Source organism: Psychrobacter nivimaris (assembly GCF_043419765.1).
In the GTDB taxonomy this organism is placed as follows: domain Bacteria; phylum Pseudomonadota; class Gammaproteobacteria; order Pseudomonadales; family Moraxellaceae; genus Psychrobacter.
In genome coordinates, this window is sequence record NZ_JBHOFX010000003.1 from 57672 (window position 1) to 288357 (window position 230686).

Annotated in this window: 185 protein-coding genes, 4 tRNA genes and 1 other RNA gene (2 of these 190 only partly in view); 74 read left to right on the forward strand and 116 right to left on the reverse strand. The window is 43.0% G+C overall.

Going from position 1 to position 230686, the window contains the following annotated elements; genetic code table 11:
• The 4 genes from rlmD to ACHEVO_RS07030 form a co-directional block, all read left to right on the forward strand.
• A protein-coding gene (gene rlmD, locus ACHEVO_RS07015) for a 23S rRNA (uracil(1939)-C(5))-methyltransferase RlmD (RefSeq protein WP_394124427.1) crosses the window boundary here: on the forward strand, positions 1–450 show its 3' portion. Its footprint begins 1122 nt before the window's first position; only the last 450 of its 1572 coding nucleotides appear in the window; the start codon falls outside the window, past its left edge; the stop codon is at positions 448–450.
• A gap of 423 nt (positions 451–873) precedes the next feature.
• Positions 874–3411: a RelA/SpoT family protein gene (locus ACHEVO_RS07020; RefSeq protein ID WP_394124428.1), complete on the forward strand. Its 2538-nt coding sequence runs from the start codon at positions 874–876 to the stop codon at positions 3409–3411.
• Positions 3412–3465: 54 nt separating this feature from the next.
• Positions 3466–4407, forward strand: coding sequence for a bifunctional DNA-formamidopyrimidine glycosylase/DNA-(apurinic or apyrimidinic site) lyase (gene mutM / locus ACHEVO_RS07025; protein ID WP_394124429.1), 942 nt, complete (start codon positions 3466–3468; stop codon positions 4405–4407).
• A 289-nt stretch (positions 4408–4696) separates the two neighbouring features.
• Positions 4697–5137 carry a hypothetical protein gene (locus ACHEVO_RS07030; protein WP_394124430.1) on the forward strand — a complete coding sequence of 147 codons (441 nt, stop codon included), beginning with the start codon at positions 4697–4699 and terminating at the stop codon, positions 5135–5137.
• A 111-nt stretch (positions 5138–5248) separates the two neighbouring features.
• Here ACHEVO_RS07030 and mscL read toward each other — a convergent pair whose 3' ends face one another.
• The 3 genes from mscL to ACHEVO_RS07045 all read right to left on the reverse strand — a co-directional run bounded on the left by mscL (position 5249) and on the right by ACHEVO_RS07045 (position 9480).
• Positions 5249–5704: a large conductance mechanosensitive channel protein MscL gene (gene mscL, locus ACHEVO_RS07035; RefSeq protein WP_057758404.1), complete on the reverse strand. Its 456-nt coding sequence runs from the start codon at positions 5702–5704 to the stop codon at positions 5249–5251.
• 280 nt (positions 5705–5984) lie between these two features.
• Positions 5985–7835 carry a translational GTPase TypA gene (gene typA, locus ACHEVO_RS07040; RefSeq protein ID WP_057758402.1) on the reverse strand — a complete coding sequence of 617 codons (1851 nt, stop codon included), beginning with the start codon at positions 7833–7835 and terminating at the stop codon, positions 5985–5987.
• A 349-nt stretch (positions 7836–8184) separates the two neighbouring features.
• Complete coding sequence (locus tag ACHEVO_RS07045; RefSeq protein WP_296209691.1) at positions 8185–9480, reverse strand: OmpA family protein; 1296 nt, start codon at positions 9478–9480, stop codon at positions 8185–8187.
• A gap of 584 nt (positions 9481–10064) precedes the next feature.
• Here ACHEVO_RS07045 and ACHEVO_RS07050 point away from each other — a divergent pair.
• Entirely contained in the window at positions 10065–10793 is a 729-nt protein-coding gene (locus ACHEVO_RS07050; protein WP_394124431.1) for a GspH/FimT family pseudopilin, read from the forward strand.
• 20 nt (positions 10794–10813) lie between these two features.
• Here ACHEVO_RS07050 and ACHEVO_RS07055 read toward each other — a convergent pair whose 3' ends face one another.
• The 19 genes from ACHEVO_RS07055 to coaD form a co-directional block, all read right to left on the reverse strand.
• Entirely contained in the window at positions 10814–11587 is a 774-nt protein-coding gene (locus tag ACHEVO_RS07055; RefSeq protein ID WP_394124432.1) for a pyridoxine 5'-phosphate synthase, read from the reverse strand.
• A 63-nt stretch (positions 11588–11650) separates the two neighbouring features.
• Positions 11651–12442: a DNA repair protein RecO gene (gene recO, locus ACHEVO_RS07060; RefSeq protein WP_394124433.1), complete on the reverse strand. Its 792-nt coding sequence runs from the start codon at positions 12440–12442 to the stop codon at positions 11651–11653.
• A gap of 63 nt (positions 12443–12505) precedes the next feature.
• Positions 12506–13471 carry a GTPase Era gene (gene era / locus ACHEVO_RS07065; RefSeq protein ID WP_057762330.1) on the reverse strand — a complete coding sequence of 322 codons (966 nt, stop codon included), beginning with the start codon at positions 13469–13471 and terminating at the stop codon, positions 12506–12508.
• A 346-nt stretch (positions 13472–13817) separates the two neighbouring features.
• Complete coding sequence (gene rnc, locus ACHEVO_RS07070; protein WP_341609767.1) at positions 13818–14615, reverse strand: ribonuclease III; 798 nt, start codon at positions 14613–14615, stop codon at positions 13818–13820.
• Positions 14616–14717: 102 nt separating this feature from the next.
• Positions 14718–15110 (reverse strand): DUF4845 domain-containing protein, encoded by a 393-nt coding sequence (locus ACHEVO_RS07075; RefSeq protein ID WP_341609768.1) that lies wholly within the window; start codon positions 15108–15110, stop codon positions 14718–14720.
• 131 nt (positions 15111–15241) lie between these two features.
• On the reverse strand, positions 15242–16144 hold the full coding sequence (gene lepB, locus ACHEVO_RS07080) for a signal peptidase I (RefSeq protein ID WP_394124434.1): 903 nt from the start codon (positions 16142–16144) through the stop codon (positions 15242–15244).
• 102 nt (positions 16145–16246) lie between these two features.
• On the reverse strand, positions 16247–18046 hold the full coding sequence (gene lepA / locus ACHEVO_RS07085) for a translation elongation factor 4 (protein WP_394124435.1): 1800 nt from the start codon (positions 18044–18046) through the stop codon (positions 16247–16249).
• Positions 18047–18417: 371 nt separating this feature from the next.
• Positions 18418–19659: a capsule biosynthesis protein gene (locus tag ACHEVO_RS07090; RefSeq protein ID WP_394124436.1), complete on the reverse strand. Its 1242-nt coding sequence runs from the start codon at positions 19657–19659 to the stop codon at positions 18418–18420.
• 145 nt (positions 19660–19804) lie between these two features.
• Positions 19805–22288: a capsular polysaccharide biosynthesis protein gene (locus tag ACHEVO_RS07095; protein ID WP_394124437.1), complete on the reverse strand. Its 2484-nt coding sequence runs from the start codon at positions 22286–22288 to the stop codon at positions 19805–19807.
• Between the two features lie 75 nt (positions 22289–22363).
• Positions 22364–24136, reverse strand: a complete 1773-nt coding sequence (locus tag ACHEVO_RS07100; RefSeq protein ID WP_394124438.1) for a polysaccharide biosynthesis/export family protein — start codon at positions 24134–24136, stop codon at positions 22364–22366.
• Between the two features lie 55 nt (positions 24137–24191).
• The gene (locus tag ACHEVO_RS07105) at positions 24192–25307 is read right to left on the reverse strand and encodes a capsule biosynthesis protein (protein ID WP_341609773.1); all 1116 of its coding nucleotides are present in this window, start codon (positions 25305–25307) and stop codon (positions 24192–24194) included.
• Entirely contained in the window at positions 25276–25947 is a 672-nt protein-coding gene (locus ACHEVO_RS07110) for an ABC transporter ATP-binding protein (RefSeq protein WP_394124439.1), read from the reverse strand. Before ACHEVO_RS07110 ends, ACHEVO_RS07105 begins: the two co-directional genes overlap by 32 nt.
• A gap of 46 nt (positions 25948–25993) precedes the next feature.
• A complete protein-coding gene (locus ACHEVO_RS07115) occupies positions 25994–26806 on the reverse strand; it encodes an ABC transporter permease (RefSeq protein WP_394124440.1) in 813 nt (270 codons plus the stop codon).
• 226 nt (positions 26807–27032) lie between these two features.
• Positions 27033–27109 (reverse strand) — tRNA-Met (locus ACHEVO_RS07120).
• A gap of 121 nt (positions 27110–27230) precedes the next feature.
• Positions 27231–27597: RNase P RNA component class A (gene rnpB, locus ACHEVO_RS07125), an RNA gene on the reverse strand.
• Positions 27598–27671: 74 nt separating this feature from the next.
• Complete coding sequence (bioD, locus tag ACHEVO_RS07130) at positions 27672–28388, reverse strand: dethiobiotin synthase (protein ID WP_394124441.1); 717 nt, start codon at positions 28386–28388, stop codon at positions 27672–27674.
• A complete protein-coding gene (gene bioA / locus ACHEVO_RS07135; RefSeq protein WP_394124442.1) occupies positions 28385–29725 on the reverse strand; it encodes an adenosylmethionine--8-amino-7-oxononanoate transaminase in 1341 nt (446 codons plus the stop codon). Before bioA ends, bioD begins: the two co-directional genes overlap by 4 nt.
• 55 nt (positions 29726–29780) lie before the next feature.
• Positions 29781–30029 (reverse strand): YfhL family 4Fe-4S dicluster ferredoxin, encoded by a 249-nt coding sequence (locus ACHEVO_RS07140; RefSeq protein WP_021814308.1) that lies wholly within the window; start codon positions 30027–30029, stop codon positions 29781–29783.
• Positions 30030–30124: 95 nt separating this feature from the next.
• A complete protein-coding gene (gene coaD / locus ACHEVO_RS07145) occupies positions 30125–30643 on the reverse strand; it encodes a pantetheine-phosphate adenylyltransferase (protein WP_102094580.1) in 519 nt (172 codons plus the stop codon).
• A 251-nt stretch (positions 30644–30894) separates the two neighbouring features.
• Between coaD and smpB the strand changes: the two genes are divergently transcribed.
• Positions 30895–31371 (forward strand): SsrA-binding protein SmpB, encoded by a 477-nt coding sequence (gene smpB, locus ACHEVO_RS07150; protein WP_057758370.1) that lies wholly within the window; start codon positions 30895–30897, stop codon positions 31369–31371.
• A 140-nt stretch (positions 31372–31511) separates the two neighbouring features.
• Here the strand turns inward: smpB and rarD are convergent, their stop codons facing one another.
• Positions 31512–32534: an EamA family transporter RarD gene (gene rarD, locus ACHEVO_RS07155; protein WP_394124443.1), complete on the reverse strand. Its 1023-nt coding sequence runs from the start codon at positions 32532–32534 to the stop codon at positions 31512–31514.
• A 242-nt stretch (positions 32535–32776) separates the two neighbouring features.
• On the opposite strand from rarD, the gene ACHEVO_RS07160 reads away from it, so the two are divergent.
• Together ACHEVO_RS07160 and ACHEVO_RS07165 are read left to right on the forward strand one after the other, a co-directional pair.
• Positions 32777–33244 carry an Lrp/AsnC family transcriptional regulator gene (locus ACHEVO_RS07160; protein ID WP_394124444.1) on the forward strand — a complete coding sequence of 156 codons (468 nt, stop codon included), beginning with the start codon at positions 32777–32779 and terminating at the stop codon, positions 33242–33244.
• A gap of 161 nt (positions 33245–33405) precedes the next feature.
• Positions 33406–34164: a hypothetical protein gene (locus ACHEVO_RS07165; RefSeq protein ID WP_394124445.1), complete on the forward strand. Its 759-nt coding sequence runs from the start codon at positions 33406–33408 to the stop codon at positions 34162–34164.
• A 184-nt stretch (positions 34165–34348) separates the two neighbouring features.
• Here the strand turns inward: ACHEVO_RS07165 and ACHEVO_RS07170 are convergent, their stop codons facing one another.
• Positions 34349–34999, reverse strand: coding sequence for a hypothetical protein (locus tag ACHEVO_RS07170; RefSeq protein ID WP_394124446.1), 651 nt, complete (start codon positions 34997–34999; stop codon positions 34349–34351).
• A gap of 10 nt (positions 35000–35009) precedes the next feature.
• The gene (locus tag ACHEVO_RS07175; RefSeq protein ID WP_394124447.1) at positions 35010–36296 is read right to left on the reverse strand and encodes an ammonium transporter; all 1287 of its coding nucleotides are present in this window, start codon (positions 36294–36296) and stop codon (positions 35010–35012) included.
• Positions 36297–36908: 612 nt separating this feature from the next.
• Between ACHEVO_RS07175 and ACHEVO_RS07180 the strand changes: the two genes are divergently transcribed.
• The 3 genes from ACHEVO_RS07180 (at position 36909) to ACHEVO_RS07190 (ending at position 41091) form a co-directional block, all read left to right on the forward strand.
• Positions 36909–39368: a YgiQ family radical SAM protein gene (locus ACHEVO_RS07180; protein WP_394124448.1), complete on the forward strand. Its 2460-nt coding sequence runs from the start codon at positions 36909–36911 to the stop codon at positions 39366–39368.
• A 329-nt stretch (positions 39369–39697) separates the two neighbouring features.
• Positions 39698–40108 (forward strand): hypothetical protein, encoded by a 411-nt coding sequence (locus tag ACHEVO_RS07185; protein ID WP_134292608.1) that lies wholly within the window; start codon positions 39698–39700, stop codon positions 40106–40108.
• Positions 40109–40527: 419 nt separating this feature from the next.
• On the forward strand, positions 40528–41091 hold the full coding sequence (locus ACHEVO_RS07190) for a hypothetical protein (protein ID WP_394124449.1): 564 nt from the start codon (positions 40528–40530) through the stop codon (positions 41089–41091).
• A gap of 148 nt (positions 41092–41239) precedes the next feature.
• Here ACHEVO_RS07190 and ACHEVO_RS07195 read toward each other — a convergent pair whose 3' ends face one another.
• The 6 genes from ACHEVO_RS07195 to ACHEVO_RS07220 form a co-directional block, all read right to left on the reverse strand.
• Positions 41240–42166, reverse strand: a complete 927-nt coding sequence (locus tag ACHEVO_RS07195) for a hypothetical protein (protein WP_394124450.1) — start codon at positions 42164–42166, stop codon at positions 41240–41242.
• 65 nt (positions 42167–42231) lie between these two features.
• Positions 42232–44223 (reverse strand): NAD-dependent DNA ligase LigA, encoded by a 1992-nt coding sequence (gene ligA / locus ACHEVO_RS07200; RefSeq protein WP_394124728.1) that lies wholly within the window; start codon positions 44221–44223, stop codon positions 42232–42234.
• Positions 44224–44597: 374 nt separating this feature from the next.
• The gene (locus ACHEVO_RS07205) at positions 44598–45614 is read right to left on the reverse strand and encodes a cell division protein ZipA (RefSeq protein WP_394124451.1); all 1017 of its coding nucleotides are present in this window, start codon (positions 45612–45614) and stop codon (positions 44598–44600) included.
• A gap of 215 nt (positions 45615–45829) precedes the next feature.
• Positions 45830–49774 (reverse strand): AAA family ATPase, encoded by a 3945-nt coding sequence (locus ACHEVO_RS07210; protein WP_394124452.1) that lies wholly within the window; start codon positions 49772–49774, stop codon positions 45830–45832.
• A 66-nt stretch (positions 49775–49840) separates the two neighbouring features.
• Positions 49841–50782 (reverse strand): hypothetical protein, encoded by a 942-nt coding sequence (locus ACHEVO_RS07215; RefSeq protein ID WP_394124453.1) that lies wholly within the window; start codon positions 50780–50782, stop codon positions 49841–49843.
• Between the two features lie 51 nt (positions 50783–50833).
• Positions 50834–51637, reverse strand: a complete 804-nt coding sequence (locus tag ACHEVO_RS07220; RefSeq protein WP_379544928.1) for a sulfite exporter TauE/SafE family protein — start codon at positions 51635–51637, stop codon at positions 50834–50836.
• Positions 51638–51812: 175 nt separating this feature from the next.
• On the opposite strand from ACHEVO_RS07220, the gene ACHEVO_RS07225 reads away from it, so the two are divergent.
• Together ACHEVO_RS07225 and ACHEVO_RS07230 are read left to right on the forward strand one after the other, a co-directional pair.
• On the forward strand, positions 51813–52802 hold the full coding sequence (locus ACHEVO_RS07225) for a biotin--[acetyl-CoA-carboxylase] ligase (protein WP_394124454.1): 990 nt from the start codon (positions 51813–51815) through the stop codon (positions 52800–52802).
• Positions 52803–52861: 59 nt separating this feature from the next.
• Positions 52862–53590: a pantothenate kinase gene (locus tag ACHEVO_RS07230; RefSeq protein WP_201570291.1), complete on the forward strand. Its 729-nt coding sequence runs from the start codon at positions 52862–52864 to the stop codon at positions 53588–53590.
• A gap of 134 nt (positions 53591–53724) precedes the next feature.
• On the opposite strand, the gene ACHEVO_RS07235 is transcribed toward ACHEVO_RS07230, so the two are convergent.
• The 11 genes from ACHEVO_RS07235 to ACHEVO_RS07285 all read right to left on the reverse strand — a co-directional run bounded on the left by ACHEVO_RS07235 (position 53725) and on the right by ACHEVO_RS07285 (position 68013).
• Positions 53725–54912: an isovaleryl-CoA dehydrogenase gene (locus ACHEVO_RS07235; RefSeq protein WP_191114701.1), complete on the reverse strand. Its 1188-nt coding sequence runs from the start codon at positions 54910–54912 to the stop codon at positions 53725–53727.
• A gap of 196 nt (positions 54913–55108) precedes the next feature.
• Positions 55109–56029, reverse strand: a complete 921-nt coding sequence (locus tag ACHEVO_RS07240; protein ID WP_394124455.1) for a hydroxymethylglutaryl-CoA lyase — start codon at positions 56027–56029, stop codon at positions 55109–55111.
• Between the two features lie 45 nt (positions 56030–56074).
• Positions 56075–58171, reverse strand: a complete 2097-nt coding sequence (locus ACHEVO_RS07245) for an acetyl/propionyl/methylcrotonyl-CoA carboxylase subunit alpha (RefSeq protein ID WP_394124456.1) — start codon at positions 58169–58171, stop codon at positions 56075–56077.
• A gap of 77 nt (positions 58172–58248) precedes the next feature.
• On the reverse strand, positions 58249–59055 hold the full coding sequence (locus tag ACHEVO_RS07250) for an enoyl-CoA hydratase/isomerase family protein (protein WP_394124457.1): 807 nt from the start codon (positions 59053–59055) through the stop codon (positions 58249–58251).
• 78 nt (positions 59056–59133) lie between these two features.
• A complete protein-coding gene (locus tag ACHEVO_RS07255; RefSeq protein WP_394124458.1) occupies positions 59134–60744 on the reverse strand; it encodes a carboxyl transferase domain-containing protein in 1611 nt (536 codons plus the stop codon).
• Positions 60745–60983: 239 nt separating this feature from the next.
• On the reverse strand, positions 60984–62759 hold the full coding sequence (locus ACHEVO_RS07260; protein ID WP_394124459.1) for an AMP-binding protein: 1776 nt from the start codon (positions 62757–62759) through the stop codon (positions 60984–60986).
• A gap of 370 nt (positions 62760–63129) precedes the next feature.
• Positions 63130–64368, reverse strand: coding sequence for an FAD-dependent oxidoreductase (locus ACHEVO_RS07265; protein ID WP_394124460.1), 1239 nt, complete (start codon positions 64366–64368; stop codon positions 63130–63132).
• A 244-nt stretch (positions 64369–64612) separates the two neighbouring features.
• Positions 64613–65344: an amino acid ABC transporter ATP-binding protein gene (locus ACHEVO_RS07270; protein WP_057762314.1), complete on the reverse strand. Its 732-nt coding sequence runs from the start codon at positions 65342–65344 to the stop codon at positions 64613–64615.
• A gap of 185 nt (positions 65345–65529) precedes the next feature.
• Complete coding sequence (locus tag ACHEVO_RS07275) at positions 65530–66198, reverse strand: ABC transporter permease subunit (RefSeq protein WP_101205580.1); 669 nt, start codon at positions 66196–66198, stop codon at positions 65530–65532.
• Entirely contained in the window at positions 66195–66941 is a 747-nt protein-coding gene (locus tag ACHEVO_RS07280) for an amino acid ABC transporter permease (protein WP_057758328.1), read from the reverse strand. Before ACHEVO_RS07280 ends, ACHEVO_RS07275 begins: the two co-directional genes overlap by 4 nt.
• Before the next feature lie 97 nt (positions 66942–67038).
• The gene (locus tag ACHEVO_RS07285) at positions 67039–68013 is read right to left on the reverse strand and encodes a glutamate/aspartate ABC transporter substrate-binding protein (RefSeq protein ID WP_180958124.1); all 975 of its coding nucleotides are present in this window, start codon (positions 68011–68013) and stop codon (positions 67039–67041) included.
• Positions 68014–68389: 376 nt separating this feature from the next.
• Here ACHEVO_RS07285 and hslO point away from each other — a divergent pair, with 376 nt between their 5' ends.
• On the forward strand, positions 68390–69370 hold the full coding sequence (hslO, locus tag ACHEVO_RS07290) for an Hsp33 family molecular chaperone HslO (RefSeq protein ID WP_394124461.1): 981 nt from the start codon (positions 68390–68392) through the stop codon (positions 69368–69370).
• A 112-nt stretch (positions 69371–69482) separates the two neighbouring features.
• On the opposite strand, the gene ACHEVO_RS07295 is transcribed toward hslO, so the two are convergent.
• From ACHEVO_RS07295 to ACHEVO_RS07345, 11 genes are all read right to left on the reverse strand, one after another.
• Positions 69483–70145: a hypothetical protein gene (locus ACHEVO_RS07295; RefSeq protein WP_394124462.1), complete on the reverse strand. Its 663-nt coding sequence runs from the start codon at positions 70143–70145 to the stop codon at positions 69483–69485.
• A 48-nt stretch (positions 70146–70193) separates the two neighbouring features.
• Complete coding sequence (locus ACHEVO_RS07300) at positions 70194–71687, reverse strand: alpha/beta fold hydrolase (RefSeq protein ID WP_394124463.1); 1494 nt, start codon at positions 71685–71687, stop codon at positions 70194–70196.
• Between the two features lie 236 nt (positions 71688–71923).
• On the reverse strand, positions 71924–74140 hold the full coding sequence (locus ACHEVO_RS07305; protein WP_394124464.1) for a PhoX family protein: 2217 nt from the start codon (positions 74138–74140) through the stop codon (positions 71924–71926).
• A 296-nt stretch (positions 74141–74436) separates the two neighbouring features.
• Entirely contained in the window at positions 74437–75066 is a 630-nt protein-coding gene (locus ACHEVO_RS07310; RefSeq protein ID WP_394124729.1) for a fumarylacetoacetate hydrolase family protein, read from the reverse strand.
• Between the two features lie 223 nt (positions 75067–75289).
• Positions 75290–76015: an ABC transporter permease gene (locus ACHEVO_RS07315; protein WP_101205569.1), complete on the reverse strand. Its 726-nt coding sequence runs from the start codon at positions 76013–76015 to the stop codon at positions 75290–75292.
• Positions 76016–76027: 12 nt separating this feature from the next.
• On the reverse strand, positions 76028–76762 hold the full coding sequence (locus ACHEVO_RS07320; protein ID WP_057758316.1) for an ABC transporter permease: 735 nt from the start codon (positions 76760–76762) through the stop codon (positions 76028–76030).
• A 436-nt stretch (positions 76763–77198) separates the two neighbouring features.
• Complete coding sequence (locus tag ACHEVO_RS07325) at positions 77199–78146, reverse strand: ABC transporter substrate-binding protein (RefSeq protein WP_394124465.1); 948 nt, start codon at positions 78144–78146, stop codon at positions 77199–77201.
• 72 nt (positions 78147–78218) lie between these two features.
• Positions 78219–79115: a transporter substrate-binding domain-containing protein gene (locus ACHEVO_RS07330; protein WP_101205565.1), complete on the reverse strand. Its 897-nt coding sequence runs from the start codon at positions 79113–79115 to the stop codon at positions 78219–78221.
• Positions 79116–79267: 152 nt separating this feature from the next.
• A complete protein-coding gene (locus ACHEVO_RS07335) occupies positions 79268–80068 on the reverse strand; it encodes a transporter substrate-binding domain-containing protein (RefSeq protein WP_180958123.1) in 801 nt (266 codons plus the stop codon).
• Between the two features lie 330 nt (positions 80069–80398).
• Positions 80399–81196: an ABC transporter ATP-binding protein gene (locus tag ACHEVO_RS07340; protein ID WP_057758311.1), complete on the reverse strand. Its 798-nt coding sequence runs from the start codon at positions 81194–81196 to the stop codon at positions 80399–80401.
• 348 nt (positions 81197–81544) lie between these two features.
• A complete protein-coding gene (locus tag ACHEVO_RS07345; protein WP_298808579.1) occupies positions 81545–81850 on the reverse strand; it encodes a hypothetical protein in 306 nt (101 codons plus the stop codon).
• A gap of 431 nt (positions 81851–82281) precedes the next feature.
• Here ACHEVO_RS07345 and ACHEVO_RS07350 point away from each other — a divergent pair, with 431 nt between their 5' ends.
• The 4 genes from ACHEVO_RS07350 to gltS all read left to right on the forward strand — a co-directional run bounded on the left by ACHEVO_RS07350 (position 82282) and on the right by gltS (position 86276).
• On the forward strand, positions 82282–83583 hold the full coding sequence (locus tag ACHEVO_RS07350; protein ID WP_394124466.1) for a glutamate-5-semialdehyde dehydrogenase: 1302 nt from the start codon (positions 82282–82284) through the stop codon (positions 83581–83583).
• Between the two features lie 121 nt (positions 83584–83704).
• Entirely contained in the window at positions 83705–84457 is a 753-nt protein-coding gene (locus tag ACHEVO_RS07355; protein ID WP_394124467.1) for a ribonuclease domain-containing protein, read from the forward strand.
• 1 nt (position 84458) lies between these two features.
• Complete coding sequence (locus tag ACHEVO_RS07360) at positions 84459–84863, forward strand: barstar family protein (RefSeq protein ID WP_394124468.1); 405 nt, start codon at positions 84459–84461, stop codon at positions 84861–84863.
• A gap of 138 nt (positions 84864–85001) precedes the next feature.
• Positions 85002–86276, forward strand: coding sequence for a sodium/glutamate symporter (gene gltS / locus ACHEVO_RS07365; RefSeq protein WP_057758303.1), 1275 nt, complete (start codon positions 85002–85004; stop codon positions 86274–86276).
• Positions 86277–86404: 128 nt separating this feature from the next.
• Here gltS and ACHEVO_RS07370 read toward each other — a convergent pair whose 3' ends face one another.
• From ACHEVO_RS07370 to ACHEVO_RS07385, 4 genes are all read right to left on the reverse strand, one after another.
• Entirely contained in the window at positions 86405–87940 is a 1536-nt protein-coding gene (locus ACHEVO_RS07370; protein ID WP_341609807.1) for an alanine/glycine:cation symporter family protein, read from the reverse strand.
• Positions 87941–88349: 409 nt separating this feature from the next.
• A complete protein-coding gene (glyA, locus tag ACHEVO_RS07375) occupies positions 88350–89606 on the reverse strand; it encodes a serine hydroxymethyltransferase (protein WP_057758295.1) in 1257 nt (418 codons plus the stop codon).
• A 582-nt stretch (positions 89607–90188) separates the two neighbouring features.
• The gene (locus tag ACHEVO_RS07380) at positions 90189–90677 is read right to left on the reverse strand and encodes a chorismate--pyruvate lyase family protein (protein WP_394124469.1); all 489 of its coding nucleotides are present in this window, start codon (positions 90675–90677) and stop codon (positions 90189–90191) included.
• 99 nt (positions 90678–90776) lie between these two features.
• A complete protein-coding gene (locus ACHEVO_RS07385) occupies positions 90777–92150 on the reverse strand; it encodes a GNAT family N-acetyltransferase (protein WP_394124470.1) in 1374 nt (457 codons plus the stop codon).
• 607 nt (positions 92151–92757) lie between these two features.
• Between ACHEVO_RS07385 and ACHEVO_RS07390 the strand changes: the two genes are divergently transcribed.
• Positions 92758–94977 (forward strand): NADP-dependent isocitrate dehydrogenase, encoded by a 2220-nt coding sequence (locus tag ACHEVO_RS07390; protein WP_191114679.1) that lies wholly within the window; start codon positions 92758–92760, stop codon positions 94975–94977.
• Positions 94978–95211: 234 nt separating this feature from the next.
• On the opposite strand, the gene icd is transcribed toward ACHEVO_RS07390, so the two are convergent.
• A complete protein-coding gene (gene icd, locus ACHEVO_RS07395; protein ID WP_179798194.1) occupies positions 95212–96471 on the reverse strand; it encodes an NADP-dependent isocitrate dehydrogenase in 1260 nt (419 codons plus the stop codon).
• Between the two features lie 438 nt (positions 96472–96909).
• Between icd and ACHEVO_RS07400 the strand changes: the two genes are divergently transcribed.
• Together ACHEVO_RS07400 and copM are read left to right on the forward strand one after the other, a co-directional pair.
• The gene (locus tag ACHEVO_RS07400; RefSeq protein ID WP_394124471.1) at positions 96910–97524 is read left to right on the forward strand and encodes a pseudouridine synthase; all 615 of its coding nucleotides are present in this window, start codon (positions 96910–96912) and stop codon (positions 97522–97524) included.
• A gap of 213 nt (positions 97525–97737) precedes the next feature.
• Positions 97738–98592 (forward strand): CopM family metallochaperone, encoded by an 855-nt coding sequence (copM, locus tag ACHEVO_RS07405; protein ID WP_394124472.1) that lies wholly within the window; start codon positions 97738–97740, stop codon positions 98590–98592.
• A gap of 169 nt (positions 98593–98761) precedes the next feature.
• Here copM and ACHEVO_RS07410 read toward each other — a convergent pair whose 3' ends face one another.
• Positions 98762–100792 (reverse strand): M61 family metallopeptidase, encoded by a 2031-nt coding sequence (locus ACHEVO_RS07410; RefSeq protein WP_394124473.1) that lies wholly within the window; start codon positions 100790–100792, stop codon positions 98762–98764.
• Between the two features lie 324 nt (positions 100793–101116).
• Here ACHEVO_RS07410 and ACHEVO_RS07415 point away from each other — a divergent pair, with 324 nt between their 5' ends.
• The gene (locus ACHEVO_RS07415) at positions 101117–101602 is read left to right on the forward strand and encodes an FKBP-type peptidyl-prolyl cis-trans isomerase (RefSeq protein ID WP_057758283.1); all 486 of its coding nucleotides are present in this window, start codon (positions 101117–101119) and stop codon (positions 101600–101602) included.
• 506 nt (positions 101603–102108) lie between these two features.
• On the opposite strand, the gene ACHEVO_RS07420 is transcribed toward ACHEVO_RS07415, so the two are convergent.
• Complete coding sequence (locus tag ACHEVO_RS07420; RefSeq protein ID WP_394124730.1) at positions 102109–104319, reverse strand: carboxy terminal-processing peptidase; 2211 nt, start codon at positions 104317–104319, stop codon at positions 102109–102111.
• Positions 104320–104775: 456 nt separating this feature from the next.
• On the opposite strand from ACHEVO_RS07420, the gene nagZ reads away from it, so the two are divergent.
• Complete coding sequence (gene nagZ, locus ACHEVO_RS07425) at positions 104776–105852, forward strand: beta-N-acetylhexosaminidase (RefSeq protein WP_394124474.1); 1077 nt, start codon at positions 104776–104778, stop codon at positions 105850–105852.
• Positions 105853–105953: 101 nt separating this feature from the next.
• Here nagZ and ACHEVO_RS07430 read toward each other — a convergent pair whose 3' ends face one another.
• Together ACHEVO_RS07430 and ACHEVO_RS07435 are read right to left on the reverse strand one after the other, a co-directional pair.
• On the reverse strand, positions 105954–107552 hold the full coding sequence (locus tag ACHEVO_RS07430; RefSeq protein ID WP_394124475.1) for an OmpA family protein: 1599 nt from the start codon (positions 107550–107552) through the stop codon (positions 105954–105956).
• 303 nt (positions 107553–107855) lie between these two features.
• Positions 107856–109499 carry a hypothetical protein gene (locus ACHEVO_RS07435; RefSeq protein ID WP_394124476.1) on the reverse strand — a complete coding sequence of 548 codons (1644 nt, stop codon included), beginning with the start codon at positions 109497–109499 and terminating at the stop codon, positions 107856–107858.
• Positions 109500–109913: 414 nt separating this feature from the next.
• Between ACHEVO_RS07435 and ACHEVO_RS07440 the strand changes: the two genes are divergently transcribed.
• The 6 genes from ACHEVO_RS07440 to ACHEVO_RS07465 all read left to right on the forward strand — a co-directional run bounded on the left by ACHEVO_RS07440 (position 109914) and on the right by ACHEVO_RS07465 (position 115129).
• Entirely contained in the window at positions 109914–110522 is a 609-nt protein-coding gene (locus tag ACHEVO_RS07440; RefSeq protein WP_165598370.1) for a rhomboid family intramembrane serine protease, read from the forward strand.
• A 103-nt stretch (positions 110523–110625) separates the two neighbouring features.
• A complete protein-coding gene (locus tag ACHEVO_RS07445; RefSeq protein WP_394124477.1) occupies positions 110626–111582 on the forward strand; it encodes a metallophosphoesterase in 957 nt (318 codons plus the stop codon).
• A 107-nt stretch (positions 111583–111689) separates the two neighbouring features.
• Positions 111690–112241: a 5-(carboxyamino)imidazole ribonucleotide mutase gene (gene purE, locus ACHEVO_RS07450; protein ID WP_394124478.1), complete on the forward strand. Its 552-nt coding sequence runs from the start codon at positions 111690–111692 to the stop codon at positions 112239–112241.
• 197 nt (positions 112242–112438) lie between these two features.
• On the forward strand, positions 112439–113803 hold the full coding sequence (locus ACHEVO_RS07455; protein WP_394124479.1) for a 5-(carboxyamino)imidazole ribonucleotide synthase: 1365 nt from the start codon (positions 112439–112441) through the stop codon (positions 113801–113803).
• Entirely contained in the window at positions 113803–114252 is a 450-nt protein-coding gene (locus tag ACHEVO_RS07460) for a YaiI/YqxD family protein (RefSeq protein ID WP_102093310.1), read from the forward strand. The genes ACHEVO_RS07455 and ACHEVO_RS07460 overlap by 1 nt, the downstream gene beginning before the upstream one ends.
• A gap of 235 nt (positions 114253–114487) precedes the next feature.
• On the forward strand, positions 114488–115129 hold the full coding sequence (locus ACHEVO_RS07465) for an NAD(P)H-binding protein (RefSeq protein ID WP_394124480.1): 642 nt from the start codon (positions 114488–114490) through the stop codon (positions 115127–115129).
• A gap of 157 nt (positions 115130–115286) precedes the next feature.
• Here ACHEVO_RS07465 and epmA read toward each other — a convergent pair whose 3' ends face one another.
• The 3 genes from epmA to ACHEVO_RS07480 all read right to left on the reverse strand — a co-directional run bounded on the left by epmA (position 115287) and on the right by ACHEVO_RS07480 (position 118883).
• On the reverse strand, positions 115287–116315 hold the full coding sequence (gene epmA, locus ACHEVO_RS07470; protein WP_394124481.1) for an EF-P lysine aminoacylase EpmA: 1029 nt from the start codon (positions 116313–116315) through the stop codon (positions 115287–115289).
• Positions 116316–116365: 50 nt separating this feature from the next.
• The gene (locus tag ACHEVO_RS07475; protein WP_394124731.1) at positions 116366–117475 is read right to left on the reverse strand and encodes a 4-phosphoerythronate dehydrogenase; all 1110 of its coding nucleotides are present in this window, start codon (positions 117473–117475) and stop codon (positions 116366–116368) included.
• Between the two features lie 280 nt (positions 117476–117755).
• Positions 117756–118883: an AI-2E family transporter gene (locus ACHEVO_RS07480; RefSeq protein ID WP_201548554.1), complete on the reverse strand. Its 1128-nt coding sequence runs from the start codon at positions 118881–118883 to the stop codon at positions 117756–117758.
• An 859-nt stretch (positions 118884–119742) separates the two neighbouring features.
• On the opposite strand from ACHEVO_RS07480, the gene ACHEVO_RS07485 reads away from it, so the two are divergent.
• Both ACHEVO_RS07485 and ACHEVO_RS07490 read left to right on the forward strand, forming a co-directional pair.
• Entirely contained in the window at positions 119743–121434 is a 1692-nt protein-coding gene (locus ACHEVO_RS07485) for an NAD+ synthase (RefSeq protein WP_394124482.1), read from the forward strand.
• 214 nt (positions 121435–121648) lie between these two features.
• On the forward strand, positions 121649–122923 hold the full coding sequence (locus ACHEVO_RS07490) for a hemolysin family protein (protein WP_394124483.1): 1275 nt from the start codon (positions 121649–121651) through the stop codon (positions 122921–122923).
• Between the two features lie 46 nt (positions 122924–122969).
• On the opposite strand, the gene ACHEVO_RS07495 is transcribed toward ACHEVO_RS07490, so the two are convergent.
• Positions 122970–123686 carry a YggS family pyridoxal phosphate-dependent enzyme gene (locus ACHEVO_RS07495; protein ID WP_394124484.1) on the reverse strand — a complete coding sequence of 239 codons (717 nt, stop codon included), beginning with the start codon at positions 123684–123686 and terminating at the stop codon, positions 122970–122972.
• A gap of 357 nt (positions 123687–124043) precedes the next feature.
• On the opposite strand from ACHEVO_RS07495, the gene ACHEVO_RS07500 reads away from it, so the two are divergent.
• Together ACHEVO_RS07500 and ACHEVO_RS07505 are read left to right on the forward strand one after the other, a co-directional pair.
• Positions 124044–125099, forward strand: coding sequence for a type IV pilus twitching motility protein PilT (locus ACHEVO_RS07500; protein ID WP_296209488.1), 1056 nt, complete (start codon positions 124044–124046; stop codon positions 125097–125099).
• 131 nt (positions 125100–125230) lie between these two features.
• Positions 125231–126352, forward strand: a complete 1122-nt coding sequence (locus ACHEVO_RS07505) for a PilT/PilU family type 4a pilus ATPase (RefSeq protein WP_394124485.1) — start codon at positions 125231–125233, stop codon at positions 126350–126352.
• A gap of 128 nt (positions 126353–126480) precedes the next feature.
• Here the strand turns inward: ACHEVO_RS07505 and fur are convergent, their stop codons facing one another.
• Complete coding sequence (gene fur, locus ACHEVO_RS07510; RefSeq protein WP_057758249.1) at positions 126481–126915, reverse strand: ferric iron uptake transcriptional regulator; 435 nt, start codon at positions 126913–126915, stop codon at positions 126481–126483.
• Between the two features lie 317 nt (positions 126916–127232).
• Here fur and ACHEVO_RS07515 point away from each other — a divergent pair, with 317 nt between their 5' ends.
• Positions 127233–127652, forward strand: coding sequence for an outer membrane protein assembly factor BamE (locus tag ACHEVO_RS07515; protein ID WP_057758247.1), 420 nt, complete (start codon positions 127233–127235; stop codon positions 127650–127652).
• Positions 127653–127685: 33 nt separating this feature from the next.
• On the opposite strand, the gene ACHEVO_RS07520 is transcribed toward ACHEVO_RS07515, so the two are convergent.
• From ACHEVO_RS07520 to ACHEVO_RS07535, 4 genes are all read right to left on the reverse strand, one after another.
• Positions 127686–128069 carry an RnfH family protein gene (locus tag ACHEVO_RS07520; protein WP_394124486.1) on the reverse strand — a complete coding sequence of 128 codons (384 nt, stop codon included), beginning with the start codon at positions 128067–128069 and terminating at the stop codon, positions 127686–127688.
• Entirely contained in the window at positions 128045–129178 is a 1134-nt protein-coding gene (locus ACHEVO_RS07525; protein ID WP_394124487.1) for a hypothetical protein, read from the reverse strand. The genes ACHEVO_RS07520 and ACHEVO_RS07525 overlap by 25 nt, the downstream gene beginning before the upstream one ends.
• A 335-nt stretch (positions 129179–129513) precedes the next feature.
• Positions 129514–130182, reverse strand: a complete 669-nt coding sequence (locus ACHEVO_RS07530) for a c-type cytochrome (protein ID WP_101205531.1) — start codon at positions 130180–130182, stop codon at positions 129514–129516.
• Between the two features lie 318 nt (positions 130183–130500).
• Complete coding sequence (locus tag ACHEVO_RS07535) at positions 130501–130836, reverse strand: c-type cytochrome (protein ID WP_394124488.1); 336 nt, start codon at positions 130834–130836, stop codon at positions 130501–130503.
• 404 nt (positions 130837–131240) lie between these two features.
• Here ACHEVO_RS07535 and yihA point away from each other — a divergent pair, with 404 nt between their 5' ends.
• On the forward strand, positions 131241–132011 hold the full coding sequence (gene yihA, locus ACHEVO_RS07540) for a ribosome biogenesis GTP-binding protein YihA/YsxC (RefSeq protein ID WP_394124489.1): 771 nt from the start codon (positions 131241–131243) through the stop codon (positions 132009–132011).
• A 124-nt stretch (positions 132012–132135) separates the two neighbouring features.
• Here yihA and ACHEVO_RS07545 read toward each other — a convergent pair whose 3' ends face one another.
• Together ACHEVO_RS07545 and ACHEVO_RS07550 are read right to left on the reverse strand one after the other, a co-directional pair.
• Positions 132136–132843, reverse strand: coding sequence for an HAD family hydrolase (locus ACHEVO_RS07545; protein ID WP_394124490.1), 708 nt, complete (start codon positions 132841–132843; stop codon positions 132136–132138).
• Between the two features lie 133 nt (positions 132844–132976).
• Positions 132977–133987: an RluA family pseudouridine synthase gene (locus tag ACHEVO_RS07550; RefSeq protein WP_101205527.1), complete on the reverse strand. Its 1011-nt coding sequence runs from the start codon at positions 133985–133987 to the stop codon at positions 132977–132979.
• Between the two features lie 1188 nt (positions 133988–135175).
• Between ACHEVO_RS07550 and ACHEVO_RS07555 the strand changes: the two genes are divergently transcribed.
• Positions 135176–139333 (forward strand): Rne/Rng family ribonuclease, encoded by a 4158-nt coding sequence (locus tag ACHEVO_RS07555; RefSeq protein ID WP_394124491.1) that lies wholly within the window; start codon positions 135176–135178, stop codon positions 139331–139333.
• A 116-nt stretch (positions 139334–139449) separates the two neighbouring features.
• Here ACHEVO_RS07555 and ACHEVO_RS07560 read toward each other — a convergent pair whose 3' ends face one another.
• Complete coding sequence (locus ACHEVO_RS07560) at positions 139450–140391, reverse strand: DUF808 domain-containing protein (protein WP_379543687.1); 942 nt, start codon at positions 140389–140391, stop codon at positions 139450–139452.
• 405 nt (positions 140392–140796) lie between these two features.
• Here ACHEVO_RS07560 and ACHEVO_RS07565 point away from each other — a divergent pair, with 405 nt between their 5' ends.
• The 5 genes from ACHEVO_RS07565 to ACHEVO_RS07585 all read left to right on the forward strand — a co-directional run bounded on the left by ACHEVO_RS07565 (position 140797) and on the right by ACHEVO_RS07585 (position 146759).
• Positions 140797–141651 (forward strand): DsbC family protein, encoded by an 855-nt coding sequence (locus ACHEVO_RS07565; RefSeq protein WP_394124492.1) that lies wholly within the window; start codon positions 140797–140799, stop codon positions 141649–141651.
• Between the two features lie 418 nt (positions 141652–142069).
• Positions 142070–143410 carry a homoserine dehydrogenase gene (locus ACHEVO_RS07570; RefSeq protein ID WP_101205523.1) on the forward strand — a complete coding sequence of 447 codons (1341 nt, stop codon included), beginning with the start codon at positions 142070–142072 and terminating at the stop codon, positions 143408–143410.
• Between the two features lie 108 nt (positions 143411–143518).
• Positions 143519–144700, forward strand: a complete 1182-nt coding sequence (locus tag ACHEVO_RS07575) for a thiolase family protein (protein ID WP_394124493.1) — start codon at positions 143519–143521, stop codon at positions 144698–144700.
• Between the two features lie 397 nt (positions 144701–145097).
• A complete protein-coding gene (locus tag ACHEVO_RS07580) occupies positions 145098–145946 on the forward strand; it encodes a DUF2382 domain-containing protein (RefSeq protein WP_394124494.1) in 849 nt (282 codons plus the stop codon).
• 246 nt (positions 145947–146192) lie between these two features.
• Positions 146193–146759, forward strand: coding sequence for a YsnF/AvaK domain-containing protein (locus ACHEVO_RS07585; RefSeq protein WP_394124495.1), 567 nt, complete (start codon positions 146193–146195; stop codon positions 146757–146759).
• Between the two features lie 125 nt (positions 146760–146884).
• Here ACHEVO_RS07585 and ACHEVO_RS07590 read toward each other — a convergent pair whose 3' ends face one another.
• Together ACHEVO_RS07590 and secA are read right to left on the reverse strand one after the other, a co-directional pair.
• Positions 146885–147418: a hypothetical protein gene (locus tag ACHEVO_RS07590; RefSeq protein ID WP_165598351.1), complete on the reverse strand. Its 534-nt coding sequence runs from the start codon at positions 147416–147418 to the stop codon at positions 146885–146887.
• A gap of 241 nt (positions 147419–147659) precedes the next feature.
• Positions 147660–150464, reverse strand: a complete 2805-nt coding sequence (gene secA / locus ACHEVO_RS07595) for a preprotein translocase subunit SecA (protein ID WP_394124496.1) — start codon at positions 150462–150464, stop codon at positions 147660–147662.
• 455 nt (positions 150465–150919) lie between these two features.
• Here secA and mutS point away from each other — a divergent pair, with 455 nt between their 5' ends.
• Both mutS and fdxA read left to right on the forward strand, forming a co-directional pair.
• Entirely contained in the window at positions 150920–154045 is a 3126-nt protein-coding gene (gene mutS, locus ACHEVO_RS07600) for a DNA mismatch repair protein MutS (RefSeq protein ID WP_394124497.1), read from the forward strand.
• A 206-nt stretch (positions 154046–154251) separates the two neighbouring features.
• Positions 154252–154575, forward strand: coding sequence for a ferredoxin FdxA (gene fdxA, locus ACHEVO_RS07605; protein ID WP_394124498.1), 324 nt, complete (start codon positions 154252–154254; stop codon positions 154573–154575).
• A 113-nt stretch (positions 154576–154688) separates the two neighbouring features.
• On the opposite strand, the gene ACHEVO_RS07610 is transcribed toward fdxA, so the two are convergent.
• The 23 genes from ACHEVO_RS07610 to ACHEVO_RS07720 form a co-directional block, all read right to left on the reverse strand.
• The gene (locus ACHEVO_RS07610; protein ID WP_394124499.1) at positions 154689–155174 is read right to left on the reverse strand and encodes a pilin; all 486 of its coding nucleotides are present in this window, start codon (positions 155172–155174) and stop codon (positions 154689–154691) included.
• Between the two features lie 85 nt (positions 155175–155259).
• Positions 155260–156456, reverse strand: a complete 1197-nt coding sequence (locus ACHEVO_RS07615; RefSeq protein WP_394124500.1) for a serine hydrolase domain-containing protein — start codon at positions 156454–156456, stop codon at positions 155260–155262.
• A 142-nt stretch (positions 156457–156598) separates the two neighbouring features.
• Complete coding sequence (locus tag ACHEVO_RS07620; protein ID WP_394124501.1) at positions 156599–157081, reverse strand: pilin; 483 nt, start codon at positions 157079–157081, stop codon at positions 156599–156601.
• Between the two features lie 319 nt (positions 157082–157400).
• Positions 157401–157850, reverse strand: coding sequence for a type IV pilin protein (locus tag ACHEVO_RS07625; protein ID WP_394124502.1), 450 nt, complete (start codon positions 157848–157850; stop codon positions 157401–157403).
• A 61-nt stretch (positions 157851–157911) separates the two neighbouring features.
• Positions 157912–158460: a type IV pilin protein gene (locus ACHEVO_RS07630; RefSeq protein ID WP_394124503.1), complete on the reverse strand. Its 549-nt coding sequence runs from the start codon at positions 158458–158460 to the stop codon at positions 157912–157914.
• A gap of 12 nt (positions 158461–158472) precedes the next feature.
• Positions 158473–162366, reverse strand: a complete 3894-nt coding sequence (locus tag ACHEVO_RS07635) for a pilus assembly protein PilY (protein WP_394124504.1) — start codon at positions 162364–162366, stop codon at positions 158473–158475.
• A gap of 41 nt (positions 162367–162407) precedes the next feature.
• Positions 162408–163268: a pilus assembly protein PilX gene (locus ACHEVO_RS07640; protein WP_394124505.1), complete on the reverse strand. Its 861-nt coding sequence runs from the start codon at positions 163266–163268 to the stop codon at positions 162408–162410.
• A gap of 21 nt (positions 163269–163289) precedes the next feature.
• Entirely contained in the window at positions 163290–164267 is a 978-nt protein-coding gene (locus tag ACHEVO_RS07645; protein WP_379543670.1) for a PilW family protein, read from the reverse strand.
• Positions 164267–164833 (reverse strand): type IV pilus modification protein PilV, encoded by a 567-nt coding sequence (gene pilV, locus ACHEVO_RS07650; protein WP_379543669.1) that lies wholly within the window; start codon positions 164831–164833, stop codon positions 164267–164269. Before pilV ends, ACHEVO_RS07645 begins: the two co-directional genes overlap by 1 nt.
• Positions 164833–165339, reverse strand: coding sequence for a pilus assembly FimT family protein (locus ACHEVO_RS07655; protein ID WP_379543668.1), 507 nt, complete (start codon positions 165337–165339; stop codon positions 164833–164835). The genes pilV and ACHEVO_RS07655 overlap by 1 nt, the downstream gene beginning before the upstream one ends.
• A gap of 328 nt (positions 165340–165667) precedes the next feature.
• The gene (locus ACHEVO_RS07660; RefSeq protein WP_394124506.1) at positions 165668–166504 is read right to left on the reverse strand and encodes a ComF family protein; all 837 of its coding nucleotides are present in this window, start codon (positions 166502–166504) and stop codon (positions 165668–165670) included.
• Positions 166505–166579: 75 nt separating this feature from the next.
• A complete protein-coding gene (locus ACHEVO_RS07665) occupies positions 166580–168028 on the reverse strand; it encodes a phospholipase A (protein WP_394124507.1) in 1449 nt (482 codons plus the stop codon).
• Positions 168029–168412: 384 nt separating this feature from the next.
• Entirely contained in the window at positions 168413–170542 is a 2130-nt protein-coding gene (gene dsbD, locus ACHEVO_RS07670) for a protein-disulfide reductase DsbD (protein ID WP_394124508.1), read from the reverse strand.
• Between the two features lie 47 nt (positions 170543–170589).
• Positions 170590–171138: a protein-disulfide reductase DsbD domain-containing protein gene (locus ACHEVO_RS07675; protein ID WP_394124509.1), complete on the reverse strand. Its 549-nt coding sequence runs from the start codon at positions 171136–171138 to the stop codon at positions 170590–170592.
• Between the two features lie 245 nt (positions 171139–171383).
• Positions 171384–171923 (reverse strand): type II secretion system major pseudopilin GspG, encoded by a 540-nt coding sequence (gene gspG / locus ACHEVO_RS07680; protein WP_394124510.1) that lies wholly within the window; start codon positions 171921–171923, stop codon positions 171384–171386.
• Between the two features lie 426 nt (positions 171924–172349).
• Positions 172350–173552 (reverse strand): type II secretion system inner membrane protein GspF, encoded by a 1203-nt coding sequence (gene gspF / locus ACHEVO_RS07685; protein WP_394124511.1) that lies wholly within the window; start codon positions 173550–173552, stop codon positions 172350–172352.
• 83 nt (positions 173553–173635) lie between these two features.
• Positions 173636–174697 carry a hypothetical protein gene (locus ACHEVO_RS07690; RefSeq protein WP_394124512.1) on the reverse strand — a complete coding sequence of 354 codons (1062 nt, stop codon included), beginning with the start codon at positions 174695–174697 and terminating at the stop codon, positions 173636–173638.
• Between the two features lie 319 nt (positions 174698–175016).
• The gene (locus ACHEVO_RS07695) at positions 175017–175952 is read right to left on the reverse strand and encodes an AraC family transcriptional regulator (protein ID WP_394124513.1); all 936 of its coding nucleotides are present in this window, start codon (positions 175950–175952) and stop codon (positions 175017–175019) included.
• A 442-nt stretch (positions 175953–176394) separates the two neighbouring features.
• Positions 176395–176470: transfer RNA gene (locus ACHEVO_RS07700), tRNA-His, on the reverse strand.
• A 41-nt stretch (positions 176471–176511) separates the two neighbouring features.
• Positions 176512–176588, reverse strand: a tRNA-Arg gene (locus tag ACHEVO_RS07705).
• A gap of 105 nt (positions 176589–176693) precedes the next feature.
• Positions 176694–176770, reverse strand: a tRNA-Pro gene (locus ACHEVO_RS07710).
• A 239-nt stretch (positions 176771–177009) separates the two neighbouring features.
• Positions 177010–178533, reverse strand: coding sequence for an McrC family protein (locus tag ACHEVO_RS07715; RefSeq protein ID WP_394124514.1), 1524 nt, complete (start codon positions 178531–178533; stop codon positions 177010–177012).
• A gap of 15 nt (positions 178534–178548) precedes the next feature.
• Entirely contained in the window at positions 178549–180066 is a 1518-nt protein-coding gene (locus ACHEVO_RS07720) for an McrB family protein (protein ID WP_394124515.1), read from the reverse strand.
• A gap of 426 nt (positions 180067–180492) precedes the next feature.
• Here ACHEVO_RS07720 and ACHEVO_RS07725 point away from each other — a divergent pair, with 426 nt between their 5' ends.
• Entirely contained in the window at positions 180493–181212 is a 720-nt protein-coding gene (locus tag ACHEVO_RS07725; RefSeq protein WP_394124516.1) for a DUF4442 domain-containing protein, read from the forward strand.
• Between the two features lie 38 nt (positions 181213–181250).
• Complete coding sequence (locus ACHEVO_RS07730) at positions 181251–181724, forward strand: RidA family protein (protein ID WP_394124517.1); 474 nt, start codon at positions 181251–181253, stop codon at positions 181722–181724.
• A gap of 105 nt (positions 181725–181829) precedes the next feature.
• On the opposite strand, the gene gspE is transcribed toward ACHEVO_RS07730, so the two are convergent.
• Positions 181830–183383 (reverse strand): type II secretion system ATPase GspE, encoded by a 1554-nt coding sequence (gene gspE, locus ACHEVO_RS07735; protein ID WP_394124518.1) that lies wholly within the window; start codon positions 183381–183383, stop codon positions 181830–181832.
• A 326-nt stretch (positions 183384–183709) separates the two neighbouring features.
• Here gspE and ACHEVO_RS07740 point away from each other — a divergent pair, with 326 nt between their 5' ends.
• Both ACHEVO_RS07740 and ACHEVO_RS07745 read left to right on the forward strand, forming a co-directional pair.
• Positions 183710–184531: a thiazole synthase gene (locus tag ACHEVO_RS07740; RefSeq protein WP_101205496.1), complete on the forward strand. Its 822-nt coding sequence runs from the start codon at positions 183710–183712 to the stop codon at positions 184529–184531.
• A 174-nt stretch (positions 184532–184705) separates the two neighbouring features.
• Positions 184706–186145, forward strand: coding sequence for a WS/DGAT/MGAT family O-acyltransferase (locus ACHEVO_RS07745; protein ID WP_394124519.1), 1440 nt, complete (start codon positions 184706–184708; stop codon positions 186143–186145).
• A gap of 92 nt (positions 186146–186237) precedes the next feature.
• On the opposite strand, the gene ACHEVO_RS07750 is transcribed toward ACHEVO_RS07745, so the two are convergent.
• Positions 186238–187065, reverse strand: coding sequence for an inositol monophosphatase family protein (locus ACHEVO_RS07750; protein WP_057758174.1), 828 nt, complete (start codon positions 187063–187065; stop codon positions 186238–186240).
• Positions 187066–187408: 343 nt separating this feature from the next.
• The gene (gene dxs / locus ACHEVO_RS07755; RefSeq protein WP_394124520.1) at positions 187409–189472 is read right to left on the reverse strand and encodes a 1-deoxy-D-xylulose-5-phosphate synthase; all 2064 of its coding nucleotides are present in this window, start codon (positions 189470–189472) and stop codon (positions 187409–187411) included.
• Positions 189473–190105: 633 nt separating this feature from the next.
• On the opposite strand from dxs, the gene ribA reads away from it, so the two are divergent.
• The 3 genes from ribA (at position 190106) to ACHEVO_RS07770 (ending at position 192716) form a co-directional block, all read left to right on the forward strand.
• Positions 190106–190834 (forward strand): GTP cyclohydrolase II, encoded by a 729-nt coding sequence (gene ribA / locus ACHEVO_RS07760; protein ID WP_394124521.1) that lies wholly within the window; start codon positions 190106–190108, stop codon positions 190832–190834.
• A 7-nt stretch (positions 190835–190841) separates the two neighbouring features.
• Positions 190842–191852 carry an oxygen-dependent coproporphyrinogen oxidase gene (gene hemF, locus ACHEVO_RS07765; protein WP_394124522.1) on the forward strand — a complete coding sequence of 337 codons (1011 nt, stop codon included), beginning with the start codon at positions 190842–190844 and terminating at the stop codon, positions 191850–191852.
• Between the two features lie 387 nt (positions 191853–192239).
• Positions 192240–192716 carry a c-type cytochrome gene (locus ACHEVO_RS07770; RefSeq protein ID WP_394124523.1) on the forward strand — a complete coding sequence of 159 codons (477 nt, stop codon included), beginning with the start codon at positions 192240–192242 and terminating at the stop codon, positions 192714–192716.
• A 128-nt stretch (positions 192717–192844) separates the two neighbouring features.
• Here the strand turns inward: ACHEVO_RS07770 and ACHEVO_RS07775 are convergent, their stop codons facing one another.
• From ACHEVO_RS07775 to ACHEVO_RS07785, 3 genes are all read right to left on the reverse strand, one after another.
• Positions 192845–193822 (reverse strand): mechanosensitive ion channel family protein, encoded by a 978-nt coding sequence (locus ACHEVO_RS07775; RefSeq protein ID WP_394124524.1) that lies wholly within the window; start codon positions 193820–193822, stop codon positions 192845–192847.
• Positions 193823–193894: 72 nt separating this feature from the next.
• Positions 193895–194458 carry a lactoylglutathione lyase gene (gloA, locus tag ACHEVO_RS07780; RefSeq protein WP_394124525.1) on the reverse strand — a complete coding sequence of 188 codons (564 nt, stop codon included), beginning with the start codon at positions 194456–194458 and terminating at the stop codon, positions 193895–193897.
• Positions 194459–194643: 185 nt separating this feature from the next.
• Positions 194644–195282, reverse strand: a complete 639-nt coding sequence (locus tag ACHEVO_RS07785; protein WP_057758161.1) for a carbonic anhydrase — start codon at positions 195280–195282, stop codon at positions 194644–194646.
• A gap of 390 nt (positions 195283–195672) precedes the next feature.
• Between ACHEVO_RS07785 and potA the strand changes: the two genes are divergently transcribed.
• The 6 genes from potA to ACHEVO_RS07815 all read left to right on the forward strand — a co-directional run bounded on the left by potA (position 195673) and on the right by ACHEVO_RS07815 (position 200827).
• Complete coding sequence (gene potA / locus ACHEVO_RS07790) at positions 195673–196914, forward strand: spermidine/putrescine ABC transporter ATP-binding protein PotA (RefSeq protein WP_394124526.1); 1242 nt, start codon at positions 195673–195675, stop codon at positions 196912–196914.
• Positions 196914–197792 carry a spermidine/putrescine ABC transporter permease PotB gene (gene potB, locus ACHEVO_RS07795; RefSeq protein WP_394124527.1) on the forward strand — a complete coding sequence of 293 codons (879 nt, stop codon included), beginning with the start codon at positions 196914–196916 and terminating at the stop codon, positions 197790–197792. The genes potA and potB overlap by 1 nt, the downstream gene beginning before the upstream one ends.
• The gene (potC, locus tag ACHEVO_RS07800; RefSeq protein ID WP_394124528.1) at positions 197792–198598 is read left to right on the forward strand and encodes a spermidine/putrescine ABC transporter permease PotC; all 807 of its coding nucleotides are present in this window, start codon (positions 197792–197794) and stop codon (positions 198596–198598) included. The genes potB and potC overlap by 1 nt, the downstream gene beginning before the upstream one ends.
• Before the next feature lie 157 nt (positions 198599–198755).
• On the forward strand, positions 198756–199646 hold the full coding sequence (locus tag ACHEVO_RS07805; RefSeq protein ID WP_191114621.1) for a LysR family transcriptional regulator: 891 nt from the start codon (positions 198756–198758) through the stop codon (positions 199644–199646).
• A gap of 253 nt (positions 199647–199899) precedes the next feature.
• Complete coding sequence (locus ACHEVO_RS07810; RefSeq protein WP_394124529.1) at positions 199900–200292, forward strand: CDI toxin immunity protein; 393 nt, start codon at positions 199900–199902, stop codon at positions 200290–200292.
• 91 nt (positions 200293–200383) lie between these two features.
• Positions 200384–200827, forward strand: coding sequence for a hypothetical protein (locus tag ACHEVO_RS07815; RefSeq protein WP_191114619.1), 444 nt, complete (start codon positions 200384–200386; stop codon positions 200825–200827).
• Between the two features lie 120 nt (positions 200828–200947).
• Here the strand turns inward: ACHEVO_RS07815 and crcB are convergent, their stop codons facing one another.
• From crcB to ACHEVO_RS07835, 4 genes are all read right to left on the reverse strand, one after another.
• Entirely contained in the window at positions 200948–201319 is a 372-nt protein-coding gene (crcB, locus tag ACHEVO_RS07820) for a fluoride efflux transporter CrcB (RefSeq protein WP_102078044.1), read from the reverse strand.
• 44 nt (positions 201320–201363) lie between these two features.
• Complete coding sequence (tsaD, locus tag ACHEVO_RS07825; RefSeq protein WP_191114618.1) at positions 201364–202422, reverse strand: tRNA (adenosine(37)-N6)-threonylcarbamoyltransferase complex transferase subunit TsaD; 1059 nt, start codon at positions 202420–202422, stop codon at positions 201364–201366.
• Positions 202423–202764: 342 nt separating this feature from the next.
• Positions 202765–203289, reverse strand: coding sequence for a c-type cytochrome (locus tag ACHEVO_RS07830; RefSeq protein WP_394124530.1), 525 nt, complete (start codon positions 203287–203289; stop codon positions 202765–202767).
• 125 nt (positions 203290–203414) lie between these two features.
• Positions 203415–203786, reverse strand: a complete 372-nt coding sequence (locus ACHEVO_RS07835) for a hypothetical protein (RefSeq protein WP_394124531.1) — start codon at positions 203784–203786, stop codon at positions 203415–203417.
• A gap of 371 nt (positions 203787–204157) precedes the next feature.
• Between ACHEVO_RS07835 and rpsU the strand changes: the two genes are divergently transcribed.
• Both rpsU and ACHEVO_RS07845 read left to right on the forward strand, forming a co-directional pair.
• On the forward strand, positions 204158–204373 hold the full coding sequence (rpsU, locus tag ACHEVO_RS07840; protein ID WP_010195908.1) for a 30S ribosomal protein S21: 216 nt from the start codon (positions 204158–204160) through the stop codon (positions 204371–204373).
• Between the two features lie 203 nt (positions 204374–204576).
• Positions 204577–205026 (forward strand): GatB/YqeY domain-containing protein, encoded by a 450-nt coding sequence (locus ACHEVO_RS07845; RefSeq protein ID WP_102094673.1) that lies wholly within the window; start codon positions 204577–204579, stop codon positions 205024–205026.
• Positions 205027–205068: 42 nt separating this feature from the next.
• Here ACHEVO_RS07845 and ACHEVO_RS07850 read toward each other — a convergent pair whose 3' ends face one another.
• Positions 205069–206640, reverse strand: coding sequence for a M48 family metalloprotease (locus tag ACHEVO_RS07850; RefSeq protein ID WP_394124532.1), 1572 nt, complete (start codon positions 206638–206640; stop codon positions 205069–205071).
• A gap of 538 nt (positions 206641–207178) precedes the next feature.
• Between ACHEVO_RS07850 and ACHEVO_RS07855 the strand changes: the two genes are divergently transcribed.
• From ACHEVO_RS07855 to thiS, 4 genes are all read left to right on the forward strand, one after another.
• On the forward strand, positions 207179–207634 hold the full coding sequence (locus ACHEVO_RS07855) for a sulfurtransferase TusA family protein (protein ID WP_394124533.1): 456 nt from the start codon (positions 207179–207181) through the stop codon (positions 207632–207634).
• A 240-nt stretch (positions 207635–207874) separates the two neighbouring features.
• Complete coding sequence (gene rpoH / locus ACHEVO_RS07860; protein ID WP_394124732.1) at positions 207875–208738, forward strand: RNA polymerase sigma factor RpoH; 864 nt, start codon at positions 207875–207877, stop codon at positions 208736–208738.
• Between the two features lie 24 nt (positions 208739–208762).
• A complete protein-coding gene (locus ACHEVO_RS07865) occupies positions 208763–209137 on the forward strand; it encodes a DUF423 domain-containing protein (protein WP_394124534.1) in 375 nt (124 codons plus the stop codon).
• A 127-nt stretch (positions 209138–209264) separates the two neighbouring features.
• Positions 209265–209465: a sulfur carrier protein ThiS gene (gene thiS / locus ACHEVO_RS07870; protein WP_057758131.1), complete on the forward strand. Its 201-nt coding sequence runs from the start codon at positions 209265–209267 to the stop codon at positions 209463–209465.
• Between the two features lie 208 nt (positions 209466–209673).
• Here the strand turns inward: thiS and hpf are convergent, their stop codons facing one another.
• Together hpf and rpoN are read right to left on the reverse strand one after the other, a co-directional pair.
• Positions 209674–210054, reverse strand: a complete 381-nt coding sequence (gene hpf / locus ACHEVO_RS07875; protein ID WP_057758130.1) for a ribosome hibernation-promoting factor, HPF/YfiA family — start codon at positions 210052–210054, stop codon at positions 209674–209676.
• A gap of 376 nt (positions 210055–210430) precedes the next feature.
• Positions 210431–212089 (reverse strand): RNA polymerase factor sigma-54, encoded by a 1659-nt coding sequence (gene rpoN, locus ACHEVO_RS07880; RefSeq protein ID WP_394124535.1) that lies wholly within the window; start codon positions 212087–212089, stop codon positions 210431–210433.
• A 287-nt stretch (positions 212090–212376) separates the two neighbouring features.
• On the opposite strand from rpoN, the gene ACHEVO_RS07885 reads away from it, so the two are divergent.
• Positions 212377–213246, forward strand: a complete 870-nt coding sequence (locus ACHEVO_RS07885) for a nitrilase-related carbon-nitrogen hydrolase (protein WP_394124536.1) — start codon at positions 212377–212379, stop codon at positions 213244–213246.
• Between the two features lie 33 nt (positions 213247–213279).
• On the opposite strand, the gene ACHEVO_RS07890 is transcribed toward ACHEVO_RS07885, so the two are convergent.
• The 4 genes from ACHEVO_RS07890 to lptM form a co-directional block, all read right to left on the reverse strand.
• Positions 213280–214302, reverse strand: coding sequence for a tyrosine recombinase XerC (locus tag ACHEVO_RS07890; protein WP_394124537.1), 1023 nt, complete (start codon positions 214300–214302; stop codon positions 213280–213282).
• A 46-nt stretch (positions 214303–214348) separates the two neighbouring features.
• Complete coding sequence (gene dapF, locus ACHEVO_RS07895) at positions 214349–215236, reverse strand: diaminopimelate epimerase (protein WP_165597574.1); 888 nt, start codon at positions 215234–215236, stop codon at positions 214349–214351.
• Positions 215237–215565: 329 nt separating this feature from the next.
• Positions 215566–216795 carry a diaminopimelate decarboxylase gene (gene lysA / locus ACHEVO_RS07900; RefSeq protein ID WP_394124733.1) on the reverse strand — a complete coding sequence of 410 codons (1230 nt, stop codon included), beginning with the start codon at positions 216793–216795 and terminating at the stop codon, positions 215566–215568.
• A 344-nt stretch (positions 216796–217139) separates the two neighbouring features.
• On the reverse strand, positions 217140–217454 hold the full coding sequence (gene lptM, locus ACHEVO_RS07905; RefSeq protein ID WP_057758119.1) for an LPS translocon maturation chaperone LptM: 315 nt from the start codon (positions 217452–217454) through the stop codon (positions 217140–217142).
• Positions 217455–218259: 805 nt separating this feature from the next.
• Between lptM and ACHEVO_RS07910 the strand changes: the two genes are divergently transcribed.
• The 11 genes from ACHEVO_RS07910 to tdh all read left to right on the forward strand — a co-directional run.
• Positions 218260–219492, forward strand: a complete 1233-nt coding sequence (locus ACHEVO_RS07910; protein WP_394124538.1) for an acetate/propionate family kinase — start codon at positions 218260–218262, stop codon at positions 219490–219492.
• 153 nt (positions 219493–219645) lie between these two features.
• On the forward strand, positions 219646–221793 hold the full coding sequence (gene pta / locus ACHEVO_RS07915) for a phosphate acetyltransferase (protein ID WP_394124539.1): 2148 nt from the start codon (positions 219646–219648) through the stop codon (positions 221791–221793).
• 220 nt (positions 221794–222013) lie between these two features.
• Positions 222014–222976 (forward strand): nicotinate-nicotinamide nucleotide adenylyltransferase, encoded by a 963-nt coding sequence (locus tag ACHEVO_RS07920; RefSeq protein WP_394124540.1) that lies wholly within the window; start codon positions 222014–222016, stop codon positions 222974–222976.
• Between the two features lie 131 nt (positions 222977–223107).
• Complete coding sequence (gene rsfS / locus ACHEVO_RS07925; RefSeq protein ID WP_057758112.1) at positions 223108–223521, forward strand: ribosome silencing factor; 414 nt, start codon at positions 223108–223110, stop codon at positions 223519–223521.
• 230 nt (positions 223522–223751) lie between these two features.
• Positions 223752–224531 (forward strand): MOSC domain-containing protein, encoded by a 780-nt coding sequence (locus tag ACHEVO_RS07930; RefSeq protein WP_298808745.1) that lies wholly within the window; start codon positions 223752–223754, stop codon positions 224529–224531.
• 60 nt (positions 224532–224591) lie between these two features.
• Positions 224592–225839, forward strand: a complete 1248-nt coding sequence (locus ACHEVO_RS07935; RefSeq protein ID WP_394124541.1) for a hypothetical protein — start codon at positions 224592–224594, stop codon at positions 225837–225839.
• Between the two features lie 405 nt (positions 225840–226244).
• On the forward strand, positions 226245–227597 hold the full coding sequence (locus ACHEVO_RS07940; RefSeq protein ID WP_394124542.1) for an APC family permease: 1353 nt from the start codon (positions 226245–226247) through the stop codon (positions 227595–227597).
• A gap of 28 nt (positions 227598–227625) precedes the next feature.
• Positions 227626–228507, forward strand: a complete 882-nt coding sequence (locus ACHEVO_RS07945) for an N-acetylmuramoyl-L-alanine amidase (protein WP_394124543.1) — start codon at positions 227626–227628, stop codon at positions 228505–228507.
• Positions 228508–228535: 28 nt separating this feature from the next.
• Entirely contained in the window at positions 228536–228733 is a 198-nt protein-coding gene (locus ACHEVO_RS07950; protein WP_394124544.1) for a hypothetical protein, read from the forward strand.
• A 421-nt stretch (positions 228734–229154) separates the two neighbouring features.
• On the forward strand, positions 229155–230345 hold the full coding sequence (kbl, locus tag ACHEVO_RS07955) for a glycine C-acetyltransferase (protein WP_394124545.1): 1191 nt from the start codon (positions 229155–229157) through the stop codon (positions 230343–230345).
• A gap of 65 nt (positions 230346–230410) precedes the next feature.
• Positions 230411–230686, forward strand: the start of a protein-coding gene (gene tdh / locus ACHEVO_RS07960; RefSeq protein WP_394124546.1) for an L-threonine 3-dehydrogenase. 750 nt of this gene lie beyond the right edge of the window; 276 of the gene's 1026 nt are visible here — the first part of the coding sequence; its start codon is at positions 230411–230413; the stop codon falls past the right edge of the window.

Sequence of the window (230686 nt, forward strand, 5' to 3'; positions counted from 1 at the left end):
CGCGTACTAGATTTATTCAGTGGTTTGGGTAACTTTAGCTTACCGCTAGCGCGTCTCGTTGGCGAGACAGGCTCAGTAGTCGGTGTCGAAGGCAGTGAAGCCATGACCGAACGTGCTGCTGACAACGCTCGTCGCAACGGTATCAACAATACTGAGTTTTACAGTCAAGATTTGACTCAAGACTGTACTGATAAGCCATGGGCCAACCAAGGTTTTGATGCACTATTGATTGATCCGCCGCGCTCTGGTGCTTGGGAAATTATGCAATATTTGCCAAAATTCAATGCTGAACGCATTGTTTATGTCTCTTGTAATCCAGCGACCCTTGCTCGTGATACAAAAGCATTGTTAGAACAAGGCTATCGTCTGACTCATGCTGGCGTGATGGATATGTTCTGCCATACGGGCCATGTTGAATCTATCGCTCGCTTTGAAAAAGTAGCGGTTTAACATTGTTAATCTTCAAAAATGATTAATAGTTAATAACAACTGATAGTTGAACCTAATTAAAGAGACAATTAAGCGTTATTATAATTATCTAAGATAACTCAAAGCTTTGATAAATTTATGCTAATAAGTAGCTATTATTTAGCGTAATTGACCACAGCCGTACAGAGGCTCGCTTGATTTGTCACTTTAAAATGAGATAATAGTAAACAATCTTCCTATGTTTTTGATGATGTTTCCAATCGCTACATAGCAAGCATTTGCACTCATAGCTTTATATATTTTACGCGCATTTTATAGCTGCTAAAAATAACATTTTTAGCAGTTGTATTGGTTTATAGCTGACACTTTATGGATCGTTAATTCAGAGTGTGTGCATAGTAGATGAGGTTATAATCAATTCAAAATAGCTAAGAGGAGTCGGCTATGGTAAAAATTCGTGAAGGATTACCGCTGGTGGATGGACAGACCACGCAGGCCGATAGTGCAACACTTGCGGCGCAACTGGTGGCGAGCCAACGCTCTCACCAGTCAGCCAATAGCTATGCCCAAATTCCCCTCGACATCAAATACCAGTTAGCGACTCACAAGTTACATACTACTTTTGATCGCTCAGCTGCACACACTTATCATTTGCATGATCCTCACACTGAAGACGAGTATTTGGATGATACCAATGCGCTATCAAACGAAGAGCTTGAGGCGGTCGACTTAGACCAAGCCAACATCGACGTACCTACTTGGCTAGATAATGTGGCCAAGCGTATTGGACAAGAGTCAGTACCCAACCTAAGTGCAGCTTGCGAGTTTATTCGTAGTCATATGAATACCAGTGAATCTGAGCGTTCAGGCGCTTATGTGACCGGTATTGGTATGACCGATATTCTGACCTATCTTTATCAAGATGAAGACGCATTGGTCGCGGCCATGCTGTATCGCAGTGCGCGCAAATCAATCATTAGTCTCGCTGAAGTTGAAAAAAACTTTGGTCCAGATATTTTAACGCTTGTGAAAGACACCCTTGCAATGGGTAAGCTGTCGGAGATTATTGAGAGCAACAAGCGTTTAGAAGATCATTTCGTCAATAATCAGCGTGATCAGCTATCAAATATTTATAGTATGCTCATCTCTGTTACTAACGATGTGCGCGTGGTACTGATAAAACTGGCTGAACGTACTTTCGCCATGCGTGAATTGACTTTTTCTAATCAAGAACGTCAAACGCGTGTCGCACGTGAAGTCATGACTATTTATGCGCCATTAGCGCATCGCCTAGGCATTGCACAGCTAAAATGGGAGCTCGAAGATCTGGCTTTCCGTTATTTAGCGCCTGACCGCTATAAAGAAATTGCTAAGCTGCTGTCAGAAAAACGTAGCGAACGCGAGTCCTATATTCAGCGCGTACAAGACAAATTAAATGAATCACTAGCAGATGCCAGTATTGAAGGCGAAGTATCTGGTCGCGTCAAACATATCTACTCTATCTATCGAAAAATGAAGCTCAAAGGCTTATCTTTCGATCAGCTTTATGACATTCGCGCTTTACGTGTCTTGGTTAATAGCCCTTCTGACTGTTATCACGTTTTAGGCCTAGTACATGGCTTATGGCGTTATATTCCTGAGCAGTTTGATGACTATATTACCAACCCTAAGTCTAATGGTTATCGCTCACTACATACTGCTGTAATCGCGGAAAATAAATCACTCGAAGTCCAGATTCGTACTCATGAGATGCACTTTGAGGCCGAGCTTGGCATGTGCGCGCACGTTAATTACAAAGAAGGGCTAAAGAACAAAAAAGACAATTATCTGAATCAAAGAATCAGCTCATTACGCCAATTATTATCTATCAATAATGAGACACGTAATCAGCCACGCTCAGCTGTGGTAGCAGGCGAAGAGATAGATGATATTGAGTTTGACGAAGAAGAGCAACTCGTTGATTTTGATGAGCTAGAACGTATTTATATCTTTAGCCGTGACGGTGATATTACTGAGCTACCAAAAGGCGCGACCGTTCTCGATTTTGCCTACTATGTGCATACTCAAGTTGGCAACCGTGCGCAGGCAGCCCGCGTCAATCAGCGCTATGTGCCACTGACCTATCAGTTGAAAACAGGTGAGCAAGTTGAGATTATCACTAAGGCATCACGTGAGCCCAATCGTGATTGGTTGGTAGCATCGCTAGGTTATATTCATACCAATCGGGCCCGTTCAAAACTGCGCCAATGGTTTAATAAGCAAGACCGTGATAAGAACATTGAAATAGGTCGCCAAATGCTCAGTAAAGAGCTTGAGCGCCTATCTGTTCATCCTAATAGTATTGATCTAAACGACTATATTCAGCATTTTCATGTCAATACGACCGATGATATTATCGTGGGTCTGGTGACAGGTGATATTGGCCTGAATCAGTTGACCAGTCATATCTCTCGTCAGCTACACCTTGAACCTGAGATACCACCAGAGAGCTTTGTACCGCATGTAGATAACAGAGATACAGGTAAGCTCGATGCTTATAAAATCCATATCGATGGTTTGGATAATATCGAAATCAATTTGGCAGGTTGTTGTCATCCTGTGCATGGCGAACCGATTGCTGGTTACATCACTTTATCGCGTGGCGTTAGCGTGCATAATCGAGGCTGCCCAGAGTACTTACGTCTGGTCGAGCGTGACCCTGAGCGCAAGATAGAAGCCGCTTGGCAAGTACAGACGGGGCGTTATCAGCCCGTTGATATTCATGTCGAAGCATATGACCGACGCGGATTGCTACGTGATTTGACACAGATAATTGATAAAGAAAACGTCAATATTCGCCAAGTGCAAACGTTAAGCAATGACGACAATATTGCTTTTTTAAAGTTCCATATTGAAGTCTCAGGCTTGGCACATCTGTCTAAGTTGCTCGCAAAATTAGAACAGCAACATGGTATTTTGCACGCGCGCCGTGCAGTCGTGTAAATAAAACGTTAAGTCAGTCGTTGTTTATTCCACAATAGAGTTTTCAAAAATACTATGCCTGAATTACCTGAAGTAGAAACCACTAAAGCCAGTCTTGCTCCATTATTGGGGCAACAGGTAGTTGATGTTAAAGTATTTCAACCAAAGCTACGATGGATGATGCCAGATAACTTGGATGAGCTGGTTAATTACACCTTAGATAGTGTCGAGCGCCGAGCAAAGTATCTGATTCTTAATTTTCTGCCAGTAGCTGCACAGAATAACGCTCCAATGTCAGCCAGCAAAGTTGAACCACGTCAGCTTCTTATTCACTTAGGAATGTCAGGTAGCTTACAACAGCACAGCTATGGTACTGATAAGCGTAAACATGACCATCTGGTCGTCGTTTTTAATGATGCTGATAATAAAAAGTCTCAGCTACATTACTATGATCCAAGACGCTTTGGTTCAGTACTATGGCATGAGGATTACGGCAATAAACTACTAGATCATCTAGGTCCTGAACCGCTTTCAAAAGATTTTACCGCAGACTATTTATACAGCTTAATTCAGCGTATAGATTTATCTAGCCAAGATGGCAGTGGGTCATCGTCAGATAATACTAAAACGAATAAGCGACTAAAACCCATTACTCGGGCTATTAAATCTGTCATCATGGAACAAGAAGTCGTGGTCGGTGTTGGCAATATTTATGCGACTGAAAGCCTGTATTTATCCGGCATCCATCCTGCTACGCCAGCCAGTCAAATTTCATACGATCAGATTGTCATTTTAGTGAATCATATTAAAGAAATTTTAAAGAAAGCGATAAAACTGGGCGGTTCGACACTACGGGATTTCACAGTAGCAAGTGGTCAAACTGGTTACTTTCAGCAAACCTTAAATGTGTATGGTAGACAAGGAGAGAGCTGTCTGCATTGTAGTACGACGCTAGAGAACATCAAGCTTACTGGTAGAGCCAGTGTTTATTGTCCAAATTGTCAGCCGTTAAAATAGCTAATAACTGATACCCGCTTACTTGTGCTACGTTTATATTAAATGAAGACAATATTTGAACAGAGTATTTATTCTAAAAGTATCAAATATTGTCAAAGCTATAACTAGATTATTCTCATTTTTGTTGCTTATTAGCGCACATCTTGCTTTAATAGTGCTAGCGCTTACATAAATAGTGCGTATCATTTATTTTTCTGTAATATTTAGACTAACTATTGTTGCCGCAAGATTCCTGTGTGAAGATAGCAGCAGCCATTAATCATACTACTATGAGTTTCAGGATATCGTTATGACTGTTAAAGCAAAAACCCAACGCACAGTTAAGCAGAGATTTTTTACTGTATTAGCAACTTTAGGATTGGTAGTTGCGACCATTCAGCCTACTTCTGCAGCTATAGAAATTGATGAAACTGATTTCGGTCCTTCATACGAGACGATGGTAGTCGATACGATTGTTGGTAAGCCACTGCAACTCGTGAATGCTGTTGCTGGTACGGCAGCTTATATCGTTAGCTTACCTTTTTCACTTATTGGTGGTAATGCAGATCAAGCACAGCAGAAGCTATTTGTTGAACCTTGGGATGCTATGGGACGTTGTTTAGGCTGCACAGTTGCAGAAGACAACTATTACAAATCTCAAGTTGTTGATAATAACGTGGTACGTATCGTTGTCGATCAACCATCAGAAATTCTAATTAATACCAATGACTATGTAGTGGTCACTCCGTAACAATTTGCTTTTAGTAGGCACATCAAATAGTTCACAAGAATGACTGTGACTATTTCATAGCAAAAAGGCTAACGAGAAGTTAGCCTTTTTTGTTGTCAACGAATTGATAATTTATTTCGTAATACTGGTATTACTTAATTTGGCACTGATTTCACGCAGCAACTTCACTTCCTCTGATGGCTCTTCTACTGCTTCTTCTATAACTTCCTCTACCTCTTCAGCACGGCGCATTTTATTGACACCTCTAACCATCATAAAGATGATGAAAGCTAAGATTAGGAAGTTAATAAGTACGGTAATAAAACTACCGTAAGCCAATACAGGTACACCTGCCTCTTTGAGCGCATCATAAGTCATAGCAATACCATCTGGTGCATCGCCTAAAACTAAGAACATGTTCTCAAAATTAATCTCGCCGCCAAAGATAAAAGCGACAATCGGCATAATAATATCATCTACCAGAGATTTTGTAATGGTAGCAAAAGCCCCGCCGATGATAACACCGACTGCCAAATCCATTACATTACCCTTGACAGCGAACTCTTTGAACTCTGAAACCATACTCATTATTTTTTCCTCAAAATTTATCTATAAACAAATAGATATTTATATAATTAATGTCATATCTAGCTTTCATGTTAATAATTGAATACATTAACACCACTATTCATTCTGTCTGTATTTTTCCAAGATTACAACACAAAAAAAAGCAGTATAAAGTGAACCACTAATAGCTCACCTTATACTGCTCATCTTTTGAATCACTTAGTGCTAATAAAACTACTGACACTAAGTGTTCGCTTCAAACATCAATACTATGAATTACTCAGTAACTCACTTGTTGATATTAAGCACCTTTTTTACCACGGCCGTGACGCTTACGCTCACTTTCAGTCAAGTAGCGCTTACGAATACGTACCGCTTTTGGCGTTACTTCGACTAGCTCATCGTCTTGAATAAATTCAAGCGCTTGCTCAAGAGTGAACTTCACTGCTGGCGTCAACGTCAATGCTTCGTCAGTACCACTAGCACGTACGTTGGTTAACTGTTTAGCAGTCGTTGGGTTAACAGTCATATCATCGTTACGAGAGTTAAGACCAACAATCATACCTTCATAAACTTCAAGCTGTGGCTCAGCAAACAACTTACCACGTTTCTGTAGGTTAAATAGAGCAAAACCTAGGCAAGTACCATTTGCCATAGAAACCAATACGCCGTTAGAACGACCACCAACATCACCGATCTTCTGTGGACCGTAATGTGAGAAGCTCGAGGTCATGATACCACTACCTGAAGTCAGGGTTAGGAACTCAGAACGGAAGCCGATCAAGCCACGCGCTGGTATGGTCGCCTCGATACGCATACGGCCTTTACCGTCCAGCTCCATGTTAGTCATCTCGCCTTTGCGTAGACCAACTTGCTCCATGATAGAACCTTGATGCTCTTCTTCGATATCGAAGACAACGTTTTCATACGGCTCTTGTAGCTTACCATCAACTTCTTTAACGATAACTTCTGGACCAGAAACACCTAGCTCAAAACCTTCACGGCGCATGTTTTCGATAAGTACTGATAAATGAAGCTCGCCACGGCCTGATACTTTGAATTTATCAGGAGACTCAGTGTCTTCTACACGCAATGCTACGTTATGAATCAATTCACGCTCAAGACGCTCACGAATGTTACGTGAAGTCACAAACTTACCTTCACGACCAGCAAATGGTGAATTATTTACTTGGAAGTTCATAGATACTGTAGGTTGATCTACCGTTAGTGCTGGTAATGCTTCAACGTTGTTAGGATCACAAATAGTATCAGAAATGTTTAGTGCATCGATACCTGTGATACAAACGATATCACCTGCTTGTGCATCTTCAACGTCAATACGATCAAGACCATGGTAACCCATGATTTTTAGAATACGGCCGTTACGCGTCTTACCATGCTTATCAATAACAGTCACTGGCGTGTTAAGTTTAACTTTACCACGTTGAATACGACCAATACCGATTACACCAACAAAGCTGTTGTAGTCAAGGCTTGAGATTTGCATACGGAACGGAGCGTCAGCATCAACCTGTGGTGGCTGAACAACGTCAACGATAGTTTTGAACAATGGCGTCATATCATCAGCTAAATCATCTGCTTCTAGACCTGCAATACCATTCAATGCTGAAGCATAAACAACTGGAAAATCAAGCTGCTCATCGTTTGCACCTAGGTTGTCAAACAAATCAAAGATTTGATCCATTACCCAATCAGGACGTGAGCCAGGACGATCGATTTTGTTAATAACAACGATCGGCTTTAGACCTTGTTCGAATGCTTTTTGCGTCACAAAACGAGTCTGAGGCATTGGGCCATCAACAGCGTCAACAACCAAAAGTACGCAGTCAACCATAGACATTACACGCTCAACTTCACCACCGAAATCGGCGTGACCTGGGGTATCAACAATGTTGATACGGTATTCAGTTTCTGAAGTTTTATCTGTCCAGCGGATAGCTGTGTTTTTAGCCAAAATGGTAATACCACGTTCTTGCTCAATATCACCTGAGTCCATTGCACGCTCAGCAATGTTTGCACGGTCGCCAAAAGTACCAGACTGATGTAATAACTTATCAACCAAAGTTGTCTTACCGTGGTCAACGTGGGCAATAATTGCAATGTTACGCAGGTGTTTGATATCGTTCGCCATATAAAATGCTCGTTTCGTCTTAAAAAAATGCAGTAGCAGTAAGCGCTGCTGAATAAACTTTCATCATCAATCAGATAGATATTGAATCTAAGATGATGCAAAAAAGAATGCTATCAAATAAAAAAGTTCAATACAATCAAATATCTATACTGACGAATTCATCATACAGATTGCTATGCTAATGTACATGCTGTTAATTTACAGAATGTTTGGGTGGCTAGTATAACATTATTGATTCATAAATTTATGTAATAACTCACTTTTCTCAATACATAAATAAAAAAAAGCCACCCATTGGGTGGCTTTTTTTGTAACTGTATATTTTACTATACGATTATTTTGCTAATACTTACTGAACAACCATATCTTTAGTTTGTTCAACAGTCATTGTTTTGTCACCAGTGATGATGGCATAAACACGACGGTTCATAGCACGACCTTCTTCAGTGTCGTTTGAAGCGATTGGGTTGTTGTAACCATAGCCTACAGTTGATAGACGGTTTGGAGCGATACCGAATTCATTAGTTAGCATAGATTTAACAGCAACGGCACGAGCTTCAGATAGACGTTGGTTGTAACGTGCTGAAGGACCAGTCTTAGAAGCATGACCTTCTACACGAGCTGTAGAGTTAGGATACTCACGCATCTTCTCTGCTACTTTAGCGATTTCTGGCTTGTACTGGTTTTTGATAGCTGACTTGTCGTTATCAAAGAATACACGTAGTTCCATTTTCAGTTCGTCAGTAATGTCTACTGGTACTGGGCAACCGCGCTCATCAACTACAACGTTCATTGGAGTGCCTGGGCATGCATCGATGCTATCAGGTACGCCATCACCGTCAGAATCAAGATCAGCTTCAACAACAACTACTGGAGTGTTGTCAACTACTGGCTCTTGCATAGGTGGTACTGCTACTGTAGGTGCTAAATGGCCACCTAGTACTACTTCTAGACCGGCCAAAGCCATGCCTTCCCACCAGTTGTTATCAAAGTTATGAATCGCACGAGCTTCACCACGTAGGCTTAGCGCGTCATTGATGCGATACATAGCACCTAGACCTAGGTTACCGATAGTGTCTTTAGAGTTTGATACTTCAGTACCAGCAGCAACTACTTCACCGTTAGAGTTAGTATACTGTTCTTGGTTCTCTACTTTGATTTTAGACTGGCCAGCACCTACTAGTACGTATGGTTTAAGTGCGCTATCAGTGTAACCAGTAAATTCTTCGGTACCGATCAAGAAGTTACCAGAAATCATTTCTTGTTCAATATCAAAGCGGTTAACGCCGGCATCAGCTGAATCTTCAGAAGCTTCGCCGTTTGCGTCAGATACACCATATTCTACTTGGAACTGAGTAGAAGGAGTAAGTTCAATACCTAAAGCTGCACCAGTGTATAGGCTGCTTTCTTTGGCTACGCCACCATTGCTGTTACCACGGCTACCATCACCGATAACATCGCCGTTAGCATTTTCATACAAGTTTTTACCAGTAGTAAGAACTTCACGCTGTTTGTCAGAGGTATCACTGAATTCTTCAGTCATGTGATAACCAAGTAACAATGGGCTAATAGTAACACCAGCGTTAGCTGCCATCGGTGCAGCCGCTACAGCAACAAGGGCTAGAGCTATTTTGTTCAATTTCATGGACTTCCTCCAAAGGATAATTTTAGTGATGCATTAAGCAAAACCGATTCTCAAGACGTACTAAGATAGACATCTCTTACGCATTTTAAGTTACAAAGCAAAACCAATTAAGGAGTAGCTTAGCGATTATTAATTCAGTTTACAACTTTTTTCGTTAACGAGCTACACATTATTACACGATAATGTTGTAACTAAAACACAATAAACAGTCTAAGTTACCCAGAACTAACACACCTTACGCTTCTTATCTTTTACACATCAGTTTGCGATAGATGAATGGTCTATTGATAGCTATTTTCTTGAAGCATTTTATTACAATTAGAATTTTTTCTCTATTGCTAATGTCGTTCTTTCACTAATTGAAACATTTTTTGACAGTCGCTATATATTACATATATATTGTAAAAAACCAATATTCTTCTGAAAATCAAGTAATTAGGTGTTGTATGTGTTTTATATACAGTGGAATAAGAGAAAGTTTAAAGAATTTGGACAATTGGTTTGCTTAAAAGATAGTCAACACAAGGATGTGTGAGACGTTGTTTTTTGCTTGAATGACAAACAGCTATGGGATGTAGCGCTTTATGAACTTATTTAATAAGGTACTAGCCAGTTATAGAAGAATAGTAACTTTTGTTCTTTATATATCTATTCACAGAAAAGACAGATATAGAGTTGGTAAGTTTTTAACCATTGCACATAGGTTACTTGATGAACTACTGAAGTTAGTCAGTTATAGGATATCAACCCTTCAAAACAATAATATTTTAAATGCTAAGCAATCAAACGGCTTTACTCTCGTTGAGCTAACTGTGACGACAATGGTATTAGGAATTATCGCAGCTATTGCAGCGCCAAGCATCTTAACGCACTTAGCACGAATGGAGGCGCAACGTGTCAAGCATCAACTAGAGAACACTTTATCCTTAGCAAAGGCCGAAAGTTATATAAGTCGGCAGGATGTCTTAGTTTGTTTATCGAATGATGCACATCAATGTCATAGGAACAGTGATAAAACGCTTCTGTTATTTGTAGATAAAAATAATAATAAGCATTTTGATTCTCAAGTAGACACGTTATTAACTCAGCAATCCTTAAACCTAAGATATAGTACAGTGAAGTTAAGAGTTGGCGGTAGGCGCCACTATACTAAATTTTGGGGCGATAGCGGCAGACCGCGAGGACACTTTGGCCATATAAAATACTGCCCTACCTCTTCTTATAATGAGTCAATGTACCAAATTTCTTTTAACCAATCCGGTATCGTCAAACATAAACTTAATGCAGACCACCCTACGAAATGTAATGGGTAATAGATGCCGTATATGCAAACCTATTTATGCATGGCCTCTTTCATCATTGTCACAGCGCTTTCTATTCCTACAAGAACCGCATCTGCAATAAGTGCATGACCAATATTTAACTCATATATACCATCAATCTTTGCAATGGCATTAACATTGTCACACGTTAAACCATGACCTGCGTTAATAAGCAATTTATCGTCTAGGCTCTGTGCTGTAGCTACTGCTTGTTCAATTCTTTGAAGCTCAGCCAACTGTGCGGCAGTATCATTTGCTAATCCTGCTTCGGCATAAGCACCCGTATGCAACTCTATCGCGTCCGCACCACACTCTATCGCGGCTGCAATCTGCTTATCATCTGGATCAATAAACAAAGAAACCTTAATATTAGAGGCTTGTAGTTTATGAACATACTCTTTTAGAGACGTGACTTGCCCTGCAACATCAAGACCACCTTCTGTCGTTAACTCTGCACGCTTTTCAGGTACTAGACATACCCAAAAAGGTTTAACTTCGCAGGCAATTGCAAGCATCTCATCAGTTGCGGCCATCTCCAGATTCATTCTCGTCGACAACTGCCCCGCCATTTCATAAACATCCGCATCTTGTATATGACGACGATCTTCACGTAAATGTATAGTGATACCATCTGCCCCTGCCTTTTCGCACAATAATGCAGCAGCCAACGGACTTGGATAACTCACACCGCGCGCTTGACGAAGTGTTGCCACATGATCAATATTCACGCCTAACAAAGGTTTTTTTGTATTGTTTTCAGATGAGGTAGATACAGAGATACTCATAAAAAATCCTTTGGACAATTAAGCCTAACTTATATAGTTGATACTACGATGATATTTGAGACTTTATTGATAACGCTGCTGTTGCTGCCATAACAGACGACTTCGTAGTGGCTGATAGTCAAGCAAATGATCAATAAGATGTCGATGTAGCTTTGACCAATGGCTCAGCGTCTGCTCAGTAATACCTAAGCGTGCCATTTCTATAATATCCGCACCCTTAAAAACAGTCTGTCCAGACTCACTGGCTAAATGCTCAGACTCTTCATTATGTACCAATACAGGGAGCAAACCTACATCCGGTAAAAAGCGGTAAGTACAATTAGGCTCAATGGGGTCTTCAACGTTGTTATGCGTTAACGTTAAAGTGAATCCTAACTCGGTAAATAGATACTGCTCAAACTGACGTAGACAGAGACGAAGCTCGCTATTACTTAAGGGCTGCTTGAGTTGTTGTAGACTGATTTGATAATGCTGCCACAATACTGGCATCGGGTCTTCAGTAGGTAACAACCGCCACAGTATCTCGTTTATATATAGTGCGGCATACTGATGTTGGCCGCTGATATTAGCGTAAGGTACGGCTTCTAAGACAGCAGGTGCACTATCTTTTTGAACACTGTCTTTTTGAACGGTATCAGTTTGAGTCGTATCTTGCGAAGCAATATTAATTTGACTAAAGGTTTTTAAGTCGCGTTTACCAGTAGCAAAAAGCTGTAATGGCATAAATAGTGGCGCGCCTTTTTTCCCAACGCCATGTATCACGCCATGTTGTTGAGAAAAAAGATAATACAAAGCGCGTTTTTCCTGATAAGGGCGCTGATGCAATAAATACCCGACGAGCGCTTCATTACGCATTTTTTATTACCTAAATAGCTAAAAGGCAGGCAGTATTTTTGAAGCGTGCGTTTTTAACCGCTATCAATAGCCCAAACTGGTCAACGCACGTTCGTCATCAGACCAACCACGTTTCACTTTGACCCACAGCGTTAACATGATTTTTTTACCGAATAACTGCTCCATATCTTTACGAGCATCCATACCAACTTGTTTGATACGCTGACCTTTGTCACCGATAACGATGGCTTTTTGACCACCACGTTCAACATAGATAGTCGCATCGATGAAAGTACAAGCTTTGCGTGGACGCCCTGTTTTTGGATCAGTATGTGCAGGTTCGTCTTTAAACTCATCAATCTGTACGGTTAAATCATATGGCACTTCATCGCCCGCACTACGCATGATTTTTTCGCGAATGATTTCACTGGCCAAAAATCGCTCAGAGCGATCAGTGATTTGCTCTGTATCATAAATAGGAGCAGCAACTGGTAAATGTGAGGCAATCACTTCTTGTAAACGATCTAAGTTTTGATTTTTTAGTGCAGATACAGGAACGATATCAGCAAAATCGAAACTATCGTTGAAAGTTTCGATAAGTGGTAGCACACTGCCTTTATCTTTTAGAGTATCTGACTTGTTAATAACCAAGACGACTGTTAGATTGGTCTCGCCAAGCTTTTGCAAGGTCAATAAATCATCGTCACGCCATTGATCTGAATCGACAACAAACAATACTAAGTCTACATCTACTAACGCCGATACCGCCGCTTTATTCATACGTTCGTTAATAGCACGTACTTCGTTGCGGTGAATACCTGGTGTATCAACAAACACCGCTTGCATTTCATGGTTTGACAAAATTCCATGAATACGATGACGGGTGGTTTGTGGTTTGCGTGAAGTAATAGACAGCTTTTGACCCAATAAGTGATTCATCAAAGTTGACTTGCCCACATTTGGACGTCCAACAATGGCCACATAACCTGCTCTAAAATCATCAGCCATACGAGCATTGCCACTCGGTGCAAAAAACTCTTCAATAGCCATATCATTGTCTAATGCAATATCTTCTGCATCAGTAGCATGAATCTCTTTGGTAACTTCGATATTGTTTTGGCTTGAATCAATATCTGTATTCTTACCCAAATTTTGGGTGCTGTCTTCATTGTTTGATGGCAAATCAGTATGATTGCTCATAAGTTAATCCTATAGGGTTTGTGTCTAGCCGAACAGTCGTTGATGCTAAATTTATTCAGTCACCATTAAAAACGGGCTAGAGACATTTAAAGTTTTAAAATAAATAATATGTGAGGTAGTTTTAATGTATGTTTGCCAAGTTATAAACCAATCTAAACCGATACTATGCATCTAAAAATGCGTTTATGGATATCGGCTATACACGTTTTTTGGCAGATCCTGGCAATTTATGTAATTGGTTAATCATAAGCTCTGCTGCTTTCTGTTCAGCGATACGGCGGCTCTCACCAGATTCAGTAATATCAGGACAGTTATTGATATTTACATGGCAACGTACAACGAAAATTTGATGCGGTGCATTACCACGCGTTTCCATGAGTTCGTAGTTGGGCAAGTCAAACTGCTTAGATTGTAGCCACTCTTGTAACCGACTCTTAGCATCCTTCAGCGCTTTTTGGTCATTGACATTATCAATCAGATCACCATACCAAGAGAGAACACATTTGCGAGTAATATCCATATCTTGGCTGTCTAAATAGATAGCACCAATTAGAGACTCTACGGCATCGGCCAGTATAGAAGCACGATTGCGACCGCCACCTTTTCGCTCACCTACTCCTAATATAAGATGGTTAGACAGCTCTAGGTTTTGGGCGATAATTACCAATGACTCTTGGCGCACCAGTGTTGCACGCATACGCGTTAGGCGCCCTTCATTTTGACTAGGATAACGATGATATAAAGCTTCACCCACAATCATCCCTAAAAGTGCATCACCTAAAAACTCTAGGCGCTCATAGTTTTTTTTGCTATCAAATGAGCGATGCGTTAACGCAAGTTTAGGTAGACTCAAGTCATTGAACTCGTAGCCTAACTTACGCGTTAATACTGCTAACCGCTGAATAAATTCCGAGCTAACAACAAGCGTGTCAACAGATGTACTATTTTTTTGGGAAGTAGAAGCCGCTTGGGAATGGTGCAAAGTTGGTTTCATGCGAGGTTTGTGGTTATCCCTTCTGCTTGACAGATTTAGTTTAATAATATTATTTGATATATCTTATGAAATAATGAAGGTGCTATGTCGTACTATTGCGACTTACTCTGCTGTTGCCATTTCGACGTCACCCTCGAAACGGTTAATAATATCAACATTGCTAAAAAAGTTATTAGTTATTGCATATTCTTTATGAATAGCCAATTGACCTGTTTTTTTATCAGTAAAGGTAAATACGTCTTCGGCTTTAGTATCGTAATCTGCGTTAATTGATAACTGCTTATCAACACGCTCAACGAATTGCTTAGCTGTTTCGTTATTACTATTGGCTTCTTTTAGCTGTGCACTCAAAAGCTTTGTCAATTGGTAGTCACCAATTTGAGCTGGTACGATAGCTACTGTCAATTTGGTCGCAATACCCAAAAGCATAATAATGAGAACAATGTTTGTCACACTGGCACCGCGCTGCGTAGCCAAACCAGATAATTGCTGCATTATAAGATCCTTCTAAAGATAAACGACTATTTTGAATAAGTGTATAAATAATAAATAGCTATTTATTAGATAGCAATGATATTAGCATAAAACTATTATAGATAAATCAATCGCTAAGCAATCACATTGCCTTAATTGATAGTACCATTACGTTCAAAGGTTGGTAGATTAAGACCAGGTGGTTTATGCATCCAAATATAAACTGCCTTACCTGCTAGGTTTTCATCCGGAACGAAGCCCCAAAATCTACCGTCTGCACTGCGATCGCGGTTATCACCCATCACAAAATACTGACCCTCTGGCACGTCAATGCGCCACTCAGTACCCTCTGACTCAACCACCTCTGGTGATTGTTGCTGCAAAAATGGCGCGTACTGTGAACTGTTCATACCGTCTAAATAGCGCACGAGGTGCTTGTTGTCACCTTGTACTTCTCCAAAATATTGTGCCGCATCTTCTTCTTGCTGACCCATTGCAGAAGCACTCTCCTCAGTCAGCACTTGACCTGGACCAACCTGACCTGGTAAGTATAGCTGTGAAGTCAATTCAGCATTTGCCGCGAAATCTACAGACTTAGTCTCAACAGGTACATCATTGATAGATAACGTGCCTTGACTATAGCTTACGGTGTCACCAGGCAAACCGATAACGCGTTTAATATAATAAATGCTCGGGTTTTCAGGATAGCGAAACACTGCCACATCACCATGCTCAGGTTCACCAGTATCTAGCACCTTATTGTAGGTTAACGGCAGGCGCACGCCATATGCATACTTATTGACAGCAATAAAGTCACCCGTATATAGCGTCGGCACCATAGACGATGATGGGATATTAAATGGCTCAATTAAAAATGAGCGTACTATCAATACCACTGCTAACACAGGGAAAAAGTCATAAGCCCAGCGAACTAGTAAGCCTTCTTGACCTCGACCACGAGTTTTGCGCTGTTTGAGCGCTAACTTGTCTAACAGCCAAACAATTCCTAGGACTATAGTTAACGGCACTAAAATTAAATTAAAATCAAAATCCATACCAAATTGCCTATTAACGAGCGGCTTATCTAACACCTTTACGATAAGACTCACTACATTTGACTGTTATCTACAATGTCTATCTTAGGTTACGTTTAGCGATTAGCTATCAACTTGCAACACAGCTAAGAAGGCTTCTTGTGGAATTTCCACGTTACCTACTTGCTTCATACGTTTTTTACCAGCTTTTTGCTTAGACAATAGCTTTTTCTTACGTGACACATCGCCGCCATAGCATTTTGCTAGTACATCTTTACGCATGGCTTTTACCGTACTACGACCAATGATTTGGCTACCAATAGCGGCTTGAATGGCAACATCAAACATTTGGCGCGGAATCAACTCTTTCATCTTCGTAACCAGTGCATTACCACGATAACGTGATTGGGTTTCGTGCACGATCATCGCTAAGGCATCGACTTTATCGCCATTGATTAGTACATCAACTCTTACTAGCTTGTCAGCTTGATAGCGCTCGAAGTTATAATCTAGCGATGCAAAACCACGTGAAACCGACTTTAAACGATCAAAGAAATCCATGACAACTTCGCCCATTGGAATATCAAATATCAGCTGTACTTGTCGACCCATAAAACGCATATCAACCTGAACGCCGCGACGCTCAATACATAGTGTCATTACGTTGCCTAAGAATTCTTGCGGTACTAAAATCTGACAGCGGGCAATTGGCTCACGGAACTCTTCAATGTTGTTTGGCTCAGGTAGATGTGATGGATTATCTACATAGATTACATCACCGTTCTTTTTCTCAATTTCGTAAATAACTGAAGGCGCCGTAGTAATCAAATCCAGATCATATTCACGCTCTAGACGCTCTTGGATAATCTCCATATGCAGCATACCCAAGAAGCCACAGCGGAAACCAAAGCCAAGCGCATCCGACGTATCTGGCTCAAAAAACAGCGAAGCATCATTAATTTGCAGTTTTTGTAAGGCTTCACGGAATTTTTCAAAATCACTCGAATCCACTGGGAACATACCAGAATAGACTTGTGGCGTGACTTGTTTAAAGCCTGGGATACGATCCACATCAGGGGTCTTACCATGAGTGATAGTATCGCCTACTGGTGCTCCGGCAATATCCTTAATACCCGCAATAACAAAGCCGACTTCCCCTGCTTCTAAAACACCCGTATCTACAGGTTTAGGGGTAAAGACACCAATCGAGCCAACTAGATGTGCCTCTTGAGTCGATTTGATGTATAACTTGTCACCTTTACGTATAGTACCTTCACGCACCCGTACCAATGAAACCACGCCCAAATAATTATCGAACCAAGAGTCAATAATTAGTGCTTGCAGTGGTGCTTCACGGTCACCAGTTGGTGCTGGAATAAACTCCACCAATGCTTCTAGCAGCTTATCAACACCAAGACCAGATTTGGCTGATACACGCGGTGCGTCAACGGCATCGATACCGATAATATCTTCAATTTCTTGAATGACGCGCTCAGGCTCAACTTGCGGCAGATCAATCTTATTTAACACCGCCATGACCTCTAAGCCTTGATCAACGGCTGTATAGCAATTGGCTACTGACTGCGCTTCTACGCCTTGAGCGGCATCAACAACCAATAGCGCACCTTCACAAGCTGCTAATGAACGCGAAACTTCATATGAAAAATCGACGTGACCAGGGGTATCAATAAAGTTAAGCTGATAGCGCTCTCCATTTGGATGATCATAAAACAGCGTTACCGATTGTGCTTTGATAGTGATACCGCGCTCACGCTCGATATCCATTGAGTCGAGTACCTGCGCCTGCATCTCGCGATCTTGCAAGGCACCGCACATTTGAATAAAACGATCGGCAAGCGTCGACTTACCATGATCAATGTGGGCAATGATTGAAAAGTTACGAATATTGGCTAATGCAGTCACAAAGCGCCTACTAAATTAAGGGTGATAGAATAATAAAACTAAAAAATAAATATTGTCAGATGCAATTGATAACGTGCTTGTACTTCTTTGAAGGTCAACCGTTATAACAAGTCGATTCGGCTAATACTACCGTCTAAAATTCATAGCCAAGCACATTAACTCTTATGCGCAGACATAAAAGAGTATTCTAGCAGTTTTCCACTGCAAAGTAAGGCGATTTTGTTAGAAGAGATGTGACTTACAGATGAAATGACAAGCTAAAAAAGGATAACGCAACAATCGTTACACTTGTTGAACTTCTTTTCTTTATATAGATACCATTATAGTTACTATAACTTCTTAGAAAGAAAAACAAATAAATAAATAAATGACTAGGGTAAATTGGTTTTAGACATATCTACGTCTGTCGTTTCGCTGCCAGTTTGGCACAAATACTTATACATCCATGGCGATCTGCCATAAAAAGCACCATTTATTTGAGTTTGCTCTATCAGATACTCACGAAATCTCAAATAAAATTCATTATCTGGGCCTTTAGGCTGCTGCCAAAAATCATCAAGCGGCTTTTGATCTGTTAGCTTAGGAATATCATAAATTGCGCGACCCATAACCTTAGTGGGTTTCTTATGATAAACCGACTGCAAGCCTGTCGTACTGTTAATAGTCACCATACCAATACTATATTTCATCAAAGTTGGCAGGTGCATATCACAGCCATAGAAAACACGATGAGATACTTGATAACGCTCAGCTAGGCTAGCTACCAGCTCCCGATAGTCTCTGTGACCACGATCTAATGGATGATGCTTAAATACGAGTAACTGTTTTTGCTTAGCAAAATTTGCAAAGCTTGCGATAGACTCGTCAATGAACTGTACTACATCACGATAATCACTATGATGGGTAATCTGTGAGTCATTATGTACTTGTAAACTGATCAAAAAGTAATTGTTACTTTCTTGCTTGGTCAGTCTATTTTGCAAGTGTTTGTCTGGTAAATACCCTCGAAGCTTCCGCCACGGTGCTTTTAACCAAGCGATGGCCTCTTGCCAGGCGGTCATACCACGATAATGCGAATAATGTGGATAACGGCTTTTATAAAGCCAAGCAATAATGTAATAGACGATGGCTGCGATACTGAGGCGATAAAATCGATTATGTGTATATAAAGGCTGATCATTGGCTTTCTTAAGTGCTTTAATCTCAGCAGTGTTTAGACGTGAATAGCCATTAATCCCATGCTCTTGTAAGGTAATGTAATCAGGACGCAAGTACCCTTCTTCAAAGACAAAAAATGAAATACCCAGCTTCTCACTGATACACGCCGCTTGAGTATGATGCGGTCGACAATCGCCAAAGCATACAATCGCATCAATATCATGCTCTTGGATAAACACCTGTAACCAAGAGGAAAATTGCGCTAATGTATTGGTATATTCGTAGGTATTGTCGTGATGGTAAAAAAAGGCATCGCCTGCATTAAAATTGATTTTGCTTACTTTAATGTCTTGAGTTTGCAAGAATGACGAAAAGCGATTAAAAAACCCACCCATTTTCCCTTGTAGTAGCAAGACGTGTCGATGAGTAAGCAAGTGAGACATCGAAGCTGCCATAATACAGGGCTACCATTAAATGAGAAAATAAGAAATAAAAATGAGAAAGGTCGTACAACCGTGTAAAAACAAATAGCGTAAAATTGATTATACCGAAAAAGCACCTATTTGTCGCAATGCAATTATATGGTGCTACTCTAATAAATCAACGAGACATTTTACGCAATTTCTGTTGCCATCGATGACGTTGCTGCATAAAACGTATAGTCGCGTGACGTTTCAATTTTGTAGATAAAGACGAGGCCACAGTCTTAGATGAACTATTTAAAGTACTAGCCATTTTAGATTGCGATTCTTCACTGCTCTCAAGCAGATGTAAATCTTTAAGAGGATACAAATAATCAATCACCTGCTCTACTTGTGCCAGCCCATAGCCGTCAGGCAGACGATACAACGGGTAACATATAAGCGCGCCATATATTAGCTGCTCAAGAGTCAAAGGTATATCTCGTTGACGCCTTTTTAGATAGGTAGCTTTCGGTAACGACTGCTCGTCAATATCTGTGGTCAATCCCCAACCTGCATAAAACGGCAATCCATAACAGGTAACGTCTAACCCTCGCAGCAACGCTTCAAAACCAGTCAATGAGCTGATCGCATGAACCTCATCCACCCATTCTAAGCAATCAGGCATTGCAGTATCGTAGGCAACCGCTTGAACTTGTCGTAGATGAGCTTCTGATACTTTACCTGCTCGCAGTCCTGCTTCTACATCAGGATGCGGCTTATAAATCAAATAAGCGTCTGGGTTATCTTGTCGTACACGTTCGATCAAACCACTGTTTGTCTTTATTGTAGAGCCGCAGTACTGTACTGACAAATCGTCCTCTACCTGACCGATAATAAGAACGCGTCGTCTCCCAGATATTTTGGCCTCCTGCATCCACGAGTTATTTTGAATACTAGAAACATCTATACCAACCCCAACATTGTATTTACTTACCCGCTGATTCAGCAGTTTGTCTTGCAGTTTGTTTACGCGAAGACGCTGTTCAGAACTTAATGGCTGACAATTTTGCAGCAATGTTTCTAAGTCTGAAGGCTGGGTCGCATCGTAATAAATACCTTGTTTATCTATGACAACAGACAGTGGCGCCAGTAAAGTAGCACCTAAACCATTTGATCGGATAAAACCATCTTCCATACAATAAATAGCTGGCATATCCGAGCTTTGTTCAGCAAGTTTACTCTGTAGCTTCTTCTGTACTTGCTGACGTTTGGCCAAACCCCATACCAGTAAAGGCTGGCTGAAATTGACACGGAAATGGTCTGGATGTAGAAGGTTTTTTAGACGTGGTTTTGGTTTGATAAATAATGTCGTACGCGGTAGGTCTGTGAAAGCTTTTACAAAAGGCAGTTTCCAACGGCTAAACTCATATATCGTCAAATCGCCTTCAAGGCGCGCTTGCCATCGCCGATTGGTCACCAACCACTCAATGGCTGTATCGATATCACAAGCTTGTTTCGTTGCTGGATCTACATAACGACTGTAATCAATATAAGCACTATAAAATAATGTTTCTAATGACGTTTCAAGCGTCTTATGTGACGTGGTAGGAAACATTGCTGAGTTTGACAAATCTTTATTGTTGAGGAGTATCTTAGCTGACTCTAAACGACGTTTTTGAACTGATTTAAGTAAGTTTTTAGGTGCGTTAGCATCATCGGTCAGCCCCCACCCACTGTACCAGCTGACCCCGAAGCAATGCACTTTTTTACCTAGCATTAATGCTTCAAAGCCCATATGTGAGCTGACGGTATAGACATCACTTACTTGCTTAAGCAGTTCGATAGGATTGAGAGATTCAGTCAATAACCTAACGTTTTTAGGCAGTTTTAAGTTGGATAAGTAGCCTGATTTTGATGCAGGATGAGCCTTTATCCAAAGATGGGCGTTAGGATGGTTGCGACATGCAGATTTTAGCATCTTCTTAAATTGACGTTTATTCGCACCAGCGCCTTTAACAGAGGCATCACCCGCTACTTGGTCAATCAACAGGATATGTGATTGTGAAGCATTTTCCTTTTCGTTAATATTTTCTTCATTAATCAATTTATCCAACGACGGACAATCGATTATGGAATTATATTTACTCAGTTTTTCTTCGCATATACGTGCCATCAGATGACGAGCACGTGCCTCGCCTGCTGCGCGATTACTGATAGTACTCTTGGTGCGCTCAATAACTAACTGCTCAAGACGTGAGTGGTGCGTCATATCAAAGTAGATGCCAATATCATCGACAACCACGCTTAAGCCATGGCGACTACTAATACCTGAATCCAATGAACGCAAAAATCCATCTTCAATACTTAAGGTATTCACGTCCTGACGGGTGGCAGCTTTATCAGCTCGTTGGAAGCTTTTCTTATGCCCCCATCCAATAAATGCTTCAGGTTGTGGTTTTTTCTTGCGATTTACTACACTTTGTTGCAAGCCTGACCACGGATACCAGCGCTGGATATCAGCTTGCAGCACTTGCGAGAGTAGCAAGTTATTGTGACACATACCCTTACCAATCACTGCCAGTTGCTTTGGCGATTGATACTGTGACGATGGCGAAAGTAGCGCATGATCAGAGGTAGACACATCAGATACCTTGACTTCATTCGCTACTTCTTTTGCCATATCTTTGATACCTTTACTCGTTAATTTTGGTTAAATTCGTTCAGCCGACATCGTTACATCATGAATAGTTAACCGTTATAGATCTAAAACAACCTTGGCAGCAATTGCTAACTGATAAACAATCTGTGATAGGCCACGCGCAATCTCCACACGCTTAGTTTTGACTTTTGGTAATACCATAATCTCGTCACCCTGTTGAATACGATACGCAGTATTGACCACTTGGCTCGCTCCATTTTGATGAATAATTAAGATATCTTTTGTATCAGCATTGTCAGAGAAACCACCAGAGTTCGCTACATAGTCTCCAACGGTATAGTCTGGATTAAAGGTAAGTGCCCCTTGTGCTCGTACTTGACCATTGACTGTAATGACTGATGTTTGTGCTGGTATCTCAATGATGTCGCCTTGTTGCAGAATAATATCCTGCCACGAATTTGGCACAACGACGATTTGACCATCCGTCTGAACATTACGAGCTTTAGCGACGAACTGCTTAACCAATGCTGCATCATCTTGACGCAATGCGGCTTCTTCACGAGTCGTTGACTGAGTGGCAAGTGTCAATTCTTCTAGACGATCGAGCGACTCGTTAATCATGCGTTTTTGTTGCTTAGCAACAGATTCACGATAGATGGTTAGATGCGTTAATTTTGCCAGCGGACTTGGCTGTAACTGTGGCACGATATCTTTTAGACGCGCGCCATATGGTACAACCATCGCGCCATTACCAGTATGTGCACCTTTTACCTGCACCGCGATGGTACCTGCGTAACGATCTGACGTTACTACCATTTGATCGCCGTTATAAACAGGAACGTTTTGGGCTTCACTTAATGAGTAGTACTCTGCCGTTTGTGCACGTCCTGCACTGCGAGTGATACTGACATTAGTAGCATTAGCTGCTGGATTAGAAACTTGCAACACATCACCAATAGTCAGATCATTCACATCAAACTCAAAGGTATATTCGTTTTGAACTTGACCGCTTACCACAAATGTCTTTTTCTGTGGTGCCACAGTGATGACATCACCATCACGGAATGAAAATGCCTGTAATTTACCCGCTAGCAAAAAATCATATAAATTGACTTGCTGTAGCATTTGACCATTACGTTTGATTTGAATATCGATATAACTACCGCGTGTCGGGTCAACGCCGCCTGCTCTATCTAAATAAGACAATACCGAGTCTGCTGCTAGACCACCGTAATAGCCTGGCTGCTTAACAAAACCTGTGACGAATACTTTAACTGGCTGCGCCTGCTCTAATGAAGCATAAACCCCTACATTCGAGCGATAGATACGACTGACAGCATTTTTAACCACGTTTTGTAAGCTGCCATTTTGTACACCAGAGACGCGGACTGGTCCAACGTTCGGCAAGAAAATATTACCTTGTGGATCGACGGTCATGGTTGCAGCATACTGGTAAGCGCCCCACATTCTTACTTGGACGTTATCGCCAGGGTTAATCACATAACTGTCATTAAAGGTAGAGCCTGAAGTCGTCGAAAATGCTCCACGGAATAATTGCTCACCGAACATCATATCTTGAGTTTTAATATCTTGATAAGGACGCGTAGTATTGATGACCGACTGGCTTGGTAAGCTCGCTGCATTGACCGCTTCTTGAGTCGTTGCTTGCCCTGGCACTGCCCCAGCAAATGCTTGAGTAGACACGTTAATATTGCTCTGGTTCTGAGATTGACTCATGTTATTACTGCTTGTGCCAAAGTCCGAACCTGATATTTGATCTGCATAACTGCTTGCAGCTGTTGCAGACATACTAGTCGCCGCCATTGCCAAGCTTGTCGCTATCACGATAGAACGTGGTTTCATATTCATGAGTTATATTCCTTTCCTGATCTATCGATCATTACTGATATCTGGTTTTTCAAGATTAGCTACGGTGATCACGGACAACTGCCATTACCAAACGCACAAATCCGTATAGCATTAAGAGCAATGCAAGCGATGTCCAAATGAGATACGCTTGGCGCGGATATGTTGCATCTTCAGCTTCATAGGGCGTTGAAATCACAATCAGGTTTTTCATTTTCTTGAATGCTTCTAGTCTTGATTTCTCAAGCGATGACAACGACAATTTATACAACTCGGTAGCAAAATCCACATCTGCCTTAATGGTCTCAAACTGTACTGCTTGACGGTTTAATTTGGTTGTATTTGGCGAGGTCAATTTGGTTTGTTCTTGAGTGATTTGCTCTTCAACAGCCTTTATCTGGCTTCTTAGTGAAACCACTTGCGGCGCATCTGGATTTAGATAACTGAGTAACTGACGCTCTTCGGTACGCAACGAGCTTAATTGCGCTTGCAAGCTGCCAATTAACTGATTGACGATTTGCGCATTGGCTTGTGGGTCATAGATTTCGTTTTCATTCTGATAGTTTAGTAGCTGCTCTTTGGCATCGTTTAAACGCTCTTCTGACTCGTCTAACTGAGTTTCTGCAAACGCCAATTGATCACGAGCCACTTCCTGTGAAATGCGGTTCACAAAACGCTCAGACTCACCTAAGATAGCTTTGTTCAGTTCAAAAGCATACTTTGAGTCAAAGCCTTCTGTTGATACCGAAAGCACATAGCTCTGCTCATCGAGATCAATGTGAACCCGTTTTTTGAAGTATTCAAGCAAATCTTCCTGGGTCGCATCAGGATCGATTTCATAAATAGGGTCTGAACCATCAACATAGTAAGCTTCACGGAACTTAAACTTATTATCGAGTCGCTTCACCATATCATTCGACAAAATATACTCTGTCAAATAGGTCGCATCTTCTTTACTGGTACTATTTACTCCCAATAGCGCTGATAGTCCGCCACCAGATGGTACGCTCGAATCACTAACTTGCTTCACTACCACGTCAGCAGTCGAAACAAAGCGCGGATGCGCCAGTGTCATTACATAGTATATAACGAGCAACCAAGGAAGGATGACCAAGCCAATAAACAGCGAGAAGTTAATTATCTTACTTTTTTGCTTTGTGGATATGCTTTTCATAAACCTCAATCGCTTCTGTTGTATCGTCAAACACATGTGCTGTTTGATCCATTAGTACAATACCAATATCGCAGTTTCGTTTGATATCGCCAATATTGTGCGACACTATTAAAAATCCTGCTTGTGCGCGGCGGGCCGCTAAAATCTCTTCACTACGTTTACGGAATGCTGCATCACCAACGGCACCTGCTTCATCGAGCATATAGTAATCAAAATCAAAGGCTAAGCTTAAACCGAACGTTAAGCGGGCTTTCATTCCTGATGAATAGCTTTTTACTGGCATATCAAAGTAATTACCAATGTCAGCAAACTCTTCAACGAAACGAATTTTTTCATCAATGTAAGGGCCGCTTGAATATAAACGGCAAACAAAGCGGACATTTTGACGGCCTGTTAAGCTACCCTGAAAACCACCTGCAACTCCAACAGGCCAAGAAATAGTCGAGTCGGTAATAATTTCACCGCTATCCGGTTCGTCCAGCCCACAGATAATACGTAGTAATGTTGATTTACCAGCACCATTACGACCGAGCAAGCCCACACTTTGTTTATCACCAATAGTCAGATTTAAATCTTTGAACAAGTAATGACGGCCTTTCTTTGTCATAAATGACTTAGAAATATTTTTTATCTCAATCATTTACTTACCTTTCTTAATATTAGCGCTCATAGTTATTGATATTACCTTAACGAGAACGGATCATGTCACGTTCAGCATACTTATAGAGTAAAAGTCCCAAAAAGTTCACAACGAACATCCATTCTAAAAAGTACCAAATATCAATATGATCGGCTGGATAATTCGGCGCGAAGGCGTGTCTAATCAGCTCAATGTTGTGAATAAAAGGGTTATATAGCAGGTAGCTAAAATAAGGTTCAGGGACTATATGTATAGGATACAGAATACCTGAAGTAAAATAAATTATCGTAAATATAACCGAAATAAATTTACTTATTTCTCCACCATAGAAGCCGATGACCATAGATATGAGTGCCACTCCAAAACTAAAAAGAAACATCGTAAACCAGCAAAACAAAACTATTTGTAGACTATCTAAACTAGGATATATACCAAAAAAGGTCAGACTTGCTAACAATATTAAGAAGGTAACGAAATATATAATCAATTCAAGAAAGGAACGTGCGATGATGACATCAATGTGCTTTATCGAACGATACATCAATAAGCCTTGGTTGGCGCTCACCGCCCCAAGTGATCTTATGGCTATTCGTTGAAACATACGAAAAGGCACCATACCTGCTACTAGGAATAAGGAGAAATCCATACCTGGTACTAAGCGTTCGCGTATGGCACTAAACAACACTAAAAGTATTACTATTTGTATCATCACTTCAAGCGGTGCCCACAAGTAGCCCAAACGATAACCGCCAAAGCGAGTCTGTAGCTCGCGCATGAGTAATGCATGAAAGGCTGCACCCATGACTTTAAGGCCACTGCGATGCTTAATAGGACGATAAGGAGGTAGTTGGACAGACATGGCGTTACAGGACTTTACCGAAAACAGCCCCTATGATAAGTAAGCGCGACATAAGTTACAAGAATTAATCTGTATATAGACAGATAAACCTATGATTTAGTAAGAAATCTGTAAGTAAATCACACCTAAAATGCTATGTATCAACAGCTTCTAGTTTATAAAATCATTTATTTCGGGCAAAAAAAAACCAATCTCGATAGATTGGTTTTTTTAGTACTGCTGTATATGGTGGCGATGAAGAGACTTGAACTCTTGACCTCACGATTATGAGTCATGCGCTCTAACCAGCTGAGCTACATCGCCGTTTTAGGCTGCACATTATGCCCAAGCTGTTGACTGCCGTCAACCCCTAATAAGCATTTTTTGCAAAAAAACGAATTTAATTCAGATTAATCGCAACTATTACTACATCAAACAATAAAAAAGGTTTGGTAAACCGATAAGCCGGGTTCTGTCGTGGACGATCATTCCTCTAGGCGTATCATCGCTAATACGCTCAAGCAACCTACCCGCATCGAACGCGGGCCGCGCCATGCCGATGCCTATTTGGTCTTGCTACGCGTGGAGTTTACCATGCCGTGAACTGTTGCCAGCCACGCGGTGCGCTCTTACCGCACCCTTTCACCCTTACCGATAATATCCTAAGATACTAAAGGCGGTCTACTCTCTGCTGCACTGGTCGTCAAGTTACCCTGCCCAGCCGTTAGCTGGCACGCTGCCCTATGTAGCCCGGACTTTCCTCCCCTGCTCATCTGTTGCCAGTGTGCAGCGGCGATCGCCTAGTCTACCAAGCGCGCTAGTATAGCAAACTTATGACTGCCTGCGAATGTCTTTTGGATTTATTTTTGTGGACAACATAAATAGGCTAAACAAAATTTTCTGGCAGTGTTTCAAGACTACCGACCAGATTATCTTTTAAATACGGAATCTGTAGCCAATGCGCTGCGGGATAATGATTGTCCAAATATTTTCGTAGAAATTTAATAGTGCTATTTGCGATCTCCGTATCCGTTTGTTCAGCATCATCATGAATATGATTATAAATTAAACTATGTACTATTAATCCGCGCGACTTTATAGCTTCTAAACTCAGCAACGTATGATTGATGCTGCCCAATCGACCAGAGGTGACCAAGACGATAGGATAGCCTTGCTCGGCAATATAATCTAATATCAGTAAATTTTCTGTAATGGGAACAAGTAAGCCACCTGCACCTTCTAGTAGTACCGCATCGTAATGTAACTGTAAGCGCTTGGTGGCGTTAGTAATCATATCAGGATCAAGTGTTTCCCCTGATAATTTAGTAGCCAAATGAGGAGACGCAGGCTTTTTATAACGATGAGTACAAGTCGTAAAATCGAGATCACATGGCTGCAGAGGTATGTCCATTAATTGACGATGCGTAATAATGTCATCAGCGATATTCATCTCACCATCGTCTGGATTGATCGATACACCTGTCTGTACTAGCTTTTGAGTGATGACATTTAAGCCTTGCTGCATAAGGGCTTTAGCAAGCAGCCCAGTAGCATAAGTTTTACCAATATCGGTATCGATACCAGAAACAAATAGAACACTCATGGTTGACCTCGGTCTTCTAAATACGTACGCACTACTTTTAGCAACGCTTGGCATAAGGTAGCCAGCTCATCATCAGTAATCACGTAAGGTGGCATAATATACACCAGCTTACCAAATGGTCTGACCCAGATACCGTTATCAATCAATAAAGACTGAAAAATGGGCATATCGACCGCTTCATGCAACTCAATGACGGCGACCGCGCCCAAGCAGCGCACTTCAACAACACCTTCTAATAACGCGGCTGGTGCTAGCTGCTGCTCCATAATGCGTTGCATATTTGCGGTACGCGCTTCGATATCATAAGACATAATCAAATCAATCGATGCACACGCAACTGCACAAGCCAGTGGATTGCCCATGAAGGTTGGGCCATGCATAAGGGCTGGATAGTCACTATTATGAATGGTATCGGCAATTCTGCGGGTACATAACGTTGCGGCAAAAGTCATATAGCCACCCGTTAGCGCCTTGCCAATAGTCATGATATCAGGGCTAATAGCTGCATGTTCACACGCAAATAATTTACCACTACGCCCAAACCCAGTAGCGATTTCATCTGCAATCAATAGTACATCATGCTCATCGCACAGTTGACGCAGCAATTGTAGATATTCAGGACTATAAAGACGCATCCCGCCTGCACCCTGAATAATTGGCTCAATGATAAACCCCGCCAGCTGCTCGCCATACTTTACAAAAAACTGAGCTAATGATTCACGCTCATCTACTGTCAGTGCGCGATCAAAGCCAATGGGCGGTGCAGGAACAAAATGCTGCATCGGTAGCTGCTTGCCATATAGGCTGTGCATTCCATTGATAGGATCACAGACACTCATCGCATGCCATGTATCTCCGTAATACCCTGAATGAGTTGATGCAAACTGCTGCTTGTTCGGACGCTTGGCAGCCACTTGATATTGCAGCGCCATTTTTAGTGCCACTTCTACCGCGATACTGCCACTGTCCGCATAAAAAATCGCATCAAGTCCAGTAGGTACAATGTCGAGCAGTTTTTTGCCCAAATCTATCGCTGGCTGATGAGTCAATCCACCAAACATGACATGCGCCATTTTACCCAATTGCTTAGTCAGTGCTTCATTCAGTTTTGGATGGTTGTAACCATGAACGCTCGCCCACCATGATGACATACCATCGATCAAGCGCGTGCCATCCTCGGTAATGATATAAACACCTTCAGCTCGATCGATTACGATATTAGAATAAGTGGGTGGCAGGCTAGCATAAGGGTGCCAGAGGTGTTGCTGATCAAAGTCGTTTGTGACTTGGATAGATTGCGTGGTTGCTGTTTGCGTGGTTACTTTTTCCATGGTCATCGTGTTGTCCCTAAAACGTTGTAAACCCAAACGTCATCAATCGCTTATAAGTACTCTATTGACCCGTAATACGCTTGTATTTAGACAGCAGGTCGCTTTCAGTCTCAACATGATTGGGATCGTGAGGAATACAGTCGACTGGGCAAATCACAACGCATTGTGGCTCGTCAAAATGTCCGACACATTCTGTACATAGATCAGGGTCGATGACATAAATATCATCCCCTTCTGAGATGGCTTCATTGGGGCAAGCAGGCTCGCACACATCACAGTTGATGCACTCATCAGTGATTAATAGTGCCATGAACTGTTCCTTATATTTTTGCTTATATCAGTCATATATGGCTGCTCCTTGCTATTTTAGCAAGTGCTAGCAGCATATCTTTGATGCAGTACCTTTTATTTACTATTTAACTTTTTGTCGAATGCTTGCAAAACACAGGGTGGAACGAATTTATTGACGTCACCACCGAGCTTGGCAATTTCGCGAATCATAGTAGATGAGATAAATGAGTAATTTTGAGATGGGGTTAAAAACACTGCCTCAAAGTTTTCATCAAGTTCACGATTCATATTAGCTAGCTGAAACTCGTACTCAAAATCTGACATTGCACGCAAGCCACGTAAAACTGCCGTGGCGTTTTTTTCACGCATAAAGTCAACAAGCAGCCCTTCAAAACCAATGACAGATACTTGCGGTAAGTCTGCAAATACGGTTTCGACCAAAGCAACGCGCTCTTCAAAATTGAATAAGGGTTTTTTATGATGGCCTGAGGCAACCGCAATAACAACCTCATCAAATAGCTTAACGGCGCGTGTAACCAAATCTACATGACCGTTGGTAATAGGATCAAAGGTACCAGGGTATAGGATTTTGGTATGTAGCTTTGAGGAATTGGGAGAAATAGAGTGGCTCATAGCATGACTGATATAATCGGTGATATTAGGCCATATGCTAGCAAATTTTGCTCAAACTTAATACTTATCTGCTACATTTGTCCTAACAGCCGATTTACCTTTTCACCAGAGGCTTTGATACAATAGGCAGTTCGACTCATCCATCTCATAATCGAAATAAAAAACAAGACTAGTTATTGGATTAGGATGAGGAATTAGTGGGACTGATTAAATAAGGAGCCTGTGTTTTAGGTCATCCTTATGGAGAAATTATGTCAAAAAAATCAAAAAAGCCAGATAATCAGATTTGTGCCAATAAAAAGGCGCGTCATGAGTACTTTATCGAAGAAACCTTTGAGGCAGGACTGGCATTACAAGGTTGGGAAGTCAAAGCCATTCGCGCAGGAAAAATGACCATTACCGAAGCGTACGTCATATTCCGCAATAACGAAGCCTTTTTGTTTGGGGCGCATATTCAGCCATTACTATCGAGCTCAACGCACGTTAGTCCAGACAGTATTCGTACTCGTAAACTGCTGCTAAACCGTCGTGAAATCGAGAAACTATCTGGGGCAATCAACCAGAAAGGCTACGCTTGCGTACCGCTGTCTTGCTACTGGAAAAACTCATTGGTGAAATGCCAAATTGGTCTAGCATTGGGTAAAAAGCAGCATGACAAACGCAAAACGCTAAAAGATCGTGACTGGGAACGTGATAAGCAGCGTGGTTTCAAACAGCATTTAGATTAAGCGTTATTTAATCTATATAAAAAAGGACGACTCAATATTTACTGAGCCGTCCTTTTTTGTTTTCTACGATATCTACAAATATTACCGTCCAGCTTTAGCTACCAATAACAACTCATACAAGCATTTAGCAATCCATTCTACTATGCCATTTGCTCTTCTAGAGACAATGCTGTCTTTCTACTAGCCTGACGCAATTGCCTAACTCCATGAGCAATCAGACATGCAATACCTAGCCAAATCAGACCGTAGCTATAAATCATCGCTGACTCAAATGGGTTGCCTAGTACGGTCACTGCCAAAATAAATAGCAACGCAGGTTCCAAATAGCTCATCATGCCATAGACATTGACTGGTAGCATTTGACTGGCATCAATATTGGTCTTCATTGCCAAGACACTGAGCACACCCAAACCCACTAGCATCATGATAAAGAAACCAGAGCCGCTAACCAATGCCAAACTGCTTGGGTCAAAGAAGAACAAGTAAGCCAGCGCAAAGGGCGCAAATATCGTTAAATCAACCAATAACCCAGTCACGGCACCGATTCCCTGCAGTCGGCGTAAAATGTAGTAAATAGGATACGTACCGCATACCCATAGCGTTGCCCAAGAGACACTTTGGGTACGGATAACTTCACTACCCACGCCTAACGCGGCAAAGGCTACTGCCAACCATTGCAAACGGCTTAGTTTTTCGCCAAAGAGGACACAACCAAACACTACCATCATTAACGGGAATAAGAAGTATCCCATCGCGGTTTGCACACCTTGCCCATTCACTGGCGCCCACATAAATAACCAAAACTGGCTGAGAAATATCGGTGTAGGTAGTAGCAGCCAAGCCCATTGCTTAGCGCCTCTTATCACTTTCAATTTATCAATGTGTAATCCTAGACGTCCACTTACCGTCAGGTATCCAACCAACGCTGCCCACATTGCGAGCATACGCCAGATAAAAACCTGTGTCCCTGATAATGGCGCTAAGAAACTGCTATATGCATAGAGGACGCCAAATAGCACGTTGGACAATATGGCAAAAGACACCCCTAATATCAGAGTGCGTTGTTGTACGCTACCTGTCGTCCAAATCGCAGGTAGTGGCAAACGTGCAGCAGTCGTTGCTAGCGTATTAGCGAATACATTGGAGAGCATTGAGATAGACATGATAAGCACCGTAGCTATTAATAGATTATAAAAAACCAATTGCTAGCTCTTATTTTGAAGTGGCTCTAATTGGTATGGTCTATTTTACTAAGGCGCTTTGATATATTATCTCTATATAATTTCATTTATGAATAAAAATATCAAATAGGTGTCGTATAAATCATTATTTTCTTATATTAGGATTTTTAGTGATAATATTTATAAAAATTGATAAAAAACTCTGCTATTAAGGATGACCTGATATGAGCCATACTTTAGATAACATTGATAAAGCTATTTTGAACTTGCTGCAAGATGATGCGACATTACCGCTTAAAACTGTCGCAGAGCGAGTGCATGTATCCATTGCGACGGCGCAGCGGCGTATACAAGCGCTAATAGATAGTGACGTGATTACCAAACAAGTAGCCATCGTCAATCCTGACAAAGTGGGCTATGGTCTGACAGCAGTAGTAATGATAGAAATGGAGCGCTCTAATACCTCAATGCAGCATCGGTTTGAGCGCCTAATGGATGCGCAATCACGAATCATGAGCTGCTATGAAATATCGGGTGATTTTGACTTTATGCTCATGGTCAACGCCAAAAATATGAGCGACTATCATCAGTTTACTCGCAGCTTACTGACTTACGAAAATAATGTGCGCAATTTCAAAAGCCAGTTTGTGATGAACTTTACCAAGAGTGGAACCAAAATCACGCTAGATTAATTATAATTAATCAGTCTCAGCTAAACTTATAGATCATATGACAATGGATGATAAGTAGCTAAGTTGCCTCTGAACCCTGTACGATATCGTTAAACGTTCGATAGAAATTAAATTCTAATAGCTGATTCATGAGCCTATTTTTTAGATAAGGAAGCCTAATCATGACTGACCACACAAATGCTACTCAGAAGAATATGCAAGCGTCATTAAAACCGTTAAACCCATTAAATTCAAAAAAGATAATAGCAGGCGCTCTGTTTGCTACGGTACTAGCCAGCTCAGGCTGTGCGACCAGCTCGCTATTAGACGATAGCGGACACGTCACCACAAACACAACAAAGCAGATACTGTCTGAAGATCAAATTGTTGCCTTTGGTCGTCCTGCTCAGGCGTTACCAAAAATGCCAAACGCGTCAATGGTTATCGTAGGAGAGAAGAACAGCTACGTTCTCACCCAAGGTGGGACAGAAATGGTGAACTTACTGAGCAACCTCACGCAAAAAAATATTCAAGTGGATAATGACATGAGCTTTCATATACCCAATAATGATGGGTACTTTCAAGGTGAGATGAAATTGTCTTATGCTAAATTAAAAGATGAGTTTGGGCGCTCAGACTATCAGTTCTTTTTGCAAAATAACGGTAAAGAGTGCACCTCAGCGAGTGATCAACGTATCAATGCTCAGCGCTTCTGCTTTAGCGTTCCTGTCAAAGGCGCTATCTATCCGCAAGTTAGTAACTTAGGGTTAATTCAGTCAAACTATCGCGCACTGACCAAACCATATACGGTGAGTTTTTATACACAAACTCAGCAAGATGTCGTCACTCGTAGCGGTCCAAATGGCGCACAAAAGCTAGTACTGCTACCCTTTGCCCTCGCCTTTGACGTGGTTACTTTCCCACTTCAGCTATTGGACTAGATAGCTAAATACTATTAGACCGCTCATCGCCTAGTATCAAGTTTCAAGGTACGTTATGAAGGCTACATAATGAAACTACGCCATGAAGGCTACATCATGACGGCTACGTTATAAAAGCCCCTTTATATAAGGCACGTTATCGAAAGGTATTCCATACCCAACCGTAACGTGCCCACTCAACATTTTAGAATAACTTTTCAACCAGTGTTTTCGGGTAGTTTTGTTTTGCCTTCTCTGCCGCTCGAAACATCATCTCATCTGCTTCGACAGGGCCTGCAACATCACATAAGCATACATAAGCCAGCTGCATCAAATTATTTAACAGGTGCTCATTATCAGGTACAGACGGGCGATTGCCTTCCAAAAACTGACTGATGTTAAGACTATGCCCTTTGAAGGTGCGCTCTTGCGAAACAGTTTGGTGCATGGTCAGAAATAGGTTGCGACTTTCTGTTTCTGATAGCTGACTGCGCAGCGCTTCTATGACAGTATAAAATGCCAAAACCAACTCAGAGACAGGGACTGACGCTTTGACTGTTTCATTATGGCTATTGTGACTATTATAACCATTATGATTATCAGCCTCGACTGTCTGCTGACTCCCCGCTTGCAACGTAGCCCAAAAACCTTTCCTAATATCAGACTTATAAGCTTGCAGCTCAGGATAGCGCCGTGTCGCGTCCAAGACGCACTGTTGCATCATTTTTACAGAGACCGTCGAGTAACGCTGCCACTGTGATTTAAGCAGCCGCACCTCTTCAGGATGTAGATAATCGGCAAGCACTTCTGCCATCGCAGTCACAGCCTGGTCTACGGATTGAGTATCAATATTCATCAGCTCTCTCCTATAAATGCCGCTCAGTTAAACTCTTGGAATCAAACATTTGCTTTTGAAATTCAGGGTAACCAAGCTCTGCATGCTCAGTATAATCAAGGCCGCGCTGCTCATGTAAGCGGCTTGCTTTTAACCCGAAGCTTAGATCAATCAGCTTATACATCACTAGCCCCAATCCCAGCCCCCAGCCTAACGCCACGCCGACACCCAGCGCTTGTACACCAAGCCGCGATAAGTTAAACAAATCTCCTGTATAAAACAATCCTGCAGCGAGCGTACCCCATGCCCCGCCAAAGCCATGTACTGCCACTGCCGAGACCACATCGTCTACTTTGAATTTTAATAATGCTTGCGATGATAAGATATATACTACGGAAGCAACACCGCCGATAATAATGGCAAAGACAGGCGTCGTAGTCGCACAACCTGCGGTAATCGATACCAAACCAATCAAACTGGCATTGACACTATCGCTTAGCAAGATAGCTTTGTTAAGCGATCGGGAGATCAACATATAACTCACCACCGCACTCACTGCAGCGACAAAAGTATTGACTGCGATTAGACCAATATTGCCAGTGATAGACAATGTCGATCCAGCATTGAAGCCGAACCAACCAAACCATAAGATAAATCCACCAAGCGCCAGTAACGTCATGTTATGCCCTGCGATGAGTCTTGGCGTGCCATCAGGTGCAAAGCGGCCTAACCTTGGGCCAATGACTAAGATGCCTGCCAATGCCAACCAACCACCGATAGAATGCACGACAGTAGATCCAGCAAAATCAATAAAACCAAGCTCAGCTAGCCAACCCGTCCCACCGAAATAACCGCCCCATACCCAGCTAGCAAACACAGGATAGATAAACAAGCAAATCAAACAGGCGGCCACCGCATAACCAATAAAGGAGACTCGCTCCGCCATCGCACCACTAGTAATCGTCACCGCTGTCGCTGCAAACATCATCTGAAAGAACATCAGTGCCCAGTCCATATTAGACAGCGCGACTGGCATAAAGTGATCCGTGCCGACAAAGCCTGAATTATTAGTACCCATCATCAGCCCAAAACCAACCAAGTAGAATGCTAGACCGCCGATACACATGTCGGTATAGTTTTTCATCATCACGTTTACCGCATTCTTTGCTCGTACTGATCCGCTCTCAAGTAGAGCAAAACCTGCCTGCATAAAGAACACCAATACCCCGCCCCAGATAATCCAAGCGATATTTTGATATTCGAGCAGCTGTGTCACGGTCAATGTGTCAGTCTCAGCAGCTTGAGCACTACTTATCATTGCAAACGATAATATACTTAGCACCAGCCTATTACTTAGCGATAGTTTTGATGGTTGTAATAGTTTTAATAATGTCTTTATCGTGTCCAGTCCAACAGATGATGTTCTCATTTTATCTCCAAACACTTATCTATCCGTTCAAATTTTATCGGTGCACTATTTTTACTCATTAATGCACACAAATAAGCCCTAATAAGGGTGGAGCAAAACCTGTGCCAAAACCTATTATTAGAAATTGAAGGAAGTCATAAATACAAGAAAACAAATGACCAGTATCAGCCAAGTCGATATTTTGACTATTACGTTTGCGAGAATGTAGCTATAAATTGAACTAGGGTAGAGAATGAATGTTGGAAGTAAGTTTGATTGAACTAATAATGTGACTGTTCTGTCTAGACTGTTTTTGCCATTATTTTGCTGTGCGGATAGCTTACTTTGCATGAGCAGTTTATCTCACGCTATCAATAACTTATCGGCAATCGTCCCTAATAGAATAGGTCGCATAGTGAAGGCGATTCATGTTAAAATGAGCGCTTTTAAATTCGCCTTTATTATCATTGGGTAATAAAGGCTGTATTTTTAGTGCCATTTTTCTAATTAACAGGTCCGCCCATGTCTGCCGATACCATCGCCCGCACTGCCTTTAAACAAGGCACCAAGCCACTTTATGATTATGACAAACACTGGGCGAGCTGCTACGAGCCGGCGCCTTATCTACCGATGAGCCGCAAAGAAATGGACGATTTGGGCTGGGATGCTTGTGACGTTATCATCATCTCAGGTGATGCCTATGTTGATCATCCAAGCTTTGGTATGGCCATCATCGGTCGCCTATTAGAGTCACAAGGCTTCCGTGTTGGTATCATCGCTCAGCCAGATTGGAAGAGCAAAGATGCCTTTATGGAATTGGGCAAACCTGTCTATGCGTACGGCGTGACCGCGGGCAACATGGACAGCATGATCAACCGCTATACCGCCGATCGCAAAATCCGTAGCGATGATGCTTACTCTCCAGGCAACGTGGCAAACAAACGCCCTGACCGCGCGGCTATCGTCTATAGCCAACGCTGCCGTGAAGCCTATCCCGATGTGCCTATTATCTTGGGCGGTATCGAAGGCAGTCTACGCCGTATCGCTCATTATGATTATTGGTCAGACAAAGTCCGCCGTAGTATCTTGCTGGATGCGCGTGCTGATGTCTTACTATATGGTAATGCTGAACGTGCGATCGTCGATGTGGTACATGGTCTGTCTAAAGGCTATAGCTTTGAGCAAATGAGTAAACTACGCGGTACGGCTTATTTATTGACCCCGACTCGTCGCCATTGGCAAGAAGATATGACCGAGGTCGCGAGTAACGATGTCGATACCGTCGGCCGTGTCGATCCAATCATCAATCCTTATGTGATGACCGAGGACGTTGATAGCTGTTCAATTGAGCAGAGCAAACCATCGGACTCACCTGTTGGCCAAGCTATGTCATCGATGTCATCACAGTATAAAGGCTTTGTCGCAGAACCAGTTGCCAATAAAGTTATTAACGCTGAACAAGTCGACGAAGAGACGCAAGTGGTACAAATGCGCGGCTTTGATAAGCCAATGACCGCACGTAAGCACAAGCTAAAAATGCCACCACGTGAAAAGACAGTGATTCGTCTGCCTGACTATGAGCATGTCAAATCTGACCCTGTACTTTATGCTCATGCAAGTCGTATCCTGCATCTAGAGACCAATCCAGGTAACGCCCGTGCGCTTGTACAGCGTCATAGCAGCGGTGCTGGTAACTCGCATACCTCTATCGACGTTTGGCTCAATCCACCACCAGTGCCACTCTCGACTGAAGAGATGGATTATGTGTTTGACTTGCCGTATGCACGCCTGCCGCATCCAAGCTATGGAGATGCGCGTATCCCTGCTTATGACATGATTAAGTTTTCGGTCAATATTATGCGCGGCTGTTTTGGTGGTTGTACTTTCTGCTCGATCACTGAGCACGAAGGCCGCATTATCCAGAGCCGTTCAGAAGACTCAATCTTGCGCGAAGTTGAAGCGATTCGCGATACCGCACCGAACTTTACTGGCGTGATATCTGACCTTGGTGGCCCGACTGCCAACATGTATCGCCTCAGCTGTAAAGACGAGACCATTGAGAAGAACTGCCGTAAGCCATCTTGTGTCTATCCTGATGTCTGTGAAAATTTGATTACCGATCATAGTAATTTGACCAAGCTATATCGCAAAGCCCGTGATATCAAAGGCGTGAAAAAAATCCTGATTGCTTCAGGCTTACGTTATGACTTGGCAGTAAAAGATCCTGAATATGTGAAAGAATTGGTCAGTCATCACGTCGGTGGTTACCTCAAGATTGCGCCTGAGCACTCTGAAGAAGGCGTGCTATCGAAGATGATGAAGCCGGGCATGGGCAGTTATGATCAATTCAAAGCCATGTTTGAGCAGTTCAGCCAAGAAGCAGGCAAAGAGCAATATCTGATTCCTTACTTCATCGCCGCCCATCCGGGTACCAAAGATGAAGATATGATGAACCTTGCGCTTTGGCTCAAAAGTAATGGCTACCGCGCTGACCAAGTACAGGCGTTTTATCCAAGCCCAATGGCTACCGCGACTACCATGTATCATACGCACAAAGATCCGCTACATAAGGTCAGCCGTGATGAAGGTGACATGGATATCGTCAAGTCTGGTAAGCAGCGCAAATTGCATAAAGCGTTCTTACGCTATCATGATCCAAAAAACTGGGTACTACTACGTAAAGCCTTACAAGACATGGGTCGTAGTGACTTAATTGGTAAAAACCGTGGTTGCTTGATTCCACCATTTAACGCCAGTTTAGAAGGGCGTGATGCGGCGCAAGATACTTATCAGTCAGCGCGCAAAAAGAATAGCCGTGTTGGCAATGACTCGGTGAAGCGCAGTAATGGCTCGTCAAACAGCAATGCGTCAGCTAAAGGTGCAGCAGGTAAAAATGCTGTCGGTAAAAACAGTAAGAAGAAAGTTAGCAAAGGCAGTTTCCAAACGCAGCATACTGGTCTGCCACCGCGTAAAACGAAGTAGTGTTCATAGCAAGTAGTGTTCATAGTATAAAAATACATGCTCAATCTAGAGCGTGTTAAGTAAAACAAAAAAGCGTCTATCAGCCACTCGGTGATAGGCGCTTTTTTATACGCTAATTTTATAATCGTACATTCAATAATTAACACTGTTTACTTTTCGCCCTGTCGCAAATTGCAAGTTACATTAGACAGCACTTGGGTAACGAAGCTAACAGGTAACGAACAATTTCTAACATTGAAATGGTTCGTTTTCGCTACTATAACCCTCATATGCTAAACGCATCATTAAGAACAAGTAAATGACAACAGTGAAAAGCTTTGGAGAGCACTATGAAAATGATAACTAAAATTGCGACTACCCTACCAGTCCTTGCCCTATTGAGCGCTTGTGCGACTACCGCACCAACTACTCCAGATGCAACTGATACGCCAGTTCCAGAAAAAGTAACCGCTGCCTATGATCGTATGGCACCAGCACCATACACCTGTACCGATGACAGCAAAATCATGGCAAAGCAATCTATCAATAAAGAACAAGTGATGCTCAACGCTACCTTACCAAAAGTAAAATGGGCTGAGCAGCCAATCATCCTAAATGGTAAAGTGAAAGGCGAAGTCGCAAGCTATGTAAATGATTCAAACCCAGAAGTCGTCTATGCATGGCACATGAAAGGTGACAAAGGTATCTTTGCGATGAAGTGGGCTGACGGTAAAGAATACCAAGTAAACTGCCAAATCTAATCAGTTAAAGATACGCTCATATCGTAATAGACAAAAAGCAGTCATTAAATAGTGGCTGCTTTTTCATGCGTGTTCGTTTGATGTTTTTATAAAAATGGCTATAAAAATCAGTATCAGATAGATAGTTGTACAGTCAGTTCAATATAATTTCGATACAAGGAAACCGAGTGCAAGTTATACATTAGTATGCTTAGCGAGGATAACGATGTAGCGGATTTATAGAGACCTGACTATACAGTTGATTCAATTCAAAAGTAGTACAAGGCAGCCGAGTGCAGATATAACTGTGATACTGCAAGCGAGGTTAACGCTGTCATTCTTTTATAGAGGATTGAACTATATCAAAAATTACCATCTGATGTGTTTCGCTAGAGAAGCACAAAGAAAGCTGTCAAAATAGCAGGTAGAGCAAATCAATCATGACCAACAATCAAAAGGGTAACTCGATGGCAAAGCGTCTGATAAGTATGATGGTAATTGCAACGGCAAGCATGTGGGCGCTGACGGGCTGCGATAACGCTACCGACTCTGTCGATGCCACTGAGCAAACTGCGGAGACAGCAGCAGATCCATCTGCACCAGCAGCCGACACCATCGACTGGTCACTGGTAGATAGCGGTGCAAAGCCTGCTGACCCTACCAACTATAAATATCCGTTTGCCATCGACAGTCAAAACGTCCGAGACTATGCAGATTACTTCAAAGTGGACGCTGCGACCGCTCAGCATAACCTGACAGTGAGCATGGCAAGTAACGAAGCGCTATCGAAAGCATTAGATCAGCTGAGCGAAACCTATGTCTCACATGAGCTAACCGATGGCAATGAGATGACGCTTATCATTCATACCACGCCTGACGTCGCTGCCAGTCGCTATGATTATGTGCTGTCTGATGACTTTGCCAAAGGGCTGGTACTACCTATCGTGATTCAGCCAGATGGTAAGAAAGGTGATGTGAAAGCGCATGGTGAGATGGCGGAGTAGAAGGCTAAGATATATCTCATCGTTATATATACGGCAAGGTTTTTATGCAGAAGTCTCGGGTAATGATTCAATTGGTTTTTTATAGCGTTTTTCAGATAAATTAAAGTAGTTTATTTCTCTAGGTGTGCTGAGCGCACCCTACGCTCCATCACTTGCGTCCGTCCATATTTAAGTCAGCATAACCATCGCCAAGCATACGTTTGGGCGCAATATATTCAAGTAGAAAATTTTCGGGGTTGTCAGTACCGCAGTTGGTATTGTGAACCATGATCTGATAAGTACCACCAATACAGTAGGTATGGTAATCCTCAACTTCAAGGTTATATACCGTCGTGGTATAAGGAATATAAGACTCTGTACCATCATCATGAGTGGTGACATTGTAGTTATCGCAGGAAATGTCCGCATATCGAAATGCACCGAAATATTCATTGATATCGTCCATATTAAACAATGTCCCTTTGCTTAAACCTTCCTCCATATCTTCAGTATCTTCTACAGCGTGAGCATAGTAAGGTGTGGCATGCATCCATGCCATATTACCGACCTGATCACTCTCGTACTGGTATAATGGTTTAGCAGCTATCACTGCATAATGATTGCCATTTTCGGGATTCACTAGTATATCCCCAAACGTTAGCTGATCTGCACGTCTCCATTCAGGTATATCAAACAACGCTAAATCCTCTGGCGGGCCAACGAGCGAACGATCTCGGTCAGTATGATATCCCTTACCCACGATCATAAAAGGGTGATTAGGCGTGACACCAACGTGTCTTGGTGTCATTGCATAATGGATATCCTCTATATCTCTTACATCTGTTAGAGCTTGGCGCGTGATGTCAATAAATCCAACGTACCATATCTCTTTGTCTTCAAATTTAAAGGCTTTGGTCACTCTTTTAAAGACAGGCTCTCCGATACCATTTTCAGGTGCTGATAGTACTTTGTCACCCACTTCGATATCTTGTATCGGTTTGTAGCTAAATCTATTTGGACCCTCTACTCTGACTGATGTTCCTTTAACAAAACAACCAATTTCGCGCTGGCTGGCCTCTTGTATTATTGTTTTCATAGCATCATCCAATGTTTGCAAGTGGTAGCTCCCAGCGCATCTATAAATCTCAGTTGAAGCTAAATCTACTCTCTAACCATAATCAAAAACTCGTCCTCACCCACCACTTTAACGCCGAGTTTTTCCGCTTTGGTCAATTTAGAGCCAGCCTTATCCCCTGCTAGTAGCGCAGTAGTTTTTGCAGAGATGCTGCCAGAGACTTTTGCACCCAACGCTTGTAGTTTGGCTTTGGCTTCATCACGTGCCATGCTATCGAGCGCGCCTGTGATGACCCACGTTTGCCCATCGAGTGGTAGCCCTTCTGATGCGATTTGCTCGACCTTATCCCAATGCACGCCAGCTTCAAGCAATGAATTAATCACTTCGATATTGTGCGGCGCATGGAAGAATTTATAAGTCAGCTCGGCAGTGATTTCTCCAACATCTGGGGTTTTTATCAAGGTCTCAATACTGGCTGCCATCAGACTATCTAAATCAGCAAACTGCTGAGCAAAGTTCTGCGCCGTACCTTCACCGACACCGCGGATGCCGAGTGCATAGATAAAGCGAGCCAATGTCGTGTGCTTGCTGGCTTCGATAGCATTGATGATATTCTGAACTGATTTTTCACCCAGTTTCTCAAAGGTGACCATCTCATCCGCATGATTGTGCAACTGATAGATATCAGCCACAGTCTTGACCAGACCGTGCTCAAAGAAGCTAATGAGCCAACTTGCGCCAAGTCCATCGATATCCATCGCACGGCGCGAGACAAAGTGAATAAGCGCTTCTTGCTGCTGTGCTGGACAAAACAATCCGCCCGTACAGCGTGCCAATGCTTCATCTTCTGGCAAGACGACAGGAGAGTCGCAGACAGGACAAGTCGAAGGTAGCGTGACTGGTGTAGAGTCTGCTGGGCGCTGTTCGTGCCAGACACGAGTGACTTTAGGGATAACATCGCCTGCCCGATGGACGCTGACCATATCGCCTGCGCGCACATCTAAACGCTGAATCTCACCAAAGTTATGCAATGTGACATTGCTGACAGTGACGCCGCCAACTTTGACAGGCTCAAGCTTACCGACTGGCGTAATTTGACCCGTACGTCCGACTTGCCACTCGATATCATTTAGACGTGTCATTACCGTTTCGGCAGGGAATTTATAGGCAGTTGCCCAGCGTGGCTCGCGTGATAAGTAGCCAAGTTGCTGCTGTAACGCAAGGCTGTTTACCTTAATTACCATGCCATCGATTTCAAACGGCAAACTGGCACGGCTCTCAATCACTGACTCATAATAGGTCTGCGCGGCGCGTGGATTTGCTACCACTTCTACGGCGCTGACCGTAAATCCAAGCTCGGTAAGCCATGCTAGCGCTCTTGACTGAGTGTCAATAGTATCTGGCAAACCTTGATTGACCGAATAGCCGTAGAATGCCAATGGACGACTAGCAGCAATGGTTGGATCTAGTTGACGTAAGCTACCAGCAGCGGCATTGCGCGGATTGGCAAAGGTTTTGCCCTCATTCTCTTCTGCCAGTCGATTAAGCCGCTCAAAGCCTGCCTTTGGCATCAATACTTCACCACGCACTTCTAACAGCTCAATATCAGCCGCATCGGCGATCCATAGTGGCAAATTGCGAATGGTTTTAGCATTTTGAGTAATATCTTCACCGGTCTGCCCATCACCGCGCGTAACCGCTTGGACAAATTTTCCATGCTCATACTTCAGTGAGACAGCCAGTCCATCTAGCTTTAGCTCCATCTCGTATTCAGGGTTTTGCTGCGAGTCGCTGAGACGGTCATTGACGCGGCGCATAAAATCGCGCAAATCATCATATTCAAAGACATTGCCCAGTGATAGCATCGGAATGTCATGAGTGACTTGGGTAAAGGCAGATAACGGCATATCACCGACTTGATTGATTGGGCTATCTGGCTGCACCAAATCTGGATATTCTTCTTCAATCTCAAGCAACGAGCGGCGTAATTGATCGTACTCGCTGTCTTCTAATATCGGATTATCGAGCACGTAATAGGCATAGTTATGCGTCTTAATCGCTTCAATAAGCGCACGCATTTTTGAGACAATCTCTACACTATTATCCGTACTACTATCGGTAGGACTGGGTATATTAGAGGTCGCAGGTGTTTGGTTTTCTACTTGAGCAGATAGGTTTTTAGAATTATTTGATGAGGTAGAGTCAGTCATAGTCGGCGTCTTTTTCGCAATTCAAGATGTCGATATGATAACAAGTTTGTAGGAAGCTCGGTATAGTCAATCCTATATAAATCAAATACTGTGTCAGGCTCGCTCAGTCTACTATCTATGGTTAGAATTTTGCAGAAACTATAGCCCAATAAAAAAGGCAAATAACGTTAATCGCTATTTACCCTTTTTATGATTTCTGCTATTAATCAGCTTTTGGCTTTCTTAGCTTAGCCTTCGCGCTGCTAGCCCTCATAATCACGAACTTGGTTACGCAGCTGCTGCTTGTATTCAGGCGTGATTGGTTCGTTCTCTTCATCAAGCATAATTGCATCAAGATCGCTTGCCATCATATAAGCAATGCTCATCATACTATCAAAGCTGCGTACGGCTTGTGGATGCGGCAATGACAAGAACACCACAACGCCGTTATAAGTGTTGGTCGCGACACTATGCGGATCAAATGGTGCGATACCGCTATCGGTGATACCCATCATGCTAAACCACAGCATACCCGTGCCATCTTTTTGCTCATAGCGATGGAACATATTCATCGCACCATAGCGTAGACCATATTTATCAATCAACGCTAGCAGGTCACGACCACGGATAATCGCCGCTGGACGGTCACGATATTGGTGCGGCAAGATGGTGATATTGATATTGTCTTTGGCATTAATCAATGGACCGTTTTGGGCATCATCGCCTGACTCTGATAGATGCTGATCCAGTATCGGGCTGTTGTCATCGAAGCTTGGCTCTTCTGCCGTATCAATGGTTGGCATCAGGCTATCGGTCGCTGACATGAGGCTAGAGAACGCATCAGGCTCTTGCTCGATATGCATCTGATCTGCGACTTCTACAAACTCAGCACTATCGGCACGGCGTTGCTCTTCTTGCCAGCGCGCGTAGTCCGCTTCATCGATGACGTCATGGTCGTCAGCTGCTACATGGTCACGCTCAGCCGTTAGTTGAGCGTCAACGTTGGTATGTGCTTGCGTCAATGGCTCTTCTTCAACCACAGCATCTAAGTAACTACGGTCAGGACCGATGCTCGTCTCGCCTGCGACCGTATCATCAAGGTCTGGCTGATCGACGATGTTGCGCTCGTGACGCGGTATGATGGGAATACCATTTTTATCATAACTGACCGCAGCAGCTTCGGTAGCACCGCGGCGCTTAAAGCTACGAATGACCATAAACAGCCCTGCGAGCACGATAAACGCGGCAATGGCAATCAATATAAACTGAATAACGGTCATGATAAATACATCCTAGTATATATAACAAAAGGGAATACACAAACGAGCATAAATGGCAATATTCTAGCATGGCTGACCTATATCGTCACCACATTGTGTACTTTATAACCAGTATGCTGGACTGAGGTCAAGCTTATTTGCATTTATGCCAATTGATTGATTATATTTGCATCGCGCTGATTCTCATAGCACTTTTAATGCCGGCTATTTCACGCTTAGCTCTCTACGTAGCGTGCGGCTTCATCGAGCGACACACTGACGAGTGTAGAAATGCCTGCACTTGGCATGGTAATACCCTTTAGCTCATCAGCAATTTGCATCGTCAGTTTATTATGGCTGATAAAAATAAACTGCAAATCATCTGCTAGCTCATGGATGAGACTGGTAAAGCGCGCAACGTTGGCATCATCAAGCGGTGCATCGACCTCGTCAAGTACACAGAACGGTGCAGGATGCTGCTTAAATATCGCAAAAATCAAACTCAATGCAGTAAGAGTTTTTTCACCGCCTGATAGTACCGCTAAGCGACTGTTGCGTTTGCCCTTCGGCTGCGCCATCAAGGTAAGCCCTGCCCGCCATTGCTCGGACTTTGGCGTATTGGCTGGCATCTCGTCAGTGTTCAACGTCAGGCTAGCTTGTCCACCGCCAAAGACTTTGGCAAATAAATTGGCAAGCTCATTGTTTACCGCATCAAGCGTCTGCATAAACAGTGTCTTGGTCGTCTCATCAATAGAGGCAATCGCTTCAGTCAATGTCTGCATACTGGCCGCGATATCTGCCGTCTGCTGTGCGAGCGGATCTAAGCGTTCGTTTACCTCGGCCAACTCTGCGACCGCTGCCAAATTCACTGGCCCAATCTTACTCAACTGCTGGGTCAACTTGGTGCGCTCGGACTCTAGCTCAGCGATTTTGTCTGGACGGACGCGGCGATCATGAGCGATAAAATCTGCTAGCAGGTTTGAGACGCTCATGCTTTGTTGAGGTTGCTCTGCTTGCGCTTTATATTTATGACTTACACGATAGTAGGCATCTAGAGCGCTCTGCGTGTGTGCGCTAGCATCCTCTAACCGTGCAGCGCTTAATGCCAGCTCAGTAGCATGACGGGCAAGCTCGCTTTGCTGCGTGTGTAATGTGTTTTGCAGTGTATCAAATGCTGTCTGCTGCTCAGCGTACGTTTGTTTTAGTGCTGTTAGCGCAGTATCACGCTCGTTCAATAGCACTTGCTGCTCATCGCGCGTTACCTGTGCAGACTGCAAAGCTGCTTGTAGATCTGGCAATTTGGCCTGCTGCTGATCGTGACGCGTCTGTAGACTTTGCTCATTCTCTAACGACTTATCATGTTGCTCAGTTGCACGAGCCAGACTGCTAACACTATGCTCCAAGCGCATCTCATACTGCTGAATACGCAGCTGCAGTGCTTGCCAAGCGTCATCATCAGCTTGACGCGCACGGTTTAGCTCGCTGCGCTCAGCTTGCAGTTGCTGAGTTGTCGCTCGTGCCTCTGCTATTTGCGGCGTTAGCGTGGCGATCTCGCTTTCAATGTGCTGTTGTTCTTGCTCAAGGGTTTGTTGCTCAAGCGCCAGTTCTTGCTTTTCTTGCTCAAGCGCTACTCTATCAGCGTTCAGGCGTTGGCTATCCGCTTGTAAACGCTCGGCGTTGGCTCGCTCGGTCGTCAGCTGCTGCTGGTATTTGTGCTTATCACGGGTTAACTGCTCAGCTTGCGCACGCGTTTCTTCCAAGCTAACCATCAACGCATCATAATCGCGCTGGTCTTTTGCAATAGATTTTTGCTGCTCTTGTATTTTGCTTTCAAACTCATCAAGTAGGGTTCCTAACGCTTGTAGACGCGTACGCTGTTGCAGACGCTGCGTGAGGAATTGGCTATTGCTATCGTTTTGCTCATCCTGTGCACCAGCGAATTTGCTTAAGTTAATCGTCCCATGACGACTGATCAGCCAACCATCTGCGGTAAGCACAATAGCGGACGGTGGTAATGACTTTAGTACATCAGTAAGTGTATCAATCTCATGCTGATGACTGGTCTCAAGCTGCGCCGTATATATATAGCACTGCTGCCATAGCGAGAGTAGCGGCTGAATAATCAACTGCGATAATGGCAATACTTTATCAATCAAACTATCTGGCAATTCGCTGACAAACTCTTGGTCGCTAATAGCACTTTGCACCGCGGGCAACCATAAGCTATGACCCGTCTCTACTAGAGTTTTATCTTTTGCACTGGCAGGCGTATTATGTACCGTTTGATAAGTCAGTAAATCTGCAATGTCATGCTCAAGCGCTTGCCATAAGTTATTAGCTTGTTGAGAAATGCCGTTAGCATTATTAATGTCTGATTGCTTGATTTGATTAGCTTGTTTGTTAGCAACCAGCACATGGCTGTCTAGCCATAATGTTAGGATATTATCGAGTAGCGGTGCATACTCCTGCCCTTTGGCACTTAGCTCAATCTGCTCACGTAGCGTTGCAATAGCTAACGGCTGATGATGTATGCCATCGTTATCTGCATTATCCGTCGCAGTAGTTTGGGTCTTTGCTGATTGCTGTTGTGTAGGTTTCGGATGCAATATCTGATGCAGGGTATCGTATTCGCCTGCCAGTAGCGCATGACGCTTTTCATCATTGCTCAACTCACTCTGTTGTGCGTTTAGTCTCTGTTGCAAGCTATTCGCTTGCGGTTGTATCTCGGACAAGCGTTCATCGACGGCATCGCGTTGACGCTCAACCTGCTGCAACTGTGTGCTTAGCTCAGTGACTTGCTGTTCTAGCACCTGACTGAGATCTTGCACCTTGTCCGTCTTACTCACATCAGTACTGTCAGATGCAGATGGCGCTATAGACTGCTGTAATTGCTGCCACAGGTTTTGCCAGTTTTGCTCGCGGCGTTGCCATTTATCATAGCTTTGCTGATGACGCTTTTGTGCTTGAGCGTTAATAGCTTGCTGCTGTTCAAGCGAACGGGCTTTATCTTGTAAGCGTGACAGATTGTTTTGCGCTTCATGCCACGCGCGCTGTAGTGGCTGCTCATTGCGCTTATAGTTATCGCGTTTATCTGTCAGCTCAGTCAGCTGCGGGCGTAACACTTCTAACGCTTGATTCTGTTCAGCTTGTTCAGCTTTTAGGCGTTCAATATCAGCGAGTGATTGCGCACGCTGCTGAGCCAAGCCAGACAGTTGCTGCTCGATAGTAGTCAGCTGTGACTTAGCATCGCTCAATTGATGTTCCGCCTGTTGATAGCCGAGCTGCTGCTGATAGTGAGCGCTTTGAGCATCGTCCTTGAGCCATTGCTCTTGATTGATACGAGCAGTGAGCTTGTCTTGCTGAGCTTTGAGCGTGTCGTAGTCAGCCTGTAGTGTGGACACCTCAGCAGCACTACGATCATGCGCTACTTTCTGCTGTTGATGCGTTTGCTTAGCCTGATATAGCTGCTGAATGGCGAGCTGCTGCTCGATATCAGCTAGTGTTAATGCCAACTCTTCGTAACGCTGCGCGCTCGCTGCCTGTTTAGACAGTGTTTTCTGCTGGCGTAATAATTCGCTTTGCATATCGTGCAGGCGCGCTAAATTGTCTTTTGTTTTCTCTAACTTCTTTTGTGTTTCTTCACGGCGAGCCTGATAGCGTGAGACGCCTGCTGCCTCTTCGATAAACTCACGCAGCTGTACGGGGCTAGACTCAACAATGCGCCCAATCATGCCTTGCTCAATCACCGCATAGCTACGTGCACCTAGCCCTGTACCTAAAAACACATCGACTACATCGCGACGACGACAACGCGTACCATTGATAAAATAATCTGAGCGGCCATCTTTATTTACCTGACGGCGAACCGATAGCTCTTGATACAAGTTAAACTCGTGGCGGATACCAGTCTGCTCATCTTGGGTATGCTCAAAGGTCAGCTCAACACTGGCGACGCTTTTGGCTGTCTTATCCTGCGTACCGGCAAAGATAACATCGCTCATCGCCCCGCCGCGTAACTGCTTGGCTGAGGTTTCGCCAAGCACCCAGCGAATGGCATCAATCACATTAGATTTGCCACAGCCGTTCGGCCCGACGATGGCGGTGATACCATGACGAAAAGTAAAAGTGGTTGGATTGGCAAAGGATTTGAAGCCTGCCAGCTTTAGAGATTTTAAACGCATGAAGAGTCAATAAACTTAGCAAAAACAGGCGGCTATTCTACCTGAAATTGTAGTGGGTTTTTAGGGTTAAACTGCTAAGTGCATAAACGATTTTGATTCAAGGCTTTGATGGAACCCTCGTAACAGTTTTTGCTCCACTTGGCAGACGCTATTTTCTGCTAAGTAGCGATTATTAAACTCGATAAAGGCTGACCAAGAGATACTTGCCACTTCTAAATGATCGACTATGTCTAACAGCTCTGGTCTTAGCAAATGCTGATACTTCCTTGGCCGTTTATGACACAGAGCCAGCTCCCTATTTACGAGCGTTTGCTTGTTTTGCTTTAGCGCATCACCACCGATAAATAACAGCAAAAACTTTGCCCCTTTATCGATAAAGCCTTTTTCTAATAAATGCTCGTACATCAAACAATACTTTAGGATTGGGTCTGGGTTTTTCCGACCAACGAGTTTTAACTCATTGGCTATCAGCACATTCGCCTGATGGTTATAGGCTAGGTTGTCCATATACATTGCTTTTAGCTCTGTACTGTTTTCAAACATGCCGCTGTTGCCATGTGTCGACCATGAGCCGCTTGTCTCAAAGGCTATAAATTGCTGATAAAATAAGTTCAGATAAACATCACTGCACAAACTCAAAAAGATATCGAACTCTTTATTGAGATAGTCTTCAGAAAAAAACGTTACGCGGCGCACGGCTTCTCTCGCATTACAGATACCCATCGTCTGCGTTGAATACGTCTCTAGCTGCTCAGTTTCATTCATTTTTGTATTGAGCTTTTTGATGACTGATTGCTCAATCTCTTCTATATTTCTGTCCTTTAACTCTGGGTGAGCCGCCCATTCAATGATTTGGCGTACGTATTGCTTTTTAGTGATGCCTAAAATACGCTGCGGCTCCCATGCCAAAAACTCTACCATATTAGAGAGACCAGTCGTCCATGATAGCTGGTCTTTTAGATGATTCATTGAGCCGAAAACACGGCGGTATTTTTCTGCAGCTTTCATACTAATAATGTCTCACGGTTTGCTTACTAATTTTATAAAAACTCATTATTGCTATAAAACACCCAATCCACTCAATAACAACTGTCCTCCAGCAAATATCAATAATACGCCAAATGCGCGCTTAAGCATCAGCGCAGGTAAGATATGAGCGAGCTTGGCGCCCACTTTTGCCATTGCAAAACTGGCGACTGAAATAAACAAGAATCCTGTGACATGGACAAATCCTATTGTGCCCTCAGGTAGGTTGACCACGTCTTGACCGAACCAAGCAAAGCCTGCTGCTCCAGCCAAGGCAATTGGTAGACCGCATGCTGCTGACGTGCCGACCGATTGTTTCATCGGAAGCCCTGCCCAGTTCAAAAACGGTACGGTCAAGCTGCCGCCGCCAATGCCAAAAATAGAGGACGCCATACCAATGCCAGTACCTGCACCAAACTGGACACCGGCCGATGGTAACGGTTTGCCCACCTGCTCTTTATTCGAAAAGAACAGCATTTTTAGAGCGACCAATAGCGCACCGAAACCAATGATAGCCTGTAGTGCTTGTCCATCAATCATATCCGCGATACCCGCACCGACCAAACTACCGATGACCAATCCAAGCGCCATCTTGCGCCATACTTCCCAGCGCACGCCGCCGCGCTTGTTATGTGCAGTCAGTGAGCTGATTGAAGTTACAACGATGGTCGCCAATGACGTACCAATGGCCAGATGGGTGATTACTTCTGGCGAAAAATCATATGCGGTAAAAATCCAGACCAATGCGGGCACGATAATCATGCCACCGCCGACGCCAAACAAGCCCGCGCTGACACCCGCAAACGCGCCTGCAATCACAAACCACACATATAACATCATAGAACGAACCTTTTATAATACTGACTGGCGCTATAGTACTCACTAGCGCTTAGGCGTGCTTAATTGTATTTGCCAAATCTCAGCGCGACCTTTATGCTGTTTACTCGGTACTGTCTGACCGCAACAATCGCTCAGTATATCAAAGTTTCCTTTAACCACATCGACTAAACTTATGCCGCCACTCACTAGTTTTTCTACCTATTTATCCGAGCTCAATCATCGTCATGTGGCTAGTAGCGCCTCGACCAATAGTGAGCTGATAGAAGCCTTGCAAAACGGGGCGTTAGATGTCGCCACCGTACACGTTTTGACCGCGGAAACCCAAAGCGCAGGTCGTGGTCAGCACGGACGCTCGTGGCAATCACCGTGCGGCAATGTCTATCTGTCGCTATACCATCCCGTGCATATGCCAATCAGTGGCTTGCTATCGCTAATCATTGGTCTTGAGCTGGCGAAGATGCCCGTCATTCAAATGTTGAACGAGCAACTGCAAGCACAAGGACTGACGCCAATTGGGGTGAAATGGGCAAATGACTTGGGTTTTTATCCGCAAGCTCAGAGCCAATCTAAAGAACAATCCAAAGAACAATCTATAACGGGCAGCTCGGTATTGGATTCCGTATTGAATAGTGATGTAGCAAATCAGCGTACCCTACCCTTTAATAAACTGGCTGGAATTTTGATAGAGCCAGTGACGAAATCTGGTAGGTTGGTCGGTGTGGTGCTAGGCATTGGCCTAAATGTACAAGCAGCACCCAAGCTCACCACGCAAACGTCTGAGGGTATGAGCTACCAAGCGATTAGCTTACAAGACATTAATGAGATGCTATCTTTAGAGACACAACCTGCGAGCCTACCAGACCTACCAATGCTCTATCAGCAGATGTGCAAAGCATTGATGGCGGCGATGACGCGCTTTGAGCATTTGGGCATAGAACAGCCAACGGGTCATACTTATTATTTGGATAGTTTTTTGGAGCAATTTGCGATGATGGATGCGCTATCAGGTCTACATTTGCGCGTCACGCAAGACTATAATAACGAAGAAAAAGTCGTGACGGGAATCGCTTGCGGTGTCGACACACATGGCTGTTTGCAATTGCGCCAAGATAGCGGTAAGATTTCTACGCTTTTTACTGGACGCATCGACGTTATTTATTAGGCTTAGACAACTATATTGATGAACCCCATCATAAACGAGCACTATATAAAGGGATTTTTATGCTCTGGCTTGATCTTGGAAATACCCGCCTAAAATACTGGCTAACCGATGATATCGGACAAATAGTCGCGCATGATGCCAAGCAGCATTTGCAAGCACCTGCCGAACTACTTATGGGTCTGACGGATCGCTTTGAGCGTTACGCGCCTGACTTTATTGGTATCTCATCAGTATTAGGCGACAATCTCAATGCCAAAGTATCAGAGACACTCAGTCGTTTGAATATTCCGTTTGAGTTTGTCCATGTCGATGCCGCACATACTCTGATGAAAAGTGCTTACAATGATCAGCAGCTCGGCTGTGATCGTTGGCTACAGATGCTGGGCGCGGTCGATAAGAAAAAACGCCAGTGTGTGATTGGTTGTGGTACAGCGGTGACCATTGATTTGATTGATCATGCTGAGCATCTGGGCGGTTATATTTTCCCCAGCATCTACCTGCAACGTGAGTCACTGTTCTCTGGTACTAAGCAAATCACTATCTCGAACGGTACTTTTGATAGCGTCAGCCAAGGCTTAACCACTCAAGACGCGGTCCATCGCGGTATTTTGCTTTCTATCGTCGGCGCGATCAATGAGATTAGCCATCGTCACCCTAATTTTGAATTGATTATGACAGGTGGTGATGCAGCTATTATCTCCCAGCATGTCAATCGCCCAGTGCGCTTACGTGATGATTTGCTCTTGAACGGTTTGGCAAGATATTTTGATTATCGTAATAAGTCATAATCCATCATAGATAACTCAACATCACACTGTCACACTGACAAAAAAAGCAGCACGTTTAAAGCGTGCTGCTTTTTTGATAGGTGCTTTTCTCTTTTATAAGATCAGAGCTGTACTAGCTATTTCCCTAATATTTTTTATTTGGTCTCATTAAACAGCTCACGACCGACCAGCATACGACGAATCTCGCTAGTACCTGCGCCAATCTCATATAGCTTGGCATCACGCCAGTAGCGACCAAGTGGATACTCATTGGTGTAGCCGTTGCCGCCAAATATTTGAATGCCCTCGCCTGCCATCCATGTGGCTTTTTCGGCACACCATAAAATCACACTGGCGCAATCTTTACGCACTTCTCGACTATGACCAGCACCGCGCGCGTCCAACATATCGAGGTTTTTCCCGACAGTGTATAAGAAGCTACGACCGGCTTGTAGTATCGTATACATGTCCGCAACTTTACCTTGAATAAGCTGGAATTCACCGATCGCTTGACCAAACTGTTTACGATCGTGGATATAAGGCACAACATTGTCCATCACTGCTTGCATGATACCAATAGGACCTGCAGCCAATACAGCGCGCTCATAATCTAGGCCACTCATCAATACCTTAACGCCTTCATTAAGACCACCCAAGATATTTTCACTTGGTACTTTTACATTATTAAAAGTCATCTCGCCAGTATGGCTACCGCGCATGCCGAGCTTGTCTAGCTTTTGCGCTGTACCAAAACCTTCCATACCTTTTTCAACGATAAAGGCCGTCATGCCTTTTGCACCCATCTCAGGATTGGTCTTGGCATAGACCACCATTACGTCAGCATCAGGGCCATTGGTAATCCACATCTTGCTACCATTTAAAATATAGCTACCGTCTTTTTCTTCTGCTTTTAGCTTCATACTTACGACGTCTGAGCCAGCGCCTGTCTCACTCATTGCCAATGCACCGATGAATTCACCGTTGATGAGCTTTGGCAGATATTTCTGCTTTTGTGCCTCAGAGCCGTTACGTTTGATTTGGTTAATACATAGATTAGAATGTGCGCCATAGCTCAGTGCTACCGATGCCGAAGCACGGCTAATCTCTTCCATCGCAACCATATGTGCGACGTAGCCCATGTTAGAGCCGCCGTACTCTTCAGGAACGGTAATGCCATGTAGACCGAGGTCACCCATTTTTTGCCATAGATCCATTGGGAATTCATCACTGCTATCAATCTCAGCAGCACGTGGAGCGATCTCGTTTGCTGCAAATTGCTGTACGACATCACGTAGGGCGTCAATATCTTCGCCAAGTTGAAAATTCAATCCAGGTAAACTCATAACCATTCCTTGTATTTTAATATTTAGTTTTCGAATTTTGATCTGTTTTTTAAAGCCATATTATTTTCGATGTCATCTTTGATGTCATAGTCCATTCAATGTGAAAGTATGACAAGGTAACCGAGTGTAGATGTATATCAAATACTTCAAACGAGGTTAACGCTGTCATACCTTCATAGTGAATTGACTATACTATTTAAGACTGACGTTTATTGATTAGAGCACGTGCCACATTTGAGCCATTCGGACGCTTTAAGAACTCGCTGATACGTTCGCCCGCCACGACTAATTTATCCAAATCGATACCCGTGCTGATACCCATACCATGCAGCATATATACTACATCTTCGGTCGCGACATTGCCCGTTGCGCCTTTGGCATAAGGACAACCGCCAAGACCAGCGACGGAAGTATCAAATTCACTGACACCCATTTGTAGTGCGGCTAGCGTATTGCTCAGTGCTTGACCATAAGTATCATGAAAGTGCCCTGATAACATAGAAATATCAGCATACTCCAATGCAGCTTGCAACGCTCGTTGTACTTTGAGCGGCGTACCTACACCGATCGTATCGGCAATGCCAATCTGCTCTGAACCGATCTCAATCAATCGCTTGGTGACATACGCTACTTGACTGGGGTCAATCTCACCTTCATAAGGACAGCCAACCGTACAAGAAATCACACCACGTACCTTTATGCCTTGTGCTTTTGCTGCCGCAGCCACTGGTGCAAAACGTTCAATACTTTCATCGATACTACAGTTGATGTTCTTTTGACTAAAGGTTTCACTCGCTGAGCCAAAGATAACGATCTCATCAGGACGATATGCGATGGCATTCTCAAAGCCGCGCATATTAGGTACTAATACTGAGTAGCAAATGTCTGTCTGACGCGTAGGTGCTAATGCATCGAGCAACGCGCTGTTATCGCCCATCTGTGGCACCCACTTTGGCGAGACAAAACTGGTCGCTTCCAGCTTTTTGACACCCGCCGCGATTAAATCATTAATGAGCGTTTGCTTAACCTCAGTCGGCACAGTCATGGACTCATTTTGTAGTCCATCACGCGGGCTGACATCGACGATGGTGACATGGCTTGGATACGAATGGCTCATACTTGTCATCCTTTTTGTTATTTGGCTGTTAATTATCAGCCTTTATTAACCTTCAGCATCAATGCGCAATAGCTCATCACCATCAGCGACCAAATCACCTGCTGCAAATAATAGCTCTGCTACCACACCATCCGTCGGTGCAGTAATGGTATGCTCAATTTTCATGGCTTCAATGACTGCTAACGGCTCGCCTTTTTTCACAGTATCGCCAACAGCTACTTTGAATGCAACCACTTGCCCTGGCATTGGCGACTTCAAGCTACCAACCGCTGCTGTGTCTTCACCCACATGTGCCATCATATCAATAAGCGTAATTTCATCACGTCCACTATCTGTGAATACGTAGACTGTCTCGTTATTTACCCAGCTTTGGGCACTGATACGTGCACCTTCTAACCATAAGGTATGATTGTGCGCGTCACTGCTATCATAGCTGACCTGACCTTCATAAACCGTTTCGGTCTGAGCCGCTACATTGATATTGCTATCGTCCTGCGTATTCGCGATTTCTTGACCAATGACAAGCGTAAAACTACTGAGATTATCGCTGCCTTTTTTGCTATCAGCACAACTCGCATTATGCCAATTACTGATGCGAGCGCTATAAGCCTGCTCATTATAAACCAAGCTAAATGAACGAGTATAATCGCTATAAGCACGGAAACCCGTTGGCTTGCTAAATGGATCTGAGCCCTGCGTGGTCGCTTCGCTCGCAAGCTGCTGGGCAATAGCAGTCACCACAAGCGTCGATAATCCAAGCGGATGCTGATCAAAAAGCTTATCCTGCTCACGCTCTATCAATGCCGTATCAAGATTGGCTTTGCTAAATGAATCGGTATTTAAAATATAACGCAAAAATGCCACGTTGTTTGGCAGACCAACGATACGAGTCTGTGCCAATGCACGGTCTAGTCTCGCCAACGCTTGCTCGCGCGTAGGAGCATGGACGATAAGTTTGGCAATCATAGAGTCGTAAAAAGGACTGATCACATCACCCTCACGTACGCCATCATCGATACGCACATTGGTAATGTTAAAGGTACTATGCTCAGGCTTTTGATAAGTGAATAAAGTTCCTGTCGCTGGCAAAAAATTATTGTCAGGGTTTTCAGCACAGATACGCGCTTCAATTGCATGACCGTTGATAGCCAGATCGTCTTGCGTTTTTGGCAATGGCTGACCTGCCGCCACCAACAGTTGCCACTCGACCAAATCGACACCAGTAATCGCTTCACTGACTGGATGCTCGACTTGCAAGCGCGTGTTCATTTCCATGAAATAAAAATTCATAGAGTTTTCACGCTGCTCAACGATGAATTCAACCGTACCTGCACCCACGTAATCGACCGCACGTGCTGCTTCAATTGCCGCTGTGCCCATCGCTTCACGCATGGCAGTATCGACACCGGGCGCTGGCGCTTCTTCTAGTACTTTTTGATGGCGACGCTGTACAGAGCAATCACGCTCAAACAGATGCACATAATTGCCATGCGTATCACCGAATACTTGGATTTCGATATGACGTGGTTTTAGCGCATACTTTTCGACCAATACTTGATCATTGCCAAAACTGGTAATCGCTTCACGGCGACATGAGTCTAACAGGTCAATAAAATCGCTGCTTTTTTCAACGATACGCATGCCTTTACCGCCGCCACCTGCACTCGCTTTAATCAAGACAGGATAGCCAATACTATCGGCCTGCTGCTGCAAAAACTGTGCGTCTTGATTGTCACCATGATAGCCCGGTATCAGCGGCACACCAGCTGACTCCATCAAGCGCTTGGACTCAGACTTGCCGCCCATAGCACGGATAGCATCTGCCGATGGGCCAATAAATACCAAGCCAGCATTTTGGCAAGCTTGCGCAAAGTCTGCATTTTCGCTTAAAAACCCATACCCTGGATGGATTGCTTGGGCGCCAGTATCAAGCGCTATCGCAATAATAGCATCGCCTTTTAGATAACTGTCTTTTGGTGCCGAGCCGCCTAAATAGATAGCTTCATCACAGACAGCCACATGTTTGGCCTCACGATCCGCATCAGAATAAACAGCAACGGTACTGACGCCAAGACGCTTAGCAGTCGCGGCCACTCGGCAAGCAATTTCACCACGGTTGGCGATTAGAATTTTAGAAAACATAACTATCCCTGTGTCTTGTCGTTATTATTTGACGTCTTGTCTATTTGCTCATTTGCCTATCATTGTTCTACTACTAGTTAGTCTGCCATTAGCCAATCAGGTTTACGCTTTTGCAAAAACGCTTGTACACCCTCTTTACCTTGTGTTGATGAGCGGATATCAGCGATACCTTTGACCGTGTCAGCAATAAGCTCATCTGTAATAGGTGCACCAGCGACATCGTGTAATAGCTGTTTGCAGGTTTTTACCGCGTCAGGGCTATTTTTGACGACCTTATTACAGAACGCAGCCACTTCATCGCTTAGCCCTTCTTCGCTAACACGCTCATGGATAAAACCAAGCTGACGTGCCTTTTTGGCATCAAACACTTCAGCACTTAAGAAATAACGCTGCGACGCTCTAGCGCCTAGCGCTCGGATAACATAAGGACTGATAGTGGCAGGGGCTAAGCCCAAACGCACTTCGCTGAGGCAGAAATTAGCAATTTTGACCGCGATAGCCACATCGCAAGCAGCGACCAGACCCATACCACCTGCATATACATCGCCTTGAATAGCCGCAATTGTTGGCTTAGGACATTCATAAATAGTCTTAAGCATTTGCGCCAATTTATCAGCATCCGCTAGATTCTCTTCATAGCTATAATCCGCCATGGCACGCATCCAATTAAGGTCAGCGCCTGCACAGAATGCCTTGCCAGCAGCCGCTAGCACAATAACACGTACCTCATCATCAGCACCAAGCGTACTGAATGCATCGGTTAGCTCAGCAATCATTTCATCGTTAAAGGCATTACGTATTTCAGGACGATTTAACGTCACTGTTGCCACGTGCTGCTCAACGTTAACCAGTAGGCTTTTATAATTATTTATATTTTGTTGCATTGTCTTCTCTTTTTTTAGTCACTATCTACTATCTTTACTAATGATATTTATTGAGTATCGTTAAATATTAAAAACTGGTTACATTCTAAAGACACCAAATGTCGTCTCTTCAATCGGCGCGTTATATGCAGCGCTTAGTCCTAACGCCAATACATTGCGCGTATCAGCAGGATCAATTACGCCGTCATCCCACATACGTGCAGTGGCATAATACGGATGTCCTTGCTCTTCATACATTTCACGAATCGGTGCTTTAAATGCGGCTTCGTCTTCGTCGCTCCACGCTTCACCTTTGCGATCAAAGTTATCACGCTTGACCGTTGCCAGTACCGAGGCGGCTTGCTCGCCGCCCATGACAGAGATACGCGCATTTGGCCACATCCATAAGAAACGCGGGCTATAAGCGCGGCCACACATACCGTAATTACCAGCGCCGAACGAGCCACCGACGATAACGGTGAACTTTGGCACTTTTGCATTGGCCACTGCCATTACCATTTTGGCGCCATGACGAGCGATACCTTCGTTCTCGTATTTGCGGCCAACCATAAAGCCAGTAATGTTCTGTAGGAATACTAATGGGATTTTGCGCTTACAGCATAGCTCGATGAAGTGCGTACCTTTTTGCGCTGACTCACTGAACAAGATACCGTTATTGGCAATAATACCAACAGGCATCCCTTCGATATGAGCAAATCCACAGACCAGCGTCGTACCAAAGCGTGCTTTAAACTCATCAAAGGCACTGTCATCAACGATACGCGCGATGATTTCTCTGATATCAAACGGCTTGCGCTTGTCCGTTGGAATCACACCATAGAGTTCTTTGGCATCGTAACGTGGCGGACGCGGTGTGATTTGATTAGGAATATTTTTTACAGGGCGATTTAGATGGCTAACGATATTACGGGCAATCGATAGTGCGTGCGTATCATTCTGCGCTAGATGATCGACCACGCCCGAAAGTCGGGTATGTACATCACCGCCGCCCAAGTCTTCTGCGGTAACCTCTTCACCCGTTGCTGCTTTGACTAGTGGTGGACCACCCAAAAAGATAGTGCCTTGCTCTTTGACGATAATAGATTCATCGCTCATGGCAGGCACATAGGCACCGCCAGCCGTACAGCTGCCCATAACCACAGCAATCTGTGGAATGCCTGCCGCACTCAGATTTGCTTGATTAAAAAAGATACGACCGAAATGCTCTTTATCAGGGAATACATCATCTTGGTTCGGTAAGTTTGCGCCACCTGAATCAACCAGATAAACGCACGGCAAATGGTTTTCTTGCGCGATTTCTTGGGCACGTAGATGCTTTTTGACCGTCATTGGGTAGTACGTGCCGCCTTTTACCGTGGCATCATTACAGACAATCATACACTCGATGCCATTGATACGGCCAATACCAGCAATCACGCCAGCCGCCGGAATCTCTTCGCCATACATATCATGTGCAGCCATCGGTGCCACTTCTAGGAACGGCGTGCCTACATCCAATAAACGCTCGACGCGCTCACGTGGTAACAGCTTACCACGCGCTAGATGCTTGGCTCGTGCGCGCGCTGAGCCACCTTGGGCAACTTTACGCAAGTGTACATACAGGTCATCGACTATCTCTTGCATCGCGGCACTGTTTTGCTGAAAATCGCTTGAGTTTGGACTCAGTTTACTGGTTATGATAGCGCTCATGATATCCCTTTTTTCTTATACATAGATAGATACGTAGATGTGAGTAGCTTTTTATATAAATCATACTAACTGCTATTTTTAAGCGTTGCTCACATATAGTCGATTCAATTTAAAAGTAGTACAAGGCAACCGAGTGCAGAGGTATGTGTGATACTTCAAGCGAGGTTAACGCTGTAATACTTTTATAGTGAAATGAATATGGTTAGTCTCTTATTTTTTAGAGCAGATAAGTAAGCTTACTACAAACCCAACTCTTCTTTCATTTGCTCAATGATTTTATATTTTTGAATTTTTCCAGTGATGGTCATTGGATATTCAGTCACGAAGCGATAGTAAGTCGGCACTTTATAATGAGCGATATGCTCGCTACAGAACTCGCGTACTTCCTGTTCAGTTAAGCAGCCAGGCTCTTTCGGAATAATCCACGCTGCGAGCACTTCACCATAACGCTCATCTGGTATACCCACGATTTGTACATCACGAATCTTTGGATGACGATAGAGGTAATTTTCAATTTCTACTGGATAGATATTTTCGCCGCCGCGAATCACCATATCTTTACTACGGCCGACGATTTTTACGTAGCCGTCTTCATCCATTGTGGCCAAGTCACCCGTATGCATCCAACCATCTTGGATCGCCTCACGCGTTTTAAAGCGGCTACCCCAATAGCCTTTCATCACTGAATAGCCTCGTGTAAGCAACTCACCTGTCTCACCCAGCGGGACAATTCCACCTGTTTCTGTATCGACGACTTTGACCTCAAGTGCAGGCTGTACCAGTCCTACCGTCGAGACCTGTTTATCAAGTGGCGTGTGCTCATTGGTCTGGCAAGATACTGGACTGGTCTCTGTCATACCATAAGCAATAGTGACTTCGCTCATATGCATCTTATCGATGACACGGCGCATGACCTCAATCGGACAGCTAGAGCCAGCCATGATGCCAGTACGTAAGGTAGACAAATCAAAGTTTTCAAATTCAGGATGGTCAAGCTCTGCGATAAACATCGTTGGCACGCCGTGCAGACCTGTACACTTTTCTTCTTCGACTGCTTGTAATACGGTTAACGGCTCAAAGCCGTCGTTTGGATATATGATACAACCGCCATGCGTGAGAATCGCTAGATTACCAAGCACCATACCAAAGCAATGGTACAGAGGTACTGGAATACACAGTCTGTCCTCTTCAGTGAGGTTCATGGCTTCACCGATAAAGTAGCCATTATTTAAGATATTACGATGGCTTAAGGTTGCACCTTTTGGTGTACCTGTCGTACCACTGGTGAACTGTACATTGATAGCATCAGTGTTTTTAAGCTGGGCTTGACGTTCGGCAACACGCGGATCGTTGGCATCGCCCTCGCTCATCCACGCAGAGAACTTTTGCATAAAGCCGAATGTCTCGTCCGACTCTGGCTCATCAATCCAGATGATACGTTCAATCGTCGGAATCTCGACCAAATCAAGCTGAGTGTAGTCTTTGTGGTAAATCTCAGGACATAGCTCACGGATTAAACTTGCGTAATCACTGGTTTTGAAATGACGCATAAGCACGAGCGCTGAGCAGCCCAGTTTATTTAAGGCATATTGCAACTCAAAAGTACGGTAGGCAGGATTGATATTAACGAGGATAACGCCGACTTTTGCCGTGGCCAATTGCATGAGCAACCATTCAGCATTGTTGTGTGACCAGATACCGATACGATCGCCAATCTCTAGTCCCATTTCGATCATACTACTGGCTAGCTGGTTGACTTGCTGCTGTAGCTCACGATATGTCCAGCGGATATTTTGATGGCGAACGACCAGTGCTTCGCGCTCAGGATATTTAGAAACAATAGCATCAAAAAAGTCACCGATTGTCGCTTCAATCAGCGGTACATCAGGACCTTTATCATAGCTTTGAGTAAGTGGTGCATTGGCTGAGCGTGCGCCCATATTGATACTAGGAATATTGTTTAAAATAGTGTCGAAGTCAACGCGAGTCGAATCGAAATCAGGAGTTTGAGTCATAACGAGTCCTTTCGTTTTACTTTTTATATTATTTATAAATAGCACTTATTAATAGCCTGCGTGCAAACCTTCTTCCTTGGGCAGGTCTTACATAGCATTCAGCTACTATAACGCCATCAATGAAAGCCTGTCAACAATATCAATACAGTATGTATCATTTAATTAGACAACCTGCTTTTCTATTTATTAAAAGGTAGCATAGAATCATGGCAAATATTTGACACAAAAAAGCCAGCCACATTATAAATAATGGGCTGGCTCAATCATCGGTACTGTCTTTTCACAGAATTGTCTGGAAAACATCTAATAAAGGAAATCACTTATAAATGATGTACTTTTATTAGTTTTTCAAAAAACGGTATTGCAATCGTTATGCTTTAGGAACTGCAGGCGCTTTAATCGTTACCGTTGCGCTAACAACTTCATTATCATTGAGCAAATCCATGATTAGCTCATCATCGCTTTCAGTCTTTACTTGCCAGTTGCCCGCTGCTTGCGGTACGCCCGTCACCATCACAGAGATGGCTTTGTTCTTCAGGCGAATCATTGGCGGCTTATGATCATAGCCACTATGCTCGTGTCCTAAGATATCATCAGCGATGGTCGCAGCCTGCGCGCGTAATGGCGCAACGTAACGACAAGCAACCCCATTGATAGACATACAGTCGCCGATGGCATAGATATTCGCTGCATTGGTACGCAACGTCGCTGCATCCACCACGATACCTGTACGGCGATCGAATTCCACACCAGCCGCCGCAGGTAAGTGCTCATCGACCGTCAGACCTGTACTGGCAATCACATGATCTACAATCAGTGGTTCGAGCGACTGAGTATCAGTATTGTCTGTATCCGATGATAACGGTGCATAGTCTACTCGCAGCTTATCGTTATCACTTTTATCGCCAACACGAGTAACATTAGATACTTGATAACCACCTAAGAATTGAATGCCCTGCGACTCGATCGCTTTGGCGATACGTGCGGTCGCTTTGGCTGGTAGCATCTGTGAAAGCGGTGCATCGTTTAAATCAATAAGCGTTACTTTATGACCAGCTTTAAGTAGGTCTTCTGCGATTTCTGTACCCACCATACCAGCACCGACGATCGCAACATGCTGGCTACCTGTTGCTAGCTTTTCTTGTAGCTGACTAAAACGCTCAATGTGATTGACATGCCAGACCAAATCTTGCGGCAGACTTTTAGGGAAGATAGGATGCGCGCCCATCGCTAGCACCATTTTCTCATAGCCAATAGTAGTCAGCGCATCATCTGACTGTGCAGTAGAGGACACCTGTACAGTTTGGCTCACTGGATCAATATCTGTCACTTGTGTATTGGCTAACAACGTCACTTCTGCTGTGTTCGCCGCTTCGCTACCAGATGCCCGTACCAAATCTGATGCTCGTTTGTTTTGGCTGATTGCCATCGTCAACATCGGCTTATGATAACGGTCGCCACTATCAGCCGTGATTAATGTGATTGGAATCTCTGTGTCTTTGGCACGAATGGCATCAATGACATGCCAGCCTGCCAGTCCTGCACCAATAATAACGACACCTTTTTTTGCTACTGTATTCGATACTACAGATAGGTTTTCTACGCTCATACAAACTCCAATATGGTTTATGAATTATTTTAATTATCAAAAATATTGACCGCTATTGTATCAGTAAACAGCCATTCACTCACCTGTCTAACAATGTAATCATGCACGTCAGTATCCAATCTTACATAAGCGCTTAAACTCAATCTATAAATCGACTCCCATAAAAAAAGCGCCTACTAATGAGACACTTCATTATGAAAAGAAATCGTTATTCTAAAGATTTCTTTAAACGAGGGCGATAATTTTAATGATTTAAAATCTTCGATAAAAACATCTGCGCACGGTCACTTTTCGCGCCTTCAAAAAACTCATCTTTACTACAGTTTTCTACGATATGTCCTTCATCCATAAAGATAATACGATTGGCTACCTGACTGGCAAAGCCCATCTCATGCGTCACGCACATCATGGTCATACCATCGCGAGTCAGCTCGACCATTACGTCTAGCACTTCTTGAATCATCTCAGGATCAAGCGCAGAGGTTGGCTCATCAAACAGCATTGCGACGGGATCCATGGCCAACGCTCGTGCAATTGCAACGCGCTGCTGCTGACCACCAGAGAGTTCTGCTGGATATTTCGCCGCTTGTACCGTCAGACCAACACGGTCCAGATAGGCCATCGCTTTTTGTTTGGCCTCAGACTCTTTACGACCCAACACTTTGATTTGTGCCACGGTCAAATTATCAATAATAGTCAAATGTGGAAACAATTCAAAATGCTGAAACACCATGCCGACACGGCTGCGTAACTTAGGTAGATTAGTCTTTGGATCACCGACAGAGATGCCATTGACCATGATGTCACCTTTTTGAAAAGGCTCAAGTCCATTAACTGTCTTAATCAAAGTTGATTTACCACTGCCCGATGGACCACAAACAACAACGACATCACCTTTATGTACATGCGCCGTACAGTCAGTCAGTACTTGAAAGTCTCCATACCACTTACTGACATTAGATATTTCAATGACCATCTCATCACTAGCATGACCACTATTGGTAACCAGCCCGCCAAAGGCATTTAAGTACGTATCAGCATTGCTCATCACTGGCTCCTAACCACATTATTTTCGATAATCATTATTTAAAAAAGGTAAATCAAACACTTAAGCTCTCAACACTCAACAGCGCAAGCGATAGATGTATTAAAATAGCTATACTAAAACCGCAAACGCTTTTGTAATTGTTGCACACCAATAGAAGCACTTAAGCTAATCACAAAATAGACAGCACCAGCACCTAAGATATAAGGCGTGAGTAAGCCCATTAGCTCACCGCGAACGTAGGCTGCGCGGAAAAAGTCGGTCAAACCAATGGCAAATACCAGTGTTGTATCTTGGAATAAAATAATACATTGCTGCAAAATCAGTGGCAGCATCTTACGAAAGGCTTGTGGCAAGATGACCAGACGCATGGTCTGCCCATAAGTCATACCGAGCGCTTTTGCCGCATTGACCTGCCCGCTACCAATCGATTGAATACCAGCACGTACTACTTCTGAGAAGTAAGCCGCCTCAAACATCATAAATGCGACCACACAAGAGGCAAACGCAGCATCGAGCTGCAGGTACTTACCCGCTACCCAAAGATAAATCATCGGTACGGCAAAATAAAACCATAGCAGTACCAATAGCAACGGCACGGAGCGAAAGTAATTGACGTATAGTTTGGCTGGAATCTCAAGCGCTTTGATACCTGACAAGCGCATCAACGCCAGTACAGTTCCTAAACTGATACCGCCCAAAATAGCCAAAAATAGCACTTTTAAAGTGGTAAGCATGCCACCCATCAAACCAGGATAGGCTGTTGCCAATTCGGTCATATTCATTTCTGACCTCCCGCAATAAGCCCAGGCACACGCAATTTACGTTCAATCAATCCCATGATAGCAATTAAGGATAGATTGAAAACCAAGTAAATAATCGTCGCGTAAGTATATATCTCGATACTATTTTGAGTATATTCGCTGATGGTTTTGGTTTGGCTAATCAGCTCCATTACCCCCACTAGCGAGGCCACAGAGGCGTTTTTAAAGCAGTTCGTTAGCTCAGAGCTGAGCGGTGGCAAGATAATACGAAATGCCTGCGGTAGCAGTACTTCTTTATAGACTTGTGGAATACTAAACCCTAACGCGTAGGCTGCGTTAATCTGTCCATCTGGTAATGACTCAATACCCGTCCGTACCTGTTCAACGATACGAGCAGCGGTAAATAGGCCAAGACCGATACTGGCTGATAACATGGCTGAGGTATTCGGAGACAAGTCCTTATACCACCATTCTTGTATCGTCGGCGTGAGCCAGCCAGGGGCGATATAAAACCAAAAGAACAGTTGAACAAGCAGTGGAATATTACGAAAAAATGTCACATAAGCCGTACCGATTGCACGAGCGGTCTTGTTGGGCAAGGTGCGCATGATACCGAAGATGGTACCAACGACCATCGCGATGGCCCAAGCGATACTGCCAATTAATAGCAGCCAGCCAAGACCAGTGATCATCCAATGGATATAGAGCTCGTTGCCAATACCAGTCTGCTCAAAGAGCACACCCCAGTTCCAGCTATAATTCATGGTTGTCTCTCCGAGCAACGATTGATAAGCCTATACGTCAAATAAAATTACTGGTTATCTGAACGTATAGGCAAGCTATGTTGAGGGACAATGAGCGTTACTGCGCTGCTGCTTCTTTAGGCTGAGCGCTGTCATGCGGATTGGCAATCAATGCCTTTAAGTTATCTGACATCTCAAAGTTTAGATTGACGTTCTTTGGTGGGATTGGGTTCAGGAACCACTTGTCATAAATGCTATTGATTTCGCCTGAACTAAACACATTAGCAAGTGCTTCATCGACCACAGCTTTGAATTCAGGATCATCTTTGCGCATCATACAACCATAGATTTCAAACGATTGCGGCGTACCGACGATTACCCATTCATCAGGATTTTTTGCCTTGGCTTTTTCGCCAGCAAGCAGCACATCATCCATCATAAAGGCATCAGCACGACCGTTTTCTAGCATTAGGAAGCCTTCGCCATGATCTTTTGCTGAGATGATATTGGTATCCATTTTATTATCATCGTTGTACTGACGGATATAACGCTCCGAAGTCGTGCCTGCTGTCGTTACCAGAGTTTTGCCTTTTAGGTCTTCAAAATCTTGAATACCAGAGTCTTTTTTGGTCAACAGACGCGTACCAATTTCAAAGAAGCCATTAGAGAAAGCAACTTGCTTTTGACGTTCTTCGTTATTGGTGGTTGAGCCACACTCAAAATCTACCGTGCCGTTTTGTACCAATGGGATACGAGTTTGCGAAGTGATTAGGTTATAGCGAACGTTAAGGTCTGGCATGTTTAGCTTTTGCTTAACGGCTTCAACCACTTTCATTTCCAAATCGTGCGCATAGCCAATTGGTTGGTTAGGATCATCAGCGATATAAGAGAAAGGAATAGAGGAATCACGGTGACCGACGACAATAGTGCCAGAGTCTTTGATTTTCTGTAGCGTACCGTTGGTGGTGGTTTCTGTCGTCGCTGCATCATCTGCTGGCGCATCAGTACTGGTCTGGCTGCTGTTATTACATCCCGCTAAGCCTAATGCCATAACAGCAGCTAAAGTCAACGGTTTGGAAAATGAGTATGTCATGAAATACATCCTTTTATCGCAAGATTGAGTGAGTGCTTGGACGACATAGGTCTGATTGACCAGACTGCCCCGCATCCGTACGGTTGTTGCTGTTGTTTATCACAATGCAACTTAATGTTACTGTACAACAAATTTGCAGTAGAGGGTGAATTTTTTTTGAGAGAGTACATATTTATGAATATATTTATATTCTGGCTATAAAATGTTGGCTTATAGCGGCTATCTACTCAGAGCTTTGTAAAAATAGCTGCTCTGTTTTTTAAGCTCGTTATTAACCTTTGCTTCTCATAATCGTCAAAACAGTCTACTAAGTGAGATTGATAAATCGGTAGTAATCCCCATAAAGCAAACAACTTCTCTATACTACAAATGACTTATGACTCAAGATATCCAAGTCCCAAATACGGACAGCCAAACTACTGGCAACCATGGCAGCAACGACATTCGCCAACGTTTCTTCGTTGAAGACTCACCCGTGCGCGGTGATGTGGTACGCCTATCACGCAGCTATGCGAGCACAATTGCACAAAAGCCCTACCCTGAAGCCATTAAACGCTTATTGGGTGAGATGCTGACCGCAGCGAGTTTGCTAATCAGTACGGTCAAAATTAACGGTCGCCTGTCTATTCAGTTGCAATCATCAGACAGTGACAGCTTACTAAACTGGGCGATGGCAGAATGCGATCAAGACGGTATCATTCGTGCGCTTGCTAGCTGGAAAGGCGAGACGGATCAGCAAGTACAAGCGTGGGACAATATGACCCATGCCAAAGAAGCGTTTGCTGAACTTGGCGCGATGGGACAAGGCGTATTGTTTATCAATATTCAGCCTGATGGCGGTGAGCCGTACCAAGGTATCGTTGAGCGTAGCCATGACAATCTAGCGGACTGCTTAGCACATTACCAAAAGCAATCGGCCCAGATTCCGACATTGATTAATTTGGCATCTGATGGCCTACAAGCGGGTGGTATATTAGTCCAGATGCTACCGCGTACGGCTGAAGAAACGTCTGAAGTTGAGCAAAACCAAGATGCGGGTATCGACGATGATTTATGGACACGCTTGTCTGTATTGACGCGCACGGTAAAAGCAGAAGAGCTAACAACACTGGATGCTAACGAAATACTCTATCGCTTGTATCACGAAGAAAACATCGTTGCCCCTGAGCCTGCGCCTCTATCATTTGGTTGCACTTGCTCACGCGAGAAGTGTGAAATGGCAATCGAGCAAATCGGCGAAGCAGAAGCGTTAGATATCGTCGAAGAGCAAGGTGGTACATTTGAGATGGATTGTGGATTCTGCGGTGAAGTCTATAAGTTCAATAAAGATGATGTAGCAGCGATATTTGCTGAGTAAGTTTTCTTACTTGCTATAAATCAGTGTTTATAAAAAAACCCTCAAGTATGATGCTTGAGGGTTTTTATTTGCAATTTTAAAAATATATAAATGCTTTTACGTTGATATGCCTTTAATTTTGATGCCATTTTTCCATGTAATCGATCGCCATGGTGTTGATTGCCTGCCAGTCAGCTAAATGTTTTTTTGAAAACTGAAGTCTTACATAGTTGTTGTACTCAGGATACATGTAATCCATTTGGCACATTCTATCTTGGTCTTCATCAACTGTAGGCATACAGCGAATCATAAAAGGTGAGTTTAGATCAATATTTCCTATATAGTATATAAAGGGATTATCGCCTGACCCAATATATGCTTCTAGTTCATAATTGTCTTTATCCAAATCTCTATTCTCTTCCTGCTTGATACTATCTATTCTAGTCGGTATATCAGCACCTTCAATTTTCGAGTTTTTAGCTGCCCAGTAAAACTCTATAATATTATTGTCATAATCAAAGACATTTGGATTTTTATCACTATTATTAAGGCCACGACCGCTAGGCCAAAAGAAATAACCATGACCCATATCCGTCTCAAAACTGGTATAACTACCCGTATCTGGTCTGACAATATGGTTTAAGGGAATGAGATAATTGTCACCATCTACATCTACTTCAATTTGCGCATTAGGGTCGTGTATATTTGGCTTTGCACAACTAATGACTATGAGTGCGCCACCTAATAGCAAGGACACATTTCTCAGTAGCACTTTCTGAAACGATAAAAACGTCATTGCGCAGTACACATAGCGTAGGTAACTCAAAATGATACCCACCACTCTCTACACCGCCACATCTAAGCTTCTAGGATAAGAGTGTATGCGCGGACGTCCAGCATAGTCACTTCGACCATTATCAAGTAGCCATTCAACAACCTGTTCGCGCACTCGCCTACTATGAATCAAGTTCATATGATTAACACCATAAAACACGGCTTTATGACCATCTGGCACAAACAAAGCATGCTCAGCATCATCCTCGCCTAACGCTGAAGCCACCGATACCAAGCTGTCTCCTAGCAGATCCGTCACCTTAGAATCATAATGCGTCTCAAGCAACGCACTGGCAACAAAATAGGTTTTGATACCACTTGGCAACCGTGCAGGATGACGGAAATCTTGTGGTAGTACGCTACGTCCTTCTAATGCTTTCCAATCCGCATCACGAATACTGCCATGACGCAGATCGATAATACCGGCACTGCGCATATCACCGAGCTTGGCTAGTGAGCCTGCAAACGGCAGCTTGGCAATGATGTCTTGTACATAATTACCGATACGCTCAAGCACTGCCCCATGATGCGGCGAACCTAGCGTGATGAGATTGCCCACGCGCTTGATCCAATCTAGGCGGTCTTGCTCACCATAGAACAGTGCACTGCGAGAAACCAAGCCGCCCATACTATGTCCGACCAGATCTATCTGACTGATATCTGGGTTGTCATCGACCAGCGCTTGTAGCAATTGAGAGAACTTACGGCCGCTACGAGAGATACGGCGACCTGTGTTGTAATCCAAATACAGCACCGTGGTATCAGGCTGGCTGACATGAATGGCCTCGCCTAAATCATCATCCGCTTGGGCTTGCCAGCTCAAATGACTCATGCATAGACCATGGCACAAAATAGCGATACGGCCTGACAGCACTTCATTCTGTGGTTTGCCGTCTTGAGTGTATAGCATCATCGGAATAGCGAGCGCATTTTGATTGTTGACAAGATGGTCACCCATGACACCATTGAGTACATTGACCAGTTTTTTTAGTGAGTCTGGTAGTGGCTGCACTGACTTTTGGAGAATCAGGTTTTTATATATGCGTAGTACAGACGCCAGATTATTACCGACCATTTGCATGACATGACGTATCGTGCCATAGATACGTCCAGTAAATCCGCGCGACCATTTATTTAAATGTTTGTCATTAAAGCGGCCTAGCGGACGCAAGATAACTTCACGGTGAATGGCTTCTACGATTTCTGTAATCTCAACCACACCCATGGTGGCAAGCTGAGCCAATCCTTCAAAAAAATCAGCCAAAGATACAGGTGTTTTGTTGATTTCATCACTGTCATCTGAATCTGCTAGTAGCTTAACCAGTTCATCCATATCGATGGCTTCGAGTTGGTCGATTTGCTCATATAGATGACTGTGTAGCGGTACACTCGCATCTGGGACAAAATGCGCATCGAGCTCATGATGAGTACGAGTATAGCTACTATCGTTTTGAGCGTCGCTGTCACTAACACTGTCGTTATAAAACACCTTTGAACTGCTCATAATATTTGCACATTCAGCGAGAAAAGTAATGGTCTATATTATCCTGTAACTGCAGCAAAGAGAAGTGAATGGTTTGACTTTAGAACAGGATGACGATTAGCAGAGCCAGATAGGTGATAGACGGTCTCGTTAGCCATTAAATCATTATTAAAATAAAAAATCCCAAGCCTTAACTTGGGATTTTTATGGTTGTGAGCATTTTAGTTGTTTCTATTATCCGCTTACAGCTTATCTATCTATGTCGTGCTATCAGCCGTATCAAATGACTCTGCCAATATGACATCACCATCCTCGCGAGTAATCATCACAGTCGCTGAGCGAGGAATACTACCACCAGCGACAGCGCCCCATGTATTACCGGGATGCTGAATGTTGATAAACAGCGTCTTAAAATCTGGTGCCATGGTGATACCTGTTACTTCGCATCCTTCAGGACCGACAAAGAATCGTTTGATATTGTCATTGCTAGCAGATGTACCGACTCGGGTTGACTGCCCTGCCGATGTGGTCGTCATCGATCCATCACTGACCTTGCCCGGTAGAGCCGCGAGCAACATGCAGCTACTGGTATCGGTATAAGCGCCGTCGTCTGTCTGAATCCATAAGACACCGCGCGGGTCAAAATATAGCCCATCAGGTGAAGAAAAGTCATTATTGTCATTTAATTGAGAGAGGTTTTCTGCTGATAAATCACTTGGCGCACCAAACAGATAGATATCCCATTCAAAGCTCGTTGCGGCATGGTCGCCGCCCGCTTCTGCCCAGCGAATAATGTGACCATTGTCATTACCAAGCGCTTTTCCGCTTGATTGATAGCTACGCGGATTGGAAGCTGAGACAGGCTGGTCATCACGTACGCCGCGATATTTGTTATTAGTCAATGTCACATAGACATCACCCGTCATAGGACTGACCGATACCCATTCAGGTCGATCCATTTTGGTAGCACCAGCAGCATCAGCAGCTGCACGAGCAAAGACCAATACTTCATCTTGTCCATTGAATGGCAGTACACTATTAAAAGCATCCAGTCCGTTTTGACCATGGACGAGTGCTTTCCACTCGCCGCTACCATCTTCGTTAAATACCGCCACGTATAGCGTGCCGTCATTCAGATATTTGTCACCTGCTTTTAGTCCGCCGCCGATGTCCGAGTTTGACCACATCGCTTTAGAGACAAACTTATAAATGTACTCACCTCGGGCGTCATCACCCATATAGAACACCACTGGTTTGCCTTGCTCGACAGGAGCATACGCGCAGTTTTCATGAGCGAATCGGCCCAGTGCGGTACGTTTCTGCGGTATAGAGTTTTGATCAAATGGGTCAATCTCAGTAATATAGCCGAAAGTGTTAAAACCGTATCGATAATCTTCAGCAGCACTGGCACCGACTGCGGTCATATCCCAGCGTGAGAACTCGTCTGCTATTTTGGCATCCTTTGCCTCTGGGGTATGCCATAGATACTCCCAACCTGGGAAGTCCTCCACCGCACCGTAGCGCTCGCGCGCATAGTTATCACCAGCGCTCAATTGACTGGCATCTTGTCCACGGGCAAACACACCTAAGAAGTTCTCTTCGGTAGTCAGATAAGTACCCCACGGTGACAGACCTGCGCCGCAGTTGTTATTGATACCGCGAGTCTGATAGCCTGTTGGATCAAACTTAGTCTTGACCAGAGCAGAGCCTGCCACAGGGCCAGCCAATTGTGCTGTTGTACTACTGGTAATACGGCGATTGTATTTAGAATCAGGTACCATCTCATAACCCATACCACCTGCACGGCGAGTTAACTCAACCACCGAGACGCCATGACAGTTGACTTCACGGCGGACGTCGCTCGCGAGACGACGGTTTTGAAAGATAGGCGCAGCATCGTTATCCTGAGTGACATAATAACCAAATGGGCTAAGCTCACTGCTATTAACGTATTCATGGTTCATGACTAGCAAGCTGTTTTCTGACGCTTTGGCATCGTAAGCATTACCGTTTTTGCCAAAGAACCACATCCCATCATGGTTGTCACCCATACGCCATTCAAACGACTCTGCTGATTGCTCGCGATTGTCCTTCCAATCCTCGATACCAGAGTTCAGCGGTGTACCAAGCGGTAATATCATCTCTGCCTTGTAGCCTGCTGCTACGGTCATCGTATCCGCTGTTGAATGCGCGACTGCCTCAAACTTTAAGGTATCAGGACGCTTCAAATCACCTTGTGCAGGGATAGCGGCATTATCGTCATTACCAACAATACTGTTATCGTCGTCTTCACTACAACCGACCAAAGGTAATGCGCCAAAAAACGCAGCCGCCGTCAACCCTGTGCCACCTTTTAGGATACTACGGCGGTTCAATCGACGATTGATAATCGTCTGAAAGTCAGTATTATTAGTAGGATTTGAGTCTTCAACCACTTCGTGGGCAAGCGTTCGCTCATTGTTCAATAATGTCATTATCAGTCACCTTGCTATTAGGCTAGATTGGCAGAGAGTTGGTCGCGGCTTTGTAATTACGACCACAAAAATACGAATTCCGCTTAAGTCTACTCAACCTTTATGACAGCACGCTGAACAATAGGTGACAAACTGATGACAATCGACTGTGCTGATGGTTATTGAAAAATAGAATGATTAGATAGTTAGAATTGTTTTGCAGTTAGCAAATTAAAAAATAAATATAAAGTCTTAAAAGCAAAAACCCCAAGCAATTGCTCGGGGCTTTTAATATGCGTCTGTTATTGCAATCAAGCTCACTGTACTTGTGATACCCACTCATGAGCACCCAGTTTTAGCTTAAGCTGATCGCCTGCTTGCAACACACCAACGCCGCTTGGCGTACCAGTCATAATCACATCACCTGCTTGCAAGCTAAAGGCGTGACTGATATTGACCAGCAATTCATAGACAGGAAATAGCATCAAGGCACTATCGCCATCTTGCATTAATTTATCATTGATAGACAGCTGATACTGTACATTCTGTAGATTGCCAAACGCTTGCGGGTCGACCCAATCAGCAAGGACGCAAGCTCCGTCAAAACACTTAGCACGCTCCCACGGATGACCTTTTTCTTTTAGCTTGCTTTGCAAATCACGCAAGGTCAGATCCAGTCCTAGTGTCACGCCACCAATCGCTTGCTGAGCTTGCTCAATCGTCGCCATAGCTAAATCAGCTGATAGCTGAATACATAGCTCAGCCTCGTAGTGAGTCTCGCCAAACAGCTCTGAACTTGGGCGAACCACATCACCACGGATAGAGACCACTGAAGACGCAGGTTTCATAAACAGTATTGGCGTGGTTGGTACTTCATTGCCCAACTCTGCAGCATGGGCCGCATAGTTGCGACCAACACAGACGACTTTACCAATAGAGGTACGCAATCTTTCATTATGATTGATAGCGCCCTGCTCGGCATTGACACCAGCTGCAATGGCGTTCGCTAATGACTCGTGTGGCGATTGGCTCATACTAAACTCTCCCTGTAAATGATGGCTATTTTATCAGCAGTCCATACTCTATTGTCTACAGTGACTTTGACGACTTTTAGTTGCTAATTGCTAACTGCTAATTGCTAACTGCTAACTGCTAACTGCTAACTGCTAACTATGGAATCGTATTGGTCACCACATCTGGTGGTACATAACTGGCGTGGCGGTTCATACGTTTTTCAAACATTCTAAAGCTAAACAAGATGACCCACGACAGCAATAGATAGACGATACCAGCGGCAAAGAATAGCTCCATCAAGGTATAGGTACGCGCACTAATCGTACGAGCAACACCTGTGATATCCATCAATGCAATAGTCGAAGCGAGCGCACTACCTTTTAGCATAAAGATAACTTCGTTACTGTACGCTGGAATCACAATACCAAATGCGCGCGGCAACGTAACCCGTGTTAGCTTTTGCCATTTTGACATGCCAAGCGCATCAGCAGCTTCAAGCTCTCCAATCGGAATCGTCTGAATCGCACCGCGTATAATCTCTGCTAGATAAGCACTAGTATTAAGGGTAAAGGCGATGATGGCACACCAATATGCTTGGCTAAGTACTGGTTCCCATAAGAACGACTCGCGTACGGCCTCGAACTGACCCAAACCGTAATAAATCAGGAATATCTGTACCAGCAGCGGCGTACCACGGAAAAAGAAGATGTACAGGAATGGTAGTATCTGTACCACCCAATTCTTAGACAGTCGTAACAACGCCAAAACCAAACCAAACAGCAATCCAATCACACCTGAAAACAAGACCAGCTGTACGGTCAATACCGCGCCGCCTAGTAAATCAGGGATATGGTCAAAAATGACCTGCCAATTCCAATCCATAGTATCTCTCCTCTACCCTATGGTCGATTGACTGTGAGTGGATTGACGGCTTATCTTTTTGGCATAGCGTGCCGCAGGATTGGCGCGCCACTCAAGCCACATCATAAAGCCAGTAATCAACATGGTCAGACCCAAATAAATAATCGCTGCTGCCATATAAAAGGTAAACGGCTGCTGTGTAGACTGTGCCGCACGCGATGACTGATACATGATGTCCTTGAGACCCACAACCGATACCAATGCGGTATCTTTGAGCAGTACCAGAAACAAATTACCCAGACCTGGTAAAGCAATCTGCCACACTTGCGGCAAAGTGATGCGATAAAAAGTCTGAAAAGGACGCATACCAATCGCTTGCGCAGCCTCTCGCTGCCCTACTGGAATCTCTTGAATGGACATGCGAAAAATCTCAGTCGCATACGCACCAAAGGCAATAGACAGTGCCATGACACCACCCCAAAAAGCGCTAATCTCGACATAGTCGTTATAGCCGAACTTTTTGAGGATGCTCATCAATAAGATAGAGCCGCCATAATAAATAAAGAGCACCAATAGCAGCTCAGGAATACCGCGCATTGTCGCAGTATAGACAGTCGCAAGTTTACGCAGCAACCAGATATTGGACATCTTTGCGGTTGCGCCGAGCAAGCCTAGAGCCAGACCAATGATTAAACTGGTCACAGCTAGCTGTATGGTGACGGTAGCGCCGCTCAATAAAAGCGCGCCAAATCCTTGTAAGTCAAACACGATTATCCACTCAGTCTCTTTATATTAGCAATTTGCAAAATATGAGTTAAAAGAATCAGCATCAATAGCTGAACGCGGCGAAACACCGTATTTTATACCAAATCAATAGGGATGGTCGGCGTCAAAAAATGACGTCAGAAGAATACGATTAACGCTGCGATAATTGACACAGTAGAAATGAGCGCTGATTTTATCATATTCACTCGCCGTGATGTTAATACTGACGCGTAAAAGCTGTGCCTAAACCGTACTTAAACAGACACTTGCCTCTAGAGACATAAAATCAGCCGACTAAATTTGAGTAAAATTGATAGGCGGCTATTATGTATATTCGTTGCTATAACGACAAACAAAAAAGGACATCACCATGATGGCGATATCCTTTTATTGATCAAAACAATATTTTTTGACTGCTATCTTTGACTACTGTTAGCTATTAACTAGTGCTTTCTGTCGTTGGTTGCTCGCTAATGTCTGCACCTATGCCTGTATTTGCGTCTTCATCAACTGTGCTCGTTACAGATGCTGGCACCGCAAAATACTTTTGATTGATTTTATCGTAAGTACCATTAGCTTTTATATTAGCAAGAGACTGATTGATCTTTGCTTGTAGCGGATCGCCTGGGCGTACTGCTATTGCAAAGTTATCATTAATATCGATCTCATCACCTTTTAGCGCATATTTGCTACCAGCATTTGAGCTCAGCCATTCTATAGCAGGCAGCTTATCAGAAATCATCGCATCGACACGGTTTGAACCGAGATCCAAAAACGCATTGCTCAACGTATCATAAAGCTTCATATCGGCTTTTGGATACGTGTCTTCTAGCCACTGAGATGAAATGGTTGAACGCTGTGCAGCAATAGAATGCGAGTCAATATCGCTTTTGTTACTAGGGTCAAAGCTGCTGTCTTTTTTGGCCAAAAAAACCAAGGCATTGCTAAAGTACGGATCGGTAAAGCTCACTTGCTGCGAACGCTCTGGAGTAACGGACATCGCGGCTACGATTGCATCGTATTTACCCGCTTTTAGACCAGGGATAATACCGTCCCAGTCCTGCGCCACAATTTCACAAGTAACCTGCATATCCACACAGAGTGCATTTGCTATCTCAACATCAAAACCACCCAGTGTCCCATCGGCATTGGTATAGTTAAAAGGTGCATAGGCCCCTTCTGTACCGATGCGTAATACATCACCTGTAGAGGCTGCCGTTGCTTCGGTAGCCTCTGGATTGGTATCAGCTGTACTCTCCTGGCTATTGCTACAGCCAGCAACGGTAAAGGCCGTCGCTAGCGCAAGCAGTGACATAGACAAACGACTGGCTATATTAATATTAGATTTGCCAGTCGTGGTACAGATTGGGGCACAATGGTTGCTCATGATCATCCTTGGTTTTTTCTTGAGTAAACAACACGTCTTCAAACAACAGCAGTCAAACTGCTAGATATCGTATTAGTTAGCTGGCGCTTCTTCTTCAGCGACCATTACTTCTTCGACACTATCAGTTGTTGCCACCGCTTTTTGTGCTGCAGCCGTTGAGCTAGTACCAAAATAGCTACCCGTGATTTGATCATAGGTACCGTTGTCTTTTAGCTCAGCCAATGCTGCATTGAACTTAGCAACTAACGGATCGCCTTTACGGAAAGCAATACCCATTGCATCATCATTGGTGCTGATTTCTTCACCTTTGACTTCGTAGCCTTTGCCTGCGTCTGTTTTTAACCAGTCAATACCCGTTACTTTATCAGACATCATACCGCGCACACGGCCTGAGGTCAGATCTAGATAAGCATTGTCTTGCGTATCGTATAGTTTGATATCAGCATCTGCATGCTCGTCTTGTAGGTATTGCGAGGCAACAGTTGAGCGCTGTGAGGCAATTGGTAGACCTGTTAGCGACTCAACGCTTAAGTCATCACCTTTTTTGCCGATCAAGATGATACCGCTATGGAAGTAAGGGTCACTGAAATCAACCACTTCTTTACGCTCAGGCGTGATAGACATACCTGCGATAGCTGCATCAAATTTCTGTGCGTTAAGCCCTGGAATCAAACCATCCCAATCTTGAGAGATAACTTCACACTCAGCTTTCATTTGCGCACATAGTGCGTCAACCAGCTCAATCTCGTAACCAATCAGTTTGCCATCTGCATCGGTATAACTAAAAGGCTTATAGCTTGATTCTGTCGCAATTTTGATATTTAAAGGCGCTTCAGTAGCGGTATCAGCTTCAGCATTTTCTGCTGGTGCTGAGCTATTGTTACAACCGGCCAACATTAGCATTGCTGCGCTAAGTGGTGCTAGCCACAATGCTTTTTTGCTCATTGATGATGTCATTGAAATTGTCATAAGTTTTATTCCTTAATATATTTACCAGCTGTATCGTCAATCACTGCTTGCTGATTTATGCTTATAAACACCGTTTATTTAAAATATGCCCAGTTTTAAGCATTACTCGCATCAAACGTTATGTGTTCTAAGCATAAATCTTCAGTGAGTCATTATTGACCAAAGTTCATCTGCTCAAGACGTGCAAGCTCACCGTTACTACGGATTTCGCTCAATGCTTTGTCAAAGTCAGCTTTGAGTGAGTCACCTTTACGTACAGCAATGGCAATATTGTCATCGTTATCAATTTCATCACCAACGATACCGAAGCCCGCTGCATTTTCTGCTAACCATGATTTGGCAGAAACTTTTTCGGCCAATACGGCATCGCTACGACCAGATTTTAGATCTAGATAGGCATTGTCATAGTTGTCATACAACTGAACTGTGTTGCCTTCTTTGCCTTCGTAGTTATCCTGTAGATAAGCACCTGGCGTAGTAGAACGTTGACCACCAAGCGTTGCATCTTTAATCGTCATAGGATCAAAACCCCCATCCGTATTGGTCAACCATACCATCGTATTGGCAAAGTACGGCTCGCTGAAATCAACTTTTTCTTGACGCTCAGCGGTGATAGACATACCTGCAATCACCGCATCATATTTCTGTGCCAATAAACCAGGAATAATACCGTCCCAATCCTGTGCAACGATTTCGCACTTGGCTTGCATTTGATCACATAATGCATTGGCAACATCGATATCAAAACCTGCCAAGCTGCCGTCGGCGTTGGTGTAGTTGAATGGAGGGTAAGCACCTTCGGTGGCGATACGAATGGTTTTACCAGTGGTTTCTGCTGCAGGGGCGTCAGCGTTGGTATCGGTAGTTTCATCGGCAGGTTGGCTACAAGCGCTCAACATCAATGCAGCAGTAACGGTCATTGATGACCACAATAGGCGAGAATTCGACATCATACGTTCCTTAAATTCTGATGGGTTTTACATAAGTTTTTGACAGGATTTTCTGACTTAGGGTTCTGATATTTTGTTCTCTGACGTCCCTGCCAGACAAGCAATATAGATAGCAGAATAACAGACAGCCACGAGACGTGACGGCCTATAAACCTTTTGATAATACCTGAGTAAAATATCAAAAACAAACGTTTTGCATACTCAGAGTTATCATTGGGCAATAAACAGTCAACAATGGTTACGTTACAGTGATTTTAAGTATGGCAGGGCAAATGACGGCAAGAGTGTTGCCACCATTTGTATTAGACATGATATTAAGCAAAAAACTAATAATTAAGTAGGACGGTGTGATGCCATAAAGTCTTTAACACGCTCAGAGGTAGGGTTATCAAAGACTTGCTCAGGTGTGCCAATTTCTTCAACCACACCTTGATGTAAAAAGACGACTTTGCTTGATACTTCACGGGCAAAGCGCATTTCGTGAGTAACGATAAGCATCGTACGCCCCTCTTCTGCTAGCTCGCGCATTACTGCAAGCACTTCGTTGACCAGTTCAGGATCTAGCGCAGAGGTTGGTTCGTCAAATAATAGAACTTGTGGCTGCATAGCAAGCGCACGGGCAATTGCGACACGCTGACGCTGACCACCAGATAAGTTCGCTGGATAAGCATCTTTTTTGTCGAGCAGGCCTACTTTATCGAGCAGCTTTTCTGCATCGCTAATCGCTTGGTCTTTTTTAATCTTTAAGACCTGCGTTGGCCCTTCGATGATGTTTTGTAGAATTGTCTTATGCGGCCATAGGTTAAAGTTCTGAAAGACAAATCCTACACGAGCGCGCAAGCTTTCTAGCTGCTTTACGTCTGCTGCTTGTAGCTCACCTGATTTGGCAGGTTTTAGCATCAGCTCTTCATTACCGATCAAGATACGACCATGATTTGGGTTTTCTAGAAGATTAATACAACGCAGCAACGTCGACTTACCTGAGCCAGATGAGCCCAAAATAGAGATAACATCGCCATCATAGGCAGTCAGGGATACCCCTTTTAGTACCTCTAATGAGCCGTAGCTTTTATGGATGTCTTGTAAGTCTAGGGCGATAGGCCGAGTCGGGTTTTTTGCAGTATCAAGCATGGTTCAGCAGACTTCCAATAAATATGAGTGAAAACACGAATAAAATAAGAGCTATATCTATATATAGTACAAGCATCTAGATGCATTATCGTAATATGCCTGATGAGGCAAAGAGAAAAATGCCATATTGTCTCTTATTACGCAGTAAAAAGGCAAATATTGTATTTAACCAACGGGTTAATCAGCTTCTAACAAACCGCGAATACAAAAAAGCCCAGACTGCATTTATCGCTCTGGGCTTTATTTTATCACTTTAGAATACGAGACGTTGTGTTATCTGATAACTGCCTATTTATAGTATGTGCTTAGTACATCTAATATGGCGCTAGTGCATTCTATAGTATGCGATTAGTACGTCGATACATGTTCTGAATCTTCAGTCCCGTCCATCATATCCGCATCTTCTGCTGTCGCCACTGCCACATCATCGTTATTGGTAACGTCCATACCTTCATCATCGGCACTAGCAACGGCCACATCATCATTGTCGCTCGCTGTTGCACTTTCTTCTACAGAGGTTTGAGCGTCTACAGTGGTATCAGCTTCAGTTTCCATCGGTGTGTCATCTTTTTTGCTACAAGCGCCTAATGCTAAAGCACTTGCTACCAAGCCAACCGTTAACCAATTTTTATAAGTTGTATTTTTCGTAGCCATGTTCGTTCTCCATCACTCATCATAATAAGATTAAGTACTATCTACTGATAGCCTTGCTGTTTTAATGCTTACTATACTGAGGATATCTCGCGGCTACCTTAGTATTTACAGCGCAATTCTGTTAAAAACACGTAAAGATATAGTGTAGTACTGATAACGCGATTATCTTAAATAAATACCGCTTAGCATGAGCAATATTACTTTGAATAAGCCCTTACAAGAGCGCTGCAAAGCGGATTCTGTTCACAAAATCATCTTTACTATCGTCTCAATCTGCTCTATGTTAAATAGCATAATGACCTACCGCCACCTAAGTAGGCATTCAAAACTTCTTTTTTTGCGACATTTTTCGCCTTTTTAGGTATTTTTACCTATATAAAATTGGGCGCTTTTAGTTATAAAAAACCTGTATCACATAAGGAAAATAATTTATGAGTCAATCGAATACTACGGATATTACGACCTATATGCAGTCTGTCGGCAAGCAAGCAAGAGCCGCTTCTCGCGCGCTGGCTGCTGCCAACACTGGCGATAAAAACTCAGCACTCTTGGCCATTCATGATGAACTGGTCAATGCCAAACAAGACATCTTGGCTGCCAATAAAATCGATATGGACAACGGTCAAAAAAACAATCTTGATAGTGCACTCCTCGACCGCTTGGAGCTAAACGAAGCACGTTTTAACGGTATGCTACAAGGTCTTAAAGACGTCGCTGGCCTTCCTGATCCAATTGGTGAAGTCACTGACATGACTTATCAGCCATCGGGTATTCATTTGGGCAAAATGCGGGTGCCACTTGGTGTGGTCGGTATGATTTATGAGTCACGTCCTAACGTAACATTAGAAGCTGCCTCACTGGCACTCAAGTCAGGCAACGCCATTATCTTGCGCGGTGGTTCTGAAGCATTTGAATCTAACCAAGCCATTGCTAAATGCATCATTAAAGGTCTTAGCCATACTGATCTATCGGAACATAGCGTGCAAGTGCTACAGACGACCGATCGTGCAGCCGTTGGTGAGCTGATTACCATGACTGAATATGTCGATGTCATCGTGCCACGTGGTGGTAAAGGTCTGATTGCGCGTATTAGCAACGATGCCAAAGTACCTGTAATTAAGCATTTAGACGGTAACTGCCATACCTTTATCGATAGTGATGCGGATCCTGAGATTGCGATTAAGGTCAGTGTCAATGCCAAAACGCATCGTTACGGTACTTGTAATACGATGGAGACGCTACTGGTCGATGAAACAGTCGCAGATGAGCTATTGCCTAAAATAGCAGAGGCCATCGTCGCTGCTGATGACGCAATGCAACTACGTCTTGATGACAAATCACAAGCTATCCTAAATGAGAGTGCTAAGCTTGAAGGTCATCTATCAGCGGCCACTTCTGAGGATTGGGATACTGAATATTTAGCTCCTATCCTAGCGGTAAAAGTGGTCTCAGGTATTGATGAGGCAATTGAGCATATCAATACGCACGGCAGCCATCATACTGATGTCATTATCACTGATAACTATACCAAGTCGCAGCGCTTCATCCGTGAAGTGGACTCAGCGAGCGTGATGATTAACGCCTCTAGCCGTTTTGCTGATGGTTTCGAATACGGTCTCGGTGCTGAAATTGGCATCTCAACGGACAAAATCCATGCGCGTGGCCCTGTCGGTCTTGAAGGTCTGACTTCACAAAAATGGATCGTTTATGGGCATGGCGAAACCCGTGCTTAATCATACTAGCATCGACTATCGAAACGAATAATCAGAAACGTCAGCAATTATGCTGGCGTTTCTTCGTTTAAATCATAAGTATTTTAATTAAGGCATTTAAATTATAGGGAGCGGTACGACCATGCAAAGTGGCAAGATTAAGCACTGGAACGAAGATAAAGGCTACGGCTTTATCGATGTAGATAATCAAAGTGAAGATGTGTTCTTTCATATTAGCAAAGCACGATTAGCGGAGCCTATAACGGTTGGACAAAGTGTTTACTTTAACAGTGCCCGTAACGATAAAAATCAATTGAGAGCCACTGAAGTGACCTCTTCTTCGTTGAGCCTTGACCAAGATACTGCATCAGATGTTCCAAGCTATACATCTACTAATGCTAATAGAAATAGCAATCAACGCACTCATAACTCAAATCGTAGCAGTCAAAACAGCAGACCCAATAAAAGAAGCTTAGGCTCTACGCTATTTAGCCTTATCGCCATAATCGCCGTCGCTTTCTATTTCTTTGGCGATTTAAATTCGACATTGTTTGCTGATAGCGTCGAGCCGACAACGGTATCGCAAGACGTCACTAATAATACGAACCAAGTCGCCACTGCTGGCATAACGGGTGATGCACAGGTCGATAATACGATTGCGCTTATTCAGCAAGGTGGTCCGTTTCCTTATCCAAATAAAGATGGCACGACGTTTTATAACCGTGAAGGCAGACTACCCGCCCAGTCACAAGGCTACTACCGTGAATATACCGTGCCCACCCCTGGTGTCTCTCATCGCGGTGCACGGCGTATCGTCACAGGTGGTAACCCGCCTACTGTCTATTACTTAACTGTCGATCACTATGATAGCTTCCAAAGACTACAGGTGCCTTAATATGAAAAAAGAAAGTATGAACCAAGCCATCCACTACGTTAATCAAAGCCACGTGAATCAAGACCACATTAACCAAAACGGTACAGCACTGGGTACTAGCATTCCTGCGCAGGCTGTTACTATAGCCGTCGGTGACACGCTCGAAAAAACTGAGCTATTGACGAGTTTGGCCAAGGCCTGTGACTTTCCTAGTTATTTTTCGCACAACTGGGACAGTGCATGGGATTGTCTAACAGACAGTGATGAAATTCATTTAAGGCTTGATTTGACAGACGTTAAGAAGATAAACACTGAGGACTTCAATGTCTTTAAAAGCATCATTGAGGATGCCTTTAGAGAATTTGGCAAACCACAATTGTGGATCATCGTGCCATCTGAGGATGAAGCTTATGCGTTAGAAACTTAGTCGTTGAAAGCCTATATGTTGCAAGCTTGACCGCCGATAGTCACCGATAATTATTCGTCATCATAGAAACCTGAATTCGAGATAAAGCCATATTTATCCCGAATTCAGGTTAATTTATTTTATAGAAAGGATTAACCTATGGAGATTACCTTAAACGGTTATTACACCCTGATATTGGCCACCTTAGTGCTGCTGCTTGGGCGGTTTTTGGTGCGAAGGGTCAAGTTTTTAGAAGACTTTAATATTCCAGAACCTGTTGCTGGTGGTTTGGTCGCGGCAATTGTTGTCTATGCTCTCAATATGGTTTGGGGATATAGTTTTAACTTTCATCAAGGATTACAGACCGCCACCATGTTGATGTTCTTTGCGTCCATCGGTCTGAGTGCTGATTTCAGTCGATTAAAAGCAGGCGGCACACCATTATTGATTTTTACTATCGTTGTTTCAGTATTCATTGTATTGCAGGATGTCGTTGGTGTGGCCATGGCAAGTGCGTTAGGACTTGATCCTCTGCTCGGTCTGGTGACAGGGTCTATCGCTCTAACTGGTGGTCATGGTACAGCAGGCGCTTGGGGCATTACGTTAGAACAAGACTACGGCGTGGTCGGTGCGACGACGCTTGGTATTGCGGTTGCTACTTATGGTTTGGTCGCGGGTGGTATTGTTGGCGGTCCTGTTGCCCGTCGCTTGATTAATCGACTTGGCCTAAAACCAACGCCAGCTAACCCTGATCCTAGCGATATCGAAAAAGTTGCTGGTGCACAGTCGTTATATAGCACCAAACACGATGAAGAGTCTGCAGGCAGTAATAAAGATATTTTTGAAAGGCCTGATAGCATGCGCTTTATCACCGCTTCTTCTACTATCGAAACCTTGGCACTATTCGCAGGTGCTTTGGCTTTTGCCGATGTGATGGCCATCGTTGCTGAAGGTACATGGTTTGAGCTGCCTACTTTCGTATGGGCATTGGCAGGTGGTGTTATCATTCGCAATGTGCTGACGATGGTCTTCAATTTTGATATGTTTGACCGCTCAATTGATGTACTTGGTAATGCGTCTTTAAGTCTATTTTTGGCGATGGCATTGTTGTCTTTAAAACTATGGCAATTGACCGATTTGGCGGGTCCTGTACTCGTCATATTGGTCGTACAGACCATCATTATGATTATCTACGTTTACCTCATTACCTTTAAAATTATGGGTAAAGACTACGACGCAGCTGTATTATCAGCGGGTCATTGTGGTTTTGGTATGGGTGCGACACCGACAGCGATTGCGAACATGCAGGCAGTCACTGATCGCTACCTACCTTCACCTAAAGCATTCCTAATCGTACCAATGGTAGGTGCCTTCTTTGTTGATATCGTCAATGCCACGATATTGCAGATTTTTACGAAGTTGCCGTTTATGTAGGCTGATGCTGGTACAGATCAAATCTTAATAGCTATCTAACAAATACTAGCCATCGAAAAGCCCGCCAAGACTCATCTTGGCGGGCTTTTTTAATCATCAAGTTATAATAGAATGTTCAATCAAACCCATTATTTATACTTCTTAATTTCACCACTTTTCACACGAGCTATGAAAGAATTAACTTCTCTTTTCACAATTGGCATCAAGAAGTACAGACCGATGATGTTGAAGATCGCCATCGCGAATAGAGCCGCATCTGAGAAGTCGATAACGAAGCTGAACTGTACGATGGTACCGATAACAACGAAGATTAAGAAGATAAGTTTGTATATCATCTCGCCGCCTTTACCTTCACCGAAGAGGTAAGTCCAAGCTTTTAGACCATAATATGACCATGAAATCATCGTTGAGAAAGCAAACAACAATACCGCGACAGCTAGGAAATACTGGAAGATAGGCGCCGTTTCCATGAAGGCTGCTCGGGTTAGATCCACACCAGTAAGCGCTTGGGTTTGTAAGTTTGCGGCAGTATTCACCCCAGAGATAGTAATAACAAGTGCCGTCATCGTACAGATAACAACCGTATCAATGAAAGGCTCTAATAGCGCTACTAAACCTTCAGTAGCAGGCTCTTTGGTTTTTACTGCTGAATGAGCAATAGCGGCTGAACCAACACCCGCTTCGTTAGAGAAAGTTGCACGTTTTAAACCTTGAATCAACGCGCCGATAAAACCACCAGCTACGCCAGCACCAGTGAAGGCACCCGAGAAAATCTCGCCAAATGCAGCACCGATATGATTAAAGTTAGCAATCAGTACGATTACCGCCATAGTAATGTATAACAAGGCCATAAAAGGTACGACTTTTTCGGTAACGGTTGCGATGCGCGGCATACCACCAATGATAACCATACCGACTAAGAATGCTAAGCCAATACCAAAGAATACACTGTAATCCGTTGGAATGCTGAAAGTAGAGCTCATCACTGCAAAGGCTTGGTTACCCTGAAACATGTTACCAGCACCAAAGGTTGCCAATATACACATGAGTGCGAAACCAACAGCCAGAAACTTACCTAATCCGCCCATACCACGTTCAGCCATACCGCGGCTTAGGTAGTACATAGGGCCACCTGATACGACGCCAGATGGTAGTACCGTACGGTATTTGACACCTAGCGTACATTCTACAAACTTAGTCGCCATACCGAATAGGCCGACCATAATCATCCAAAAGGTAGCGCCAGGTCCACCAATAGCAAGTGCTGCACCAACGCCTGCGATATTACCAAGACCAACAGTACCTGATAACGCAGTAGCTAAGGCTTGAAAATGGCTTACCTCGCCTTCTTCTTTATTAGCGGGATTGGGATCGGTATATTTGCCTCTGACAATATCTAGAGACAAGCCTATTTGTCGAAACTGAATAAATCCAAAGTAAAAAGTGAATACGAGTGCGGCAACTAATAACCAACCCACAATAAGCGGGAAGCTGACGTCTCCAAGAGGTACTGAAAAGAAAATAAGGTCGACGAACCAGCCAAATATATTGGCCATAAAGCCATCGAGACCTGCTCCAAATGCTGCTAAACCTGATTGTTCTGCTGCTTGCGCAAGAGTCGTGCTGAGTAATAGCATCGTTGCGACTAAAGATTGTTTTTTCATGTAAATCCCTCTATTGAAAATAATATTTATATAATTATTCAATCAATTACAGCGATACTAATACAAATTGTAACTATTTATTATAATTTGTATTAGTATTATTACTAAATGTTCAATACTGACTATATACTAATATTTTTGTATAAACAAAGAGATTTACACATTTTTCTTAATTAAACATCAACTTAGCTCCTTAAAACTAACACCAAAACTTAGTCAAGCTCACTACATCTATCGAAAAATGTCGGTAATAATCTTCAGTTTAAATAACAGACTTAAATATAATTAAAAGAGCTAAATAGCAATACCAATATAGGTTTGCGTTAAATGCTCTAATATTTATAAAGAGCAATAACAAAAAAACCGCTAAGCAAAAGCTTAGCGGTTTTTTTTATTACCATTCTAAAGTTTACTGATTTTTAGCATAGACTGGTAATTCTGCACAAATCGCTTCTACTTTAGCGCGTACTTCAGTAGCAACCGCTTCATCACCGCGGCTGTCTAGTACGTCACAGATCCAACCTGCCAACTCACCTGCTTGTGCTTCATTGAAGCCACGAGTAGTAATAGCTGGCGTACCGATACGGATACCAGAAGTCACGAATGGTGATTTTGGATCGTTTGGTACAGCATTTTTGTTGACAGTAATGTGCGCTTCACCAAGCCATTTGTCTGCTTCTTTACCCGTCATTTCTTGCTTAACGAGGCTGATCAGCATTAGATGGTTTTCAGTACCACCAGAGATAACTTCATAGCCGCGCTCTTGAACCACTTTTGCCATGGCTTGCGCATTTTTCACTACTTGCTGCTGATACGTTTTGAAGTTATCTTCTAACGCTTCTTTAAAGCAAACCGCTTTTGCAGCGATAACATGCATCAACGGGCCACCTTGGTTGCCTGGGAATACAGCTGAGTTTAGCTTTTTAGCCAGTACTTCATCACGTGCCAAAATCATACCTGAGCGTGGGCCACGTAGAGTTTTGTGCGTCGTCGTTGTAACCACATCAGCGAAAGGTACTGGGTTTGGATAAACACCGCCAGCAACTAAGCCTGCAACGTGAGCCATATCGACCAATAGATACGCGCCTACTTCGTCCGCGATGTCACGGAAACGCTGCCAATCAACTACTTGAGAGTATGCTGAAAAACCAGCAATGATCATTTTTGGCTTGTGCTCACGCGCCAAGCTCTCTACTTGATCATAATCAATAAGGCCAGTGCCATCTACCAATCCGTATTGTACGGCATTGTAGTTCAAACCTGAGAAGTTGATGTGTGCACCATGGGTCAAGTGACCACCAGCATCTAAGCTCATGCCTAATACAGTGTCATTTGCTTCTAGCAATGCTAAAAACACGGCTGAGTTTGCTTGGCTACCAGAATGCGGCTGAACGTTCACATACTCTGCACCGAACAACTCTTTAGCACGGTCAATAGCCAATTGCTCAACTACGTCCACATGCTCACAACCACCATAGTAACGCTTGCCAGGATAGCCTTCTGCGTATTTGTTGGTAAGGTCAGTACCTTGTGCTTCCATCACTGCTTGTGAGCAGTAGTTTTCAGAGGCGATAAGCTCGATGTGGTTTTCTTGACGAACGCTTTCTGCGGCCATCGCTTCAGCAAGTACTGGATCAAAATCTTTGATAGAAATATCTTTAAACATAGTGATGTCCTAAGTAGTGACTGTCATTAAAAAACGTCATTGAAAAGAAGCTTATAGCCTGCCCACAATAAAACAACTACTGCGTCAACGTTGCTGAAGTACTATTAATACCTCTGCACGCTGTTTTTCTGCAGTCTATTTTATGGTATGACCATTATTGTGAATGGAGTCTATTAGCAAAGATTGAAATAAGAATAAATACAGGCGACTGACCTGTTGTTAACTTGACTGATTCGTCAATAAAATCGATGTACATTTGCATCAATATCATCGCGAAAGATTAAGTGTAACATGAAAATTTGTGCTGTGAGCGCAAAAAAACCTCACCTTAAGATGAGCGAATTAAATGACTATATAACACAGATAAATAGCCAATAAAATAAAGGGTTTACCCGCTGAATATTTTCGCCAATATGCCTTCTTATGTTAATTCAAGCATAAAATATTTTTGAGCGTGGCCAGATATAGTCGATTCAATTTAAAGGTAATACAAGGCAGCCGAGTGTAGATGTATATCAAATACCTCAAGCGAGGTTAACCTAGTAATACTTTTATAGTGGAGTGACTATTATAGTGAAGTGATCATAAGAACGCTGGCAGGAACGTTTCACTAATCATAAGCGTGCGACCATACCAATCATAACGCGTTTGTCGTTGCCAACCGTCACTCGTATGACTGATAAAACGCTCATTTGGCAAGGCACGGCGACGCTTAAATAACACGTAGCCGATAGGTGTGTTTTTCAGATGCTGAAGACGACGAGACTGACCTTTTAAACTGTTTAAAGGAAAGATGCTCTGTGCTTGCACCCATGGCATGTCATCATTGCCATATAGCTGCACTTCCCGTACCCATGCGAGTACTGGACGATTTAGCATCATGCCTCGTATACCCAGCTGCTTTTTTTGACCTAAAGTCAGCGAACGATAGCCTTCAAAGCTGCGTTTTACGCGCAGCGGCTGCCCTGCCTTCTCTTCTAATATAGCAGTGAGAGAACCTTCAGCATTTAGCCAAGGTAAGAGTTCAGTAGGAGGTAGGTCATTGGTAGAACTAAAAGAATTGCTGGTCATAGTTTATGGCTAGTATTTTTTATAGGATGTTTAACAGTTAGAAAGTGTTTGCAAATAGAAGCAGAGTGAGTCACAGCTGATTGCCGTTATAAATTACTGCTATGAGGCACTACCATCAAATTCAGGCATATTGTCAGCATTAAAAGGCAAAGCTTCAAAGGCCTGCTGACGATACTGCGCCATATGCATCCGATCTCTGACACAAAAATCGCCAATCGCTGGTACAAAACGCGGATCATAGATACGGTGGATAGAATATGTCGTCGTTGGAATAAAGCCACGTACCAGCTTATGCTCTCCTTGAGTACCTGGATCGAAAGACATCAACCCTTGCTCAATAGCAAACTCGATACCTTGGTAATAGCATAGCTCAAAATGCAAGCTGTCATATTCACCTAGCGCGCCCCAGTAACGACCATATAAGGTGGCATTATTATCGCCATCAGCCTTGTCACTATCAACATTGTCGCTATCAGGTTGATAATATAAGAACAAACTACTCGCGATAATCTCACCACTGGCGTCGAGTGCTTGCGCAAGCATTATATGCTCAGGCATGCTCGCTGCCAACGCCATAAAAAAATCTATCGTCAAATAAGGCTGCTGTCCGCGTACTGCATAGGTCATCACATAACAGTGATAAAAAGCCTTCCAATCAGCATCGCTAATAGCATCACCGCACTTGCGCTGGCAACTAATGCCTTGCTCGGCAACTTTACGGCGCTCAGCCCGAATGGTTTTACGCTTTTTGGCCTTCAAGGTCGTCAAAAAAGCATCAAAATCTGCAAATGGCTTACTGTCATTAAGTAAGTCTTTATTTTGCCATAAGAACTGGCAACCTTGACGCTCAAATATCGGTAGCTCAATAGTAGCTGACTCTACGCCGCTTTCTTGAGCCGCTATGGCAAGCTCTACATCAATTTCAGTTGGTATAGATGCGGTGGCGATAGAGGCAAGCTCTGGTGTCACAAATAGTCCATGCCAGCTGGAAGCACCCACTTGTTGAGCGATATCATCGATACCTGCGATGGCTATTTTGAGGATATCCTCATTCAAAGTTTCACCTTTTGCCAACCAAATCCTTTGGCCAGTAATCGGTGTATATGGTGCGCTAGTGACCAATCGCGGATAATAATCAACGCCATAGCGCGCATAAGCTTCAGCCCATGCATGATCAAATACAAACTCACCACGATGATGACCTTTTATAAATACTGGCATGACAGCCACAGGTTGCAATGTATTTTCTGCCGCGCTATCTACTAAGGTATCGGTGCTATCTTCACTATCGGCATAGTCTGTGACACGATTTACTAAAATAAATATCGGTAGCCACCCTGCCTGCTCACCAATTGCTCCGGTGTCAGTCAACGCTTGCCAAAAAGCAAATGACATAAAAGGGGTATCTGGCGTCTGCCACTCTGTTTGGCTCTGCCAGCTGGTATCATTAATCAGCGCATACTCTAAACTCATATTCACCGTCACTATTATAATCGCGATATATTTATCGATAACCAATCTATTGATGATCTAGACTAGCAAATTTTTACGTCATTGCTGTCACAATTTGCAAAAACTTATCTGCATCCAATAAAAAACCACCAACGATAACGCGGGTGGTTTGTACGACTGTGCTCATGGGCAGTAAGATCAATATAAAACATCATGAAAAAACAGTAGTTGTATGGAAAAGATGATATCGAAGCCGATGACTGGTAGAATAAGGTTGTTATTAGCTTAGTATAATTCGAAACCATAGGATACGAGCTAAAACAGTATACTTAGTTCATGGTATACGATTGACATCCTATCGGATTTATAGTGGATTGATTATAATGTAGCGTCAGTGACACACTTTTAGGCAATTTTGCGCCGACTGTTAACGTGTTGCCTTTAAATGCTTTTTTCATGAATATTATTAAAAGAAAATGTCTGACCTGTCTTAAAAATTTCTAAGAAGCTACATATGAAGTACTTGTTCTAACCATATCATGGATTATTGCATAGTATCATTGACGCATATTCAACACTATATTTGAGCTTTATTATTAACTACAGCCTAAAGGAAGATCTAACTAAAATGTCAAAAATTATTTATACAAAAACTGACGAAGCCCCAGCGCTGGCGACTCTGTCGTTCTTACCTATTGTCGAAGCATTCACAAAAACAGCAGGCGTTGAAGTTGAAACCAGCGATATCTCTGTTGCAGCGCGTATATTGGCTGAATTCCCTGAATACTTGACCGAAGAGCAACGTGTTCCGGACAACTTAGCTGAGCTAGGTCGTCTGACTCAAGATCCAAACACCAATATCATCAAACTGCCAAACATCAGTGCTTCTGTACAGCAGTTAAAAGCCGCTATCAAAGAGCTACAGAGCAAAGGCTATGCTATCCCTAACTTCCCAGAAGATCCACAAACTGACGAAGAAAAAGAGCTACGCAAGCGTTATGGCAAAAGCTTAGGCAGTTCAGTGAACCCAGTACTGCGTGAAGGTAACTCAGATCGCCGCGCGCCTAAAGCAGTTAAAAACTACGCACGCAAGCATCCACACTCTATGGGTGAATGGAAGCAATGGTCAAGCACGCATGTATCACACATGCATGGCGGCGACTTCTACGATGGCGAGCAATCTATGACATTAGATAAAGCTCGTACGGTACGTATGGAGTTGTTACTTGATGACGGTACTCAAAAAGTATTAAAGCCTAAAATTGCTTTGCTTGATAAAGAAGTCATCGACCTAATGGTCATGAGCAAAAAAGCATTGTTAGAGTTTTATGAGCGTGAAATGGAAGATTGCCGCGAAGCTGGTATCTTGTTCTCATTACATGTAAAAGCAACCATGATGAAAGTCTCACATCCTATCGTCTTTGGTCATGCAGTTAGAATCTACTACAAAGAAGCCTTTGAGAAACATGGTGCTTTCTTTGATGAGCTAGGTATCAACGTCAACAACGGTATGGCAGATTTGTACGACAAGATCTCAACGCTACCAGCTTCAAAGCGTGAAGAGATTGAGCGTGATCTACATGCATGTCAAGAGCATCGCCCACGTCTGGCCATGGTTGACTCTTCAAAAGGTATCACCAACTTCCATTCTCCAAGTGATGTAATCGTCGATGCTTCTATGCCAGCGATGATTCGTTCAGGCGGTAAAATGTGGGGCGCTGATGGCAAAATGTATGACTGTAAAGCCGTCATGCCAGAGTCTACCTTTGCGCGTATTTACCAAGAAATGATCAACTTCTGCAAATGGCATGGTAACTTTGATCCAAAAACAATGGGCACCGTTCCTAACGTTGGCCTAATGGCTCAAAAAGCTGAAGAATATGGCTCGCACGACAAGACTTTTGAGTCTAGCGATGCTGGTATTGCACGTATCGTCGATATTGATACTGATGAAGTATTACTCGAAAAACGTGTTGAGAAAGGTGATATCTGGCGCATGTGTCAGGTTAAAGATGAGCCTATCCAAGACTGGGTAAAACTTGCTGTACGCCGTGCTCGTGAATCAGATACGCCTGTTATCTTTTGGTTAGACCCATACCGCCCACATGAGAACGAGCTAATCAAAAAAGTCAGAACGTATCTAAAAGATCATGATACCACTGGCTTACATATCGAGATTATGTCTCAGGTTCGTGCGATGCGTTATACCCTAGAGCGCGTTGCTCGTGGTCTAGATACTATCTCTGCGACCGGTAACATCCTACGCGATTATCTAACTGACTTGTTCCCTATCCTAGAGCTAGGAACCAGTGCCAAGATGCTATCAGTTGTACCACTAATGAAAGGCGGCGGTTTGTTTGAAACTGGTGCTGGTGGTTCTGCACCGAAGCACGTTGAGCAGCTGACTGAAGAAAACCATCTACGTTGGGATTCGCTTGGTGAGTTCTTGGCATTGACGGTATCTTTGGAGCATCTAGCAAACAACGACAACAATGCTAAAGCTCAAATCTTGGCAGACACGCTAGATACAGCAACAGAAAAACTGCTACTAAACGACAAGTCACCATCACGCAAAACGGGCGAGTTGGACAACCGTGGTAGCCATTTCTATCTAGCGATGTACTGGGCAGAAGAGCTTGCAGCGCAAGATAAAGATAGCGAGCTAAAAGCGCAATTTACACCATTCGCGCAAAAGCTAAAAGAGAACGAAGAAGCCATCGTTAAAGAACTTAACCAAGCTCAAGGCAAGCCAGTAGATATCAAAGGCTACTACTATGCTGACGAAGAATTGGCTAAGAAAGCAATGCGTCCAAGCGCTTTGTTTAACGAGACGTTGGCATCGCTATAATTTTAAGCGATTGCTCTTAAACCATTAAGCCTAATCGCTTTTGGTTTTTATACCCAGAAGCGATTAAGCGAGTTTAAGTCTTAGTAAAAAACACCTCAACCGTCTTAGAACGTTGGGGTGTTTTTTTGTGTTTTCTAAAAGTTTTATAAAGAGTGAAATAAAAAAAGCCACCTATATAATCAGGCAGCTTTTAATACATAATAATAAAATAGAATGCTTAGCGTTTAAGTAGTCTTATGCTTCCATATGCTTAATAATCGCCTTACCAAACTCAGAAGTACTCAGTAAGGTAGCATCTGGCATCAGACGCTCAAAATCATACGTGACTGTTTTATTGGCAATCGCCCCTTGGATACCACTGATAACAAGATCAGCTGCTTCCGTCCAACCCATATCACGAAGCATCATCTCAGCAGACAATATCAATGAGCCTGGGTTTACTTTATTCTGACCAGCGTACTTGGGCGCAGTACCGTGCGTCGCTTCATAAACAGCAATCGCGCCGCCTTTATTTGCACCAGGTGCGATACCAATACCGCCGACTTCAGCCGCTAATGCATCAGAGATATAGTCACCGTTTAGGTTAAGCGTTGCTACTACAGAATAATCTGCAGGACGCATCAAAATCTGCTGCAAAAACGCATCAGCGATGACGTCTTTGATAATAATATCGTTACCCGTTTTTGGATTTTTCATGGTCATCCATGGACCGCCATCTAATAACTCTGCACCAAAACGTTCTGCTGCCAGCTCATAGCCCCAGTCCTTAAACGCACCCTCTGTAAACTTCATAATATTACCTTTATGCACTAGGGTCACATTTGGCAGATCATTATCGATGGCATGCTGAATCGCTTTGCGTACTAAACGCTGAGAGCCTTCTTTTGAGACAGGCTTGATACCGATGCCACAGTCTTCAGGGAAGCGAATACTGGTCACACCCATCTCATCTCTTAAGAAATTGATAACTTTTTTGGCATCATCACTACCCGCTTTCCACTCGATACCCGTGTAGATGTCTTCTGTGTTTTCACGGAAGATAACCATATTGGTCAGCTCTGGATGCTGCACTGGACTTGGCACGCCCTCAAACCAACGTACGGGGCGTTGGCAGACATACAGGTCAAGGTTTTGGCGCACTGCGACGTTTAATGAACTAAAGCCGCCACCCACTGGTGTGGTCAATGGACCCTTGATACTAATGACGTAGTCTTTTAGAATCTCTAGCGTCTCGCTTGGTAAATAATCGCCGTCATATACTTTCGCTGCTTTTTCACCAAGATACGTCTCCATCCAAATGATAGACTTCTTGCCGTGATACGCTTTATCAACCGCAGCATTGACTACTTTTATCATGACAGGCGTGATATCTACACCGATTCCATCACCTTCCACAAACGGGATAATCGGATGGTTAGGGACGTTTAATGTTAGATCTGCGTTTACGGTCACTTTTTCGCCGTCTCTTGGCACGATAACCTTATCATATGACATAGATGATACTCCTTGGTTGTATGTTGGACGTCGCAAGCGAACTTAACACTTTGTTATGCTAACCGTTTTATTATAGTTGTAACGCTTTGGGCTCTTATCGGCTAAGCAAAGCTTTAATGAGCACGACACTTGCGTCATTGATTTGAACAATGTTAAAAATAACTCGAAGCTAAAAAAATTAAAATAAATACCCAAACAATAATTATCGCTTGCAGATAGTAGATTTTTCTCTATTAAAAATATAAATACCACTATCAGAATGCGGATTTAGGATAACAGCAAATTTATACGAGCGCTGTCCTACTTTTGTAGCAGGTCATGTGGCATACAGCACATTAAATATATCGCCTTTAGTCTTGTCGCTTAATACTAGCTCTACATCACAAAACATACGCTACAATGATTCATTGTCCATCAAAAACTAGGAAACACCGTTTTATGTCTACTTCTAGTCTCATCTTATTCAATAAGCCTTACGGCGTGCAAAGTCAGTTTAGAGATGACAGTAATAACGATCACACCACCCTATCGCAATACTTTACCGATAAGGCTTTGCGAGTTGCTGGTAGGCTAGATGCCACTTCGGAGGGCTTGCTGATTTTGACCGATGATGGTCGCGTTAATAAAGCAATTACTCATCCGCCAAAAGCCAATGCAGGGCGCAAACAAGGTAAAACTTATTTAGTGCAAGTAGAAGGAATCCCTACTGCTGAGCAAATCAATAAGCTTAAACGTGGCGTGGTTTTAAAAGATGGTAAAACGCTACCTGCTGAGGTCAAACACGTCAGTGAAGATGAGCTACCAATGGTACTCTGGCAACGTAATCCACCAATACGTGAGCGTAAAAGCGTACCGGACTCATGGCTAATGCTGACAATATATGAAGGGAAAAATCGCCAAGTTAGACGCATGACCGCTCATGTCGGTCTGCCTTGTCTGCGTTTGATACGTTGGTCAGTGGCAGGGTTTGAGCTAGGTGAGTTAGCTGTTGGAGAATTTGTACGCGTTCATCTAACTAGCGAACACTGTCGTCAGCTAGGTATTTCTAGTTAGCTTAGATGGTTTTAAGTTCAGATACTGTTGATTAATTCACACTGTTTGGCTATTTAGCCCCTAATAGAAAGCTTCAATATTAATATATTACGACCTGTTAAACATAGTGTCTCGAATGAGTAAGGTTTATCTGCTAACATTCAGCACGTAATTGATTATGTATAATAGGTATTATCCATTTATCGTTTGGTTTTTTCACAATAGGGATATGTCATGATTGCTTCTCGTCGTTTTCTTTCGTTGGTCACTAGCATTTCTGCAGCGCTTGTATTGAGCGCCTGTCAGCCAACGACTGAGGACAACCAATCAAATCCTGCAGAAGAAACCTCACCGCCAGTGACTGATATGCCACATGCTGAGCATGACGGTATGGCAGACGACACTCTAACAAATGACAGCGATAACAGTGTCAATGATGAGTCTCAAATGAGCGATATGCTCAGAGACTATACGAGATCAATGACTAGAATGCATGACGAGATGATGATTGGGATGGGGTATAACGATCCTGACACCGCTTTCGCTAAAGGCATGTTGGGACATCATCGCGGCGCGGTAGATATGGCAAAAATAGAGCTCAAGTATGGTACTGACGAAGCGATGCGCCAACTTGCTCAAGATGTCATTACGGCACAGCAAGCTGAAATCGACGTCTTAAACAAGTGGCTGGCTAGCCACCCTGATGCTGCCAAACCTAAGCCAAATACTGTGGCGATGCAGCAAGCATATGCTAAGAGCATGGAAAATATGCATGGCGAAATGACTTTGGGTGTGGCTGATCCTGTACCTGATATGGCATTTGCACGCGGCATGCTACCGCATCATATTGCCGCTGTTGATATGGCAAAAGTTCAGCTCGAATATGGGACAGATGAAGAGATGCGTCAGTTGGCGCAAGACGTCATTGATACCCAGCAAACTGAAATTGATGTGATGAAAAACTGGATTGCTGCGCTTGAGGCTGCAAGTAGCGACGAAGACGATAGCTCTGTAGATGAAAATATTGAGCCTGAAACTACCGATAATCAGAACCTAGATAACCTAGATAACAGAGCCAAAGAGCAGTAAACGTATATCTTCTCGCCAACCTCTGACCTATCGAGCATTTAAGTTGCTTGGATATATCTACAATATTAAAATTGATTAAAAAACCCTCTTCTAAGCATGATTGCTCGGAAGAGGGTTTTTTATATGGAAGGGTTTTTCGTATGGAAAGGTATTTGATATAGCATTGAGGCTATCGTTTCATAACATTAAGCCATGTCTCCCAACCTGCCTCACCTTTTAATTGCTCATTATCATTCTCTAGAGTCTTATCTCCTTTTGCTAAGCGTAGGCTTACTTTATGAGTAGGTACTGCTCCAGTCATGCCAGTTGTCACACCTCGCGGCTTCACTTTAGTTGTCGTTTCGGGTTGAACCTGAACACACATCAGCTCATCACGGCGGAATAAATAGCATTCAACAGGATGCGCCGTATTAACCAAGCCGGTAAGTTGTTTCGTATCCGCTTTGATGCCGTCAATCGCGATAATAACGTCATGTGCTGAAATACCAGCTTTAGCGGCAATACTATCTCGCATCACACGATTTACCTTGAGCCCAGCTGGCGTTTCGTTACATCGCATACCCCAAGGCACATGCTTGTCAGCCGTTTCTTTAGTATTCGCCTGTATTTTGACACCGTTTGCCACTAGTAAAGCTTCAATTGGCAGCTCTTCTACCCCATTGACGTAACGGCGTTCAAAATCTTCCCATTCTGCTAGCGGCATAAACTGCTCAATGACGGAGCCCATATCAGCACTACTGATACCAATTCGCTTACTGTCGTTCTGCTTGGCTTGAGTATAAAAAGCTTTGACTACATCAAACAAACGATAACGACCGTCGCTATTTTTGAGTAAGATTAGATCCAGACATAGAGCTACCAACGCGCCCTTATTATAGTAACTGATACCCGCATTGCCTGTATTTTCATCGGTACGATACAGTTTAATCCAAGCATCAAAGCTCGACTCTGCCACGCTTTGATTACCGCGCCCTGGGGTCTGATAATAGCGATTGACTTGCTCGGCTAGCAGTCGCAGATAATTGGCTTTATCAATCACACCTGACGCTTGCAACATAAAGTCATCGATATAAGACGTAAACCCTTCAAACACCCAAAGTAATGGTGTAAATGCCTCACGCCGTAAATCGACATCGATCATGACATCAGGACGCACCGTCTTCACCCACCATGAGTGAAAATACTCATGGCTACACAAGCCTAAAAACCGCTGATAATCTGTACTCGGTAACTTTGGCTCATTAGTGTTGGGTAAGTCATTTCGCGGGGTGATAAGGCTAGTAGAGTTAATATGCTCAAGCCCACCATAGTCTTGACCACTGGCAAAGGTCATAAACGTATAATCGTCAAACGGCGCATCGCCTAACCAATCTACGTAGGTCTGACAAATCTGAGTAATATCTTGCTGCAATCGACCTAGGTTAGCATTCTGCTTACCTGACAGGTAAAAGCTATGATGTAGCGTCTGATGCTCATTATCATGAATAATAAAATCAAACTTTTCTTGCTCCGCGATTTCGAATGGATAATCAATCAGCTCGTGATAATTAGCTGCCTGTAACTTATAAATGTGCTGACTATTCGCTTGCTGACTGCCTTTTTGCTGCTGATCAAAATGCAGGTGAGTAGCGTCCAAACCACAGGCTAACAGTACTCTGCTACTTTCTTTGTCTACAAAAAATGTCTCAGGAACGATTAAGCTAACTTGGGCAGGTGATTGCTCTTGCCCTTCGATGGCGAGCGCAAGTGAAGTGAAATTGCCATAAAGTCGTTGCTGATCGACATAGGCTGTACGTACAGACAAGTCATAGCAATAGACTTCGTACTCGACGATGACCGTCTGCCCTGCTTGCACAGTTGGCAGCTGCCATGTATTTTTGTCAATTTTTTGCGCGCGATAAGTTTCTGGTTGCTTGTTACTATCCGCTGTTTGAGCCTCTACTATTTGATAATGTACCGCAGTGATGTTTCGAGCAAACTCGCGCATTAGATAACTGCCTGGTATCCACGCTGGTAACCAAAGCTGCGGCGCATCGGTTACTGCTGTAAAGCTTAGGGATACATCGACCAAATGCTCGTAGAAACGGGCAAAATCAAATTGATAGCTTATATCAACTATCGTTTTAGCCTTAGTATCATCATGATTGGTTGAAACATTGCTCGCTGGTTGTTTAGTAGTGGTATTGGCAAATGCAGTCATCGTATCTCTCATCCTTATTTTTATAATTATGCTAGAAGTCCTGCTCTAAAAAAGCAACTCCTAAACCATGAATAGCCAATAGCTATGCATTAACTATAGAAAATAGCAGTTATTATTGTAAATTGTGGCATTAATTGGCATTTTTTATGTTTTTTGCCTTGAAAGTTATGTGGGCCATCTCAATTAAAGATGCTAACTGCTAAAGTTACTTTAATAAACTGATGATAATTGACTAATGACGTGGCCTTTTGGCTTGCAGATTGGCTTTTTTAGGTTTATTGCAACCGTATTTAATTTTTTACATAGATATATTTAGGATATTTTATGACTACTATCGCAAAAGACACTGCCGTCAAATTCAATTACACACTAAAAGACGACGAAGGCAATATCCTTGACCAGTCACCAGAAGGTCAGCCACTTGCTTATCTACATGGTCACAGCAACATTATCCCAGGCCTAGAAGCACAATTAGAAGGTAAGTCTGCTGGCGAAAAAGTTAATGCAGTCGTTGAACCTGCTGATGGCTACGGCGAATACCAAGAGCAAGCAGTACAGCATGTACCACGTGACAACTTCCAAGGCGTTGATGACATTCAGCCTGGTATGCAGTTCCAGTCAGAAGCTGGCGGCCAAGTAATGTTGGTTACCGTAACTGCTGTAAACGATCAAGAAGTGACTGTTGATGCAAACCATCCATTGGCTGGCAAGCGTTTGACATTTGATGTTGAAATCCAAGAAGTACGTGCAGCAACTGAAGACGAACTAAACCATGGCCATGTACATGGTGCAGGTGGCGTTGAGCACTAATCTCTTCTAGAGTATAGTGACAATAGTTAGATGATAAATTATTAAATTTATTCTCTAATCTAAAAGGCCAGTAGCCGATAAGGTTACTGGCCTTTTTTTATGCTTATCTCATGGCAAGTTTCGAATTAATATAAATATGATTAACTTGAATACTATCTATTTAAAGAATCCGCCATAAAAATTATTAATATCCAGACGTAACAAAGCCGCATAACGACAAGCGTCATGCGGCTTTTATTACCAACCATCCATGTTAGCGTTACGTGATACCTAATCCCGGGGCATCTCATAACTGACAGGCATCCAGCCTTATCATCCTTAATCAGCAAACTACTTATCCCTAGTGCGACCTTTAAGATACCAATCCCTAGTATCAATGAACCGTTTCGTTCAATCGTGCCGTACAGTTATAGTCGCAGATTGACCCTTCGTTGGTAAGAGGTCTAAACGTCAATCTATGTAAGCATATGCTTACATAGATTACGTAACGCTATAATAACTTCACATTATAGCTTTTCTTCAGGGCTAAGCATTGTCTTAGGTTCAGCGCTGAGCATCAGGTAAGCTGCCTCATTGATAAACGCTTCATCCTCTGGTAATTCTGGACGTTCAGCTGCTTTCATACGGCTACGTTCTTCAAATTTTGCGTCCATCGCTGCTTGATAAGTATTCCAGTTAGAGTACGGACGCTCACCAGTTGCGATAAGGCGCTTGTTTTCTGCTTCTAATGAACGTTTTTCAATTAGTTGCATTTTAGCTCGGCGACTATTGATATCTAATCGAACAGGTTTCTTTTCATCATCCATGTTACGAATATCATTTAGCGTCGACAGATAAGTAAACTGCGGGTCTTTTTGTTGGCGAATCTTAGACTGTTGATTGAGCGTCGCCAATGTATCACTGGTAAACTTCCCTTCAGGCTTATATGGTGCTGTTCTGATAGTGTCCCAAGGCAATGCTTTTTTCTGAGCGCGCTCGCCAAAGGTCGCATCGTCATAGATATTGACTAGCTCAACGTCTGGTACGACACCTTTATTCTGTGTACTACCGCCAGTCACACGATAAAACTTACGCTGAGTTAAGGTGGCAGAGCCTAAAGCTAAGCTATCGAGCTGAATTTGCGCCGAGCCTTTACCAGTCGTCGTACTACCAACTACTAATCCGCGACCATAGTCTTGAATAGCTGCGGCAAAGATTTCACTGGCTGAGGCTGATGCTAAATTGGTAATAACCGACATTTTGCCATCATACAACTGCTCGCCGCCATCGTTGTCGCGATACACTTGAATGTTACCGCGATTATCACGAATCTGTACTAGTGGTCCACTCTTAATAAAGAAACCTAACATCTTGGCAACTTCATCTAATGAGCCACCAGGGTTATTGCGCAAATCAACCACTAGACCATCGATATTTTGTTTATTCAACTCTTTTAGTGCTTTTTCAGTATCGATACTGACGCTACGGTAGTCTTCACCATTACGACGTGCACGATAGTTTAGATAAAAGCTCGGTATCTCAAGTACGCCAATACGCTTTGGTGTCTTATCAATATTAGGACGCTGCACTTCTACCACTCGCTGAGTGACGCCAGATTCTTCTTGCTGAATAATGTCTCGTACTACCGTGACCGTACGGGCGCTAGCATCTGGCGTGTTGGGTTGACGTAGTTTCAGTGTGACCGATGTACCGCGTTTACCACGAATCAAGCTGACAATTTCACGCGTTGACCAGCCAACCACGTCCATCATGGTTTCGCCATCTTTTGCGATACCAACGATCAAATCATTGGGCTTAATCTGACCTGACTTAGCGGCTGGACCACCATCGACCAAAGTCACAATACGGGTATAATCCGGATTTTTGCGATCTGGACGAATAGAGACACCAATACCTTCCAACTGAAGACTAGACTGGATTTGCAATTCCGTCGCTTGAATCGGTGCATAGTAATTACTGTGCGGATCATAGGTCAGCATCGCCGTATTTAAGATGGTTTCCATGATTTCATCATCTTTGAGACGCTTAAACTGCTCTTGTTGACGCGACAAACGATTTTGCAAAATCTCATTTGGCGTACGCTCATCGTTACGTACCAAGTCTTGCCCACGAGTGATATCTGGATTGCTTAAAAATACTTTCTCTTTGGCTTTTTCGTCTTCCTGACCGAGCGTAATGCTCATCAACTGAAACTTTAACTGACGTTCCCAGTAATCGCGCTGCTCTTTTTTGGTTTTAAAATGGCCGAGTTTTTCACGATCAAGAATGATTGTGTCATTACCTGTCAAATCAATATCTTTTTTGAGCATCTTGGTGGCCATCGCAAAGTACTCGTTTGAGCGTTTACGATAACGATCAAACACCTCTACCCCTGCAGATAGATCACCTTGCTTTAAACGAGCACCAAAGTCTTCAGCGTGTTTTTTCTTCAGCTCATCGACATCAGATTGCAGAAATAATGTATGGTTTGGGTCAAGGCTATCAATATACATTGATAGGATTTCGCTACCGGTCTTGCTATCTAAAGGCTGATTAAGATAATGACTGCGATCCAGCAAGGCGGCTACTTGACGGGTGGTGACCTTTTGCTCAGGGGTCTGAACGAAACTTCCCGTGTTGGTCTCGGCGACTGCAGTACCGTAGCTTTGGGTCAAGATAATACCGGCGATGCCCACTGACGCTGCACTGAGTAACCACTGTGCTGGTTGTTTTTTCATCATATGTACCTAGTTATTTGAAGTTAATAGTATTGGGTAATTCATCAGGATTAGTAATGCTCGAATCTGTTATGACCTATAAATGCTGTGTGTTTTATTCTTATACTTTATGCATCATTAAATACTGATATATAGTCAAAAATCAATCAATATTATCACGCGCATAAATACTGAACTGTCTCAAACTGTATAAGCAATCTTACACGCTACGTTTGTACATACCAAACTTTCTATCACTTTTATCATGCATAGCAATTGGAAGCTATGAACATCGATTTAATGACTAAACTTAATAGCTATTAGCAAATTGATTTGACCCCGATAATCTGCCACATTATGCTCAGTTAATAATAACTGTCATAATAAGATATCTGAACAATGACTGCTAAGCGATAAGACAGGTATAGTCAGTCACCCTCATAATATAACCATATATAAAATAATAAGGAACAAGCGATGTACGGCGTTTTAATGATAGATATCGATAGTACCGCTTTGACCGCTGAAGATGTCAGCTTGATTAAACAAGCACAGGTCGGCGGAGTAATATTGTTTGGTCGTAACGTCACAGATGCGGCCCAAGTCAGAGCACTATGCGATGATATACGTTATCACAATCAAGACATACTTATCGGTGTGGACCAAGAAGGTGGACGAGTCGCGAGGCTACGTGAAGGTTTCACGCCCTTACCTGCTATGGGTCGACTGGGTGAGCTATTCAATCAAGACCCAAATCAAGCACTTAGCTGTGCCTACGATTGCGGTTATCTAATGGCAGCTGAAGTGTTGGCTGTAGGAATCGATTTGAGCTTTGCACCCGTACTGGACAGAGATGGTATTAGCCAAGTCATCGGTGATCGCAGCTTTCATCATGAGCCGCAAGCCATCACTGCGCTTGCAACACAGTTTATGCGCGGAATGAAAGCGGCTGGTATGGCAACCACTGGTAAACACTTCCCCGGTCATGGAGCCATCGCTCCTGACTCGCACGTATCAGAAGCCATTGACACACGTAGCTTAGATGAAATCGTCAATAGCGATATGCAACCTTTTGCTCAAACACTACATAGTCTGGACGCTCTTATGCCAGCACACGTGATATTTTCGCAAGTAGACGACAAGCCAGCAGGATTCTCCAAAATTTGGCTACAAGATATCATTCGAGATGAGCTTAAATTTGACGGGGTACTTTTCTCTGATGATTTATCGATGGCAGGTGCAAAGGCGGCTGGTGATGTCAGTGCTCGCGTAAAAGTGGCCATTGATGCTGGTTGTGATATTGCCCTCGTATGCAATGACCGTGTGGCTGCTCATGAGGCGGCTAAAGCTGCGCAAGATCTGCCTTACCCTAACCAGCAACGTATCAAAACTATGCGCGGCAACATCCCAACATGGCAAGGCGACCTTGAATCTACTTGCCAGCAATTTGAATACTGGCAGCAAGCCAAGCAAAATGTTACTCAGACTTTTTTTGATGCGCAAGCTGATGCTCAGACTGCTAAAGAATCAACAGATCCTACTCTATATAAATAATAGCTTACTTAACTATCATCGAGTAGCATACAGAAAACCGCACCTTTATAAGATGCGGTTTTTGTCATTTGGCTACTATAATCAAAATAAGAACAAATAGATTAGTTGGTTGGATCTACCGCAGTACCTTGGGTAGCGTCATCGCCATCTGGTAACAAATCGTCATTGTTACTATCTAATGGGTTCATATCTGGATCTAGCGAATCACTGTTTATCATCATGCCATCGTTTGCACTAACAACCTCGTCATTGACCATAAATTCAATACGGCGATTGCGGAAGCGACCTTGTTCAGTTGAATTGTCCGCGATTGGTTCTGATTCGCCCATGCCTTTGGTCGTTAATTTACTAGCATCAACCCCTTTAGACACTAGATACGATTTCACTGACTCAGCACGCTCCTGAGACAGCTCCATATTATAGGTATCAGAGGCTTGACTGTCCGTATGACCGACAATCATCAGCTTCATATCAGGTACATTATTGATGATTTCTGCAGCACGGTCTAGCAGCGCCTTATTGACTTCAGGTATAACCGCTTCATCTACTTGAAAGTTAATCACCTGAATACTCAAAGCACGAGCAACATCACGTGGATCTGGGTTTTCACCTAGATTGGTCATCGCCACATCTGCAGCAGCCAGACTGTCATCAATCTCGCCTTGTAAATCTAATGGGCCTTCAGCTTGAACCGTCATGGCAGGAGCAGCTGCTTGTAAGTCAGCAACCAACTTGTCCAATGCGGCTTCATCAGGAGCATTAACAGTAATGTTATCGCCTTTGATAATCATACTCGCGTTCGGTACATTTTTGATAATTGGTAATATCGTTGCCAACTGAGCAGATGCTGGCATATCTACTGCAAAATTATCATCAACGTCAGCACGGCATTTATTAGCTTCGTCACCAAATGCACCAGTCAAAGCATTCATAACATTGGTTTGTAATGTCTCATCACCTACACTCATACGACAAGCATACAGCTCGCTATTTTCACCAGTTGCGATACTCAGTGACGCAGGCTCAATCGCACCTGCAACCGCTACTACCTCATTACCTTGCGCCCCTTGCTGTACTGTAGCCGCTGGCGTTGCTACAGGCTCAGGGTTTTCTTGACAGCCTCTGAGTAGTGCCCAAGCCAATGCACCCAAGATAATCAAACCAATAATAGGTAGCAGCGCTTTCATGAAGCTCTCTTTTGGCTCTTCTTCTTTTTGCAATGGCGCTGTGCTGGTGGTATCAGAAATTGGTGTGCCAGCTGCAGTAGAAGTGGCAGCGACTGCACTAGCAGGCAAAACAGTACCCGCCCATGCAGGGATATGATGCTGGTAACTGTTCAGGTTGTCATTCAAAAATTGTGGAACGGGCGTGGTACCAGCTAAGCTTTTGATCTCATGAAAAGCCAGTGGCGCTGCCATCGCAATTAAACCACGCGAGGCAGTTGCATCGACATTGTGTTTGCCTGCCAGTTCAAGAGAAATTTGGTCGCGGTGTGCTCCTTCTGTCCATACACGATCATAAAAAGCGTTGTCATCACGGGCAATGTTTTCGTTGGCAAAGCGGCTAAAAGTATCATTGTCTGCAAGGCGAGCAGCAAAAATGGCATAAAACTGCTCTAATAGATTTTTCTTAGCTAGGCTACGGTCATCTTCCAATACGGCTGGGCTGACGGTGCGTGTCAAATGGCTAATAATATCCATAATATGGCTCTCCCCTTAATTTTTTATTTATATCATTCATTTGCTCAAACAGCAGCTATATAATTCTTTTGTATTCAATCGTTATAGTATTAGGTAATCATAATAGCGATAAATCCATCAAACTACTTTATTTGGTTTTGATTATTATAAAATTCTTAAGCTGCTATTCACAGTCTGTACGTTGTTGTGCAAATGATACAGTAAGTAATGTTTCGGTTGGCACACGTAACTATAGCTAAGCTAAATGAAAAGATAATTCATATAAAAAGACACGCCCTATGAAACAGCGTGCCTTATAAAAAACTACCTAACTTGAGCTGGTTCAGCAACGATGACCGTGTTTGCCATCTCATCCACTTCTGAAGGTGAAAAAGGTCCCGGCGGTCTGGTCGTTTGATTATTCGAAGAAAAGTTGTTGGGAATATTACTCGCGCCATTAGTAGGCAGATTGTTAGGCGCATTATTAAAGCTACTATTGTTAGGCAAAGGAGTTGGTATCACACGATCTCCAGTATCATCATCTGATGCTTGGTATTCGCCAGAGTTACTACTTACCCCATTATTATTGTATTGACTATTAGTCCCTGCCCCATCATCTACAAACTGATTATTGTCGTTTGCCATATTGTTCGTAACATCACCAATATTACTAGTATCAGGCAACGGTAGTGGTACTGTATTTTCGACCACCATCGCTGGTACTAAGCTTCGTATTTCTGTGACCAGTTTTTGCAGCAGCATATTGTCTGGCGCCTCCAGTGTGAGACGGTCATTTTGCACATGCAAACGTGCAAATGGTGTTGATCTAAGCATCGTCAAGACATTGGGCAGTGTCTCCGCAGGCATATTAGTGATTGTGGTTGCTACCCCATCCTGTATGTTTAATTCACAAATACTTGCCTGCTCACCAAAGCTTGTGTTGAGTGCCTGTTGCAACGTGCTTTGCAATGCAGCATCGCCAACGGTCGCACTACAAGTGTACAAATTACCGCTGTTATCTACACCGACAATAAGCTCAACAGGAGTCGTTGTTGGTACAGGAGGCACGGGTGCTGGCGGTGGTTCAACAGGTACTGTAGCCACAGGTTCTACTGGTATTTCATTATTGGGTTTCACTAATAATGCCCATGCTGCTAGGGCAAGCGCAGCTAGAGCTACTATTAATAAAAATACGCGTATTAGTAGATCGTTTCGTTGATTACGAGTGCGCACCTGTGCACGCTTCAAATTACTGTTTTCTGCCAGATGATAAGCTGCTGGATTGGCATGAATAGCATCACTATTGGCAATCGTGTTGTCATCTAACGCTTCAGTGCTCGCGCGCTCAGCAGTTGATATTTGCTCTATATCTTCTACATCATTATTCGTTATTGGTGTGTCTATGCCAGCTATGCCAGTATCTAAAGTAGCGTCGTCAAGTCTATTCGATATGTCGTCACTTACTGGCACATGTACTGGCACATGGTCATCATCTGAATTAAAGCTTGTTTGTATTTGCTGACTAACACCTTGAGTAGCCGTAATCACAGCTGCTGCCCAGATAGGTAAATATGGACGTAAAGCAGCCTGTTTTTCTTGTAAAAATGCTGGCAAAAACTGTCCATTAGCCAATACTTTTAGCTCACGATATGCCAATGGGGTAGCACTAATTAGTAGTTGCTCAGTTGTCTGTTCATCAATGTGATGGGTGGCTGACAATTCTTGGATGATCGTTTTTTGCAGGCTTTTATCTTGCCATATTTGTTCAAATAAAGGGCTTTCATTATTGCTACTAGTAATTATTTGATCAGTACGCAGCAGCTGTGAGTAAACCTTTGGCACAGCTAAACGCGCAGCCAAAACAGCATAAAATTGCTCAAGTAGACTGACATAGGCGACATTATTGCTGTCATCATTACCCATTACAGCTGGGGTTACCGTTTGTTCTAGCTGGTCAATAATGTTCATATTCCACTGCCTCTATCAGCCTTATTTGAATGTGCAAAATTAAGCACTTATTTTATTTTTGTCCATGTCACTTGTGTATTTTGCTTCTTTGTCTAAAAGATTCATTGCAGCGCGGATGAATGAGCACTACTCTCGTCTTTAACCTTGCTTTAAAAATTTCACTTATGTTGCATGGTACACTGCTACATTATTCACTATAACCGCATAAAAAAGCATCGTTTTGTCACACAATAGGTATTCGCGTTATTGCAACTGCTGTTAGTATTAGTCTATTGCTAATGGTTAGTACTCAATACGGATCAGACGTCAAACTTATTTTTTACTCAGCCGTAACGCTTAGGCTTTGAATATTGTCATTTGTAGCTTGTCATTTGTAACATTGTCACATATCAGGCACGGCCTAAGGATTTTTCTTTGTTAAACCATACGACGCTTATTATCATAATTACCGTTATTGTCAGCTTATTGGCTTGGCAAAACAAGACGCTATTTAATCGACTGATCTTTTACCCGCCAGCAGTCAACAATGGGCAATGGGATCGCTTTGTGACCCACGGCTTTATTCATGCTGATAGTATGCATTTGCTCTTTAATATGTTTACTTTGTATTTCTTTGGGCGTGCTATTGAAGGACTATATCAGCCGTTTTTATTCGGCTACGGTTTTGTGGTTTTTTATGTGTTGGCAATTATCGTTGCCATGATTCCAAGTTACGTGAAAAATAAGAACAACGCCAGTTATTTGAGTCTAGGCGCATCAGGCGGCGTATCAGCTGTGCTGTTTGCTTTTATTCTGTTAGCACCATGGGAGAGAATCTATCTCTTTGCCGTGATTCCTATTCCTGCGATACTATTTGCCGTGGCCTATATATTTTATAGTATCTATGCGGATCGACGCGGTGGTTCAAACATCAATCACATGGCTCATATGTGGGGCGGCGCATTTGGCGTTATCGCTACGATTGTTTTGGAACCAAAAGTACTACCTCATTTTATCAATGCGTTACTATCACCAGGATTTTAGACATTTTTACGTATAGTAAAGCTAGCACTTTAAAGACAGCTATACTTTATAAATACTATTTTGCACAGGGTATACTTCTACATTTGAGATTTAGTAATACATTATGATTATAGATATTATCGGTGATATACATGGTTATGCAGACAAACTGATCGGTCTGCTGCATCAGTTAGGCTATAAGCATAATGGCCAGTACTTCGTGCCACCAAAAGGTCACAGGGCCTTGTTTATCGGCGATTTGATCGATCGTGGTTCGCAGCAACTAGCTACACTGGAGATTGTCTTTGCAATGCTAGATGCCGATGTAGCCGATGCAGTGATGGGCAACCATGAATATAATGCATTGGCATATGCCACGCGCGATCCCGATAATACCAGCCAGTATTTACGCTCGCACAATGATATCCATAGACGCCAACACGAGGCATTTTTAGCAGAGATACCATTTGGCTCAGAGCAACATGAGTACTGGTTGCAGCGTTTATATGAAATCCCATTGTGGATTGAGACCGACTACGCCTGCTTTGTACATGCTTGTTGGGATACAGACAGCATGGCAATACTAAAACCCTTTCTGACTGACGATAACTGTCTGACTCCAGCAGGTTTAATCGCGACGGCTAAAGAAGATACCATCGCCTTTGACGCTTTAGAGCGAGTGTTAAAAGGGGTTGAAACAGGCTTACCTGATGGTATTGTGATGGTAGATAAAGAAGGTACCGAGCGTACACGAGTGCGAGTACGTTGGTGGCTAGATGAGCTAAATACACGCACACTTCGTGAAGTGTCTCGTGCTCCATCGTCCGCATTGGCGCAGATACCACCTGAGGTGTTGGCTGAAAATATTGAGTTTGCGCTAAAAACTCATAAACCTGTGTTCGTCGGGCACTATTGGCTCACTGGCACACCTGAGCCACTCAGTCCACAAGTTGCCTGTACTGACTACTCTGCTGCAGTGGATAGCGGCTATCTAACATGCTATCAACTGGATACCGAACATCCATTACCATTGACGGTCAATCACTTCGTTCAGCATTGTCATGATGAAAAACATATATAAAATCGTGATATCACTGCAATTAGCGCCATACCAGTATTAAAAGTCAAACTTGACTTTACGAGTGTAGCAAAATTTTTGTATGATGGTCTTTTTGAGGATATCCAATCATGAGCACCACGAATACTGCTGCTAACCAGAACGGTCCAATCACCTCCCCTGCTGGTCAGCCAAAAGTCGGCATTATCATGGGTTCACAGTCTGACTGGGCGACTATGAGTGCTGCTGCGCAATTGCTTGCAGACTTTGACATTGCTTTTGATTGTGAAGTGGTCTCCGCACACCGTACACCTGACAGACTATTTGATTATGCCAAAAGCGCAAAAGATAATGGTCTACAAGTGATCATTGCTGGTGCAGGTGGTGCCGCTCATCTGCCGGGTATGTGTGCCAGCCAAACGCCGCTACCTGTCTTTGGTGTCCCTGTAAAGTCATCTATGCTGAGTGGTTGGGATAGTCTACTGTCTATTGTACAAATGCCAAAAGGCGTCGCTGTTGGTACTTTGGCGATTGGTGCTGCTGGTGCTTATAACGCCGCCCTACTTGCAATTCAAGTATTGGCATTGCATGATGATACGATTGCTACTAAGCTCGATCAGATGCGCCAGTCTCAGACTGAGACCATTCTCGCTAGCCCAACACCAGGTACTATTAATCCTTAAGTAAATATAAATCGATCAGCTTTTATAGCAGAGTCTTCTAGATTGACCGCTTAACAATTGAAGCTATCACTGTATACTTTTAAGCAATTCTGATTAGAGATAAGGTGCATACAGTGCACCTTTTCCTATTTTCACCCATTGAGTTTTAGTTTTTCATATACCAAACATCTTATTCACTTTTATTCAAAGAGCCTGCCATGACTACAGCAAACGCTTATCCTGTTACCCAAACCATTCGTACCATCGGTATTTTAGGCGGTGGTCAGCTTGGTATGATGCTTGCCGAAGCCGCTATGCCATTGGGTTACCAATGTGTATTCTTAGAAGACAATCCAGAATGCCCTGCCAGCTTATACGGTCGTGTCTTTCATAGCGATCAATTAGAAGACTTTATCGCAGCAGCGGATGTCTTTACGTTAGAGTTTGAAAACACGCCAACGTCTACGGTCGAACAGCTGGTTAGCTTGTCAAAATCTGGCAGCAAGCAAGGCATGTTCCCGCCATTGATTGCGCTTGATATCGCTCAAGATCGTCTCAAAGAAAAGCAGATGTTCAACACGCTTGATATTGCAACCGTGCCATTTATGGAAGTCAATTCTGAAGCTGAGCTCAAGCACGCTTGTAAAGAATTGGGCCTGCCTATCGTTCTGAAGACCAGCCGCGGTGGTTACGACGGTAAGGGGCAGTTCGTTATAAAGCAGGACAGTGATATTAAAACTGCTTGGCTAAATCTAAAAGACGCGGTCAGTGGTAAAGGCTCACTTACGCCAACACCTGCGCCGTTAATTGCTGAAGGCTTTATTAACTTTAGCCGTGAAGTGTCTATCATTGCAGCAAGAGCGCAAAATGGTCAGGTACGCTGTTACGATCTGGTCGAAAATCACCATCACAACGGTATTTTGGCCAAAACTCAAGCACCTGCTGTTGGCACGAGTCACCTGTTTCAACAAGCAACAGACGCCATCACCAGAGTCATGAATCATTTAGATTATGTTGGCGTTATGGCGCTTGAATTATTCGTCACCAAAGATGCTCGCGGTCATAATGCGATATTGGCGAATGAGATCGCACCACGGGTACACAATTCCGGACATTGGAGTATCGAAGGCGCTATTACCAGTCAGTTTGAGAATCATATCCGTGCCGTGGTTAACTTGCCATTAGGGGATACAGATAACGTGCATCCTGCGATTATGGTAAATGTGCTGGGTCAATATCCCGATATCAGTGCAGTGCTAAACATCGATGGCGCTCATTACCATAGCTATCATAAGGCTGAGCGTGACGATCGCAAGATTGCTCATATCACCTTGATGCCTAATGACGTGACTGATTTAGAGCCCGCTATGGCAAAACTGGTTGCTATCTTGCCAAACAAGGTTGGTCTAGATAAAGAGTATGCAAGTGTAGATACTCAGCCTAGTAAAGCAGATGTCGATGCTAAGAGTAATGCTAAAAACAGTGCTCAGAATAGTGTTCAAAATGACGCCACAGCTGATGACCTAGACAATAAAGACAGCCTGACTACTACTCCATCAAAACCTGAGAAGGCTAAAAAATAATGCAAATTTGGGTGGACGCAGATTCGGTACCATTGATTGCCAAAGACTTGATTATTAAGACGGCTGAACGTACCAAGACCATGGCTATATTTGTGGCCAATCAGCCGATCAAGTTACGCAAGTCGCCCCTACTTGTTATGACAGTCGTACCATCAGGGTTCGACAAAGCTGATGATTATATCGTCGAGCAGATACAGGCTGGTGACTTGGCTATCACTAGCGACATTCCTTTGGCCAATGATATTTTGGATAAAGGTGGTATGGTATTGACGACGCGCGGTGTGGTCTACGATAAGAACAACATCAAGCAAAAGCTCAATATGCGCGACTTTATGGATACTATGCGCGGTACTGGTGTCCTAGAATTGCAAGAAATGAGCGGGCAAAAACCCTACGGTGATCGAGATAAAAAAGCCTTTGCCGATGGTCTCAATCGCTTGGTTCGTTAGTGCCTTCTATGGTTCTATCTGACGCCTACCTGTTCTGTCATCTATTATATGATGTCATCTGATCAACGTTTGCTTCCTTGCAAACTGTATACACTCTATAACCAAACACTATTCAATCAGCACGCTTTATAACGAAGCGTGCTACCTATCTTTGTTACTCTATATTCGGTTTTTAAGATAAATAAACTTACTGAATAATTCAAACAATAGCATTTAAATAAGAATAGGAATGATTATGAAAATTTTAGTCGTTGGTGCAAGTGGTCGAGTGGGCGGTGATTTGGTTAAGCAGTTATTGGCTGATGATCACCAAGTTATTGGCACGACTCGTCAGAAAGAAAAACTATTTGATAATGACAACTATACCCAGCTAGATTTAGACATTACAGCCAGTAGAGAGTCTATTGAAAAACAACTGGCTCAGGATATCGAGGCTGTTTACTTTGTAGCAGGATCTGGTGGTAAAAACATCTTAGAAGTTGATTTGCATGGTGCTGTAAAAACGATGCAGGCTGCACAAGATAAAGGCATTAAACGTTATATTATGCTGAGTTCGGTCTTTTCATTAGAAACTAACAAATGGGATGAAAACCCTAGTATTGCAGACTTAAAAGAATACTATATCTCTAAACACTACGCCGATCACTGGTTAGTGAATAACAGCTCGCTTGACTACACTATCGTACAGCCAGGCGCACTAAAAGAGCGCGCAGGTACTGGTAAAATTACTATTAATGATACAAGTTCTGGTGAGAATGCGATCGAAGATGTAGCGACAACGCTAGCCGCGGTGCTCACCGCAGATAACACGATAGGCAAAGTCTTCAATCTACACAATGGCGACATTGATATCAATGAAGCAGTTGCTACGGTATAAATAAATTTAGTATTAGTAGAAGTGGTTGTATCTGCTAAATTTTAGAAGCAGCCAATATAAAAGGTCGTTGTCGGTTCGCCAATATCTAATTGGTAAATCGGCAACGACCTTTTTATTATATATTTAGATTACAACTAATCGAAAAAAGCTCTTTCAATCATGCTTGCCCACTGGGGAAAGAAATAACTTCTTCCAAGCTGCTTGCACCTGTTAAAACCATTAGCAACCTATCCATACCGACTGCAATACCGCTACATGGCATCAAATCATTAGATGCGGTTAATAGATGCTCATCGATTGGCATTTGAGGTAGATTATGACACGCGCGTAATTGATTGTCTTGTTCAAAACGGTCACGCAATGCTTGACCATCTGCTAGCTCATCGTAAGCATTGGCAATCTCAATGCCGTTAATGTATAGCTCAAAACGTTTCGCAATTTTATTACCGTCTTTGTCCACAGCGGTCTTCGCTAGTGCAGCGGTCGCAGGTGGATACTCTATAATTAATGTCGGCAAATCATGGCCTAGGTTTGGCTCTACGGCATGACTGAATAACAAATCCAACCAGCTCTGGCGACGATTTTCTTCGCTATCATCAGCATTATTAAAATCAAATCCTGTCAAACCCATATCTTCTGCTACAGCTTGCAATGCAGTTAAACTCGCTGTCAACGGATGTATACCCACGAAGTCCATAAAGGCATCGACATAGCGATAATGACTCATCACAACAGAATGACCATAGAGAGTCTCTAACAACTCATTAAGTTCAGTTGCCATCTCGTCCAGACTATAATTCGGTTGATACCATTCGAGCATCGTAAATTCAATATTATGACGCGTGCCTATTTCGTTATCGCGAAAGACAGGACAAATCTGATAAATAGGTACTTGCCAGCTGGCTAATAAACGCTTCATCGCAAACTCAGGCGAGGTATGCAAATAATAAGTGCGCGGACGGTCCTGATAGGTCACATGAGCTGCTACAGACTGCAAAAAAGTGTCTGTATTGCCTGCTTGGGATAATAGCGGTGTCTGCACTTCCAGCACTTGTCGACTGGTAAAAAACTGCCGAATACTACTGATAAATTGCGCGCGTTGTTGTGCCATCGCAAGTGTCATGGTTGGTGCATAGCTAGGCTTAGAATTAATAAGCTGCGAAGAAATGTTGTTTGCTTGAGTCATTGGGCTCTACTGCGACTGATGAATAATTGGTTGCTAAGTATCTTGTTTAATTAAAACTGCCACTCACGGCGCAAGTGGTAATCACGTCTCAGACCGTCAAAGTCAGCACCATTTACTTGCCCATCCACTGCTTTATTTCGCAACGAGGTATCATCCTGCATAATGTCATAAAACTTTGGCAGTCTGTCTGAATGTGATTTTAGTTCAGACCATAAGAACATATTTAGCGGTAGCAGATTAGACATAGATTGAGCTGGAGGTATCGCTAATTTTTCACACAAGGCGTCATAAATGATTTGTGTGCCACGTAGCTTACCTTCTAGTGTATAGCCAGCGATGTGTGGTGTGGCAATAGCAAGTTTGGATAGTAAGCTTACTGCTATCTCTGGCTCATGCTCAAACACATCTAGCACCACTTGACGTCCAGTACGCTCAATGTCTGTTTCAAGCGCACTTTCCTCAATTACAGGTCCTCGCGCACTATTAATCAGCATTGTATCAGCAGGCATTATTGCTAATGCAGCTACGTTGATAAGATGACGTGTTGGGTAATCACTACCTTTAGGATTCGTCGCATTCTTTTCATTGGTTAAAGGCACATGCAGACTAACCACGTCACTTTGGCTAAGTACCTGCTCCAAGCTAGCATTATTAGTTTTAGAGGCTGGCAACAAGGGATCATAACCTAGCACCTGCCAACCCAAATCATAGGCATATTGAGCAAGCGTACTACCGATATTACCAAGACCAATGATACCTAATGTTAACGACGCCGATTGCTGCCAATACTGCGGACGCAAAGTGAAAACAGCCGTCAATACATATTGAGCCACAGAATGCTTGCTACAACCAGCCGCATTGGCGAAAGTGATATTGCGAGACGCTAGATAATCTTGATCTACATGGTCGGTCCCAATAGTCGCAGACCCAACAAACTGCACACTGTTATTATCAACCAGTAAAGTATTACCTACTTTTGTCACCGAGCGTATCAGCAGCACATCTGGCTGCACTTCGGCAAGTAGCGCTGCATCGATATCTCGACCAGCGACAGTAATAATCTCAACCTTATGCTCAGTCAGCTGACCTAGCATAGAATCATTAAAAAAATCATTCAGACTGGCGATGTTGCTGTCCGCTAAAATAGTGATATTTTTAATTGTACTTAATTTATCAGTCTTATTATTCGTCGATTCTGTCATATTCTTATTTATCATTTGCCATCATCTCTATCGATAATTTTTTACATCGTATTTTCTAGGGCGTGTCTTCATTTCAAAAATGGAGATAAAAATGAGATAAATTGCCGTCAAACAAGAAAAATAGCGTAGATAATATCAGGATATTAAATAGCTATTTGACGATGTTTGGCAAAATTTAGCCATTTTTAGCCCATTTAGATGGCCATCGGGTGAATTGAAGACACGCCCTAATGACTCGTTATTCTGGTTCGTGCACAGGATCTATCGCACGAGAGTCAGAAAGCATCACCTCTTGCTGAGCAAATATCTCATTCTTATGCTGCGATATCCACTCGCGCCATACCGCAAGCCCGATAGCCAATACGACAGGCCCGATAAACAAACCAACAAAACCAAACGCTGTTAGACCACCCAGTACACCGATAAAAATAATGATAAAAGGAATTTTGGTCGCGCCGCTAATGACGATAGGACGAATCAAATTATCCACCCAGCTAATTACCAGTACACCCCATAGTGCCAATCCAATACCCTCTGCAGTATGTCCTTGGCTCAACAGCCAAATCGATACACCGCCCCAAACGAATGGCGTGCCAAACGGAATCAAGGCAATAATAAAAGTAACAATGGTCAATAAAATAGGACTTGGTGCACCAGCGAAGTAATAGCCGATACCAGCCAATAATGCCTGAGCCAATGCCGTCAGCCCGATGCCGTATACCACAGCGCGCGTAGTTGTACCTACAGAATCGATGTAACCGTCGATGCGATTGCCGATGATGTTACGCAGCGCTTGACGAATCTGGCGAACCAGACTGGTCCCATCTCGGTAAAAGAAGAAAAGCGTCATTAACGCCATACCGAGTTTGGCCAAACTACTGAACACCACATCAAATGCTATTTTGCCGTAATATAAATGCGACTGAACCCAAATGCGAAAAGCTTCTAGCGTCCCTTCTGGGTTTTTATTGATACGCCATAGTACGTCTTTGACTTGCTGACCGATGATAGGTAAATCTTTGAGGGAGTCAGGCACATCTAAGTAACCTACCTTGATACGGTAAATCAAGTTACTGATCAAACTTAAAGCTTCTTGCTGCAAGATAAACACACCGATGACCAGTGGCACGCCTATTATTAGTGAGATGCTCACCGTCATAATAGCGGCACTAAAATCTGGGCTTAGCTTTACCTTTTCATGGAAGAAATTATAAATAGGAAAAGTCACATAGGCCAAAATCGCTGCCCACAGCGCTGGTACAATAAAAAATTGCACCACTTGAAAACACAATACGAATAGCACCACTAGCAACGTAATTGCTAATAAGCGCTGAATAATAAATTCTTTTGTCCAGTTTTCAATCATAGCGTATAAACCAAAAGCGGACAGCAAACGATAATTTTGCTGGCGAGTTTATAAATGTGTGATGAATATCAGCTCTTAAACACTGTCTATAAGCCATATCCATTAGCGAGAGTTGCGAGTCGTACAAAAAAGCATTGCGTCGGACTTATAAATTCACATGACGATTAAGTAACATGACAATTAAATAGTATGACTGTGTTCAGTTCTATACTACAAATTTATAGCCATTTATTATCATAGATAAAATAATAAAAATGCAGCTAGCACACTTTATTATGCAATAAAGCGTGTGAATTATATAACGCGTTGTTGTAATCTTTACTTACAACTTTGTCTATGCAAGCTTACTAGATGACGACGATAATGACTAGCGCATAATGCATGAATTTAGTGTGTAAAAATGATGTGTTGAAAACTGCTTTTATGTTCAGCTTTTAAACTGTTATCTTATAAGGGAATCCACTGGTGCGTTCTATTTGTCGCGACAATTGATGTTATACTAAAGCAATTATTTTAAGCTTTTCAGTGTAGTTAAGTTTATTTGCACATATTTATTTACATCGTTGTACAGACATCGAATCCTCTGAGCAAGATTTCAACACCCGCTTATACCGTCTTCTTTTAGACTATTATAAGTTCTAATTTTAGGGTGTCGCTATCACTTAGAGTGAGTTACTTGAACAAAATCATAAGTCTTTTATAAAGGCTTATACGAGCTTTAGACTCAGCATATCAGCTCAATATTTGAGCTTGATATGCCAGAGCGCAGTTTTGAGTTAATTTCGGATTTACTTTGATTTTATTTGAAATCAATACAGACACACCAAATTTTAATAATATATCGATAGGAACAATAACAATGTCAAAAGACACTGATAACCCCAACTCTAACACCTCAAACGAAGCCAGTAAGCCCAATAAACCACAAGATACTGTCACTTTTGCTTTAGCTCAATCACATTTTTTGGTCGGCGATATCTCAACCAACGTCGAAAAAATGCGTACTCTAGCATTACAAGCACGCGAACAAGGTGCTGACGTAATCGTATTCCCAGAGTTAGCGCTGTTAGGCTACCCTCCACAAGATTTATTGCTACGTCCAAGCTTGTCAGGTCGCGTCAAAAGCGCTTTATCTACTTTGAGTGATATTGATGATATCGTCATGATTGTCGGCTATCCGCATGTCGATCATCACGGAACTTTTAACTCTGCTGCCATCCTACATAATGGTCATCAAAAAGGCTTTTACCATAAGCAAATTTTGCCAAATTATGGCGTGTTTGATGAGCGTCGCTATTTTGATAAAGGTCGCAATCAAGTTTTATTTGACTATAAAGGCATTACCATTGGTCTGCTTATCTGTGAAGACTTGTGGGAAAAAGGTCCTATCTCTGAGCTTAAAAAACAAGGTGCTGATTTAATCGTAAGCTTAAATGCCTCACCTTTTGAGATTGAAAAACAAGACAATCGCAAAACCATGCTGGCCAAGCGTAGCCGTGAAAACAAGCTACCTATCGTCTATGTCAACGCAGTGGGTGGGCAAGACGATCTAGTGTTTGATGGTGGCTCTATGGCTGTACAAGCTGACGGTAGCATTGCTCATGAAGCACCACGCTTTATGAACCAGTTGCTACTGGCTACGTTAGATGTAAAAACTGCTAAGTTTAACGAGCAGACCAAAGCGCCTCTAACCTTGAGCCGTGAATCTGAAATGTATCAAGCATTAGTCGTCGGTCTACGCGACTATGTCAACCATTCAGGATTCTCTGGCATTATTGTCGGGTTATCAGGTGGTATTGACTCAGCATTGACGCTCTGTATCGCTGTTGACGCGTTAGGCGCTGATAAGGTATATGCGGTCATGATGCCATACGAGTATACCTCTCAAATCAGTCTAGAAGATGCTCAAGCACAGGCGCGCCGCTTAAATGTTTCTTACACCGTCTGTCCTATCTTTGATGCTGTCGAAGGCATTCGTCATACGCTAGCACCGTTATTCAATAAGTCGCCAGCGGACACTACTGAAGAAAACATCCAAGCGCGCGCGCGCGGTGTTATTTTGATGGCCTTGTCCAATAAATTCGGTCATTTAGTTATTACGACTGGTAACAAGTCAGAATTGGCAGTTGGTTATTCAACGCTATATGGCGACATGGCTGGCGGCTTTGACGTACTAAAAGACGTATACAAGTCTCAAGTTTATAAATTGGCGAGCTATCGTAACCGTTTAGAAGATACGCCGGTTATTCCTGAGCGCGTTATTACTCGTCCACCATCGGCTGAATTACGTCCAGATCAAAAAGATCAAGACAGCCTACCTGACTACGATGTGTTAGATGGTATCTTGACGTCATACATCGATGAAGACATGGGCTATCAAGAGATTATCGATAAAGGCTTCGATGCTGAGATGGTCGCCAAAGTCATCAAAATGGTAGACAACAGCGAATACAAACGCTTGCAATCTCCCATCGGTACTAAGATTAGCCATAAAGCTTTCGGACGTGAGCGCCGTTATCCATTGGTTAATAAGTGGTCAATCAAAGGTTAATTACTACACACCTCTCAATTTTTACTATCTATAAGTTAAGAGGTACTAGTTAGCCAGTTTTACAAGATATCGAATTTTTTACTATTAGCTGGGTGCTTGCCCAGCTTTTTTGGTTTTTATCTACCAAAAATTTTTACACCTAGCTATATTCTTTTCTACACAGTTTCACTAACTATTTTGCCTTAATTATCTTTATTTCTTTTTCGAGTACGTCATGAGTTTGCTAACCGCTAGTGTTTTTCTTCTTTTACTGCTTGCCTTAAGTACCTTTGTCTCTGCTGCTGAGATTGCCATTGCCGCAGGCCGCAAAATCAAGCTCCAAATTATGGCAAAAGAAGGCGATGTTCGCGCACTTGATGTACTTAATATGCAAGAACATCCTGGTAGCTTTATCACCGTCGTACAAATAGTGCTAAATGCGGTCGCTATTTCAGCTGGTGCCGTGGGTGAATCGGCCATCAGTCCATATCTCGAGCAATTATTGAATAGTGAAACGATAGCATCAGTTATATCATTTGTACTTATCACGAGTTTGTTTTCATTACTTGCTGATCTAATGCCTAGGCGTTTGGCCATGTCAAATGCTGAGACGATAGCGGTACGGCTCGTACGCCCGATGATGTTGTTGATATTTATACTAAAGCCCATTATATGGGTGTTCGATGGGGCCGCAAATATTCTGTTTAAGCTTTTTGGCATCTCAACCATACGTCAAGATGATATGACACCAGAAGATATTTATGCAGTGATGGATGCAGGTGCCGAAGCGGGTGTACTCAAGAAGCAAGAGCATCACTTGATCGAAAATATCTTTGATATGCAAGAGCGTACCGTCACCTCAGTGATGAATCCTCGAGAAAATATCGTTTACTTTGATACCAAGACAAGTACCGAAGAAGTCGTGAATATCATGATTGAGCAGCCACACAATAAGTTTTTGGTCTGCCATGATGACGATTTAGAACATATCGTTGGTTATGTGGAATCTCGTAGCTTTTTGGCTTTAGTTTTGAACCAACAAGAAGTTAGCTTAACGAACAAAGCTCTATTGAAGCCAGCACTTTTCGTGCCTGATACTTTATCTCTATTTGAAGTATTAGAAATGTTTAAATCTACTGGCGCTGATTTTGCGGTCATCGTGAATGAATATGCATTAGTCGTTGGTGTTATCACCTTAAAGGACGTGATGAGCATTGTGATGGGTGAGTTGGTAACGCTAGAAGAACAGCCTATTGTCCAGCGCACTGACAACTCGTGGCTAATCGATGGCATGACCCCTATCGAAGATGTGATTCGTGCATTAGATATCGTCGACCTACCACGCAGTCAAAATTACGAGACTATCAGTGGATTCATGATGTATATGCTTCGAAAAATCCCTAAGAAGACCGATACGATTGAGTATGCCAATTATCGATTTGAGATTATTGCGACTGATAATCTTAAAATCACGCAGATGCTAGTCACTAAATTAGAAGATGTCATTTAATTTACTGGCTAGTTAAAGGATGCCTAACTAGCCTATTTATATCGTTTTAAGCACGTTGACCAAAGATAGCAGTACCGACACGTACCATCGTTGTGCCGTTTGTTATCGCTTCTGCCATATCACCACTCATACCCATGCTAAGCGTATCCCAGCTACTTAACTCTGGATAGTCGGCTTTGACCTTTTCAAACAACTGCTTAGTTCGAGCAAAGGCATCCGTATTTGCTTTAGCAGGAATAATCATCAAACCTCGCAGTTGTAAGCGCTCGTACCCTTTTATCGCTGTTATCAGCTCTGGCAATTGGGCTGGCAGGCATCCTGACTTGCTATCTTCGTTATCGATATTTAACTGAATCAAAACATTCAATGGTGGCAGGTCAACTGGTCGTTGGTCATTCAATCGTTTGGCGATGATATCGCGCTCAACCGTTTGCACCCAATCAAAGTGCTCTGCAATGTCACGTGTCTTATTACGTTGAATACTACCGATATAATGCCAAACGATACTCTTGCCTACAGGTTGAGCTTTAAGTTCAGTAATTTTCTCGATGGCTTCTTGTAGATAGTTTTCACCAAAATCACGCTGTCCTTGTTCTGCTAAAGTTGCAATCATATCGGTAGGTTTCGTTTTCGAAACAGCCAACAACATAACATTATTAGCCTTTCTGTCAGCATGATCACACGCTTGCTTCATCTGCTTATGAACTTGCTGCCAGTTATCGATAAGTGTCACTTCATCAATATTTTGATCTTTTTCTTTCATATTCGGCCTTTAATACTTATTAGGTTTCCAAAACTTCTTCAAAAAATAATTACTCGATATTTATGACTATTTTATGCAGAATCGTTTAATAAAGATTGATAAAAGATTATTCATGTAAAAATATCTTTATTAAAACTAATTTTGAGTTTTATTAACTTAGTAGATGGTTAAATACTCACAGTCTTGTTATGATATTGTTACATGCTTTAACATATGCTACTGAATGTGCTAGCGATAGTAAAAAAATTGGTTATCTCTTCAACGTTTCTTGTTCAGTTGAAATTGCTGATAGATAGTTTACCACGTGTTTTTGTAGTGTTCTGTTTTACCCGAACTAAGTGATAGGAATATCAAATTATGGCTGAAAAAAATAATCTAAGTATCGAAGATTTGCTGCGTTTTACTGTTAAACATAAGGCATCAGATTTACATATTTCAGCAGGCATGCCGGCAATGATTCGTGTTGACGGTGAAATGACACGTATCAATATGCCAGAGATGACCCATCAGGTTGTGCATCAGCTTATTTATGACATCATGAATGATAAACAACGTGCTGACTTTGAAGAATTTTTTGAGACGGATTTTTCTTTTGAGATCCCTAATCTAGCACGTTTTCGTGTCAATGCTTTCAATCAAAATCGCGGGGCAGGCGCTGTATTTCGTACCATTCCTTCCAAAGTATTAACGATGGAAGACTTAGGTATGGGCGATGTCTTTAGACGCGTTTCTGACTTTAAGCGTGGTGTGGTACTGGTAACGGGCCCAACAGGTTCAGGTAAATCGACAACGCTTGCGGCGATGATTGATTATATTAACGAAAGCCGTAAGGAGCATATTCTAACTATCGAAGATCCGATTGAATTTGTTCATGAATCAAAGAAAAGCTTGATTAACCAACGTGAAGTTCATCGTGATACTTTGGGTTTCGAACCAGCATTACGCTCTGCTCTACGTGAGGATCCTGATGTTATCTTGGTCGGTGAGCTACGTGACCTTGAGACCATTCGTTTAGCATTGACCGCAGCAGAAACTGGTCACTTAGTATTCGGTACCTTGCATACTAGCTCAGCCGCTAAGACAATTGACCGTGTCATCGACGTGTTCCCTGCTGCTGAAAAAGACATGATTCGCGCGATGCTGTCAGAATCATTGCAAGCCGTTATTTCACAGACCCTGTTACGTCGTCAAGCAGGTGGACGTGTGGCAGCCCATGAAATCATGTTAGGTACCCCCGCTATCCGTAACTTGATACGTGAGAATAAAATTGCTCAGATGTATTCTGCTATTCAAACTGGTGCAGGCGAAGGCATGATTACGCTCGATCAAACATTAAAGAACTTGGTAGGCAAAGGTACTATTAGCAAAGATGTGGCGCGTCCTTATGCAAAACAGCCTGAAGCGTTTCTATAGTATATATAGAGAGACCATTAGAAGTGAATAATTGGTGATATCCACTATTATTTAATAGCCTTCTACTTACGAACTTTACAGCATGATTTTAAATATTTTCTTAATCGATTTACATCTAGTGCAGGTACGATATGGACATTGATAAACTATTGCAGTTAATGATTAATAAAAATGGCTCTGACCTTTTTATTACTGCTGATGTAGCGCCTTCCATGAAAGTCAATGGAAAGATATTGCCTGTTGGTAAAACGCCCTTGAGTGCTGAGCAAACCATGAGGTTGGTCAAGGGTGTGATGACGCCAAGCCAACGAAAAGAGTTTGAAGATACCAATGAGTGTCAGTTTGCTATTGCTGATGAGGCGCAGCAAGCACGTTTTCGAGTCAGTGCATTTATACAGCGTGATATGGCAGGAATGATTTTACGGAAAATTGAAAACAACATTCCAACGGTCGAAGAGTTACGTTTACCGCCAGCGTTAAAAGAATTGGCCATGAAAAAACGCGGTATTATTCTATTAGTTGGCGCAACGGGTACGGGTAAATCCACTACCCTTGCTGCAATGATAGGACATCGCAATCAAAACTCTCATGGTCATATTATTACGATAGAAGACCCTATCGAATTTGTCCATAAACATCGCGGCTGTATTATCACCCAACGTGAGGTTGGTATCGATACCCATTCATTTGAAGCGGGCCTAAAAAACACGCTACGCCAAGCACCCGATGTCATCTTAATCGGTGAGATTCGTAACCGTGAAGTCATGAGCTATGCTATTCAGTACGCAGAAACTGGCCATCTAGTGTTTGCAACGTTGCACGCAAACAACGCTAACCAAGCAATCGATCGTATCATTCACTTCTTTGAAACCAGTCGCCATAATCAGTTGTTTATGGATTTGTCGTTGAACCTGCAAGCTATTATCGCGCAGCAACTTATTCCCACACCTGATGGTAAAGGACGACGCGCTGCTATTGAGATTTTGCTAAATTCGCAGCTGATCAGTGACTATATCCGTAAAGGGGAAGTCCATGAAATCAAAGATGTGATGACACGCTCACGAGACAGTGGTATGCAAACCTTTGATCAGGCGCTTTTTGATTTGTACGAACAAGGAGAGATAACGTATAAAGAAGCGATTCTACATGCCGACTCTCCTAACGATCTACGCCTCAAAATTAAGCTCAGTAGCAAAAACGGTAAAGCTAATTTAGATGAAGGTGCTGATAGTTTATCGTTAGATGTAAGCTAAATTATTGCGCTTTCTACGCATAATAGACATATAAAAAGAAGCCCTCGTTATTTATAACGAGGGCTTCTTTTATTGTTCGATATCGTAGTGCTGATAGAAATAAGCGTTTCTACTTATACGCTAGACAATTACTTCGCGCTGTCTCTACAGGCTTGATCCGCGCAGATACCATATAGCACGAGAGAATGCCCAGACAGTTTAAAGCCATGTTTTTCTGCTACTTTCAATTGCTCTTCTTCGATGACTTCATTATGAAACTCTATAATCTTGCCACACACATCACAAACTAGGTGATCGTGATGCTCTTCTTGGGTAATCTCAAATACAGATAGATTGTTTTCAAAGTTATGACGCTCAACAATACCTGCTTGTTCAAACTGTGTTAGGACACGATAGACAGTGGCAAGACCTACGTCTTCACCTTGCTCGATAAGCGCCTTGTACACTTCTTCTGCACTCATGTGATGCAGCTCTGCGCTTTCTAATAGCTCTAAAATTTTGATACGAGGTAACGTGACCTTGAGTCCTGCTCTACGTAAATCTTGATTGGTAAAAGAAGCCATAATATCCCTTTTGACTGTGACAGCCTTAACAAATAGAAAATATGAGATAAATAATCAACAAAGATTATTTTTATTTAATATAAAGTGAATGATTAATAATAAACTGATGAAACTTACGCAGACATCTCTCTTATTATTTTCTAAATATCGAGATGCAAGCCTATGAATTTAAAATATAATTAATCTAACTATTCAGATTGTGTTTGGTAAATAATGTCGTAAGTGGTAGGCAATTGCAAGTAAATGACGTATCATTTGTCCAAGATTGTCGGTCAGACTGGTACGACCTAACGCTGGCCACACCTAATTCATTTCTTATGAGTCATCTTACCATGATAAAGACATTAAATTTCCGTCCGTTAAGCCACACAAGCGCATTACGTAAGATCGTTATCACCAGTATGCTTAGCGCTACTGTTGCTATGTCTGGCTGCTCATTATTGAGTGTTTATAAGATTGATTTGCCACAAGGCACAGCGATTACGCAAACCCAAGCTCAAAAGCTAAAAGTGGGTATGAATCAAAACCAAGTTCTTTATACTCTTGGTAGCCCTGCGATTAGAGATACGCTTGAACCTAAACGCTGGGATTATATCTATGACTACAAAGCAGGCACTGAAGGTAGCCGTAAAGGCATCGCAGATGTCAAAAACGCCAGCCAGCATTTAGTTGTTTACTTTGATGATAATGGTTTGGTCACGCGTATCGAAGGTATTGAGAGTCTGCCAGCATCATAGTCAGCGAAACCTATTAGCTTAGATAATTAACGGTTAGCTACGAGATTTATTTTTGCGCTGAGACATAGGATCAGCGCTTAAACTGCGATATACCTCGATACGGTCAAAAGGCTGTAGCAAATAGCTTAATGGCTGTTTCTGTGCATAAATCCCTACATGCCAACGTTTTGCAGTTGGCGTGGTGATATCTATTACTTGCTCACACCACTCTGCCAGTTCTGCAAATTTCTCAAGCCACCCTGCTTGCGCCAATGCTGCATACAAACTAGTACCTTGTCCAACCTGCAAAGCTAGATAATGCTGGCGCTGCTCATCTTCAGCATACGCCAGATATACGGTCATTAAGTTAGCTTGTGTAGACTGTGGCACACTGCTGTCACGACCTCTGACCGTTAGCTCAACCACTGCATCACCCAACCTACCAACGCTAGCAGTAATGCTAATGGTACGACTAAACGTATCGCTACTCGCCACAAGTTATAAACTGCTTCATTACTGAAATTTAACGACTTACGCAAATGACTGATTTTCATCTGCCAACCCGCAAATACTGATAATAATAATACAGCAATGCTACTAATAATGACCAAGATGCCAACTAACCATGCTGTTGGTATCGCAACCACTAATAATAACGCTACAGCAAAAGTGATTATCAAACTAACCAATAATCCAAACTTATGCGTTAACTGTTGAGTGCTGTAATGTAGCAAGTAACTCGCCACAAATAACACCCCGCCCCAATATAAAAGTTGTCCAATTGGCGGTAGCGACATACCACTAGTAAATAAAGCCACTACTCCTATCAGCAGTTGCAATATCCAAATCGGTAACACTAGCTTGGTTGCACGGTACTCACGAGTAGCCGCTCTGTTTTTCACTTGCTGATTGTTTGCTTCTACAGCCGTGATGGTCTGCTTACTCACCAAGTTCTGACCGAACCAGTATAAGCCTGTACCCGCACCGACACTGACCAATGCTAGTGCGACTGCGCGTGCCCATTCTGTCAAACTGACATCAGTCATGGCAAAACCAACATTTGGTACACCGTTTGCGAACCCTAGCAGCAACCCTATTACCATCAATCCTAAACCAATAGGTAAAGGCGTAACACCCAGCAAGCTTAAGAGTAACGCAATGAACATCAGGCCTGCAGCCACTGCGAAGCTAGGTACATCGGGTACGCTATTTAGCTCAGTTAATGCAGACAATATACCTGTACTTGCACCAGATATGACCAACGCTGCAATCACTATAGAAACTAGCGCCGCTAACCAACCAAAGCTGCGCCATATCGGACTGACATCTGCTTCACGAGTGAGCTTTTGCATACCCGCTAGAGGTCCTTCGACACTGCGATAGGCCAAAGCTATCTCAGCATAAACAACTGGCAGCGCAACCAATACCATGGCTAATAGCCATAGTAACCAAAAGTCAATCTCACCAATTGACGCAGGTGCAAACCAACGAAATAGCAATAACGGTAGTAGCGCCGCGATAAAATAAGAAGCATAACGGATCATCATAATTTCAATCCAAACGATCTAATACCATTCACAAAAACTGGAGTAGCAAACAAGACAAGTACCACGCATAGCAGACCGAACATGTTTGAAAAAGCCAATCGTATTTTGAAAATTGGTATAAAGTGAATAACGATAATTTATAATTATACAGAGCAACGACTGGCTTCTGTAAATGAATTCAGCTAAATACTGTCTTAATATAAGGGACAAACAGTTATAAAAAAACCCCGAAATCGGGGTTTAGTCATTCAGATATAATCAATATACGATTCAGTGCTCAGTGGCCTTTTATGTAAAGCAAAACATGTATCAGATATTGAATCAGTGCGACTCAATTAGTGAATAGCACTTACATAGTCTGACAGGATACGAATATCACGATCTGATAGTTTCGATGCAACTGTTTGCATCATACCCATCTCGCCTTCTTTGGCTGCATCATTGACTCGTTTTTGATCATCGCTATCGATATCATCAACACGTCCAGCGGCACGGAATAGTTTTAGCTGAGTAGCAATATACTGAGCGTGCTGTCCGCCTAGCTTTGGAAATGCAGCCCAAGTGTTACCTGCAGCATCTGGACCATGACAGCCTGCACAGCCAATAACACCGCGCGACTTATCACCGCCCAAGAATAGCTTAGTCGCTTCTTGGTTGGTTGCAGGATTGCCGTAGCCGACGCCCCAAGGCGCTTGACTGGCATAATAACCTGCTACGTTTGCTAGGTCTTGTTGAGACAGGTTAGCAACTTGTGACTGCATGATACCGTTTTTGCGATAACCTGCTTTAAAGTTGACTAGCTGTTTATATAGGTACTTTACGTTTTGGCCGCCAAGGTTTGGCTGTGCAGGAACAATGCTGACGCCATTAAGACCATGACAAGCGGCACAAACGGTTTCTGCAACTTTTTGACCTGCATTGACGTCATATTCAGGAACAATAATAGCAGCTTGTACGCTGAAACTTGCAACGCATAAGCTGGCAGCAGCGATTAACTTTTTCATTGATACAAATCCTACTAGCTCGGCGTAAGCATTATTTAGAGTGATTGCACTGGTAAGATACCTGATATAGCCGTCTCTTTAATTATGAGAATAGCGTATATTCTAAGGTCTTGGACACAAGCAGTCTGAAAGTACTTACTAACATCAGGGTTTATTTTCGATTATTATAGCAAGACTTTGTATCATTTGCCTACTTAATCATAGTATCCATCAGTTTTCTGGCAACACAATATACAATATGACGCAAAAACAAAAAGCGCAAATAGGTTGTTAGCCTAGGGCTTTATTTTATATGTTCAAATTATATTTATAAGTCGATTATTTGCTCATATATTCGATAAGTTTACGATAATCGTCATCACTACATTTGTCGCAAAGACCACCTGCTGGCATTTGCGGCATACCACCTTTGACAGACTTGATAAGCATCGGCATACTTTTTTGTTTAATCAGCTGTTGCCATTTGGCACTATCACCTTTTTTGATGGCATTTAACGCGCCACTATCGTGACAGGCTGCACATGAGTTATTATAGGTAGTGGCGATATCTGCCGCACCTGCGCTGCTAATCATAATGCCACTTAATAATAGTGCAGCACTGCTAGCCGTTATAGCGCGATAACTCGTGCTAAGAAGTTTACTGATTGAAAACATAGAGCACCTCCTCGTGATATTTCACGTGTCTCATCAATCTTTCTGTTAAACGTCTCTGGTTAAACATTGTAACAATATATGTCATATAAACATAGAGAATTTGGATATGGCTTTGTTAAAGCTGAGAACTTGTCTTAATGACTAACCAACTTTAATGTTATCCTACTATTTATATGATGCTAATCGCAGTTATTTCAATAAGTAAGACACGGAATAGTATAGAATAGCCAGTAATATTAAATAGCTACTTTTATGACTTGCATATAATTGTATTGATAGAAAATAGCCTTTTAACTTGATTTACTTATTGCTTGACCAATTACCTGACTGTATCGATGACTTGAATCATCAGCTGACTAAAATTTTATAATCGCATCCAATTTTTTAAGATTAATGAGCCATTTATGAGTACCCCGTTTAACGATGTCGCCGCTGAACATGCCTTGTTCAATACCAAATCTCGTCAGAAAATTCAGCAAACTGAATTTATGATGTCAGCACCTACCTTTCGTCTCTGTCCGCCTGACATGGGATTGGAAGTCGCTTTTGCAGGTCGCTCAAACGCTGGCAAATCATCAGCCATCAACGCCTTAACCAATCAGCGTCAATTGGCTCGCTCGTCTAAGACACCTGGACGCACGCAGATGATTAACTTTTTTAGTATCGGTGATACTGACAGACGTTTGGTCGATTTGCCTGGTTACGGCTATGCAGCTGTTCCGCTAGAGATGAAAAAAGAATGGCAGGTTGAGCTAGAAGAATATTTGGTATCACGCTCAAGCCTTGCAGGTCTGGTACTGATGACAGACATTCGTCATCCGCTTAAGTTTTTTGATGAGCAAATGCTGCACTGGGCAAACGATGGTGAGCTACCAGTACATATTCTGCTAACCAAAGCAGATAAATTAAAGTACGGTGCTTCTAAAAACGCCCTCCTTGAGACTCGTAAACGCCTGAAAAAATTGGGCCTAAACTGTACCATTCAGTTATTTTCAGCCCTCAGAAAAGAAGGTCTCGATGAGCTGGCTGGAATAATGGGCAACTGGTATGAGTATCAGCTTGATGCAGACAAAATCATTGAGTCTTCTTTTGCATTGCTAGAAGGCGCTGAATTAGAAGACGCTATTGAAAAAGAAAGCAGTGAAAAAGAGAGCGTTGATCAAGAAAACAAATAGATATCATCATCTTTAACAAAAAAGGGTTTATCGCTATTACGATAAACCCTTTTTTATTGCCTGTTTATTCACTCATTATTATCATCGGTATGCTATAAAAATAACGAGAATGATAAAATTAGCTCTACCCGCATAGTAAATCCACTAGCGCTTGTGGAGTATCAACTTGGTAGGTTGGATTTTGCTCCGCAAGCTCTGCACTCATTGCCGTACCATAGTTCACCGCTATACTGGTCATGCCCAATGCTGTTGCCATTTGAATGTCATAGATACTGTCACCGATAAACACAGCATCAGAAACCTGCTGCTGCGTATAATCCAAGATATCGGTCAACATCTGCGGATCAGGTTTTGAGCCTGACTCATCAGCACAACGCGTAATCGCAAAGTAATCATGGCTATCGGAGGCATCTAATACACGATCTAGCCCTTTTCTTTTTTTGCCCGTTGCTACGGCGAGCGTTTTGCTTTGCTGTTGCAAAGTTTGCAACATATGCTCTATCGGTTCAAAGAGCGGCGTACTATGACTGTTAGCAATATAGTACTCTGCATAGGTTTGCTGAATCTCAAGCAACTGCGCATCGTTTGCCTGCGGATATAAAATCTTAATCCCATTCATCAAGCTCAGACCAATGATATCTTTTACGGCTTTATCAGTCGTCTTAAACCCGTGGGCTTCGCCAGCCACATGCATAGAATCAACAATCAGGCCGATTGAATCCATTAGGGTGCCGTCCCAATCAAAAATAATCAACGTTTTGTCAGACAGATTGTGTTCTACCGATAGTTGAGCATTTATGATGCGTTCTGAAATTGTAGCTGGTTTGGTCATGGATTTACCTTAATGAATAACAATAATAAATAGCAGATACTAAAACGTCACGGTGGCTTATTCGTAAAAATAAGATATCGTGACGTTTTATAAAATACAAAAATAGTTTGGCTTAATAATTTGTTTTAAAAAACTATTCAGGCAATTTCGTTGTTTCTGGTAGCCAATCTGCCATATCGTCTGGCAATGGCGCAGTAATGGTCTTGTAGCCTGGAATGTCTAAGCGCCATGCATGTAGACATAGACGATGGACACCTGATTTGTCATGAACGTTGTATTTGTCATCACCCAAGATGGCATGACCAATATGTGCCAAATGCACACGGATCTGATGAGTGCGTCCCGTCAATGGCTTAGCTTCAATTAAGCTTACTGGCTGACTATTAATCGTAAAGCGATCATGGATAATAATATCCGTCTGGCTTTCTTTCGCTTGTGGGTCTTGGCTATCTACTTTTACTCGGCGCTCACCACTGGCAAGCGTATATCTTAACAATGGCGCATTGATACGCTGCTCATTAAGCGCAGGCTGTCCTTTGGCAAGACACAGATAGTGCTTCTGAATGGTCTTGTCTACCAAATGCTGCTGCAACACTTTGAGCGTTGAGCGTTTTTTGGAAATCATCAGTAGCCCTGATGTGTCTTTGTCGATGCGATGGATCAGCTCTAAGTATTTTTTACCCGTCACTTCACGCATCGCTTCGATAACCCCAAAGTCCAAGCCGCTACCGCCATGCACAGCGATACCAGAAGGCTTATTCAGCACTAGCAAACCGTCATCTTCATAGACCACACGAGCCAGTAAGCTTTTGGCGAACTCGGTACTAATAATTGGTTTTTCGCGCGTTGCTAGCTCTACAGGGGCAATACGTACCACATCTTCACGCTGCACTCTATCGTGTGCTTTACAGCGTTTATTATTGACACGTATCTCATCTGAGCGAATCATTTTATAGATATGTGATTTTGGCAAACCTTTTAAACGGTTTAACAAAAAGTTATCCAAACGCTGATCGTGTTGATGGCGCGTTACTTCGAGGTAGTTCACCTTACCGAAGTTGCTAATCTCATCGTCAGCGCTTTGTGGGCGTGTTTTGCTATTAAAAATAGCAGGGGCTTCATGGGTAGTAGCGTCGTCAGTCATTTTTGAGTTTGTCATTTTTAGTTAGGTATTTACACAAAGATTTGCTATAGTTTAGCATGTTGAGCGACAATTAAGCAGAGGCGACAGCAATAATCATTGTTGTTACAAATAGTTGACCACCATTTTATTGCCTGTTAGTTTTCTACTACTTGCCAGTAAAGCGGTTGACACTACTTATCCTGCTGACCTGACACGTTTCATCTGATTTTAGGGCGCGTTATTTATTTAGAGGTATTACTTACCAAATATAGCCCTACAAATTAAAAATACTGTACTGAATGTTATTCGGTACCATAAAATAAATAGTGACACTAAATACCATCGCGTTAATAACCCTGATAATAAATCAGCTTATTAACCGGTTACAACACAACACTGACTCACTAATTGCATGACAACGACCGTACTCGATAACCAATCATTATTTAATGACTATTTATCTGATGGTTCTTTATGCCAGCATAGTTGAGCAAGTATGGGTAGTTTAGCGTTAGGATCGAAAAGTATATCGATAGCTGCCTAAGTATTGGTGGTCAAACAGATGACGATAACAATGTAAATAAGATACCACGCTGACAAGCTGGTCCATTACTCTGTTTGCCAAGTACGCCCCGCTGATAACAAAAGCTGCGACACCTAACCTTGAAACACCCAAGATATTATTGACGTTATACAAAGAACGATAAACAAAGAGTAACCAATTGCTTCGCCTGAATAAACAACCGCTGAATGACGCCACTATATAGTAGCAATCATGACCGCGATATTATTGTTAGACTTTGATGGATGAATGGCAACAGCACCATGCCTTTTTAATATCAGTATTTTTTAGAACTGTAACTGACCCTCGCCCACGCTTACAACGTGCGCTGAAATCACTACCAATAGAACGTACTGAGAACAAAAGCGCTTCGACTCGCTGACCCAATCATATATGTACCAAGTTTACTAATGATAAAATATAAGTACCGTAGCCTTACACCCTATATTACTGATATTAACGTGAGCGCCGCTCATTACTTCAGGTAAAAAGAAGCCGTTGAAAAAGCCCATGTGCTTTATGAAACCCACGATTTACGTTCTATCGTTAATGAACATCTACACACGCTAATCACAATATTAGCCACACTTGCCACTATGTCCTAAAGACTGTCTTATCGTTGTTATGCGTACTCATAGGATACAAATATGAAACGCATTTTGATCAACGCTACTCAAAACGAAGAGATTCGTGTCGCCTTATGTAAAGGCAATCATCTGTACGATTTCGACCTAGAAAACCGTACTCGCGAGCAAAAAAAATCTAACATCTATAAAGGTCATGTGACCCGTGTTGAGCCATCGCTCGAAGCAGTATTTGTCGAATATGGTTCTCAGCGCCAAGGTTTTTTGCCAATTCGTGAAATCTCTGCTGAATACCTAAGCGGCAACCCACGTGACGAAAACATCAAAAAACTGATTAAAGAAGGCGACGAGCTAATCGTTCAAGTCGAAAAAGAAGAGCGCGGCAATAAAGGCGCTGCCCTATCGACGTATGTGTCATTAGCCGGTCGATACCTAGTATTAATGCCAAACAACCCTCGCGGTGGTGGTATCTCACGTCAAATCTCGGGCAAACTGCGCGAAGACATGAAACGCATGCTAAGCAACCTTGATTTACCAAAAGGCATGAGTGTCATTATTCGTACTGCTGGTATTGGTAAAACTCAAGAAGACTTGCAGCACGATCTAAACCACTTGCTCAATATTTGGCAAGCCATTCAAGAACAAAACCAAAAATACCCTTCACCGCGCTTGGTTCACCAAGAAGCGGGCGTTGTCACACGTGCTGTTCGTGATTATTTGCGTGATGATATTGCTGAGATTTGGATTGATAACGAAAACGCTTATATTGAAGCGGCTGGGTTTATCGATGCGGTAATGCCAAAACAAGCCGAAAAGTTACGCAAATATACCGATTATGAGCCGATGTTTTCGCGCTTCAATATCGAAAAGCAAATCGAAACCGCTTATCAGCGTGAAGTTCGTCTGCCCTCAGGTGGTTCAATCGTTATTGACCAAACAGAAGCACTAGTCTCTATCGACATTAACTCAGCTAAGTCAACCAAAGGTTCAGACGTTGCTGAGACCGCTTACCATACCAATTTAGAAGCAGCCGATGAGATTGCTCGTCAGCTTCGTTTGCGTGATATGGGTGGTTTGATCGTTATTGATTTCATTGACATGAATGACAATAAGCACCAAAAAGAAGTAGAAAAACGTCTAATTGACGCGACCAAATATGACCGTGCACGCGTTCAGTTTGGTGATATCTCTAAGTTTGGCCTAATGGAAATGAGCCGTCAGCGTCTACGTCCTTCATTAGAAGAGTCAACAGGCTATATCTGCCCACGTTGTCATGGCAACGGTATGATTCGTGACTTGCGCTCATTGTCGCTATCTATCATGCGTCAAATTGAGCAAATTGCCCTTAAAGAACGTCAAGGTGAAGTACAAGCAGAAGTCCCGACAGACATCGCTGCATTCTTATTAAATGAAAAGCGCGATAGCTTGGTTTACCTTGAGCAAGACAGTGGCACGCGTATCACTATTTTGCCACACGCGCATTTAGAATCACCAAACTTCAAGCTCCATTTCAACCGTGATGGCTTTGCACCATCGAGCTATGAGCGTATCACTGATACTCAGCAACAAGAGCACAGTGACCTTGGCTACAACGTTGACTGGCAGACTGCTGAAAAAGAACGTCCTGAACAGCAGCCTACTCGCCAGCCTCGTAAAACTGCAGATGATAAGCAGAGCCGCTCAAACACACAGCAGAATGCAGCCACGCAAACGCAGAACGATACGGTAAATCATAGCAATGATCGTCGTAATCATAAAAACACCAACGACATGTCGCTTGCACATGCACCGCAAGCTAATAAAACTGCTAGTGTTGCCGCTCCAGTAGTACCGCAGACACAGAGTGTCGAAGCTACTGCTCAACCAAAAGCCGTTGCGTGGTTATCAAACCTATTTGCTCAAGCACCGCAAGCTACTACGACGCCTAGTGTAAGTAGCCGAGATGCCGCTGAAGCAATCGAAGCGCTAGTAAACACTGGCGCGCAAAGCTTAGGCTCGTTTGGACAAGTGGATAGCAATGCATTGAATAATGCCGCTTCAACTGGCGAGCAGCCAACTCAACAAAGCAACAGTCAGAAAAACGACAGTCAACATTCAGATAACAACGTTAATCGTCAACAGGCGCGTCGTAATGACAGCGATACTGACGACAGCAGCAATGAAGACAGAAGAAGACGTAAGCCGCGTAAGTCTAGATCTTCTAAACCGCGTCAAAGAAAAGAGACAACTGACGAGAATACTGGCAACGTAAACAGTAGCTCAGAAAATACTGGCTCAAACAATGCTGATGACAAATCGTCTGATACTCAAGACCAAAGACAGCAAGACAAGCGTCAGAACGATAACAGACGCACGAACGATCGCAATCGTAATAACCGCCAAGATAGCAATCAACAGAGCAGCAATCGTAACGCAAGCGAGCGCAGTGATGCTGATAACGAAAACAGCTCTAAAGCAGATGAGCAAACTCGTACTAAGCGTAAATCGCATAGCCAACGCGGTTCACGCGGTAAGCTAGAGCGCGGTGAGACATTAACGGCTAACAGCGTTAAACAGAGCAAACAGCAGAACGCTAGAAACAACGATGCTGCCAATAGCAAAAATCAGCATAGTGCGCGCCGTAATCAGGACCCTAACGAAGTCGTGCTACAGGTTAATGAAGCGCCAACTGAGCTAAAAGCCCCTGAAGTGGTTCATCTATCTTTAGATGATAGTAAATCCACACAGGCCAAAACTCAGCCTAGTGAGAAGCAAAGCGCGACGAATAACGTAGCAAAAGATGAGCGTTCAAACGAAACCGCTGCTCAAAAACCTACTGATAAGCATAGTAGCAATGAGCAAAACACTGGTAAGCAAAACACCAGTGCTCCGAACACTGATAAGAAAAGTGATAATGCAAAAAGTACGGTGGAAGCAAATGCTAATCAGGTAAATGATGATAAGCGTGCATCTACCGAACAAGCTAAGGTGCAAAACGATACTCCTAAGCATGAGCAGGCTGCTGAAGAGAAAAAAGTACCTGTAGTTGTAGAAGCTCAATCGACCTCTACGAGTAACACCGAAAGTAAAGCGGAAGCTCCAACGTCGGTAACTACTGACGTAGAAGAAGCTAAAGAAACTCAGACTCCAAAACAGCAGGAAACCAGGACTGCTGAAAATGTGAGTAAGAGTGATGAAGCTCAAAATACTCAAGCTGATAGTAATAGTGCAAGCACAAGTAATGTGAGTAACTCAGCACTTGAGCTAACCCATGAAGCACTATTTGGCGCACGTTATGTGACTGCTGAGAAATTTGGGCAAGCAAGTAACGATCCACGTGTAGTACTCGCTCAGCAAGCCACTCAAGCGGACAAGCCAGCTGCTACTAATGTGTCAGCAATACGTGGTACGGTTGGTGAGTTTATTCGTGCCACGCTACCAAACGCGCAAACGCGCTTAGCGGAAGAAGGCATTATCAACTGCTTTATCGCGACTATTGCTTTGTATAATGAGCAATCTCAGAGTACTGCTAATAGCTCTGATGCTGCTAGCCAGAGCTTTGACTTTAGCAACTATGGCTATCAACCATTGGCTGCCGACTACCTTGCACGCTTTGAATCGATGACCCAAGCGGTCAGTCAATTCGCAGCCGCGCAAGGTAAGACAGACGTTGAGCCACGTGCTATCACTAAGCGTGCTAGCAATGATCCACGTGGTCAGCATCCTGATTATCAGGAACCAGCTGTATTGAGCGTACCTGCTGAACAAGCTATCGTCGAGCAAACCGAAACCGATAGCGAAGTCGATGCGCATGACGTTGAAGCAACTGCCCTCGCCAATCAGACACAGACAGAAAACGTCAGTGCTGATAGTGAGCACTTGCTAGAAGTCGAGCGCGCTCAGTCAGAAGCTAAGGATGTAGAAATCGAAACCCCTGCAGAGCAAACTGTCAATGAGGTAGAAGATGCTGCAGAGACTGAGCAGACGACTGAATCGGCAGTAGAAGAACCTACTAAAGAGGCTAGCAAAGACGACAGTCAGGCAGCTAAATCTAAGACGACTATAGCTAGCTATAAAAACATGATCGAAAATGTGGCTGAGCAATTGCTACCACAGACCGGTATGTTTAATCTGACTACGCCAAAAGTACCAAAGGCGCGCAGTCGTAAGCCTAAGACGGAGCATAAGAAGCCGACGCAGGCTGAAAAGCTCGCATCTGATGATACAGATAGCGATAGCTAGTTACATAAGCTCAAACGTAAAAGCCCCAAAGCTATTCGTAGCTTTGGGGCTTTTTATTTTAATACAGTCAAACTTACTTTCTAATTCAAACGAGAGACAATAAAAAGCAGATAAGCTTAGTGTGCAGAAGACGCTGTGTCATCTTTACCACGCATTTTGCCAATAGTAGTAACAATAGCAACCACAATAACGCCAACAATCAGTCCGACCAATCCATTTAACAATGACGCGGTTAACCCTTCAAATACCCCAGTAAGATGGGCAATGTCTTCTACACTATGATGCAAAAAGCCGATACCGTGAACGATAATACCGCCGCCCACCAAGAACATCGCAATCGTGCCCGCTATGGATAAAAACTTCATAAGCTTTGGCGCAGCTGCAAGCATAAACTCGCCAAACTTGCGCTTACTATCACCTGCTTGTGAGTTTTCAATCAAATGCAGACCCGCATCATCAATCTTTACGATGCCTGCAACTAAGCCGTAAATACCGACGGTCACGACAGCAGCCACTATCGAAAGTACGATGCCTTTTTGGACAATATCGCCACCAGCTGCTGTAATTGCGCCTAAAGAGATAACAATAATCTCAGCTGATAAGATAAAGTCTGTACGTATGGCACCTTTGATTTTGTCTTTTTCAAACGCGACCAAATCTACCGACTCATCTGCGTTAGCCTTTAAGCGGGCATTCTGCTCTTCATCATGAGGCAATAACTTCGGCCAAAATTTGTGAATGACCTTTTCAGCCCCTTCATAACTCAGGTATAGCCCTCCGATCATCAATAGCGGAGTAATCAACCACGGTATAAAATAACTGATCAATAGCGCCGCTGGTACTAAAATCACTTTGTTCACGGCAGAGCCTTTGGCTACTGCCCAAATGACGGGGAGCTCACGATTTGGCTTAACCCCTGTGACCTGCTCGGCATTGAGTGCTAAATCATCACCAACTAAGCCCGCGGTTTTTTTAGCGGCAACTTTGGTCATGACGCTCACATCATCCATTAAGACGCTGATGTCATCGAGTAAGGTTAATAAACTGGCACCTGCCATGTGTGCTCCTTAAAGCAAATTTGTTAAAGTAAGTTGTTCTCAAATGGTTTATACAACGCATTTTATATAGATTTTTATAAAAACAATGCGATTAGCCTTAGACTACAAGTTCAAGCAACTATGTTAAATAGCACAAATGTATCTTGTTTTTTGAATTTATGTTGATAGCTATTCTTTAAAGTTGGCTTTATTGATACTTCTTGGCAGTCTTCCGTTCGCTATTATTTGGCGTAAATATGGTAATATGAAGGCTGTTATTACCTATCTTTTATTATCAATAAGTTATAAAAACTTCTTCAATGTTAGACCTTTAAAACACTGCCAAGACACATTACTATATAGAAAAGTTTATAGCGCTTTTTATAACGAACTCATGATTAGGCGCGACGCCTATAGGAAACCCGTATGCCGTTCCCCACTATCAAAAATACCACCTTGCGTAATCCTCTTTCTCGTACCGTTCTATCTCGTTTTATGATGAGTGCGCTGTTAGTTGGTATTGCTGCTGGCTGCTCAAACAATGCCGCTGATGCAACCAGCAATACCAGTGTTGTAAACGCTGCACAGACAAAAGCCACTGCTACTAAGCCGTCAGCTGGTAATGATGCAACCGTGGTGCAAGCATTACAGGCGAACCTAAAAAGCTCTGGTATCGAGGAAACTATTGTCTCAGCCGTACCAACAGATATGGATGGTATTTATTGGGTGACCGCTGAAGGTTTACCTTCTTTCTTTACTGATAAAGCTGGCAAGCATATTATTCAAGGACAGATCATCGCTGTGGGTGATGCCGCTCCGGTCGATATCAGTGCTGCCCTAGTTGCTACGACAGCACAAGAAGCGCTAAAAGCCGTCGATAAAAAAGACATGGTGATTTATCCAGCAAAAGGCGAAACCAAAGCCGTCATCTATGCCTTTACCGATGCGGATTGTGGCTACTGTCGCAAACTACATTCAGAAATGGATGATATCAATGCGCGCGGTATCGAGGTTCGTTATCTGGCATGGCCACGCAGTCAAGAGTCTGTACCAAAGATGGAAGCGATCTGGTGTAGTCAGGATCGCAAAGCTGCGATGGATCAAGCAAAAATCGGTGCCAACGTACAAGCCCCTAGCTGCGCCAACCCTGTACAAGAACATATGGCTCTAGGCTCAAGACTTGGGGTGCGCGGTACGCCTGCGGTGTTTACCGAGACAGGACAACAAGTAGGTGGCTACTTGCCTGCAGCAGAATTGGCACAAGCAGTAGGCGCTAACTAATCATATGAATTACCAGTATTAATCACTCATATTAGAGTGACTAATACTGGTAACCAAGCATAAATGACATATACATATGCCAAACAAGATTGAAGCTACTGCTTTTTTATAATCGTCAGCTGATATAACCTTGATGACGTTGTCTTTATAACATTGGCTTTTATGGTATTAGCCTTTAGAACATTGCTCTTTATGAGATTGTATAGACGTCACAATGCCTTGTCGGTATGATACGATAAAGCGCGATGCAAAATGAGCAACACCCTTTTTATTTGAGCTTTTTTTATTCAACTATGATGAAGTAGATAGGCAGGCAGCACTAGACAATGCGCACAGACATTCTGTTTGATGTCGCAGACTTATTTGACACTGTCACCGCTTATACTGACTTCATTGTATTTAACCTCTTGAGGATACTGTGAGTAATTCCATCAAACTAGCGATACTTGGTCTGGGCACCGTCGGAACGGGCGTGATCAATCTGATCAATGACAATTTAAATGAGCTAAAACGCCGTAGCGGACGCGACATTATTATTACCGAAGTTGGTACGCGTCGTCAGCGTGATGATATTGATACCAATATCATGCAAAACAGCGATCTGATGGCAATTGCCGCAAGCGACAATGTCGATATTGTTATCGAAGTGATTGGTGGGACTACCTTAGCCAAAGACGTCATTATGCAAGCCATTAAAAACGGCAAGCATGTGGTTACGGCAAACAAGGCTCTACTCGCTGAACACGGTAATGAGATTTTTGCTTTCGCTGAAGAAAACAATGTGCATGTTGCTTATGAAGCAGCGGTAGCAGGCGGTATTCCAATTATCAAGGTAATGCGTGAAGCACTTGCCGCCAACAAAATCGACTGGCTCGCTGGTATCATCAACGGTACTGGTAACTTTATCATGACCGAAATGCGTGATAAGGGTCGTCCTTTTGCTGACGTATTGAGCGAAGCACAAGAGTTAGGTTACGCAGAAGCAGATCCTACTTTTGATGTTGAAGGTATTGATGCTGCTCATAAATTGGCGCTACTTGCCTCAATCGCATTTGGTATCCCGCTACAGTTCGATAAAGTTTACTGTGAAGGTATTACTGGTATTACCCTGCAAGACGTGAACTATGCCGAAGAGCTTGGCTACCGTATCAAGCATTTAGGGTTTGCCGTTCGCCGCGATAGCGAAAACGATGGTGATGCAGGGGTTGAACTACGAGTACACCCGACACTTATTCCACAAGACGCGCTATTGGCGAACGTCAATGGTGTAAAAAACGCAGTATTAGTCAACTCACATCCACTTGGCCAGACGCTCTATTGCGGCGATGGCGCTGGGGCTGGTGCAACTGCTTCTGCAGTGATGGCCGATGTCATGGATTTGGTTCGTGTATTAGGTAGCAAAGACCGCGACGATCAGAGCAACACTGGACATCATGTCCCGCATTTAGCATTTATCCCTGACCAGCTATCAGACACACCTATATTGCGTGCTGATCAGATGGTAACTGGCTATTATTTGCGGGTGCATGCTTATGATAGCCCAGGCGTACTGGCAGATATCACGCGCATCCTAAGTGATGCCGGTATCAATATCGATGCAATCTTGCAAAAGCCTGCGCATAAAGTAGGTCAAGTGCCAGTGATTATTCTGACGCTACCTGTGGTCGAGAGTCAGATGAATCTTGCTATCGAAAAAATTGAAAAGTTAGAGACAATTACTGATAAAGTGGTACGCATACGATTAGATGAGCTAGCATAAACCAAATACTGAAGAAGACAGATGCTTATAATATAAGCAAAGCTAGCCAATCGGCATCTGATTTCTTGGTAGATACTTAATCAAAACGCACAACAAGGAATAATAACGATGTCAAATGATGCAATTGTAATCCTAAACGGCGCACGTACACCAATGGGTGGCTTTCAAGGCGCACTAAAAGACATGAGTGCTACCGAGCTGGGCGCCGCCGCTATCAAAGCTGCTGTCGAACGTTCAGGTGTTAGCGCTGACAGTGTTGATGAAGTCATTATGGGTTGTATCTTGACTGCAGGTCTGGGTCAAGGCCCTGCTCGTCAAGCCATGCGTAAAGCAGGTCTACCAGATGCAACTGGTGCTGTCACAATCAATAAACTTTGTGGTTCAGGCCTAAAAGCAGTCATGCAAGCGCATGATGGTATTAAAGCAGGCAGCTTCAACGTCGCTGTTGCAGGTGGCATGGAGTCAATGACCAATGCACCGTATATCATGCCAGGTTCACGTGGCGGCTATCGTATGGGCCATAAAGAAGTCAAAGACCATATGTTCTTAGATGGCCTAGAAGATGCTGATACTGGTAAGCTAATGGGTATGTTTGCTCAAGAAATGGCTGATGAAAAAGGCTATACACGTGAGCAAATGGATGAGTTTGCTATTGAGTCATTGAACCGTGCGCTGACTGCTATTAAAAACAATCACTTTAAAGATGAGATCGAGCCTGTTACGTTTGCAACGCGCAAAGGCGAGCAAACTGTTGATACCGATGAGCAACCTGCCCTTGCTAACGCTGATCGTATTCCTACTTTGCGTCCAGCATTTGCTAAAGACGGTACAATCACTGCCGCAAACGCCAGCTCAATCTCAGACGGTGCTGCTGCAGTCGTAGTAATGAAAGAGTCACAAGCGAAAGCTGAAGGCCTAGACTATCAAGCTCGCATTGTTGCTACTGCCTCAAACTCACGTCACCCAAGCGAATTTACTATTGCGCCAATCGGTGCCATTGAAAAAGTACTATCAAGTGCTGGTTGGTCAGTAGATGATGTGGATCTATGGGAAATCAATGAAGCCTTTGCAATGGTTACTATGGCTGCGATGGACGAGCTGAAACTTGACCATGCCAAAGTAAATATCGAAGGCGGTGCATGTGCCCTTGGTCATCCAGTAGGCTGTTCAGGTGCTCGTATTCTAATTACGCTTATCAACTCTCTAAAACGTACTGGCGGTAAAAAAGGCATCGCAACACTATGTATTGGTGGTGGTGAAGCGGTAGCCGTAGCTATTGAACTTGCTTAAATAAAGCATGTCTAACTGACTTAAAGTAAGTTAGCTAAATAATACTTAGATAATTATTGTTTATTAAGAAACCGCATTGCTAATGGTAATGCGGTTTTTTTGTGTTTGCTTTCTTTCGATGAATGTCGAATATTACTCTGTGTAAAGACTCGTTAACTTCTACCCCCTCCTATGTTATGCCACTTACAGCCTATTACACGCAATTACTGCAAGCGCACACTTTGCTACCTTGCTCATATATCTCATCAAAAATCACGGTGTTAGGATAGCTACAAGTTGATAGGGAAGCTATTCATCTGGCCTACCGTTAACTGTAATAAATATGGTTTTACTAAAAATTAATAACAACATCAACCATTACATTATAAAAACAAACTCGCAAAAAAGGAATATAACAATGAGTCAACTAATTCGTTTAAAAGATATTCAAGCTACTCATCAAGACTTAATTGGTGATGACTATTATGATCCAACGCACAAAACTGCTTACGGTATCAATGAAGAGAAAATCGGTAAAATCGAAGGTGCTCTAGTAGAAGATACCACTGGGCGTATTCGTTACTTAATCGTAGATGCAGGCGGCTGGTTTAGCTCAAAAGAAGTACTGGTACCAGCAGGTTTAGCACGTATCGTTGGTGACGATGTCTTCTTTGATAGCTTGACCAAAACGCAAGTAGAAGCCATGGAAGTATACGATCACGACTATCAATACAGCTATAAAGAGCAGTACGAAAGAGATCGTCAAGCATTTACTGCTGACACACTCCCTGTAGAAGATCGCGTTGATATTGCAGATCATTCTTATGATGCACCAAATACGTTAGAGCTATTGGAAGAGCGTCTGACAGTCAACAAAGACCGTATTGTCGCTGGTTTAGTAAAAGTAGGTAAGCACGTCGTCACTGAAGAACGTAATGTCGATATAGATTTAGAAGAAGAACATGCCAATATCCAACGTACTAGCGTAGATCGTCCAACAGATCGTCGTATTGGCGACCTTGATGCTACTGAAACAGTTGAAGTTGAACTACAAGCTGAACGTGCTCGCGTCAGCAAAGAAACCTATGTTTCTGAAGAAGTAAATGTCGGTAAAACGACCGATCACCATACCGAAACCCTAATTGAGACCATTCAACGTGAAGAGCTAGATGTTGATGGCGATGGCAATGTGGTTGACCGTGAAGGTAACTTGGTAGACCGTGATGGTATCACAGCAGAAGACGTGCGCCGTGCTCGTGGCATGTAATATGCTAATAAGTCATAGTTTAACGACGTAAGCTTCCTATACCGTCAGTTAAATATGATGATAGTAAGTAGCTAAGCTCATATGTTTAGCCATTAAGATCAGAGCATGTCTCTGGTCTTTTTTGTATTCATAACATGAGCGAATGGTTTATAGTATTCAATGTAGCTAGTTATATATATGGTCGTTTAACATATAACGTTTGAAATTATTAGAAATTCATCATTTTATAATTATAAAGGAATAACAATGACTACTGAAAATGGAAACAGCCTTTACCAAGATAACTTGGATAAAGAACAAAATATCTCAACGAAGCAGACGAACAATACTGTCAATATTGGACACTTAGAGCTATTAGAAGAACGTCCTGTGATTAACAAAGAACGCTTGGATGTGGGTAAAGTGACCGTCACCAAGCATTCACGTACTAAAACTGTTGAAGTGCCAATTGAGTTGGTAGAAGAATATATCACCATTCGTACTGAGTACCATGACGCAGAGAGCCAAGATTTACTCTCTGGTAACTATGATAACAAAGACATATTGCGCCACGTCGAGCCTTCTTTGGATAGCAAAGCTGTAGTGACCATTAATGGTAAACAAATAGAGATTGGCGATGAACCGATTGATATTGTGCTATCTCGCCAAGTGGCTACTATTACCAAAGACACCTATGCTATTCAAGACATCGAAATCAACAAAAGCACCCATGTACATACTGACAGCATTAAAGTAGAGCTCAAGCATGAAGAGTTAGATGTGACTGAAGAAGGTCTATTGGCTCATGGTTCTGATACAACTCCGTTAAAATAAGCGCTTATAGTTTAGCCACTACGAACTTGTATGATTGATAAAGATTATTTCACAGCATGAAAAAGCAACGCTATCCTAGCGTTGCTTTTTCTAATGCCTATCACTTACTAGGTATTGCAGACCAACTATGAGGCTTCATTACACTCGAATGTATTAACATTTGACTCATCTGCACCAGCAGTACGCATGACGCCAGTTTTACGAGCTTCATGCCCTACGCGCCACTGTGTGAAGCCTTGACCACCATCAATTGCGGTCGCCACTTCAAACACTTCAGGATTACTACCTTCATTGGTTTGGTTCAACGTTACTGTACCCATGTCAGTTGCGACAACAACTTGATTGGCATCTTCTTTATAAGTCGCCTCAACTTTTAGTTCAGGTGTACATAGATACGACATCTGCATCACGCCGCTGTTTACTGAAGCGGTGGTATCACCTTCTACTTCGTTAAGTGAAGCATCTTCAGTATCGACAACGACATCGCTGGGTTCAGCAGGCTCCGCTGACATTGGAACGGACTCTTCTGTATTAGCACCCTCTTCCATGCCCGACTCTGGCTCTGCCTGTTGCTGACAAGCACTGACCGTCAAGGCGCCAGCCAACAAACTTGTTAAAACTACTGAGCTGCGTACTTTTTTTAAGAATTCTACACTCATGACACTCTCCCAAATAAATATGTTAAACACTATAGCGTGTCCATAAATTCACGCCTATGCTGAATTTGTAAGTAATCAATACAAAGTGTTTGTTGGTCTTAGTCTAGCAAGTTTTAAGTTTGCATAAGTTATCTAACAGATATGAAAAAGCCCCTATCTACTTAAGATAAGGGCTTTTTCAGGTAAAGGCTGTCTCTAATAGCAGTTCAGTAAATAGCTAATAACTTGCTATGATTAACGACTAGATTTTACCATGACACTGCTTGTACTTAAGACCTGAGCCACAAGGACACGCTGCATTACGGCTGATATTCATACCTGCATATGGGTTTGGTTCATTAGCATTACTACCGTTACCTGCTATAGCAGTAGCACCAACGCCAGCTGCGGCAGCTCCACTGTTTAGAGTGCGGCTTTGTGGTTGCGGCTGAGCAGCTGAACCACTCGCATTGCTATCCAAGTTATCTACATCGTCATGCTCAAACTGCATTTGCATATGGGCAGCGTTCTCACGTTGCTGAATTTCTAATGCTTCTAGTTCTTCTTTGGTTGGGATATGTACACGTGACAAGTCTTGTACGGTCTCAGACTTAATCGCACCAAGCATCATTTGGAACAATTCAAACGACTCACGCTTGTATTCTTGCTCAGGGTTTTTCTGTGCATAACCACGTAAATGAATCCCTTTGCGTAGCTGATCCATTTGCGTTAAGTGCTCTTTCCAATGCTTATCTAGACTCTGTAGCATGAAATGACGCTCAAGCTGAGCGGCGTCTTTTTCACCCATCTGCTCACGGCGACTGTGATAACGATCTATCGCCGTTTGAACGATTTTCTCACGCAGCCCTTCTTCATCCAGACGACGATCTTCATCCAACCAATCGTTAATCGGCATTGAAATTTTGAACTCGTCTTCTAACTCATCTTCTAAGCCGTCAATATTCCACTGATCATCAATAGAGCCAGGTGGAATAAACTGATTGATCATCGCGTTATATACTTCATGATGCATCACTTCGATGGCTTCTAATAAGTCCATCTCTGCTAATAAATCATCACGCTGACCATAGATAACTTTACGCTGCTCATTGGCAACATCATCGTATTTCAGTAGGTTTTTACGAGCATCAAAATCGCGACTCTCAACTTTGCCTTGGGCGTTTTCGATCGATTTAGAGACCATTTTATGTTCGATGGCTTCATCTTCTTTGAGGCCCATCGCACGCATCATATTGACCACGCGATCGCCTGCAAAGATACGCATCAGATCATCTTCAAGCGATAAGAAAAAGCGTGACATACCAGGGTCACCCTGACGACCAGCTCGACCACGTAGCTGGTTATCGATACGACGTGACTCATGGCGCTCAGAGCCGATGATATGTAAACCACCAGCTGCTACGACTTGGTCATGTTTGACTTGCCATTGAGATTTTAGACGCTGCATCTCTTCTGGACTCACCGCATCGATATCTTCGATAAACGACTGCCAGTTACCACCAAGGATAATATCCGTACCACGGCCTGCCATGTTGGTGGCGATCGTGACTGACTTTGGACTACCTGCCTGTGCGATAATTTCTGCTTCACGCTCATGCTGCTTGGCGTTTAAGACGTTATGTTTGACACCTTCTTGGTCTAGCAAGTAAGACAATTCTTCACTGGCCTCAATCGTCGCGGTACCAACCAGTACTGGCGCGCCCTTGGCTTGAATTTCTTTAATTTCGCGAATGATGCCTTTGTATTTGCCTAACTTGGTTAAGAAAATTTGGTCATCCATATCGATACGAGCAATTGGCTCATGCGTTGGAATCACGATGACATCTAAATCGTAAGTCGATTTGAACTCGGCAGCTTCGGTATCAGCGGTGCCTGTCATACCAGACAATTTGTCATATAAACGGAAATAGTTCTGGAATGTCGTGGTTGCAAGCGTTTGGTTTTCTGCTTGGATCTCAACGTTTTCTTTCGCTTCTACTGCTTGATGCAAGCCTTCTGACCAGCGACGACCAGGCATTGTACGGCCAGTGTTTTCATCAACGATGACCACTTCGCCTTCATCCACGATATAGTGAACGTTTTTGACAAATACGTGATGCGCACGAATGGCCGCTTGAACGTGAGCCAAAAGTGGCAAACGACTTGGGCTATACAAGCTTTCGTTCTCACCCAGCTCACCGACTTCGATTAAGAAGCGCTCGATTTTTTCATAGCCTTTTTCACTGATCTCAATCTGGCGATTTTTTTCATCAATCCAGAAGTCTTCTTCTTCGTTGTTCTTGTTCGCTTCTTCGTCTTTTGAACGGATTAGCACAGGAATAATCGTATTAATCAACGCGTACATGCGTGATGAATCTTCAGCTTGACCCGAAATAATCAGCGGCGTACGAGCTTCATCAATCAAGATTGAGTCAATTTCATCGATAATACAAAAGTTTAGCGGGCGCTGTTTTTTCTCAGCAAGACTAAAGACCATGTTATCGCGTAGATAATCGAAACCGTATTCGTTATTGGTACCATAGGTAATGTCGGCTTGATAAGCTTCGATTTTTTCTTGTGGCGGCTGCTGTGAGTAAATCACACCAACAGTCATACCCAAAAACCCAAACAACGGACGGTTCAGCTCAGCATCACGTGCAGCCAAATAATCATTGACCGTGACTAGATGAACCCCTTTACCGCTGATCGCATTTAGGTACATGGCCAAGGTTCCCATTAGGGTTTTACCTTCACCAGTTTTCATCTCAGCGATTTTACCTTCGTGCAAGGTGATACCACCGATCAGCTGCACGTCATAGTGACGCATGCCGTTGACACGTAATGATGCTTCGCGGCAGACGGCAAATGCTTCTGGCAATAATGCATCTAAGCTTTCGCCTTTTTGATGTCTGGCTTTAAATTCTTCAGTTTTTTGTTGTAGTTGCTCATCAGACAGGGCTTGTATTTCAGCCTCTCGTGCGTTGATCTTGCTGACCACTTTACGCATGCGTTTTAATTCGCGGTCATTTTTGGTGCCAACCACACTGCCTATAATCTTTGATAACATAATTTTTTGACCTATGGAATATTCGATAATTAGTGCGCATTAGCCAAAGCTTAGCTCTCTGCCTTGTCATCACCCGACTAAGTACTACCTAATTTAGTATCGCCCAATTAAGTGTGCCGTCATTATATATGGTTATGACGCTGATGGATACAAGGGCAGCGAGTAGATATTTGCCACAGTAAAAACCTAGTAGGACGTGTTAAAATAACGAATACCTTGTTAAATTTCTTAGCTTTTTCAGCGACTTTTTTTGTTTGTCATAGTTCGATTTTTATACGCTTGCTACCACTGCGTCTTGGCTTAAAATTTGCTGTTAAGCCATTTCTCTATAAGTAATTGGCATATCGATAAAGCCAAAGCTATCTATCAAACTCATATATAAGACAAATGACCCTTTAGTATTTCTATCACAAAATACTCATTACCACTCATTAAAGCACTATAAGAGACTCTGCATGACCGTAAAGCCATCTGAACAAAATCAGTCGTCAAATCCTAATCCATCAGAAAAACTCTTATCAAAACAAGAAAGTTCTGACTGCTTAAGTATAGGCGATGCCGTCTATAACCTAGCAGACCATACGCCGATGATGGTGCAATATCTAACCATGAAAGCCAACTATCCACAAGCATTGCTCTTGTACCGGATGGGTGACTTCTATGAGCTGTTCTTTGACGATGCCAAGCGAGCAGCGCAAATATTAGATATCACATTGACGCGCCGCGGTACGGATAAAGCAGGCAACACGATAGCCATGGCGGGTGTACCGTTTCATGCAGCCGATAGCTATATGGCACGCTTGATCGCTGCTGGTCAGACAGTAGTTGTATGCGAACAAATTGACGAATCGACAACTGGCAACGCTGATAATAAGTCCAATGTCCCTGCGATGGGCGACAAGCAAAAGAAAGACAAAAGTAAATCTGCTGCTGGTAGCATCATGCGCCGTGAAGTGGTTAAAACACTTACCGCAGGTACTATTACTGATGACGCATTGATTGCACCTAATCATACGCCGACTGTGGTCGCCATCGATATTGCGACTATGAAAACGCAAGACAACAGCCAGACGTTACAAGCAGCCGTTAGCCAGATGGATTTGGCTGCAGGTACACTGACTACCCAGATATTGATAGCAGATAAAAGCGATATAGATGGCTTGCAAACTCAAATGCTTACTGTATTGGTGCGTTTTGCGCCCAGTGAATGCATCATTAGTGAAGCACTTATTGATAGCGTTGGCGGCAGTATTGGTGGCACTGATACAGAGTGGCTACTGTGGTTACGACAAAATCTGGACTGCCCTATTATAGAAGTCGCTGCCAATGACTTTCATCGTGAGCATGCCAGTGACACGCTTTGTCAACAGTTCGAAGTCCAGCGTCTCGATGGGTTGGGCATTCATGAGGCTCCACTTGCGCAAACCAGCTGCGCTGCGCTTATCCACTATGCGCGCCAAACCCAGCAGCGCCACGTGCCTCAAGTCAACCAACTCATCGTCGAGTATAGTGATGACTACCTAATTATCGATGCCAATAGCCAGCAAAACCTTGAGCTATTTACCCCTGTTAGTAGCAATGGTACTTCTTTGATATCTGTGCTAAATCACTGTCAGACTCCGATGGGCAAGCGTTTACTCGTGCAGCAAATGAAGCGCCCACTTCGTCAACATTCACGTATCAATATGCGTTTGGACGCGATAGCATCTCTATTGAATACAGAACATGCACCAAACAATCTTGAGCAAACATTAGCAAATAGCGTAACCAAGAATACACTGGTCACGAGCATACGCGAGACGCTACATGCCATCGGTGATGTTGAGCGCATTAGTAGTCGCATCGGTCTGATGAGCGCTAAGCCCCGCGACTTGCGTAAACTTGCCGAGGGTATCGCTAGTAGCGCACAGCTGACTACTCTATTGACAACATCGGGTATCAGTCATGAAGACGCTGGCCTGCTACCAATGCTAATGCAGCAATTGCCAGATCAACTACCTGCTGTTCAATCCGTCGCCGAATTAATCGAGCGCGCTATTGTCATTGAACCACCTGCGCATATCCGCGATGGAGGAATGCTAGCGGCGGGCTACGATGAAGAGTTTGATCGTCTTACCCACTTGCATGACAATATTCAATCGACGCTAGACGAGATGTTAGAGCGTACCCGTCAAGACAATCAATTACCGAGTCTAAAAGTCGGCTTCAATAAAGTCAGCGGCTTCTATTTTGAGTTGCCCAAAATGCAGGCAAAGAACGCCCCTGCCCACTTTATCCGTCGGCAAACACTTAAAAGCAGTGAACGCTTTATCACTGATGAGCTAAAGGAAGTCGAGACAGAATATCTAAGTGCCCAGTCCTTAGCGTTGGCGCGTGAAAAGCAGCTGTATCAAGAACTCTTAAATCAATTAAACCAACACTTGGCTGAATTACAACAGCTTAGCGCGGCTATTGCCCAATTAGATGTGCTAAGCAATTGGGCCCAGCTTGCCATGACGTATAACTGGCAGCGCCCAATCATGGGTCTACATACAAAAGACCAAAGCGAAACAGTGGCCAAAAGTCAAACCAACATTGATATTCGTCGAGGACGTCATGTTGTGGTTGAAGCGGCATTGAATCAAACGAATGCGAATAGTAGGAACGGTAATTCGTTAAGTACAAACCACTTTGTCGCCAATGACTGCGCACTAGGTAGCGCCAATGCTGATGAAGGACACCCAGAAAGATTACTTCTGATTACCGGCCCTAATATGGGTGGTAAATCTACCTATATGCGCCAGACCGCCCTGATTGTACTGCTCGCGCATTGCGGTAGCTTTGTGCCAGCTGAGCATGCGAATATTGGTGACATTGATCGTATTTTTACTCGTATTGGTTCAGCTGATGACTTGGCTGGTGGCAAATCGACCTTTATGGTGGAAATGATTGAGACGGCCAATATCTTAAATCAAGCTACCAATAAATCACTGGTATTAATGGACGAAGTCGGTCGTGGTACTGCCACCACTGACGGTTTGGCCATTGCCCATGCCTGTGTCAATCGCCTAGTCGAGATTGGCTGCCTGACATTATTTGCCACTCACTATTTTGAACTTACCCAATTAACGAGTGACATTGGCAAGCATCATGCTGACATCCGTAATGTCCATGTAGCAGTCAGTGAGGTTGATGGTCAATTATTGCTATTGCACCAAATTAAAGATGGTGCAGCGAGTTCTAGCTTTGGATTACATGTCGCAAAAATGGCGGGCATCCCTACTCAAGTGCTAAATGATGCTAAGCGCTATTTAGCAGACAACTTACAGTCAGACCATTTAACCGTAGATAAAGCACAAACTATTGATGATAAAAATGAATTAGCTAAGTCAGTAAAGGATAAACGGCAAGAGAGTTATAATGATGCTACTCTAGATAAAGAAATAACTCATACTTCTCAAGCGACAGACATAACGGACAATTCAAAACAAAATCAGTTATTTAGCCTAAAAGATGAGCTGAGTATGATTGATCCTGACAGTCTGACACCTAAACAAGCGCATGATTTACTTTATCACTTAAAGAAAATCATTAGTCATTAAAGGGAATTGTCAAAGTGTAGTAAAGGCGCTAAAATACGCTTTATTTTCCAACTATTCTATGTAGCCCTTATAGTTGATTTAATTTAGAAGAATTACAATGCAGCTAAGCGCAGAGGTATAAATAATACCTCAAGCAAGGTTGACACAGTAATTCTTTTGAAAGAGATTGACTATATCAGCCAATCCAATAACAGGTAGACCTCACTATGACCTTTGTCGTTACAGATAACTGCATTCTTTGCAAATACACCGACTGTGTAGAAGTCTGTCCTGTGGACTGCTTTTATGAAGGCCCAAACTTCCTAGTCATCGATCCTGATGAGTGCATCGACTGCGCGCTATGCGAGCCTGAATGTCCCGCCAATGCGATCTTCTCAGAAGATGAAGTACCGAAAGACCAAGAAATATTTACCCAGCTAAATGAAGAGCTGGCACAAAAATGGCCGAACATTACTGAGATGAAAGGGCAAATGCCAGAAGCTGAAAAGTGGGATGGTGTTGAAGGTAAGATTCAGTATTTAGAAAGATAACTGTTACTCTAAGATAACTCAATATATTGAGCTAATAAAAAACCACCTAATAGCGATATGCTGTTAGGTGGTTTTCTTTGCTTAGAAGATAAATATTATACTAGCCAAACACGCTATAGATTAGCATTGTGACTACAGGAATTAGGTAGATATATTGTTTCTATGTTACTACTACAACTCCAAGAACCTGTGCTGGTACGCAGCCATTTTATTTTTCTACCTGCCAATTTTGGATTGACTTTTGTTGAAACAATCGCCGTGATACTGGTCGTCAATAATAGTGGATTACTTATCTGAGCCATACCCATATTGTCGGATAATGTTACTCCCACTTGTGAACTACCTACTATCAGATTAGAAGCCGATGCTCGTGGGTCACACTCATGAGTGGCTAAACCAATAACAGCTTTACCTGTCTGTAAACACTCTTCTACGGTTAATCGCAGTTGTGCTAACTCACTCACTAATCTTGTTGCTTGGGTTTTACCCATATGAACTTGATACTGAGGAACAGCAATTGCTGCTAAAACTCCAATAATAGCGATCACTATCATTATTTCAATAAGAGTAAAGCCAGTTTGAGAACGATATACAGTCATATTTAGCTCACTCTAAAACATTGTATCTTTACTAAGCATAATTTGTGCCATAATGGCACAGTTAAACTAAGCTATCATAAGCTCGTTAATCTTTTGTTAGCTGATCATATATCATCATTTTAACTTTATTATTACCTACTACACCATTATCTGGTGTCCCGTTACTTAATAGCGCCACTACTCCACCTTCTTCATCTATAGCAGCCAATGATGACAACCCTGGTAAACTACCATCTCTATAATATACAACTGGAGATTTTGGTTTTTGCTGATAAGCAGTCATCGCATAGCCATAACATTCGGCTATTTGACTTATATCACATGTAACTTTTTCATCCATTGACAATATATTAGGTGTAGGCTTAGCTACCATCGCTCTAACTTGCTGTGCAAGGTCAATAGCGTTGCCTGACAAACCAGCAGCAGAAGCAAGTCCATCATAGTTAAAAGCAGTATAGATATCACCAACACCGGTTAAACCTGTCTCTACATAATTATATGACACTTCATCTTTCATCGCTGAGCTAGATACAAAACGCAAACTAGTATCTATAAAACTATATTGTTGAACAATGATATCTTTGTAGGATTGCTCCTCATTCAATCGACTAATTACTTCTCCTAATAAACAGTACCCTAAATTAGAGTAACTGGTCTTACTATCAGGATCAAATCCTAGCATAATGTCATTAAGACCCGTCAAATTATCAGGACAAATATTTTTGCCAATACCAAACATATCATTACCAAATACACTATAGCGGTCAAATCCAGCACGATGTAATAACAACTGGCGAATAGTTATATGATTAATACGAGCATCCCTTGGATTATTAATGTCAGTAATAATATTAGATAACTTAGTATCTAAAGACAGTTTTTTATCTTTTATGAGATCTAATATAGCATCCGCCGTCCATAGTTTAGTAACACTAGCATAGCGAAATCGAGTTTTTTCGCTAATAGGGTTAGAAAGTATTGGATACTGTCCTACATAACCATTTTCGCAATGATATACCTTACCCATCTTATCAACATATGCTATTTGATTCGCTAGAGAGTTATGGTGTTGGGAACGATATTTTATTATATTAGAGAGCCATGTTGGACTATCATCACTACAACTTATCTGGCGAACAGATAACTCAGCACGTATTGGATAAGTTTTCAACCAAATTACGTTACGTGCTGAAGGATTGGCATAATAATATCCAAAAACTGAAACAACAGCTATCAAGATAACTACTGTTAAGATATCGCGCTTTTCAATATTTTGAAACATAGCTTATGTTCTTACTATTGGTATAATATAAATTATAATAATTACTTAATTAAGAAAATTTTACTCATAAAAAAAGAGACTATCGAAGTCTCTTTTTTCTATAGATTTGTAGTTTAGAATACCGCTATTAATCTATATCTTATTAAGGAGTACCAGCAGAAACAGTACATCCAGCTGGAGCATATTTTTGATCGACATTAGTACCACATGTCCAAGTACCCGTATTAGCGCGACTCCAAGTTAAAGTTTTTGTTGCAAGCGTACTAGCAGCATTATTACCGAAGGTCGCTACGATACTTGCAGTTCCGTTAGCATCGATAGTCGTAATAGGGAATCCTGCAGTTTTTGTAGTCGCTGCACCCAATAGGTTAGAGGCAGTTGCACCCAATTCACAAGTAGTAGCATTAGCAGGTGTGCCATTGTTGATAACAGCAGAAGTACGACCATTATTCATACAATCTTCAACAGCAGTTTTTAAATTGCCAGTCTCACCCATCACACGGCTTACTTGCGACTTAGCGATGTAGTTCTGGTACTGAGGAATAGCGATCGCAGCTAGAATACCGATAATAGCAATAACGATCATTAGTTCGATTAAGGTAAAACCTTTTTGAGCAGTGTTCATAAACATTCCTTATTGGAGTAGTACGAAGACAGATTCCTGATAGTCATCAAAATTTATCTGTCGATGATATAGCAAAATTGTTTCTTACTAATATTGTTGCATGTTGTGTGCCAAACTAACGGATAAGGCTATTAGTATAGATTTTTGATTGAGAAACAATAAAATTTGCTATAAGAAAATGACAATCGCTGTTTTATGTACTTAAAATGTCCAAAAATGTTACGCTTAAGCTGCTAAAAATTGTCAGTTTGACACTATGAGTAATAAAAAGTAAGAATGGCTGACGATTTTTGTCAGCCTTTATTTCCTCAGTGACCATTTATTTATTCCAGTCATCTCCAGTACTACAGACGCTACCCTTGCACTTAATACCCTGATAATTAAAAGTTAGGGTACCATCGCTACTCATCTGAGTATTAGCTTTAGGCACTGCAGTAATTACCCATTTAGAAGTTAGTGGATTCGGCGTGATGGCAACAGCATAAAGGGCTGTGCCTTGCTTAGGATAATCACCACCTAACCCTGTAAGAAGGGCATTACTATAAGCACCCTGCGCCAATTTGCGACTTTGAATTTCAGAAGCAATATTGTACATCTCACTCATCATATCAGTACGTTTGGTTTTAATAACATATCTTTGATAATTAGGATACGCAATAGTTGCAAGCACACCGATGATAGCTACTACTATCATTATTTCAACGAGAGTAAAGCCTTTAATATTATTGCGTTTATTGCTCAATTTAACGTTGCTTATATTTGTGATCATAGTATTCGCTTTCTTATTGCAGTCATGATGCATGAAACTATTAGTTAGTTTTTTGATAGGACTACCAACTTTCTTGACCAGTACCACAATTAGTAGATGCTGCCGTAATAGTTCTATCTTTGCTCTTGCATTGTGTGCCAGTGCTACTAGTCATAATAACGCTAGCATGTTCAGTAATACCCGTACTCTTGGGTGTAGCTACCATACGCCATGAACTACCTGCAGTAGAATATCCAGTCGCTGCGGGTGCTAGCGTATTACCTGTGTTGCCATCCACTAGAGTAATCAAGTAGCTGTAGTTTGTATTATTACTACCTCTCGGGACATAGATAGTCTTGTTATCAGTTGCGTCATAGCCATAACTTATATCACCATTACTTGCGAGATTTCTAGGTACAAAGCCTTTATAAGTTAAAGCGCTAGCTCGCCAACGATTAAGCTCTATTGCCAATTGCTGCATAGTTGCTTGGGCTTGTGACTCAGCGTTTCTCACAGCGTACTGTCTATAAGAAGGTATCGCAATCGCTGCCAAAATAGCAACGATAAAAACGACAACCATAAGCTCAATAAGTGTAAATCCTGTCTGATTTTTGAGCATTTGTCTATTCATAAGTTCGCCCTATTAGTCTACTTCATACCACGTTTTTGGTTGTAGAATGAAACGCTCATGAAATATCAATTCGGGCGCTGTACCGTTACCCAATATCTGATCAGCATTTGTCAGACCTTGTGCCTCATCTATTAAGCTATTACCACTCTTATTGCTATCAGAACCAAAACTTACTCTGTCAGTCTGGCGCTCTGCTAATGTCTGTGTACCGATAAGTAGACGTTGGTTTGTAAGCGTTGAACTACGTGGGCCTAGAGTTAGCTCCTGAATTCCCTGTCCTGCTCTAACGAATCCACCAGTACCGTTCTTAGAAGTATCATCTAAACAGATACCATAAGGTAGACAATACAACTGTCGCTCTGATCCACCTACAATTTTAGCAGTGCATGAATCTGTAGGACCGTAACTCATATCTGGGTTATAGACTGTGGTGTACAAGAAGTTGTCGATAACTTCAGACTTACCAATACCTTTTGTATATCTGACATTGTCGTAGCCATCGAAGCGTGTTAATGGATAGTACCAGCCTCGCTGAACACCTGACTGCATTGTACTAATGACATTATTCTTTTGGGCTAAACTATAGCCAGCTGTTGACCCGGTTCCTATCGCTGTCGGTAATTGAACCAAATTGCTGTCCGCTAGATCAACGACTTTTTGACCATTAATGTTACTAGCTGTCGTAAAGTTGCTAGCATAAAATACTTCATTGGCTTTGGTAACATCGCTATCTATAATTCCATAAAGTCGATCCGCATATGCAGTGGTATTACGTATTTTAGATAATGGTGAGCTGCGATCGCCTGAAATCACGTTGACCAGTGCAAATAATGTATTTGTGGTTGAATTACGGTAGAAGCTAACTACTGGACGTTCATAAAAACGATAAGCATACTTTTGACTTACCGTTGTCGCATGAGTACTTTTAAGCACGCGTGTTACTCGAGTATTACTAAATTTTGATTCAGGAGATGCTGTGCCTGATGTTACTGGCTTGACAAAACCAGCATTGGTAAAGTCCGCACGAAACACCTGACCACCCAAATCTGCAAAGTAGATATGGTCCATAAAACCGTCATTATCACGATCCAAAGTCGTAACACCACCAACAATACTGTTCTTCATGTCCGTAACTGTTTTAGTAGCCCCACTATCACTAGATGCTGACCATATTAATGCACCATCTTTTGCGTTGATAATGTAGACCGCATTACCTTTAGCTGAGGTTTTTGCAGAACAGCCACCTAACAACGAATCTACGATACCAACCTGAAAGCTTTCATTCTCATAACATGTATCATAACCACCACCAAATACCAGAACATCAGTCCCTGTATCTGAGCTACTGGTTTTAATTTTTGCTTTGGTCGGTTTTGCCCATATTTGCCCCATGCGGCTAAAACCTGCAGTCGAAGGCGTAATAGAGAACAACATCTTTGGACTGTCTATATTGCCAAGATCGATGCCGTAAAAAGCCTCACCCCCCATTCTTAATCCGCCATAAGCAAATACACCTTTGTTACCACTAGTATCGATAGATACTCGTTTATTTGGAAAATCATACTGATAATCTGTATTGACTAACCATGGTGCATCAATACCAAAATTTGGCGTTCCAATCTCAGTTTTGGTACTATCCTTTATGAGCGCATCTGACTGGCTAGTACTTCTCAGCATCTCTCTCGGAATAATGACGAATCTTTCCTTTCCGCCATCACCAGCATTACTATAGTTGTCGGCATTGACAAGGTGCAATCCGCCTTCAGTAGATCCAAATAATATATAATCGTCACGTTGGTCGGTAACTTTACCATCAGCATCTAGTGTTGCAGAATAAGACACAGATGCTGGTGTAGAGTGCAATGTCGCACCAACAACTTTGATTGCTTTCGAAGCATTTGCAGTACTCAGTGTCATGTCCTTAACTGCTGTAGCTGTACTTGGAAGAACATCAAAGCCTAAAAAGTTCAATAGCTTTCTCAAAGAAGTCTCAGAGTAAGTGCCTGTATCATTGAACTTATTAGTACTAGAAAGTGGAGCATTATCTAGTGTTACTTTTCCAGCACTGTTTACACCGAATTTCCTCAACATAGTGGTTTGGTTTGTAGCACTCTTCCAGTCCTCTACATACAACGTCCTGACTGAAGATACACCTGTATCTGGTGTTTTTAGTTGCGCATAGAATCCACCAGATTCCACTTTATCGTTTGCATTGGTATAGTCTTTGTCAGACCATAAATCTTGTGTCGTTTTGTTCAACTCCCCTGCTGTATTTTTGAACAGCTTTGCACTATTTTTACCGTATAGTGTTCCTTCATTCAAATTGTATTTTTTCATATTACCTTCCCAAATCACTGAGTTCTCAGCAACTTTAGGCTGTAGGGTTGGGTAATAAGCAATAGCAAGTTGGCTATCAGCACGATAAGGATCGTTAGGAACGATGATAGTACCTGAAGGTGTAGAAGGTAATGTTTGATTAAGGTCGCTAACAAAGGTTGTAATACTATTAACAATATCCTCTGTGGATTGTGCTGAATAGAAACCACCTTCACCAAACCCACCTACATTGGGTAACGATGGGTGTGACTTTGCTCCCCAGTTGCAAGCATTTTTTGCATCAACGCCTGTAATTTTTTCACAGTTGTAAAAATCACTTGTTTTCTGCGTGCCTTTGGAATCTACGTACGAAAGCCTACGAATTACCCTTTCTGTTTCAGGCAAGGCTGCATCAGCTACTCGGTCAACGTCGAAACTTGAACCAAACCCAACCACAGCTGTTAAAATTTCACCATTTGCCCCTAATGGATTGAGAGCTGGATTACGCAACGCTTTAGCAAATGCTCCTACTTCAGGCATACCATTGTTATTTTCACTACCGCTTGGTAACGCTCCTGAAGATGGCACACTAAAAGTATTTCCTGTAACGTTCAGTGCTGACCTCATGAGGGTAGTAGGAGAAGGTGCACTATTTGGATTACCATCTGTTAAGAAGTATATTCCTCTTCCATCACAGCTAGCACTAGTAGTAGACGATAATGGGCTAATATAATTATTACCACTCTTAGAAGATGACACAGAGTCACTAAAACCACTATAGGAAGAGTTAGAGGTATTGGTACCCAACATATAAGCGCCAGCCTCAGCATAAGCATTGGCTGTTGGCGTACCATTTTCACCATTCAAGCCTGCTACTGCTACTTTAATGGCAGTACGCTGTGCTGGGGTAATTAATGCTGCTGGCACAAGGATTTTTCCACTCCTACCATCGCCACCTTTATACTGGTTGTTACTATTACTCTGTGTAGAAAACTGACCAATACCGATAGCAACCTTTGTAGAATCTAACTGAGTACTGTCCATCAAGGTAAATATGGCATCTTTAAGACGTGTTAAGCGATCATAAACTTTATCAAATTTGTAAAAATAAATATTACCACTACCAGAGGTTATAGAACTAAACCCACTTCCTGTTGGGGGAGAAATCGCTGTACCGCAATCTGCAAAACCGTAACCAACAGATCCAGACCCATCGCTAGCACCACATCGGTACCATTGACCCACTGGAGAATAACGATAAAAGTACTTTCTAGTCTCACAATAGTTTTTAGGATATGTAGGTACAGTCGTAGATACCTCAGAACCCTTAGTATAAGAAACTCCTGAAGGTAAATCACAAGCATAACTCACTTGGTTGATACTCATACTACCTGAGGTATCCAACATCATGGTAATAGTAGTTTTACCACCTTCAGCCGCTTTATAAATCTCTAAGTCGCCAATTTGTTTATTTGCGACATCCGCTTGTGATATTGGCATCGCAACCATTGATGCCATTACAACGACTAAATATTTCAGTGGTAACGTACGTTTTTCCGTGTTTTTTGATACGTTGTCAAGTCGTTTCATGACATCTATCCTTTATGAAATTAGCGTAATTAATAAGCAGATTAGGGGGTAACTGAGAGTATGCATTTTGATGACAGTGTGCCTTTACCATATGGTATACATAAGGTAGACGAAGAAGCATTTTCTACATCTACTTGCTCATATAGCATTTTGCTTGGCGTAGATGCAGACAACATACAATCGCTTAGAGATTTTTTGCCAGTAGCTACATTGGCATTTATACTGGTTTGCTCAAAACACTTATCACTGCCTACTTTTGGTTCGTTGTAAGCTGGTAGAGCGGAAGAGGCTCGAACGTCAAACTGGTAACGTTTACTTGTCCTGTCTAGTACCTCTTTACCGATAACCATATGATCAAACACAGGTGTATTGGGGTTGGTAGGCGTAACTGTAACACTCATTTGTGTCATGACTGTCTGTCTAGCACTGGTATAGTCATTGGCGTTGGTATAATCACAGAATCCACCGCTTAAACTACTCCAATAGCCACCAGTCGATTTTTTGACAGAGGCATTTGCGGCCAAGTATTTTTTAGTGCGAGGATTGAAACAGTAAATAAATTCGTTGGTTGCATTGTCTGGATTCAATAAAAAATGACCAAACACCCCTGCTGCACTTGTTACGTCGCGGTACTCTTCAGAACTCGGACTACCATTAACCATCATTTCTAGCTTTTGATTGGCGCTATCAGATGATTGTAATAAAACCGTATTTATTTGATCACTCGTTGCAATTTTTAAATCGGTATTACTTTGTCTAACGGCTATCGCGCCTGCTAACATAATGAGAACTAAGAACAATAGCACCACGATCAGTGTTGCCCCACGCTCTCCATTAGAATATATCTGACCACTTTTCTTTCCTTGGTCTAAAGAATGTGATAAACGATAGTGGTTGCTCATTTCAAATTATCCTAATAGGTCTTAAGGAGTTAAGCTAGTATCAACATCAATCACTCGTGCATTACGCAATAGCGTTGTAGATTCATAACTTGTACGCACTTGCTGTTGGCGAGTAGTGTCTGTCTTCAAACTATTACTTTGGCCCAGTAAGGTAAATGAAGATTGGTCATTACTACCTATAATAGGTGTCGTACCATGAACAATAAGACCTATCTTCACAGCTGTTATTGACGGCTTCGTCGCCATCAATAAATATGAGCTGCTTGGTAGATACATCATTTGGCCTGCACTGGCTGCTGCTGACGATTTTGTACCTAGTAAAATTTTAAATTGGTCAACATTGATAATAAACTCTTGACCAGCTGTGCCAAAATTACGAGAGTCTGTTGACGCACCAACAGTGAGTATGCCACCAGTTGGACTAACCCTTCCTGCATCACAGGCTAGTACTAAATTTCTTATATTACCGGTACTCGTATCACCTGTTGCTCTGCGTAAAAAGTAGCGCTCCACTACAATATCATTAACAGCAGCATCCGCACCTTCACAATCACTCATGACATTGCCCGTTGTATTGGTGTATTGAATGGTCAACTGATCGCTATTAACATTAGTATTAGAGATACCTGTCCATCCATTGGTGCCAATAGCACTATCACCATCACGTCTTGTTAGATAGGCGGTATTAGTATAAGGTGTTGTTATACCTAGATTAGCAGCAGTTAATACAATTCCCCCATTTACCGTTGTACTGGTAATTTGAGTAGTTGGATTACCTAAATTTGCGATTCGTACTTTTTTCTCTAACTGTTGTAGTCCAAATATACTTGCATCTTGTAGTTCGCTACCACTAGATTGAATACTACTGGTTTTAACATTGATTAAATATACTTGCATCACGGCAGCTGATACTAGTAAACCTAAAATCAGAGAAATCATAAGCTCTATTAACGTAAAGCCTTGTTGATGTTCATATCTGCGACTATAGCTTGATATCATCAGTAAGCCTCCATAATAAAGCACTCTGCACCATTCTTATAAGTACCATCTGCATTAGCACAAGCAGTCGATAAACTATTATCTAACGTAATCGTTGTATCTCCCCAACTAGCAACAAAACACTGACGCTCTTGGTTACCCGATGTACCAGGACAGCCATTTGGTACTAAACCAATCGTAATATCATTCGCACTTGCATACGATCTGACTAATAGGCCATCACGAGTCGCAAGCTGCGCAAGCGTACAACTATCAGCAGCTACTGGTACGGTATTGGTGTTTTTTATACAACTGTCTTTTGTAATACTAGTACCATCGATAGTAACTGAGTCAGCTGTACCGTTTATAGCTGTTTTAAAAGCACTGATACCATCAGGATTGGTGCGCATTATCTCAGCACCACCTCTCATTATAGTTAGTGCCCGAGTGCGCATAAGACTTTCATCTGTGGCTTTTACTGCTGACATTTGCATAGCCGTAAAGCCCAATACAGCGACTGCTAACAGTAATAGCGCTACTAACACTTCTACCAATCCTACACCTTGTTGCTGGCTGACGTTTTTCATTAACAACTCCCAGCGTTTGTAATATCAACATTAGCAATACTCGTAAGACTAACCTGCTTAGGAGATTCACTAGTAGAGCCGCTATCGCATACTGTATAAACTACTGTTGCACCCCCATCTATTGACTTACTAGGTCGAAAAACAATATTAGTAACAGTAGCAGGACTAATTTGTTGTGTTACCGCGCTCTGTCTATTGAGATTATAGCTAGAGATACTAGTTCCATTAGCTTGCAATACAATTTTACTAGGAGTAGTAGACGTATCATATAAAACAGTAATATTCTGCCGACGAAGAATGCTTTCTACTTTAGCCTCTTTTAACGCATTAGCAATCGTCGCCGCCGTCGACTTAACCCGTTGGTCTGCAAGCTGAGTACTAATATTAGGCGCCGCAATACCTGCAATAATGGCGAGTACAGTAATGGTTACCATTAGTTCAATCAAGGTAAAACCTGAACTAGTATTTTTTAGCTTAGGTAATAATTCGTTCAAAGATGCGTTCACATCATATTCCTATTTAAAACGGCAATTAACTATCTTTCGTCTATATCTCACTAAAATTTATTGTAAGTATCTTATATTTTTAGCTTACTACTATTTTTATACTGACTACCCTAATAACATGCAATTTTCGTTCCACGACATATAACTAATAATGTTTAAAAAAGTCGATATTTGTCACTTGATATATGTAACTTATCCATAAATATGTAAAATCATTATCGACGTATACAGCCGTAAAACAACAAATTAGTATACATAGTTATAATAATATAGCGTTAAGGAAATATATTAGCAATAATTAGATATTACCGACAAAGATATATTGAGTTTAGGATTTGCTGCCATGTGCTAATACGTAGGCAGAAATTTGATAACTATTATGGCTGCTATCCTTTGCTGATTTTATTGCTGCAGGTGGAATGAACGCTCGCGCTAATGCTTGTAAGCTTGCACCTGTGGTAGATACATCATCGAATAGTAGTAAGCGTTTTGTAGGGGGCTTTTCGATTAGCGCAAAGGCATTATCTAAGTTACTAAGACGTTCGGCACGAGTCAGTCCTTGCTGACTAATTGTATCGTCAATGCGCTTAACGCCTTGCCATAAAGGAATTTGCCAATGTTTAGACAATTGGGCAGATAGAATACTGACAGGATCGAACCCACGTTTGACCAATCGTTGACTTGTCGTTGGCATAGCGACAATCACGCTGTTATTGCGATGACAACCGTGTGGTCGCGGTAACTGACGTATGGCATGTAATAGTAACGGCAATTTCGTCATATCCTCTTGATGCTTAAATGCTCGGATAGCTTGACGTATTGGATACTCGTAGTAAGTAGAGGCTTGGATAGATAGAGATACGCTAGGAGCGATATCCACTTCAAAAGGTCTTGGCAACCAAGTGATATCGTTGTGACAGTGAGCACAAAGTAAACCACTGCTCAAATGGCTGTTTGCTTGATGACGGATATTAGTAAGAAAAGAGTGTTTCTTTAAGGTTGTTCGTGTAGGCGGCGCATCCACTATATTATGTAGACTAGATGGCGCTTGATGGTGCAGTAGTTGAGATTGTGGTGTACTACGATAAATACGGCATAGTTGGCAGCGCATATCCATATACTCTGCCAACCACAGTCCAGTTTGATAAGGCGCTAAACGGCGCATAAACTATAACTTGTCATAACTTATCATAAATTACACCTATGTTAGAGCCTTTCTCAAATTGATGTCCTTTCTAAATTAAAGCCCTTTCCAATCATTCAGTACGATACCGAAGCCGATAGAGGTATTTTCATGATTATAATCAATGATCGACTCACCATAACCTTGGAATAGCTGAACCATACCATTAACGTTCTCTGAGATAGGATAGATATAGTCGATTTGCGCAGCGCCTTTATTGGTACCTGGATTGTAGCGCAAGGTACCGCTAATGCTCTGATCAGCCGGCAAATCGTACAAGAATTTGATATCACCATAGCCCATGTAGTCTTCGATATCTGGATTATCGTCATCACTACTACTTTCATTATTTACTCGAGCCCATAGGCGCGGTATGACTGAGAGTCTGCCCCACTCTGCACCCGCCATGAGGTAAGCACGATTCCATGAACGTGATAATGGATCATCTTGTCCATTCGAGTGATGGACAGCACCTGCGCCCAACATACGCAGACGTCCACCAAAAGGTAGATCTGCTGTCACAGGTTGGGTTAAGAATATTTCAGGTTGATAATCGGTAGCACGAAATGGACGTGAGTTGTCTTCGTTATAAACTTGCCAATGTGATTCTTGGGTATAGCCAAACCATAGGTCAGCACTGGTATCAAACAAATCTTCTGCGACTTTTGTTTTTAGGGATAATTGGAACTTTAGCTCAGTCTCACGTATGTCATTAGAATCAAAAGGATCTGTTTCTTGTGATGGTGTGCTTGGATTCAAATTAGGATCGAAAGTATAAAATAATGGCAACAGATATGTCGGTCGATATGGTCTGACCGTCCAAGTACCACGCTCACTATTTTTGTCTAGATCATAAGATAGACTGAGTGGCGAGAATTTTTCGATATCTGTTTGAGTGACACCGACATTTTCTAAAATTTGCGCCTCACTATTCGTTTCAGCATCTATTTCTACGTTGCCATTTGCCTTCAATTTGCTAGCAGCTGTTTGCTGATTGGTCATTAAAATGGTATCTGCATCTTCAACTGTCGTCCCACTCATCGCCGTTTGAGACTCAGCCAATATCACTTTTGGATTACCTGAGACCGTACTTTGAAAGGTTTTTGCCAAATCAATTGGTTGTTTGGTTGAGGTATAGCTTGGTGTCTTACCTTGTTCAGCTACCTTATCAAAACAAGCGAGGCGAGCAGCACTAGACTGGACTTGCGTACATTCAGAAAACAGCTTGGCTTGCTGAGCAATAAATTCTTTGCTAATTATTTTGCCATTTTGTGTACCCACATCAGAAGATATCGCACTGTTATCGAGACTCTGTGATAGGTCAAGACCCTCGTATTCAAACGCAGCTTCGGGTGCTAGCAGTTCATTATAGGTTTGAGAGTCATCAGCAGCTTGTACTTGTATCGTGGTACAACTCAACGCAAGCGCAACTGCAATACGAAGAGGCATATGTGCATTCTGGTAAGACGGCTGTTGGTGACGCTGAGTAATGGTATGGGCAAACATAAGTGTCCTTTATCTAACTAGCATTAGCGCTAGCAGAGTATATGAGGTAATTAATATGGCCATTAGCGTTATCGCTAAAATAGAATTGACTGAGACTATCAGCTAATCGCAGATAATAGGAGCGGAAAAAATGACAATTAGTGCCCCTGCTGCATTGTTTCTTTATTGTAATGAAAATATAAGCACGATACTAGCTTTATCGATAGTTAAAATAAGTACCTATCAATATAATTACTTATATAACAAATACTTAATAAACATTCTATAGTATGAATTTAATGGCATCAAAAAAACCAGCATACTTTCTTAGTATACTGGCCTTCTTAATATTCTTAAGAATTTTCGAAATATTACACTGGTTTCTTAAGTGTTCATTGTTAAATGTTAGTTGTTCAACGCCGATAATGTTTGCTCAAATTCTGAGCGACCGATCTCACCCACTTGCTGATTTACTAGTTGACCATCAATATAATACAGTAACGCTGGTGGACCAAAGAGTTGGTAACGAGACAACACGGCTTTTGAGTCTGCTGTCGTCTCAGTGATATCGAGCTTTACTAGTTGCCAATCTTGCATCTGTGCTGGACGATTATGAAACAGGTTCTTGTCCATAATGCGGCACTCAATACACCACTCTGCTGTCAGATCGACAATAACATTCGGATTGGCTGCGACAATAGCATCTAGCTCTGCAAGCGTCGTGATCGTCTTATCAGTGGTACTATCACTATTCACTGGTTGACCAGGCATTGACTGTACCATCATCGGTGCTGCACCCAATGACGCTAGTGGATGTAAGCTATCATCATTACCCAATGCAGCGCCAACTATTAAACATGTTGCCCAAATACCAGCGATAAGGCTTAATGCTTGGGTCAGCATACGACCTTTACCTAGCCAACTCCATGCCCATGTGGCCACAACCATAAACCATAACGCCCATACCATCAGCATGATTGGCGATATAAACACGCGCTCAATCAATAGCAGTGCCACGGCAAATAGCAATAAAGCAAAGCCTTGCTTAACCCAATTCATCCACTCGCCTGCCTTTGGCATAATCTTGCCTTGGGTAGCACCGATTAGAATAAGCGGCGCGGACAAACCAAAACCTAGCATAAATAAAGCGGCAAAGCCGAGCAACGGACTACCAATGGTAGAAACCGCCAATAATGCCCCAAATAATGGTGCAGAAACACAAGGTGACACGACTAGCGCTGATAAAAACCCAGCGATTAAACTGCCGCCTGTACTACCAAGCTTACTGTCACCTGCTTGGCTTAAGCCTTGCATCTTACGACTGATCGCTTTTGGCAAACGTATACTGAAAAGGCCCAGCATATATAGTGCCAGCAGTATAAAAACAATAGCAAAACTAATGAGAATAATTGGATTCTGCAGCCAACCAATAATACCTAAAGACTCACCGAATACTGCAATGACAGCGCCCAAAATACCATAAGCAGTCGCTACCCCAATCGCGTAACTGGTGGTCAAGATGACACCGCGTTTGACCGTTGGGTTTTGTTCGCGGGCTACAATATTGGCCACGATAGGTAACATCGGTAACACACATGGCGTCAAAGCCAAGCCTAAGCCTGCTAAAAATAATAGTACTAATGCCAGCCAAGGGTGAGAAGCCAAACCAAAGGGATCGCTATCAACAAAACTATTGTTTGATGCGTTTTCGCTATTGGCCGTCTCGCCTGTTACGCTGCTATTTGCTGCAGGAATCGTATTCGTCGCTGCATTACTATCTAAAGAATCATACTCTACAGCGCTGTCATCAATGAGATCATAATCAATAGCCCCATCGTCTGTCAGTGTTTGCGCCTCATCAGGCAAAGCATTATCAAGAGCTGTTGAGCTTGCTTCCTCTGGTGTCGCCTTAGCACTATTCTCTGAGTCGGTCGAGCTCGCAGTAATCTCGCTATCTACAGTTACCTGCGTCGATGCAGCTGCAATATCGACAGTCGTATTAATCTTTTCAGGTGGATAGCACAGTCCTGCTTTTGCACAGCCTTGCCAGCCGACGACGATAGCGGCACTATCTATATTCTTGCCACTATTGTTCGTCAATGTGGTAGTAGCGACCATATTTGCTTGGTCAAATACCAGTACTTTGCCAAATGTCGGATCATCTATCGAATATGGTGTCTGGCTAAAGGTAAAAGGTGCAGCCGTCACGCCAGCGGGTAGCGTAAGCTTAATTTGCTTTTTATAGACGTAATGTTCAGGAGTGATATCAAAATTAACAGATAACCGCGTACCTGCTTTGACAGGGGTGCTATTTGTACTTACCTGAAAAGCTTGATCTACTGGCAAAAACTTTGACTTCGATGAGCTTTCACTACTACCGAAAAGATCACCTAGCCCTGCCGCTTGTACCGTCGATGTCACTGATAAACCTGTCAACAATGAGCCACTAGCGATGGCAAGCGCTAAGATATGGGATTTTTTCGAATGGGTAGATACGCTAGATGATGAGGACTTTGGTGATGTCTTGATGGACATGAATGGCTACCTATTATTACCGATATTTTAATCAATCTGCTCAATATTTATCTGCGGGTCGCAGCAATGTCTATCTTGGTTTTGACTTTTTCTGGTGGATAGCATAGACCTGCTGTTGCACACCCTTGCCAACCAATAATGATAGGCGCGTTTTTGGCGCCCTTACCATTACTGGTCGTCAGCGTCGTGGTTGCAATGACGCTTCTTTGCGTAAATACAGGAACCTGACCAAAGGTCGGATCATTGATTGATACTGGTGCTTGATTAAAATTGAACGGCGTGGCGCTTATTCCTTTAGGGAAGCTCAACGTAAGCTTATCCTTGTAGACATAATGCCCTGGCGTAATTTCAAAACTGATCGACAACCGCGTGCCTTTGGAAGTCGCTTTGGTATTACTGACCACCTGAAAGGCTTCATCCACTGGTAAGAACTTTGATTTTAACGAGGAGCTATTTTTAAATAAGTCGTTTAGTCCTGCTGCTTGTGCACTGATCGATGTCATTGACAGAACCGTTACTAATGAAGTGCTTGCGACGGTTAGAACCAATTTATAAAGGTTTTTAGAAAAGTATTTATTAGACTGTTGGATCAACATAGATGATTACCTTTAATTGCAGTTTGCGATGACTGTTTTGCTGAGCGCCTAGATATATTTATAGCACTGAATATCAAACTTTTATTGAACAGTAGGCAGTTTATCTACTGATAAAAAATATCAACCAATAAGGGAATATTGGTTGATATTTATAAATTGTTGAAAGTGCATGGATGAACGAATGTTCCATTCTACAAAGCTATATCAGTATCAGAACTTATTCACTATACGTCTGTTATTAAGCTTTATAGCTGAGCATAAAGATCCGCATCTTGACCTTCACCACCTTGTTGACCATCAGCACCTAATGAAAATAAATCGTAAGGTCGCCCTTCACTACCTGGTGCAACATACTGCATCTCATTTTCCCAACCATCGGTTGGATAGCCACCTTTAATATACCCACCTTCAGGATAGTTTTTTGCATCAGCAGGCGGTGTCGTAAGCGCCTCTAGCCCTTGAGCGGTCGTTGGATAGCGTGAATTATCAACCTTATACATATCTAGCGCATTTGAGACAGTGGCAAGCGCCGTTTCAGTAGTTTTCACACGGGCCTTATCACTTTGACCGACTACTTTTGGTACCACTAATCCAGCAAGAATGGCTAGGATCACAATGACGACCATAATCTCGATAAGAGTGAATCCTGCTTGACCAGACTTTTTTGCCACACTACGCTGTATAGCTGAAGAAGCAGTCTTATGGTCACTTAAAATATTTGAATGGGATTGCGTATTCTGAATAGCACTTTTTGGCGTCATATTTACTTGGAATTTGTCAGTCATAGTCATCGCTTTGGTCATCACAGTTATGTAAATAGTAAAAGTGGCGTTCTATCATAGCTCTCATCAATGATATATCAATGAGCTCTGAAACTATTGTCACTATAAACCATGGTTTTATTTTTATCCAGCACTGCGCCTAGTTTGAATTTGGGTTTACTATTTTAGCCAAAGCTAAATATTGAATGACACCAACTGTATGACTATTAAACCATGCTTAATATAGCGCGGCGCTGGTGTTTGCCATAGCAAAAATAGCGTTCGTTCAACAATATACAACAGTAAGCAAACCTTAAGAAAGCTAGTCCAAGGTTTAGCAAGCAAGTGAGGTGATATGAGTAGAGTAAAAGAGAGTTAAAATAGAAATTTTGAAATAGGAAAGCTGCCTGTATATGAATAGCATAATGAATCATCGGCTAGCGACTGAACCTAGCCTGCTAAATCGTTCATATTGACAATAGGTAGCATAACCGCCATCACAATAATCATGACTACTATGCCCATTAGCACCAGCATTAGAGGTTCGAGTAGTGATAATAAAGTGCTAATAAAATTGGTTGCTTCTGCCTCCTGCATATTGGCGGCACGGCTGAGCATATTTTCAAGCTCGCCTGAGTTCTCCCCACTTTTTATCATCTGTACCATCATCGGTGGAAAGTAAGTAGATTTCTCTAGCTGGCTAGACAAACTAGAGCCTTCTGTGACCCTATCAGCCGCAGTAATAATCGTTTTTTGGATATGCAAATTGGTCGTGACCGCAGCACCGATATGTAACGCCTCAATTAAAGGCACTCCTGATCGTACTAGTATCGCAAGGGTACTGGCAAATCGCGCGGCATTTAATCCTTTCGACAATCTAGCGAGTATCGGTAGTTTAAGCACCACGCTATCAATCGTTAATTTACCTGCTTGCGTTTGGGCGAAACGGTAGAATAAAAATGCGGTACTTACCAATACCAGTAGTATTAGCCACCACCACTGAGTAATGATATTTGATAGCGTTAGAACGATTTGAGTAATTAGAGGCAGCGCTTGCTCAGACTGCTCAAACACTTTGACAATTTTGGGTACAACAAAACTCATCAGCCCCATAATTACTGCAATTGCCATTACCATTAAGACAATCGGATAGACCATGGCCCCTTGGATTTTCTTTTGGAGAGCAAAACGGTTTTCGGTATAGTCTGCTAGCTGATTGAGGATAAGATCAAGATGACCAGATTTTTCGCCTGCGGCAATCGTAGCGATATATAACGGCGGAAAGCTAGCAGCTTGTTGCAGGGCACGTGCTAAGCTGAGCCCTTCTAAGACATGTGAGCGCACTGCAAGCATCAGGGATTTGATATGAGTCTTTGGTGATTGCTTAGCAACCGCTGCCAAGGTTTCCTCAAGTGGGATACCCGCTGCCAATAATACAGATAGCTGACGTGTCAGCAATGCCAACTCGTATGCAGACGGTTTTTTGTAGCGATTTTTGCTCTGACTCTGTCTGTCATTGACCGGATTGACTTCAACGGGTGTCCATTGCTTATCACGCAGCTGCTGGCGAATTTGCCGCGCAGAATCCCCCTCTAGCAAGCCTTTTTGGACAACGCCATGGTCGTCAAGCGCTTTGAAATGATAGGCAGGCATGGCAACAGATATCCTAAGAAGCTTACAAGTAGACAGTTATAATTAATGACTTAATAGAAATTTATTAATTTGACATGTGACGCTTAAAAAAGTGGCGTTGAGTCATTACTATCAGGCATCAAACCTTGTAATAACAAGACATCCAAATGCTGCTGCTGTAGCTTTTTATCGAAGTCATTGACCTCAGCGATTAGCATTCTTTCAATACGTTTATCACTCGCGAAAACACTCAAGCGCGCACAAATAACGGCCAACTGATAAATGCGTTTTTTGCAATAACCATCAAGACCTTGTAATAATCTAACCATATGCGGGGTTTCAAGACTGGCGTAATCATAGTCAGCCACGACTTGCTGGCCAAGAGCTGTGACGCCATAAGTAATCGACAGATGGGCACAATAATAACAGCTGAATAAATAACCAACCACATGACCGATATAATAGCCTCGATCGTAAGTAAAACTACTCACGCCAAAGTGACCAAGTACATAACTGTTGAGGCTACCTTGGTCGCGAATTGGCTTGCCGTGCTTTAACTTACCAACTGTAGCAAAGCACAATGGATTGCGACCATCTTGAGTCGTCAGCTGCCAACCGGCGGGCTGCTGCGCAGGCATGTGACGCACGATATCTGCAATAATGTCATCGACCACATGCAGCTGCTGCCAGAGTCTTTCGAGCGTATCCGTATCCATCAACCCACGTTTATCAAGCTGCTGCGCAAGTAAATATTGCTGATATTCTGCGAATTGCGGCTTCAGGGTTTGTACTAAGTAAGTAGGACGCGTATTGGCAGATGCCATATATAACAGTCGAGTACGCTCATGCTGAGCACGATAAAGCGCAACACGCTGCGTAGCGATATTGGTTTCTTGAGCCACAGGTTTTGCAGCTACTGTAAGACTATCGGGTGACTCAGATATTACTGCTTCAGTTGCTACCGCCTCGATATCTGACAAGGTAAACATCGTCAATAATGCCGCCTTATCAGGTGTCTCTACCGACTCATTTTTCGGCGCATCTTTGCTGATATGCGGGTTCTCTATAGCAGTGTTTTTATCAACATTACTTTCTGTTTTAGCAGTTGCAGCAGCCTCTTGTTGGCCATTACTTTCTGCATTTAGCTTTGCGGTCGGTTCAGTCATAACATACCATCAGCAGCGAAAATAAACATCGTCTCGATCCTTTTATATGCTTATCGTATAAGGACATATAACGCGCTACAACATCAACGCTTTTGTCTCGACGACTCATCAACCCATAGTACCTGAACACAGACTCATTGTCAGCTGCCCTTAACTAAAATAGCCATAGCAAGTTAACAAAGGTTTTATAGATATGAGTGGTTCAACATCTAAAAATGATATGTATTCACAAACTAAAAAAGCGCCAAAGACATATAAATGACCTTAGCGCTTCTAATCGAGATTCTACTTGAATAACTTAAATAAACAGCAACTAGAGCTATGCAAGATTGTTTTGTCGATACTGCTGACGGTATGCTTTTGGCGAGACGCCATACACACGTTTAAATGCCTGACTAAAAGTCGAGTCTGAGGCATAACCTACCATCTCGCTGATACGGCTAATACTGTTTTGCTGTAAGCGTAAATAGCGAGCCGCCAATCGTAAGCGATAATCGATCAGATACGTCAGTGGCGGCATGCCAACGGTGTCTTTGAAACGCTGTGCAAAGCTAGAACGCGACATCCCTGCCACTTCAGCAAGCTGATGAATGGTCCAGCTTTCATTCGGTGCCCCATGCATCGCGGCTAGTGCCTTGGTCAAAAATGGATCCTTCATGGCTTTGAGCCAGTTTTCTGTGGCTTCAGGCAAGCTTTCGATATAGACGCGCAAACACTCAATCATCATGATGCTTGCCCAATGATTGATTACAGCCGTTTTGCCCATACGCTCGCGCTCAGCTTCTAGTGTTAGCAGCTTTATCTCTACATCGATCACTTCAAACCGACCGTCAGCAGCATCATTGAGCTCCGGTAATATTGGTGGTAGTACTGACAACAGAGGATTAATCATCTCTTTGTCGTATTTGCATTCGATCAGTATCAAAGAAGAATTGGGGTCTCCATCGCCATCGATATCAAGTGTACGCTCAGTGCAATTGCTCAATAGTTCATCAAGCGACTCAGCAACATCGCCATGGTGATTAAGTGCGTAACTCACATGCTTGTGCGCATTCGGAATCATAATCATGTCGCCAGCGCGAGCTTCTCGTAGACCATTACCGACATCGATGCAAAAACCGCCAGACATTACTAAGTAAAATAAAATGGTGTCTTTTCTAGTAATAGAATAAGACCAATTGCCAGTGCCATTCAGACGGTAATACTTAGTCTCAAATAAATGCACGTTTTGCAGCAATACACTCAGTGCGTCCATCAATCAAGTCCTCAATAATGCAGATTAATAACGATTCATCTTAAAAAAATAATACTCTTAATAACAAGTTCTGTCGGTTTGCTCTATGCGAATACTTGCTCCAATAAATAATTTTTATTAAATACAATGGATGTGATAACACTTAAGCATAATGCATCATTTAAAACGTCATGTCTATTTACTTATTAGAATTACTAAACAATAATAGAATAGACACAGTCACGCTAGGCCTCAAGGAAAACCTACAGGAAATGTTGATAAGAATTTGGAGGATTAACTAGTATTGAAGGTGCTATCAAACTCAATCTGTTTAATATTATAAAGATAATATAGAGATAAAATCGAATAGGCATAAAAAAATCGCCATCAAGGGCGAGTGCTATTACTTATATATTTTTAGATTGAGATATGATTTGTATGTAGATACATACAGAATAAAATATGGGGCGACTGATGGGACTCGAACCCACGACAACCGAGATCACAACCCGGGGCTCTACCAACTGAGCTACAACCGCCATAACTATTGCCAAAGAATAGGCAAGATTTGCAGGCTAAATGGTGCGCCTGGCAGGATTCGAACCTGCGGCCACCTCCTTAGAAGGGAGATGCTCTATCCAGCTGAGCTACAGGCGCTCTTAGAGGACTTTTATATACTAAGCTTACTTTACGATATATTTTACTATATCAGAAACTAAACCGTTATACATAAAAAAAAGCCTGTAAGGCTCTTAAAATAGATGGTCGGAGTGATAGGATTCGAACCTACGACCCTCTGGTCCCAAACCAGATGCGCTACCAAACTGCGCCACACTCCGAAATTCTCTATTATCACGATAGTTTGTTAATCAACTCGTTGTTGGCAATGCCGCTAACTTGTTAATGTTCCTCGCTATCGAGGTGCACATATTAAGGGGTAAAGGCGATTGTGTCAACACCTATTTTCGATTAATTTCAAATAATCGCTAGTTTTTTTTAAAATTACGTCAATTTTACCAAAATAATGACAGTAAGACCCTTTATCCATCAGTCATTCGCGTTGTCATTGATAACCTTATCAAGCTTTGCCCAAATGTGGCAGTACTTCACCGTTGAGTGTGCCTGTCAAAACATTAAACGGCATTAACCATAAATGGGCATCAATTGATTCATTGTTTTTAATATCATCGCTACTATCGCTATCATTACTGCCATAATGAGTTTGCTGCTTGAGCGCTACTGGCTGCCTATCACTACCTAGCACCGGATAAACCAACCAGACCTGCCCGGCCAAGTAAGCTTTTGCATAGCTGGTCAATTGATAGGCGTCGCTCGCACTAATTGCAGCGGCATGTGGTAAGTATTTCCACTTAATATCGATGACATGACTGTAGCGACCTCTGGTTTTGTTTTTGGCTTTAGTTTGACTAGCTGCTATATCGTTCTGATTTTGACAATCATCAGAGGCAGTTTTAAATATCAGTAGGTCAGGTCGTATAGATAAGCACGCTAGTCCCTCAGCATCGTTTAGCCAGACACTTTGGGTCTGATAAAAAGGACGGTAACTACTATTAAGCTGCTGAAACATCGATGCAATACGCCGACTTGCCCATTGCTCAAAAGCTTGATTCATATCAATCAATAGACACAATCTTAGTTGAGAGCTATTTTGTCTACTTGGATCAATACCGTTACCTGTCGCAGCCGTATTTTGCTTCAGTAGCCAGTATGCCAAGTCTACTAACTGCTGCGCGGCGTGCAATTTTTGCTTTTGGAGTGGTTGAACGTCTAGCTGACGCTTTGCTTGAGCATATATTACCGCTATCTGCTGCATTTCGCGGTTGTTGAGCGTAGACACCTGCTGCCATGGCTGCAACAGTTTTGAAGAAATAAACTGGGGCAATAAAGGCATCAAGTAAACCAATGCACTCTTAATCAATCGATTGGCCAACATGTCGTGACTTAATACGCTACTTTCACAGATGAACTTATGCGGTTGCATACTATTGTGACGCAGTTGCTCTTTGATGAGCAGTCGACCTTGCAGGGATGCCTGATTGTCAATCTGAGCCTGATAATGCTTGGTGGGTTGATAATCCATTAAACGCTGCAAAAACTGCTCAATCAGCCAGTCTGATATAGGCAATACTTTTAACGGTAAAGGAGTGGATTGAGAACTAAACTGACCGAAGTTTTTCGTATTGGGTAGCTTACGATTGTTATGCGCATCAAGATGAATTAAGTCCGATAGCATACCCTGTACCCAATAACGAGTCTGGACGATATCGCTAGACTGAGTAAACTGATTGAGCTTTGGCAATATCTCAAGCGTCATGCCACTGGGTAATAGAATAATCCCAATATAGTGCCCAACCTTAAGCTGCCATTGTCCTTGCTTACGCTTGATAGTAAATACTGCAAATTCTTGAGCCATGAGCCAATCGAAGTCAGACGCGTGCAAAAAATCATGCACGGTCAGACGTTGATGCTCAAACACGGTAATAACATTCATGGTAGCGACACTACTGTTAGGGATACGAGTCTGACGACTGTTTGCCCTAATAGCGTGTTGCTTGGTGTCATATAGATTATTCGTTATCACTGAACGGTCACCCTGCTAGTACAAACGCTGATAGGTAGCAGCATTATTAAACTCACCATCCCTAGCAATCAAATCGGCATTGATAGTATAACTATTAATACTCATAGACTGACCAAGAAAAGAACCCTGCCCTGCAAACATTTGGTGTTCAGCGGAAGCATTGTTTTGGTTGCCCATCGGATTATACAAGTCGTCATTCATCAATGCTTGACTGTCCTGTACGAACTGCTTACTTGTCGGTTGCTGCTCATCTCTAAAGATATACTGCAGCACCGTAATTTGGCCACCAGCTGCTTGAGCCAATTGAGGAATAATTTGTTCAACGAGAGCCGTTTGTAATTGCTTTAACTGAGTGACTGCGAATAAAAACGCATGACCCAACTGCGCTTCTACTCCCAGTGTCTGCACGATACGTCTATTCAAGCCTGTTAGTAATTTACTCAAATCTATCGTAGCTGCTTCTAAGTTTTCAGACACGCTAGCATCAGTGTCATTACTATCACGAATTGTCGATAGTAAATCAGGCTGCGGTGGACAATCAATAAAGCGAAAACGTCGACGTAACGCCATATCAAGTGGCGCTAAAGAATGGTCTTGGGTATTCATAGTGGCATAAATATCGACATTGGCAGGCACACTAAAAGCACGCCCAGAATACGCCAAACTCACTGTCATCGCATTCGGCTTGTCCGCTCGTTTGTCAGGCTCTATCAAACTGAGAAGCTCGCCAAACACCCGTGACACGTTAGCACGGTTAATCTCATCAATCAGCATTGCATAACGCTGCTGAGGGTCGCGGGCGGCACGTTGGCATAGCTTTAAAAACGCTCCATCTTGCACCGCGTAACTCATTTGAGTTTGATTAGAAGGGCTGTTATTTGCTTGTACAGCGCCACTCATGACAGGCCGTATACCTTCTACAAACTCTTCATAACCGTAGGCTTGATGGAAGCTCACCATACTAAAACGTTGCTGACCGATGTTTTGATGTTGATGGGCTTGGTTGTCACGCTGTGCCTGCTGAAACTCAGCTAATTGCTGCGATAAATCTTCTAGTAACACTATACTTTCAGGTAATAAATACCATGCCCCACTATTGTCTTTATCAAAATAAGCTTGGCTAGCGCGGTTATCAAAACTGACTGTTTGAGAGTTCGTAGGACTATGTCTGCGTAGCTCTAACCAAGCTGTACTATCCAGATTTTTCTCACGTGAGTTCTGAGCAGCTTTGGTCATAAAAAAAGGATGATCAATAATTTCTCGTACCTTTAACAAATCCTGCTGCTCAGCACGTAGATCTAAAAACACCAGACACAATACTTCGCGCCAGCTTAGACCTTGCAGCAGCTGTTCTAATAAGTCCTCATTTTCAGTCTTGGGTAGATAGTCGGTATATTGCTTCGCGATTTGCAGCAATCTATAGGTTTTACCTGTACCAGCAACGCCCGTATAAATAATATTGGTCGGTTCATGATCAGACATATCAGGCATAACGTTATCCAGCGGCATTGAAAACAGGTTTGAAATAGACATGCTAACATTTTGTCATTATAACGTGGCTGTCTATTGGCATGGTAACTATAGTCAACCCTCTATAAATTAGATGCAGTGTCAGTCTCACTTAATCTACTATTTGTAGTACTGTTCCTCGGCTTCCTTGTATCCAAATTATATTGAACTGACTATATCAATCACTTAATAATATTAATGCCCAAATGTTGCTGACATATAAGATGACTAGGCGGCTTTAAGTGGCGATCTAAATTGATGACATAACCTAGCAACATAGCCACGCTACTATAGTTTTGTAAGCGCAGCAGTTCATGCTAATAATAGTAGGAAGGCAATGGTTGATGTACCATAGTATTTGTAGTGACTTTTATAACCTATATTTTTGTCGCTATCATAAAAAGCCATGCTAAGAATGTCATTCAACTCATTTACGTTAAGGAATTTTGTATGTCAGGATTATTAAAAAAACTACCCGCCAAGTTGACCAATAAACTGCCAGCCAAAGTATCTGACAGCACAAAACCTTCAGTTGAAAAACCCAGTAGCACGCTAAAACCAATTAGTAATCAATTTACCAAACTGTTATCCGTCACCAAATATCTGCCTGCTGGAGCACGCTCAAGTATTCTATCTAAAGCCTTTGGCAAGGTCGTTCCCTATGTCGGCACGACCGGCATTTATTATGAGACGGTAGAACCAAACCAAGTCGTCGTTAGTTTAAACAACAATAAAGCCGTCCAAAACCATATCGGCTCTATCCATGCAGTCGCCATCACATTACTAGCTGAGACGGCTACGGGGTTTATTTTGGGTTTAAACTTGCCCTCTGATCGCATTCTGCTGATTAAGTCTTACTCGGTAAATTTCCATCGTCCAATCAAAAAAGGTCAAATTGCTGCTATTGCAAGCTTGTCTGACGAACAGCGTTTGGATATCCTAAACACGCCAAAAGGTGAGATGATTATCCCTTGTGTCATCAAAGATCGTGAGTCTGATAGTGACCGCGATCCAATTGTGGTTGAGATGACGTGGGCATGGATACCAAAAGCGGAGCTAGAGGCACGCCGCCAAGGTAAAGCGTCTGAAAAAGTCGCAGAAGATGAAACTGAAGCACCAATCGAAGAAAGCGATGCCTCACCTACTCAAAATAATAGTACTGATAAGTAGCTAGTAAAAATTGATAACAAACCCAATGAGGAAACAGTATGTCCAAACTTAGTACTTGCCTATCTACGCTAGCGCTAGCCGCTATGTGCTCATTGGGTTTTGTTCATAGCGCTAATGCTAATACGACGACGGCTGTCAGCATTGCTAAGTCTGGGCCTACTTTCTTGGGCGATGGCGGTACTTATCCTTTTTCAGAAGCTGTACGCGTGGGCAATACATTGTATATGTCGGGACAAATCGGCTTTAAAGATGGCAAACTGGTCAAAGGCGGTATCAAGGCTGAAACCAAGCAAGTGCTCGATAATATCCATAGCACGCTATTAAAGTATGGCTACCGAAAGTCTGATATTGTTAAATGTATGGTCATGCTGACTGATATGGATGACTTTGATGACTTTAATAAGGTCTACAAGGCTGAGATGATAAAGCCTTATCCTGTACGCTCAGCCTTTGGCGTATCAGAACTGGCTGCTGGAGCAAGCGTTGAGGTTGAGTGTATGGCTGCAAAATAATAGCGACTAAAAACTCTAAAGCTCCAAAATTAGAAAAATATTAAAACAACTGGCTATTTACGCCAGTTGTTTTTTGTCTGATACACCAATATCGAGTCTGCAAACTTATACCAGTATTGTCTCGTCCGTTAATGCGCTCTCTTTCGTTACACGTAGCACTTCTTCCAATGTTGTGCGCCCTTCTATGACCTTACGCAAACCATCCGCACGAATCGATGGAGTCTGCTGCCGCGCATATTCTTCTAGCTCATACTCAGCCGTATTGCTATGAATCATACGGCGCAATGTATCGTCGATTGGCACGACTTCATATATAGCAGTACGTCCTTTAAACCCTGACTGATTACATTTATCGCAGCCAACTGGCTTGGGCAAACTAATCGACTCACTTGCTATATCTTTGGCATCACTTTTCAGCGTTGCCCCAATGCCAATTTCGGTAAACAGCTTGGCTTGCTCAGTATCAGCAGCCTGCCAGCTTTGGCAATGTGAACATAAGGTACGCACCAAACGCTGCGCTACTACGCCAATAAGCGACGACGACAACAGAAACGGCTCAACACCCATGTCCTGTAAGCGAGTAACCGCGCCAATAGCAGTGTTGGTATGCAGCGTCGATAATACCAAATGCCCTGTCAAAGAGGCCTGTACGGCAATCTCAGCTGTCTCTAAATCACGAATTTCACCAACCATCACCACATCGGGATCTTGACGAAGCATTGCACGCAAACTTTTAGCAAATGTCATGTCTACTTTATTGTTGACCTGCGTCTGCCCGATACCATCAAGCTGAAACTCAATCGGATCTTCAGCGGTCAAAATATTGCGAGTTTGATCATTTAAATCGGTCAATGCAGAATATAGCGTCGTAGTTTTACCCGAGCCAGTCGGCCCTGTCACCAAAATAATGCCATGCGGACGATGGATTAAGCGCTTTAGCTCAGTATAGTCATTATCAGACAGCCCTAAGTACGTCATATTCAAACGACCAGCCTGCTTGTCTAATAGACGCATAACCACACGCTCACCAAAGCTCGATGGCAAAGTCGATACACGCACATCGACCTCTCGTCCTGCCAGTCTTAAACTGATACGACCATCTTGCGGCACTCGCTTTTCGGCGATATCTAACTTAGCCATTACCTTAATACGCGAAACCAACAATGGAGCTAGTTGGCGTTTTGGTGTGATGATTTCTTTTAGCTCACCATCAACTCGGAAACGGACGACTAATCGCTTTTCAAAGGTCTCAATATGAATATCTGAGGCACTTAAACGAATGGCTTCGGACAACAAAGCGTTGATCAGACGAATGATAGGCGCATCGTCTTGTTGATCCATCAAGTCTTCAGTTTCAGGGACGCTATCTGCCAAGCTATCGAGATCAGGATGGTCTTCAAGTCCAGCAGCAATGTGCTGCGACTCTCCTGTATTGCCAGCATAAGCTGCGTTCATACGTTTTTCAAAATCATCCGCGCTAACACTTTCGTAAGTCGGTACACCGCGAATGCCTTGCTGCTGTAAAAACCGTACCGCTTCATTGATCGCTGACAACGGGGTAGCTTTGGTAAGTACCAATGTTGGCGGCAATTCTGGATCTATCGCAAGTATGGCCAAAATCTGATGGCGTTTCGCAAAGCTGTATGGCAACTGCATCATAAAGACGGCCCAATAAGTGAGGAGAAGATAAGAAGTACGCACGCCAAGACATGATGGATGCCTTGTCCTTAACAGTTCGAATCAAAAAAGACTGCCAGTAAGGTTGCATGAGTTTGTTATAATAGCATTTTGTTTTAGACGGGTATTATTTTATGTGACTGGCGCTTTATACCTATCGCCTAGCACCTATTATTACTATCAAAGTTGGCATATCATGCGATTTTTTGCAGACCGCTTGCCATTGTCTATTACACCTTTTAGATTGCTTAGATTACCAATCATATTTTGTCTGTCCCTTCTCCCGCTCGATATTAGGATTTTCCGTTATGTCAGAGAACGTTAGCACTACTCATCCAACGCCACTTTTACAAGATACCTTTACTGTCGGTAGCCGTACCTTTTCTTCACGTCTGCTGGTTGGTACCGGTAAGTATAAAGACATGACAGAGACTGGAGAAGCCATTGCCGCTTCAGCAGCCGAAATCGTGACCGTCGCCATTCGCCGTGTCAATATTGGACAAAACAGTGATGAGCCTAACTTATTAGATGTGATTTCACCTGATAAATATACGATATTACCGAATACTGCTGGCTGCTTTGACGCCGAAACAGCCATTCGCACTTGTAAGCTTGCTCGCGAGTTATTGGGTGGACATAATTTGGTTAAGCTTGAGGTATTGGGGGATGAAAAAACCTTATATCCAAATGTTATGGAAACCTTAAAAGCCGCCAAAGTATTGATCGATGATGGTTTTGAAGTGATGGTTTATACGTCAGATGATCCTATCGTCGCACAAGAATTAGAAAGCATGGGCTGTGTCGCTATTATGCCGCTTGGCAGTTTGATTGGTTCAGGACTTGGTCTACTTAATCGCCATACGCTAAGTCTCATCATCGAAAACGCCAAAGTACCCGTATTGGTTGACGCTGGTGTCGGTACTGCGTCTGATGCTGCACTTGCGATGGAGCTTGGCTGTGATGGCGTACTGATGAACTCAGCCATTGCCAATGCACAAAACCCGGTAATGATGGCACACGCAATGAAACATGCTATGTGGGCAGGCCGCGCTGCGTTTTTGGCAGGTCGTATGCCTATGCGTAAGATGGCTACTGCCAGCTCACCACAGACTGGGTATTTCTTTCAATAAATTGAAGTATAAATGACATATCATAATAGAGCGTGTTGAGTATTTACGTATAGTGCTGTCAGTGCTATGGTTGATTGCTTAACACGCTCTATAAAATAATAAAAAATGTTATTTGATTGAATATCTACTTATTATAATTTTCACATAACACTTATCGTCATAAAAGGATTTATTATGCGACTTCTCACAGCAGTCGACCAGTTGTTTCTACTTCTTGAGTCGCGTAAACAGCCCATGCACGTTGGTGGACTGTTTGTATTTGAATTACCAGACAATGCGGATAGCGATTTTGTCTATCAATTGGTAAAACAAATGCAAGAATCTGATGTACCGCCTAGCTTTCCTTTTAATCAGGTACTTGAACATTTAGCCTTTTGGAAAAAAGACAAAGACTTTGATGTCGAGCATCATTTGCATCATGTCGCGCTACCAAGTCCTGGACGCGTACGTGAATTATTAATGTACGTCTCAAGAGAACATGGGCGTTTATTAGATCGAGCCATGCCTTTGTGGGAATGTCATGTTATCGAAGGTATCCAGCCAGAAGTCGAAGGTGGACCTGAACGTTTTGCATGGTATTTTAAGATTCATCACTCTTTGGTTGATGGCATTGCGGCGATGCGTTTGGTTCAAAAATCCTTATCTCAATCGCCAACCGAACCAGTGACACTTCCTGTCTGGTCGTTGATGGCACGCCATCGCAACCAAGTAAACGCTATCTTGCCTGCCGAACGATCTATCAGAGGCATAATAAAAGAGCAGATATCTACCATCAAACCTGTATTCACAGAACTGCTAGATAATGTAAAAAACTACGGTGATGAGGGGTACGTTGGTACTTTTGACGCCCCGATGAGTATCCTGAATAAACGTATATCGGCCTCACGGCGTATAGCCGCACAGTCTTATGATATAAAACGGTTTAACGATATTGCTGAAACGCTCAAAATTAGCAGGAACGATGTGGTACTGGCGGTCTGTGCAGGTGCTATTCGTCGTTATCTAATATCAATGGATGCGTTACCAAGCAAACCGTTGATTGCGTTTGTACCGATGTCCCTGCGTACAGACAACAGTATCTCTGGCAATCAGCTGTCATTTGTATTGGCAAACTTGGGTACGCATTTGGACAATCCACTGCGCAGGATAGAGCTTATCCATCGTAGTATGAATAACGGCAAACGTCGCTTTCGCCGCATGAACCAAGCGCAGGTCATTAACTACAGTATCGTCTCATACGCGTGGCAAGGCATTAATTTGGCGACAGGATTATTCCCTAGAAAGCAGGCATTTAACCTAATTATCTCTAACGTACCCGGTTCTGAAAAACCGCTGTACTGGAATGGTGCACGTCTACAATCGCTGTACCCTGCTTCTATCGTCTTCAATGGTCAAGCGATGAATATCACCTTAGCCAGTTATTTAGATAAGATTGAGTTTGGTATCACCGCTTGTAGCAAGGCGCTGCCTCGCGTACAAGATATGCTAATGCTGATAGAAGAAGAGTTGCAGCTGCTAGAAACTACCAGTAAGGAGTTAGCATTCAAAGGCATCACTGTTGAAGATAAAGCAGGCAATAAGGGTGATGATAAAACAAAAAAGCTGGCTCCATAACGGAACCAGCTTTTTTCATTCATACTCAATCTAGATATTACTTGAATTTAAATCTTGCAAGCACTAAACGTTAATACCATTAAGGTTAACGTTTAGATTGCGTCACCCCAGATTGGTACAACTGTTTGCATCAATGGCTTGAGCAATTTCACATTACAAGCGAAGATAGAGCCTGATGTCATAGAGTTGTGCGCGCCAGTATGATCAACCACCACACCGCGTGCTTCAGTTACGATAAGCTCACCCGCAGCGATGTCCCAAGGCTTGATAGACATCTCAAAATAACCGTCAAAACGACCAGCGGCAACATAGCACAAGTCAAGCGCAGCTGAACCCATACGACGTACCTGACCACCTGCCTCAGATATCTTCTGTAAGCTCTCAAAGTGCTGTTTAGCATAAGAGATAACTTCGCCATTGCGCTTACGCTCAAGCGGATGACCAGTCGTAAAGAAACCGCCATCAATGGTTTTGCGTTCGCTCACTTGCATACGGCGATTGTTCAAACGCGCGCCTTTACCACGGCTAGCTGAGAACATCTCATCACGAACAGGATCATAGACCACACCGTGTTGGGTAACACCTTTATGCTGTACAGCGATAGATACGCAGAACTGCGGTACACCGTGGACAAAGTTCTTAGTGCCGTCTAGTGGATCGATAATCCAGCACCAGTCAGCATCTTCGCCGCGGCCTTCTTGCATACCGAACTCTTCACCCAAAAATGAATGATTAGGATAGCTGGCTTTTAGCGTCTCAATAGTGAGCTCTTCGCTAAAGCGATCAATGCGGGTAACCAAACCATCAAGTCCTTTAGACTCAATATCTAATTCGATTTTGTGGCGGTTTTGATGCGCATATAAAATCTCTTTACCAACTTTTTCAGCAGTACGCGCTGCGATGACGACCATGGGTTCCATAAATAACCTATTTGCTTGATGAATGAATATAAAAAATAAGACTAACTCTGTGCCCACAACATGCCAAACAGCCGCCGCATCACACCACATCTATGCGATTAAAAACGTGTCTCTTATAAACGAAAACTTATAAAAGACACCCGCATTATACTAAAATTGTTCAATAAAAACGAAAAAACCGTCACGCTGACCAAGCCAGTACTTTGGCGATCATCTAAACTGCGCAAGTTGTAAAAAAGTTAGCACCTACGGCTAGCAGGCGTTTGCTCTGTTTAAGGAGCTTATATCAACTTTAATTAACACATTTTTAGTGCATTAATTTTTTAAAATAATATTGTAACGCTTACGATAAAAGTATTTTAAGCTGTTTGATCACGCCCTCGACATCTAGACCACAGTCAGCCAATTGTTCTGCTTGAGAACCATGAGCAATAAAACGATCAGGAATACCGATATTAGCAATAGCTGGACGACTTTGCTTAAAGGTTGCCGACTCATTGAGTAAATATTCATTCACTGCATTACCTGCGCCGCCCATAATCATGTGCTCTTCTAGGGTTGCTATATGAGTGACCCCTCGTGCTAATAACGTCTCAAGCATTGCTGTGTCTAGCGGTTTTACCCAGCGCATATTGACCACCTGTATCTGGTAATCTAATGCTGCATCGTTATTTATTAGGGTTTCTGCGGCTTGCTGAGCAGTGGCTACCATCGTACCAAAGGCCAATAAGGCTAGTTTATAAGGTGCATCAGTTTTACCTAATACTGACTCGACAACCGCTTCACCAACTTTATAAGTTTGAGCTGGCTGCTCAATATCAGCACCTGTGCCTGTACCACGTGGATAACGTACCGCCGTGCAGCCTGGATACTCATAGCAAGTATTGAGCAAATGGTAGCATTCGTTCTCATCTTTTGGCGCTGCAATCACCATATTAGGCACACAACGCAAGAATCCGAAATCAAACACGCCAGCATGCGTGGCACCGTCCTCACCGACTAGGCCCGCTCGATCTATGGCAAACATTACATCGAGATTCTGTAGAGCCACGTCATGAATCAGCTGATCATATCCACGCTGTAAGAACGTTGAGTAAATCGCAACAATAGGTTTGACGCCTTGAGTTGCCATCCCAGCTGCTAGCGTGACAGCATGTTGCTCAGCAATGGCCACATCAAAGAAACGCTCTGGAAAATGACGAGCAAAGTCCGTCATCCCTGAACCTTCTTCCATGGCAGGGGTGACAGCTAACAGCTTATCGTCTGCGGCTGCTTTGTCACACAAAAACTGGCCAAACACTTGCGAGTACTTTAACGCTGGCTTATCTTTTGAAGCCTTTGCTATTGAAGTATTAGCTGCGTTGGTTTTTGCTTCGTTATCTTCGACAGGCAACTTACTAATTGCGTGATAACCCACTGGATCCAATTCTGCGGGTGCAAACCCTTTACCCTTAGTGGTATAAATATGCACCAATACGGGACCTGATACTTGCTTTGCCAATGACAATACACGCAATAGCTCAGGAATATTATGCCCATCAAATGGACCAAAATAGGTAAAACCAATGGCTTTGAATAAGTTGTCTTCTAGCTGCGGAACATCACGCATCTCTTTATGACGTTTGCGGCGATCGAACGCTTGCATATCAGGACGGTGACAGAGTACTGGCTCACCTGACTCAGAGATATCAACTTGATAACCTGATTCCCAAAGCATCGCTAGATGTCGTGAAAATCCGCCAATAGAGCAAGATATCGACATATCATTGTCGTTTAGGATGACTAGCAAATCAGCATCTTGCTGTACTGCGTCATTCATGGCCTCAAATGCCATACCACCTGTCATCGCACCATCACCGATGATGCAAGCAACCGTTTGCTCGCGGCCTTGATAACGCAGGGCGAGGCTCATGCCCAGACCAGCTGAAATAGAAGTCGATGAATGCCCAACGCCAAATGTATCGTAGACAGATTCTGCACGCTCAGGAAATGCCGTCAGACCGTTTTTAGACCTGATAGTACTTAGCTGCTCACGGCGACCTGTCAGCACTTTATGGGCATAGGCTTGATGACCCACGTCCCAGACGATTTGGTCTTTCGGTGTATCTAACAAATAGTGCAATACGATGGTCAGCTCAACCACGCCCAAATTGGCACCAAAATGCCCACCGCTTTGACCAGCTGAATACAATAGAAAAAGGCGTAATTCATCAGCCAGCGTAATAAGCTTGGCAGCCGAAAGCGTGCTGAGGTCAGTGGGTGTACCAATTGCATCAAGCAATGGCGTATGAGGACGCACACGTGGAATCACAGTATAGGTCTGCTGTAAGCTCGATAGCTGAGCAGCAGAATCCAGCACTGATGTAGATAGGGACTGAGACTTTGGAGAATGAGGTGACTGCTGCATAAACCGTACGATACCTACCAATCTGCTGACAAGACGTGTCTTTAAAATATAGCGGTGACTATAATCAAAAGACGTCAATAATACCTACATCATTATTGATGTAATCGACCATATAATTATTCATGCAACTTTCGTATTTGTATAGCTGCGCTACTTACGACAGTACACACGCTAGCACAATAGACTGCGCGCCAATACCAACGTTTTGATATCAAAATATTGATGCTTTTATACTATTGACAACTGAGGGGTGACATTATGCCCTATTATTTTGCATCAATAGCGGATGTTAGTGACGACATAGTAATGTAAGGGTAAAGACTTGTCACTGTATCCGTCAAAATAGTATGGCATAATAGCATTTTTTTTTAATTGTCGCTTTAATCATCGTGCGTCGTCTGTGAACTTTGTGTGTTTTTATAAAAAATACAATGAGCACGCTGTCTTTATGAACAGGTTATACTGGTATCATCTTAATCTTAGCAGTAAAGTTTAGATGACATGCTCATCTCAACTAATAGTTATTTCGAAAACAGTAGTTATCTCGAACAGTAACCGGCTCTAACAGCGCTCATATCAAACAGCAACAACATACTTTTCACCGCCACGACTTTAGGCTTATGTAGGACAGCAATGTCATATCAATTTATCACTAGTGCCAAATTACCCACTCGTCACGGCGAGTTTGATATTCATATCTTTGAAAATAGCGAAGGTCAAGAGCATGTCATGCTGACCGTTGGTCTAACTGTGGTCGATCAACAGACAGATGTCATGGCTAGCCAACCCTTAGACGACATGGTATTGAACCAAAAAGATGAATCTATAGCGAAGCAAGTGCCGCTCATTCGCATTCATTCTGAATGTCTGACAGGCGACGCATTTAGCTCATTGAAATGTGACTGTGGTCCACAGCTCAATACTGCCATGCAAGCCATCCAAGAGTCGGGTTGCGGTGCGATTTTGTATTTGCGTCAAGAAGGGCGCGGTATTGGTTTGACCAATAAGATTCGTGCGTACGCCCTTCAAGATCAAGGACATGATACGTTGGATGCAAACCTAATGTTAGGCTTGCCTGCTGATGCGCGTATCTATGATATGTGTGGTCCTATGCTTGCCCATATCGGGGTCGACGCTGTCAGGCTCATCACCAACAATCCAAATAAAGTCGCTTATCTGACTGAGCATGGTATTGATGTTGTCGAACGGGTGCCATTGTTGGTCGGTGTCAATGATATGAATGCTGAATATCTAGCAACCAAACGTGATCGCATGGGCCATTTGTTTGATAAAAATATCAATCTTGATATAGACGCTTCTCTCGATACAGACCTTAATACCGCCATACACCTGAATAAATAGATATCTTATGAGTATTACAAATACAAATAACGAAACAGACTTATCAACGGTAGCATCAGTGACGACGCCAACCAATAACGACATCATGCGAGTGCGTGAGTTTTTGGTTGATTTACAGGCGCGCATCTGTGAATCGCTAGAAGCACAAGAGCGTGACGGCAGTACTAATAACAACGAGTATGCGACCTTTGTTCCTGATGACTGGGAACGTCCTGAAGGCGGCGGCGGACGGTCGTGCGTATTGGCAGATGGCGAGGTCATCGAAAAAGCGGGAGTCATGTTTAGCCATATTCATGTACATAACCTACCTGCCTCTGCTACGGCGCGTCACCCCAATATTGCTGGACGTAAAGCTCAAGCAATGGGCGTATCACTGGTTGTCCATCCCAGAAATCCAAACGTGCCTACGAGCCATGCCAATGTGCGTTTATTCGTAGCAGAAGCGGAAGGCGAAGCTCCTATCTGGTGGTTTGGCGGTGGCTTTGACTTAACGCCATTCTATCCAGTACTCGCTGATTGTGTACACTGGCATCAAGTTTGTCATGACTTGTGTGCGCCTTTTGGGGACAATATCTACGCTGATTTTAAACAGTGGTGTGATGAGTATTTCCATCTACGCCATCGTGATGAACAGCGCGGTATTGGTGGTCTGTTTTATGATGATGTCAGTACCGAGAGTCGCGGCTGGGACTTTGAGACTTGCTTTAATTTTATGAAAGCCGTGGGCAACGGTTATCTTGACGGTATCATGCCGATTTTTGAACAGCGTAAAAATACGCCTTATACTGAAGCGCAGCGCGAGTTTCAGCTCTATCGCCGTGGCCGCTACGTCGAATACAATCTGGTCTACGATCGTGGAACGCTATTTGGGCTACAGAGTAATGGACGTATCGAATCCATCCTAGTCAGTATGCCACCGCTTGCCAGCTGGCATTATCGCTTTGAGCCTGCTGAAGGAACACCTGAATTTGAGTTGACCGATTACTATCTAAAGCCACGTGATTGGTTAGCACTGTAGTTTTCGTAAATATTGCAATACTCATATTTTTGGAAAACCTTAAAAAGGTCAGCTACTATTCGCTGGCCTTTTTTATTGTCAGTACTATCCAAACGAGCTACTCTCACGTCGTTATCGTACAGAAATATGTTGTTTAACTACCATGTAATCACCGCAACCAACTATAAGTAGCCATAACCAAGTTAAGGTATGCTTATTTAAAATATTACGAGGATATAACAACTATATAATTCCCAACGCGCAGATAACCGTTACAATAGAAGGCGTTCTTTATTAGCAACTGTGCTCAAAAGAATTTTAGGCAGTATTTTGTATAACTATATTTTACGACAAAGCGAGCGTTTGTAATCGCGCTTACTATTAGCCAAGTTTAAAGGAGTAAGTCATATGGCACAGGTTCATACCAACAAATCTTTCAAATCTCTTTTTAGCGTTACCTTGATGGCGGCTGCACTGGGTCTAACGGCCTGTAGCACTTCAACAGGATCTAACCCTGACGTACAAGCGCGTCAAGACACTATGAAAAACTGGGGCGACGCAATGGGCGTCATGGGTGACATGGCAAAAGCACCTGATACATTTGATGCCGATGTATTTAAAGAGCAAGCGGCGTTCTTGGCAGAAGATGCCGCCAAGCCTTGGAGTCATTTTGAAGATCCAGAAGCGGTAGGTAATGCTACTGAAGCGGTTTGGTCTAATGCTGATGGCTTCAGTGCTGAAGCGGAAAACTTCCAAAAGGTTACTGCTGAGCTAAATGCTGCTACTCAAAACGCCACTAGCATGGACGATGTTAAACCTGCCTTTGGACAAGTTGGTGCAAGCTGTAAATCATGCCATACCGACTTTAGAGCAAAAGACGAATAAAGCTTTGTATTTATAGCCAGTAGACACGTAAAAAAAACCGCCATATCAATTGATGTGGCGGTTTTTTAGTTTTCTGAATAATGTGGAAATCAAAGTTTCGAAACTAATCAAATATGTCACCGAGCGCGCTACTCTGCCACTGTTTTATTCACGTCCATAACGTCTTGCTGCTCGTTCATTTTATTAACGATTGCACTTACTGAAGGATCACTCAAATCGATCGTACGTATTGGGAATGGAATGTTTACGCCCGCTGCATCCAACGAGTTTTTGATACCTACAATTACTTGATGAATCGAGGCAACTTTGTTGGCTTGCGTACCATCTTCGATAAACCAGCGTACCATGAGATCAATGGACGAACCACCAAAACCAGTAGCAATAACGCTTGGCGTTGCTTTCTTTGAGACGCTCTCTATCTTATCTAGTGCTTTTATAATCTCAGCTTTAGCCGCTTCGATGTCATCTTCATAACCGATACCAACTGCGACTTGCAGACGGCGCTGCTTATAAGCGGTATTGACGGTCAATGCCGAAGTATAGAGATCTGAGTTTGGAATCACTACTTGTCTGCCATCATAAGTTCTGATGGTGGTTGCACGGATTTTGATATCTTCGACTGTTCCTTCATAGTCGCCTGAGACAATTTGATCACCGATACGAAACGGCTCTGAAATCAGGAGCAAGATACCAGAGAGCAAATTTTGGAAGATATCTTTAAAAGCAAAACCGATAGCCACGGAACCAATACCGAGCGCGCCTATCAACTTAGCAGGAGTGAACCCTGGTACTGCAATAACCATCGCTATCATAAAACCAATAAAGAAAATAAGCGCCCCGCCTACCCGCTGAAACACTTTGACCAAGTTCTGATGCCGACTACGACTGCCTAATAATTTGTGAACGATTTTTTTGAAGACAATCGATAAAAACCAAAAAATTAGGATAACGATAATTGATGCGACAAAATATGGGATGCGCTCAACAAAACCAACCCATATCTCATTTGCCGAACCAAGAATGCTTTGATAGGTCAATCCATCTGTCGTCGTAGACTGCGCAGCTGTCTCAGCACTCAGTGTCGTGTCTGCCTCAGAGGTAGGCATCTGGGTGATACTCCTTTATTCTATTTATTTCTATTAGCGCACTTATCTTAATAGGTGCTGTCTTTCTGACAATTAGCCCATCAAATCGGCCTGTACAATTTCGATCCAGTAGCCATCTACATCTTTGATAAAGGCAATATTTTTCATGCTGCCATCTTCTGGACGTTTTTTGAATTCGACGTTATTTTTATCGAACCAAGCAACCGCTTCCTCCAAGCTTGGAACGCTAAAACAAATATGACCAAAACCCTGTGGATCTTGATTTCCGTCATGATAGCTAAAGTCAGCTTTTGTCTCGGTGCCGTAGTTATGCGTCAACTCTAAAATACCACGCTGACGGAAGGCAAAGATTTCTAGATCATCGCCAGTTGGCAGGTTTTCGCGCTCGCTCTCGGTCAACTTAGCCAAGAAATATAAATCAAATCCCATGTCAGGGAACTTCTTAACAGCAAGCAAGGTCATACCCAAGACACCAGTGTAAAACTCTAGTGATTTAACAGGATCTTTGACACGCAGCATGGTGTGGTTAAAAGTAAAACCGGTCGTCTGTGATGAAATTGGCTGAACGCCATCAGTGCTAACGCTGCTAGCAGGCTGGTCTATTGCGTCGTTATTGTTGTTAGATGAAGTAGACATAATTATCCTAATATAATTCAAAAATAAATACATAAACACGCAAATCACGATTGTCGTGATTTGCGTCGTTCTCTTATCATAATAAAAAATGGCAAAATAACTGATAGGGTTTTGTAAGAATATGAACAAGGTGTGTTCGTCTGTATGCCCTAACTAGCTAGTTGTCTAAAGCTATCTAAGACTGATTAGCTATCTAAAAAGCGCACTTTTCCTGTCTCAAGGTCATACTCAGCACCGACTACCAGCAGCTGGCCACTATTTGTTAAGTCCTCTAATGCACGTGAGCCATGCTTTAGCTGACTGACTGACATACGTACGTTCGCGCGGATAGAGCGATCGACCAACTCGTCTGCATCGACGTCTTGACCATTGGCGGTTGCCAATTCGTGCAAGTTATAAACGCTTGGGCGAATACGATCAACGATAGATTGCAAGTTAGGTGAATAGTTCTGCTCAGGGTTAATCAATGTCTCAACGCAAGCCGTGACAGCGCCGCATTTTGAATGTCCAAGTACCACTACCAATTGCGTACCAAAGGCTTCGGCTGCAAACTCGATTGAACCAATCTGTGATGGTGCAACCACGTTACCCGCGACTCGTATAACAAACAAATCTCCCAAACCTTGATCAAAAACAATCTCAACTGGTACTCGTGCATCTGAGCAACCCAAAATAATAGCCAATGGATTTTGATCCTTGACCAACTCTGGACGGCGCTGCATATACTCATCGGTACTGGTGAGGCTATCAACGTAGCGTGCATTACCTGCTTTTAAAAGCTCAAGCGCTTCTTGACCTGTGGTTGGACGTATATCGGTAGGCATGAGAGATCCTTTATCATCAATAATATTAGGGTTATAAGCTGTTTTGCATACATGTATTCAAGCACAGATTGGCTAATTATCGCCAAACTATCAGGCTAATCATGTTTGTCAGCCATAACGTGATTGTATAGCAATAAAAACCAAAAAACGGTAAAAAAATTTGTCTAAATATCGCTAGGTGAATGTAGTCACATCTAAAAATACAGCTGTATATATCGCTGCTACGACAGTATGACTCGCGTAACTTATAACGAACTTGCACTGAATTATATCAAGGGTTTGTTATAATACGCAGCATTCAGGCAGCAATCCGAACATGCTTACGCTCATGCCAATCCCTATAATGACAGCCAGCTGCATATAGCTATTGGACGCTTAGGAACAGATATTATGACCGATTTATCTCAAAATACGCATAACACCTCTGCGTCACCTCATGATGATCAGGTGCTGCTGCAACTGACTGGCCTAAAAAAAACCTACGATCAAACTGAAGTCCTAAAAGACATCAACCTTGATATCAAACATGGTGAGTTTCTGACGTTACTTGGCCCATCAGGCTGTGGTAAGACGACATTACTACGCTTGATTGCAGGCTTTGAGCAGCCGAACGCTGGAGCGATATATTTAGATGGCGTACAGATGGCAGGCTTGTCCGCTGATAAACGTCCAATAAATACCGTATTTCAGCAATATGCGTTGTTTCCTCATATGAGCGTCGCCCAAAATGTGGCTTATGGCCTAAAGCTAAAGAAAGTCCCAAAAGATGAAATCCAAAGACGTGTTAGCGAGATGCTAGCGATGGTACAGCTAGAGCATTTAGCCAACCGCAAGCCGCAAGATTTGTCTGGTGGTCAGCAGCAGCGAGTTGCCATTGCCCGCGCGGTGATTAACCGCCCTAAACTGCTATTGCTCGATGAGCCATTATCCGCGCTCGATCATAAACTGCGCCTGCAAATGCAGTCTGAGCTAAAACGTCTGCAACGTGAGCTAGGTATTACCTTCGTTTTCGTGACCCATGACCAAGAAGAGGCGCTGTCGATGTCAGACCGTATTGCCGTAATGAAAGACGGCACGTTCCAGCAAATCGGTACGCCTATCGAGATCTATGAAACCCCTGCCAACTTATTTACTGCCAAATTCATCGGCGAGACCAATCTGTTCAGAGCTGAAGTCAAAGGTGTCCATCCAGACCAGCCAGATCGCGATGGCAAAGTGACCAACGGACGTATCGAGGTCGAAGTCTGTGAAGCACAGGCGCAAGAAGGGCCGACCACTTTACGCAACTTACGTCGTCCCAATTTTGCCAATGACGTGCAAGTGGGCGATATCGTCAATTTACTACTTCGCCCCGAAGATTTACGAATATATGATCCAAAAGATAACGAGCATAGCGGACTGTTAGGCCGTGTCATCGAAAGTAACTATAAAGGCAGTACCTTAGATTCGATTATCGAACTGGCAAATGGTCATATCATTAAGGCGTCTGAGTTCTTTGATGAAGATGATCCAAGCTTTGATTACAAACTAAACGAGGGCGTTAAAGTCTCATGGGTAGATGGCTGGGAATGGGTATTGCCAGAAGACTCTGAAGCTGTGCCAGATACGACTGTACAAACGGATGGTAGCTGATGGCACGCAACCACTTAGGCAGTAAGAGTCCATTTCGTACCGCCACGCTTTGGCTAATCTGGGGTTGGCTACTGATATTTGCACTATTACCAAATATCCTAGTCATCGCTGTCAGTTTTTTGACCCGTGACAGCAGTGCGTTTATTAGCTTACCTGTTAGCATCGACAGCTATGTGCGGATGATTGACCCTTTGTATTTTGAGGTATTTGTCCACTCATTATGGATGGCAGGTATTACAACGGTAATCTGCCTATTGCTTGGCTACCCTTTTGCATGGTTAGTTTCTAAGGCGAAAGTGCGTTGGCAACCGCTGCTAATGATGTTACTGATACTGCCATTTTGGACCAACTCTTTGGTACGGACGTATGCGTTAAAACTACTGTTTGCTAACAATGGTTTGATTAACAAATTGCTATTGGCAATTGGCGTAATCGACACCCCTATCGATATTTTATATACCCAAGGTGCGGTGATTGCAGGTTTAACCTACTTGTTATTTCCATTTATGGTACTGCCGCTATATGCCGTATTTACTGACTTACGCAATGACATGCTACTGGCTTCTCAGGATTTGGGCGCAACTAGAGCACAGACCTTTTGGCATGTGGTGCTGCCATTAACGACACCGGGAATTATCTCTGGTGTACTGCTCGTGCTATTGCCTGCAATGGGCATGTTTTATGTGGCAGATATCTTGGGTGGCTCTCGTAATTTATTGGTCGGTAATATCATCAAAAACCAATTTCTAGATGCGCGTGATTGGCCCTTTGGCGCTGCGGCCAGTGTGTTATTGACACTGGCGATGGCGGTATTATTACTTGCCTACCGTGCCAGTAGCCGCCGCATTGGCAAAACCGACTTTAACGAGGTGGCCTAATGTCTTACAGCTCACCGAATAACAAAACTCGTTCGCTTAAGATTGGCAGTATCGCTGCCAAAGGCTATCTCGGACTGATTTATACCCTGTTATACCTGCCAATCATTGTCTTGGTGGTGATGTCCTTTAACAAATCAAAAATTGGCTATAACTGGGGCGGTTTTAGCTTAAAGTGGTACGAATCACTATTCAATAACCAAGCGATGCTCGATGCATTTTGGCATTCTATTGTCTTGGGATTGGTGGCGGCCACTGTCTCGACTTTGATAGGCACACTCACTGCCCTAGCCTTACATCGTTATAATTTTCGCGGTAAAGGCTTACTAAATGGGCTGCTGTTTGTACTGATGATGTCGCCTGAGATTGTACTCGCTATCTCATTACTAGCACTGTTCTTACTGATTGGTTTGCAACTGGGCTTTGTCTCATTGCTATTGGCTCACATTACTTTTTGCTTGCCCTTTGTTGTGATTACCGTCTTTGCACGATTAAGCAGTTTAGATGAGCGATTGATGGAAGCGGCACGCGACTTGGGTGCTAACGAATCAACCATGGTGCGCACCGTATTGATTCCCGTTATCTTGCCTGCGGTCATGGCAGGTTGGTTGCTAGCTTTCACTTTATCGCTAGATGATGTAGTGGTGTCGACCTTTGTCACGGGACCTAGCTATGAGATTTTACCGCTGCGTATTTATTCTATGGTACGCGTAGGACTCAAGCCCGAAGTCAACGCCATTGGTACGTTATTGCTAGTTGCTTCACTAGTATTGGTCGTTATCTCACAGTTACTGTTACGCAAACGCTAGCTGTGGAGGGCTCATTAGGGCATGTTTGATATTCGACCATGGCACTGACAGAGACTATTTGTGAATATCAAACATGCTTTAATCATACGCTATGAATGAAAATCAGCAACATATGTACTATAATGAATTTTTCTCACCTTAGCGGTTAGGTTATATTATGCTTGAGCTTCGTCATCTTAATACATTAACCGCGCTACGGGCGCATGGTTCACTTGCAGCAGCGGCGGATGAGCTACACGTTACTGCCTCGGCCGTTTCGCATCAATTAAAAGAGCTTGAGAACTATTACGACATCAGTTTAGTCAATCGTCGGACGCGACCGCTTAGTTTTACGCCCGCAGGTAAAGCAGTACTGGCATTGGCAGACAATATCCTACCGCAAGTTACTCGCACCAAATCTAACCTTAAACGCTTAGCGCACGGTCAAGCAGGTAGATTACGCCTAGCATCAGAGTGCCACAGCTGCTTTGATTGGCTCATGCCGATACTGAACCACTATCGCCGTGAATGGTCGGATGTAGAGCTAGACTTTGCCACAGGGTTTGAGCCTGAGCCGCATCATCTACTCATGGAAGGTGATATTGATCTGCTTATCACTACCAGTGATTTACCGCTCGATGGTATCAGCTATCAGCCATTGTTTGAATATGAGAGTCGTTTGGTACTTTCACCAACACATGATTTAGCTACTCAAAAATTTATTGACCCCAATGATTTGATTAATGAGACATTGATTGCCTATCCCGTAGAAGCCAAACGCCTCGATATCATTGCTAATTTTATGACGCCAGCACAAGTAAGCTTTGAGAGTGTTCGTACGACAGAGCTGACCGCGATGCTGATTCAGTTGGTCGCTAGTGAACGCGGTGTCGCAGCATTGCCTGATTGGGTGGTTGCTGAATACGAGAAAAAAGGGTGGGTCGTCTCGCGGCCACTAGGAGAAGGTGTGCATTGTCAGCTGTACGCCGCAACGCGTACCTCAAGTAAAGATACGGCGTATATGCAGGGATTTGCGAGCTTATTGGAAGGGATAGTGAAGCCGTTGTAGTTTCATTACTAATCACTTTTTTATAGTGATGAAATATTATTCACCTTTTCATATCGTAATGAATATTATGGTAAACATAAACCCAATAATGGTTCCCTAGTGAGGACTTGAATGTTTGGCTGTAGGCTAATGGTATTAGTATCTTGAGCTATTTAGGTAGTCACGATGTACTTGGTAATGTACACAAAGTGAGTTTTTCAAGATTCAATCGAATTGTTCTTAATTATCTTAAACAATTTAACAGGCCATTTGTATGAACGTTTTATTCGATGAAGCTTCAGCTGCTCTTAAAGAAGTTAGAGTGTTAGCAGATGAAGAGTCTAGGAAAGTAATGAGTCAGTTTGTTAGCTCATTTCCGATACGAACTAGTGGTAACGGAGGAATTGACTGGAACAAGGTTGATAAAAAAGTGCTACTAAACTGTATAGAAGAAATTAAAAATCAAATAAATCTCACACTAGCAGATAACTGTTTTATTATCTGGAATGATGCAGCACACCCGATTCTAGAGACTACTGTTGAAAGGATAGTAAATGCTTTTGACGACGTTACAGCTGTAAGTTTTGATACATGGATATTCATCCCAAAAAACAATAATGTAATTGAAAGTACTCCCTCCGGCTTAAGAATGAGTACGTTTTTTTAGGGTTTATCTGCGTATTCTATACGTGATCGGTGCGCTATACAGGCATCGAACTGCTTACCGTATAACCAAAGATGAATGGATAAAAAAACTAATGTCTACTATAGAAAAAAAGCTGAACCAAGCAGAAATTTTTTACCAAAACTATGAACCAGAGCTAGCTCTTGATATCTTAAATGAAGTAATTTCTGATAGTAATTCAACAGATAGTGAAATAGCGGAGGCTTTAAACCTAAAAGGAATAACTGTAGATCTTGCTCCATATCTTTCGGAAGATAAAGAAAACTACTCTGGACTGATTTTTTTCCAAAAAGCTTTGGAATACGCCCCTTGTAATACTAGTATTCTATTCAACGTACTCAATTCATTTTCTTGTATAGACATGATGCAAGACTATACTCAAAAAAACAAAAGTGCTTTTATATGCGCTTATGATGTCTTGAATAATGACCTGTATGATTCTTTAAACGAAGAGTCCAAAAGTAATTTGCATAAATTGTCTTCTAAATATCATGAATTTCAAGAGGAACGCTTTTAGGGTATACCCTAACGAAACCAGCTAACTCACTCGACAAACCTATTAATAGACCACTCAAAACAGACTGCTATCATGGAACCACTTATAACAGACTTTTAAACGATTAATATCTATCAACGCCTACAAAACTAGCTTAAAGAAATAAAAGCCCAGCGCGGTTGCCAGTAACGTTAGCCCAACATGCAAACCGATGAGCGCTAAACCTGCTAGCAACCGCCCGTCATGAATAAAGCCAAATACCTCTGCACTAAACGTACTAAAGGTAGTTAACCCGCCCAAAAAGCCAGTAATCACAAACACGCGTACATGATCAGATAAGTTGCTTCCCATGCGCTCAAACCATACTAGCGCAAGCCCTATCAATAGCCCACCTAGAATATTGGCGCTCAGGGTACCGAGTGGCACCCAACCGTGCAAGGCATTGAAACGCGATAACCAAGCTCGCAGACAAGCACCGAATGCTGCGCCCAAACCGATAGCAAGCCACTGCATAGACTGTCCTTAATTCATATAGACGTGTTGGACCAAATGCTCATTTATACGGCTGGCAATTCTGTCATCGGCCAACGCGGAATACAGCTAACAGCCAAATCATCAGATTGTCCTGCTTGCAAGCGCTCAAAACCTGCGTAAGCAATCATCGCACCATTGTCCGTACATAGCGCAGGCGGTGCATAATGAACCGTCGCATTGATCTTAGCCAGTTCCGCTTCTAACGTCTCGCGCAGATGAGTATTGGCACTGACCCCGCCTGCAATTACTAAGCGGCTCATATCTGCTTGCTTAAGTGCTTTGACACATTTTTTCACTAGCGTGTCGACCACTGCATGCTGAAAACTCGCGGCAATATCAGCACGAATCTGTGGATCACTATCAGCGCCATTACCCGACCCTCCTGAATGTGGCGTATCTTTAATCAGATTATGTACGGCTGTTTTCATACCACTAAACGAAAAGTCTAGACCGCGATGTAGCATTGGTCTTGGTAGTGCATAAGCATCAGGATTACCAGTTTCTGCCAGTTTGGCAATATTAGGGCCGCCAGGATAAGGTAAACCTAGCATCTTAGCCGCTTTATCAAAGCACTCACCCGCCGCATCATCTATCGACTCACCCAATATCTCATACTGCCCTACGCCGTGAGCAGCAATTAGTAACGTATGCCCACCAGATACTAGTAGCGAGACAAAAGGAAATGCCGGAGGGTTCGCGCCCATAAGCGGCGCCAAAAGATGCCCCTCCATATGATGAATACCAATCGCTGGAATATCCAAACCATATGCCAAGCTACGACCAAACAGTGCGCCTGTCATCAATGCACCAATAAGACCAGGTCCTTTAGTATAGGCAATCGCATCGATGTCGCTTTTTTTCATATCACATTGCTCTAGCAGCTCATTCAATAACGGCACGAGCTTACGAATATGATCGCGGCTAGCAAGCTCAGGCACAACGCCACCATAAAGTGCGTGCAGCTCAATTTGTGAGTACAGTACTTGCCCGACCAAACCTTGGTTGTCGCTATTTATTTGCTCACTATCAAAAATCGCCAGCCCCGTCTCATCACAAGAGGTCTCTAAGCCCAATACTTTCATACTTTTGCCTTTATACTTTCGTTTTCGTGCTATTTTTGTCGCACTTTTATCTTACATCATTTTGAAAAATTGGATAACTATAGTCAAAGAACTCTAAAATGAGTACAAGGCAGCCGACTGCAGATTGTACAAGTAGTACATCTAAGGAGGGTAACGCCGTAGCGGTTTAGAGTTCACCGACTATAATACAATCAGCCACACACTATCTTAAACTCGCTTAATACAGCTGTATATTCTCAGACTGGCATGACAAAAAATGTGCATAAAAAAACCGTCATTGTCAGTCACAATGACGGCCAGTTTAGCAAATTTCAATAGCTGACATACTCTATATATACCGTATCAGCTTACCGACGCTAGCATATAATCAACAGCCGCTTTAACTTGTGCTTCGGTCACACCATTTACCGCTTGCGCTGGCATTTTATTAAAGCCTTTAGCCGAGTGCATATACAGCGTTTCTTTGTCTTTAGTTAGACGAGCTGTCCAAGCCGCTGTATCACCATACTTTGGCGCATCGAGTAAACCTGCAGCATGACAAACCTGACAGTTTGATTCATACAGTTTAGCACCTGCATCTGCGGCCAACACTTCAGAATCAGTTTCAGGTGTTGCTACTGCGTCATCTACTATGTCGGCAGACTCTGTTGCTGCTTCTGATTCTGATTCTGGATCAACCACAGACTCAGGCGTCGTGCCTTCGGTTTCTGCTACAGCTGTCTCTTCTATAGCGGTAACAGGCTCATTGGCTGCTGTAGACTCTTCAGTGGCTGTGTTATCACCGCTACAAGCACTCACAGTAAATACCACGCTCATGCCGATCACAGACAACTTCAGCTTGTTCATATACAGTTGTATATCAATCATGGTTTTACCCTTACTTAGTCAGTCTGCAATCAATTAGTGATGCGTTATATCAGCTTAAAGTACTTACGTATACGACCAACGACTGTTTAATAGTCAATTGAGCTAATGGTCAATTCAGCACTAAATTACTCAGCAGTGGCTGCAGCTGTATCGTCAGTAGCCGCCATATCAGCGCTGTCAGTAGGAGCAGCGGCTGTATCCGTACTATCGGTAGCTGCTGCTTCTGTAGTATCAGCGTCAGCCGTTCCTGCTTCAGCAGTAGCTGTACCGTCAGCTTCTGTACCCGCTGCATCAGCTGCTGGCATTGGTGCTGTCTCTGGGAATTCCATTTCTTCAGCTGGTGGCGCATTTTTGATGGCAAGTTCAGCAGCTTCATCAACGCGATCGATTGCCATTACTTCTTCATGCTCTTCGCCGCCACTACAAGCGCTCACGCTCACACCTAAAGCTACGATAAGTGCGGTGCTTAATGCCGTGTTAAATACTGTTTTTTTCATTCCAACATCCTCAATAAAATACACACAAAACGGTTTATAGGCTTACTATAATATGGGAATTATCATAGCATAAACTCCAATCAAACCGTTATAGACGGTAGGGGTTTTTTATTGATAAAGCGTTGTATATATGTCGAACTCATAGCTTGAGAGCCAAATTCAAATAGCTATCTAATTGAATAACCTATCGGCAATAAATGCTTAAAATCATTGACTTTGTTGGTATTTTTTATTAAAATACCTGCCCTTACGCTAACGCGTGAGAATTGTCCTAGTTTGAGCTGATGCCTGTAATCTTGAGATATTACGGCTAAATACTAATACACAGCCAAACTAATGCCCTTATATCTCATCCTAATCGAGGAGTCTTCATGCCTGCAGTTAAGGTTAAAGAAAACGAACCAGTTGATATCGCTATCCGTCGTTTCAAACGTGCTTGTGAAAAAGCTGGTGTATTATCAGACGTACGTAAGCGTGAGTTTTATGAAAAACCAACGCAAGTACGTAAGCGTAAAAAAGCTGCTGCCGTAAAGCGTTATAAGAAGAAGTTACAACGCGAAACTATTCGTACCACTCGTATGTACTAATCAGTAATCTGATTAGCTAAGTACAAGCGCTACACTAACGCCACTGTTATCAATCGATATCAGTGGCGTTTTTTATGCTACAATTTTTGTTATTGCTGCTGACATAATTTTTTATTAAAACCACTATCAGCAGGTTTGGTTCTAAAAATTTAACAAACGACATCTAACGAATAGCATTTAACAGATCGATAAGGATAATAGCAGTGAGCCAACTTAAACAGACGTTATCAGACAATATCAAAGTTTCAATGAAAGCTCGTGAGCTTGAGCGCGTCAAAGTACTGCGCAATGTACAGTCAGTAGTGAAACAAATCGAGATTGATCGTCAAACAGAACTTGATGATGCGCAAGTATTAGAAGTTTTGCAAAAGCAGCTAAAGCAGCGTCAAGAATCATTAACTATCTTTACAGAAAATGGCCGTGATGACTTGGCCACCAAAGAGCAGTTTGAGATTGACATCATCAACGAGTTTATGCCACAGCAAATGAATCAAGACGAGATCATGGCATTGGTAAATGCTGAAATCGCTGAGCAAGGTGCTACGTCTATGCGTGATATGGGTAGCGTCATGGGTGTTTTAAAGAATAAAACAGCTGGCCGTGCTGATCCTGCTTTGATTTCTAAAATGGTCAAAGAAGCGCTACAAGGCTAGCACTTGCTATTGATTGGCAGGCTAATCTGTACAAATAACCGTCTAAGGCTTAAAGTCTTGGGCGGTTTTTATTGCTTTGAGTTCTGCATTAATATTGGCCAATAACGGACGCGCACTAGTAGCCTGATCTGTGGTTTGCAGATTTTTCGTCAATTGTTTGGCTTGTGTCAAAGAGGTCAGCGCACTCTCATAACGCCCATTCCACAGCTGATCATAACTGCGATAGCGCAATGCATTAATCGTCGCAATATTGGCTAACTGTGGTGAGGTGGTGGTCTTAGCAAGTTTTTCATTGGCGAGTTGCAAGCTTTGCCATGCATAACGATCGCTTGGCTGCTGTTCTGTTAGTGGTTTCAACAGCGCTTGGGCTTTTATCGGCTGACTACTATTAGTCAGCGCTTCGGCTAGATAAAGGCGTAAATCACGGCGCTCCGGATATATACGCTGCTGGCTCTCTAAGACATCTACGGTTTGTTGCCATTTACCTTGTTCACTTAATAGCTGACTGTGGGTAATCGACAATAGAGGCTCTAAATTCTGACGCTGCGTGCTTGATAACGCATTTATCTCAGCCAATACCTTATTAGCATCTGTAAAGCGTTGCTGCTCTCCATACCAATGCATTAGCGCAAGTTTGGCCCCGAGACTGTTTTTAGCGGCCGTTGTCAGTGTGACTTCGGATGCATGTTTACCAGTCACTTGCACACGCCAATACAACAAATCAAACAATGCTTGATGGCGCTGCTGCTGGCTCAATGAGAGCGCTGGATACTGCTGAGCGCGACTTTGTGACTCGCTCAACCGCTCATTACTCAGAGGATGTGAGCGTACAAAGCTCGGTAAAAATTGATTCTCAACTTGATTTAACTGACTCTGTTGATTCATCGTGGCAAAAAACCGTGGCATCGCCCGAGGATCATAACCCGCTTGGGTCATAATCTGCATCCCTACTCGGTCAGCCTCACGCTCGTTACTACGGCTAAAGGCCATACTGCTATTCATAGAGGCTGTCTGACTGCCCATCATCACAGCCGCAGCGGCATCACCATCGACAGCTGAGGCAGCAATCGCAGCTAGCATACCACCTAGCTGCATCAGCAAGGCTTTTTTACGTTCGTCAGCGCCGCTTTCGTAGTGCCGTTGACTGATATGCGCAACTTCATGCGCGACGACGCTTGCCAGCTCATCCATGCTACTAGCTGACAGTATCGTTCCAGTGTTGATACCGATTACGCCGCCAGGCGCTGCAAAGGCATTGATACTGGGGTTATCAATGATAACAACACCAAGTGGTGCTTGCTGACGGGCTTGGGCATTGAGACGCCACGTCATGTCTTTTATCGTTTCTTGTACCCAAGGATCATGTTCCATTCTGACGCGGCCATTGATATTCTGTAATGACCACTCGCCAAGCATTTTATTCTGATATTGCTCAGCAAAGCTTAAGCCTTGCCCGCGCAGATTTGGTAGATCTAGCGTTTGCGAATCTGTGTCTTGCCACGAGCTATCAGCAAATGGCAGCGTTTGACTCTCACGACTATGCGCACCGCTAGCCATGACTAGTAGCATCATTGACAGCCCTACCTTGATACTATTTGGCAAAGTTAAACTCATAAAATGACGTCTACCTTTTTGCTTAGAGAATATAATTGGTAAGCCTACGGAGCTTTTGGCTACTAAAGAGTTGTTGCTGTCAGGTCGCTTCGTTCTATTAGCCTGGTACAAGTGCATATCCTATAAGATAATTGACGACGTCTTTTCGACTATACGAGCTTGTTTATCCAAGGTCAATTCTACAATGAACTTAACTACCAATAACTTAGCCACCCGTCACGATTGCGCAACATAGCTGTGTAATTATTCATTGGGTCATTATTTATGCAGTAAGTCTCAATCGTATGACTCTTAATCGGGTAATTGCTAATCGTGCAACTCTTGCTTATATGGTTCTAGTGAACCGAACACAGCGTTGATTATATTCAACTGCAACTATACATTGTCTATTTGGTATAATAAGCAACAATGATAGTAAGTTTAGATGACTGTGATGGCGACCTCATAATTTATGATTGCTGGATTATGTTCGTACTCGATATCAAAGCCTATTGCTAATAAAACAAATTAAAATATAGATATCTACAAGGTTTAAGTTATGCCCGCTGCTAGTGAATTAGTTATCGAACGTGTATCGCATTCTATACAGTTATCAGCGAATTTGACTGATGCACAGCAGAACGATATTGCGAGTTTACTAGAGCTGCTACCGATTGAAAGTCATAACTCAGATAATGTAGCTACAGCGCAATCTGAACTAAATATAAAAGGTTTTGTTGATGGACGCGGTCTTGCATGCCCGATGCCATTGTTAAAAACTAAGGTCGCATTACGTGACGTAACAGTTGGCGAATCACTGTATGTGGTTGCAACCGACCCTAACTCGCAAGCTGATATCACAGCGTTTTGTCGACAAAGTCAGCAATCACAGACGGCGGATTATTTGAAGCTAGTGGTCAATGAAGTTACTGACCATTCGTCAGTTGATGGCACATCATTACAGCGTTTCGCTACAATATATCACTTCATCATTACCAAAACTGATAGCAACTAAGCGCTGCTATCCTTTACAATTAAATCATAAAGATTTTTATCTGACTATTTGCTTAACTATTTAACCAAGGTCAAGAATATGGCTAATACTTCTACTGATGCTGTAAATACAAATAAAAAAGATGGCTCAGCTCCTATAAAAAATGATGCACGCGATGCTGCATTAAAGGCCGCGGCTCAGCGACCACCTTATGACGCGAGTACATTGGGCAATACCAGTACGCGCGACTTGGTACCAGCTATGCCAACTCACTTGTCAGCGCCAGGGGTCAACTTGGGTGCGTATATCAATACTGTCCATCAAATTCCTATTTTGACGCCAGTGCAAGAGCAAGAGCTGGCACATCGCTATTATGATGAAGGTGATGTTGAAGCTGCTCGTCTGCTGGTAATGTCGCATTTACGTTTTGTGATTCATATCGCACGTAGCTACTCGGGCTATGGATTGCCGCAAGCAGATTTAATCCAAGAAGGTAACTTAGGATTGATGAAAGCAGTCAAACGTTTTGACCCGAATAAAGGCGTACGTCTGGTGTCGTTTGCCGTACATTGGATTAAAGCTGAAATTCATGAGTTCGTGATTCGCAACTGGCGTATCGTCAAAGTTGCGACCACCAAGGCTCATCGTAAATTATTCTTTAACTTGCGCAGCCTTAAGAAAACCAACAATCAGCTGACACTAGAAGAAGCGGATGCTATCGCTAATGACTTGAATGTCACGCGCAAGCAAGTGTTAGAGATGGAATCACGTCTAACCTCTTATGATGCTTCGTTTGAGGCGCAGTCAGGCGACGATGATGATGGTCGCTACGCACCTCAGCTATTTTTGGAAGATGGTATCGATCCAGCTGAGCAGTTAGAAGAGGCGGATTGGGAAGAGAATAATTCATCAGCACTCATCGCTGCTATGGGCACTTTAGATGATCGTTCGCGTGATATCGTCGAGCAGCGTTGGTTATCTGAGCAAAAATCTACTTTGCATGAGTTAGCTGCGGTTTACTCTATCTCAGCTGAGCGAGTCCGTCAGATTGAGAAAAATGCCATGGACAAGATTCGTGATGCGATGACCATTGATAGTGTGATTTTGCCAGATGATATTCAGTAGCCTTAAGATGATACGAGTTGTTCAATGTTAAATTGGATCGGTATTGCCGCAATTAATATGGCTATCGCCGTGGCCTTAGGTGCATTTGGTGCGCATGGCCTAGAAGGTCGTGTCAGCATTCAACAGCTTGAATGGTGGCATACGGCAACGCTGTATTTGTTCGTACATGCGCTTGGACTACTGCTTGTTGGCTTACTGATTCGTTTGAAATATATTACTCAGACAACCGCTTGGTTACTACAAATTGGCATTATAATCTTTGCTGGTAGCTTATATGCAATGACGCTTGGTGCACCGCGCTGGTTCGGTGCGATTACGCCTATTGGCGGCGTTCTTATGATTGCAGGTTGGCTATGGTTGGTCGTTTCCGCCTTTCGACTAAAAGACTCAGTTAGCTGAGCTATTTAATATTTATTGTAATTTTTAGCTCTTTGCATTAGCTGCGACAAACTATCAGTAACAAAACAAAAGATACGTAGTGAATAGCGGATAAACAGGAATTTTAAAATATTAGGGAGTATTTAATATGAGCACCATTAGTGTCAATGGTAAAAGCTTGCAAACCACTCATCAGACTGTGCAACTGGTTATCAATGAGCTTGGTCTTAGCCAAGGTCGTTACGCTGTAGAAGTCGACGGCGAGTTGATGCCAAAGAGCGAGCTTGCTCAACTGCGTATCGTAGAAGGTATGAATATAGAAGTAGTACAGGCCGTCGGTGGTGGTTAATAATGTTTAGATAGATAAGCTTGAGCTGACAGCTAGTTCATTTTCGTTCTAAATTTACGAGTACTAAAAAAGACCTCAACGTATTACATGTTAGAGGTCTTTTTTTATGTCAATTACAAAATAATGCAGCAGCTACTTATAAATTTTTTATTCTCTTAGTCTGCTTTCACTAGCTTGTAACGATAATGTTCAAGTTTTTAGACTCGAACTATGCTGCTGGTACTGCTTCTGCAGGGGTTAGATCCTGATAGCGACTATCGCGTCCTGCACCCTGAGTCTTTTTGCGCTCTTGACGGGTTTTATACTTACGTACTTGTCTATCTAGCTTGTCTGCCATCTCGTTAATGGCTTTATACATATCATCTTCATACGCTTGGACAAACATTTCTTGACCCGAGACACGCATAATTGCTTCAGCTTTATGGCTCTTTTTACCGCCGTCGCTAGCACCGCTATTGTCTAAAGATAAAATCACTTGAATACTTTGTATCTGATCGAAGTGACGCTCTACTTTTTCAAGCTTCTCGCGTACTGCTGTGTCCATAGCTTCTGTAACGCTGATATGATGACCACTGATAGAAACATTCATATTGTTGTCCTTTTATTTGTAACTTACAATCAACAGATGAGGTAGCATTCTTGCTCTTATCATCCTGCCTTACCACTAACTACACCAATGCCTCTAGTAATGTGTCGACGTATCCTTTTATCGTCTCCTTTATTAGTTGTAAATAAATACTATAAATCGGCACTTGGTTTTCGTTGTTGGTATGACTCTAATTTGTCATGAAAATCGTCCAGTAGCAAGCCGTTAAATTGTAATTAAGTGTAACAATACCTATTATTTCTACTTGGTTTCTATATAATCAAAAAATTTTATTTTTTATATCTGTATTACACTATGCAGACAGGTAGCCATTGACCTTATGGAAAGCTGAGCTTAATAGAAAGATGAACTTAGACAATTAGTATTTCTGTTTGCGCTGAGTAGACGAGCCAATATTCATTGCTTCACGATATTTGGCGACGGTTCTTCTGGCTATATCGATACCATCTGCTAACAGCTCATCTTTGATACGACTGTCTGATAAGGGCTTTTTAGGATCTTCGTCAGCGATGAGCTTTTTAATCATGGCACTGATAGCGGTCGATGAGATATCTCCATCAGCGCTACTTACGTGAGAGGAGAAGAAGTATTTCAAAGAAAACAACCCTTGCGGCGTCAAGATGGTTTTACTGGTGGTAAGGCGTGAGACCGTAGACTCGTGCAAGTCAACTTCTTCAGCAATGGCCTTTAATATCAGAGGTTGCATGGCGGTTGCACCATGCTGCAGGAATTCTTGTTGATAGCGTACAATGCTGGTCGCTACTTTGAGTAGGTTTTGATTGCGCTCTTCGATACTACGAATAAACAATCGAGCATCAGTGAGGTTTTCGCGCAGATATTGATTGTCAGGACTGTCATCGCCACGCTTGACTAAGTTGGCATATTCTTGGTTTACGCGTAGTTTTGGTAGGGTGTCTGGATTGAGGCGTACATACCAGCCATCCTCTTCTACTTCAGAGTTACTTGTCGCCTTATTGTTTCTAACAGGTGTGACCAACACATCTGGAATATCATAGCTCTCAGGCGGCTGGGCATAGTCAGGCTGGCTAGATTGAAATAGCAGCCCTGGCGAAGCGTTTAAGGTACGTAGTAGCGTAAGCGCAGGTGTAATATATTCTGGTGCAAGCCCTGCACATTCAGTCAGTGCTTTAATATTATTGCTGACTAAATGCTCGCTCGCTGATAGTAGCGCTTGGGCTTCTTGTAGATATTCGGTGTGGGCATCTAGCTTGGATAGCTGAATCGATAAGCATTCACTTAAATGACGCGCCCCTACGCCAACGGGATCACAGGACTGGATAATACGTAATACCGTCAAGACTTCTTCTTTTTCAACGCGCTCGTCCCATTGATAGAAACTTGCCATCGTATCAAAGCTCTGCAGTAGCTCATCTATATCAATTCGAATAAAGCCCATATCATCCATGGAGTCTATTAAATATTCTGCAATCAGCGTATCGGCCTCTGATAGACGCTTAAAGTTCAGCTGCCAGCGCACATGATCTTGAATGGTAGACGATGTACCGCCTTGGTAACTATCAAAATCTTCATCACCCCTACTATTGCCAGAGCCCGCTGCGGTAGAGGCATAGTTACCAGTGTCAAAGCTACCTATATCAAAGCTATCGGCATCAGAACTGCTGTAGCTATCTACATCTATTGCACTATCATCGATATTAGGTTGTTGTAATTTGTCCAAACTATCACTGAAGCTATCGCTACTATCGCCGCCGTACTCTGTACTGGTAGTAGGTACTGAGTCAAATGAGTCACTGCTACTTTGATTCCAGCTATCAAGCGTCAACGGCTCGCTCCACTCCTCTATTTCATCGTCACCACTGTCGTATTCGTCATCGTTTTCGATACGTTCAAGTAATGGATTACTATCTAGTTTTGCCTGAACCTCTTGTGCGAGCTCAAGACTAGAGAGCTGCAGCAATTTTATGGCTTGCTGCATTTGCGGGGTTAGCTTTTGTGAGTTGCTCAGCGTGGTCGCCAATCCGAACGACATACTCATGGGCGGCTTATTGCACTCCGATCTTAGTGATATTGTGTTTATTCTGTCAGTAAAGGTAACGACATAAATCTTATCAGGACATGACGATAGCATTTTTTGCCACAATTTTGCTATGATAATTTATGTTTTGTCTGGATACGTTTGGTTTGCTATCAATAGCAGACTACCATCTTGGCAAGGATGAGCAATCCATAAATACGAGCAGTCTGCTCATTACCGCGAAAATATTATAATAAATAAATTACGGTAAATGACCAATACAGCTCACACCAAATAGGAATATTGTCATGAATTTAAGTAACCATCAACTTAACGTCGCTGCTATTCAAATGAACAGTCAGCAGAATGTTGAGGATAATCTAGCAGATATCAAAGCTGCCATCATCGATGCACAAGGCCAAGGGGCTGAGCTCGTTGTATTGCCTGAGAACTGCTGTAGTATGGGGCAGCAATCTGCTACTGCCGAGCGTTTTGATGACTTATCAGCGACGATAGCAGACTACGCCCGCACTGCTGGTATCCATGTACTAGCAGGCTCGTTACCCTGCCATTATCGTCCTAATGGCACTGTCGTTCCTGATGGTAGATTGCGCCAAGTGAGCCAGCTGTTTGCACCAGATGGCACCCGCGTCGCACGCTACGACAAGATTCACCTGTTTACCGCAACTGTGGCCGATAAGCATGGCTGCTATAACGAAGCGGCGACCTTTGAGCCAGGTACCCAGACCGTAATTGCGCCACTAGCAGTAGGCAATACAGTCTATCAACTCGGCATGATGGTATGTTTTGATTTACGCTTCCCAGCATTGGCGAAGCGTCTGCGACAAGCAGGTGCTGAACTATTGAGTGCCCCTTCTGCCTTTACGTACTTGACTGGGCAAGCACACTGGTCGCTGCTGTTACGAGCGCGTGCTCTAGATAGTCAATGTATGGTCATTGGCGCAGCGCAAGGTGGTGATCATCTCTACAAAGATGGTAGTACCCGCCAGACATGGGGACATGCAGCTATTACAGCGTTTGATAGTAGTATTATCGCAAGCTATGACGATAGCGAACTGGATAAACAATATGCCATCGTCATGGCGTCATTAGACAAGCAATCGCAAGAGCAAGGCCGCCAAAAACTACCTATCTTTGATTGCCATCGTTTGGCGTAGATGATTAATTACAGTGGATTTCGTGCCTAATTGCTAAGGCAATTCTTCATTTTGAGCATGAGTTGCTCGTGGATGCGCGCGATCATAAACCTGCGTTAATTTTGCAAAATCAACGTGAGTATAAATTTGCGTGGTGCTAATATCACTATGCCCGAGCATCTCTTGTACGGCGCGCAAGTCGCCACTGCCTGACAGCATATGTGATGCAAAACAATGACGCAGTAGATGTGGATACATATTCTGTGCGATACCTGCGCGGGTGGCAGCAACTTTTAAACGCTGCTGCACTGCCCGTGTTGATAATCTGGTACCGAGCTTTTCACTGATGAACAATGCGCTATCCATCTGCTCTACCCACAGGTTACGATGCGGCAGGTAGCGACTAATCGCTTCTGCAGCCTTTATCCCTAATGGTACTAGCCGTGTTTTATTTCCTTTACCTGTGACTCGTACCCGTAAGTCAGACAAGTCTACATCTGCCATATCGAGTGCAACCAATTCGCCAACACGCAAGCCACTACTATAGAGCAATTCAAACATAGCCTTGTCACGCAACCATAAGCGCGCTTGCTCTGGTGTATCAGGCATCTCTTGATCGAGTAGCTGAGTCAGTAAATCGACATCAGCGATAGAAGGCAGCGGTCTAGGACTACGCTTCAGCTGATAGCCAGTGGTTGGGTTGATACGTGCTAGCTCTTCTTCAATCATCCAACCATAAAAATGCCGAATCGCAGACAACTCTTGCTGAACACTGGCAAGCGCCAACTTATCTTCATCAAGACGTTGACTGATGTGCTGGGCCAGTTGCCGTTTATCACAGCGTGTCCACGTTAGACGCTTACCACGCAAAAACAACGCCAGTTGATTCAAACTAGCGAAATAAGCGGTCAGAGTATGCGGCGAATGGTTGCGCACAGACAACGTATTGAGCCAACGATGTACAGGTGTGAGTAGCTCTCGTAACGCAGCATCGGACTCTATAGTAGCGGCCAGCTCAGTAGATAGCCAAGGTGCTGAGCTCGCCGCCTGAATGTCTTTATTGGTAGACATAACCATATTAGAACCATCCTTGGTATTTATACGATTGGCCTAACAACAGTTATCAGCCTTCAGCATTAGGTTTAAGACCCGCTTGTGCCATCAGGCCATCTGGACTAAATACGCCTTCATAGACGAAAGCGGTCGGACCCGTCATCGTAACCGAATAACCTGGCTGCCACTTGATAATCATGCTGCCACCATATAGCTGCGCGCGGACTTCCTCACCTTCATCGAGCCAGCCTTCACGTATACCAACGGCTACTGCTGCACACGCGCCCGTTCCACAAGCTTGGGTCTCACCCACTCCGCGCTCGTACACACGCAAACGAATGTGGCGCTGATTCATCACTTGCATAAAGCCCACATTGACGCGATCTGGGAACGCAGGGTGCGACTCAATTGCCTTACCCAAAGTCTCAACCTCAGCATCGAGTACGTCATCGACTTTTATCACAGCGTGCGGATTGCCCATATTGGCAACGTACAGCTGCACAGGCGTACCATTTACATCAAGATGATAGGTGTTTTGGATTTTGGTCGTCGCTCTTGGGCTAAACGGAATCTCATCTGGCTCAAATTTAGGCTTGCCCATATCGACATCTACCCACCCATAACGATCAGTAGTCAGGGAAATAATACCGCTAGCCGTCTCAACGCGTAGACGCTGCTTAAATGACAGTTTACGTGCCTGCACAAAACGCGCAAAACAACGCGCGCCATTGCCGCACTGTTCGACTTCGGTACCATCAGTATTAAAGATACGATAACTGAAATCGACATCAGGGCGCATGGGTGGCTCGACTACGAGCAATTGATCAAAACCAATGCCTAGGTGACGATCGCCCAATAACTGCACCAAATCCTTGGTCAATTCTAAGCGCTGGGTCACTAAATCAATGACCATGAAATCATTACCCAACCCATGCATTTTAGTAAACTCTATTAGCATATCTTTGATGTCCTATCCTATTTTTATGTATGCCTTATCTTAGCACGCTGTCAGATACAATCATAATAATACCAATCCCAAAAAATACGATTAGCGGTGTCAAACTTGTTTAGTCTACAGTGAGTAGTACTTGCACTCGTTTTCCTTGCTACTCCAATTTTTGTGAATGGTGTTGCCTTCAACTAAAGTCATGCCTTCAATTAAGAATCAGCTTTAATTAAAAAACACTTTCCTCAAAATCCAGTCATAAAAAAACCCATTGTCATTATCACAATGGGTTCTCTTCAACTATCAAATACGGCGATAGTTTTGGCTTGTCTTTAATCGCCTTACTGCGCCTGCCACAACGCTTCATCTGCATATAACGCTTCAATTGTTTCGCGCTTGCGAATAAGCTGATGATTATCGCCAGACACCATCACTTCGCTAGCACGCGGGCGTGAGTTATAGTTACTACTCATGGTAAAGCCGTAAGCACCTGCGCCCGTAATGGTCAGTACATCGCCTGTGGCCAATGATAGTAGGCGGTCTTTTGCCAAGAAATCACCCGTCTCACAAATCGCGCCAACGATATCCCACGGCTGCGTACCATCCGTATCGATACCAGCACTAGGTAACACACTTGGAATCACCGCCATTTCAGCTTGATATAAAGCAGGACGAATCAAGTCATTCATAGCGGCATCAACGATAGCAAAGTTTTTATGCTCAGTCGGCTTGAGTACGTCAACTTGGGTCAAAAGCACGCCAGCATTGGCAACGATACTACGACCTGGCTCAAAGAACACGGTCAAACCAAGCTCGCTAAGTTTTGGCAATAATGCTTGGGCAAACTCATCTATAGACACAGGCGTCTCATCGATATAGCGCACACCCAAACCGCCGCCCAAATCGATATGCTGCAACTCAATACCAGCATCACGCAGGCTATGTATCAGTTCAATAACTTTATCTAACGCTGCAACAAACGGCTCTACCTCAGTCAACTGCGAGCCGATATGACAGTCAATACCAACGATGTCGATATGTGATAAATCGGCCGCTTGCTGATAGACCGCTAGTGCGTCTTCGTGAGTGATACCGAACTTGTTGTCTTTAAGACCTGTTGAGATATATGGATGGGTTTTGGCATCGACGTTAGGATTGACGCGTAACGAGATTGGCGCAGGCTTATCAAGTGACTTTGCTACTTCATTGATTAAAGTCAGCTCGCTGATAGATTCAACGTTAAAACAGCCAATACCTTGAGTCAGCGCATATTCGATATCACTGTACGTTTTGCCAACGCCTGAGAATACCACACGTGATGCTGCGCCACCTGCCGCTAACACACGCATTAGCTCACCGTGAGAGACAATATCAAACCCAGCGCCCGCCTGTGCCAAGACACCAAGCACGGCAAGGTTAGAGTTTGCTTTTACGGCGTAGCATACTTGATGATTCAGACTGGCGAAGCTATCAGTATAAGCTTGATAAACGTCCAATATTGCTTGCTTTGAATACACGTAGCATGGTGTGCCATATTGTTTTGCCAACTCATCGATACTGACCTGCTCCATATACAATGCATCGCCGCGATAGCTTAGCGCTGGCAAGTGAGCACTCAACGCTTTCGGGTCAACATACAACCCTTGCTCAGTTTGGATAGTAACGGATTCGCCAGTAGCAGAATAGGTCAAGTCAGCAGGTAGTTCAGAATGACTCATATAAACATCTCTAATATAATCAGATTATCAAGGGTGAAAATTAAATTTAGGTAGCAAAGCTATTTAGCCAATCAGGTAGTAAAGAATCGACAGTTAGTTAAACTGTTAATTAAAAAGCACCTAACCGCTATCCATTGGCTCAGCTTAGCGGTTATTAGCCTCGCAACTATTAGCCTAGTAATTGTTAGCTTAAGCAATTAATAGTCGTTGGGGTCAGTACTAGGCTCAGGTAGCACCATTTGCTCTTCTAGGTAGCGGTTTTTTTGATAGTTATCATCGTCGATACCCGCAAAGGCTGCATCTTGTGGATGGCTAGTACTATCCAGTACAGACGCACTGCCCTCTATCGTTTGACTACTAGAGTCTGCCAGATATAGATCGCCTTTTTGCCCGCAACCTGACAATCCTAGCATAACCACACTGCCAATAAATAAAGTGGCGACAGCCTGACGACTGGTACGAGCGAACGAGCTAGCATGCTTGGCTGCTGAAGGGCTGTGTATAGTAGACATATAATAGATAACCTGTGAGCTTACGACGGCATAATGGCGATAGTAAATCGTGATAAATAAAAAATAAATGGACAGCCAAACTAGCAGCGAAAGCACTGCCGTTATGACCATTTTCATCATAGCATTATTACATAAAGCTGTACGGATACTGAATATGATTGGTGAATAAATTTGCGTGATGTTGGATATTTTCTAGAACATTAGTCGAATTTTTATAGTAATATCGTCTGCGAGCTTAGATATGAATGTATGACATATGAGTGTCTCGACAATATTTCTTACAATTTCGTGGGCAATAGCACTGCCCTACCGTTCATACAGGTTATCCATTTATAGTTCTATAACTCACTGAATATAATTGATTTATTTCATATTTAGCCATTTATTAATCACACATTTTAAACCTTGCCCCTGTCGTGGTGTAGAAACAAAAATGTGTTACATTATATTCCCAGTTTGCGGCGGCAATAGGATGCTAGCCTGAGATGCAGACGCATTATCTCATAAGCATGGATGCATATCACTGTCAGAAATAGTAGCCCAAGTATAAACAAAATCGCCAATATACTTGCTTGATATGACCAGCATAGATATGGCTGATTTTTATTTACTCGACGGTTATCAACTTCATCAATTCCATATAATAATGACATCATGTCTCAGTGACCTTTACTACAGCCGTTGAGATATCAGCGATGTAGTATTTGATGATAATAAAACAGGACGTGGCAATAGACGTCTTTTTTGTATCGAACCAACGATATAATTGATTTGCCCTTTATAAAAACCAATCTAAGGATAGAGTATGAGCGCCAACCTAAGTACCACTTTTGATGATAAGAACAGTGAAACATCAACCCTAACCAGCCCCACTTTAGTCCTCAACTGCGGTTCGTCTTCTATCAAATACGCGTTGATCAGCGATGACAACTCTACTCGTATCACCGGTCTTGCTGAAAACTTAGGTCTCGATACAGCCCGTATCAAACACACCACGCTAAATGGCGATAAGTTAGAGATTTCTATCCCTGGTGGTAGTCACAAACTCGCCTTACAAAAAATTCTAGAGCTACTAGAGCAATATCATTTCATCGCAGTCGGGCACCGCGTGGTACATGGCGGCCGTGAGTACTCTGAAGCGGTTCGCGTTGATCAGCATGCGCTAGAAGAAGTAAAACGCTTAAAGATACTAGCTCCACTACATAACCCTGCAAATGCTTTGGGTATTGAAGCGGTTCAAGCTATTTATCCTGATATCCCACAAGTTGTGGTATTTGATACCGCCTTTCACCAAACTATGCCACCCGTCGCCTTTCGCTATGCGTTACCAAAATATCTATACGAAGAGCACAAAATCCGTCGTTATGGCTTCCATGGTACGTCTCATGCCTACGTCTCAGAACGTGCTAGTCAGGTTACTGAAGCAAAAGGTCCTCATGGCTGGATAACCGCTCATCTAGGTAATGGTTGCTCAGCAACTGCCGTATATGATGGCAAAAGTCTCGATACCAGCATGGGTCTGACTCCACTCGAAGGACTGATGATGGGCACACGTAGCGGCGATGTCGACCCAAGCTTACATATGCATCTGAAACGTCAGCTCGGTATTAGTTTGGAAGAAACGGATAAGATGCTAAATAGCGAAAGCGGTCTGCTTGGTATCTCTGGTCTATCAAATGATTTGCGTACTATTGAGCAAGCCGCGAGCGAAGGCCATAAAGATGCGCAGCTCGCCATCGAGATGTTCTGCTACCGCGCTGGTAAATACCTCGCCAGCTTAAGCTGCGCACTGCCTGAATTTACCGGTATTGTATTCACTGGTGGTATCGGCGAAAACTCTGTCACCACGCGCGCAAGTATTTTAGCCGTCATGCGTCATTTCGGTATCAAGATGGACGCTGAAAAGAACGCTGGATTGTACGGTGGCCAAGAAGGCAGCTTCCAAGCAGAAGGTAGCAGTGTCGAGCTGTGGGTTATTCCTACAGATGAAGAATACCGCATCGCTCAAGAGACTCGTCAAGCATTGAACTTAGTATAAGCCTATTGATTATAATGCCTAGCGCTTATCGTTCTAGAGGCTTATAAAAAGCCGAGAACAAATAAAATAAAGCGCTTCGTGTTTTTATACTGCACTGCTTATGCTGCTCAAAACGACTCGACGTCTAAAATAAAATAAATTGTAGGACACATTATGCAAACCATTTTACTTGTTCCCATTAGTCGCGGTATCGGTGTGACATCGGCCGCGCTAGGGCTAATCCGTGCCTTTGATTACAACGGTATCAAAGCGGGCTTTATGAAGCCGTTTTTGCAAGATGATACGCTAGACAAACAGCACAGCTTAGACAGCTCAAGCGCATTGACCATGCACGCATTTGGCCTAAATCCGCCTGACTCTATCAGCCGTCAACACGTTGAGCGTATGCTAGGCGATGACAATCTTGATGACTTGATGGAAGAAGTAATTGCCAATTTTCATACGATCGATGATGGTCATGACGTGATTATCTGTGAAGGTCTGGTGCCAACCACTGAGACCTCTTATGCTTCACAAATCAACCGTGCACTTGCCCACGCGCTCGATGCCAAGATTATATTTGTCAGTACCGCTGACATCAGTAAACCTGCTTATTTAGCAGACAAACTGGATGTCCATGCTCGTGAGTTTGGCGGTGTCATCGATTCACGTACGCTCGGTGTGATATTGATGCGGGTACAAGACGTGCCGAACACCTTTGATAATCAACCTGTCGCGCCGGGTGAGGCCGTTGTCAGCTTAGATCCGAACTTCCTGCAAGAGGTTCAACGTCTATCGCCTTCGTTCAATACCGAAGTATTCCGCCTTATTGGAGTGGTGCCTTTTAGTGACTCTCTATCTGTGCCTCGCACATGGGATATCGCAACAGAGCTTGATGCGACTTGGCTAAATGTTGGCGAAGCAAAGACACGTCGTATCAATCGTATCAGCCTAACCGCTCGTTCAGTGGCACGTGTCAACGAAGTCTTTAAGCGTGGTACGTTAATGGTCGTGCCCGGCGACCGTGATGACTTGCTGTTAGCTGCTGGATTGGCCTGTATCAATGGAATTCCATTGGCAGGTCTAGTGTTGACAGGTGGTATCACTCCAAGTGAGACAGTTGCTGAGCTTTGGCAATCAGCGCTCAAAACTGGCATCCCTGTCATGAGTGTCGAAAGCGACAGCTACGAGACAGTACAGAGCCTGATGCATATGAGTTCTGAGATTCCAAGTGATGATACAGAACGTGCTGATGAGGTGGCTCGTTATGTGGCGGCGCATTTGGATCTGAGCTGGATTAAAGAATACTTCAGCCGTAATCATGAGCCGCGTCTGTCACCATCAGCGTTTCGCCATCAGTTGGTCAAAAAATCACAGCACGCCAAAAAACGTATTGTGCTGCCAGAAGGCGCGGAACCACGTACGGTCGAAGCAGCCTGTATCTGTCAGAGTCGCGGTATCGCCAACTGCGTGTTACTTGCTAAGCGTAGTGACGTTGAGCAAGTGGCCAAAAACCGTGATTTGACGTTGCCTGAAGGGTTAGAGATCATTGACCCTGACAACCTCGATATGAGCAAATATATCGCTGCTGTCGTAGATCGTCGTAAAGGCAAAACCACTGCAGAAGTTGCTGCTGAATATCTAAAAGACACGGTCTATCTAGGTACTATCATGCTCCAACTAGATGAAGTCGATGGTCTGGTCTCAGGTGCGATTCATACCACTGCCAACACAGTACGTCCGGCATTCCAGCTGATTAAGACCGCGCCGCAATACTCACTCGTGTCATCAGTGTTCTTTATGCTGTTGCCTGAGCAAGTGGTCGTCTATGGTGACTGTGCGATCAACCCAGATCCTAACGCTGAAGAGCTGGCAGAGATTGCCATTCAATCCGCACAGTCTGCTGCTGCCTTTGGTATCGATCCAAAAGTTGCGATGATCAGCTACTCTACTGGCTCATCAGGCGCAGGCGCGGATGTCGAAAAAGTCGCCCGTGCCACACAAATCGTTCGCGAGCGCGCACCAGACCTCAAGGTCGACGGCCCACTACAGTATGATGCGGCGTCTGTCATGAGCGTCGGTAAGCAAAAAGCACCTGACTCACCTGTCGCTGGACAAGCCAACGTCTTTATCTTCCCTGACCTTAATACTGGTAACACGACGTATAAAGCGGTACAGCGTAGTGCCAACGTCGTCAGTGTCGGCCCTATGCTACAAGGCTTGAATAAACCCGTTAATGATTTATCACGTGGTGCCTTGGTCGATGATATCGTCTATACCATCGCGTTAACTGCCATCCAAGCGTATAGCGATTTGATTTAATCGCTATAAGACTTACCCGTTAAAGTCCTATACAAAGCCGACTATCATTACGATGGTCGGTTTTTTATTGGTGCTCTGTGACAGACAGTGGTGACAGATGCTCGTCTGCCCTCTACAATAGCGCTATCATCAAATTATTTACCCTAAAAAAGGTTAACTGGTAAAAGAGCAAGGTGCATCAACGACCACATGCGCCCTATCTACTTTTATACATTTATTTATGCCAAATACGAGCAACAACCCTCAAGAGAAAACACCTGTACCTGCCATTCGTGCCTATCTTGGCGGCTCGTTCGATCCAGTACATAATGGTCATTTAGAAGTAGCAATGTCTGTCTATCAGCACCTACTACCAATTGCAACGCAGCTACAGCGCACACTGCATGTGTCTTTATTACCCAATGCACGCTCGCCATTTAAGACGCAAAGTACAGACCCTAACCATCGTTTAGCGATGCTAAAGCTGGCGACGGAGAATACGCCGATACAGATCAATGAGTTGGAACTGTGGCAAGCGCCGCCTGTCTATACGATCGATAGTGTACGCACATTAAGACAGCAATATCCTAATGACAGTTTGATATTTATTATGGGTATGGACAGCGCACATAGTTTAGATAAATGGAAAGATGGTTTACATCTCACTGACCATGTCAATCTATGGGTATTTAATCGTCAGAGCAGTACCGATGTGAGTGATGGTATTAGCGAAAAATTTACTGACCGCACTATCTCTTCTAAAAATAATACAGCGATTACCCAAGATGTTAATTTCTTAAAAACGCAATTGCCGTTGTCATTGCAGCCCTATATAACAGACTCACCTATAGAGCTATTAACTCCACCTATTCATCACTCGACAAATAGCTTAAACTCAAATAACACTGATCCGACTAGCCCTGACCCAAATAACACTGACTTGAAAAACGCCATTCAAGGACGCATTTATATAGATCCTCGGCCCATTACTGCAGTATCAAGCACACAAATACGTGAACAACTACAGAAACTAGACGATCAAACAAATAAAATGCCAGTCGCTCAACGGCAAATCGCATCTATAGCATCAATAAATGATATCATTAGCAATACTGAATCTAATCCATTAGCTAAATGGCTAAATCCTGCTGTTTATCAATATATTATCGTCCATCAGCTATATTCTGCTGCTCAATTCCGTTAAAATCGCCTTATCTATGTCATTTTTCCTATCCTGCCTCTATGCGTGACTGACAACATATGATCAGTCGGATAAGACAAATTGACGTTTTACCCCTTTATTTTACATATTTACGATTCAAGAGATTAAAATTTATGACCAACACCATGACTGCAGAACGCCTAACAGAATGCTTGACCCTAGTACAAAGCGCTCTAGATGATATGAAAGCAAAGAACATCACTGTAATGAATGTAGAAGAGTTGACTGACGTAACAGAGCGCATCATCATCGCTGATGGTACCTCAAAGCGTCATGTACGTGCGATGGCTGATAGCGTCGGCGCTGAAGCTAAGCAAGCTGGTTTTATGCCACTTGGCCGTGAAGGTGGCATCGACTCTGATTGGACGTTGATCGATTTGGGCGCAGTTGTCGTCCACATGATGACGCCGCAAGCACGTGAGTTTTATGACCTAGAAGGCCTATGGTCATCACCTGAGCAGTTGGCTGAGCTGGTTGCTACGCCTCGCGAAAAGAAAACTGCGGGCCGTCGTAACAAAAACAAATAAGCTTGTCAGTGACGATATTCGTTCAAAATTAAGAAACGCTCCACCAAAAAGACCAGAATACTTATTCTGGTCTTTTTTTATGTAAATTTTATGGTGATGAACCAGTATAATCAGATACATATCATTGAGTACAGATAAGCTCATTTCATATTAGTATTTATTAGCCGCTAAAATTAAACCGCCAAAGTTAAGCCGCCTTCGCCTATTCATTCTACTTATTAGGAAACCATATGAGCGCAGAATCGAACACGTCATCACCTGAGCAAACCTTAACAGACTTTAACCAAGACTTGCCCCTACATATCGCTACCCTCACTTGTGTTCGCGCTGGTAAGTCTATGCCATTTGCTCGTGAAGAAATGAGCGCCATTGATAAAGCACCTATCAAATCTCCTGTCGCCGTCAACTTTATGGGATTAACCTCTGATGAACAGGCTGACCGCAAACATCATGGTGGCCCATTAAAAGCCGTGCATCAGCTAGCGCCTGCGACATATGGAAAAATCAATGCAGAATTCAGTTTAAAGGTTCGTGTCGGTACATTGGGTGAAAACCTGACGACTGAAACTGTCGATGGTTTGCCTGAAATGACCGAATCTACGGTTTGTATTGGCGATGTTTTTCAATATGGTGGACATTTTGAAAACGGTCAAGACACTAGTAATGATGATACTAGCGTTCAACTACGTATCGTCCAACCACGCCGTCCTTGCTACAAAATCAATGATCAAATTGGCCAATTTACCAAAGTACCAAATATCGCGGCATGGGTCAGCAAGCAAGGTATCTCTGGTTGGTACTTCCAAGTCGTTCGTGATGGCATTATAGACGCTGATTTACCTGTATATTTGGTCGAGCGCCCTTATCCGTTTGCAACATTAGAGACGCTATGGCAACTGGCAAACTCAAAAGAAAAGTTTGATACTAATGTGATTGAACCGTGGCTCGCGATTGACTGTTTAGAGGACAGTTGGAAAAAGGTATTGGCCAAAAAAATCCAACAGGATTGAGTACTATAAGTTCCAATAACTCTATGTCATTAATATATATTAGAAAATGAGAATAGCAATATGAGTATTTATGCATTGGAAGGTAAGCAGCTACTAGCAATTAAGCCTACTAGCTTTGTGATTGAATCTATTTTTGAACGAGATGACTTGCAAGAGGCCTTTAAAAACAATATTGATATTATTGCTCCTGATTGTATGGTGATAGCAGAAGAGTTTTCTGACTGGCAAGGATCAAGAAAAAGAATTGATTTATTAGCTATTGATAAACAAGCTAATTTAGTCGTTATAGAACTAAAAAGGACTGAAACAGGCGACCATATGGAGCTACAAGCTCTACGGTATGCATCTATGATATCGACTATGACGTTTGATGATGCTATAGAGATATTGCAAAAATATAAACAACGAAATGGTTATCCTAACTACTCTTCAAATGATGCAGAGCTTGAAATTAGAGCTTTCATTGAAAATGATATTGTTGAAACAGGTTTTGCAGAAGATGTTAAAACAATTTTAGTCTCACAAGATTTTTCTGCCGAGTTAACAACTTCCGTCATTTGGCTGAATGAGCGTAATTTAGATATTACTTGTATGAAGATACAGCCCTATAACGATAACGGAAAAATACTAATTGATGTTCAACAAATCATTCCTTTACCTGAAGCAGAAGACTATCAAATCAAGGTAAGACGTAAGTTAGAGGAAAAAAGAGATATTCGTAAAGACAGCTCACGAGATTATTCAAAGTACCGATTTAATGATATGGAATTAGGTAAAGGTAGACTTGCCTTAGAAGTTTTTAAATATTATTTCGACCAAAATAGAAATCAATCTATTGATATGGTGATGAGTGAATTTAATGATATTACTCATTCTCAACCGATTATAGAAAATTTAGAGGTAGCTCAAAAACATGCTAGAGATAAAGGTAGAGCTAGATATTTCTTGAATGATGATGAAATTTTGAGAGCGGGTAATGGTTCTCAGTATGTTGTATCAAGTCAATGGGGTAAAGCAAATATCAAAGAATTGATTGAATTGGCTACTGATACACTTGGTTATGAAATTGAAAAGATTTTAACCCCAGACTGTCCAGTGAAAAGGAAGGTCTCAATTGAAGGTTATGACATCATTCAACTCGAAGATTTGACAGTCCTTGTCAATGAAAATGGTACAACAGTGAATGCTAAACCAGTACTAAGAAAGCTTTGTAATAAACTCAATATTGAGCTTGATAGTGGTAGTGGCAACCAAAAAAATACTCGTAGTTTAGGTAATGAAATCCTTAATGCTATTGAACGAAGCTAATTGTCATTGGTAGAAATACGAAAAAGTTAATAGCTAATGAATAGACTGAATCTACCGTTATTATAGACGCTGACTTACCCGTATATTTGGTTAAGCGCCCTTATCCGTTTGCAACACTTGAGACACTGTGGCAACTGTCCAACTCAAAAGAAAAGTTTGATGCTAATGTGATTGAACCTTGGCTCGCGATTGACTGTTTAGAGGACAGTTGGAAAAAGGTTCTGGCTAAAAAAATCCAACAGGATTGAAAAGGTAACACTCAACAAAAACCTTTAATATGACTTTTCTATTTATAAAAGATAGCCACTACCCTGCGTAATGGCGTCACAAGGTTTTTCATGTTCTATGTCAGTTCCGTAATAAACACTCTCTTCTTCTCCATCTTTGATCGTGAAGGAGCACTCCATGAGTGAAAAGACAGAAAGTATCAGCTACCTACAAGCTATAGCGATTAGCGTCGGTGCGATTATCGGCTGGGGTGCTTATGTCATGCCAGGCGATTTGTTTTTACCGCAATCACAGCTATTAGGCTCTTCTGTCGCTATTATTATCGGTACTTTAGCCATCTATATGGTTGCACGTGCCTATATTAATTTGCTGACCCAAACGCCAGAGAACGAGTCAGGCGGCATCTATTGGATTGAAAAATACATCAATCGCAAACATGCCTATATTTATGGTTGGGGCGTCACGATAGGCTATATTTCTATTATCGCGCTCAATATATCAGCCGTTGCTTTGCTACTGCGCTATCTGTTACCTAGCGGCTTACAATTAGGCTATCTGTATACGATTGCTGGTTGGGAAGTCTACGCCAGTGAAGTTTTCCTATGCAGCGCGGCTATTGTTTTGTTCAGTTATATCAACCTAAAAGGCGTACGAGTCGGCGCAAAAATCCAACTCTATATCGCCCTCTTTATGATTCTATCAGTCACCGCGCTGTTTTTTGCATCGCTTTGGATGACACCAACGACCCAAACGTTTTTGCCAACTGATATGTCTAGCAGTTCTATCACCAGTCTGGCATGGTTACCTATCTTGGCCGTTATGCCGTGGGCGTATGTCGGTTTTGAGACCACACCGCAGATTTCAAAAGCCATCAGCGATTCAAAAACCAAGACCAAAAGTATTATCCTAATTTCACTCATCGCCGGTGTATTGTTTTACTTTTTAATCAACTACTTTACCGCGCTAAACATGAGCTTTGACTATCAAGCGATCAAAGACAGCCACTGGGCGACAGGTGAAGGCATAGACAATCGGATTGGTAGCATCGGCATTTGGCTACTCTCGATCGCTATGATTGGCTCGATAATGAGCGGTATCAATGGCTTTATATTGTCATCGGTCAAGCTCTTAGAGTCTATGGGCGACACGTCATTATTGCCTAGCGTATTTACCGATAAACACAACCAATTTAGTAAGCAAAAAACCGTTATATTGATATGTTTGGTGTGCCTACTCTCTCCTTGGTTGGGTAGAAACTACCTACTCGATATTGTGACAATGGCGTCCTTGGGTATAACCGTTGGCTTTGCTTATGTCACGACCGCTGACCTCATCAATGAGCGGAAAAAGAAACAGGCAAGTCTGCTAAATTATCTCTCTGTATTAATCAGTATGGTCTTTATATCGCTGCTGCTGCTACCATTTTCACCAGCGGCGCTGTCATTCAATGCTTATGTCTTGCTAGGATTCTTTATTCTGCTCGGGGCGATTGGTTATAAAAAAATCGCAGTCAATCCTAACGTTAATTAACCGCAACTATTCCCATACAGAGCATTTCATGGCAAAAAATATTTCCTCGATTGCATTGGCTTCAGTACTAGTATCATGCGCTATGCTATCGCTTGTAGGCTGCGTAACAACGACAGCGCCGCAGTATGTAATCGACAGCGATAGCTACCAAGCTACTGGCAAAAGCGAGCGCATCAAAACTATCGTCCTACACTATACGGTTTCAGATAATGAGCGCTCGATAAAGACATTGACCACGGGCAATGTGAGCGCGCACTATCTAGTATTAGACAATAATGATAATAAAATCTACAACCTAGTACCAGAGAGTGAGCGCGCATGGCATGCAGGTGACGGCGGCTTTGCAGGACGGACGATATTAAACGATACCTCTATCGGCATCGAAATCGTCAATAGTGGCATCAAGCTTGAATATCGAGACGCGCTAAAAACTGGCACGCTCGATTATCATCCTTATGAGCACTATGTGGCATTTGATGAGTTGCAGATTAAAAAAGTCGCACAACTGGTGCAAGATATCGCTAGACGCTATGACATTTCACCGAAGAATATCATCGGTCACTCCGATATGGCACCCTCGCGCAAGATAGACCCCGGTGCAAAGTTCCCGTGGGAACGGCTATATTTCGATTACGGTATTGGCGCTTGGTATGATGAGTTTGATAAGCAGTTCTTTATGAATCAAGATGGATTTGCGTCGGCCACGATACCTGAAATTAAGCAAGCGTTTCGCAAATATGGCTATCAAATCAACGACACTGATACGTGGGACAAGGCCAGTCGCGACGTCGTCTATGCGTTTCAGCTACACTTCAGAGCGCAGCAGCCAACGGGGAATATGGATAGCGAAACCTATGCGATATTGCAGGCACTAAATAAGAAGTATGCTGGTCGGGATGACTTTTATTAAGTGATCAAAATATTAGGAGACATAAACTATGAATAACTCTCAACAAGATGAGCAAAACGAACTACAAAAGTATCTAGAAGAAAAAGCCAGACAAGAGCAGGAGCAGAAAAAGAAAGAGGAACAAGAACCTGAGCCACTTTCTGCCTATGATGCTTGTGTGCTAAAGGAAAGCGCCAAGATTCATGAGTTGATCGCTGAGGCTCAGAAGCGTCCCAAAGATGACTAACTGGATAGACAGTACTTATCAATACTTACCAATCAAGATTATAAGAATGCGCAAGTTGATGTCTTATGTTTTGAGACATAGCTAAGCCACTATAAAACCAACACTACAACTAAACAACGCTATATCACTTTATAAAAGAAGGACTATCTACCGACTATTTAGGCTATTTATTGCGATAGGCTAATGATAAAATCACCGCTCACAGGGTTATAGATAGTATCACTGCTCGCACCATCTCGTTGTCTTCCTGCATCTTTGGTTTTATCGTTGATTTTAATGATGGCTAGGATGCTGCACGGCTTTGATAGCTTGGCTTTGATAGCTTGGCTTTGATAGCTTGGCTTTGATAGCCTAATTCTATGACCAGTCCCAATATCTCTATTATCAAACGAACACCAATAATACTAAAAAAGGAATATTTATGTATCAAGCCTTTCAAAAACACTTACAACAAGAAATCAGTGATATACGCGAAGCAGGACTGTATAAAAACGAGCGCGTTATCACTTCTCCGCAAGATGCGCTCATCAAGATTGCCGATGGTCGTGAGATGCTTAACTTCTGTGCCAATAATTATCTTGGACTGTCTGATCACCCTGAGATTAAAAAGGCGGCGATCAAAGCCATCGAAGACTCAGGTTACGGCATGTCATCGGTGCGTTTTATTTGTGGTACGCAAGATTTACATAAACAATTAGAAGCGGCGATTTCTCAGTTTTTTAATACTGAAGATACGATTCTTTATGCGGCCTGTTTCGATGCCAATGGTGGTGCCTTTGAGCCACTGCTAACTGCTGAGGATGCCATTATTTCTGATTCGTTAAATCATGCCTCAATCATCGACGGTGTGCGCCTGTGTAAAGCTGCACGTTATCGCTACGCCAATGCGGATATGCAAGATTTAGAAACGCAATTGCAAGCGGCGCAAGCACAGCGTTTTCGTTTGATTGTCACCGATGGTGTGTTTTCGATGGATGGTAACGTAGCGCCAATGGATGAGATTTATGCGTTGGCACAAAAATATGATGCTATGGTCATGATTGACGAATCGCATTCAGCTGGCGTGGTCGGTCGCACTGGTGGCGGCGTGACTGAATTGTTTGATCTGCGTGGCGATATTGAGCTGATCACTGGTACTTTGGGCAAGGCGTTTGGCGGTGCTATTGGCGGCTTTACCACGGGCAAAAAAGAAATGATTGAGATGCTGCGTCAACGCTCACGCCCGTATCTATTTTCAAACTCTATTCCTCCTATGGTGGCTGCCGCTGGGGTAAAAGCGTTTGAGATGCTATCGCAAGACAATACCCTACAAGACCAATTGCATGAAAATACCGCCTATTTTGTGAAGCAAATGCAAGACGCGGGCTTCGATATCAAGCCTACCGAATCGGCCATTTGTGCGGTGATGCTCTATGACGCCAATGTCTCACAGCAAATGGCAGATGCACTGCTTGAAGAAGGCATTTATGTGATTGGTTTCTTCTATCCTGTCGTACCCAAAAACGAGGCTCGCATTCGTGTCCAGCTCTCTGCCGCCCATACTCGCGAGCAGCTCGATCAGTGTATCGCCGCCTTTATCAAAGTCGCCAAGCAAATGAAAGTGATTGATTAAGCGTCGTTCGGATTTACTCGCTGAATTCAATAATTAAGTACAATACAGCTAAATAAGAGAAAAATATGAAAGCACTGGTTAAAGCTCATGCCAAAAAAGGCATCTGGATGCAAGATATGCCTGAACCTATGGTCGGCATCAATGACGTTAAAATCAAAATTAAAAAAACCGCCATTTGTGGGACAGACTTGCACATTTATAAGTGGGACGAATGGTCACAAAAAGCCATAAAGACGCCAATGATTATCGGACATGAATACGTCGGTATCATTAGTGAAGTGGGCGATGGTGTGAAGCATTTTGAAGTGGGTGACCGCGTCACAGGCGAAGGCCATATCGCG

Coding starts and splice junctions, on each gene's coding strand:
- ACHEVO_RS07020 (WP_394124428.1), top strand. CDS start 874: ATGGTAAAAATTCGTGAAGGATTACCGCTGGTGGATGGACAGACCACG.
- mutM (WP_394124429.1), top strand. CDS start 3,466: ATGCCTGAATTACCTGAAGTAGAAACCACTAAAGCCAGTCTTGCTCCA.
- ACHEVO_RS07030 (WP_394124430.1), top strand. CDS start 4,697: ATGACTGTTAAAGCAAAAACCCAACGCACAGTTAAGCAGAGATTTTTT.
- mscL (WP_057758404.1), bottom strand. CDS start 5,704: ATGAGTATGGTTTCAGAGTTCAAAGAGTTCGCTGTCAAGGGTAATGTA.
- typA (WP_057758402.1), bottom strand. CDS start 7,835: ATGGCGAACGATATCAAACACCTGCGTAACATTGCAATTATTGCCCAC.
- ACHEVO_RS07045 (WP_296209691.1), bottom strand. CDS start 9,480: ATGAAATTGAACAAAATAGCTCTAGCCCTTGTTGCTGTAGCGGCTGCA.
- ACHEVO_RS07050 (WP_394124431.1), top strand. CDS start 10,065: ATGAACTTATTTAATAAGGTACTAGCCAGTTATAGAAGAATAGTAACT.
- ACHEVO_RS07055 (WP_394124432.1), bottom strand. CDS start 11,587: ATGAGTATCTCTGTATCTACCTCATCTGAAAACAATACAAAAAAACCT.
- recO (WP_394124433.1), bottom strand. CDS start 12,442: ATGCGTAATGAAGCGCTCGTCGGGTATTTATTGCATCAGCGCCCTTAT.
- era (WP_057762330.1), bottom strand. CDS start 13,471: ATGGCTATTGAAGAGTTTTTTGCACCGAGTGGCAATGCTCGTATGGCT.
- rnc (WP_341609767.1), bottom strand. CDS start 14,615: ATGAAACCAACTTTGCACCATTCCCAAGCGGCTTCTACTTCCCAAAAA.
- ACHEVO_RS07075 (WP_341609768.1), bottom strand. CDS start 15,110: ATGCAGCAATTATCTGGTTTGGCTACGCAGCGCGGTGCCAGTGTGACA.
- lepB (WP_394124434.1), bottom strand. CDS start 16,144: ATGGATTTTGATTTTAATTTAATTTTAGTGCCGTTAACTATAGTCCTA.
- ACHEVO_RS07090 (WP_394124436.1), bottom strand. CDS start 19,659: ATGGCAGCTTCGATGTCTCACTTGCTTACTCATCGACACGTCTTGCTA.
- ACHEVO_RS07095 (WP_394124437.1), bottom strand. CDS start 22,288: ATGGCAAAAGAAGTAGCGAATGAAGTCAAGGTATCTGATGTGTCTACC.
- ACHEVO_RS07100 (WP_394124438.1), bottom strand. CDS start 24,136: ATGAATATGAAACCACGTTCTATCGTGATAGCGACAAGCTTGGCAATG.
- ACHEVO_RS07105 (WP_341609773.1), bottom strand. CDS start 25,307: ATGAAAAGCATATCCACAAAGCAAAAAAGTAAGATAATTAACTTCTCG.
- ACHEVO_RS07110 (WP_394124439.1), bottom strand. CDS start 25,947: ATGATTGAGATAAAAAATATTTCTAAGTCATTTATGACAAAGAAAGGC.
- ACHEVO_RS07115 (WP_394124440.1), bottom strand. CDS start 26,806: ATGTCTGTCCAACTACCTCCTTATCGTCCTATTAAGCATCGCAGTGGC.
- bioD (WP_394124441.1), bottom strand. CDS start 28,388: ATGAGTGTTCTATTTGTTTCTGGTATCGATACCGATATTGGTAAAACT.
- bioA (WP_394124442.1), bottom strand. CDS start 29,725: ATGACCATGGAAAAAGTAACCACGCAAACAGCAACCACGCAATCTATC.
- ACHEVO_RS07140 (WP_021814308.1), bottom strand. CDS start 30,029: ATGGCACTATTAATCACTGATGAGTGCATCAACTGTGATGTGTGCGAG.
- coaD (WP_102094580.1), bottom strand. CDS start 30,643: ATGAGCCACTCTATTTCTCCCAATTCCTCAAAGCTACATACCAAAATC.
- smpB (WP_057758370.1), top strand. CDS start 30,895: ATGTCAAAAAAATCAAAAAAGCCAGATAATCAGATTTGTGCCAATAAA.
- rarD (WP_394124443.1), bottom strand. CDS start 32,534: ATGTCTATCTCAATGCTCTCCAATGTATTCGCTAATACGCTAGCAACG.
- ACHEVO_RS07160 (WP_394124444.1), top strand. CDS start 32,777: ATGAGCCATACTTTAGATAACATTGATAAAGCTATTTTGAACTTGCTG.
- ACHEVO_RS07165 (WP_394124445.1), top strand. CDS start 33,406: ATGACTGACCACACAAATGCTACTCAGAAGAATATGCAAGCGTCATTA.
- ACHEVO_RS07170 (WP_394124446.1), bottom strand. CDS start 34,999: ATGAATATTGATACTCAATCCGTAGACCAGGCTGTGACTGCGATGGCA.
- ACHEVO_RS07175 (WP_394124447.1), bottom strand. CDS start 36,296: ATGATAAGTAGTGCTCAAGCTGCTGAGACTGACACATTGACCGTGACA.
- ACHEVO_RS07180 (WP_394124448.1), top strand. CDS start 36,909: ATGTCTGCCGATACCATCGCCCGCACTGCCTTTAAACAAGGCACCAAG.
- ACHEVO_RS07185 (WP_134292608.1), top strand. CDS start 39,698: ATGAAAATGATAACTAAAATTGCGACTACCCTACCAGTCCTTGCCCTA.
- ACHEVO_RS07190 (WP_394124449.1), top strand. CDS start 40,528: ATGACCAACAATCAAAAGGGTAACTCGATGGCAAAGCGTCTGATAAGT.
- ACHEVO_RS07195 (WP_394124450.1), bottom strand. CDS start 42,166: ATGAAAACAATAATACAAGAGGCCAGCCAGCGCGAAATTGGTTGTTTT.
- ligA (WP_394124728.1), bottom strand. CDS start 44,223: ATGCGTGCGCTTATTGAAGCGATTAAGACGCATAACTATGCCTATTAC.
- ACHEVO_RS07205 (WP_394124451.1), bottom strand. CDS start 45,614: ATGACCGTTATTCAGTTTATATTGATTGCCATTGCCGCGTTTATCGTG.
- ACHEVO_RS07210 (WP_394124452.1), bottom strand. CDS start 49,774: ATGCGTTTAAAATCTCTAAAGCTGGCAGGCTTCAAATCCTTTGCCAAT.
- ACHEVO_RS07215 (WP_394124453.1), bottom strand. CDS start 50,782: ATGAAAGCTGCAGAAAAATACCGCCGTGTTTTCGGCTCAATGAATCAT.
- ACHEVO_RS07220 (WP_379544928.1), bottom strand. CDS start 51,637: ATGTTATATGTGTGGTTTGTGATTGCAGGCGCGTTTGCGGGTGTCAGC.
- ACHEVO_RS07225 (WP_394124454.1), top strand. CDS start 51,813: ATGCCGCCACTCACTAGTTTTTCTACCTATTTATCCGAGCTCAATCAT.
- ACHEVO_RS07230 (WP_201570291.1), top strand. CDS start 52,862: ATGCTCTGGCTTGATCTTGGAAATACCCGCCTAAAATACTGGCTAACC.
- ACHEVO_RS07235 (WP_191114701.1), bottom strand. CDS start 54,912: ATGAGTTTACCTGGATTGAATTTTCAACTTGGCGAAGATATTGACGCC.
- ACHEVO_RS07240 (WP_394124455.1), bottom strand. CDS start 56,029: ATGAGCCATTCGTATCCAAGCCATGTCACCATCGTCGATGTCAGCCCG.
- ACHEVO_RS07245 (WP_394124456.1), bottom strand. CDS start 58,171: ATGTTTTCTAAAATTCTAATCGCCAACCGTGGTGAAATTGCTTGCCGA.
- ACHEVO_RS07250 (WP_394124457.1), bottom strand. CDS start 59,055: ATGCAACAAAATATAAATAATTATAAAAGCCTACTGGTTAACGTTGAG.
- ACHEVO_RS07255 (WP_394124458.1), bottom strand. CDS start 60,744: ATGAGCGCTATCATAACCAGTAAACTGAGTCCAAACTCAAGCGATTTT.
- ACHEVO_RS07260 (WP_394124459.1), bottom strand. CDS start 62,759: ATGACTCAAACTCCTGATTTCGATTCGACTCGCGTTGACTTCGACACT.
- ACHEVO_RS07265 (WP_394124460.1), bottom strand. CDS start 64,368: ATGAGCGTAGAAAACCTATCTGTAGTATCGAATACAGTAGCAAAAAAA.
- ACHEVO_RS07270 (WP_057762314.1), bottom strand. CDS start 65,344: ATGGTCATTGAAATATCTAATGTCAGTAAGTGGTATGGAGACTTTCAA.
- ACHEVO_RS07275 (WP_101205580.1), bottom strand. CDS start 66,198: ATGAATATGACCGAATTGGCAACAGCCTATCCTGGTTTGATGGGTGGC.
- ACHEVO_RS07280 (WP_057758328.1), bottom strand. CDS start 66,941: ATGAATTATAGCTGGAACTGGGGTGTGCTCTTTGAGCAGACTGGTATT.
- ACHEVO_RS07285 (WP_180958124.1), bottom strand. CDS start 68,013: ATGACATACTCATTTTCCAAACCGTTGACTTTAGCTGCTGTTATGGCA.
- hslO (WP_394124461.1), top strand. CDS start 68,390: ATGACTCAAGATATCCAAGTCCCAAATACGGACAGCCAAACTACTGGC.
- ACHEVO_RS07295 (WP_394124462.1), bottom strand. CDS start 70,145: ATGACGTTTTTATCGTTTCAGAAAGTGCTACTGAGAAATGTGTCCTTG.
- ACHEVO_RS07300 (WP_394124463.1), bottom strand. CDS start 71,687: ATGAGCAGTTCAAAGGTGTTTTATAACGACAGTGTTAGTGACAGCGAC.
- ACHEVO_RS07305 (WP_394124464.1), bottom strand. CDS start 74,140: ATGACATTATTGAACAATGAGCGAACGCTTGCCCACGAAGTGGTTGAA.
- ACHEVO_RS07315 (WP_101205569.1), bottom strand. CDS start 76,015: ATGGATTGGAATTGGCAGGTCATTTTTGACCATATCCCTGATTTACTA.
- ACHEVO_RS07325 (WP_394124465.1), bottom strand. CDS start 78,146: ATGAGCAACCATTGTGCCCCAATCTGTACCACGACTGGCAAATCTAAT.
- ACHEVO_RS07330 (WP_101205565.1), bottom strand. CDS start 79,115: ATGACAATTTCAATGACATCATCAATGAGCAAAAAAGCATTGTGGCTA.
- ACHEVO_RS07335 (WP_180958123.1), bottom strand. CDS start 80,068: ATGATGTCGAATTCTCGCCTATTGTGGTCATCAATGACCGTTACTGCT.
- ACHEVO_RS07340 (WP_057758311.1), bottom strand. CDS start 81,196: ATGCTTGATACTGCAAAAAACCCGACTCGGCCTATCGCCCTAGACTTA.
- ACHEVO_RS07345 (WP_298808579.1), bottom strand. CDS start 81,850: ATGGCTACGAAAAATACAACTTATAAAAATTGGTTAACGGTTGGCTTG.
- ACHEVO_RS07350 (WP_394124466.1), top strand. CDS start 82,282: ATGAGTCAATCGAATACTACGGATATTACGACCTATATGCAGTCTGTC.
- ACHEVO_RS07355 (WP_394124467.1), top strand. CDS start 83,705: ATGCAAAGTGGCAAGATTAAGCACTGGAACGAAGATAAAGGCTACGGC.
- ACHEVO_RS07360 (WP_394124468.1), top strand. CDS start 84,459: ATGAAAAAAGAAAGTATGAACCAAGCCATCCACTACGTTAATCAAAGC.
- gltS (WP_057758303.1), top strand. CDS start 85,002: ATGGAGATTACCTTAAACGGTTATTACACCCTGATATTGGCCACCTTA.
- ACHEVO_RS07370 (WP_341609807.1), bottom strand. CDS start 87,940: ATGAAAAAACAATCTTTAGTCGCAACGATGCTATTACTCAGCACGACT.
- glyA (WP_057758295.1), bottom strand. CDS start 89,606: ATGTTTAAAGATATTTCTATCAAAGATTTTGATCCAGTACTTGCTGAA.
- ACHEVO_RS07380 (WP_394124469.1), bottom strand. CDS start 90,677: ATGACCAGCAATTCTTTTAGTTCTACCAATGACCTACCTCCTACTGAA.
- ACHEVO_RS07385 (WP_394124470.1), bottom strand. CDS start 92,150: ATGAGTTTAGAGTATGCGCTGATTAATGATACCAGCTGGCAGAGCCAA.
- ACHEVO_RS07390 (WP_191114679.1), top strand. CDS start 92,758: ATGTCAAAAATTATTTATACAAAAACTGACGAAGCCCCAGCGCTGGCG.
- icd (WP_179798194.1), bottom strand. CDS start 96,471: ATGTCATATGATAAGGTTATCGTGCCAAGAGACGGCGAAAAAGTGACC.
- ACHEVO_RS07400 (WP_394124471.1), top strand. CDS start 96,910: ATGTCTACTTCTAGTCTCATCTTATTCAATAAGCCTTACGGCGTGCAA.
- copM (WP_394124472.1), top strand. CDS start 97,738: ATGATTGCTTCTCGTCGTTTTCTTTCGTTGGTCACTAGCATTTCTGCA.
- ACHEVO_RS07410 (WP_394124473.1), bottom strand. CDS start 100,792: ATGACTGCATTTGCCAATACCACTACTAAACAACCAGCGAGCAATGTT.
- ACHEVO_RS07415 (WP_057758283.1), top strand. CDS start 101,117: ATGACTACTATCGCAAAAGACACTGCCGTCAAATTCAATTACACACTA.
- ACHEVO_RS07420 (WP_394124730.1), bottom strand. CDS start 104,319: ATGAAAAAACAACCAGCACAGTGGTTACTCAGTGCAGCGTCAGTGGGC.
- nagZ (WP_394124474.1), top strand. CDS start 104,776: ATGTACGGCGTTTTAATGATAGATATCGATAGTACCGCTTTGACCGCT.
- ACHEVO_RS07430 (WP_394124475.1), bottom strand. CDS start 107,552: ATGGATATTATTAGCCATTTGACACGCACCGTCAGCCCAGCCGTATTG.
- ACHEVO_RS07435 (WP_394124476.1), bottom strand. CDS start 109,499: ATGAACATTATTGACCAGCTAGAACAAACGGTAACCCCAGCTGTAATG.
- ACHEVO_RS07445 (WP_394124477.1), top strand. CDS start 110,626: ATGATTATAGATATTATCGGTGATATACATGGTTATGCAGACAAACTG.
- purE (WP_394124478.1), top strand. CDS start 111,690: ATGAGCACCACGAATACTGCTGCTAACCAGAACGGTCCAATCACCTCC.
- ACHEVO_RS07455 (WP_394124479.1), top strand. CDS start 112,439: ATGACTACAGCAAACGCTTATCCTGTTACCCAAACCATTCGTACCATC.
- ACHEVO_RS07460 (WP_102093310.1), top strand. CDS start 113,803: ATGCAAATTTGGGTGGACGCAGATTCGGTACCATTGATTGCCAAAGAC.
- ACHEVO_RS07465 (WP_394124480.1), top strand. CDS start 114,488: ATGAAAATTTTAGTCGTTGGTGCAAGTGGTCGAGTGGGCGGTGATTTG.
- epmA (WP_394124481.1), bottom strand. CDS start 116,315: ATGACTCAAGCAAACAACATTTCTTCGCAGCTTATTAATTCTAAGCCT.
- ACHEVO_RS07480 (WP_201548554.1), bottom strand. CDS start 118,883: ATGATTGAAAACTGGACAAAAGAATTTATTATTCAGCGCTTATTAGCA.
- ACHEVO_RS07485 (WP_394124482.1), top strand. CDS start 119,743: ATGTCAAAAGACACTGATAACCCCAACTCTAACACCTCAAACGAAGCC.
- ACHEVO_RS07490 (WP_394124483.1), top strand. CDS start 121,649: ATGAGTTTGCTAACCGCTAGTGTTTTTCTTCTTTTACTGCTTGCCTTA.
- ACHEVO_RS07495 (WP_394124484.1), bottom strand. CDS start 123,686: ATGAAAGAAAAAGATCAAAATATTGATGAAGTGACACTTATCGATAAC.
- ACHEVO_RS07500 (WP_296209488.1), top strand. CDS start 124,044: ATGGCTGAAAAAAATAATCTAAGTATCGAAGATTTGCTGCGTTTTACT.
- ACHEVO_RS07505 (WP_394124485.1), top strand. CDS start 125,231: ATGGACATTGATAAACTATTGCAGTTAATGATTAATAAAAATGGCTCT.
- fur (WP_057758249.1), bottom strand. CDS start 126,915: ATGGCTTCTTTTACCAATCAAGATTTACGTAGAGCAGGACTCAAGGTC.
- ACHEVO_RS07515 (WP_057758247.1), top strand. CDS start 127,233: ATGAGTCATCTTACCATGATAAAGACATTAAATTTCCGTCCGTTAAGC.
- ACHEVO_RS07525 (WP_394124487.1), bottom strand. CDS start 129,178: ATGATGATCCGTTATGCTTCTTATTTTATCGCGGCGCTACTACCGTTA.
- ACHEVO_RS07530 (WP_101205531.1), bottom strand. CDS start 130,182: ATGAAAAAGTTAATCGCTGCTGCCAGCTTATGCGTTGCAAGTTTCAGC.
- ACHEVO_RS07535 (WP_394124488.1), bottom strand. CDS start 130,836: ATGTTTTCAATCAGTAAACTTCTTAGCACGAGTTATCGCGCTATAACG.
- yihA (WP_394124489.1), top strand. CDS start 131,241: ATGAGTACCCCGTTTAACGATGTCGCCGCTGAACATGCCTTGTTCAAT.
- ACHEVO_RS07545 (WP_394124490.1), bottom strand. CDS start 132,843: ATGACCAAACCAGCTACAATTTCAGAACGCATCATAAATGCTCAACTA.
- ACHEVO_RS07550 (WP_101205527.1), bottom strand. CDS start 133,987: ATGACTGACGACGCTACTACCCATGAAGCCCCTGCTATTTTTAATAGC.
- ACHEVO_RS07555 (WP_394124491.1), top strand. CDS start 135,176: ATGAAACGCATTTTGATCAACGCTACTCAAAACGAAGAGATTCGTGTC.
- ACHEVO_RS07560 (WP_379543687.1), bottom strand. CDS start 140,391: ATGGCAGGTGCCAGTTTATTAACCTTACTCGATGACATCAGCGTCTTA.
- ACHEVO_RS07565 (WP_394124492.1), top strand. CDS start 140,797: ATGCCGTTCCCCACTATCAAAAATACCACCTTGCGTAATCCTCTTTCT.
- ACHEVO_RS07575 (WP_394124493.1), top strand. CDS start 143,519: ATGTCAAATGATGCAATTGTAATCCTAAACGGCGCACGTACACCAATG.
- ACHEVO_RS07580 (WP_394124494.1), top strand. CDS start 145,098: ATGAGTCAACTAATTCGTTTAAAAGATATTCAAGCTACTCATCAAGAC.
- ACHEVO_RS07585 (WP_394124495.1), top strand. CDS start 146,193: ATGACTACTGAAAATGGAAACAGCCTTTACCAAGATAACTTGGATAAA.
- ACHEVO_RS07590 (WP_165598351.1), bottom strand. CDS start 147,418: ATGAGTGTAGAATTCTTAAAAAAAGTACGCAGCTCAGTAGTTTTAACA.
- secA (WP_394124496.1), bottom strand. CDS start 150,464: ATGTTATCAAAGATTATAGGCAGTGTGGTTGGCACCAAAAATGACCGC.
- mutS (WP_394124497.1), top strand. CDS start 150,920: ATGACCGTAAAGCCATCTGAACAAAATCAGTCGTCAAATCCTAATCCA.
- fdxA (WP_394124498.1), top strand. CDS start 154,252: ATGACCTTTGTCGTTACAGATAACTGCATTCTTTGCAAATACACCGAC.
- ACHEVO_RS07610 (WP_394124499.1), bottom strand. CDS start 155,174: ATGACTGTATATCGTTCTCAAACTGGCTTTACTCTTATTGAAATAATG.
- ACHEVO_RS07615 (WP_394124500.1), bottom strand. CDS start 156,456: ATGTTTCAAAATATTGAAAAGCGCGATATCTTAACAGTAGTTATCTTG.
- ACHEVO_RS07620 (WP_394124501.1), bottom strand. CDS start 157,081: ATGAACACTGCTCAAAAAGGTTTTACCTTAATCGAACTAATGATCGTT.
- ACHEVO_RS07625 (WP_394124502.1), bottom strand. CDS start 157,850: ATGATCACAAATATAAGCAACGTTAAATTGAGCAATAAACGCAATAAT.
- ACHEVO_RS07630 (WP_394124503.1), bottom strand. CDS start 158,460: ATGAATAGACAAATGCTCAAAAATCAGACAGGATTTACACTTATTGAG.
- ACHEVO_RS07635 (WP_394124504.1), bottom strand. CDS start 162,366: ATGAAACGACTTGACAACGTATCAAAAAACACGGAAAAACGTACGTTA.
- ACHEVO_RS07640 (WP_394124505.1), bottom strand. CDS start 163,268: ATGAGCAACCACTATCGTTTATCACATTCTTTAGACCAAGGAAAGAAA.
- ACHEVO_RS07645 (WP_379543670.1), bottom strand. CDS start 164,267: ATGATATCAAGCTATAGTCGCAGATATGAACATCAACAAGGCTTTACG.
- pilV (WP_379543669.1), bottom strand. CDS start 164,833: ATGAAAAACGTCAGCCAGCAACAAGGTGTAGGATTGGTAGAAGTGTTA.
- ACHEVO_RS07660 (WP_394124506.1), bottom strand. CDS start 166,504: ATGCGCCGTTTAGCGCCTTATCAAACTGGACTGTGGTTGGCAGAGTAT.
- ACHEVO_RS07665 (WP_394124507.1), bottom strand. CDS start 168,028: ATGTTTGCCCATACCATTACTCAGCGTCACCAACAGCCGTCTTACCAG.
- dsbD (WP_394124508.1), bottom strand. CDS start 170,542: ATGTCCATCAAGACATCACCAAAGTCCTCATCATCTAGCGTATCTACC.
- ACHEVO_RS07675 (WP_394124509.1), bottom strand. CDS start 171,138: ATGTTGATCCAACAGTCTAATAAATACTTTTCTAAAAACCTTTATAAA.
- gspG (WP_394124510.1), bottom strand. CDS start 171,923: ATGACTGACAAATTCCAAGTAAATATGACGCCAAAAAGTGCTATTCAG.
- gspF (WP_394124511.1), bottom strand. CDS start 173,552: ATGCCTGCCTATCATTTCAAAGCGCTTGACGACCATGGCGTTGTCCAA.
- ACHEVO_RS07690 (WP_394124512.1), bottom strand. CDS start 174,697: ATGACTGAACCGACCGCAAAGCTAAATGCAGAAAGTAATGGCCAACAA.
- ACHEVO_RS07695 (WP_394124513.1), bottom strand. CDS start 175,952: ATGGACGCACTGAGTGTATTGCTGCAAAACGTGCATTTATTTGAGACT.
- ACHEVO_RS07720 (WP_394124515.1), bottom strand. CDS start 180,066: ATGTCTATTTCAAACCTGTTTTCAATGCCGCTGGATAACGTTATGCCT.
- ACHEVO_RS07725 (WP_394124516.1), top strand. CDS start 180,493: ATGTCAGGATTATTAAAAAAACTACCCGCCAAGTTGACCAATAAACTG.
- ACHEVO_RS07730 (WP_394124517.1), top strand. CDS start 181,251: ATGTCCAAACTTAGTACTTGCCTATCTACGCTAGCGCTAGCCGCTATG.
- gspE (WP_394124518.1), bottom strand. CDS start 183,383: ATGATGCAGTTGCCATACAGCTTTGCGAAACGCCATCAGATTTTGGCC.
- ACHEVO_RS07740 (WP_101205496.1), top strand. CDS start 183,710: ATGTCAGAGAACGTTAGCACTACTCATCCAACGCCACTTTTACAAGAT.
- ACHEVO_RS07745 (WP_394124519.1), top strand. CDS start 184,706: ATGCGACTTCTCACAGCAGTCGACCAGTTGTTTCTACTTCTTGAGTCG.
- ACHEVO_RS07750 (WP_057758174.1), bottom strand. CDS start 187,065: ATGGAACCCATGGTCGTCATCGCAGCGCGTACTGCTGAAAAAGTTGGT.
- dxs (WP_394124520.1), bottom strand. CDS start 189,472: ATGCAGCAGTCACCTCATTCTCCAAAGTCTCAGTCCCTATCTACATCA.
- ribA (WP_394124521.1), top strand. CDS start 190,106: ATGTCATATCAATTTATCACTAGTGCCAAATTACCCACTCGTCACGGC.
- hemF (WP_394124522.1), top strand. CDS start 190,842: ATGAGTATTACAAATACAAATAACGAAACAGACTTATCAACGGTAGCA.
- ACHEVO_RS07770 (WP_394124523.1), top strand. CDS start 192,240: ATGGCACAGGTTCATACCAACAAATCTTTCAAATCTCTTTTTAGCGTT.
- ACHEVO_RS07775 (WP_394124524.1), bottom strand. CDS start 193,822: ATGCCTACCTCTGAGGCAGACACGACACTGAGTGCTGAGACAGCTGCG.
- gloA (WP_394124525.1), bottom strand. CDS start 194,458: ATGTCTACTTCATCTAACAACAATAACGACGCAATAGACCAGCCTGCT.
- ACHEVO_RS07785 (WP_057758161.1), bottom strand. CDS start 195,282: ATGCCTACCGATATACGTCCAACCACAGGTCAAGAAGCGCTTGAGCTT.
- potA (WP_394124526.1), top strand. CDS start 195,673: ATGACCGATTTATCTCAAAATACGCATAACACCTCTGCGTCACCTCAT.
- potB (WP_394124527.1), top strand. CDS start 196,914: ATGGCACGCAACCACTTAGGCAGTAAGAGTCCATTTCGTACCGCCACG.
- potC (WP_394124528.1), top strand. CDS start 197,792: ATGTCTTACAGCTCACCGAATAACAAAACTCGTTCGCTTAAGATTGGC.
- ACHEVO_RS07805 (WP_191114621.1), top strand. CDS start 198,756: ATGCTTGAGCTTCGTCATCTTAATACATTAACCGCGCTACGGGCGCAT.
- ACHEVO_RS07810 (WP_394124529.1), top strand. CDS start 199,900: ATGAACGTTTTATTCGATGAAGCTTCAGCTGCTCTTAAAGAAGTTAGA.
- ACHEVO_RS07815 (WP_191114619.1), top strand. CDS start 200,384: ATGTCTACTATAGAAAAAAAGCTGAACCAAGCAGAAATTTTTTACCAA.
- crcB (WP_102078044.1), bottom strand. CDS start 201,319: ATGCAGTGGCTTGCTATCGGTTTGGGCGCAGCATTCGGTGCTTGTCTG.
- tsaD (WP_191114618.1), bottom strand. CDS start 202,422: ATGAAAGTATTGGGCTTAGAGACCTCTTGTGATGAGACGGGGCTGGCG.
- ACHEVO_RS07830 (WP_394124530.1), bottom strand. CDS start 203,289: ATGATTGATATACAACTGTATATGAACAAGCTGAAGTTGTCTGTGATC.
- ACHEVO_RS07835 (WP_394124531.1), bottom strand. CDS start 203,786: ATGAAAAAAACAGTATTTAACACGGCATTAAGCACCGCACTTATCGTA.
- rpsU (WP_010195908.1), top strand. CDS start 204,158: ATGCCTGCAGTTAAGGTTAAAGAAAACGAACCAGTTGATATCGCTATC.
- ACHEVO_RS07850 (WP_394124532.1), bottom strand. CDS start 206,640: ATGAGTTTAACTTTGCCAAATAGTATCAAGGTAGGGCTGTCAATGATG.
- ACHEVO_RS07855 (WP_394124533.1), top strand. CDS start 207,179: ATGCCCGCTGCTAGTGAATTAGTTATCGAACGTGTATCGCATTCTATA.
- rpoH (WP_394124732.1), top strand. CDS start 207,875: ATGCCAACTCACTTGTCAGCGCCAGGGGTCAACTTGGGTGCGTATATC.
- ACHEVO_RS07865 (WP_394124534.1), top strand. CDS start 208,763: ATGTTAAATTGGATCGGTATTGCCGCAATTAATATGGCTATCGCCGTG.
- thiS (WP_057758131.1), top strand. CDS start 209,265: ATGAGCACCATTAGTGTCAATGGTAAAAGCTTGCAAACCACTCATCAG.
- hpf (WP_057758130.1), bottom strand. CDS start 210,054: ATGAATGTTTCTATCAGTGGTCATCATATCAGCGTTACAGAAGCTATG.
- rpoN (WP_394124535.1), bottom strand. CDS start 212,089: ATGAGTATGTCGTTCGGATTGGCGACCACGCTGAGCAACTCACAAAAG.
- ACHEVO_RS07885 (WP_394124536.1), top strand. CDS start 212,377: ATGAATTTAAGTAACCATCAACTTAACGTCGCTGCTATTCAAATGAAC.
- ACHEVO_RS07890 (WP_394124537.1), bottom strand. CDS start 214,302: ATGGTTATGTCTACCAATAAAGACATTCAGGCGGCGAGCTCAGCACCT.
- dapF (WP_165597574.1), bottom strand. CDS start 215,236: ATGCTAATAGAGTTTACTAAAATGCATGGGTTGGGTAATGATTTCATG.
- lysA (WP_394124733.1), bottom strand. CDS start 216,795: ATGGAGCAGGTCAGTATCGATGAGTTGGCAAAACAATATGGCACACCA.
- lptM (WP_057758119.1), bottom strand. CDS start 217,454: ATGTCTACTATACACAGCCCTTCAGCAGCCAAGCATGCTAGCTCGTTC.
- ACHEVO_RS07910 (WP_394124538.1), top strand. CDS start 218,260: ATGAGCGCCAACCTAAGTACCACTTTTGATGATAAGAACAGTGAAACA.
- pta (WP_394124539.1), top strand. CDS start 219,646: ATGCAAACCATTTTACTTGTTCCCATTAGTCGCGGTATCGGTGTGACA.
- ACHEVO_RS07920 (WP_394124540.1), top strand. CDS start 222,014: ATGCCAAATACGAGCAACAACCCTCAAGAGAAAACACCTGTACCTGCC.
- rsfS (WP_057758112.1), top strand. CDS start 223,108: ATGACCAACACCATGACTGCAGAACGCCTAACAGAATGCTTGACCCTA.
- ACHEVO_RS07930 (WP_298808745.1), top strand. CDS start 223,752: ATGAGCGCAGAATCGAACACGTCATCACCTGAGCAAACCTTAACAGAC.
- ACHEVO_RS07935 (WP_394124541.1), top strand. CDS start 224,592: ATGAGTATTTATGCATTGGAAGGTAAGCAGCTACTAGCAATTAAGCCT.
- ACHEVO_RS07940 (WP_394124542.1), top strand. CDS start 226,245: ATGAGTGAAAAGACAGAAAGTATCAGCTACCTACAAGCTATAGCGATT.
- ACHEVO_RS07945 (WP_394124543.1), top strand. CDS start 227,626: ATGGCAAAAAATATTTCCTCGATTGCATTGGCTTCAGTACTAGTATCA.
- ACHEVO_RS07950 (WP_394124544.1), top strand. CDS start 228,536: ATGAATAACTCTCAACAAGATGAGCAAAACGAACTACAAAAGTATCTA.
- kbl (WP_394124545.1), top strand. CDS start 229,155: ATGTATCAAGCCTTTCAAAAACACTTACAACAAGAAATCAGTGATATA.